Source organism: Flavobacterium pallidum, assembly GCF_003097535.1.
GTDB classification, from domain to species: Bacteria; Bacteroidota; Bacteroidia; order Flavobacteriales; family Flavobacteriaceae; genus Flavobacterium; species Flavobacterium pallidum.
In genome coordinates, this window is the sequence record NZ_CP029187.1 from 576,715 (window position 1) to 807,400 (window position 230,686).

The following is a 230,686-nucleotide window of genomic DNA, read 5'->3' on the forward strand; positions in this document are numbered from 1 at the left end:
CCTCCAATTTCAAGACTGACACCGGGACAGGCTGCTTACCACTTTATTTCTGGTTATACCGCGAAAGTAGCAGGAACTGAAGCCGGAGTGACAGAGCCTCAACCGAATTTCTCTGCTTGTTTCGGAGCGCCATTTATGCCATTGCACCCGACGCGTTATGCCGAAATGCTAAGCCAGAAAATGAAGGAAGCAGGCGTTACTGTTTGGCTGATCAATACCGGATGGACAGGCGGGCCTTATGGCATCGGCCACAGGATGAAACTGAAATACACGCGCTCCATGATCACTGCCGCAATAAATGGCGAACTGGACAATGTGGAATATAAAGACCATGTAGTTTTCGGATTGGCAAAACCGCAATCCTGCCCGAATGTACCCGACGAAATCCTGAATCCAAGGAATACGTGGGAAGACAAAGATCTTTATGATGTGAAAGCCAAAGAACTCGCACAGAAATTCAAGGAGAATTTTGCGAAGTTTGAAGAATTTGCCAATGCTGAGATTTTAGCGGGAGGTCCTTTAGCATAAATAAAAAATAATTTGAGTTTCAAAAACCGGTTCTGATGAGCCGGTTTTTTTATACAGTTACTTCAATCAAATTCTTTTTTATCCGGATGAATTAAAATTTAACAAATGGTGTGGCATTTCCACAGTAACAAATCAGATTATTTCATTAGGGAACATTCTCCCCTTCCCCTGAAGGCAAAATACCATTTTCCCAAAACATGACGTTACGTTAAATCCACACCATTTGTTAAATTTTGAATTGGAAAATCATCTTAAAAAAAGGGCATAAAAAAAGCCACACAAAGTGCAGCTCTCTTATAAAGTATTTTTCTCTTCCTATTTTTCTTTGTTTGCTTTAGCGATATATTTTTCAAGGGCCATGGTCATTGACGGGGCTTCAGGCGAAGGTGCCATGATATCCACGCGGAGTCCGTGCTCCAATGCTTCTTTTTGTGTAGTGCTCCCGAAGACAGCGATCCGGGTATTGTTCTGCTCGAAATCCGGAAAATTCATAAACAACGATTTGATTCCCGTCGGGCTGAAAAACGCAAGAACGTCATAATAAACGTCTGCGAGGTCTGACAAATCACTCATTACGGTTTTGTAGAAAGTAGCCTGTGTCCAATCCACTTTCAGGTTATTGAGGACCTGCGGCGCATCTGCGTTAAGCTGGTCTGATGCCGGCAACAGGAATTTTTCGTCTTTGTATTTCTTAATCAACGGCGACATATCGACAAAATCTTTTTGCCCGACATAAATCTTCCTTTTCCTATAAACCACATATTTTTGAAGGTAGAAAGCAATGGCTTCCGACTGGCAGAAATACTTAAGCCCTTCCGGAATTTTATAACGCATTTCTTCCGCCACACGGAAAAAGTGGTCAATTGAATTCTTACTTGTCAGAATGATGGCTGTGTAGTTGTTAAGATCGATTTTCTGTAGCCTGACGTCCTTCGCACTAACGCCTTCAACATGGATAAAAGGTCTGAAATCAATTTTTACTTTATGCTTTTGTTGTAGCTCAAAGTATGGTGAATTTTCTACTTTAGGCTCTGGCTGGGACACCAAAATTGTTTTCACTTTCATATTATAAACTTTCTTAAGGCTAACTTTTTGTAAACCAGTAATACATAAAATAGTAGGGCGCTATTTCAAGTGCGCAAAGATACAAAATAAAATAAAACAACTTACTCATTATCAAATTTTGGTAAATTCTCAAAGAATTAAGGTAAGTCAATACATTTATTATCAAAATAATAGCAATAACGCTAAATATTACTGTTTTTGAAACAGAATTGTTATAGAACAGAAAAATATTTACAGGCAGCAACAAAATTCCAAGATAGGTCCTGTAACTGACTTTCTGCAAATTGAACTGCTCTGTAAACTCTTCAATATTAAACGATACCGAAATTATTTTCTCAATAAGAAATTTTGAAAGGATAAAAACCCCCGTAAATGTAAAGATCTGTACATATACTGCCCAATCGGTCTTTGAAACATACCCGAAATAACTCAGCACGAATTGTATAAAAAACGCAATCGACAACACCTGCACCATAAAAAGGGTGATGGTAAACCAACTCATCAGATTAGAACTATCCTTATAAATCTTAATGTATTTATCAGAAATAATGAGCTTGGAGAAATCAGTGAAACGGCCTTCAAAAACCGACTTTGCCACAGCAATCAACACAAAACATACCACGAATAAAATCGTAGCCCAGTCCTTATTTTCAATGATCCGTTCGTGAAATGAAATCGCCGCTGTCATGCGGCAAAATTAATCATTTTTTGTTTGGATATATTATGGATTAATTAAGAATCAGCATTGATAAAAAGATTATTTTTGCCGTGAAATCCTACTACAGCATGACCGACAGCATTGTAATTATTCCTACCTACAATGAGATTGAAAACATCGAAAGCATCATCAGGGCCGTACTCTCGCAGCACAAGCCTTTCGATTTGCTGATCATCGATGACAATTCTCCGGACAATACTGCAGGCAGGGTTATCGAATTGCAGCAGGAGTTTCCGGGCAGGATTTTTCTGGAGCAAAGAGAGAAGAAATCGGGCCTCGGGACGGCCTATGTACACGGATTCAAATGGGCGCTGGAAAAAGGTTACGGATATGTTTTTGAAATGGATGCCGATTTTTCGCACAACCCAAAAGACCTTGAAAAACTATACCATTGCTGCCATTTTGAAAGTGCAGACGTTGCCATAGGATCGCGATACGTTACCGGCGTGAACGTGGTAAACTGGCCTTTAAGCCGTGTACTGTTGTCTTATTTCGCTTCCGTTTATGTGCGTGCCATTACCGGCATGAAGATTCACGATGCCACTGCAGGATTCATGTGTTACCGCAGTGAAGTGCTGAAAAGCATTAACCTTGACAAGATTAAATTTATCGGCTATGCGTTCCAGATTGAAATGAAATACAGGGCTTACGCCAAAAAATTCGTCATTTCTGAGGTACCGATTATCTTTACAGACCGCACCAAAGGCCAATCAAAAATGAGTAATTCCATCATTAAGGAAGCCGTTTTCGGGGTAATCTCATTGCGGATCAGGAAATTTTTCAACCGGCTTTAAGCCAAAAGCCAACCAGCGTAAGATTATGAAAAGGACATTAATAAGGAATGCAAAAATCGTCAACGAAGGTACCATCTTTGAAGGTGATTTGCTGATAGAGGATCAATATATCGTTGAAATTGCGGAAAGCATCAGCTCTAAATCATCTGCCACAAAAATCATCGATGCCCAGGGCAATTACCTCATTCCAGGCGCTATTGATGACCAGGTCCATTTCCGGGAACCGGGATTGACACACAAAGGCGATATCGCATCGGAGTCGAGAGCTGCCATTGCGGGCGGGATTACATCGTTTATTGAACAGCCGAATACCATTCCGAATGCGGTCACGCAGGAATTGCTCGAGCAGAAATACCAATTGGCTGAAGGACGTTCTTATGCCAATTATTCCTTTATGCTCGGCGGTACCAATGACAATATTTCTGAAATCCTGAAGACCAATCCACGGAATGTGGCCGGAATAAAATTATTCTTAGGGTCATCAACCGGGAACATGCTTGTAGACAATGAAGAAGCTTTGGAAAAAATCTTCTCCAGCACGCCTATGCTGATTGCCGCACATTGCGAGGATGAAACGACCATCAAAAACAATCTTGAAAAATTCAAGGCAGAATATGGCGATGACGTTCCCGTTACGGCCCATCATTTGATCCGGAGCGAGGAAGCCTGTTACATTTCTTCTTCAAGAACAATTGAGCTGGCTAAAAAAACCGGCGCACGATTGCATATCTTCCATATCTCGACCGGAAAAGAAACGGCGCTTTTTACGAATAAGATCCCGTTGGAAGACAAGAAAATCACCGCTGAAGTCTGTATACATCATCTTTGGTTTACCAATGAGGATTATGCCACCAAAGGCAACCTTATCAAATGGAACCCGGCTGTAAAAACGGCAGCAGACCGCGACGCGCTTTGGGAAGCCCTGCTCGACGACCGCATCGATGTGATTGCGACAGACCATGCACCGCACGCACTCGACGAGAAAAAACTGCCTTATCTCCAGGCACCATCAGGAGGGCCATTGGTGCAGCATGCCGTGGTGGCGATGTTCGAAGCGCACCATCAGGGAAAGATATCGATTGAAAAGATCGTAGAGAAAATGGCACACAATCCAGCGAAATTATTTGCGATTGAAAAACGCGGATTTATCCGTGAGGGCTATCATGCAGACCTCGTGATTGTAGATGCCGGCATGCCATGGAGCGTTAAAAAAGAAAATATCCTTTATAAATGCGGGTGGTCGCCTTTTGAAAATTACACCTTTAAATCCAGGATTACGCATACTTTTGTAAATGGCGAACTGGTCTACAACAATTTTAAGGTAAAAGATGTCCAGTGCGGGCAAAGGCTTTTGTTTAACCGTTAGTCAAGAGTTATGAAGAATATCGTTATATTGTTATCTGCCCTTTTACTGGCAGGCTGCAGTGACAAATCAGCCGAGAAACCAGACAACCTCATTCCAAAAGACAAGATGGTCGATATCATATATGACCTGTCGCTGCTGGAGGCAATAAGATTGTCTGAACCCACATCTATTGCAAAGCGGAAAATCAATCCGTCGACATACATTTATAAGAAATATAAAGTGGACAGCCTGCAATTTGCAAAAAGCGACCGTTATTATGCCAATGACATTGACGGTTATGCCAAAATGTATGAAAAAGTGGAAAAACGCCTGGACCAGGATAAGAAAATAGCTGATTCACTTTGGAAAATAAAGAGCAAAATACCGCAGACCGATTTAAAGCTCTCTGATCAGGATGTGCCATTGAAAAGTCCCCCGAAAAGGACCAAAGCCGGATTCAAACGTTAGGTTTTCCTGAAAAACACAGCTGTTTTATTAATTACCGCCGGGATCGATTCAAAATCAAAATGCAGTGCCTGCCTGACCTTGCTGTTGTCGTATTGCTCCAATGCATGAAGGGATTTCGCAGCAGCTTTAGAGAGTTTCCTATTCTTAAAAAACAAAAAAGACAATACGCCGTCAATACGCCATGCCCATTCCGTCATCCATTTTTTGGCATAAACTGTGGGCGCTTTGACACCGATTTCATGGGCAATCATTTTTGACAAAACTTCAAAAGACATGATTTCGGATACGAGTGCAAATCTTTGCGATTGTATCGGGCTTTCCATCAACTGATGCATGATTGCGGCCACATCCCAGACACCGACAAAACCTGTGGCGCCTTTCGTGTAATACTTCATGCCTTTGCTGATTTCCCAAAAAATCCTGCCGCTGCCGTTTTGCCAATCGGCTTTGGAGGCAAAAGGCCCGATGATTACGCCGGGATTTACAATCACCGTTTCGAGTCCTTCCTGCTGGCCGCGCCACACTTCCATTTCGGCACCATATTTTGAAATGGCATAATCACTGTGGTATTTTTCAGGATTCCATTCGGTTTCTTCCGAAATGACGGTTTCGTTGACCGCTACATCTCCCAAAGCCGCGATGGAACTCACGAAACACAGTTTCTGCACCTCTTTCGCAAGGCAAAAGTTGACGATATTCGCCGTGCCTTCAATATTGACTTTCCGCAAGATGCCTTCATCAGACTGGTCAAACGAAATCATCGCGGCACAGTGGTACACCTTACTGATTCCGGAAAACACATTTTCAAGTGACGGGATATCCGTGATATCAGCCTGCTGCCATTCGATTTTATGAAACGAATCCGCCTTATGCTGCATTTCAAAAAGCCTTTTCACTTTTTCGATGCCTTCCGTATTACGGTAAATGGCAAGGACCGCTTCCTCTTTTTCCGCCAAGAGCATTAAAAGATGCATACCCACCAAACCGGTACCGCCAGTTACTAAAATCATGCGGTAAAGGTAATGATTATGGCAAATGAAAATGCGCGCGCCGGTTTTCAAATTATTTAATTACGTTATATTTGCCGAAATTTTTAATAGCAGATGAACAATTTAGTCGAAGAATTACGCTGGAGGGGATTGTACCATGACAGCATGCCGGGAACCGAAGAACAACTTTTAAAGGAGCCGGTGACGGCCTATATCGGGTTTGATCCCACGGCAGATTCTTTGCACATTGGGAGTATGGTACAGATTATTTTACTCACGCACCTGAAGCGTTTCGGGCACAAGCCGATTGCTTTGGTAGGCGGCGCTACGGGCATGATTGGCGATCCGTCGGGGAAATCCGATGAACGTAACCTGCTCAATGAGGAGCAATTGAATAAAAATGTACAAGGCATCAAGAATGTACTTTCACGCTTTCTTGATTTTGATTCCAAAGAGGCGAATGCACCGATTATGGTCAACAATTACGACTGGATGAAAGACTTTTCGTTTATTGATTTCGCGCGGGAAGTCGGGAAAAGGATTACCGTCAATTATATGATGGCAAAGGATTCAGTCAAGAAAAGGCTTTCCGGCGAAGGCGAAGGGATGTCGTTTACAGAATTCACTTATCAATTGATCCAGGGTTACGATTTTTACCATTTGCACAAGCATTACAATTGCATCCTGCAGATGGGCGGCTCCGACCAATGGGGAAATATTACCACAGGAACCGAGCTGGTACGCAGGATGAACCCGAATGCGGAAGCAAAAGCATTTGCGTTGACGACCCCTTTGATCACAAAATCAGACGGTTCGAAATTCGGAAAGTCGGAAGGCGGAAACATCTGGCTGGACGCGGATAAGACTTCAGTGTATAAATTTTACCAGTTTTGGGTGAATGTGACTGACGAGGATGCCGAAAAATACATTAAGATTTTTACCTTTCTGGATAAAGAAATCATCGATGCGCTGGTTGAAGAGCATAAAACCGCGCCCCATTTGCGTGTTTTACAGAAGCGCCTTGCGGATGAGATTACGGTTTTTGTGCATTCTGAAGCAGATTTGGACAAAGCGAAACAGGCCTCGAACATCCTTTTCGGGAATTCGAATGCCGAAGACCTGAAGCGATTGGACGCAGCTACTTTCCTGGAAGTTTTTGACGGCGTACCACAGGCGGAAATTTCAAAATCTGACATTGAGAATGGTATCGATATCGTCCTGCTGCTGAATGAGAAATCAGGCTTTATGAAATCGAATGGCGAAGCGAGGCGTGCGTTGGCGGAAAATTCCATCTCCGTAAACCGGGAAAAGGTAGCCGAAAATTTCCTGCTCACGCCCAAAGATCTGATCAACAATACGTTTGTGTTGTTACAAAAAGGCAAGAAGAATTATTTTGTTTTGCGCGTGGCTGAGTAACTGAGCTACGAAGCGCAAATAAATCCTGACAATATAGACCAGCTTTCGGGCTGGTTTTTTTTTGTTATTTCTTACGTATTACAGCATTTATATCCTTTTAAAAAGACATTTTCTGTAGACATCCGTCCACAAAACTTAATATGCTCTTTACCTGTGTTTTAATATATTTGATGCTTAAAATCATCCTTATGAAAAAACACTACTTCGTTACCTTATCGGTTATTTTATTTACAGGCCTTTCTGCGACAGCTGCGGTTTTTCCAGCAGTAAATATTGTAAATCCGCCTGCAGTCCTTGCAAATGATGACAATGTTTCTACAAGCCAGGATACCGGAATAGACATTTATGTGCTTTTCAATGATGACACCAGCAGTGGATTGGCCTTGGAAACCCTGCTTGTCGCAACGCAACCGGCGCATGGAACAGTTGTCGTGCACGATGGTGGCACGCCTAATGACATGACGGATGATTATCTGACTTATACGCCAAATCCGGATTATAACGGGACCGATTCCTTTGTTTACCAGATCAGTGATACGAATATGGAGACTTCGCTGGCAACGGTACACATTACCATTACAGCCAACGGTATTGAGAACAACCCTGTGGCTGTAAACGACATGGCTACTACTCTTGAGGACAATAGCATTACAATTCCTGTTTTGGCAAATGATACTTTCGGTAATGCCGGGCCTGGAAGCCTGATTATTGCCGGACAACCGCTTAACGGAATTGCTGTAATCAACCAAAACGGCACGCCGGACGACCCAGCGGATGATACGGTAACCTACACGCCGAATGCCAGTTATTATGGCACAGATGCTTTCCAGTATACCATTACAGATTTCAACGGCACGGAAGCCACAGGCACTGTAATGATTACCATTACGGAAGATGGCGTGCCTTATGACCCGCCATTGGCTTCAGATGATACCGTAACTACATCGAACGATACTGCTGTGGTGATTGATGTATTGATCAATGACACATTTGGTACTGCCGGTCCTGCAAGCTTTAGCATTACGACGCTACCTGCAAACGGAAATGCCATTATCAATACCAATGCCACACCGAATGACCCAACCGACGATACTGTGACGTATACGCCAAACCCTTCGTTTTTCGGGGCTGATACATTTGTGTATACGATTACTGATGCCGAAGGGCACTCGGCATCCGGCACTGTGACCATCGTCATTGTAACTGATGGTTCGGACGAGCCGCCATTCGCTTCAAATGACAATGCAACCTTATCAGAAGATACTACGGTTACCGTTAATGTATTGGCGAATGACTGGTTTGGTGCTGCCGGGCCTTCATCTTCTGCCATATCAATATCTTCTTACCCTCAGAACGGCATCGCATTTGTGAATGAAAACGGTACCCCGGATGATCCTACAGATGACCTTGTGGATTACATCCCAAATGCAGATTTTAATGGCATTGATAGTTTCACCTATACCATTTCCGATAGCATCGGAAATACTTCCACTACGACTGTAACCCTTGTCATCAGTCCGGATGATGTTAATAACGACATGCCGCTGGCTATGGATGACACTGCAAGCACCAGCATGAATACCGCTGTAATTTTAGCCATATTGGCTAATGACACTTTCGGAGGTGACGGGGCTTCCACAACTGCGATTGTTATAGGTTCACAACCTTCGAATGGGATTGCTGTTGTTAATGATAATGGCACGCCTCAGAACCCTGCCGATGACACGATTACTTATACTCCGAATGAGGCCTTTACTGGTACTGATTCTTTTACTTATACAATATCTGATGCTGACGGACAATCAAGTACTGCAACTACAACTTTACAGGTGATCCCAACGGCTGATATTATTACTGCTGTAAATGATGCTGCTACTACAACGGAAGATTCTGAAGTGACCATCCCAGTCTTGGCAAACGATTCGTTCGGGCCGTTCGGTTTTGGGGATTTCCCTATCGTTACAAATCCCGCCTTCCCTGATACGACTGCTCAGGGTGGTACGGTATCGGTACAGGACAATGGCACGCCGGGTGATTCATCGGACGATTTTATAACCTATTCCCCAGCGCCAAATTATAATGGCGTTGATATTTTTACCTATACTATTACTTCTTCAAACGGTGATTCTTCTACTGCAACTGTAACGTTACTGATCGTTCCCGACACTACTGGAGAGCCAGGTCCTATCCCCGCTAATGACCAGGTAACCACACCGGTGAATACGCTTGTCACAATTGATGTCCTGGCGAATGACCAGTACAATGTGTTTGCTGAATTAACAGGAATGAGCGTCGGAATGGGACAACACGGGACAACCGCCATTAACAACAACAATACGCCTGAGGTCTCGGACGATACGATTACCTACACTCCAGAAAACGGTTTTGCAGGAACAGACAGCTTTATCTATACGCTTAACGACCCAAACGGATTCGGTACTGCGATTGTCACGGTACTGGTCGTGCCTGAAAACGGCATATTGATGTCGGCATTTATTGATAACAACGGCAATGGCGTTCAGGACGGTGCCGAAACCACATTCAAATCAGGTGTGTTCCATTATGAAATCAACAACGACGGCATGGTACACGATATCGTATCATCGGTGGGGCAATATGTAATATATGAAGCCAATCCATCGAATACGTATGACCTCAGCTACACCGTAAATGATGGGTTTACAGCATATTATACGGTTACCACACCTGCTTACGAAAATGTCACGATAAGCGAAACGGGCGTATCCGAATTCAAATTTGCCATCAATGCATCTGTTTTTACTGATGTGAGCGTGCAGCTTATCCCGACTTCATTGCCGCGTCCGGGATTCATTTATCATAATATGATTTCATACCGCAACAATTCGGCACAAACCGTTTCCGGAACAGTGCTTTTTGTCCGTGACAATAATTTGAGCATCACTTCAGTGTCACAACCGGGAATTGTTATGGCTACAAATGGATTTACGTATAATTTTACGGATCTTGCGCCTTTTGAAACACGTTACATCTATGATATCAGCATGCAGGTTCCTGTAATCCCGAATGTTGCTTTAGGTGATTTGCTTACGAATGGAGGAAGTATTTTTGTCAGCAATGATGCTTTATCCAATAATAATGATGCCCTGCTTACCCAGCCTGTAGTAGGTTCTTATGACCCGAATGACATTACGGAATCTCATGGTGAAAAGGTCGTCCATGCTGATTTTACAGCCGATGATTACCTGACTTACACCATCCGTTTTGAAAACACCGGGACCGCCAATGCAGAAAACATCCGTGTGGAAAATGAGCTTGATGAGCAATTGGATGAAACAACAATTGAAATGATTGATGCCAGCGATGATTACACGCTGGAGCGCACAGGAAAGAACCTGGTTTGGAATTTTACGGATGTACAGTTGCCGCCTTCTGAAGAAGATACGCAAATCGGGCATGGGTATATCGTATACAAAATCAAGCCAAAGCCGGGTTATGCCATCGGTGATATAATTCCTAATGGCGCAAATATTTATTTCGACTTTAATCCTGCTGTTGTGACGAATGTATTTATGACTGAATTCGTTTCCACGCTGCATGTAGGCGATATCGATACCAATGCATTATCGTTTTACCCGAATCCGGTAAAAGACAGCCTCAATGTAATTGCTGTGGAAAATATCAGCGAGATCAATATCATCAACATTACCGGACAAAAGGTACTGACTGTAAAACCAAATGCTGTAAACAGCAAAATGGATCTTTCGGGATTGGAAAGCGGTATGTACATCGTCAGCGTAAAATCTGCGGAAGCGGTAAAGACAATAAAAATCATCAAGGAATAATCCTGGAAATAATTTCAATTCCTCGACCGAAGGCTTCAATTGATCATTGAATGCCGGCATTTTCTCATTGTGTTGGTTTTTATTTACGGGAAATGGATTATTTTACGATGGGCAATACTGCCGTGTTACAGTGAAATGAACCTAACCTTACCCATTATGAAAAAAAATTACGCCTTTTTGATTTCCTTTTTTGTGCTGCTTTGGAGCTTTTCGGTTTCAGCACAGATTGTTGCGAATGATGATGTGGTTGATAACTTAAACAGTTATTATCCGGGAGGTTCCCATTTTTATGTTCATACTAATGATACCTTCAATGGGAGCGAAGCGAGTCTGAGCAACGTAGCCATCACCCAGCTTTCATCTACAAGCAGTGCGGTATACATTATGCCGGGCACCGGGCGTGTGAATGTGTACAATGCACCCGTCGGGACCTATACATTAACCTATAGGATTTGTGAAATCGGGAATCCAAATAATTGTGATAGCGCAACAGTCACGATAAGTGTCTGCAATCAGCCAACGCCCAGCCTTACGGTAAATCCGATAAACAATTGTTCCGATACAGTTGGTGTTACACTGGGCAATTTACCCGCGGGTCCCTGGAGTATTAAACAAAGACGCAACGGAACACCGGACGTTGTCTATACCGGCTCCGGAAGTTCTACTGTGATAAGCAACTTATCAGGAGGCCTTTATTATTTTTCAGTTACGAATGCCTCAGGATGTACTTCTGCTGAAAAAAGTAGTGATTATATAGGGTCCTATAACGGGACTATTTTTACTTATAACTACACTGGGACATACCAAGACACTAATAATGATGGCATAATCAATATCGGGGATGCTGTATTTTACCAACTTTCCATAACCAATGTTACTGCTTGTGATATGACAGCGAGTGTTTATGATGAAGATCAGGACACTATATTTACAGGTCCTACATTTGTTACTATTCCGGCCGGAGTTACAAATAATGAAATTACAGGATATTTACTCCTTACACAGGCAGATATAAACTCAGGACACACATTCAATTGGTGGGCATTATCAGGCTGGACGCAAGGCGGTGCATCGGATTATTCAAAGGCTTTTACAAATACGGCATTGAACATAGGGGATGGTTTCAGATTAAATGCATTCCTGGACGATAACAATAATGGCATTCAGGATAGTGGGGAGTTAAATTATGATTACGGCATTTTCAATGTTGAGATGAATAATAATGGCGTAGTCCATCATTTATATCCCGATTTTGGCTTTCATACCGTTTATGAATCCAATCCTTCGAACGTTTACAGTGCTTCTTTTACAGCAAACCCTTCGAATAATTGCGAATATGTCTCTGCCAATTCTTACCCAAATATTAATGTAGCCACAGGATCCGGGATCATAACTTATAATTTTCCTGTTACCTACGCTCCCTGCACGGATGTAAGCATCCATGTGTCACCTTCAATACCAAGACCCGGCCTCGTATACCATAACGGAATTTATTATCACAACCGAGGAACTATGCCCGTGGCCTCTGGAACGATAAATTTCTATGCAGATCCTGTTTTAACGGTTTCTTCGGTAAGTACTCCGGGGGCAGTCATCACACCGACAGGGTTTACGTATGATTTTATCAACCTCATGCCCGGTGAAACGAGGTTTATGGCCGTATATATGCTGGTACCACCAATCCCGACTGTAAGCCTGGGCGACCAGCTTACCTCTACAGCCAATATCGCAATCCCGGAAACGGAAATTACAATGGCAAACAATACACACTCCGCTGTTCGTACCATCGTGGGTTCCTATGACCCGAACGATAAATCGGAAAGCCATGGCGGGAAGATTGTCCATGCCGGTTTTACTGCAGACGACTATCTTACATATACCATCCGGTTTGAAAATACCGGAACGGCAAATGCATTTAAAATCCGTGTGGCCGATATGCTGGATGAAAAACTGGACGAAACTTCTGTCAGCATGATTGCTTCGAGCCATCATTATATCCTGGACAGGGTCGATAATAATCTGGAATGGCGTTTTGACGGAATCAATCTTCCGCCGTCGGTTGAAAATACAGATACAGGCAAAGGCTATATTATATTCCAGGTCAAGCCGAAACCGGGTTACGCAATAGGCGATATTATTCCAAACGCCGCTGAAATCTATTTTGATTTCAATCCGGCAATCGTAACCAATACTTTTGAGACGGAATTTACTGCGCCGCTTTCAGTGGATGATATTGAAGGAAATATGTTGTCTTTATATCCAAATCCGGTGAAAGACGAACTGACTATTAATGGAACGAAAACAATCCAGGAAGTAGGCATTTATAACCTTTTGGGACAGAAAGTTCTCGGGCAAAAAATCGATGCCGTTTCGGGAAGCATGGATGTTTCCGGTTTGGAAACCGGCGTTTACCTGGTCAGGGTCATTTCTGCGGAAGCGGAAAAAACCATACGGATCATAAAACAGTAAAATAGCAAGCCAAAACAACAATGCCCGCCTTAAGACGGGCATTTTTTGTAGGCATCAAAGCCACACAACTTGACACGCTCATACAGGCATTTTAATATACATTTCAGCTTGGCACAGCTTACGATAGATGAAGTTTCTGTTGGTTCCGGATACAACAAAAACGCTGACTATTGTAAAAGAATAGACCAAGGCGTAATGCCACTTTCTAAGTGGATGCCATCGATTGCTAACTGAACATCCGTAATTACTCATTTAAGGGGTTTCCTGATTTAGGAAACCCTTTTCTTTACATCAGATTTACTGCAGTACGGGATTTTACCGGCTGCGGCGGATTGTAAACCAATTAAATATAATGTCCAATTAAAAGAACACTTATTATGAAAAAAATTCTGATTTCCCTGATCACAATCTGTGCCCTGTTCGTTTCATCATGTGATGGCGATGACGGCAAAAATTCATCAACCAACGGGATAGTGCAACTCACTATCAACGGGCAGAAAAAATCATTCAGCATTCAATCCCACAGTATTGATAACGGGAATGGAGAAAAATGGATCACTTTCGGCGGCATATCCGGCATTGAAAATATTGTGCTGAATATCAATGAAGGTGATTCGACACTGGAATCGATTTCCTACACTTTCGGAGGGCTTACCTATACTGAACTTGCCGGTGCATTCCAAAGCAACGCGACCGTAAGTACGCACGGCCACGTAACGGGAACTTTTTCGGGGAAGCTTACGACAAACGCGGAAAATCAGGTAAATCTCAATGTTACCGAAGGCATGTTCGAAGTCACATATCAATAGCCTGGAAGTTGCAAAAAAAATCCCGCCTTTTGAGCGGGATTTTTTTTTATCTAAACCGGTTTTAAAGTTCCAAAGCCTTTTTCGGGTTGTTGTCCATCAGCAATTCAGCAGGATTTTCCAAACCTTCTTTTACTGCTACAAGGAAACCAACAGATTCGCGGCCGTCGATAATCCTGTGGTCATAAGAAAGCGCCACGTACATCATCGGGTGGATTTCCACTTTTCCGTCAACCGCAATCGGGCGCTCGATAATGTTATGCATTCCAAGGATCCCTGATTGTGGCGGGTTGATGATCGGCGTGGAAAGCATACTTCCGAAAACACCGCCGTTAGAAATGGTGAATGTTCCGCCGGTCATATCGTCTACAGTGATTTGCCCGTCACGTGCTTTGATGGCAAGCCTTTTGATTTCCGCTTCAACGCCGCGGAAAGTCAGGTTTTCGGCATTCCTTACTACAGGAACCATCAAGCCTTTCGGACCGGAAACTGCTACGGAAATATCGCAGAAATTATAGGAGATTTTCTGATCGCCGTCAATCATCGAGTTCACATCGGGATACAGTTGCAATGCCCTTGTGACCGCTTTGGTAAAGAAAGACATAAATCCAAGGCTTAATCCACCATGTTTGGCCTTAAATGAATCTTTATATTCATTACGGATCTTGTTGATTGGCGTCATGTTGACTTCGTTGAACGTCGTTAACATCGCGGTTTCATTTTTAGCCGAAACCAGTCTTTCCGCTACTTTACGACGTAACATAGACAGTTTTGTACGCTCTGAACCTCGGTTTCCACCTGTTGGCGTTCCCATTGAAGGTGTAGCATTTACCGCATCGTCTTTGGTAATCCTGCCGCCTTTTCCTGTTCCGGAAAGAGATGAAGGATCAATATTTTTCTCGTCTAATATTTTTTTCGCAGCCGGTGAAGGCGTTCCTGTAGCATATGTTGCAGCGGGAGCAGGAGCTGCCTTTGGAGCCTCTTCATTTTTCGGTTCCGCTTTAGGTGTCTCTGCTTTCACTTCCGCTTTTGGTGCTTCTGCCCCACCTGCTGGCTTTGCTGCATCAGTATCAATCAGGCAGACTACCTGACCTACTTTTACGGCGTCGCCTTCTTCGGCTTTTAAAGTGATGATTCCGGCGGCTTCAGCAGGAAGTTCCAGCGTTGCTTTGTCTGAATCTACTTCGGCGATGGCCTGGTCTTTTTCAACATAATCGCCGTCTTTTACAAGCCAGGTTGCGATTTCAACTTCGGTGATCGATTCTCCCGGAGACGGGACTTTCATTTCTAAAATCATGGTCTATAATTTTATTTGGTGTTGTAATATTGTATTTTGTACATGCCCTAGCCCCGATTGAAGTGGAAATCCTTTTTAAACGGCGCGAAGCAAAGTTAAAAAGATTAGCTCACTTAACTCTTATTTTCAGTAAGAGTTCGCTGAATGCTGAAGCATTTGCAACGGAAAGCGGGAAAAAGCTCCTAATTAAATAAATTTTTATCAAAAACCATCGCGATCGCTGCGGCATGTCGTTTTTTAGAACGGGCATAACTACCGGCAGCCGGCGCGCTGTAGGCTTTCAGTGAAGCAACACGCAGTTTCACTTCATTGAAATTCATCAGCATATAACTGTAAGCGCCCATATTCCGCGGCTCTTCCTGTGCCCAGACATAATCATCGGCATTCGGATAAGACGCGATAATTTCCTTCAACTGATCCACCGGTAACGGGAAAAGCTGCTCGATACGCACCAAAGCGACATCTTTGCGGCCATTGGCTTCCCTTTCCGCCAGTAAATCATAATAGAATTTACCGGTACAGAACACGAGTGTTTTCACGTCATTCTTATTTACGCTCGTATCATCAAGCGTTTCGCGGAACGTTCCGTTTGCGAATTCATCGGCGGTAGATACTACCAGCGGATGGCGCAATAAACTTTTCGGGGTGAATACGATTAATGGTTTACGGTAGGTCGTTTTCATCTGCCTTCTCAACAAATGGTAGAAATTGGCCGGAGTCGTACAATCGGCAACGAACATATTTTCGTTCGCGCACATCTGTAAATAACGTTCCATCCTTGCTGACGAGTGTTCCGCACCCTGCCCTTCATAGCCGTGTGGCAATAGCATCACCAAACCATTCTGGTTGTTCCATTTGTCTTCTGCTGCGGAAATATACTGGTCGAGCATAATCTGTGCCCCATTCGAGAAATCACCGAACTGTGCTTCCCAGATGGTCAGTGTTTTCGGGCTTGCGAGAGCGTATCCATAATCAAATCCGACCACGCCATATTCTGAAAGCAATGAGTTATAGATATGGAATTTCCCTTTTGCGTTCGGAAGGTTTTGCAATAAAATCACTTCTTCTTCAGAATCTTCAACCTTTACCACAGCATGACGGTGTGAGAAAGTTCCTCTTTCCACATCCTGTCCTGAGATACGCACATCGTAACCTTCGGTCAGTAAACTTCCGTAAGCCAGCAATTCCGCCATCGCCCAGTCGAGCTTGTCGGTTTCGAAATACATGGTCTTGCGGTCATTGATCAGCTTTTGGATCTTGCTGATGAATTTCTTATCCGATGGCAATTCGGTGATCACTTTTGCGATTCCGGTCAACGTTTCTTTTGAAAAAGTCGTATCGGTATTCTGAAGCATTTCTGCCTGGTCTGCCTGTTTGAAACCCTGCCATTCATTTTGCATGAACGGCGTAATGATCGTGAGGTCTTTTTTACGTGACGCTTCAAGGTTTTCCTCGAGTTTCGCTTTATAAGCATCTTCAAGGCCTTTTACAAAATTGCTGTCAATCACGCCTTCCGCCAATAATCTTTCGGCATAAATGTCGCGCGGATTCTTATGTTTGGCGATGATTTTGTATAATTTCGGCTGTGTAAAACGTGGTTCGTCACCTTCGTTGTGGCCGTATTTCCTGTAGCCTAATAAATCAATGAACACGTCGCTTCCGAATTGCATACGGTATTCCAAAGCGAATAACATCGCATGTACCACCGCTTCAGTATCATCTGCATTGACGTGCAATACCGGCGACAAAGTGACTTTGGCAATATCGGTACAGTATGTTGATGAACGGGCATCAAGATAGTTTGTCGTGAATCCAACCTGGTTGTTGATTACGATATGGATTGTACCCCCAGTCTTATAACCGTCAAGCTGTGCCATCTGTACAATTTCGTAAACGATTCCCTGTCCGGCAACGGCGGCATCACCATGAAGCGCAATCGGGAGGACTTTGGAGAAATCATCCGGGAAATAACGGTCCTGTTTGGCACGGGTAATTCCTTCGATTACGGCACCCACCGTTTCCAGGTGCGATGGATTCGGCGCGAGGTTGATGTTGATGCTTTTTCCAGATTTGGTTTTCCTGTCGGAAGTCAGCCCAAGGTGGTATTTTACGTCACCATCGAAAAGCGCATCATCATCATAATCTTTTCCGTCGAATTCAGAGAAAATATCCTGTGTTGATTTTCCGAAGATATTGGCCAACACGTTCAAACGCCCACGGTGCGCCATTCCCATGACGAATTGCTCTACGCCTTTTTCGGCAGCGGCTTCAATCAGTGCATCAAGCCCGGGAATGATGGATTCGCCACCTTCAAGCGAGAAACGTTTTTGCCCGACGTATTTTGTATGCAGGAAGTTTTCAAAAGAAACTGCCTCATTTAATTTTTCAAGGATGTGTTGTTTTTGTTCCGTATTGAATTTCGGAATGTTGTCATTGTATCCGATTTTATCCTGAATCCACTGGATCACTTCAGGCTTACGGATGTACATGTATTCCACTCCGATCGATTCACAATAAATTTTCTTAAGATGGCTAAGGATTTCATTCAGCGTACAGGGCTCCAGCTTCATTGCTTTAGCCGCGTCGAAAACCGTATTGAGGTCGGCATCTGTCAATCCGAAATTAGTAATATCAAGCGTTGGCGCCCAAACCCTTCTTTCCCGCACCGGATTGGTTTTGGTGAATAAATGGCCGCGCGTGCGATAAGCATCAATTAATTTTAATACGTTAAATTCTTTCTGGAGTTTTTCAGAAACCTGGCTGAAATCCTGCTCAGCAGCTGCGGCCGCCATTTGCTGGGGAGCAGCTGAAGGATAATCATCATTGTATGTGGTAATCCCGAAATCAAAGCCTTGTAAAAAGCTCCTCCAGCTTGGCTCGACGCTGTCAGGATTTTCTAAATATTGTTCGTATAAATCGGCAAAAAATTCAGTATGGGCTGCATTTAAAAAGGAAAACCTATCCATGATTTGATGTAGAATGTGCGGGTTGTTAAAAATGTTTTGCAAAAGTACAATAATTAAGACAAACTAATAATTATTTTCTACATTTATACCTTAAACTTATCATAAAAAAGGCTATGAAAACTGCTTGTTTTGAGAATATTCCAAAGTATATCCTTATCATGCTTTTTGCATCTTCAACATTCGGAATTTACGCTCAGGATAATGCCTCAAAAGAGGGTGATTTCTGGAGCCATATCCGTTTTGGCGGAGGCTTCGGGGCGAGTTTCGGAAGTGATTATACTGATGTGTCTGTGGCTCCCGGCGCGCTTTATGAGTTTAACGATTATTTCGGGCTTGGTGTAGGTGTGCAGGGCAGCTTCGTAAAAGTGAAAGGCAACTATGCAGACAGCGACCTGAATAATTACAAATCGTGGATTTATGGCGGAAGCCTTATTGGTTTATTCAACCCGTTTGAAGCGGTACAGCTTTCTGCAGAACTCGAGGAAGTGCGCGTCAATTCAACCTTTACATTTCCAAGTGCTCCGGATATTACCCGTAATTTCTGGAATTCGGCACTTTATTTAGGCGCGGGTTACAATACCGGCGATGTTACCATTGGCGTACGGTACAATGTGCTTTTCGAGCGTGATAAGAGTGTGTATTCTGATCCATTTATGCCGTTTGTGAGGGTGTATTTTTAAGAAACGCTGTGACTTTAGACAAAATCAAAACCTGTTCCTGAACCAAACTTTTTGCCATTCCCTTTTCAATACCAGAAAGGAAACCTGCCCGGCGAGTTCGGAAATGTCGGAACCATCGAGCTTTTTGATCTCGCTTTCATTGACATCGATGATGTATAGTAGGTTTAGGTATTCTGCAAATTTGTATTGGATCAGCCGGTAAATTTTTTCGTGCAACTGGATTTTCAGTTCTTCAGGAGGGGTACTCATCGGGAAATCGACCGCTTCATTGGCGAGGTTGAAATCCTTATTGAGCTGCTCGATAAGCTTCAGGTACAGATTCTCGTTTTGTGCTTCAGTAAGCAGGGCTTCGGGGTTGATCGGTGCTACGTACATGCTTTCCATTTAAACATTACGCTGCATCAGCTTTTTTCCGAAAGCCTCAAGCATCACTTTTTTATCAGCTTCGATTTCCATTTTTGACAAAGTATCGAAGGCTTTTAAAGTATACGTTTCAATAGCGTCACGTGTCGCTGCGGAAGCGCCGGATTGCTCGAAAATCCTTTTCACGGAATCAATCTTGTCCGAATTGTCGGCAGGATGAATCGAATACAAATGCAGCAGTTGCTGTGTTTCGGTTTCATTAGAAAACGCCATCGCCTTGAGGTAAAGGTAGGTTTTCTTGTTTTCGATGATATCGCCTCCCACCTGCTTCCCGAAGGTTTCCGGATCGCCGAAAGCATCCAGATAATCATCCTGCAATTGGAACGCAAGGCCCAAATTCAGTCCGAAATCGTAAATCAAATCACAATTCTCTTTTGACGTTTCGGCAATAATAGCACCCATTTTCATTGCCGCACCGACTAAAACGGCGGTCTTGTATTCTATCATCCTCAGGTATTCCGGAATCGTAACATCTTCGCGGGTTTCGAAATCAACATCCAGCTGCTGCCCTTCACAGACTTCAATGGCGGTTTTACTGAACAATTTCGCCAGATCCCGAAATACTGCCGGTTCGTATTGCTCAAAATATTGATAAGCCAAAATCAGCATCGCATCACCGGAGAGGATTGCGGCATTCGTATTCCACTTTTCATGCACTGTTTCATGGCCGCGACGCAGCGGCGCATCATCCATAATGTCATCATGCACCAAAGAGAAATTGTGGAACATTTCGACCGCCAGTGCCGCAGGAAGTGCTTTCTTATAATCTGCATTAAAGACCTCAGCCGACATCAGCGTGAGCAATGGACGCATCCTCTTACCTCCTAAATTTATAATGTAATGCACCGGTTCATAAAGGTTTCGTGGCGCTTTCAGGATATGCTGGTTTTCGATATAGGATTCTATAAATTCCTGATACTGTGGAATGGAGTGCATGAAAAATAAAATTTCCGCTAAAGTACTGCATTCACACGGGATATCAAATTACACGGGATTATCAAATGTTAAAAAAATGTAAATACTTTGGAAACTATTTTTGTTTTCAAAGTTTCCGTGTTAATTTTGCCAAAAATTTTAACAGTGGAAAATCCGAAAATTAAAATCATAGAGCGTGCCGCCGATTTGTTCCTCAAGCTTGGCTTTAAGAGCATTACGATGGATGATATCGCCACTGACATGGGGATTTCGAAAAAAACCATCTACAAATATTTTGAAAATAAGGAACTCCTGATCGAGGCAACCACGCAAATGGTACAGGAACAGATCAAGTTGGCCATGGAAGCAATTTTTTCACAAAACCACAACCCGGTTTGTGAAAATTTCGAAATCAGGGAGATGTTTAAGGGATTGTTCCAATCTGCACATACATCGCCGCTTTATCAATTGCGCAAGCATTATCCTGAAATTTATCACAAAGTAATGGCTTTCCAATTAGAGGAATGCAGCGGTTTTATCAGGCATAATATCGTAAAAGGGATTGAACAGGGCTATTATCGGGAAGATATTCCGGTAGAGCATATTGTGAAATTTTATTACGCGCTGATCTTCAGCATTAATGAAAATACCATTCTGGAAAAAGATGCTCTGGTCCTGGAATTATCTGCTTTGGAATACCATACCCGTGCCATCGCTACAGATAAAGGCATCGCCGAATTAGAAAAACACTTACACCTAAATAATTAACCATCAATGAGAAAAATCACTTTAATCACTTTCCTGTTACTGGCCATTGGGATGACGGCGCAGGAAAAACAGCCGGAAAAATTTTCCTTCAGCCTTGAACAGGCGGTCAGCCACGCTTTGGAACACAATTACACTGTAATCAATTCGGGACGCGATATCGACATCGCCAAAAAGAAAAAATGGGAAACTACCGCAGCAGGTTTGCCACAAATCAATGCGGGCGTCGATTACCAGTACAATTTTGAATTGCAGAAATCCATTGTTCCTGCAGAATTCTTCGGAGGGAATCCGGGCGAATTCATCGAAGTGGCTTTCGGGACGAAGCACACCATGACGGGACGTGCGACATTAAGCCAGTTGATCTTCGACGGCTCTTATATCGTGGCATTGCAGGCGTCAAAAACGTATCTTCAGTATTACCAGAATGCCAAAGTGAAAACCGACAATGAAGTGCGCGAAATGGTAATTAATGCTTACGGCAACGTGCTTTTGGCAGAAGAAAGCATTGCCATCCTTGAGAAAAACAAAAGCATTCTTCAGAAAATCCTTGGCGATACACAGGAAACTTTTAAGAACGGGCTGATTGAGGAAGAAAATGTGGAGCAATTGCAGATTACGCTCACCACCGTGAACAGCAGCCTGAACAATGCGGTAAGGCTTCGTGATATCGCTTATAAAATGCTCAAAATAAACCTCGGTTTGGACATCAATGATGAATTGACGCTGACTGATAAACTCGACAGCCTGACGTTGCAGAATCTTGATTTTGCACTTACGCAAACCGGATTCAATGTCAATGAAAATATCGATTACAAGATTGCGCAGAATTTCACCGAACAGCGTAAACTCGAATACAAACTTGAGCGCAGCAAGGCGTTGCCGACATTATCAGCAAACCTGAATTTCGGCTACAATGCTTTCAACGACCAGTTTGAATTTTTCCAGAAGGACCAGAAATGGCTGAACTATTCCAATCTCGGCGTAAGCCTGAATGTACCAATCTTCAGTAGCGGCGCAAGAAGTGCACGTACGGCGCAGGCAAAAATCAGGCTTGAACAGGCCAACACCCAATTGACCGAAACGGAACAAAAGCTGAAGCTGGCCTATGAAAGCGCGAAAAGCGAATATGACTTTGCCGTAGAGGAATTCAACACTTCAAAATCCAACCTGAAACTTGCCGAACGGATTGAAAACAAGCAGCAGATCAAATTTACGGAAGGTTTGTCGACCAGTTTTGATTTCAGCGACGCACAACGCCAGCTGTACACTGCACAGCAAAGTTATTTGCAATCGATGATCGATGTCATCAACAAAAGGGCCGCTTTGGAAAAAATCATCAACAACAAAAAATAAACCACTAACATGAATCACATGAGAAAAATAATTTTAATATCCGCAGCATCATTGGCAATATTTGCCTGTGGCAAAAAGGAAGACCCGAAAACGGCACCTAAACCGGAAGCAAAACCAGAAGAAGTACTTGTTTCGGTAACAACCGTAAAAGACACCACGTTCACGCATTACCTTGAAATACAGGGAAATGTAGACACCCAGCAAAACGTGACCATTCAGCCTGAAATGTCAGGGACTTTGGTGACGCTCAACGCCAAAGCAGGCCAGCATGTTTCCAAAGGGCAGGTACTTGGAAGGGTTGACGATGCCGGAATCGGACAACAGGTCGCGCAATTGCAAACACAATATGAACTGGCAAAAACGACATTCGAAAGGCAAAAACGCCTTTGGGACCAGAAAATCGGTTCTGAAATCCAGTACCTCCAAGCGCAGACGCAAATGATCAGCGCCGAGAAAATGGTCAACCAGGTTAAAGCGCAATTGTCAAAAACACTAATTAAAGCGCCATTTTCAGGAACCATCGACGAGGTTTTTGTAGAAAGAGGCGAAGTGGTCGCTCCGAGCCAGAAAGGCCTGATGCGTATTGTAAACCTGGGCAACCTGTACGTTTCCACTATGGTGCCGGAAAGTTATGTAGGCAAAGTGAAAGTGGGCACGACGGTAGATGTGGAAATCAATTCGATTGGAAAAACCTACGCAGGTAAAGTACGCCAGGTAGCAAGCAGCATCAATCCTGAAAACAGGAGTTTTGGCATCGAGGTAAATATCCCGAATCCGGAAAACTTACTGCGCCCGAACCAGGTGGCCAAACTTAAGATCATCGATTATACAAATAAAAAAGCGATGGTCGTGCCTACCAATGTGATCCAGGAAGACGGCCAGAAAAACCAGTTCGTTTTCGTGGTTACAAACAGTAACGGAAAAACAGGCACTGCAAAGAAAACCATTGTTAAAACCGGCCAGTCTGCAGGAAATGTAACAGAAATCTTAAGTGGACTCAATGCCGAGGACATCATCGTGACGGAAGGCGCGAATACCATTTCTGAGGGAATGAAACTCAATTTCTAAAACACGCAGCTGTTTACAGTGAACATGCTACGCACAGTAAACTGTAAATAAGCCTCAACTAATAACTAAAATCATGAGTCATAAAAAACACGAATTCAGCATTTCCAGCTGGGCAGTAGACAATCGCGTGACGGTATATATTTTCACGATACTGATCACCATTACCGGTATTATTGCCTACATCACGATGCCACGTGAGGATTTCCCTGAAGTCATCGAAAACAAGATTTACATTTCTTCGGTATTCCCAGGCAACTCGGCAGAGGATGTAGAGAAACTGGTGGTGAAGCCATTGGAAAAAGAAATCAAGAACATCAGCGGCGTAAACAAGATTACGTCATCGTCTTTACAGGATTACGGAATGATCATCGTCGAATTTGACGACAACATTACAACCGAGCAGGCGAAGGAAAAAACCAAGGACAAAGTAGACCTTGTCAAATCTGACACCGACTGGCCGAATCTGGACAACGGCAGTAAAGTCGAACCCAGCGTTTTCGACCTCAATATTTCTGAAGAAGTGCCGATCCTGAACATCAACCTCAAAGGAAATTACACGACGCAACAACTGAACGATTACGGGAAACTCATCGAAGACGATTTAGAAGAAATCTCGGAAGTGAAGGACGTGGTGATCCTGGGCGTGGACGAAAAGGAAGTCGAGATTGCCGTAGACATCTTCAAGATGACCGCTGCGCAGGTGACTTTCGACGACATACAGAATGCCGTAAGGAGCGAGAATACCACACTTTCCGCCGGAAACCTCGTTTCTCAGGGCTCGCGCAACAACATCCGTATCGTAGGGGAAATCAAGGATCCGATGGAGTTGGAGAATGTCATCGTAAAATCGAATGGCGGTACAGTATACCTTAAGGATATCGCTAAAGTGAGTTTCAAGGAAGAGGAAAAAACGACCTATGCCCGTGAAAGCGGGAACGAAGTAGTCATGCTCAATGTGAAGAAACGTTCGAATACCAATATGATTTCGGCTATTGACCAGGTGAAAGAACGTCTGGAAAAAGCCAAGAAAACGTACCTACCGGCAGATTTACAGATTACCCTTACTAATGACCAGTCGTCACGCGTGGAACACCAGGTAGACGAATTGTCGAACCACATCATTTTCGGGATCATCCTGGTAATGATCGTACTGATGTTTACGATGGGACTGCGCAACTCGTTGTTTGTGGGCGCTGCCATCCCGCTGTCAATGATGATTGCCTTTACAATCCTGTCGGCTTCCGGCCTGACGCTCAATACGATGGTATTGTTCGGGTTGGTTATGGGACTTGGAATGCTCGTCGATGATGGTATTGTGGTTGTGGACAACGTTTTTGCCAACATGAAAAAAGGCATGAACCGTTACGAGGCATCAAAAATCGGTATCGGTGAGATCGCATGGCCTGTGATTTCATCCACCGCAACAACCCTTATGGCCTTCCTGCCTTTCCTTTTATGGCCGGGTACTATGGGTAAATTCATGAGGTATTTCCCGATAACGCTGACGGTAACACTTACCGGATCGCTGTTCGTCGCGATGATCATCAACGCTGCAATGACCGGCGGTTCGATGGATATTGAAGATAAGAATGTGACCAAAAAATCGGCCAAAAGATATTCGATCATCTTTACGATCATAGCCATAATATTTGTCGTATTAGGTAACCTGAATGATTCTAAGCTGATGCGCGGTATCGGGCACCTTTCCATCATCGCGTTTGTGTTCATGTGGCTGTACCGACTGCGCATTTACAAGTGGACGCAGGATTTCCAGCACAGTTTCTTCCCAAGGATGGAAGAGCGCTACAAACGATTCCTGGCCCGCATCTTACACGGCAGGACAGCATGGCTGGCATTGCTGGGCATTATCGGTATGCTGATATTCTCGTTCATGCTTTTGGGTATTTTTCCGAGAAAGGTATTGTTCTTCCCCGATAATATTCCCAACCAGGTAATTGCGTATATCGAATATCCGCAGGGAACCGACATCAGCAAGACCAACAAGGCTACGGAATTCGTAGAAAAACAGGTCATCAACATCATGAAAAAGTATGTCGACCCGAAAACCAAAGAGAATTTCCTTGCCGAATCCGTAGTATCCCAGGTAGGCGTTGGTGCCGGAAATGCGAACGTCGATGCCGGTTCACAGGCTGAGACACCGCATAAGGGGAAAGTCACGGTAAACTTCCGCGAGTTCAAATTCAGGCGTGGCATCAATACGGCTGACATCCTTGAGGAAATCCGCTCGAAAGTCAAAGGGATTCCCGGTGCCACGGTAACTGTAGAAAAAGATGCTGCCGGACCGCCGTCCGGTTATCCGATCAGTGTGCAGCTGACAGGCCTTGATTACGAGCAAATGCTCAAGGAAGCCGACAGGATGATCGCTTTTATCAACTCGAAAAATATTCCGGGTATTGAGCGCCTGCAGGTCGATGTCAATAAGGAAAGTCCTGAGCTTGAAGTAAAAGTGGATCGTGTCAATGCGGGAAGCCTTGGTGTTTCAACTGGGCAGCTGGGGTACAACTTACGCCGCTCTGTATACGGGCAGGAAATTTCAACGTACAAGGAAGGTGACGACGATTATAACATCGTGATGCGCATGCAGGAAGACCAGCGTAAGAATGAAAGCATATTGTTCAACCAATCGCTAACCTTCCGCAACCAGACCGGGCAAATGCAACAGGTACCGATCTCCGGAGTGTCGTCTACAAAGAAAACCGAAACGTATAACATGATCAAGCGCAAAAACCAAAAGCGCATCATGACGATTTATTCAAACGTACTGACCGGTTACAACGCCGATGAGATTTCGAAACAGATCGCAACCAACTTAGAAACGTACCAACTCCCTAAAAACGTCACGTATTCGTTTTCCGGAGAACAGGAAGAACAAGGCAAAAACCAGAGTTTCCTGCTGTATGCATTATTCCTGGCCTTATCCGGAATTATGATCATTATCGTATTGCAGTTTAATTCAGTATCGAAAACTGTGGTGATCCTCTTTACGGTATTGCTGAGTTTCAGCGGGGTTTTCTACGGATATGTCATTGCCAACATGGATTTCGTCATCCTGATGACGATGATGGGAATCATATCGCTGGCGGGAATCGTAGTCAAGAACGGTATCGTATTGATGGATTTCTTCGTATTGCTGCTGGACGAGAAAGTTGCTGTGAAAGGCCTGAAGGAACACGACGACCTTTCGATGGAAGACATTAAAGAAGTGATCATCGAATCCGGAAAATCAAGGCTCCGTCCGGTGTTGCTGACGGCTTTGACTGCGGTTTTGGGATTGATTCCATTGGCCATCGGATTGAACTTTGACTTCTTCTCGTTGATTACAGATTTGAATCCGCACGTGTTTATCGGCGGTGACAACGTGATTTTCTGGGGTCCATTGGCATGGACGATTATCTTCGGATTGACCTATGCCACGGTTTTGACACTGGTCATGGTTCCGGTCATGTTCTATCTCGTGAAAAACACGAAACACTGGCTGCGTGACCGTAAGAAGAAAAGACTCGCTGCCGAGTAAATGATTTTAAGATTATAACACCGGCTGCGCTTTAAGATTTGAAACCTTAGTCCAGCAGTTTTACAAAAGAAACCGTTCCGATTTTATTGGGACGGTTTTTTTAATCCTGTAAAATCAAAGTCTTTTGTTAAAATTTTGTAATATCCAGCTGCTGATGACGAAGTACTTTTACAAAAACTTACATTATGAAAAAAATACTTCTCTTCAGTTTAATACTATTATCGTACTATTCAAAAGCGCAACAAGAACCTGCAGATGATGCTCCCATATTCATCATCCAAATGGCAAATGCCAGGCTCATGGATAAGGAAGAAGGAAGGTTAGCCGCCGGATACGGAACCACGCAGGAAATTCGGGATTACGGAAACCGTATGGTAAAAGAACAGGAAATGTTGTATGCTGAACTGCAAAAACTGGCCGCATCAAAAAACATCACGCTTCCCGGCGTTATCAGCGAGAAAAAAAGTAAAGCACTGCAAAAATTAGGGGAACTGCGCGGAAATAAATTTGACAAAAAATTCCTGCGCATGATTAAGATTGACCATAAACGCGATGTAAAACGTTTTAAAAAGGCAACCGAATTTGACGACAAGGCTACCAAAACCTTTGCAGAAAAATACCTCCCTATGATCCAAAACCATTTGGATGACGTTAAAAAAATTATAGGCTAACTATATAGTTAACTACGAAAAAAATCCCGTCTCGTTTGATCGAGACGGGATTTTTTATTTGTAAAAACTTTAAAATTCCTTAATTCCTGTTTACAATAGCTTCCTGTTTCCAGTTCTTTACCGAAGCTACCCTGCTGTCAGAATAATCGACTTCGCTTAAGGCACCGTCGTTCCAGAAAAACCATTTGCCGGTTTTTACACCGTCTGTATATTCACCAATTGCGGTTTTATTGCCGTTTTCGTCATACGAAATCCATTTTCCATGGACTTTTCCATCCTTGTAAAAACCTTCCTGGCTTACTTTTCCGTTTTCATAGTAATAGGTCGATTTCACCATCTGCCCTACAATTTCATTTTTCGGTTCATTATGTTGTGCGAAGATCATTCCTGAAATCAGTAGCGCTCCTGTCAATATCAATTTTTTCATAGCTTCGGGGTTAAATGATTAATAATTCCATAACAAATATAGAAATTACTTTACACTAAAAAAACTTTCGCTTAACAATTTGATAACATTGCATGAAAACTTAACATTGGAGCATAAAAAAGCCTGCATTTTCATACAGGCTCATTTTCAATTATGTAGCTTGGAATTATTTCAGCAATCCATCCAATTGTGCCTGAAGCGCAGGATCTGAAGGCCTTGCGGCATCAGCATCTATCACTTTTCCCTGTGGATCGAGTAAAATGAACCTCGGAATAGAATTGATGTTGTAAGCCCTTACGAAATCTGAATTCCAGTTGTTGTCCGCAATCAATTGGATACCGCCCAAAGTCTTATCAGTAATCATTTTTTTCCATTTCTCGTAATCCTTTTTCTCGTCAACCGACAAACTTACGAATGCAATATTTTTACCATGGTACTTTTCTTCAACCTTCTGCAAATGCGGGATTTCCTGGCGGCAAGGGCCACACCATGTTGCCCAAACATCAATATAAACATACTTTCCCCTTAAATCCTCCAGCTTCGTCTTCCCGCCTTTAAAGTTTTCAAAATCAAACGACGGCGAAACATTCCCCGTTAGTTTTTGCTTTATTTTTTCCTGCTCCGCAGCTTCCGCGGCCTGTGCAGCAATGGCATCCGTCTCTTCTTTCATGGCTTTTTCCATCGCCGCCTTAAATTCAGGATCGAGGCCTTTGGCTTTCAGATTCTCAGCTACTTTAGCATGGTGTCCCGCCACAAGCTTATTGAATTCTTCCTGGCTTTTTACCGATTGCATGGTGTTTTGCATCTCCTCTTCCATCAGGGTTTTCTTCGCAAGGAAATTGTTTTCCATTTCCCCTTTACCTTTATATACGATCGACTCATCGAATTGCTTCGCATCCATTGTCAGGGTCAGGTCATAACCCGGCTTGAGGTAAAGTGAGGTAAACTCTGTCCCGTCCGTCATTTCATATAAGCCGGCCGGAGCCGTAAACGTGGCACTGAAAACCCCGTCCTTGTCGACAGTGATTTCTTTCCTGAACTTCTTTTCTCCTGATATCGTAAGCTTATCAGAATTGCGGTTGGCGATTTTGGCCGTAAACTTTACATCCTGGGCATATACACCGCAAACAAACAGGAATAAAAGCAAGCTGATTTTTTTCATAAGGTTAACATTTATATTTTGTCTCCCAAATATAGTTTTTTAATTGAAACTCAATACCGTTTTAACATTTTGTGCGTGCCCCTGCGGGTCGGGCTGTCCGCTCTATCTTTTATGGCTTTTTGAACTTTCCATTTCTAAATCAAAGATCCCGAAGCCATAAAAGGATGCCGCTTCCATCCCTCACGCTAAAGAAGTTCACAAGATGGATTTCCCGAAACCTTCGAATCTTTCTGACTTTCCGACTTTCTGACTTTCCGACTTTTCATTACTTTTGCAATCTAAATTTTCAAACATGTACAGAAGCCACAATTGCGGTGAACTCAACGCCTCGCACATCAATACCGAAGTTACCCTCGCCGGATGGGTCCAGAAATCCCGCGACAAAGGATTCATGAACTGGGTCGATTTGCGCGATCGTTATGGCATCACGCAATTGGTATTTGATGAAAGCCGTACCGACAAGGCCGTTTTTGAATTGGCCAAAACCCTCGGGCGCGAATTCGTCATCCAGGCCAAAGGCACCGTGATTGAGCGTGAAGCCAAAAACAAAAACATCGCCACCGGCGATATCGAAATTTTAGTTTCAGAACTGACCATATTAAACGCTGCATTATTGCCCCCGTTCACCATTGAAGACGAAACCGATGGCGGTGAGGAACTCCGCATGAAATACCGTTACCTCGACATCCGTCGTAATCCGGTGAAAAATGCGCTTTTGTTCCGTCATAAAGTGGCAATGGAAGTACGCAAGTTCCTTTCAGACCAGGATTTCTGCGAAGTGGAAACACCTTACCTTATCAAGTCCACTCCGGAAGGCGCGCGCGATTTCGTCGTGCCGAGCCGCATGAATGCGGGACAGTTTTACGCCTTGCCACAATCGCCCCAAACTTTCAAGCAATTGCTCATGGTAGGCGGCATGGACAAATATTTCCAGATCGTAAAATGCTTCCGTGACGAGGATCTGCGTGCAGACCGCCAGCCGGAATTCACCCAAATCGACTGCGAAATGGCATTCGTCGAACAGGAAGATATTTTAAATGTTTTCGAAGGATTGACACGTCATTTATTAAAGGAACTCAAAGGCATCGAAGTCGAAAAATTCCCGCGCATGACCTACGACCACGCGATGAAAACCTACGGCAACGACAAACCGGACATCCGTTTCGGGATGGAATTCGGGGAACTCAACGCCGTGACACAACACAAGGATTTCGGCGTGTTCAATTCCGCTGAATTGGTGCTCGCCATCGCAGCGCCAAAATGCGGTGAATACACCCGAAAAGAAATCGACGCATTGATCGAATGGGTGAAGCGCCCGCAAATCGGAGCCAGTGGCATGGTATATGTAAAATGCAACGAAGACGGCACTTATAAATCATCCGTAGACAAATTCTACGACCAGGAAGATTTAAAAAAATGGGCGGAAGCCACCGGTGCCAAACCCGGCGACATGATTTTCGTACTTTCCGGCCCGACTGATAAGACCAGGACACAAATGAGCGCTTTGCGTATGGAGTTGGCCACAAGATTAGGCCTTAGAAATCCTGAAGTTTTCGCACCTCTTTGGGTTGTAGATTTCCCATTATTGGAAAAAGATGAAGAGAGCAACCGCTGGCACGCAATGCACCATCCGTTCACGTCGCCAAAACCCGAAGACATGGCATTGCTTGAAACCGATCCTGGTAAAGTACGCGCCAATGCTTACGATATGGTATTGAACGGAAATGAAATCGGTGGTGGTTCGATCAGGATCCACGACAAGGCAACACAGCAACTGATGTTTAAATATTTAGGCTTTACAGAAGAAGAAGCGAAAAATCAATTCGGGTTCCTGATGGATGCCTTCCAGTTTGGCGCACCGCCACACGGTGGACTGGCTTTTGGACTGGACCGTTTGGTGGCCATCCTTGGTGGGCAGGAAACCATCCGCGACTTCATCGCTTTCCCGAAAAACAATTCCGGGCGTGACGTGATGATCGATGCACCGTCGGCGATTGACAGCAAGCAGCTGGACGAACTCAGCATCGCTTTAAAATAACAAATCAAGCCCCGTGAAATCGGGGCTTTTTTTAAGGCCGAATTGTAAAGCTTTCCGAATTTTAACTTTTTTTTAATTTTTTTAACATTCGCTGATTATCATATCATTATAAATAGTACATTTGTTCCTTATTAATTATTTTTTATTACACAATGCGTACAGGTACAGTAAAATTTTTCAATGAATCTAAAGGTTACGGATTCATTACAGATGATGAAACAGGAAAAGACATTTTCGTTCATGCTTCAGGACTCAAAGCGGAAGAGCTTCGCGAAGGAGACAAAGTATCTTACGAAGAGGAAGAAGGAAGAAAAGGTAAAGTGGCAGCTCAGGTAGTTGTAAACGGATAACCTTAACTGAATATATAAGATTATTTTAGTTCTTCAGACAGTTTCAAGGCGTCCTTCGGGGCGCTTTTTTTATTTTGTTTTCAGGAGCTAATCCCGCTGTCCGCTATATCTTTTGCTTTTTAAAGAAAAAAGCAAAAGGATGCCGCTTCCATCAGGGCTAAAAATCCGGACCAAAACGACGAATTATTTCCAAAATCGGTATTTTTGCCAACATGAAATTCCCTGAAAAGCTTGCCCAGAAACTCGAAATCCGCCGCCAGCAAAACGCGTTCCGGCAATTGCCGCAGCCAAACGGCCTTATTGATCTTGCCTCAAACGATTATCTCGGTTTTTCAAAATCCGAAGCCATTTTTTCGGAAACGCATGAGTATTTGGTAAGCAATCATTTTACGCAAAATGGGGCAACCGGTTCCCGATTGATTTCAGGAAACCATCCACTTTACGAGATCACTGAAGAGTACATTGCCGACTTCCATGAGTCCGAAACCGCACTCATTTTCAATTCCGGTTATGATGCCAATGTAGGTTTTTTCAGTTCGCTGCCGCAAAAAGACGATGTCATCCTATATGATGAGTTGTGCCATGCTTCGATTCGCGACGGCATCCGGCTGTCCAATGCAAAGTCTTATAAATTCGCACACAATGATCCGGAAAATCTCGAGGAATTAATAGTACGCCATCAATCTGAAAATACGAAAGTGTATGTTGCCACCGAAAGCGTTTTCTCGATGGATGGCGACACGCCGCCACTGGAACGATTCGTTTGCATTTGCGAAAAACATCAAGCTTTTCTGGTCATAGATGAAGCGCATGCACTGGGTGTTTTTGGTAATACTGAAGGCTCCGGAATGATCCAGGAACTCCAATTGCAGCACAAAGTTTTCGCACGCATTATGACTTTCGGCAAAGGATTGGGCTGCCACGGTGCAGCCATCATCGGTTCGGAGGAACTTAAAGATTATTTAGTCAATTTTGCCCGCAGTTTTATTTACACTACCGGGCTTTCACCGCATGCCTTGGCTACAATTCTCATCTCGTACCAGCATCTGCAGCAGCGGAAAGATGCTTTGGAGCAGCTCAAAAAAAACATTATCCATTTCAATCAAACCAAAAATCTGCTGGGATTAAAACCGTTGTTCGTATACAGCAAATCGACGATACAATGCGCTGTAGTTCCTGGAAATGAAAAGGTAAAAAGCATCGCCATACAATTGCAGCAAAACGGATTTGATGTAAAAGCCATCCTATCGCCTACCGTTCCAACCGGTCAGGAACGCCTGCGGATTTGCCTGCACAGCTACAATTCTGAGGCGGAAATTTCGCAATTGCTTCAAAGTATTGCTCAATTTACGTTGGCATAAATGCTTTGCTAGTCTGCAACTTTGTAACTTTACCACTTTGTAACTTTTATGAAATTATTCATCACAGGCATTTCCACCGACGTGGGCAAAACCATTGCTTCGGCCATTATCACCGAAGCGCTCGAAGCCGATTACTGGAAACCGATACAGGCCGGCGATCTGGAACATTCCGACAGCCATAAAGTAAAATCACTGGTTTCAAATTCGAAATCCGTTTTTTTCGACAACAGTTATGCCTTGAAAACACCTGCGAGCCCACATCTGGCTGCTGAAATTGACAATATCAGCATTGATTTAAAGAATATCAATGAACCAAAAACCAACAATCATTTAATCATTGAAGGTGCGGGTGGGATTTTTGTGCCATTGAATGAAAAAGATACCGTGGCTGATTTAATCAGACCCGATTATAAAGTGATTGTGGTTTCAAGGCATTATCTGGGCAGCATCAATCATACATTACTGACAATTGAAGCATTGCAGCACCGAAAAATCAATATCGCCGGGATTATTTTCAATGGTGATGAGAATCCGTCTACGGAAAGCATCATTCTCAGTAAAACCAGGGTGCAAATAATCGGCCGGATTGAAAACGAGCCGTATTTTGACAAAAATGTGATTTTGGATTATGCGGACAGGTTCCGTGAAAAAATATTATCGTTATGAGCCTGACGGAAAAAGACCAGCAATACCTATGGCATCCATACACACAGCACAAAACCGCCGCCACGCCCATAGCCATTTCCAAAGGCGAAGCTGCGTTGCTTTGGGATGAAAACGGCAAAGAATTCATTGATGCGATTGCTTCGTGGTGGGTCAATCCTTTTGGGCATTCGAACAGATTTATTGCCGATGCAATCTACAAACAATTGACCACGCTCGAGCATGTGCTTTTTGGGGGATTTACCCACGAACCGGCAGTGTTGCTGGCAGAAAAACTGATGGAAATCCTTCCGTCAAACCAGCAAAAAATATTCTTTTCTGACAACGGTTCCACCGCAGTGGAAGTGGCGATTAAAGTCGCTTTGCAATATTTTTACAATAAAGGGGAAAAGCGCACGACCATCATTGCATTTGAAAATGCATTCCACGGCGACACGTTTGCGGCGATGGCCGCGAGCGGCATTTCGTTTTACACACAGGCATTTGAGGGCATGTTTATTGATGTGGTGCGGATTCCGCTGCCGACGGAAGGCAATGAGGAAGCCAGTTTCAGCGCTTTACGCAGACACATCAAAAATCACAATGTAGCCGGATTTATATTCGAACCATTGGTGCAGGGTGCTGCCGGAATGGTGATGTATGCGCCGGAAGCGTTGGATGAATTATTGAAAATATGCCGTGAAAATAAAATTATCACAATTGCCGACGAAGTGATGACGGGCTTTGGAAAGACCGGTAAGAATTTTGCCTGTGATTATTTAAAACAGCAACCCGATGCGGTCTGCCTTTCGAAAGCGTTGACCGGCGGCACCATCCCGATGGCCATCACGACTTTCACGCAGGAATTGTTTGATGGATTTTACAGCGAGGACATCAACAAAGCGTTGTTTCACGGACATACCTTTACCGCAAACCCGACGGGCTGTGCGGCAGCGTTGGCGAGTTTGGAATTGCTGCAAACTGAGGCGATGCAGGAAAATATCATCCGCGTGAATAAAAGGCATCTTGAATTCCGGCAACGGATCCAGGATCATCCCAGAGTGGCCGTAACAAGGGTTTTAGGAGTGATTTTTGCCTTGGAAATCAAGATTGAAAACCAGGAAAGTTATTATGGCACGATGCGCAATACATTGTACGATTTCTTTATTGAAAATGGTGTAATCCTGCGCCCTGTGGGCAATATCGTGTACATCCTTCCGCCGTACATCATCAGCGATGCGCAGTTGGAAAAAGTGTACCAAATCGTTGAACAGGCTTTGGAAATAGTGTAATTTTGCGGCAACAGTCAACAAACCATACTTTGCCGAAAACCATTTCCATTACTTCCATCGCTTCCTTATCCCCATTGGGTTTTGAGCCGCAAACCATCCGTCAGCATTATGGGAACGGAAAGTATTTCTTTTCCGTAAAAGACATCGGTGCGCAAATGGTTCCCGTAGGAGCGTTATCTGCGGAAGCGGCAGCAAAAATAAACCAGTTAAGGCAGTCGGACCAAAAGTATAAATCGCTGGACGACTCGGTTTTATACGCGATTGCCGTGTCACGCGAGGCCGTTAAAAAGGCAGGTTGGACTTCAGATGATATCTTTGGGATCAATATCGGGTCGTCCCGCGGCGCTACGGCCTTATTTGAAAAACATTTCCAGGAATATTTAGAAAACGGCAAAGCGAACGTACTGACTTCGCCAGTGACGACTTTGGGAAACATTTCGTCGTGGGTAGCGCATGATTTGCAGAGTGATGGCCCGGAAGTCTCCCATTCGATTACATGTTCAACGGCGTTGCATGCCTTATTGAACGGCTATGCATGGCTGCAATCGGGTTTGGCAGATAAATTTTTAGTGGGTGGCAGTGAGGCGCCCTTGACCCCCTTTACGATTGCGCAGATGCAGGCGATGAAGATTTATTCGAAAGGCACTGGTGATTTTCCGTGCCTGGCATTGGATCTTGAAAAAAAACAGAACACGCTGATTTTAGGCGAAGGTGCGGCGGTTTGCTGCCTCGAAACCGGAACGCCTGACAATGCTTTGGCGACAATTGCAGGAATCGGGTATGCGACGGAATTGCTGGAGCATAATGTATCCATTACAGCGGAAGCGGAATGTTTCCAGAAGTCGATGAGAATGGCCTTAGGTGAAAACAGCCCTGACAGTATTGATGCGATTGTGATGCATGCGCCCGGAACGATTAAAGGGGACATCACCGAATATAAGGCGATACAGAAGGTTTTTGGGGAAAATCTTCCGCTGTTAACGACAACAAAGTGGAAAACCGGCCATACTTTCGGGGCATCGGGAATGCTAAGTGTAGAACTGGCGTTGCTGATGATGGAACTCGATACTTTCATCGGGGTACCTTTTGCGAAAGCGCAGGAACAAAGCAGGCCCATCAGGAAAGTATTGGTAAATGCTGTAGGATTTGGCGGAAATGCAGTGAGTGTGGTTTTGGAGAAAGTAGCAAAGTAGCAAAGTAGCAAAGTTAAAAAAGCGCCCTTTGATGGAGCGCCTTTTTTATTTTATGGTAAAAACCTTGTACTGAGGAATTACTTCATCATTACCTTTTTCGTGATTTCGGCAGTGGCGGTTTTTACTTTTACTATTAAAGCCTGATTTCTTGCTGTAATACCGGTTGCGGTAAAATCAAGATTGTTTACCTTATTATTTTGATAAATGATTTTCCCAAGCAGGTCATAAACGGTTACAGCCATGATTTCATCTGTTGCAGACAATAATTGCAATTGTGCCTGATTTGTTATGACCTGAATGCTGTTCTTATCGGTTACAGGATGCTCAACTCCGAGTGGCGCGCTGGTGAAGTGAAGCTCAAAACGATCTTCAAATGTGCCGGTTTCAGTTGGCGTAAAGGTATACCCGCCTTCTTTCAGGTTGGTGAGCGTATCGTTTGACTTGTCCAGAAGATATACATCCTGCCCGTCAAAAAGCCCGTCAAACCTGGAAAGGTCGATCGTTAAGGGATCTGTAAGGGAGGTCTTGAATCCCAGCGGGATAATATCATGCTGATCGAAATTCACGTCGCGGCCCTGGATGCATAATTTTTCGCCATCCAGTATGGAATAAATCATAACATAATTTCCGGCATCAAATGTCCTGCCATCGTATCCGTAATCCATGTCGTTCGTAGCGCCTGTAACATACCCAAGCAAGGTCTCATCATAAGCACCTCCGGCATTGCTGATACTGATCCATATGCGGTGCTTTTCAACCTCATCTCCGGTTACTCCCTGTGTGGCTGTTCGGAAGAAGTTGCCATTAGCATTATCTGTTTTTACACGCATGCTATTGTTAAATACGATATTCGAAGTAGCATTGGACCCTGTCAATTCGACGAAGAAGCCTTGCCCTGCTGCTATTTTACCGGTAGGGGTCACGCCTCCGGAAAGTGCTGCATTTCCTACAGATCCCGTCTTATTGTACTTTGCATAATCGTTCTGCAGGTAATTATAGGTTTCACTGCCAGGATTATTGGCGCTGATGGCAGTATTATGTGTCCACAGGTAAATTATTCCGGTAGTTTTCGAAGCGTTCGTGGCATTATTCAGGAATAAGTCGGCATCAATAGCGGACGGATAAGGATTTCCAACAAGGTTGTAAGGACAGGCTGCCGTTTTTGTTACCGATGCATTGACAACCCCATTATTGGGAACCCCTGCAAATACGGCATTGAAGGTTGCCGTAGGGTTAAATACAAGTGTTTCAGGCGCCCTTACAATATAGCCTTTTCCTGGGGTTAGCGTTGTGTCCGTACCCTGGGCTGACCAATTGTAAATATTCGGATTGAAATAAAAATTATAGTCTATCGCGGCAGGAATTGCAGCAGCCAGCGTAGTCGAGGTTACAGGCGAGCTGAAATACGTATAATCATACGGCTTCACTGAGGTTGTCGTGCGCGTCATGGAGATATTCCCGCTTACTGCAGCAGTATCACTATTTTGCACCAATGCGCCTTTGTCCTGAATGACAATACTTCCGTTGATGGTAAGGTCATTTTGGATTTCAACTACTTTTCCGGCAGTGATTGTCAGCGTATTGTTATTGTTGACCTTGAGCTCGCAGGCTACAATACCGCCATTGGTTGCTGTGTTGTAATTTCCGCTGATGTTGACTTTCGTAGTAATGGTAGGCGCACCATTGCTCCAGGAATTTCCGTTCCAGGTGGTAGTTCCGCCCGAGCATGAAGTATACTCATCGGCTCCGATTGTGGGGGTGGTGTTCCTGGTGTCGCCGTCAATATCTGTGGTAATTCCGGTGATAGCTGTCCCTACATTTAATAAAGCCTGCACACTACTCAGGTGAAGGTCTGTCGCTGATGTAAAAGCAGGTGAAACATTAATGGACTGAGCATCTTTCGTAGTCACGGCTTTCCATTGGGCAAGCGTACTTTTTAGGTTCCCGCTGGTGTAGAATGAACCAAAAGTACCGATGTATTGTGTGGAAAAATAATCATTGTAATTGATATTTGTAAAATTAGAAGTGCTTGCCGCTGCATCAGCCACATACACACAAAATCTTGAAGAACCGGAAGCCTGTGCATTCACAAAAATATTGTCACGGATGTCCAATGCCGAGCCTGCAGCGATGAAAAGACAGGCCGAAGCACCCGTCGACTGTGTTGTTTCGAGCCTCACGGTATTGAAATACAAGCTTACTGAAGCACCACCGGCAATATAAATGCCATAGCCACTTTGTGAATCAGGACTACCGCCACCGGCAGATGAAATATTCCCAATCATATTGTTATAAATCAGGGCGCTGTCGCCATTGATATAAATCCCGTTGACCAGTTTTGCCTGTGCCGTCGTAAGGCTGTAAATTTTATTGCCGCTGATGGTAATGTTTTTACCCACTGCATGAATTCCGCCAAATGAAGTGTCGCTGGTTGAAGTGGAATTCATCGTACTGATCGTATTCCCGCTGATGGAGGTACTCACGGATGTATTTGCAGAGGAGCCCACAATGTTGATACCGAAGCAGATTCCGCTCCCACTGGTGTTTTCGATATTCTTGATCGTATTTCCTGAAATTGTACCGCCCGATGAACCCGAACCTTCAACATAAATGGCTGCGCCGGAGTAGGTGTGTGTACCATTGGTTCCTGGCTTTTTCAAACCGTCGATACTGTTATTTGAAATCGTATAAGTAGCCACGTTATTGAGGTAAAAACCTACGAGCGGCTTCGATGCATCCGAAGCAGATCCCAATGTATTGTTGCTGATAATCCAGTTTGTATTGGAAGAATTGCTTCCGTTTACATAGACACCTTGCTTGACGTTGGTAAAGGTGACATTGGTTACTTCGTTTGTGGAGTTATTTGCGGCACTTCCGATACTGCCGGAACCTGCATAAACCCCAGCAGAAAATGTGCCGATGCTTGTGTTGAGCATGTTGAGCTGGATATTCAGGTTCCTGAACTTGTTACTGTTTGCCGTATTGTACAGCCAGATACCCAGCCTGTTTGTATAGGAATCAGCGGTATTGAATGTATTATAAATAGTGAGTTGCTTGTCGCTTGTGCCATTATTTCCATCGATGATGATGTTGTCGGCGCCATTCAACTGGAATACGGCACCGTCCGATACCGAGCCGGAAATCGTAATGTTTTTGCCGGTATTAGGCTTAATGGTCAGTGTGTTTGCAGCACTTCCGGCATATTGGTTGATGATTAATGCGGATGCTACGGATTGATTCTCATCAATCAGGAACGTGGTGGCACCGTTGATCCCGACGGTATTAACGTACGCAATCGCTGTTGCAAGCGTTAAGTATTGTGCACCATCTGTGGTGGTGCTTCCGATTTTTTTGCTACCGTTGATTTGGGAAAAACCAACAATGGGGATAAGTAAGAACAGTAAGTATTTTTTCATTGGGACATTTCTGCTTTGTAGGTAAGCTTTTTTAATTACGCAAAAATATCCGCTGAAGATGTTAATTGTTTTAAATAAAGTGTGAAAATTTCAATATATTCGACCAATAGACTGATAAATCCGTTGTAATACATTGTTTACGAAATCGATTTCGCTGAATTTGAGGTTTTTTACTGTAAAATATTGAAATTTAAGGGATTGCTTGTTAAAAGGAATTTTGCTCCAATTCCTTCGCTCTGGCATAAATCAGGTCGCTTTCAAACCCTTTCCTGAGTAAAAAGTCACAGAACTTTTTCCGCTTCTTTAACTGGTTTTTTTCAGAAATAAGCTGCCATTGTTTCTCGGAAAGTCTTTCAAATGTTTCATGGTATTCTGCTTCGGTTATTTCGCTTAATGCGGTATCAATATTGAATTTCGTAATGCCGCGCAATTTGAGCTCCATGACAATGCGGTTTGTTCCCCAACCCTTAATCCTGTGCTTGCCCCGCGCAAAACTCCTTGCGAAACGCTCTTCATTGAGAAAATCATGCTCCAGAAGATGCACGACAACATGGTCTTTTTCTTCCTCAGTAAACCGAAAGGAGTACAATTTTTCCAGCACCTCCTGATGGCAACGCTCCTGGTAGGCGCAAAAGCGTTCGAGTTTCTTAATGGCTTCGGTTAAAATCGGATTGGTGTACATGCAAACAAAAATAATAAAGAATACCTATAACCACACATTAACGATAGGCACCATCGGAAATAACAAATGCCAATACCATACGGTACAGCTAAAAGCAATCATCGGTTCGTTATAAAAGATGACAATTGTATTTACAATAATTTAAAGTTCTTCGAACAATGCGGTAATAATGATCAGCGTAATTGTCGGTACGTTTTAGTTTAAGTGTTTAATTCACAATGAATTTCTACCCGTTTTCGTGCACTTAAGCGACAAAAAAAGCAGTTCAACGAGAAGTTAAAAATTAGTTAAAAACCAATGCTGATTAATGAAATGTTTGTCTCTAAATTTACTCCCCCCAAATTGACTCAACCGATACATTATCAGATGATCATGCCGGGTTAACATTGCTCCCCAAATGATTATTTTATGAGAATGAAGGTTTTTTATTTTTTACTTCTAAGCATTGTATGCTTAACAAAACTATCTGCGCAAAGTGTTGTCGTTAATAAATATTTTAACTCGGGAGGTACCACCGATATAATCGAACTCCTTATAGTTGCTGATAATACGGATATGCGTGGATTGTGGCTCAAAGATTTTTCCGGAAGTAATGCCAACGATAGCGGAGGAGGTTTTCAATTCACCACCAACGCATTGTGGAGCAGTATGAGAGCAGGAACTCTTATAATTTTGCGCCAAGGTTCCAGTGCCGCAACTGATGTAACTGTAAGCTGCAGTGATTTCAATCTGGATATCGGACTTTCTAATACTACTTATTTTACAACTGGGTCAGGTTCATTTGACATTAGCACTAATGATATGGTAATGATTAAAAGCGGAACCCAAAGCGGTACTGCCAATAACATTCATACATTAAGAGCTGGTACAGCAGGTACACAATGGACAAATATTTCAACTGGAACTAAAATCGGAACGACATCAACCGCTAGCAATTATGCAGTAGTTGACAATGCTTCAAGCGTTATTGGAGATTTCAATCTTGGAACTTCTGGCGTAACCGTAGGAACCACTTATACGTTAGGAAGTGGAAACAATACTAATAACACCAATTTCATTAATTTCCTCAGAGGCCCTGTTTCTTCAGCCGCCACAAGTATATCCGGCAGTGGATTTATTGCTAACTGGAGCGCTGTCACAGGAGCTAGTTCTTACAGGCTGGATGTGTCCACTGCTTCAGACTTCTCTGCATTAGTTTCAGGATACTCCGATCTCAATGTTGGAAATGTTGTTACCTATGGCGTTAGCGGGCTTTCTGCATCGACTACTTATTATTATAGGATCAGAGTGTTAAACGCAACCCCTACAACAAGCGGCAATTCCTGTACAATAACTGCCGTCACAGGCACAGGAGCCTTTACCACAAATCAGGATGGCCCATGGACCACAGGTGCTACGTGGGTGGGTGGCATCGCACCAACAGCAGGTGACAATGTAGTTATTGCGCACAATGTTACTGCAGGTGCTTTAACGCGTAATTCAGGCACAACAACAACCATTAATACCAGTGGAAAGCTTTCTGTTTCAGGTACATTTACCTGCACCGGCTCCAGTACAACCGTAAATGGAACGTTTCAGTTTGATACAGGTGGATGGGCAACGGGTGCCAATTTTACCTACGGCAGTTCGGCAACCCTGAACTTTAACAGTACTTCATCCTATAGTGTCAATAATAGTGATGTTTTTTGGTCAACAGGAAGCAATCCTTTTAACGTAAACGTATTACAGGGCGGTCTTACGATGAATTCGGCAAACCGTACCGTTACAGGAACTTTTGCCACCGCGGCGGGTGTCACACTAACCAGCAGCACCCTGACCTTAAGCGGCACAACGCAGCTTAACGCTGGCGGTTATTTCAACCAATCGCCTACATACAGTGGCGCATCATCAACTTTGATTTACAACAATGTCGGCAATTACGGAAATGGCAACGAATGGACAGGCGGCGCTTCTACCACACCCACAGTAGGCTCCGGAATTCCCGGCAATGTGACCATACAGCAAACTTCAAATGTGACGCTTGCGGGCGGACGCGGGGTTCCCGGGAATATTACGATTTCAACATCAGGTTCATCTGTGCTTACGCTGAACAGCACTTCCGGCGATCTTTACCTTGGTGGGAACCTAACGCAAAATGGCGGCTCAGGCGGTTTGATCAACAACAACCGCGCCGTGTTTTTCGTATTGTCGAACAGCCAGGTGATTTCGGCATCAAGCAGCCCCGTATATTTCGATTATTTCATTATCAACAAACCATCGGGCAGTGTTCAATTGAGCGGCACCGATATGACTATAAATACCACTTCGGGCAGCGGGGTACAAATCATCAACGCCGGGACGCTGGACCTCAACGGCCGTTCCCTGACGTTAAACAATTCCGGAGGAGGATTTTATGTGTCGGGCGGTGCACGCAGCATCACTTCATCTGCAACAGCGCAGGTCAACATTAACGGCAATAAAACCGTCAGCTACAACAATACCGGTACCGACAGCCTGACATTCGGAAATCCCATAACGGTACATGTTACAAATGCCGCAATGGATTTCGGTAGCGGAAATACTTATATCAACGGCACGCTGCAGCTTAATGCCAATGGCGGAATCAGTAACGCACCAATTTACGGAAGCAGTTCCACACTGAAATATTGGTACAATGGTTCGAACAGCGTATATGGCCGTTACAACGAATGGAATGCGAACGGCGTTGGTACCATTGGCAGTACCAAAGGGTTTCCTAACAATGTACAGATCAGCAACACCACCATCCTTGATCTGGGTGCAAACAGCGGCTCAGGCATAGCAAGGGCATTGGCCGGAACCCTGACAATTGATGACGGTGCGGAACTGCGTATGAGCGGCAGCAGCGCGATGACCCAACCTTTAACCATTGGTGGCGACCTGATCCTCGGGCAGGGTGGTGCGGCGACGTTGAACCTTTCGGGTAGCAGTGGCGGCGATCTTAAAGTGGGTGGAAACATCAGTTTTACAGGGACCTATAATTTCAATGCCAATAACCGCGCGGTTTACTTCATAAAAAATGGTACGCAGACTGTTACAGCACCCGTCGGAAGGCCATCTACTTTCAATTACATCTTTTTCCAGCCTGCTACGGGCAGCACCACAATACAGCTTGCAGGAGCTGATATGACGATTGCGCCGACATCAACCGGAAGTTTGCTGAACTTCAATAGTGCTTCAGATGTATTCGACCTGAATGGCAGGACGCTTACTTTAGGAAATGCTTCAATAAACAACGGTATCAGCGGATCGGGGACGTTCAAGGGAAGTACGGCTTCTAACATGACATTATTGGGATTGGGCAGTATCGGGACTTTAAGGTTTACTTCCGGTTCGCAAACGCTGGGCACTTTGACCATGACACGTCAAAACGGTACTTTGGGTGCTGTATTGGGAACTGACCTTGCCGTCAATACGTCTTTGGTACTGACCAATGGATTGCTTGACCTGGCGTCATTCAATATGACACTGGCTTCAGGGGCTGGGGTAAGCGGCGGATCTTCAAACAGTTTCGTCATTGCCGACGGAAGCGGCGAATTCAGGAAAACCTTCACGACAACAGGCTCTTTTACCTTCCCTATCGGCGACAATACCGTGATTGCAGAATATGCTCCGGCTGCATTGAATTTCACTGCCGGAAGCTTCAGCAGTGCCTATGCCGGAATCAGGCTTGTTGACGCAAAGCATCCTAACAACACGGCATCCACAAATTACATCACACGTTATTGGGCTGTCAGTTCCTCCGGGATTTCGTCTCCTACTTATAATTTTACGGGCACATATATTGGTTCTTCGTCCGATATTAACGGTACCGAGACTTTGTGCGATTCAGGAAGATGGGACGGCACAAGCTGGACCCTGGGAAGCACTTTGGCATCGAATACCGTTGCTGTCACAGGCCTGACGACATTGCCGTCCACAAACCATTTTACAGGGGGAAACCCTTTATCGCCGCCTGAAATCGATTTGCTGGGCAACAGCATTTCGATTACCAATGGCGACAGTACGCCATCGGCGGCAGACCATACTGATTTTGGCAGCGTGGCTTTTGCGGGGACAGTCGTGCGTACTTTTACAATTAAAAATACTGGCGCATCGGCATTAAACTTATCCGGCACGCCGCGGGTACAACTGAGCGGTTCTTCGTCTTTTTCCGTTACCACGCAACCTTCCGCAGCAAGCGTGCCGGCCAATGGTTCGCTGACATTCCAGATCACCTATACTTCAGGTGCTTTCACAGCCGAAAATGCTACGGTCAGCATTTCCAATAACGATTCAGATGAAGGTACTTATACATTTGCCATCACTGGCATCGGTACGCCGAGTGTTGCGAGTGATGTGGTCGCTAATGCAGGCTATACTTACAATTCAAATATTGCTTATAAAGACTACCAGGCTTCTGCCATTACGAACACCTCAAACTCCATCGATTTACTCAAGTTCGACGTACGTGATGGCGGCGCTTCCGCAGATGCGGACAACCTGCCTACAATCCTGAGCGGCATCACCTTTAACGTAACGAACACTTCTATGATTCGATCTGCAGCGCTTTTCAGCGGAAATTCCCTGATAAATGCTTCGCCTACAATAAATACCGGCTCAGGAACGATCACCTTCAGCGGATTATCAGGAGCCAATGTAACGGCAGCCGACGGCAGTTCCGCGGGATTGACCTTAAGGGTAACTTTCCTTTCAACGGTGACGGATAATACGCAATTCCAGGTAACGATTTCGAATGCGAACGTGAGTGTAGCGGGCAGCAGCACATCCTCATTTTTTAGTTCATTTACGAGTGTCGTGTCCAGCACCACTTCGAACAGGAACAGGATTGCCGTAACAGCGGACAGGCTCGTTTTTGTACAGCAGCCATCGGCCACAACAGTGAATTCAGCGATGTCTCCTTCAGTAACTGTAGCCGGAGTTGATGTAAATGGCAATCGCGACCTGGATTATGTGGGTACCATCAATATTACTTCAACAGGAACTTTGAGTGGAACGCCTGTAAGCGCTTCCGCCGTTTCGGGTTTGGCTGCATTTGCTTCGCTTACCCATACCGCTGCAGGGACAGGATTAATCCTTACCGCTGCCACGACAGGTCTGGCTTCAGGCAATACTGTGGATTCATCGACATTTACAATTAGTGCGATTGTAGGCGCTACAGGGGATTACAGGACAAACCCTGCTTTCACGGGTAATGTTTACTTTAATTCGACCTCGGCTTCAGGCGGCGTACGCCCCTGGCAAAAATATAATGGCTCCGCCTGGGTTGATGTGACCGGAAGCAGTGCTACGGAAGGACCTGAAGCGCTTGTTACAAAACCTGGCACCATCTACATCACCAGTGGTTCCAGTATCAGTTTTGCCGGAGGAGGCACTTACAACAATATTTATATTGACATGCCGACATCCACAAGCGTGGTCACAGCCGCCAGCAATTCTCCCGGGCTTACCATTGCCTCTGGAAAAACACTTGAAGTAAAAAAAGGCATTTTTGACTGCAGTGGCGCGTTTGAAATGCTGGGCAGTTCGAGTCTTATAGTAAGGGCCAATGCTGAAATGTGGATTTCCGGCTCCTCATTCTTAAGGAGTCCGACGTCAACTTTTGAAGTGGAAAACAATGCTTATGTTGAAGTTTACGGCACCTGGACAAACCACTCCACTGCTGGAATCTGGAACGGTACGGAAATTTTCCATGAGGATTCATGGTTCAATATTACGAAATGGGTGAACAGCGAAAAACTTTTTGATGCCAATACGAGTATTTCGACCACATCCTATGCCGGAAACGCGGCAATGTTCGGGTACCTTACCATCGATATCGCATCAGGAGACCTTGCAGGGAACTGGACGGTGTTTCCGGCGAATGCAAACATCTATCTTACGCACAAGGATTTTGAAGTATATAATGAAGAAACCGACAACATCAACTTTTATTCCGGAAACACTTCCACCCTCACCGTAGGAGGAAACTTGTATACTGCCGGGAGTGGGAACATCCAGGGACAGACAGGGAACGGATCGTTGACCTTTAACGTAAAAGGCAATTATACTAAAGACGGCACCGGGGATTTCAGGTTTCATGTTTCCAATAATGCGGGCAATGTGATGAACCTCAATGTTGATGGAAATTTTAGTGTGAATAATGGGTTCTTCGTAATTGATGCGGGGACTACTTCGGGAGCCACCACAAAAGTGAACCTGAAAGGAAATCTCAAAAAATTACTGGCGGGTAAAATGACCAATTCAAACGTTAACAGTGCCAATATTTCGTTTAACTTTTTGGGTACCGCTGCACAAACTTCGGATCTTGTTGTAAACACGAGCAATGATATGCTACGGTACAAATTCTTTATAAAAAGCGGTGCCAATGTACAAACAATCAACCAGGACTGGAAACTGGCCGATGCTTCGTCAATTACGGTAGAATCCGGTGCTACAATGGATTTCGGGTTTACGGGAACAACGGCTTTAAATGTTATTGAAACCACATCAAGTGCCGTAACCTCATTTATACTGAATTCAGGCGGGACCTTGAAAATATCTTCCCCGTCAGGGATAACAGCGTCAGGCAGTGGAAATGTGCAGACCGACACGCGAAGCTATACGGCACCTTCCTCTACATTCCACTATATCGGAAAAGCAAATCAGGCTACCGGTGATGGTATTACCACAGCTTCAAACAGTAAAACAATCATTTGTGAACTTAATGCCGATAGCCTGCAATTGTCGCTTACAAATTCCACTGCGATTACCACGCCAGGACTTTTAAACATCAAAAAAGGGCAGGTGATCGAAACGAGTTCTTCTTATATTACAGGAAGCACGGGCGGGTTGACTATGGAATCCAATACCTACTACCAGGTCGCTGCACTTTCAGCATCTGGCAGCGATGTCATTCCGCGTCTGGATGGCATCTCGAATGCTTACACGCTTAACGGTGGAACTATTGAGCTTAACGGTGCGGGTGCGCAAACGCTCCGGGGTTCGAGAAGCTACAGGAACCTGATTTTTTCCAATACGGGAACGAAAACTGTTTCCTCATCAATCAGCACAATTAGCGGAACCGTCACAGTCGCAAATGATGTTGTATTGGATGTCGCCAGCCACAACATGGGCGGCAGCGGAACAAACCTTACGATGGCCAACACATCACAGTACAAAAACAGTGGTAGTGGTAGCAAGCCGGATGCCACTGGAACCTATACGTTAAGCTCCGGCTCAACAATTGAATTTTACGGAACGTCGGCTACGGTGATCCGTCTGGGGTCGCCGATTAACTATGCCAATGTGATTGTTAACGGCACAAATGTATCGACTTCATCGACGATAACGGGCCTCAGGCTGCAGTCAGGAACTACCTTTACGGTGAAAAACGGTGCCACCTTTGGTATGATTAACAGCGCTGGTTTCAGTGGCGCTGCCGCTACCGCAATCGACAGTGCAAATTCGCCAACAATTACGCTGGAAACCGGATCAACTATAGATTATGCAGGCGCTAACCAAAGCCTCACGGCATTTTCACCTTCCTATTATAATTTAAAAGTTTCAGGAACAGGCACGAAGACCATTCCGGGTTCTTCGGAGATACTCATCGGAAATAACCTATCGGTTACAGCCAGTACATTGCAAATCGATGCCAATAAATTACTCACTGTCACCAATGCTATAAACAGTATTGATGATGCGATTGAAGTAAAGAATAACGGCAATCTCGTGCAAATCAATAACGGCATCGCCGATACCGGTAAAATCAAAGCGACCAGGATCAGCAGGGCCATGGTAGAAAACGATTATGTGTATTGGGGATCTCCTGTACAGGAGAACGTGATTTCTCAACTGCCTTCCGGTTTTGATACTTCATACGAATGGACTCTGGACGGCAACTATGACGGACATTGGGATGGCCTCTCGGCAACCACTGCAGGACGTGGATTTATCACCAGGATAAGTGCTGCGGGGCAAGGGGCAACCCAAAGTTTTGTATTCAACGGCACTCCTAATAACGGTGTAGTGACTGTTGCAGGCGACAGCTATGACAACGGTGTCACGCAATCTTCAGGAAACTCCATATTGCTTGGAAATCCATATCCTTCGGCGATTTATGCTTCCTCTTTCATTACTGATGCCGCCAATCTGGGAAAAATCGGAGGGACGCTCTATTTCTGGACTTCGTCAACAACATACGCTGGCGGGGAATACAACACCAACGATTATGCAACATGGAATCTTTCAGGCGCGACAGGCGTAAAAGCCTCGACGGATGTCTCAGGTACTGACGATCTGAAACCCACCGGAAAGATCGCTTCAGGTCAGGGATTTTTTGCCGTATTGCTGACCGATTACAACGTTACTTTCAACAATAATATGCGTGTACGTACCACTGCAGATAATACGCAGTTTTTCAGAAATAACAATGAAGTACAAACCGTTTCCGATGAAGGCAAGTTGTGGTTAAACCTCAGCAATGACAATCATGCTTTCAGGCAAATGCTCGTAGCCTATGTTGATGGTGCCACAAATGGTTATGATAATCTTTTTGATGGAAACAGCATTACCGCCAATGAAATCAATTTCTATTCTTTGATCGATCAGAAAAACCTTGTGATACAGGGCAGGGCATTGCCTTTTGCGGATACCGACTTGGTCCCCTTGGGGATGCGTGTCACCAATGCCGGCAACTATACTGTAACATTGGACAGCACTGAAGGGTTTTTCGCTGAAAATCAGGACATCTATCTCGAAGATTTGCAGTTGGGTGTCATCCATGACCTCAAAACCGGGCCTTATCAATTCAATACGGATGCGGGTACATTTGACAGCCGCTTTGTCTTAAGATACACCAATGGAATTTTGGGGATGGATATCATGGAGTCAGATAATATCAAAATGGCTGTGAATAAAAACCTACTTTCCATAAAATCAGACAAAGAAAGCATGTCGGCAATTACCATATTCGACATTGCGGGGAGAAAGGTTTTTGAGGCCAGCCAGCTCAACTCCAACGAATTCTCTGCGCGTGACATTGTACTCAACCACCAGACGCTGGTTGTAAAAATCACATTGGCCAACGGCAATATCGCCACGAAAAAAATAGTGTACTAAAATAAAATCTGAAACTGAAAAAGCCCGTCATATCAAGCGGGCTTTTTTAATGGGATTATTTCGCCAGTTTATTGTTGGTCCTGATAACCGCCTGCTCATTCTTATAATCAATCCATTCCTGACCTTTCCATTTGCGCATAAAAACATCGTAATGGCGCATAATCAGGATATTGTAAACTGCTTTGGATAAATTCATCGCATTGCGCGGAAACGCACGAAGGCTCATCGAAAATCCCGGAGTCAAGTATTTCATATAATGCCAATACCCTTCCGGCATGTAGAGCATTTCTCCATGGTTCAGGTCGCACACAAAGCCTTTCGCATTCTTAAGTGCGGGCCATTTTTCGTAATCGGGATTGTCAAAGTCGATGTCTTCCCTTGCAATCAGTGCATGAGGCACTTTATACATGAACCTGGTTTCGCTTTGCGGAAAAATCACGCAGCGCTTTTTTCCATGGAAATGAAAATGAAGGATGTTCGAATAATCAATGTCATAATGCATGAACACTTTAGAATTTTCCCCGCCAAAAAAAAGCATCGGCAATTGCCTGATCAGCCTGAGCCCGATATCTGGCCATTTAAAATCGAATTTCAGCAACGGCACTTCTTTCATCAGATTGTAAAGGAAGATACGGTAATTCGTGGGTCCGGACTGAAGCATGTCAACATACTCAGACATCTTCATCTTCTTGTGGGCCTCGTTGAAACCTTCAGTATGTGACACCGGGCGGTCATCATACAACGGCACGATCTTGTCTCCGGCGACTGCCTTGATATAGTTCAAATCCCATTTAGCGAAAGCGGGCCAGTCATTAACGAGCTGCTCTACCACAACGGGTTTCTGTTTCTTTACATAATTATTGTAAAAATCTACTTTGGTGATAGTCTTTACGCGTTCAATTTGGGTTAAGTTCAGACTCATAAACGGAGTTGCAAACGAAATAAATTAAAAAAATGCCTTTGATGGTGTCAAAGGCAAAGTTAAAAAACCAAAATTTTTAATAATATATATTTAACAAAACCGAAACATATCAGACTTTCGATTTTTGTGATGCCTCAAGATTTCTTTCGATCGTATGGCCTGGCCGCGACCATTTTGGCTTTTCGCCTAAAGCACTGAATTTTGACTGATCTGCCTCTACAGTTTCAGGCTGTGCGGCTTTTACGAAAGGTTTCTGCGGAATCAATCCCAGCATTTCAAACATCTTCATGTCTTCATTGACATCCGGATTTGGCGTGGTCAGTAATTTGTCTCCGGCAAAAATGGAGTTTGCTCCGGCAAAAAAGCACATCGCCTGCCCTTCACGGCTCATATTCATCCGCCCAGCGGAAAGCCTTACCTGTGTTTGCGGCATGACAATCCTTGTAGTGGCTACCATACGGATCATTTCCCAGATTTCGACAGGCTTCTCTTCTTCCATTGGCGTGCCTTCCACAGCAACAAGGGCATTGATCGGCACGGATTCCGGTTGCGGGCTTAATGTTGCCAAAGCGACGAGCATTCCTGCACGGTCTTCAATGCTTTCACCCATCCCGATGATTCCGCCGCTGCAGACAGTGACGTTGGTCTTACGCACATTCTCGATGGTTTGCAGACGGTCTTCAAACCCACGCGTTGAAATGACTTCCTTATAATATTCTTCGGACGTATCAAGGTTGTGGTTGTATGCATAAAGTCCGGCTTCAGCAAGCCTGTGCGCCTGGTTCTCCGTAAGCATGCCTAGAGTGCAGCATACCTCCATATCGAGCTTGTTGATCGTACGCACCATCTCGAGTACCTGGTCAAACTCAGGGCCGTCTTTTACATTTCGCCACGCTGCGCCCATGCACACACGCGATGACCCGCTTGCCTTGGCACGCAAAGCCTGTGCTTTGACATGGCTGACGGTCATCAGGTCATTGCCCTCAATTTCAGTATGGTAACGTGCCGCTTGCGGGCAGTATCCACAATCTTCTGGGCAGCCGCCGGTCTTGATAGACAATAACGTGGATACCTGTACTACATTCGGGTCGTGGAATTGGCGATGAACGGTTGCCGCTTCAAAGAGCAGGTCCATCATCGGTTTATTATAGATTGCGATAATTTCGTCTTTAGTCCAGTCGTTTCTTGAAACACTCATAAACTTGTTTTAATGTTGGTTCAAAAATAACGAATTCACCCGGAACGGAAAAACATCCTGCGGCAAAGTTTGAATGAGAGGATTTCACATAAAAAAAGACCATATAATGACGGCCTTCTTTAAATTTTATATGTGATATGATTAGTCGACACGATTTATTTTCTCGACTTTGTTTTTCCAGAACTGCATCAGGCAGAAGGAAACAATCATCGAAGCGGCTACGGATTCAAACAGCAACCCTATACAATACGTATAAATGGAAATGCCGCCTCCGGCAAAAAGAAATTCATCCGACAGGTTTTGCAGATATGTCTCTCCTCCCTTGTAATAGATTAAAGACAATAATCCTGCCACACTTAATATCGCGCCAATCATGGAAGTAATGATTGCCGAAATCAGGTTGGTATTGTATCCCCTTATGCCATCATTATAATTTTGGCTCAGCGTCCGGTTGACCCCGTAAATCACAATAAAGACGTTGAGCACCCGCAGGTAAAAATGGCTGGAAAGGCCCAGCGCATCCATAATTAAAAAGTAAATTCCTATTCCTAAGAAAATGATAAATCCGTTGATGAATTCTCTAGATAGTTTCATGATAATCCGGTTTTTGGTTAATGTAAAAAGATGTTTTATCTTATACAACCTAAAATTACGAATTAATCTTTGCAAAGCTTTTCAAATGGCCTTACAAAATTCCCATTTTAATAAACTTTTAATAATCATTTAAGCAGAAAATGACTTGGGAGTTAAGATTCTGATTTTCTGTTTCCTATATATGAAAGCGAGAATTCTTTGTCTTCACGGAGTTTGTGCTGAAGCATTTCAATCGTACCGAACTTCTCCTCATCCCTGATTTTGCAAAGTACAGAAACCGTAATCTCACGATCATACAGGTCTTTTTCAAAATCAAAATAATTCACTTCTATGGTTTGTGAAGTCCCACCCACGGTAGGATTTGTCCCGATACTCATCATACCGTACACCTTTTGCCCGTCAATGAAACTGCTGACGACATAAATCCCGATGGCCGGAATCAGTTTATAATCGTCGCTGATATAGAGGTTTGCCGTAGGGTAACCGAGCTGACGGCCCAACTGGCGGCCCTTAACAACGGTACCGCTGAAAAAATAATCATAGCCAAGATATTGGTTTGCCAGCGCTATTTCGCCGGAAATCAATGCATTCCTGATTTTGGTAGAACTGATGGAGATGTCATTGATTTCGAGTGAGGAAATTTGTTCCACCTCAAAATCATAAGTTTCACCAAAACCGATCAGGTCGTTGATATCGGCGGTGCGGTTCCTTCCGAAGCGGTGGTCATGGCCTATGATGATTTTCCGGATATTGAATTTTGCAACGAGGATGTCCCTTACGAATTCTTCCGCGGTAAGCCTTGAGAAATTTTTATCGAACGGATGGATCACAAGATTATCCAAACCCGTCTGTTGAAGCAATTCACATTTTTCTGCCATGGTATTCAGAAGCCTGATATCGCTTCCTTCCTGCAGCACCACGCGGGGGTGTGGAAAAAAAGTCAACAACAGTGTTTCCAGTCCGGCACCCGCGCTTTGCATGAGCCGCTCTATGATTTTCCGGTGTCCGGTATGCACGCCGTCAAAAGTCCCGAGGGTCACTACGGTGCCGTTACCTGGCGTGAAATCATCAATGGAATTAAAAACTTTCAAGCTTGTGCATTTATACTGCAAATTTATACCATCTGCCCAAATTACAGGCATTTATCAAACTTAAATTTATATTGAGAAAGAAATATCTTATTTCTTAAAAAGCAGGTTATTTTGAGCTATAGTTCTACGGAATTTACTAAATTTGACTGAAAATTAAACCTTTATGCAATGAAAAGAATTCTACTTCTCACTCTTTTTTTCAATTTATTTTTCGGCGCTTATGCCCAACAGGGTAATTTGTGGACAAAAATCACAGCAGACAAGACCCCTGTTTCCGAAAAGTTGGCAAAAAGATCGATCCCAAGCGAGTTCCAGGCTTTTTCCCTTGACCTGAACCAGCTAAAATCAAGGCTGGCCGGCGCTCCTGACCGCAAAGACAACAAAACCAAAGCCGGCGTATTGCTTCCATTCCCAAATGAAACCGGTGAATTGGAAAACTACAGGGTTTTCGAATCCTCAGTAATGGATCCTGCACTGGCTGCAAAATATCCGGACATTAAATCATATGTGGGTGTCGGAGTGGATGATGCCACCGCCACAATTTGTTTTACGACTACCATTTTCGGGCTACACACAATGACCTTGTCAGGAAACCATAACAACGTTTTCATTGAGCCTTACACTAAAGACCTGAGCAAATACATGGTCTACAACAGGAATAAGGTACAGTCACCACCGTCATTTGAATGTTTTATGGCAGAAAAATCAAATGAGCAGAACCGCAACCCGAATACTACACAATCCAGCACACAGATTTACCGCACTTACAGGCTTGCCCTTGCCTGTACGATAGAGTATGCCACTTTTCATGTGAATGCAGCAGGGGTGTCGTCAGGTACGCTGGCTCAGAAAAAAGCCGCTGTACTTGCAGCAATGGTAGTTACAATGGCCCGTGTAAATGGTGTTTATGAACGGGACCTGGCGATCCATATGAACTTGATTTCTAATAATGATGTGCTGATTAACATTACATCAGACACTTTTACAAATACCAGTGGTGGTGCGATGTTGAACCAGAATCAGAGTTTTGTAGATTCAAATATTGGCAGTTCAAATTATGATATCGGGCATGTCTTTTCAACCGGAGGCGGCGGAGTAGCATTTCGTGGAGGTGTATGCAATAGCTCCAGTAAAGCCAAGGGTGTCACAGGCTCCGGAGGTCCGGTAGGCGATGCTTTTGATATTGATTACGTCGCGCATGAAATGGGGCATCAATTTGGCGGCAATCACACTTTTAACAGTGACTTTACCGGAAGCGGGTCTTGTGAAACAAATAAAAACCTTGAAACCGCTATTGAGCCAGGAAGTGGCACCACGATTATGGCATATGCCGGAATTTGTAATGCCGGTAATAATGTGCAAAACAACTCTGATGCGCATTTCAGCTTCATGAGTTTGCAGGAAATCGATGCTTATGTCGCGTCGGGAGGGAATTGCGCTGCAAATATGGCTATGGTCAACACCCCGCCTGTTATTGCCCCAATTCCTAATTATACGATTCCGAAAAGCACTCCTTTTATATTGAAAGGTGATGCTACGGACGCGCAGGGCAATTCGCTGACTTATTGCTGGGAAGAGAATGACCATTGGGATACGAACACGGTAGCAAAATCCGCCCCGCCAATAGCCACAAATACGGGAGGTCCAAACTTCAGGTCGAGGACCCCTTCCGCGTCACCTGAAAGATACATGCCTGTACTTTCAAGCGTACTTGCCAATAATATTACACCGAACTTTGAAGTGGTCCCTTCTGTAGCAAGGACAATGAATTTTGCACTTACTGTGCGCGATAATAACATAGATGGCGGGCAGACCGCACGAAAAAACATGACTGTCACCACTGCTAATGTAGGGCCATTCGTGGTGACTTCGCCAAACAGCGTCGTGTCATATGCTTCAGGTTCGAACCAAACCGTTACCTGGGATGTGGCAGGAACGACAGCCAATGGGATCAACTGTAATTTTGTTGACATCTATGCTTCAAGCAATTCAGGTTCCACATTCCCTACCCTGCTGGCGAGCGGCGTACCAAATGATGGTTCAGAAGTCATCACTATCCCGAATACTGTTGGTACGAGTAACCGTATTATGGTAAGGGCGAATGACAATATTTTTTATGATGTGTCAAATACAAACTTCGCTATTACGAGTGCTCCGTCAACATTTTCAATTGCTTTTGCAGGTGTTGCCGGTAAACAATACCAGACCGCTTGTGCAGGAAGCACTATTGTTTATCCTTTGACATATGCCGCATTATCAGGCTTTAGCGGAAGCACTACCTTAAGCGTTACAGGAAATCCTCCCGGATCAACAGTAACTTTTTCACCCAACCCTATAAGTGCTGGTGGTAGTGTGAACATGACTATTTCTGACACTTCAGGAATGGTGAACGGCATTTACCAAATGGTAGTCACCGCTACATCAGGTGCTACAACAAAAACGGTGAACCTGTATCTGGTAGCGACAAGTATATCTTTTGCTACTATTGACCTGAACACGCCTGCCAATTTCTCTACAAACCAGGCTACAAATGTAGTTTTGGATTGGACTGAAGACATGTTTGATGCCAACGGTTATGATGTCCAGGTGGCAACAGATGTCAATTTCGTAAATCTTGTACACAGCCAGACGGTACCATCAAGCGGATTTACCACCTCACTGGGTTCAAACACCACATATTACTGGCATGTAAGGCCACGTTTCAGCGCCTGTACAGGAGCCTATTCGGCAACTTCACAATTTACGACTGGCAATCTCGGAATTGAGGACAATGCCAGTTTCAATTTCAGCGTATATCCGAATCCGAATGATGGGGCTTTCAATATCCATTCTGACCGATTCTCTTCTGATAAAATCCAGGTTATGGTTTATGACATGCGTGGAAGGGTGATTTTCAATCAACATTACGCTGGAAACAGCAGTTTTGATGAAAGCATAGCGTTGCCTAATGCCCAGGCAGGAGTGTATTTACTTTCCGTAACAGACGGTGAGCACAAAGGCATTAAGAGGATTGTCGTAAAATAATTATTAAATTCATAGCAAAGCGCTTTCATTCATTTGAAGGCGCTTTTTTATTACCATCAAATATGCCCGAAAAAATACGTTGCGGCTGGTGTGCCGGAGATGCGCTTTATGAAAAATACCATGATGAAGAATGGGGCGTTCCTGTTTATGACGACCGGAAAATTTTCGAATTCCTCATTCTGGAAACCTTTCAGGCCGGATTGAGCTGGATTACGATCCTTCGAAAAAGAGAAAATTTCAGGAAGGCTTTCGACAATTTCGATTATCAGAAAATTGCAAAATACGATGAAGCAAAAATCCAGGATTTAATGCTTGACGCAGGAATTATCCGCAACCTGTTGAAAATTCGTGCTGCCGTTTCGAACGCCATGGCATTTATGGCGATCCAAAAGGAATACGGGAGTTTTAGTAAGTACATCTGGGGTTTTGTCGATGGGAAGCCTATTGTAAACACCTTGCGTGGATTATCACAGGTGCAGGCTACGACACCAATTTCAGATGCTTTGAGCAAAGACCTGAAGAAACGCGGATTCAAATTTGTAGGCTCCACTGTGGTGTATGCGCATATGCAGGCAACAGGAATGGTCGACGATCATATCGACAGCTGCTGGAAAAAATCAAATTAGCTTTTCAAAAGAATGTCCATAAATTCCTTTCTTGGGATTTCACGGCAGCCCAAACTTTCAAGATGGTCATTATGTACCTGGCAATCGACGAGTTCATATTTTTTTGCCAAAGCGATGAATGCCACTTTTGAAGCGTTCGGGAAAATGGAAAACATGCTTTCGCCAGAAAATACATGGCCAAGATCAATACCATACAATCCGCCCGCAAGTTTGCCTTCATGCCATACCTCAATCGATTTTGCCAGACCTGCTTCGTGAAGCCGGCAATAAGCTTCCATCATCGCGTTTGTGATCCACGAACCGTTTTGATCATGACGGTATATTTTGCTGCAGTTTGAAATGACCGCTTCAAAATCCTGGTTGTGTGTTACTTCAAAAACATTCCGGTTCAGGAGATTTCGCATACTTTTCGAAATCTTAATTTCATCCGGAAAAAGCACCATCCGTTGTGGCGGCGCCCACCAGATAATGGGTTCGTCTTCATTAAACCAGGGAAAAATACCGCGTTTATAAGCCAGCGTCAACCTTTCGGCAGAAAGATCGCCGCCAATGGCCAGGACGCCAAATTTGTCAGCCTTTTCAATGGGCGGAAAAAATAAATCTTCATTCAATATATACATCCCAAAAAAAAATCCTGGCGGTCAGGCCAGGATAATTAAATTATATCATTGTTTAGAACGGCAGATCATCGTGATCTTCTTCTTTGAAATCAGGTGCAGGTTCAAAAGCAGGTGCCGCAGCTACAGGCGCTGCATGTATTGGTGCCTCAGCAGCCATCCTTTCGATCCTCCAGCCCTGGATGCTGTTGAAATATTTGGTTTCGCCCTGGGGACTAACCCATTCGCGGCCTCTTAAATTGATGGAGACCTTAACCGGTTCCCCCACCCTGTAATTGTTCAGCAGGTCACATTTGTCCTGACCGAATTCGATCATGATGTGCTGTGGGTACTGCTCTTCGGTTGTAACAACCAGTTCTCTTTTTCGGAATGTGGCGCTTACCTGTTGTTCGGCGTTGATCACTTTGATTTTTCCTGTAATTTCCATCGTCTTGTAATTTATTGTTGTTTAAATCCGTTCTGCCAAAAGCACTTTCCAGGCGGAGAGCACGTCATCATGGTCAAGGTATTCCTTCGCTTTAAGATGGATTTTCTCCTCATCATCAGCACTCAGCACACCCTTGACGGCAATGTTAGCTTTTACAAATATATTAATTTCTTCGGTAGTTGGCAACGATTCCGTGTTTCCTAATTTCCCTAAATCGTTCCCTGTAAAAACGCCGCTTTCCTTAACAAAATCAGGAATCTGATCTACACCAATGCCCAAGGTCGTCAGCGGTTTAGGCACTTCAAACAGCCCCGCATTCGAACGGGAATACCAATTGCCTCCAAGCCTGGAAACGAGGTCAATCTTGTGCTGGTCAATGGCACCGTTTTCATTGAGGATGGATTCGTGCAGATGGATTTTGAGCACTTCGCAAACCACCAGGTTCCCGGCACCACCCCCATCGCCCAAAGCGATGACATCATTGACCTTACATTCAAACTGTACCGGACTTTCTGCCACCCGATACGGTTTTACAATATCCGACGGGACCTGCGTAAGACCGGATTTGAGGAATTCATTCACGCCATCCGGATATTCGGTGCTGGACAGCGAGGCCTGCTGGACAATATCATAATTCACGACATTGATGACAACTTCTTTTGTCGCCTGTACATTCAGCAACGTGTGTTTTACGGTATTGTCGCGTACGCGCCTTGCGGGTGAAAAAATCAGTATCGGCGGGTTCGAGCTGAATACATTAAAGAAACTGAAAGGCGACAGGTTCGGGATGCCGTTTTTGTTGATGGTACTGGCAAAAGCGATGGGGCGCGGGCCGACAGCGCTTTGCAGGTAGCCCTGCAATTGCAGCGGCGAAAGTTCTTTGGTTTCGAAACTTGGCATGGAAATTCGTTTTTGCAAAAGTACGTAAATGTTGCGACGATTCCCTAGCCCGGATGGAAGCGGCATCCTTTTCATGCCTTCTTTAGGCAGGAAAAGATATAGCGGACAGCCGGATCAGCTCCTGAAAAAAATAAAAATCCCTATATTTAACGCACAAATTAAACTCATGGAATTTTCGGAAAGAAGGAATGCTACACGTTGGGGGATTATCGCCGCTTCTTTTGTGATTGTGTTGTTTATCCTGTGGAATACGTATGCGCTGTTCCAGATTTTCAAGAATGAGGAACGGATCAAGCTGGAAAACTGGGCTTTGGCGCAGCAGAAAATCAATTCCATTGATGTCAATGATGTGAATGCGGATCTTGAACTGCCGTTTGCCTTGGCGCAACATCCGCCCAGCATCCCGATCATCCTCGCGCTGAACAATACGATAGTCAACACCAATGGCATCGACGAATCGATTTTGAAGAACCAGAAAAAACTGGACGATTATATCCGCACGCTGAAATCGCTGAATGATCCGATTGTTACCAGATTATCCAAAGATAAAACGCAATATTTGTATTACGGTGATTCGTCTTTGCTGAATAAGCTGAAGTATTATCCGGTGGCGCTTTTGCTGATTATTTTCCTTTTTGCGACGGTCGTTTATAACTTCTACCGAAGCACGAAAATGGCGACGCAGAACAAGCTTTGGGCGGGAATGGCGAAGGAAACCGCGCACCAGATCGGGACACCTTTATCTTCCTTATTGGGCTGGCTCGAAATCATGAAAGCCGATAATGTGGATGAAACCACGGTCACTGAAATAGAGAAAGATGTCGTAAGGCTGCAATCCATCGCGGACCGTTTTTCAAAAATTGGCTCCGAACCGATCCTTGAAGAAAAAGACATCATTTTTGAAACGGAAACTTCCGTGGAATACCTTAAAGCCAGGTTTTCAAACCAGGTTGCGTTTACTTTTACGGCACCCCATTATCCGGTGATGGTGATGATCAATCCGGCGTTGCACAGCTGGACGGTGGAAAACCTCGTTAAAAATGCGATTGATGCGATGCGTGGTAAAGGCAATCTTGATATCGCCATTATCGATGGTGACCGTTTCCTTCGGATTTACATTTCAGATACTGGGAAAGGCATCCCGAAAAAGCAATTCCGGCGTGTATTTGAGCCAGGGTTTACAACCAAGAAACGCGGCTGGGGACTGGGGCTTTCACTTACAAAAAGGATTGTGGAAGAATACCACGACGGCAAAATCAGGGTATTGCATTCAGAACTTGGGAAAGGAACCACCATTATGGTGAGTTTCCGGAAGCCGGGAAAATAAAAGATGCAGGGCTCAAGGTGCAAGGCACAGAGAAACCTTGACTGTTACATTTTACAGGTTTTGCCTGATGGCCGATGCCAAAGCTTCAAACGTTTCCTTTTCCAACTTTACCTTATTCTGGAAACGCATGTCGCCCATGTCGTTCAAAGGGATCAGGTGTACGTGTACATGCGGGACTTCAAGCCCAATGACTGCCATACCTACCCGGTCACAGGGAACGGTTTTGGCTATGGCAATCGCTACTTTTCTTGAAAACTGCATCAATCCCGCGTACAAATCCTCTTCGAGGTCGAAAAGCTTATCGACCTCCTTTTTCGGGATGCACAGCGTATGGCCTTCCGTATTCGGGTTGACATCAAGTATGGCAATATAATTGTCGTCTTCGGCGATTTTATACGAAGGCAGTTCGCCGTTGATGATCCTGGTAAAAATGCTTGGCATGTGGACTATTTTTTAAAATTAATCCCTTGACACTTCCAGCACCTCGAATTTCAGGATGCCGTTCGGCACAGTGATTTCAGCTACTTCACCAACCGATTTGCCCAGCAATCCCTTCCCGATGGGGGATGTGACGGAAATTTTACCGGCTTTAAGGTCGGCTTCGCTCTCGGCTACCAGCGTATATTTCAACTCCATGCCATTGGCCTGGTTCTTGATTTTCACATTTGAAAGCACGAGCACTTTGGACGTATCGAGTTGCGACTCGTCAATCAGCCTGGCGTTGGCATATAAATCTTCCATTTTGGAAATACGCATTTCCAATAATCCCTGCGCCTCTTTTGCAGCGTCATATTCCGCGTTTTCAGAAAGGTCTCCTTTATCACGTGCTTCCGCAATAGCCTGCGAAGCTTTCGGGCGTTCTATGCTTTTCAACTGCTCGAGTTCATCCTTCAGTTTCTTCAATCCTTCGGCAGTGTAGTATGATACGTTATTCATAATTTCATCGTTTATATAAAATAGAAAAAATCCCATCTGCAACGGGATTTCTTTTGACAAAGATAGTATTTTTCAGTTCGCCCCATAATTATATGTTAATCATGGAGAACCCAAAGTTAATTAATTTAAATTTGTCCGTACAACTATCCACTGATTTTTTTAGCATGAAACGCATATTACCTCTTTTTACTGTGATGATATTGCTGGCCGCCTGTTCCGGAGGCAGTTCACGATACCGCAATCCTTTCCTTCCCGATTACTCTTTTTCGATGAACATCAATACGAATTTACCTACGCTGAGCGGACTGAATTCTCCTATAAACCCCATCATTATCCCTGATAACGGCAGCGGAATCACAATCATCGCCATGAAAATTTCCGATAACGATTACCGCGCCTGGGATGCACATTGCCCTAACCAGGTGCCTTCAGCCTGTTCGCTGATGGATATCGATGGTGTAAATGCTGTTTGTTCCTGCGAAAATTATGAATACAGTATTTTTTCAGGTGATGGATCACAGGTTGAATATACGATGAAGCCTTATAAGGTTTCCGTGATTGGGAACAACCTGCTCCGCATATCCAATTAATAAAAAAACCGGTTTTTAGGCCGGTTTTTATTGCTTAGAATTTTAATGTCAGTCCGACAAGGAAATTGGTTCTCGCCTGCGGATAATAATATGGATAGACATCATACATATAACCGTTTGACACATACTTTCTATCGAAAATATTATTGACCAATCCATTTATGGCGATGCTTTTGAAAATGGTTTTTGGTTTAAATTCATAAGACACATTGAAGTCATTTACACAATAATCTAAAATTCTGGCTTCCGGCGATTCGATGTTGTTCATGAATTGTTCCCCTACAAATTTAGAAAGCAGTGACGCCTGGAGGTTAGCAATTGGTTTGAAAACCAGAATATTTCCGGCAATTACCGATGGTGAATAAGCGATATCACGGGTTCCGTAATTTTCTCCGGCAACAGCCAAATCGACATTTTTGTTCATGCTTATTGTAAAGTTTGGACGGATAATAAGTTGTTTAAAAATAGCATAAGTCACATCGGCTTCAAACCCCAGACGGTAGCTTTTCTCACTGTTAGAACGGATTGGGTTACCGACATCGTCAAGGTTTCCGGTAAGAATAAGCTGATCTTTATACGCCATATAATATACGTTGGCGTTGATTTTCAGTTTGTCTGAAGTATTTCTCCATCCTAATTCAAAATCATTGAGTTTCTCCGGGCGCGCATTGCCGCTTTCATAATCGGTGCGGTTAGGTTCGCGCTGCGCCTTGGCATAAGAAAAATAAAAGGCATTGGATTTATTCAAATCGTAGGTGATTCCCGCTTTTGGGTTTATGAAATCAAAAGTATCGTCTACAAAATCTGCCTGTACGCCATTCGCTTGGTAATTCACGTTGCGGTATTGGAGGTCTCCAAACAGGCTCCATGTCGTCGATAATTTATAATTCGCTTTCGCAAAAATATTGGCATCGGTTTTTACTGCGTAATCGTCATAATAATGATCCCCGAGTTCACTTTGAGAAGCAAAACGCGCCCAGATGACTTTTCCGAAGTGGTCGCCTTCATAACGATTCCAGCCACCGCCAATAATCACTTCGAGTTTTTCCGAAGTATAATTTCCGGAAAATGTCATGCCGTAAAAATCATTGTCGAGCCATTTTTGGCGTACCAGATCTGTTGAAACTGCTGTGCCGACAGGAATTAATCCATAATCCCCGAAATCGGCATCTTCTTTATAATTTTCGTAATAACCTTTCCCTTTTGTATAATGCAAAGCCGTGTTCAATTTCCAATGGTCAGACAGCCTTTCGTTCCAATGCAATTGGTAATGGTTCTGGAAATAATTGTCGGTTTCATTATCGTAGAAACGCGTTTGTCCGAATTCGTCTGTGTAAATTCCCGCCGAATTGAATGTCGGACTGATGAAAATCGTTGCTGCATCAATACCGTTCCAGGACTGATATGTTTTTTCGCTGCCGCCAAAGACGAGCGCCTTGATCAAGGTTGTTTTACCCACATAAGTCCCCTGAAGGAAATACGATTTTAAATCGGCCGCAGCACGATCGACAAAACCGTCGGAATGGATTACAGAAAGCCTTCCTGCCAATTCAAAACCTTTGTTTAAAAGACCGGAACTAAATTTCACGGTATGTTTCCTTGTATTGAAACTTCCGAACGAATTCGAGATTTCGCCATTGGCTTCCTTAGCGAAGCTGTCCGTTAAAAGATTCAGGCTGGCTCCGAAAGCACCCGCGCCGTTCGTTGATGTTCCTACGCCACGCTGCAATTGCAGGCTTTCTACGGAAGAAGCAAAATCGGGCATGTTGACCCAGAAAGTGCCGTGGCTTTCGGAATCGTTGTACGGGATTCCGTTGATGGTGACATTTACGCGGGTGGCATCACTACCGCGAACACGGATTCCGGTATAACCCACGCCATTTCCGGCATCAGAAGTGGTAACGACCGACGGCAGGAAATTCATCAGGATGGGAATATCCTGGCCCAGGTTCCGGGATTTGATTTCTTCTTTACCGAGATTGCTGAAGGTGACCGGCGTTTTGGATGTAGCACGGACGGCAGACACGAGGACTTCATCGAGTTGGTTTGTTTTGGTCGAGTCCTGGGATGTTTCCTGCGCGAGCAGCGTTCCTGAAAAAAGCAGCAACGCGATGGAACACGGGACCGCGTGAGGGATTGAAGCAAGGTGCCGCGCACCGCGTAAAGCCCGACGGCGTAGTGCAGCGGAGCCGGCACGCCCAAGAAAATAAAATAAAGTTTTCATTCGTAAAATGTTACGAATAAAAGGGGCAATTATTCTTCGTTAATAATAAATTGAATCCTGTGACGACAGCGTGCACTCTGTGTCACTTTTCCCTTAGCGGCATTACCCGCCCAGGTTCATTGGGTATAATCTCAGCCCTTGGTAGAGCACCCCTTTGAGACGCGCAAATATAGTTTTTAATTACGAATTACGAATGTTTTTTTTATGTCGCAATTCATAATTATTCAAAGTTTCGGTTTCTGCCTTGATTGCTTAATCTCCGACTGGTTTCGTTTTTCCTTAATGCGTTTTTCAATCACCGAACGAGGGACTTTGGTTGGTTTGCGTTTTTTAAGGACAACAAGTGCTTTGGTAATGATGTCAAGGAATCTTTTGGTGACGATGTCCTTGTTCTTGAGCTGGCTGCGGTCTTCGTCACAATTCAGTATCAGGATGTTTTCAGTGGTAAGTCTTGCTGCCAGATTTTGTACAGCAAGGGCTTTCTCCTCTTCAGAAAGTGCTTCGGAAGCGGGAAGGTCAAATGTCAGCACCACTTTTGACGATACTTTATTGACATTTTGCCCGCCTGCACCACTGCTTCGGACGGCTTTGTAATGCAGTTCCGTTATGATTTTTTCAGCATCCATTATTGTGGCTGGTGCAATGGTTTGAGCAAATCATTGACGGTTTTCACGGGATTGAAGGTCACCAACGGCACTTGTACGAAAACCGTAATCCACCTTGCCATCGCGCCGTTCCAGAGTCCGGGCAGTTCATACGCTTTTAATGGGCGGCCATTTTTATTTTTCTCCACGATGAAACCGCTGTTCTGATCAATAAATTGCAGCAGGTCGAATTTCTTTCCTTTATGATCCTTCAATCCGCAGACCAGGTCCACCGGATTGAAATGTGTGGCGCTTTTAAGGATTTCAAGTTGTGCAGGATTTTGCAGGTCAACTTGTGATGATTCCACAATTTGCAATGAAATAGTCCCTTTTTTATCCAACACCCAGAATGGGCCGCCTCCGGGTTCGCCTTCGTTTTTTACCATGCCACAGATGCGGATCGGGCGATTCAGGATTTCCTTTAGGTATTCCTGTTTGTTGTTTAATGTATATTTTTCGAAATCCTCTATAATATTAATGTTGAGTTTTTCTTTGGCGAAAGCAATGATTTCAGGAATGTCCTTTTCTCCCATATTTCCGGATTCCATCCTGTCAAGATACCCGTATATTTTTTGCTGGAGTTCAATCATCACGCCTGCCAGGGCTTTTTTATACAAGGCAATTTCCTCAATATGGTTTTGTATGACATTGTCGATATTCTTGATAAAGACAATATCGGCATCGAGAGAATTCAGGTTTTGGATCAAGGCTCCGTGTCCGCCCGGACGGAAAACCAACTGCCCATTGTCATCGCGGAAAGGGTTATTTTCAGGATCAACAGCCAATGTATCCGTTGCTTTATCCTGATACGAGAAATTGACATTGATCCGATTTCCATGCTGCGCCTCGATTTTATCTTTCATGTCAGCAATAATTTCCTCAAACGCAGACTGATGCTCGGGAGAAACAGTGAAATGAAGGTTTGAAACGTTACCGTCACACGCATAAAGGCAGCTTTCATACAAATGTTCCTGTACCGGCGTGGCAATATGCGTGGAGTATTTGTGGAACGGTAAAATCCCCTTTGGTTTTGAGGCAAAATCAAAATGCTTCGACGACAGCAACGCCTTAATGAAATAATAATCACGAAGGTCTTTGCTCAATGACTTGAAATTGGAGTAGTTTTTCTGTAGTGAAAGGCTGATTTCCTCATAAAAAGGAAATTTCTCCATTCCGACGAGGAATACGGACAACGCAGTGGCATTTTTCCGGTTGATATAAGCATTGATGGTTTCTTCCTCGATATGGAATTCATTCAGGAATTCGTTCAGGAATTTGAACATCCGGCTTGCAGCCCCTGATGCGGGAACGAACTTTTTCAGTTTATATCTGGAACGCATTTTCCCGAAGTAATCGGCATATCTGCTGTATTCTTCATCGGTAAGGCGCAATATTCCGTCTTCTTTGGTTGCCGGCCTGTCGAGAATGGTCTTGGAGATTCCTTTTGTAAAAACTCCGATATGGTTTTCTATCGTAAAAGGAGAAATGCCCTGCTTGTATATTTTGATGAAATCTTGGGATGAAAACCCCATTTCGCGGGCTTTTTCGAAATCCTTAAGGATGGCAACAGCGGTTTCTAATCTTTGTTTTTTATTTCCTGATAATATGATATACGGCTTTTCATTTTCAACCAGGGCCTTATGGAAAATGTCGAAAGTGCCTTTCCTGTCCAGCGGGCGGTCGCGCAAATCATCTTTTTCCCACGCAATATCAACATCAGTCAGGAAAAATAGATCGTATTTGTGCTTGCGTGCCGCTTTGTCCAGCATCGGATCGCAGAAATTATAATACATTTCTGAAAAGACTTTGGTGACCATTAAATTGGTATCGCAAAACAAATACTTATTGGCGGTAAGTAAGGCATCGTTTTCGGCTTTTACCTGACCGATGGCAATGGGTAACAGGTCTTCAGGTTCACATATTTTTTGTTCGGAATCCCATTTCTGCTGCAGGTAATCGCGGGCGAATTCAGGTGCCCAAACGGTTTCGAAATGCGTCGCTAATTGTTTGGCAAGCGTAGTTTTCCCGGTAGATTCAGGTCCGAAAAGTGCAATTTTTATAGTTGTTGTAGCTTGTTGCTTAAGATTCTCTTCCATTCTAAATAAGCCGAAATGGCCAGCAGTGTAAAAATTAAATATTGTAAGGACAGCATGCCCAATCCCCTGTAGGCATACAATGGCGTGACGATGATGTCACCGATAATCCACAGTGTCCAGTTCTCTATTTTCTTTTTGGCCATGTACCACATGCCGGTGAAGAACAGCCCGGAGGCAAAAATATCGACGTAATTGTCAGTATTGATTTGCTGGTCGAAAATTTTATAGAGGGCGTAAACTACAAAAATTGTGATAAAAAACAGCAGGATGCCTGTTAATTTTTCTTTACGATTGGTTCTGGTGATGGGGAGGTTTTGCTTATTATCACCGCTTTTTGCCCAATTGTACCAGCCGTAAAAACTCATGACGGTAAAATAAATATTGACCGACATGTCGCCGATGTAACCCGCAACATAAAGCAGGTAAGAGGTGATGATCGTGGCAATAAGACCGGTTGGATAGACCCAGATGTTTTCCTTTTTGGCAAACCAAACACTTAAAATTCCGAATACAAAAACAACAAATTCCAAAGCAGTTTGCCAGGCAGGGATGGTTTTATAATAATCAAGGAAGAAATCGGTCATGGTTCAATTTTCAAAAAAGTGGATGTCGTTTTCAAATGCGGTTCCGATGACGACCAGATCTGCGCCATTTTCGAAGGCTGTTTCAATACCCTGTTTGGTACGTATGCCACCGCCAACGATTAATGGGATTTTGATGCTTTCTGAAACCGTTTTAATGATTTCGAAAGGCACGGCGTTTTTGGCTCCGCTTCCGGCTTCGAGGTAAATGAGTTTGTTGCCGAGCATTTGTCCTGCTACAGCGGTGTGGACGATTTTGTCAATATCCGATATTGACAATGGCTCAGTTTTGCTGACTCTTGCCACTGCAGTTTCACTACCGCTTTCAATCAGAATGTAGCCGGTCGGGATGATTTCCAGGTTTGTCTGTGTCAATATCGGTGCGGCATCTACATGGTGACCAATCAGGAAATCGGGGTTGCGGCCTGATAATAATGAAAGAAAAAGTATCGCGTCCGCTTTATCGGAAATTTGCGATGGATTTCCGGGGAAAAGGATGACGGGCAGATGGCTCTCTTTTTTGAAATGCAAAACCAGTTCGCAGATGCGGTTCGTGGAAACATGGCTTCCGCCGATGAAAATATGGGTTGCCGGGGATATATTTATCTTTTGGGCCAAAAGTTCCAGTGCGTCCCAGTCGATTTTGTCTGGATCGAGTAAAATGGCGAGTAGCTTGCCGCTTTCTTTTTTAGCCGATAGGATGGCATTGTAAATGTTTCCCATGTTAATGGCGCTCGAAAAGGTAAACGATGGTGTATTCCGCGATTTCCTCAAAATAGACATCGAACTGTCTTTGAAGATTATTGAAATGCAATGTGGCTGTGGTTTTCTTATCAGACATTTCGAATAATTTTACATCGATATGGTCTTTGAAACTGATGCCTTTTTCATTCCGGATTTTAAAAACGGCTTCTTTTACGCCCCAATTCACGGTGAGTTTACTGATGTAATCGGGATCGTTTTTATCAAGAATAAAAGAGGGCTCAATGAATTTATCGGCGATGATGGCAATCTTGTCGCGCCGAAGTTCCAGGTCGACTCCGGTGATGCGGTCACTGATGATGATGGCGGAATATTCATATGAATGCGAAATGGAAATGTGCTTTCCATCGGTTAAATGTGGCTTACCGAATTCATCGTAATACAAATCTGAATCCTGGTAGCCCAAAGAAAGCAAGAGCTGGCGAACGCTCAGGAAACCACAACGGTGCGCATCGGATTTCATGTTGCGCAGACGATCGAGGCTTCTTTGTGTCAGGTGCAATCCTTCGGACAGCATTTCGGCGGTCTCGGTGATGTTCCAGAGCAGGATTTGCGTGTCGGGGAAGCAATTTATGGTTTTGTGGAGCGGCACTGTATGAATTACAAATTAGGAATTAGGAATTACGAACGAAATCGTTAATTTATCGTGGAAGCCCTAGCCCCGATGGAGGCGGCATCCTTTTTCCTGCTCCTTTAGCAGGGAAAAGATATAGCGGACAGCGGGATTGGCTCCTGAAAAATATTATCCGATTAATACTCAAAAACTTACAGCGAAAGTGAATTTATAATTCTGATGGAAATCCTTTTAAATAAAAAGTAATTCCGTAATTTTGCGCCTGAAATTTTTACACTTACAAATATAATATAAATGAGTACGACAACGATGCCTTTTGTGGCTTACAAAGTAAAAGACATTTCCCTGGCTGCGTGGGGAAGAAAAGAGATTGAACTGGCTGAGGCCGAAATGCCGGGATTGATGGCACTTCGCGCGGAATACAAGGATGAACAGCCGTTGAAAGGCGCGCGTATTGCTGGTTGCTTACACATGACAATCCAGACTGCGGTTTTGATTGAAACATTAATCGCTTTGGGCGCTGAAGTGACCTGGTCATCATGTAACATTTTCTCTACCCAGGATCAGGCTGCTGCTGCGATTGCTGCTGCGGGAATCCAGGTGTATGCATGGAAAGGTCTTGATGAGGAATCGTTTGACTGGTGTATCGAGCAGACATTATTCTTTGGAGAAGACCGTCAGCCGTTGAACATGATCCTTGATGATGGTGGCGATTTGACGAACATGGTTTTTGACCGTTACCCGGAATTGGTTGATGGAATCAGAGGTTTGTCTGAAGAGACCACGACTGGTGTTCACAGACTTTATGAAAGAATGAAAAACGGGACTTTGGTGATGCCGGCAATCAATGTGAATGATTCGGTGACCAAGTCTAAATTTGATAACAAATACGGTTGCAAGGAATCTGCTGTTGATGCGATCCGTCGTGCAACTGACTTGATGCTTGCCGGAAAACGCGTTGTCGTTTGTGGTTATGGCGATGTTGGTAAAGGTACTGCGGCTTCTTTCCGTGGTGCGGGTTCTATCGTAACAGTTACTGAAATCGACCCAATCTGTGCTTTACAGGCTGCAATGGATGGTTTTGAAGTGAAAAAACTGAATACTGTTATTGCCAATGCTGATATCATCATCACGACTACAGGAAACAAGGATATCGTTTTGGGTAGCCATTTCGAGCAGATGAAAGACAAAGCTATCGTTTGTAACATCGGTCACTTTGACAATGAGATCGACATGGCATGGTTAAACAAAAACCATGGCGCATCTAAAGTGGAAATCAAGCCACAGGTTGATAAATATACGATTACAGGAAAAGACATTATCATTCTGGCGGAAGGTCGTTTGGTAAATCTTGGTTGTGCTACAGGTCACCCGAGTTTTGTAATGAGTAATTCATTTACAAACCAGACTCTGGCGCAAATTGAATTGTGGAAAAACAGTGCGAACTACAACAATGAGGTTTATATGCTTCCTAAGCATTTAGATGAAAAAGTAGCGGCGCTGCACCTTGCCAAATTAGGCGTTGAGCTGGAAACTTTGAGAGAAGACCAGGCTGCTTATATTGGTGTTGGTGTGGAAGGGCCGTTTAAGCCGGAGTATTACAGATACTAGTCTTTGGATTTTAAGACTGTAAGGTTATAGGAAAACCCTCGCTGCAAAGTGGGGGTTTTTTAATTAGGTAATTTGGCAATTAGAAAATGAGATAATTAACGAATGATATTTATGATGTAGTGAGGGGTTGTTCATTTAAAATTACACAACGTATTTCTTTGCATGTCGCTCCGCCCTCCGCTTCGCAGGCGGGCACCTGCATTTCGAAGATTCCGACACGAGCGCAGCGAACTGGCGAAGCAAAAAATTAAACATTGTTTGAGCGCAGCGAGTTTGTTTAATTTAGGAATCGAGGAATAGCAGGTCGCCGACCCTAGGCCAACGGCCGAACTGGGCGAAGCCAGAAGAGGTCGGCTTGACATCGAAGATTCATGAATACCTATGAAAATATTAACGCATGAATAATTATTGCTTCTTTTGTTTAGCTACGCTCAGTCGGCTACGCCTCTGGTCAAGACAAAAGAAGAAGACGTTACAGCTAAAAACAAAAAACCCACTTCTCTCGAAATGGGTTTTCCTATGCTTGTTTTGTAATTCTTAAGCTTCAACTTCGAATGGAAGGATAGAAACATATGATTTATTGTCTCCTTTTTTCTGGAATTTTACAATCCCGTCCACCCTAGCGTGCAATGTGTGATCTTTGCTGATGTACACATTAGCGCCCGGATTGTGCTTAGAACCTCTTTGTCTTACGATGATGTTCCCTGCGATCGCAGCCTGGCCACCATAAATCTTCACGCCTAGACGTTTCGATTCTGATTCCCTACCGTTCTTGGAACTACCGACACCTTTTTTGTGAGCCATGACGTTATACTTTTAAAAATTAATTATTTTCTTCAGTTGTGGTCTCCTCGGTTGCAGTTTCTTTCTTCGCAGCAGCTTTCTTCTTAGGAGCACCAAAAGTGATTCCCGAGATCTGGATCTGCGTCAATGACTGACGGTGACCGTTTTTCTTCTTGTAACCTTTTCTTCTTTTCTTCTTGAAAACGATTACTTTTTCTCCTTTTAAGTGTGATAACACTTTGGCTTCTACTGAAGCACCTTCTATAGCCGGGGCGCCCAAGGTGATTGTTCCGTTGTCATCCAACAAAAGTACTTTCCCGAATGATACGGAAGCACCTTCATCATCAGACAGCCTGTGAACATAAACCTTAAGGTCTTTGCTTACTTTAAACTGTTGCCCTGCTATCTCTACGATTGCATACATAACAAATTGGTTTATTAATTTTAAGGTTGCAAATATACGACTAATATTCACTCATGCAACACCATGCGAAAAAAATTTCAAATTATGAATTATGAATTACGGAGTCCTATCATAATTTGAAATTCATAATCAAAATTTATTCGGGAGCTTAATCCCGCTTTCCGCTATATCTTTTTGCTATCACGCACTGACTTTGAATCACAATCTGTCCAGGTAAAAAAGGATATCGCTGCAATCGGGGCTAGGCGTTGAGAGCGCAATTCATGAATCTCCACTTAAGTTTACAAATCATCAACATTGTAAATCCGTAAAAAAAAGTAAATTTGGCGTAACAAATAATTCGGTAATAATACCAATAGCGAAAATCAAACAAAATATTAACTTATGAAAAACTCATTGATGGCTCTAAGTGGTGCACTTATGCTTGGAGGTATTGCTTCAGCCCAGAACGTGGCTTTCGAAGAATACAATTTGGACAACGGCATGCACGTCATCCTGCACAACGACCCGTCGGCTCCGGTAATCATCACTTCGGTAATGTACCACGTAGGCGCAAAAGACGAAAATCCGGAAAGAACCGGTTTTGCCCACTTCTTCGAACACCTTTTATTCGAAGGCACTGAAAACATCAAACGCGGCGAATGGTTCAAGATCGTCACCTCAAATGGCGGGACCAACAATGCCAACACCACTGAAGACAGGACGTATTACTTCGAAGTTTTCCCTTCAAACAATACCGAATTAGGGCTTTGGATGGAATCTGAAAGATTGCTTCACCCGGTGATCAACCAAATCGGTGTGGATACGCAGAATGAAGTTGTAAAAGAAGAAAAAAGGCTTCGTTATGATAACAGCCCATACGGACAATTGATTCCTGTGGTAAAGAAGAACATGTTCAAGAACCACCCTTACCGTTGGACCACCATCGGCTCAATGGACCACCTTGATGCTGCAAAACTGGAGGAGTTCCAGGCTTTCAACAAGAAATTCTACATCCCGAACAATGCCGTTTTGGTCGTTGCGGGAGACATCAGCAATAAAGAGCAGACTAAAAAATGGATCCAGCAATATTTCGGAAGGATTCCTAAGGGACCTGCTATCACAAGACAAACATTTACGGAAGCTCCGATTACAAAAACCATCACCGATACTTTCGAGGACCCAAACATCCAGATCCCGATGATTGTTACGGCTTACAGAACCCCTTCAATGAAAACCCGTGATGCACGCGTTTTGGATTTCATCTCAGGAATTCTGAGCGATGGAAAAAGCTCAAGATTGTACAAAAAAATCGTCGACGATAATAAAACCGCACTTCAGGTAGGCGCTTTCAGCTACAGCCAGGAAGATTACGGCACTTACATCCTTTACGGATTGCCACAGGCACCACACACCACTGAAGACATTCTGAAAGAAATGGATGAAGAGATTATAAAACTACAGACAGAACTGATTTCTGAAAAAGATCTTACGAAACTGAAGAACAAATACGAAAACCAATACGTTAACGGCAATTCAAGCGTTGAAGGCATCGCCGACAACCTGGCAACGTATTACCTGTTATATGGTGACGTGAACCTCATCAATACTGAAAAGGATATTTACAACTCCATTACCCGTGAGGAAATCAGGGATGTTGCCAAAAAATACCTGAATCCTAACCAAAGGCTGGTTTTGAATTATGTTCCATCTAAAGACAAAGCGCAAAATTAAGACGATTATGAAAAAAGTATTTATATTATCAAGCTTGCTCTTAACTTTTATTATGCAAGGACAAATCATACCACAGCCAAAACCGGGACCATCGCCGTCAATCAAGATCAACAAGCCTGAAACTTTTGAGTTGAAAAACGGACTGAAGGTAATGGTCGTGGAAAACCACAAACTGCCACGCGTTTCTTTCAGCTTAAGCATCGATAATGCACCATACGCAGAAGGAAATAAAAAAGGTGTTGCCGATATGGCCAGCGCTTTGATCGGTGAAGGAACTACAAAAATTTCAAAAGACGCATTCAACGAGGAAATCGATTTTCTTGGTGCTAACGTAAGTTTTGGTGCCAGCGGTGCTTTCGCAAGCTCATTGTCCAAGTACGCCGGAAGGGTTTTGGAACTGATGGCTGACGGTGCTTTGAACCCAAATTTCACACAAGAGGAATTCGACAAGCAAAAAGCTAAAATCATCGAAGGACTGAAGTCTGACGAGAAAAGCGTACCTGCTGTCGCTGAGCGCGTAAAAGGCGTTTTGACTTATGGTAAAAGCCACCCGTCCGGGGAATACCTGAGCGAGGAAACCTTAAACAATGTAACCCTTGCCGATGTAAAGCAGAATTACAACACGTATTTCGTGCCGGGCAATGCTTATCTTGTGATCGTTGGCGATGTAAAACTGAAAGACGTAAAGAAAACCGTGGAGAAACTTTTCGGATCATGGAAAGCGGCTACTGCACCTTCTATCAGCTATACAGACCCTAAAGATGTACAATATTCACAAATCAACTTCGTGGATATGCCAAATGCAGTACAATCAGAAGTGGCTGCCATCAACATCTCAAACCTTAAAATGACTGATCCTGATTACTTCGCGGTAATCGTAGCGAACCAAATCCTTGGCGGTGACTTCAACAGCTACATCAACATGAACCTTCGTGAGGCGCATGGCTGGACTTACGGCGCAAGATCTGCTATCGGCGGAGATAAATATGTAAGCAATTTCGAAGCTTCTACACAAGTAAGAAATGCGGTTACCGACAGTACTGTGGTTGAAATGTTCAAGGAAATCAAGAGAATCCGTACAGAGAAAGTTTCTGACGAAATGCTTTCTAACGTTAAAGCAGGATACGTAGGCCGTTTCGTAATGCAGGTTGAAAAGCCGCAAACCATCGCAACTTATGCTCTGAGGACGCGTACACAAGGACTTCCTGATGATTTCTACGAAAACTACATCAAGAACATCAACGCAGTTACTGCTGATGATGTGATGCGTGTAGCCAATAAATATTTCCTTGCCGATAACATGCGTGTCATCATTGTAGGTAAAGGCTCCGATGTACTTCCGGGATTGGAAAAATTGAAGATGCCGATCCTTTATTTCGACAAATACGGAAACAAGACCGACAAGCCGGCTTCTAAAAAAGAAGTCCCTGCAGGCGTGACTACAAAAACAGTTTTGGACAATTATATCAAAGCTATTGGTGGCGAAAAAGCGGCTAAAGCAGTAAAAACCGTTTTAATGACCGGTACTACCGAGCTTCCTGGAGCACCATCACCATTGGCTTTCACCCTGAAAGTGGACGTAAAAGGAAAATCGAGTGTGGAATTGGCCATGGGCCCTATGAGCATCATGAAACAGGTTGTTGGCGACAAAGAAGGATACCAGGTACAGCAAGGCCAGAAAATGGCTATGGAAGCTGATGAATTCAAGGATGCAAAAGCAAGTGCTGTTCCATTTGAGGAGTTGACATTGCTTACAAGCGCTGAGCCAAAACTTACCGGAATTGAGCCAATCAACGGCAATGATGCTTATGCGCTACAAGCCAATGCTGATACCGTTTACTATTATGACCTAAAATCAGGATTGAAAGTTGCCGAAGCTAAAACGCAGGAAAATGAAGGCCAGAAAATGACGCTTATGACCTATTTCAATGACTATAAGGATGTGAAAGGTTTGAAATTCCCATTCAATATCGTTAAAAATGTAGGTATCGAACTGGACATCAAATTCACCGATATTAAAATCAACGAAGGGGTAACCGACGCTGATTTCCAATAATCCCGAATATCCAAATGAAAAAGGCTGCCTGAAAAGGTGGCCTTTTTTATTTTATAGCAATAGCAACACGAAAATATTAATCCTTATAATGCTAAAAAAATTTAACAAATGCTATGGCTTTTCCGTACCGGAAAAATTCTGAAATCGATTAGGGATGGTATCGCCCCTTCCCCGAAGGTAAAATACAAATTTCCTAAAACATGATGTTGCGCAAAAAGCATACCATCTGTTAAATTTATATCAACATAAATTTCACTTGATTAACGCAATCCTCTATTTTTTAGAAGACAAATAAACCCCAGCCAAAATGACCAAACCACCTAAAATCTGAACCATCGTCAACCGCTCGTCATTCAAAAAGCCCCAGAAGAACGCCACAATCGGAATAAGATAAGTCACTGAAGTAGCAAAAACTGGCGACGAAATCTGTATCAGCCTGTAAAACAAAATGTTCGACACACCAGTTCCCATCACGCCTAATATCATCACATATACCGCCGCTTTACTGACTTCCGCCTGATGTATAATATCAAAGAAACCCGTAAAGCCCAAAATCAAAAATGCCGGTACAATCATCACGGCAAAATTTCCGGCAGCAATCGTCAACGGATTCAGGTTCGACAGATATTTCTTCACCAAATTTACATTCGTCCCATAACACATCGTCGCAACGACCAGAAGTATCGCATAGGAATAATTGCTTTCCCCATGTTCCGCATTGCCGCAAAAAACCAACAGGCAGCTTCCCAAAAAACCCACAAACACGCCTAATATCTGTCTCTTATGATAATGAAACCCGAAAACGAGCAGGCCCAGCATCAGTGTATTCAACGGTGTCAGCGAATTCAGTACTGCACTCACCGAGCTGTTGATTTTTGTTTCGCCCATCGCAAAAAGGAATGCCGGAAAAAAATTCCCCAATAAACCTGTCAACGCAATGATTTTCCATTGGTTCCTCGGAATCTGCGACAATTTCCTGAACCCGATCAGCAAAGTAAAAACGCCTGCAAACGCAATCCGCAACGCGCCTAGCTGTATGGGTGTCAATCCATCAAGTCCTTTCAGTATCAGTATGAAGGAACTGCCCCAGATCAGGGCTAAAATGAACAGGAAAATCCATTTCGTATTGGTTGGTTTCATGGCGTTTGTTTTGAAGTCCTAAAATTCTGATATTTAAATGGATTCAGGAACTTTTTTATTAGTTTTGTAAACCAATTTTTAATTATCAATCTTTAATTTTAAAATATGAAAATCACGAAATCAATCCTTTCCCTGGCTTTAGCCGCCATGCTTTTCACGGCTTGCAAACAAAATGCTTCAGAAGCCGCAACACCCGCAAAAGACGCTACTGCAACAATTGAAAAAACCGAAGCAGCCGTTACCGGGAAAATGGAAACCGCCAGTTTCAAGATCGAAGGCATGAGTTGTGCCGTGATGTGTGCTTCAAAAATCGAAAAGGAGCTTTCTGCGATGGAAGGCGTGAAAACCGCCAAAGTGGATTTTGAAAAGAAAACTGCCACCGTAGAATATGACAATGCCTTGCAAACGCCACAAAAACTGGCTGACAAAGTGGAATCTGTTGCGGACGGTAAAACTTATAAGGTCTCAGATATAAAATCAACCGCAGACCACGCGATGCTTTTCAAAGGCGACCAGGAAAAACCTAAAAAAACAAAAGCTTCCAAAAAAGCTAAAAAGGCAGAAACCACAGAAAAAGAAGCAAAAGCCTGCGACAAAGACAAAGCAGGTGCTAAGCCAGGCTGCTGCGCTGCTAAGAAACATTGCTCCGAAGGCGGAAAAATGTAATCAAAATACAAACAAAAAAGGAACCAAATTGGTTCCTTTTTTTATTTCTTCCACCGGATCGTTTCCATAATCCGCCGCATGTCGTTCTTGATATAACTCGCCGCCGGCATCACCGAATCAAAATTTGGTTTTGCATAAAAATACACCGAGCAATCGATAAAATGCTTCGTGCTGTCCGTGACATAAAATTGCCCGTTCGTCGCAGCGTTCCCGTTTACATTATAAAACATTCCGTAAACGCGACTGTCTTTATTCAGGAAAGGCTGTTCGGTAATATCGTCCGCTTTCACGACGTGCTTGTAAGTCAGCTCCTGCGCATCCTTCAGCAACGCATTCACATTGCCCTGCACTGGTTTATAACTGATGTAAATCGTCGCTTTCATCTTCGGGTACGTAATCTCAAAATTACAGCCCGGCTTGCCTTTGATAATGGCCTCCGAATTCATGTCAAACGTAAACGGGCACTCATTTTCAAAATGCGCGTATTCCGCAACAGGATAATCCAGCCGCAATTGCGCCGCCGGTTTCGGCAACACATCTTCCTTACAGCCCACAATCAGCACCAACAGCGGTGCGACAAACAAAAAAGGTATATATTTTCTCAAAATCATAATTTGCATTTTCAGGAGCTGATCCGGCTGTCCGCTGCACCCGAGCGTAGCGAACTGACTGAAGGTAATCTTTTTATTTTTAAAGAAAAAATAAAAAGGATTTTCGCTTCCATCCGGGCTAGTGCTCCTCCTCCAATCTTATTCCAGCGTCACTTTCACCTGCCGTATCCGTTTCTTGTCCACCGATTCGATCGTAAACAAATAACTTCCGCAATGGATTTTCTGTCCTTTCTTCGGGAAATTCCCTAAAATTTCCAATATCAATCCCGCCAAAGTCTCCGCTTCGCCTTTTCGCTCTTCAAAAATTTCCTCATCAACGTCCACGATGCGGTAAAAATCCTTCAGGTAGATCTTGCCCTCAAAAAGGAAATTCTTTTCGTCGATCTGCGAATAGTTGATATTCTCATCATCAAATTCATCGCTGATATCGCCCACGATTTCCTCAATAATATCTTCTAAAGACACCAGTCCTGAAGTGCCGCCATATTCATCCACCACAATGGCCAAATGGCTTTTCATGCTTTGAAAATCCTTCAGCAGGTTGTCGAGCTTCTTATTTTCGGGCACGAAAAAAGGTTTTCTCAGCAACGCCGTCCAGTCAAAATCCTTCGCGTCAATATGCGGAATGATGTCTTTCACGAACAAAACGCCTTCTATCTGGTCAATATTGTCGCGATACACCGGAATCCGCGAAAAGCCTTTTTCTGTAATCTTCGAAAGCACTTCTGAAAATGACGCTTCAATTTCCAAAGCAAAAATATCAATTCTCGGGCTCATTACCTGCTTTGTGTCCGTATTTCCGAAAGAAACGATGCCTTCAAGGATTTTCTGCTCTTCTGTTGAAGTTTCTTCAGATGAAGTCAATTCCAGGGCCTGTGACAATTGGTCTACCGAAAAATTAGATTTCTGCTTGCCTAATTTTTCCTGCAAATATATGGTCACCGAACGCATCGGCAAACTGATCGGCGACAGCAATTTATCCAAAACAAATACCGGGCGCGCAATCCACAACGCAAATTTCACATTGTTACGGTTCGCATACACTTTAGGCAACACTTCACCGAAAAGCAAAATCAGGAACGTCACGAAAACCACATCCACGACAAATTTCAGCGCTTTCGACGCAATGGCATCAAACAAACTGTGTCCGATATATGAAAACAAAATGACTACCCCGATATTGATGAAATTATTCGCGACAACCAATGTCGCAAGCAATTTCTTCGGTTTTTCCAGAAGCTTTGCAATCAGCCGTGCCCTGTCGGGATTTTTGGCTGACGCATCATCAAGATCATTTTGTGACAGTGAGAAAAAAGCGACTTCAGCGCCGGAAACTATTGCCGTGCAGAATAGCAGGACGAAAATTCCTGCGAAACCCAATAAAAGATTGGTGTCAAAATGTGCTAAACCGGGGGGTTCGGGGTCCAAATTCAGGTCAGTTGGTTAAACAATCAAAACGGCAGATCATTCTCGGGTGCCGCCTGCTGCTCATAACCTGAACTGCGGGATTCTCCCGGATGGTTGCGGTTTACTTCAGATTCTTTTTTGGTGCTCAGGAACGTAAAATCGACGGCCTGGATTTCGGTGGTGTATTTTGTCGAACCGTCTTCGGCCTGCCACTGGCGTGATTTGATCCTGCCTTCAATATATATCTTATCGCCTTTTGAAAGGTATTTTTCGCATAATTCGGCGGCCTTGTTGCGCACCACGATATTGTGCCACTCGGTCGAGGTTACTTTCTCGCCGGTCTCCTTATTGATATAGGTTTCGTTGGTCGCAAGCGGAAACCTGCCGATGCAGGAATCTGCCTTGAAGTAATGCATTTTCACTTCGTCACCAAGATGGCCGATCAGCATTACTTTATTTAAGGTCGAGTTCATCTGGTTGGTATTTAAATCAAATATAACATTTTTAACTTACTCCGAAAAATCATTATCTATAAAGTTGTAAATGACGATTGGAAACGGGAAGGTTTTCAAAGTGTCATAATCGATGCCGTTTTGCAGTAAGTCGTTTACTTTAACTTTCCAGAATTTAATGTGAAGGTGCTGGTGCGTGAGTTTATGGATGATGGTTTTCGAATTCATTTCGGAAATAGAAACAACATTATTCCCGAATGGATTTTCAGAAAGTACTTTCGCAGCAATGAATTCCATATTTTCTTCCGTTTCCGTTTCAATGACCGGAAATTCATACAAGCCGTGCCAGATTCCTTTTCCGGACCTTCTTATAACGACGGTATTCCTGAGATCATCTTCTGCTACAAGATAATGGAAGAAGCGGTTTTTGGCTTTTGCTTTTTTAGATTTTACCGGAAGCAGGTTCACTTTCCCTTTTTGCAAAGCGGCGCAGCTTTGGTTCATCACACAAACGGAGCAATCCGGATTTTTCGGGACACATTGCAGGGCACCGAATTCCATGATGGCCTGGTTGAACATCGCCGGGCTTTCTTTCGGCATGAGTTCCGATGCCAGTTTTTGGAACGACTTTTTAGCATCTGCGGAAGCGATATCGGTATCAATATCGAAATAACGCGCCAAAACCCGGAACACATTCCCGTCGACAACCGGAACCGCCTCATTATAGGAAAACGAGGCGATGGCGGCGGCGGTGTACTCCCCGACCCCTTTGAGTTGGAGCAAATCGATGTAATTTTCCGGAAACCTGCCGTTCATTTCAAAAGCGACAATTTGTGCCGTTTTGTGCAGGTTTCGGGCGCGGGAATAATATCCGAGGCCTTGCCAGAGCTTCAAAACCTGTTCCTCGGAGGCGTTAGCAAGGTCAAAAACCGTCGGAAAAGCTTCGGTAAATGCATAAAAATACGGCATTCCCTGTGCGACGCGCGTTTGCTGCAGCATGATTTCAGACAGCCAGATGTGGTAGGGATTTTGCGTATTTCTCCACGGCAAATCACGTTTATGCTGTAAATACCATTGGATTAATAACTTAGAAAAAACCATAATTAAAATTTCGTGAGCAAAAATAAAGTTTATGTAATTAAATTTTAATCTTTTATCGTTGATTAATTGTTTTTTAAATTCGTATATTTGCAACCTCAAAAAATATTACACATTCTAAATAAGAAAGAAAATGACGAAAGCAGATATCGTAGCGAAGATTTCAGAAAAATTGGGCCTTGAAAAAGGAGACGTTCAGGCCACTGTTGAAACATTCATGGAAGAGGTAAAGAATTCACTTGAAACTGGAGACAACGTTTACCTTAGAGGTTTCGGAAGTTTTATCATCAAGACAAGAGCTGAGAAAACAGGAAGAAACATTTCCAAAAACACTACAATTAAAATCCCTGCACACAATATTCCTGCTTTCAAACCTGCAAAAGTGTTTGTAGAAGGAGTAAAAACCAACAACGAAGCAAAATAATTTTATTAATCACCAAAACGTCACATTATGCCAAGTGGTAAAAAGAGAAAAAGACATAAGGTAGCTACGCACAAAAGAAAGAAAAGAGCGAGAGCTAACCGCCACAAAAAGAAAAAGTAGTTTTAAACTACTTTTTTCTTTTTAAACGTTCATTGAAATCGGGGAATTTAGAAAATCGGCCAAAGAGGAAAGTCAAAAGACTATCCGGATTGCGCCATAAAGACCTCATCGAAAACATTTGTTCAATCATTTGGGCTCAAGGCTCAAGGTTCAAGGCACAGGTTTTTCCTGCACCCTGCACCCTGTGCCCTGCAACTCAAAACAAAAATTTACAAGGTGAATAAAGAACTCATCATAAGATCCAGTTCTGACGCCGTGGATTTTGCCTTATTGAAAGATGGAAAACTGATTGAATTGCATAAAGAGGAAGAGAAGAGCGACTTCCAGGTGGGCGATATTTTCTTAGCGAAGATACGCAAGCCTGTCGCGGGACTGAATGCTGCTTTTGTAAACGTAGGCTTTGAAAAAGACGCGTTTTTACATTATCACGATTTAGGCCCCAATTTAACTTCCCAATTGAAATTCATCAAATTAATCACAACAGGTAAACTGAAGGATTTCACATTAAAGGGCTTCCAGTTCGAAAAAGAAATCAACAAGGATGGTGTCATCACGGAAGTGCTCACCGCCAATCAGTCCATCCTGGTACAGGTCGTCAAAGAACCTATATCTACCAAAGGGCCAAGGATCAGCTCAGAGCTGTCCCTTGCAGGCAGGTTTATTGTTCTCGTTCCTTTTTCTGACAGAGTTTCGATATCACAGAAGATCGAATCCAAAGAAGAGAAAGATCGTCTTAAACGACTCGTACAATCCATCAGACCAAAAGGTTTCGGTATCATTGTGAGAACCGTAGCCGAAGGCCAGAAAGTCGCGGAGCTGGAAAAAGACTTAGAAACATTGCTCGGCAGATGGTCGGGAATGTGTAAAAAATTACCAACTGCTCATCATCCGTCGAAAGTCTTGGGAGAACTCAACAGGGCTTCCTCAATACTCAGGGACGTTTTCAATGATTCCTTCAGCGGAATCCATATCGATGACGAAGAGTTGTTTTATCAAACGAAGGATTATGTGCAGGAAATTGCCCCTTCAAAACAAGCAATTGTAAAGCATTATCAGTCTCGTGACACGCCTATTTTTGAAAAATACAATATAGAGCGGCAGATCAAGACCTCATTCGGCAAGACGGTATCGATGGCCAAAGGGGCTTACCTCATCATCGAGCATACGGAAGCGCTGCACGTGATCGACGTCAACAGCGGAAACCGTTCGAACAAAGCCTCCAATCAGGAAGACACAGCCATGGAGGTGAACATGATCGCTGCCGCAGAAATCGCAAGGCAATTGCGCCTGCGCGATATGGGCGGCATTATCGTCATCGATTTTATCGACATGTCGAATCCCGAAAACCGCAAAATCCTTTTCGATACGCTTCGGGATGAGATGAGCGATGATAAAGCCAAACACAAAATTTTACCGCCAAGCAAATTTGGCCTGGTACAGATTACAAGACAACGGGTAAGGCCGGAAGTCAATATCAAGACAAGGGAAGAAGACCCGAATAACGAATCCGGTGAAATCGAAGCCCCAATCCTGATTATCGACAAGATAGCCTCAGATCTCGACAGAATATTAAAAAGCCATAAGAAAGTGGTATTGAATACTCATCCGTTTGTGGCTGCGTATTTGTCTAAAGGATTCCCATCAATGCGTTCAAGATGGTTTTTTGAGCACAAGAAATGGGTGAAAATTATCCCGCGCGACGCTTATACGTATTTGGAATACCATTTCTTTGACCATTCCGGAAAAGAAATACGCGAATAAAAAAGAAACCGCCCTCATTTTGAGTGGCGGTTTTTTTATGATTTATATTTTCAGGAGCTGGTCCGGCTGTCCGCTATATCTTTTGTTTTTTAAAGAAAAAAACAAAAGGATGCCGCTCCCATCCGGGCTATGCGTACCGTATTTATTTCACGATCAGCTTCCTTACGGCGGTTTTATCACCTGAAACGACTTTCACGATATATACCCCGGGCTGTACTTTGGAAATGTCCAGTCGGCCTTCATTTCCGCTAAATCCTGATTCCATGATTTTCTTGCCCTGCATATCAATAAGGCTGGCAACAGTTTCGCCGCTTTGAGTATTTTCCAGATACAGTTTTACTGCCCCTGATGCCGGATTCGGGTGTACTGTAAATCCGGTTTCGAATGAGGTCACACCCAAAGGCTCCACCAATTCGGTCATGGCGGTATTCGTCGTAATCGGCGCATTAAAATCGAAGAAAATATCCGCAGTTGCAGCAATCACATCACCCACCTGCAGGGTCGCTTTTGGTTTCACACGGTACATGATGAAACCGTTGCTTTCCGGTTCATTCACCGAGCTTGGCGGCAGGTTTATGCCTTTAAATCGGAAAACCACTTCATTGCCAATACGATCTGTTGTAAAATCATCGCTCGCAGTAATCGGGCGGAAAGTATTCCAGTCAAGTTTCTCATCAAGTGTGGTAGCAATCCTGATGTTCACGGCATTTCCGGTACCGGTATTCTGGCAGCGTATGGTGTAAATCAAATCATCATCAACCTGGTCCTGAACAATTTCAGGGCCCTGCTGCACGGCAATGTCATTCGGATCGAAAGAATTTACTACAACCTGATTCAATGCCACTGAATTATCCGATGGGTTTACATCCGTATTCACGGTGGTTATGGTCGCTGTAAAATGCAATAAATCGCCTGAGTTCACAGTAGGAGGTGTTTTTACTGTAAAATACAGGTAAACCTGCTTTGCCTGCAGGGGTTGTAAACCTGCGACATTGTAATGGATTGTATTGCCCGCTATGCTCGCACCGGCAGGAAACGCCGCAACGAAATCAAGTTTGGTATCATCAAAAGTGAACACCGCTTCGCCACTCACCGGCAGCGTCCCGGGATTGTAAATATTCACGCCATAGTTTGCCGCAAAGCCGGGCACGGCATTATTGTATGCGAAGAAATAAATCTGCGCATCGGTGACCGGAGCAGGTACTGCAAGGCAAAAATCTGCTGAAAGCGTGTTGTTGTCTTCTTCAAAATTAAATATATACCCGCCGTTATCCTGTGTCGGCGATGTCACATAACCTGATTGCGGGAGGCTAGGCCCATAAAGTGACACATAACCTGATCCTTCTTCTACATTGTTAAACGTATATTGCCCCTGCGCATTGGTGTAAGTATAATAAATGGTATTGCCAAAAGTGCGTTGCACCGCTATTCCTGCTGCAGGTTCATCGTCAGCGGTACAGCCATTGTTGTCCGCATCGATCCGGATGGTCCCCGAAATCGAGTTATTGTTTACCGGGCATTCTTCCGGAATAAGCTGTACGGGAAAAGTCACCTGGCAGTCTTGCGGATTATTAAAATCCGGAATATTGACTCTTGTGTAAACCGTTACCTGTTGGGTCAGCGTGTAGAGCAGGTTTCCATTTTGTGACATAAAATCATTGGTATCCGCGATGGCATCATCCTCTGTAGCATAAAACTTAACGATGGACTGGGTTTGGCCTGCAATCTGTGTGGCAAGCCCTGTCAGGTCGATGACGGTAGTGCCGGTAGGATTGACACAAACTGTCATTTGCGGAACAGGATTAATCAGCGACTCAGCATCGATGATTTCCCGTACATGTTCTATAAATATACCGCAGCCATTGCTTACCTTACAGGTGTAAACACCAGGCATCGTAGCAGTAAATGTATTTTGGTTGGCTCCTTCAATAGCTACACCGTCCTTACTCCATTCGAAGGTAAGTGTGCCCGACGAAGTAGTTTCCATAAACAATTCTATCGGATTAGACGGGCAGGTTACAATCGTAGTTTCTTCCGGATACATCTGGGTCGTGAAAGCATCAGTGATATAAATTACAAAATTCTCCTCGTTGTCACAGCTTCCGGCATTGGGAAGGTAAACATATACCTGCTGGGTAGATGTGATGGCGGTTCCCGCAGGCAATATTGTGCCGCTCCCCTGAGGTCCGGTCCAGTATTGGGCGCCCGGTGTCATTAGAGCCGGCAAGGTATACGAACCACACTGTGTAATGTCCGAAAATTCACCCAGCGAAGGCGTTACCGCCATCATCGTGCTGCCCGAAATTACTGAAAAACAATTCCCGCTGCTGACCTCGCAATGATATTCCCCTGCGTCATTCAACGTGACCGGGAACACATTCAATCCGTTAGTAGTTGCACCGCTAATCGCGACATTATCATGAAACCATTGATAGGTCAGGTTATTCCCTTCGGCATAGATGAATGGCTGGAAAAAAGACCCTTCACAGGCCTGCGCTGCCTGCACGGGTTGTGTCGTAATTACAGGAACGCTATTCACTGTAACCTGTGCCGATGTGGTGAACACATTATCCGAACCACTGCTGATCTTGCAGTAATAAAAACCGTTGTCTGTGGATGATGCACCGGAAACCGAAAAAACTGGTGCATTGGCATTCGGAATTTCGACAAAATTGTGGAACCAGGCGTACATCAGGTCAGTGCCATCCGCACTTACGGAGAGGGTGAGTTCGTCATTGGCGCAAATAGTCGTGCTTTGTGGCCCAACCACGTTGTAAATTTGTGCCTTTGCTGAAAATGCAAATGCCAGGCACACGATGAAGAGTACTGTTTTTTTCATATGCAGTTGATTTAGATTTACTTCCAAAACTACTAAATTTATAAGCACTCAGGAAGTTATGGCGAAATTTTCCGGATGTTGCAGATGCTTTTTTATTACTTTTATAATGAAAAAAACCGCACTGAGTCATCAGGACGGTTCTTTGCTTAAAAAAATCTAAAATCTAAAATTTAAAATGGGCATCAGGATGACAGGCTAAATTACGGAGGTCCAGTCCTGTCATTCCCTTTGCCTAAGTTTGCCCTTATTTCACAACAAGTTTCCTTACTGCAGTTTTATTTCCTGAAATAATTTTTACAAAATAAATTCCCGTCTGCAGTTTTGAAACAGTAAGGCTTGCTTCATTCCCGGTAATTTTACCAGAATGACTTAAAACCGTTTTACCCTGCATATCAAAAACATTGATTGTGGTTTCGTCGTTTACATTTTCATTAAAACGGATATTGACTTTTCCGCGCGCCGGATTAGGATACAGTTCCAGGTTCGAAAAATCATTGTGATTTGTATTTAATATGGTCACCAATTCAGTCATTACTGTATTGGTCGCGATTGGCAGGTTGAAATCAAAATAAATATCCGCGTCAGCTTCAATAATGTCACCAAGTGCCAAAGTTGCTTTTGGCTTTACCTTGTACGTGATATATCCGTTGCTTCCAGGCTCATCAACAAGGCTTCCAGGAAGGTTTATATTATCGAATTTAAAGACGATATGGTTTCCGACACGCTCCGAAGTATAATTGTGAGTTGATGCTACAGGCCTGAAAGTTGTCCAGTCCAGTTTGTCATCTAGGTCGGCTTCCAGCCTTACGTTGATCGCATCAGCATTGCCTGTATTTTGAAAATGGATGGTATAGTTAAGATCTTCTGTTACCTGTGTTTCCAGGATTTGAGGTCCCTGCTGTACGACAATTTCATTGGGATCATAAGAATTAACCGCAACCTGGCTCAATTCCAGCGTGTTATCATATGGGTGCGCATCGGTGTTGACAGTATCCATATTGGCATGGAAAGAGATGATGTCGCCCAAATTTACGATTGGCGGTACCTTAACGGTAAAGGAAATATAATAGGCCTGGTATTGTGAAGGTGCCAGATCATTAAAATAGAAATTCAGGGTGTTGCTGATTTGGCTTGTCTGTACGGGGCTGGCAGCATTGAAATCAAGTTTTGAAACATCATAAGTCAATGAAGCGTTTCCACTCAGGTTTAGCGTACCCGCATTGAATACATACATCATATAGGACACGGAAAAGCCCGGCCTTGCATTACTCATTGGGTAGAAATAAATTACCGCATCAGTGACAGGCTGCGCAGCGCTTAAGCAGAAGTTTTTAGTAACCACGGTATTGCCTTCCATTACATAGTTGCTACCTGTAGGTACAGGAGCGGTATACTGTAGCGGAATAGTGCTCAGGGCAACAAAATTATTACCATTGGCAACATTGGTAAATGTATACTCTCCATTGGCATTGGTATAAGCATAACTAATATCATTGTTATGTATGTTGACAACCTCAATGCCCGAAACCGGACCGTCATTGTCTGTGCAACCATTGTTGTCGCCATCAAAACGGATGACACCTGAAATGGTATTCCCGGTACATTCCTGCGCAATAAGCTCGATGATAGAAATACTTACCGGGCATATTCCCTGAATGTTATCCACCCTGGCCCAAACATAACTATATTCCTGCGTTACTGTATAAGCACTAAGGGTGCCGGTATTGATGGGATTGGCTTGAACCATAGCGTCGAATTCACTCGTGTAAAAAGCGAAGGTAGCTGGCACATTTTCTCCTAAATTTACCGTAGTAAGGTCGAACGTCGCCACGCCGTTTTCAAAACAGGAAGTCATCGGCTCCAAAAAAACCGCCGGAGTTCCCGGGGTTACCGTGATTGTTGCTGACTCCGGAACACCACAACTTGTTCCAGTCACTATACACTCATAAGTATGCGGAACATTTGATCCTTCAGCAGCAAAATCGGGACCGGTAACGCTTGGAACCAGCACACCGTCTACATACCAGACGAAGGACTCCTCAAGCCCAGTTTGCCCAATGCTTACTACATAAGGTGTCCCTGGACAAATCTGCCCTAACGAGGGATTGACATCTATCTGTGGCGTTTCATATGATACATTGATGAAATTGCCATCAGTAAGGCACATGCCGTTGCTTACTGTAAAGTAGTAAGTGCCCGGCTCTATTATATTTATAGAATTTGTCGTAGCTCCTGGTATTGCCTGGGCATTATAGTACCACTGGTAAATAAGGTTCGCCCCTTCGGCATCTGCTGTAAGCATCAGTGAACTGTCAGGGCAAATGATGATATTTGATTCCGGCTGATTTACAATTACCGGTGGCTGCAGGACTGTAATTGTAAAACCCTGGTCTGATGTGCAGTTCCCGTTTCCGGCATACACGTACAATGTTGTGGTGCTTGTAATGGCTACGCCAGGCGGAATTGTTGTGCCTGTTCCGAATGGACCTGTATAATATTGCCCGAATTGAAGCGGTGGCAGGATATATTCCCCACAAACCGTTACGTTCACCGGTGTCACTGCTGGCGCTGAAAGTATATTCACGTTAAAACTTTCCTGGCTCGAACAGAAACCATTTTCTACATATATATAGACAACAGTGCTTTGTGTAATGTTTGCCTGCACAATAGGAACAGTATGGCTTGCATCCCAATAATAATTAGCGCCCGGCACCTGTAACGGAGGTAAAGTATAAACATCACAGGCGGTAACGTCGGGAAAAGGAGTTAACACCGGTGTCATGTCCCAATGCACAGCAAACTGCGTGATGCCGTACAAGCTGGTTAAAGCATTATTAGTGACCCTTGCAAAAACCATCTGGGTATTGCCCTGCGGCACAAACTGCCACGGATTGGCAATAGGATTGACATTATTCTCGGCATCTGATCCGGTTATAAAATAACTGACCTGATATTCATTGGGATTCAGGTTGCCCAGGATTACCGGGGTTTGTACGGTGAGGTCAAAAACTTCATAGTTGCATTGGTTGATATCATTGGGCTGATGCGCTTCAACCTGTCCGAGGCTCCGGATACAGCAAAGCAAAATAAATACTGAGAAAAGTAATTTCTTTTTCATGCAATAAGGTATTGAGGTTAGTAAAATTGCCCCGGGTATGGGTAGTAACAGCCTTAAAGCAAAATACCCTACCGGGGTTTATTAAAATTTTTTATTTTTTTTAAGAAAAATATTATCGTATGATGTCAATTTTTCTTCGGATTTCATTCCCTTTTTTATCAACGACAGTAATTTCATGTGTTCCGGATGAAGGCGTGACCGGCATCTCATGAAAAGTTTTCGTAGTCCCGATAAAATTCCTGTCAAGGTACCAATAAATCTCAGATTCGCGCTCTGAATGCGCTACTTTGAGAATAACCGGCTGCACGACACTGTTAAAGTCTTTCGTCAGGTAAATCTTTGCAGTGCTTTTCGGATAAATAAAATCCATGGTAACGGTCTGCGCATTAGCACAACCTTCCTTAAAAGGCGGCAAAGGACGATAATCGATATGCTGGCTTTTATAATACCATTCCATTACCGGCGGCAACACAAACCAGCTTTCCGTAACGATATTTTCAAGGCTTTCACAACTCGTGTTCACCCGAAACTGCTTCGTACGGTCAAGATGGATTAATTTGTGGTAAGGACAAACCGAAGTGATTTTTCCCTTCAGCGGGATCCACTGCTTTATCTTCGGACAATCCGGTTGCGCCAAATGCCCGCTGAGCGCACAAACCTCCGCTTCTTCGAGGTCATTCAGCGGCGGCGAAAACCATTTCTGCCTCGGCAACAGGTTAAACACATCGAACAACACCGGCGCTGCGCTTGAAACACCTGTCAGCGTCGGCCTTCCTTCACCCGAAGCATTTCCAATCCACACCCCGACGACATACCGCGAATTCGTGCCAATCGCCCACGCATCACGATTCCCGAAACTGGTCCCTGTTTTCCAGGCGATTTTCTGGGAGCTGTCATAAAACTTCCAGGCTTCATCGGCTTCAGGGCGGTTCACTTCTTCCATGGCATTATAGGTAAGCCAGATAGCACCTGCACCCAATATGGTTTTCTGGTAACTTTCCTTCCCAAAGTCCTGATCAAAACAGAACTTGTAATTGAGTTCGGCAAACTCCTTCGTGCGGTACTTCCCCTGATTGGCATTGAAATAATTTACGGTGGATGTCATTGCGGCGTAAGTCCTGCATAAATCCCACAAATTGCTTTCGGCACCGCCCAAAATCAGCGACAAGCCATAATGATCCGGTTTTTTAGAAATATCACGAAGCCGGAAATGCTGCAATTCCTCATAAAATTTATTGACCCCGAAATCCTTCAGCATCAATACCGCCGGAATATTCAGCGAACGTGACAACGCGCGGTGTGCAGGCACGGCACCATCGAAAGTCAGGTTGAAATTTTCAGGTTTGTAACCGGAAATCTGCGTTGGGACATCGGCGACAAGTGTGTTCGGGAGCAGTTTTCCTTCGTCGAGCATTCCTGCATACAGCAATGGCTTAAGGATGCTCCCCGTGCTTCGCGGCGCTCCTATGATATCCACATCTTTTTGGTGCGCGGCATCAGTCGGGGCATTTCCGACATAGCTGATGACGTTCCTGGTTTTGGTATCAATGACCAAAATAGCGAGATTATTCACGTCATTCTGCCGGTACTGATTGTAATAATATTTAGCGATTTGGTTGACACGCTGCTGCAGATGGACATCGATAGTGGTTTTGACGCGTTCCCCGCGCTGACTTTTAGCCACACGCTGCAACAAATGCGGGGCGGTTTGCGGAAGTGCGAATGGTTTCTGCGGAAGCGGCTCAGAAATGGCCAATTCATAAGTCTGCCCGTCGATGATTTTTTCATTTTTGAGCTTGAGCAGCAACCGGTCTCTTTTGCCTTTCAATTTCAATTGGTTTTTTCCCGGGTAAATGAGGCTGGGCGCGTTAGGCAAAACGGCCAGGGTGGCACTTTCAGCCCATGAAAGCTGGTGTGACTGCACGCCGAAATACCGCCTCGAAGCCATTTCCAAACCGACGACATTGCCGCCAAATGGTGCGTGTGCCGCATACATATCGAGGATTTCGTCTTTGGAAGCACGGAATTCAAGCCGGGTAGACAAAATCAATTCTACCGCTTTTTCAAAATATGTCCGCTTTTTATTTTTCCGCGACAGCCTGATGACCTGCTGCGTCAGCGTACTTCCGCCACGGACGACTTTTCCGGCTTTACGGTTCTGCACAAATGCCTTGTACATCGAAACAGGATTGAAACCCGGATGGTGGTAGAAATTCTCGTCTTCGAAATAAACCACACATTCCCGAAACTTGTCCGGTACGCTGTCCTGTGCGGGAAAACGCCATTGGCCGTCCGTCGCTATTTTCGCGCCAAGGAGTTCGCCTTGGTTGCTTTCAATGACCGTTGCGTAAGGTTCGCTGAACAGTATCTGCGGAAGCGAAAAATAATACCAGGCCAGTAAGATAAATCCGGCAGCCGACTTGATGCGGTTGCGTTTCACCCAATTGATGCGGCGATGGAAGAAAGATTTTATCCTGGCCTTCAAAATTTCGATGCTTTCTTAGGATGCTTTAAATTCACTGTCATTGAATCGATTTCCGCTTCATCAGTACGGTAGGTAATCTGGATTTTGTTCGGCTTTATTTTCTTGACGAAACCTTTCCATTGCAGTAAATCACGTTCCAGTTTTTGGTTTAAAGTATCGTTTACAGCTACTTTCCCCTCAGTCCCGAAAAGTCCGTACTGATTAGTTGCTTCGGGCAAATCAGGCAATTGCCAATCCCATATGCCGAAGCTGTAAAGTTCCTGCCATGAATTGTTTTTGTAAGTCATGATGTGCCATGAATTGAGGCTGGAATAATCAGCCCAATCGCCAACGTAGGACACCTCATCGGTCCCGTCTCCGTTCAGGTCACCTTCATTCCTGAGAAGTGACACGCCATAAACCTGGCCTTCACGGCCGACGCGGAGCGTATCTATTTTGAGGTTGTCAGAAATCAAAAATGAATAATTGCGATTGGCGATCACGGAATCAATGGCTTCCCAGGGTTCCTCCGTGATAAAGTATTTATCGGTTTCCTTATTGTCTTTGAGGCTGATGAGGCGTTCGGCTAGTTTTTCCTTCTTCCCATCACCGTCAAAATCGCCTTCAATGACAAATCGATATCCGAAGATGCGATGGCTTAACGAATCGTGTTGCTTCATTGATAGCAGCCTGAATTCATTTTGAATCTTACAGGTCTTTTGGCTGTGGCAAATTACTGCCACAGCACAAATGATTAAAATTACTGTTTTCATGATTATTTCACCACTTCAACCCAAAATCCTTTCGTCCTTGCCATAAAAGTATTGTCATACATCGCTTCGCATTGCAGGCCAGGCAAATAATAAGTTCCCAGATAGGATGCATTGAGCAGTATCTTGAATGTCCTGGTTTCATTGGCTTTCAGTCCGAAATAGAAATTGGTCCTGTCGTCGCGGATGTCGATATAATCTGCGGTGTTTGCCGTGGCGTCGCCGAAATCAGTGAAACGGGTGTTGACGATTTCGAAGCCGGATGGTAAGATCTGCGACAAGGCGATATTGGACACATATTCATTGCGCCTGTTGGTTACGGTAACTTCGGCGATGAACTCGGTTCCCTGGGCAATTTTCGCCACATTCACCGGAGCGCCTTTACGGTTCTTAAACACCATCGACGCCGAAACATCATGCTGTTCTGCAAGTTCTTTCCCAACAGGAAGTATGCCTGAATTGAGTATGCGCACAAACAACGTATTGTTTTTATTGTTCTTTATGGTCATGCTGTTGGTACCCATTTTTACCGAAAGCTTACGGTTTGCAATGGCTTTTGACGTTTTCACTGCTTCGGATTTTCCATCCTGCGTAATCACGATATCCATGCCGCTGCCACCGTTTGACGCGGCAAATTTCGACATGGCATACAGGCCATACGCAGTGGTTTGCGTACTCATCCATTGCGGTGCGGAAAGGTTCTTGGCCAGTTTGGTCGCCATGACGAACGCTTTTTCTTTCTGGCCTAACAGCACGAGTGTTTCTAATGCCATCGCGCGGTTCCTTTCTGCCGAACCATAATAGTAGTAACGGTATTCGCTGTTATCATCGTCGATTTTACTTTTTGCCAAAAGCGATTGCCCAGCCGACATTTGCCCTGCTAAGGCGTAAGCCGCCGCCAATCTGAGCTTACTTTCATTCGAAATGCCTTCTGTTTCACGCAGCCTGTTCATCGAAGCCAGATCAGCCGAACCTGCCAGGGCCAACGTATACAAACGATACGCCTGTGAGAAATCATTGCCCCACTGCACACTATATCGCCATGCTTTGGCCTCCTTTTTCTGGTAATCGATCCATTTGTTTCTGAAGCTGATCGGCAGCACGTACCCTTTTTTCTCGGCCTCAATCAGGAAATGCCCTGCGTAAGAACTTCCCCAATCATCAGCCGGGCCATTGCCGGGCCAATAAGAGAACCCTCCGCTGGCCTGCTGGAATCCGCTTAACCGGTTGATGCCGGCTTTTACATTGCGCTGTATGGATTGTAATTTTGAGGCATCGATATCAACGACATCGTTGAGGTACAATTGTGGGAATACGGCGGATGTCGTTTGTTCCACACAACCATGCGGATACTCAATAAGATACTGTAATCTTCGATTGAAATCTATTGTCGGTACCGATGAGATTTCAATCTGTGCGCGGTTACTGCCTGAAACCCCAAACGTCGTCCAGGAAATGGAGTTGGACTTGCCTGGTTTTAATATCACATCCTGAAAAGTATTTGTAAGCGGGTTCGGGTTCATCACATCAATCTCAACCTCATAAACCGATTTTTCTTTTCCTGATGTTGCAGTCACGGTCATCTTACCAATGCCTGTGGCGCTTCCCGCTTCAAGGCTGAAATAGGCCAGTTTTTCATCAGGCTGAGTGAAAGTAACCGTCTGGCTGTTGCTGCCGACAATCCGCAACGCATTATTTACGCTGATTTTCACCGAAACGTTCTTAACATGTTTTTCCATAGCAAAAACCGTCACAGGCACCGTCACTTTTTCCGATGGCGTGATTTTTCGCGGCATGGATGCCAAAACCATCAACGGACTGCGGACCGGCGTAGCTTTCTCTGCACTTCCATAAGCACTTGTGGCAACATCGCCTGCAACCACCATGGTACGGACTGACCCGATGTATTTTGGCAGCATGATCTTATGGTTTTTGGTTTCGCCTTTGCCTAATGTAAACGGCCCGTAGTACAATACAACCGGCTTGAAACGATTGGCTTTCTTGGCTTTGCCGCCACCCAGTTCCTGGTCGCCACCAATACTGAAAATCTGGTTGACTTTCCCGCCATAAGCACCAATCACATTATCATAAATATCCCAGGTTTTTACACCCAAAGCTTCCCTGGTGTAGAAATTATCCCAGGCGTTCGGGGTTTTGAAACGCGTCAGGTCGAGCAGTCCCTCATCAACTATGGCCACGGTGTAGGTCATCGCGCGTCCGGTTTTTTCACTGACTTTGAGGTCGAATACCTGCTGTGGTTTCAGTACATCAGGCATCGATATCTTCGGTTCGAGTATGGTTTTCTTATCAATGACTTCAATCGGGACAATGCCGTACATCCTTATTGGGGAGTCGTTTTTAGTGGAAGCATGGGGTTGCAGCAGTGTGATGTTCATGTAGACATTCGGTGCCATTGCAGAAGTGATTGGGACCTCCACGATGGTTTCGCCTTTTTTGGTCTGCGCCCAATACGTTTGTACTACTTTAGAACCGTTCTCTATGGAAATCAGCGCGCGTCCACCGGCACTCGAAGGGAACGAAACTTTTGCGGTTTCACCGACAGCATACTTTTTCTTATCGGTAGAAAACACGAGCATGTTTGCGGTCGTGGCATCGGTGTTGCGTGTTTTTCCGGACCACATCGGGTAATCGACCAGGACCGTTTCTGCGGAAGCGTGGCCATCGGCAGGATCAACAGCGCGGATTAAGTAACGTCCCCAATCCTCATCCGGAATGGCGAATTGCACAAATCCTTTTCCGCTGGCATCAGTACTGATGGTAAAATTTTTATACGAAGTGGTCGCATTCGAGGAATTGAAATTCGAATAATTATCCTCTGAGGCATCCCACCACCAACGCCATTCAGTACGCATCACGCTGATTTGAAGGTTCTTTACGGATTTGGGCCTGCCTTTTTCATCAACGGTGACAATGTCAAAACGGTTCATCGCACGGGTTTCGAGCATGCCGTATTTCGTTAGCGTCGGTGATTTGATGCCTACATAAGTTTTGTATGGTGAATATGTCGTGCTCATCACATCAGTGCTCACATCACCGCCTTCTTCATAGACTTTTGTAATGAATGCTGCTTTCAACATCCCCGGTGCCTGTCCGGTCAACTGCGGATTAATGGTCGCTTTTGCATTTCCATAAGCATCCGTCCTGGCTGAAAGCACATTGATTTCCTCGGTTCCGAATTTACGCACCAAATCATCAAAAACATAATTGTCATACCCTTTGAAAGCCGTTCCCTGTTGTGTAAACTTCGCCTGCATTTCTACCTTCAGGTTTTTTGCCACAGCGCCATGAAGCCAGGTCACATCAAGATTCACGTTGTTGGGCGTTGCGGAAGTCAGCACAGGACTATTGAATGTCGCCTTAATCCGTAAGCGGTTTGGTTTAATGGTTTCAATCTTGATGTTCTTATAAAAACGCGCGCCGCCCACGCTGACCATCGCCTCCCAACTGCCGGTTGGTGCATCGGGATTCGTTGGTACTACGAAAACGTAGTGGTTTTTATCATTTGATTTCTGGACATCCTGGAACGTCACCTTTCCTCTTGGGTCAGTCAACCTGAACTTGATAGGGTGCGATTTCGGGAGTTTGTTTGCGGCATCATTCAGCATAAAGGACAGGTACAGGTTGTCACCGGGACGCCAGACACCACGTTCGCCGTAAATGTAACCTTTAAGCCCTTTCTGCAATTCTTCACCGGAGACATCGAAATTACTTACCGATAATGAATTTCCGTCGTCAAGCTTGATGTAAGTCGACTCATTCCCTTTGCTTACGATTGCGAAATAGGCAAACTTGTCTTTGATAAATCCTACCGTCCCATCGGCATCGGTTTTTGCTTCGCCGATCTTCTGTTGCTGGAAGTTGTAGATCTGCACAGTAGCGTCGCAGACAGGTTCTGTATTTACGATATTATTAACCGCGAAAAAGTATGATTTGTTGTTGCCTCTTTTCGCAATCACACCCAGATCGGTAGCCAGCACATTGGTTACAACCCTGGTATTGTAATAGTATGAACGCGAACACGGGTCCTGTTCCTCGCGCCATTCGTAATCATCATAATAATAATCGTCGTAGTAATTATCGCTGTAGTTTACATCGTTTTCATTGATTTCCTCTTCCTCCTCGTCACTATTATCATTAGTGCCTTCTTCCTCCGAACCTTCACAGTCATACAAGACATATTTTTTACGGAAGGAGAACTCAATATGGTAAATCGCACCTGGCTCCGGAGTAATGATCTTGGACAGATCCAGTGCATAAGTGTTCCATTTGGCAAGATTTGCAATGTTATTTTTCTTGAGGTCGAGAACCGTTTTGGCAACAGGCTGCGCCACGCGTTTCAGGTCCTGGCCACCGTTTAAATCGTTGTACTGGAGGAATTGCAGGATGTTGTTTTTGAAAATCTTGTAGACTTTTACATCGACGGCGCTGAGGTTTACGGCTTCGAAGTTCAGCTTCAGGTTGTTCGAACTTGGCATAATGGTCCCGTTCTTTGTAAAGCGTACGTTGGGCTTGATTTGCTCAAAAGAGACTTTTGTAGCGAAGTGTTCCTTTAATTTATAACCATCTTCACTTTGGATCCCCTGGAATACTTCGAGTAGTAAATTGCCTTTTAGCGGTTCGTCAAAAAACACTTTCAAGACATTGCCTTCGGTAGCGAAAGTCATCGTTTTTGCATTTTCGACAGCAATCAATCCATCAAAAACCTGCCCGCGCTGCAGCGCATCAGAGAAGTTGATCAGCAGCGTCTGGTTTTCACCTTCCGGAACTTCAACATTCATAATCTTAAAATGGTCACGGCCCGCAATCGGGTAATTGATGACCCCTTTTTGCCTGATATCAAAGTCATTCCCGTCATACTTGATCTGGATATCGGAATCCTGGTCAAAGCGCTGTATGCTGTCAATCATGAACTTGAACTCTGTTTTGGTGCTGAGTTCCTTATCGATCCTGACACTGAGTTTCCTACCTTTTTGTTCAGCGGAAAGGATTTTGGCGACGGTTGCAGGATCCATTTCGTCGGCGGCTTTGAACACGCCGTTCAGGTATTGGTATTGTTTGCTATATGATTGGATATCATTCGTAGTCACGATGAAATCCTGCTTTATCGCTTTTACCGTAAACTTAAAATCCTCAAGGTTTTTTGGGGTTTCGATGAGTTTCGAAAGGTGAAAAGTCACCTGGTATTCCGTGTCCTGCTCCAGTTTCTTATCCGGAACGAACGCAATCGTATTGGCGGAAAGGGCTACGACTTTACCATCAACACTGGGTGAAATATCAAAAAGGTCGTTGTCAAGCGGACCCAATTTAAGCTGTTTCTTTTCAAAAGCCAATACGACACGGATATCGCTTTTGGCAGGGATGATGCCCGATGTAAAATCGGTGAGGTACTCTTTAAACTGTGAAAAATCGGAATTGAAATCGGCCACTGATTTCTTTTTACAGGCCTGGAACAATACAAATGCAACAAAGACAAAAACCAAATTTTTCGGTTTCATTGTTATAAAGAGTTAATGGGTTACAAGGAACGTTTCGGAAAGGCAATTTAACATTTCTCCGATATTTGCGATAACTGTTAAATTATGGGATTATTGTAGTAAATGTAAATTATTTTTTTGAGGTTTGAAAGTGGGGATTATAAGATTTTAAGACCGCTTCGCTTTAGGATTTCATTAATCTTCAATTCAACTGGGACTGTCTTATAACCTTGCTGCGCAGCAATCTTACAATCCTTTAGTGTAATAATGTCTACTTTCTTCTTTCTGCAAAAAACCTTTTCATCAACGCTCCCGCTTCTTCCCCCATCACGCCGGAAACGATTTCCGTCTTCGGATGCAATTTTCCACCCATCACCCGGTAACCGCGATGGTCATCATCGGCACCATAAACGATTTTGGAAATCTGGCTCCAGTATAAAGCACCGGCACACATCTGGCAGGGCTCGAGCGTGACATACAGCGTACAGCCTTTAAGGTATTTGCCGCCTATGAAATGTGCGGCTGCGGTAATCGACTGCATTTCGGCGTGCGCGGTCACGTCATGCAGCATTTCGGTGAGGTTGTGGCTTCGCGCGATGACCTTATTGTCTACGACGATAACAGCGCCTACAGGAATTTCCCCTTCGGCATAGGCCGCCTCGGCTTCCTGCATCGCTTTCTTCATGAAGTATTCGTCAGTAAAGATGTTTTCCATGCGGTAAAAATACTATTTTGGATACAGATTCCGTTATCAAAACGAACCAACCAAAACCTTATGGCACGATTGCTGATTTCCGTACCTAAACCCTGCCAAGAAGACTGGGATAAAATGTCGCCTGAAGAAGCAGGACGGTCCTGCGGCAGCTGCGCCAAAACCGTAGTTGATTTTACTGAAATGCTCCCTGAGCAGGTCCGGGGTTATTTCTCAAACCATGAGCATGAAAAAATCTGCGGAAGGTTTAAAACATCCCAGCTTAATATCCTGAACATCAACATTCCGCAAAGCATATTGTTGCGCAGGCGATCTTTCCGTAAGGCCATGCTGCTTGCTGTTTTCGTGGTGATGGGCAATACCTTGTTCAGCTGTAAAAACAATGGCAATACCCTGGGCGAAGTAAGCGTTGTCAATGATACTGTTGCGAAACCTGTTGGAGACACTTTGAAAATAACCAAGGCCGACAGCACCAGTCAACCACAAATCAAAATCGGCGAAGTGTCCTATGGAGATTCACTTGTGCCGCCGCCACCGCCACCGCCGCCTGCTCCAACAATAGAAGAAATACGCTTTACAAAACCTGAAACTCCAAAAAAGCGCGGTCATTCGATTACTATGGGTATGACATTCAGGGATACTGTGGACACATTAGAAGACATCCCTGCCGCAGATACTATCTCAAAACAAAAATCCGCAAAGCGTAAAACAAAGTCGTAAATTTGCCATTATTACAATTATGGCAGACGGCTTACTTGCATACATAGATAATCCACATGACCTTCGCAAACTCAGCGAAAGCCAGTTGCCGCAACTCGCGCAGGAGCTCCGCAACTTTATCATTGATATCGTATCGAAAAACGAAGGGCATCTCGGTGCCAGCCTCGGTGTGGTGGAACTCACCATTGCGCTGCATTATGTATTCAATACGCCTGATGATTTACTCGTTTGGGATGTCGGGCACCAGGCTTATGGACATAAAATCCTTACTGGCCGGCTTCACGCATTTCAAACCAACCGCAAGCTCGGGGGTATTTCAGGTTTCCCTAAACGCAGTGAAAGCGAGTATGACACTTTCGGGACCGGGCATTCCTCCACGGCAATTTCTGCTGCACTGGGAATGGCCCTGGCTTCGAACCTGAAGGGTGATGCGGAAAAGCACCACATCGCTGTCGTGGGCGATGCTTCGATTGCGAGCGGCATGGCGTTTGAAGGCCTGAATCACGCAGGTGTCACCGATGCCAATCTACTGGTCATCCTCAACGATAATGCCATTGGTATCGATCCCAGCGTCGGGGCATTGAAAGACTATCTTACGTCAGTTAAAGAAGGCAAGAATCCGAAGGAAAACAACATGATCAAGTCGCTTAATTTTGATTATTCGGGACCTATAGACGGACATGATATTTTTGCCCTGATCGCAGAATTGGAAAGGCTTAAGAAAATAAAAGGCCCGAAATTCCTGCACATTATCACCACCAAAGGCAAAGGCATGCAGCTTGCCGAAGAGAACCAGGTAAAATACCATGCGCCTGGAAAATTCGACAAGGCTACCGGAGAAATCCTGCCCAAAGACGAATCACACCTGCCGCCAAAGTTCCAGGATGTGTTCGGGCTGACGATCCTTGACCTTGCCCGTAAAAATGAAAAAATCATCGGCATTACGCCGGCAATGCCATCAGGCAGTTCGCTTACCTATATGATGGATGTGTTTCCTGACCGCGCCTTCGATGTAGGTATTGCAGAGCAGCACGCCGTAACGCTTGCCGCAGGGATGGCGACACAGGGCATGGTCGTGTTCTGCAATATCTATTCCACTTTTATGCAACGCGCGTATGACCAGCTGATCCACGACGTCGCATTACAAAACCTGCCCGTCATTTTCTGCCTCGACCGTGCCGGACTCGTGGGCGAAGACGGCGCCACGCACCACGGCGTTTTTGATATCGCTTACCTGCGCTGCATCCCGAACATGATCATTTATGCACCACTGGACGAAGTGGCTTTGCAGAACATCCTATACACGGCCCAACTCGGCCTTGACCATCCCATCGCCATACGGTACCCACGCGGACGTGGCAGTATTGCCAATTGGCAGCAGCTACACGCGGGCCATTACGAAAATATTGAAATCGGGAAAGCACATTGCCTTAAATCCGGTTCCGACACGGCCCTATTATCTACGGGAAGTATCGGCACTAACGTGCGCAAAGCACTTTCCATTACGGAAAATCCGGAACGCTTTGCATGGTATGATTTCGGGTTTATCAAACCTTTGGATGAAACGCTGCTGCATGAGATTTTCAGTAAATACAACCGCATCATTACTGTTGAAGAAGGCGTCATTAAAGGCGGTTTTGGAAGCGCGGTAGCAGAGTTTGCCGCTGCAAACCAATACCATAATGCATTAGAAATCCTGGGCGTGCCCGATGCTTTTATTGAGCATGGCAGCATTGCGGAATTGCAGGGGATTTGCGGGATTGATGTGGAAGGTATTTTAACCGCCATGGAATCCTCTGCCGGAGCTTAGACTAAAAAACCTTTGAAGGAGCTATTAACTTAACTCGTGATCATTACGCTTCCGCAGATAAGTAATTCAAACGGAAGATATCGGTTAAATCAATCACTTCATCGGGTATATCCCGCAATAATTGTTGCCAAACAACCAAAGCCTTAAGTTTGCACGACCAAGCAAATCTTAACCCGAAACATGAATAAAACGGTACGCTATTTCGCAACCATTGCGGTGCTTTTATACGGCACTTTCACTTTTTCGCAATGCCCTTCCGGAAGCGTGGCGTTTTTTTCACAGGCCGAAGTGGACGATTTCGGGAGCACATACCCTTCTTGTACCACCATTAATGGTAATTTAGGAGTATATGGCACTGACATCACCAATCTTGACGGACTTTCGAATATTACCACCATTACAGGTTATGCAGATTTTGAGAGTGATTTATCCGCATTAACGGATTGGAGTGGCCTTGACAATCTTACTACACTTGATGGCTCGTTGTATCTTTATACCGTAAATTTTTCGGTATTGCCCGATTTTAATAACCTGACGAGCATAGGCGGTGATTTTGTATATCGGGAAAATACAGGGCTCAGCGATGTTTCTTTTCCTAATATTACAACCATCAATGGTTATTTTGATGTAGGCGGGAATCCAGATATGACTGGCTTTTCAATGCCTGCCTTAACCAGTGTAGGCAGCCTTTTTGCGTATTATTCCAACCCCCTGCTTGCCGATTCAGATTTCGCGCAGCTTGCTTCGACAGGGGGATATTTCTATATTTCAGAAAATGCCGCACTACCGGATTTTTCAGGGTTCTCAAGCCTGTCATCGATCGGCAGTTACCTGTTCATCGGAGACAATGCGATCCTGGAGGACATTTCAGGTTTAAATAATCTTGTCACCGTGAATGGCTACATACAACTGACGTATAACAATGCTTTGACATCACTTTCAGGCCTTGACAATGTGGATCCATCATTACTTACAGATTTGAGACTGGATTCCAATGCCGGTCTTGCTACATGCAATGTGCCGAGCCTATGCACTTATCTTTCCAATGGCGGAAACGCAACCATATCCGGAAATGCGATAGGATGCCTCAATGCCGCCCAGGTAAGCCAGGCCTGCACGCCCGGTTGTGCCTCAACGACGGCCTGGAATGGCACTTCTTGGGACAATGGCGCTCCAAATAGTACTATTGCGGCGGTATTTACCGGAGATTTTTCCTCTACCGGCGACCTGCACGCCTGTACACTTACAATCCAGCAAGCCAATGTAACGATTAATACCGGTGATGATTTTATTGTCGAAGGCGTGGTTTCGGTTGATTCGGGTGGATCTTTGGTTGTTGAAAACAATGCAAACCTGATCCAGGTAAACGACGCAAGCAATACCGGTGTAATTACCGTGAAAAAGAGGGCCATGATGAAAAGGCAGGATTATGTTTTCTGGGGTTCCCCCGTAACAGGCCAGGATTTGAAACGTTTTTCCCCATACACGCTGTCCCCGACGATGGCTCCGGGATATCCCGCCACTGTAGGCAGTTCCCGTTTTTATACGCTCAACGAAACCACGAATTCATTTGCGGTGATTCCCGAACCGCTGGGGATTTCATTTGCTGAAGCCAAAGGCTATATGGTGCGTGCTCCGAATAACTTCCCTTTGGATTTTTCGCAAACGACGTTTTACGGCGCGTTCACTGGCATACCGAATAACGGTGACGCTACAATCGCCATCACCAATACGCCGGGTACGGGCCAGGGCTATAATATGCTGGGCAATCCTTATCCGTCGGCTATTGATGCTGATCTATTCCTGATGCAAAACCCGGGCGCATTGTACTTTTGGACACATACCGATCAGGGCGCTGCTTCGGGAGCGAATTATGCCACCTATACCACATTCGGGACGGCTTCAGCCACCACACCAACCAGTGCAATACCTGACGGAACAATTGCTGTCGGGCAGGGCTTCCTGCTGAAAACCGCCACTTCCGGAACGGCCACATTTACCAACGCCATGCGTACCGGCAATAACAATGCTGTTTTTTTCAGGCATGCCAATATCGAAAAACACAGGATTTGGCTGAATCTTGCTAATGTTGAGGGAGTACAGAGCCAGATGTTAGTGGGTTACATGGATGGCGCTACGCAAGGTGTTGATATTTCCGTTGATGCACCGCAGATGGAGGACAGCGTCAACAATATTTCCTCCTTGATTGGTAATGAGAAGTTTGCCATACAGGCACTGTCATTGCCATTTGACGCTGCGGATGTCATACCGATAAGTTTCAACGCCGTCACGCCGGGAGCTTTTACAATGGCCATCGACCACCTGGACGGGTTGTTTGCCGGAAACCAAAATATTTACATTAAGGACAATATTCCGGGAATTATCCATAATGTGAAAGAAAGCCCGTATACTTTTACCGCCGATGCGGGAACCACCACAAATCGTTTCAGTATAGTATTCCAAAATATGCCCCTTGCTGTAGACACGCCCGTTTTTGATGCCGGAAGCATTGCCCTGTTTAAAGCCGATGGCGTGTTGGAAATCAATTCCGCGACTGAAGCCATTTCAGGTATTAAAGTATTCGACAGCCGCGGCAGATTGGTTTTAGAACAATCCCACCTCTTCGCCAATACCGTAAAATTACCACAATTAACTGTGTCCCGACAGGTATTATTTGTCCGCGTCACTTCAGGCGATGGCAATGTAGTTACTAAAAAAGTGGTTTATTAAACGGCTGGAACACTACTTTCGACTTTTGACTTTTGACTTTCTATCAGCGATAACGTTATCGCAAAAAATGCCATCAAAATATCCGGCTTTTATAGGAAATTCCGATTTTTGCAAACCAAAGAATCGTTTTCCTCATGAAACTTATCCGCATTTTCCTCATCGGCTGTATCGCATTCAAGGCAATCCAATCTGCCGCACAAACCAAAGACACCATCATTACTGTTGAAAAGAAAATCATTGTCAAAGTCCCCGATTCCGTTTCCCCATGGCAGCGCAAGAACACGATTGGGTTCGACCTTAGTGAAATCGCTTTTGTGAACTGGAGCGCGGGAGGGACGAGCTCGGTTTCAGGATTGCTGAAAGGGAATTTCACGCGGATTTACAACAAAGGCAATTTCAAATGGGGCAACGAAATGATTGTGCGTTATGGCGTCAACAAGCAGGATGGCATCGAATTGCGCAAGACCGACGATGCATTCCAGTTTACTTCGACGGCGGGTTATCGCAGGGATTCGGTGTCTAATTGGTACCATTCGGCGAAGTTCAGTTTCAATACGCAGTTTACGAACGGTTACAATTACCCGAATACCGAAATGCCGATTTCGAAACCTTTGGCACCGGCATATACCTTCCTCGGTGTCGGAGCAGAATATTCAAATAAGGAAAAGAAAATCAACCTGTACATCTCGCCATTAACCCTGAAGAACACGATGGTACTAGACCAAAGGCTTGCCGACCAGGGCGCTTTTGGGGTCACCAAGGCCATTTATGACGATGTCACCGGCGAACGTTTAAAAAAAGGCAGGCAGATGAAGACCGAATTGGGCTTCCTCTTCACAAGCCACTTTAAGAAGGAAATCTTTAAGAACATCACCTTCGAACACCGCCTGAATTTATACTCCGATTACCTCAACCATTTCGGGAATATCGATGTCGACTGGCAGGCGCAGCTCGATTTGGTCGTAAACCAATATGTAAAGGCCAATATCGGATTCAATTTAATCTACGATGATGACATCAAGGGCAAAGAGGAAAAGGAGGGCGAACAGATCACCGTTGGGCCGAAAGTACAGTTGAAGCAGGTTTTGGGGATTGGGCTGGTGTATAATTTTTAGTCAGGAAAGTTAGAAAAGTCTGAAAGCCGAAAGACACAAAAGCTTTCGGACTTTCCTGACTTTCGGACTATATTCTCTTCGTCCCATTAATCGTCTCAAACAATTCCAACGCATTGCCGTCCGTCAACAGCGACACGAAATGGCAGATGTGCAGCAATCGCGCATACAAATCGTCTTTCTCTTCCAGGAACTTGTCGGGGAGCATCTTCAGGATCAGCTTGTCGTAATTCGAGCAATTGTTGTTGGCTTTGTTGTTGAAAGCGGTGATGAACTTGTCCAATAAAGTTTGAATGATTTGGTAACCGACGAGTTCCTTTTCAATCACTTCCCTGCTCTGGTAAATGTTTTTGATGCTGAGCTTGATAATGTCATCCATCTGGGCTTTGTACTTACTTTTGTCAGTCAGTGCCTGGTGGAATGTACCTTTCAGTATGGCTTCTTCATTTTCGATAAAGACATTTACGGCATCATTGATCAGGCTGCCGATGGCGAGCGCACGCAGGTAGCTGATGCGGTCTTCTTTCGTCATAAGCGCATTGTATTTGACCGTATCGATGTTGTCTTTAACAAGTTTAATCAGGTATTCCAACGCATAATCTTCGGAAACCAGGCCTAAATTGATACCATCTTCAAAATCAATGATCGTATAACAGATATCGTCCGCCGCTTCAACCAAAAATGCCAACGGATGGCGTTGAAAACCGATGTCATCACCCGATCTGCTTGGAATCATGCCAAGTTCCTCCGCGACTTCCTTAAAAAAATCCTTATCCGATTGGAAGAATCCATATTTTTTATCCGAGATATTTGAGGTGGGTTTCTTCGGCAGGCTTTCTTTCGGGTATTTCATAAAGGCACCAAGCGTGGCATACGAAATCCTTAGTCCGCCCTCAATACCCGGACGACTTGCGGTCAGTACTGAAAAACCATTGGCATTGCCTTCAAAATCAATCAGGTCCTGCCATTGCTTTTCGCTCAGGCTTTCCTTAAACTGCTGCCCTTTCCCGATGGAAAAATATTCCCCGATCGCCTTCTCTCCCGAATGTCCGAAAGGCGGATTCCCAATGTCATGTGCCAGGGAAGCCGCAGCAACAATCGCCCCGAAATCATTCATATGAAAGCCATGCACTTCGCTCAGATACGGATATTTTTCGATGATTTTCTTGCCCACCAGCCTTCCTAATGAACGCCCTACTACGGAAACCTCAAGACTGTGGGTCAACCGTGTATGCACGAAATCGGTTTTGGAAAGTGGAATGACCTGTGTCTTGTCCTGCAGGCTGCGGAATGCGGATGAAAAGATGATACGGTCATAATCGACTTCAAAGCCAAGGCGCGTATCGAGTTCTTCTATACGGAGGCGCTTGCCTTTATCCCCGAGTTTTTTAAGTGAAAGGAGTTGTTCCCAATTCATTGGATTATTTCAGCATTAAGAGTGTAGGATTAAAAATAAATATGACATTATTCCTTCAGGTTTGAGAGGAAAAAGTCACGTGACTTCTGCGGATACCAACCCGCGCTTGCGTCGCTAGGATTTGCAATAACCGATTTGATGTTGACTTCGTCGCCAATTTTGAATTTACCGGCTTCTGTGTATTGATAATCGAGCAGGTACGGCCCGCAGAAATAATTCCCGAAATCATCTTTTTCTATCAGTCCGGTGTAGACTCCTTTTTGTTTTGCCATAATATATTAATATTTAATTCTTCGTAATGCCGGGCTTGCATATTATATTTCTTCCCTTTGCCCTATTTCGTCAAAAGAGTGGAACAGGTTGCGCGCTTCTTCAAAAGCAACTTTATCAACCACATATACATCTGGAATCGAGTCATGCCAGCCACGTTCCCCGAAAAAGGAAAACTGTTCGAATGGGATCAGCCGGCAAAACGTCCTCTTCATAATGGTTCCTTTATCCGGTTTTGAGCCATCTTCCATGACCACTAACGTTTGGGTGATGAACTTGCCGACGGTTCGTGAAAGGAACATTTCCATCGTTCCGTAATACAATACCACAAATATGGCGCCGATAAGGTATTCCTCAAACCTGTTAAGTGTTTGCATTTTGTACAAAATATCCTGTCTCCCAAGCAGCGCGACAATCAATCCGGCAATGACTGAAAATGCAAATACCAATGCATATTGTACAATAAGGTCAATAATGTAGTTTGCAAAACGTTGTCCCTTCGATGCGAGGAGGTCATCAGTAACAACAAAATTCCTGTTCTCCATGATGTTCATTGTTTTTGGATTAAAAAAAACAGCCGCCTTTACGACAGCTGTTTCAAATATACAATTAAAGTCTAAAATCCGGTTTAATTTCGAATTATGAAATATGAATTTCAACCTAATAACTCGTAATTCATAATTTTTAATTCCTAATTTATTCCGCTGCGCTCCATACAGTACGGCTGCGCCTCGGGTCTTAAGATCCGCACATTTCACAATCATCCGGTTCCGAAGATTTCGCCCTTTCGATCATCGCACGGAAATCATCCGCATTGATGGCTTCCACCTCAACGGCAGGCGCGGCAACTTCCTGTTTCATGGCAGGTGCTGCAGCGTGTATTTCGGCTGCAACAGGCTCGGCTTTCTTATCATTGTTCAGCGTAAACTTGATGGCATCCACGGCTGATTTTGTCCTTAAGTAATACATTCCCGTCTTCAATCCTGACTGCCAGGCGTAGAAGTGCATCGAGGTCAGTTTCGCGTAATTCGCATCCTGCATGAACAGATTCAGCGACTGGGACTGGTCAATGAAGTATCCTCTGTGGCGCGACATATCGATAATGTCCTTCATTGACATTTCCCAAACGGTTTTATATAAATCCTTCAGATCCTGTGGAATACGCTCAATATTTTGCACCGATCCGTTGTGGCGCATGATTTCCTGTTTCAAATCTTCGTTCCACAAACCACGGCTTACCAGGTCTTCCAAAAGGTGCTTGTTTACGACGATAAACTCGCCTGAAAGCACACGCCTTGTATAAATATTTGAAGTATATGGCTCAAAAGCTTCATTGTTTCCAAGGATTTGAGACGTCGAAGCGGTTGGCATTGGCGCTACCAAAAGGGAATTACGTACCCCATGTTCCATTACTTCTTTTCTCAATGCAGCCCAATCCCAGCGGCCGGAAAGTTCTTCGTCTTTCAGTCCCCAAAGGTTGTGCTGGAATTCTCCCTGCGACATCGGCGAGCCTTTGAACGTCGAGTATGGTCCGTCCTCTTTGGCGGCTTCCATCGATGCGGTTACGGCAGCGAAATAGAGCGTTTCGAAAATCTCCTGGTTCAACGTTTTCGCCTCATCAGAGGTAAATGGCATGCGCAGCATGATAAACGCATCAGCCAATCCCTGTACGCCCAATCCTACCGGACGGTGGCGCATGTTGGAATTCTCGGCTTCCGGCACCGGATAATAGTTGCGGTCGATTACCTTATTCAGGTTTTTCGTCACACGCTTGGTTACTGTGTATAATAAATCGTGGTTGAATTTTCCGTCTTCCACAAACATCGGCAATGACAGCGACGCCAGGTTACACACCGCGATCTCATCTTTCGAAGTGTACTCCATAATCTCGGTACACAGGTTCGATGAACGGATAGTTCCAAGATTCTTCTGGTTTGATTTGCGGTTCGCCGCATCTTTATAAAGCATGTACGGCGTTCCGGTCTCGATTTGTGATTCCAGGATTTTCTCCCAAAGCTCGCGGGCCTTGATAGTCTTACGCCCTTTATTCTGCTCTTCGTAACCAATGTACAGTTTCTCAAATTCCTCACCGTAAACGTCATACAATCCCGGACATTCGTTAGGGCACATCAAGGTCCAGTATGAATCTTCCTGTACGCGTTTCATAAATAAATCCGATGTCCACATCGCGAAGAACAAATCACGCGCACGCATTTCCTCTTTTCCGGTGTTCTTCTTCAAATCAAGGAAATCGAAGATATCCGCATGCCAGGTTTCGATGTAGATGGCGAAACTTCCTTTGCGCTTTCCACCACCCTGGTCTACGTAACGTGCCGTGTCGTTAAATACTTTGAGCATCGGTACAATTCCGTTTGATGTTCCGTTTGTCCCGCGGATGTAAGAACCCGTAGCACGTACATTGTGGATAGACAATCCGATACCTCCCGCAGATTGCGAAATCTTGGCCGTTTGTTTCAACGTATCATAAATCCCGTCGATACTGTCGTCCTGCATCGCCAGAAGGAAGCACGAAGACATTTGCGGTTTTGGCGTACCGGCGTTGAACAACGTTGGTGTCGCGTGGGTGAAGAACTTTTTCGACATCAGGTCGTAAGTCTCAATCACCGACTTCAGATCATCAAGGTGGATTCCTACAGAAACACGCATCAGCATGTGCTGCGGGCGCTCTACGATTTTGCCGTTTATTTTGAGCAGGTAAGAGCGCTCGAGCGTCTTGAACCCGAAATAGTCATAATTAAAATCGCGATTGTAAATCACGTGCGAATCCAGGAATTCGGCGTTCTTTTGGATCACTTCATGCACTTCTTCAGAAAGCAGCGGCGATGCCATTCCGGTTCTCGGGTTCACATAATGATACATTTCGTTCATCGTCTCCGAGAAGGATTTCTTCGTGTTCGAGTGTAAGTTTGAAATCGCAATACGCGCCGCCAACTGGGCATAATCCGGATGTGCAATCGTCATCGATGCCGCGGTTTCGGCTGCAAGGTTGTCAAGTTCTGAGGTGGAAACACCATCATACAGTCCTTCAATCACACGCATCGCTACTTTCACCGGATCAACGAGATAATTGAGTCCGTAACACAATTTCTTGATACGCTCGGTGATCTTGTCAAACATTACCGGCTCTTTCTTGCCGTCTCTTTTTACTACATACATACGCTTTCTGGTTTTGTGAATCAGGGAATCCCTTCGCTGAATTCGGGTTATTTGTAAATATTTGTTTTTTTATTGGGCAGACGGTTCCTGCTCTACGCTATTATCTTTTCCCTGCTAAAGGAGCAGGAAAAAGGATATGCTTTGCCGTTCGCCTTTCAGGCTCGTGTCCGCTGCGATCGAGGCTGCAAATCCTCGTCTCCGGACGTTATCCGGAAATAATGAACGTAATTTACGGGCGTGAAAATCTAAAAATCGGCGTCGAAACTAATCTTTTGTGCGTCTGTATCGTTCCCGCTGCCGCTGTTCAACACACCGGCTTTCTGGTATTCAGACACTTTCTTTTCAAAGAAATTCGTTTTCCCCTGCAGTGAAATCATGTCCATGAAATCAAAAGGGTTTGAGGTATTGTATTCCCGGTCGCAGCCCAATTCCACCAAAAGGCGGTCGGTCACGAACTCGAGGTATTGTGTCATTAGATTGGCATTCATCCCGATAAGGCTCACCGGCAGGGACTCGGTAATGAATTCGCGCTCAATGTTCAAAGCATCAACGATGATTTCGCGGATGCGTTTCTTCGGAACTTTATGGATCAGGTGATGGTTGTGCAAATGCACCGCGAAATCGCAATGCACGCCTTCATCACGGGAAATCAATTCGTTAGAAAATGTCAATCCCGGCATCAGGCCGCGCTTCTTCAGCCAGTAAATCGAGCAGAAAGCACCGGAGAAGAAAATCCCTTCAACGGCTGCAAACGCAATCAGCCTTTCCGCGAATGAATCAGATTCAATCCATTTTAGTGCCCATTCGGCTTTCTTCTTAATCGCAGGAAATACTTCAAGTGCATTGAACAATTCGTCTTTTTCAGCTTCGTCTTTTACATACGTATCGATCAAAAGCGAATAGGTTTCGCTATGGATGTTTTCCATCATGATCTGGAATCCGTAGAAGAATTTCGCTTCGGCATATTGCACTTCGTTGACGAAATTCTCGGCGAGGTTTTCGTTTACGATACCATCTGAAGCAGCAAAAAACGCAAGAATGTGTTTGATGAAATATTTTTCCTCCGCATTTAGTTTGTTGTTCCAGTCGTTCAAATCCTGCGATAAATCAATTTCTTCGGCGGTCCAGAAACTGGCCTCCATCTTTTTGTACCATTCCCAAATGTCATGGTGCTTGATCGGGAAGATTACAAAACGATTTTTATTTTCCTGTAAGATGGGTTCCTGAGTCGACATGCTTCGTTAAACTTTATGGTTTTAGGGGTATTATTTGGCTCTTTCAGAGTGATACAAAGATTGGCATTTCAGACGGTTTATAAAAGCCAAAAAAAGCAGACTTATCCACAATAAGAGGGAGTTTTTAACAAAGCGGAAATTTATGTGAAAGGTTTTTCTTGATTTACAAACGGCTGTTTTTCAACTTATTATGAAATTGATTTTCAGCTTAAGTACCGTCAAATATAGGAATTTCAGTTGCGGGAAATCTGCGGAAGCGGGGAATGAATTACCCTTGTTTTTTTAATTCCGCAGCCACTTTTTCAAGCTCGGCATACCAGTCTTCGCCAAACCTGCGGATGAGCGCTTCTTTGACGAATTTATACACCGGGACTTCCAGTTCGGCGCCCAAAGCACAGGCCGGATCACAGATGTCCCAGCGGTCATAATTTACTGCCGCGAACTCCGTAAAATCCTTCACCCGTATCGGATACAAATGACAGGAAACGGGTTTTTTCCATTCGACTACACCCTGGTTGTAGGCTTGCTCAATACCACAAAGTGCAGTTTTCCCGTCGAAAATCACATAGGCACAATCCTTGTTGTCTATCAGGGGCGTTTCAAGATCGCCGTCAGTACCCGTGACCCAAGTGCCCTGCGCTTCAATGGCAGCAATGCCTTCCTTGCGGAGGAATGGCTTGACTTTGGGATAAATTTCTTCGAGAATTTTAGTTTCTGCCTGGCTTAAAGGCGCACCGGCATCGCCATCGACGCAACAGCCGCCGTGGCAAGCGGAGAGGTTGCACACGAAGTCATTCTGCAGAATCTCTTCCGAAACGATGGTTTTTCCTAATTGAAACATGCAGCAAAGATACTCAGTTATTTGGATTTTCAGATTTTCGGATTTTCAGATTTCGATAATTCCTCACGAACGAATAATTAACGCAATTTTAGCGTCGTTCCGGTTTTAAAGCGATAATTTTGCGGCACAAATCCTAAGTATGAATTTCGATATCAGGCAAATCATTACGGTTACCATGGTGCTCTTTGCGGTGATCGACATTGTTGGGTCCATCCCAATTATTGTCGACCTGAGGAGGAAGCACGGCCATATCGAATCTGAAAAAGCGTCGCTGGTCGCTGCCATCATCATGGTCGTTTTCCTGTTTGCCGGAGAGGAATTGCTGAATCTGATCGGGATCGATGTCAATTCGTTTGCGGTAGCCGGTGCCTTCGTATTGTTTTTCCTGGCTTTGGAAATGATCCTCGGCATCCGTATCTACAGGGACGAGGAATCGAATTCGGCATCCATCGTACCGATTGCTTTCCCGCTGATCGCAGGTGCGGGGACAATGACAACACTGCTTTCGCTACGCGCGCAGTTTTATGCGATTAACATTATCGTTGCCATAGTACTGAACATTATCCTTGTCTATTTTGTGCTCCGGTCTTCAGGCAGGATTGAAAAATTACTGGGTAAAAACGGCTTGGGCGTCATACGCAAAGCATTCGGCGTGGTGCTGCTGGCCATCGCTGTTAAATTATTCGCTTCTAATGTTAAAGCATTATTCGTTTAATCCATTTTTTATTACTTTGGATAAAAATTTTTTAAAATAAAATGAAGATATTTACCACTATATTAATTTTTTTAGCATTAGCGCTTATTGTATTCAATATTACGCAATTGAATTTCAAGAACTTGCTCGCGGGCGACAGCCTTGTAGCGATGATTGGCATTGTCGCTTCATTTTGCGCCGTCTTCATATTGATTATTTTCAGGATGTCAAAAGCGATTGAGCACAAGACAAAAAACCAATAATCCATGTTTGATGTTTTGATTTTTGGCGGCGGCGTTTCAGGCATGTCGTGCGCTTTGGTCTTAGGCTCCGCTATTAATAAAGCGTATGCTGCCGATAAAAAAATAGGCATTTTCACACACCAGAAAACCTCTAACCTCCAGGAAGCGCTTTTCAATAATGCGTATGGTATCGAGCCTGGAACTACCGGTGCCGATTTGCTGATTCAAAGTACAACACAGCTTGCGCAAAAATACCCGCACGTCATACAGCTTCCCAATGAAAAAGTGATGAAGGTGGAAGGTTCTTACCCTGAGTTTACCGTTACGACGAACAAGGATATTTACAAAACAAGGTCTATTGTCATCGGCATCGGGTGGACAAACACTTTTGCGATTGAAGGTTTGACGCAATATGTTGAGCCACATAAAAAGGCCATTCCTGAGAAAAACCGCATCCAATTAAAAAACCAGGACCACAAAGTTGCCGAGGGTATTTATGTTACCGGAACCCTTGCCGGATGGAGAAGCCAATTGGCGATTGCGGCCGGAAGCGGCGCGGCTGTTGCAACCGATATCCTCACCGGATGGAATGGAGGCAATCAAAGCCAGTCCCACGACAGCATTAAGAAGTAGCCGGCTTATTCAGGATGGCATTGATCATCGCGTCACGGGACAGGATGATCTCAAAATATTTATTTTCTCCAAACAATTGCTGCGCAAATTCGGCCAGGATATACCTTTTCACAAGCTCTTTTTCCTGATCAAGGTTGATGCTCATGCCGTTTTCCGAAAGGTATTTTGAAAAGGCTCCAAAGTACGTGTCCTTTTTCTTCATGAAGGCTAAAAATGCCGCATAATCCATTCCTTTAAAAATTTTACGGTTATGCTCCAGCTGTTCAAAAACAAAATACCCCGTCACGCCCGATTGCAGCATATATCCTAATCTTTCGTCCCCATGGACTGTTTCAAGCGGTACGAAAACATCTGGAACGATGCCGCCACCGCCATAAACGATTTTCCCCTTTGGGGTGCGGAATTTCAGCGTGTCGGCAATTTTGATACTGTCTTTCTTATACAATTCCCCGCTTTCAAAACGGTGCCCGAAATCCTTATAATATGCTTCTTTTCCGTGTTCGTATGATTTTTGGATGGAACGCCCCGTTGGCGTGTAATATCTCGCCACGGTGAGCCTCACCGCCGACCCGTCGTCAAAGCTCATTTCCCGCTGCACCAGGCCTTTCCCGAACGAACGCCTTCCTACAATCGTACCACGGTCATTATCCTGTATTGCCCCTGCAAAGATTTCACTGGCAGAGGCCGCATTTTCATTGATCAAAACATATAAATTCCCGTTTTCAAAATCACCCCGTGTAGAAGCGTATGTCTTTTCAATCTTGCCTTTCTTGCTTTTGGTAAAGACGATCATACGTCCTTTCGGGAGAAATTCATCTGCGATTTCAACAGCCTTTTCCAGATAGCCCCCGCCGTTGTCGCGTACATCGACGATGAGGGTTTTGGCACCCAGCTTTTTCAGTTCCAGAAGCCCTTTATGGAATTCGTCATAAGTGGTTTCAGCAAAGCGGTTGATCTTGATATATCCGTCGGTTTTATTGATCATCAACGCGACATCCACGCTTTTAATCGGCACGACATCACGCTTTACGATTACATCGAAACGCTTGTTTTCGCTTTTGCGTAAAATGGTCAGCCTTACTTCAGAATCCACTTCGCCCTTCAGCCTTGCATATAAATCTTCAGTAGAAAATTTCCTTCCGAAAAGCCTTTCCTTATTAGCATATAAAATACGGTCCCCGGCGATAATCCCGGCCTTATCACAGGGGCCGCCGGGCATTGGCCTGATGACGGAAACCGTGTCGTTATACATGTAAAAATTGACGCCGATGCCCACGAAATCGCCTTTCATACTTTGGGAAACATCTTCCATCTCATTCTTTGCGATGTATACGGAATGCGGATCGAGCTTGTCGAGGATGTTGTTTACGGTCAGATCCACGATGGAGTCCGTATTGACATCGTCAACATATTCATTGTCAATGAAGTCGATGAGTTTGTTGAGCTTACTCTTATGTGTATTTGAGGAAAGAATTTCGCGGTCCACCGGAATGTTGAGTATTGTTCCAAGCACAATTCCCAGCGCCAGCGTGGTAAAAATCAAGATCGGTAAATAAAGCCTGTCCTTTTTCATGATTCCGATTCAATATGCACCACCTCAACACCGGCCTTTATTAAAAAATCAATCCCGGATTCATCACGGTAGCCATTGCTGTACACCACGCGTTTAATTCCGGATTGATGGATGAGCTTGCTGCATTCCCTGCATGGCGAAAGTGTGATATATAAAGTAGCACCTTCGCAGGATTGTGTGGAACGCGCCACTTTAGAGATGGCATTGGCTTCCGCGTGGAGCACATACCATTGCGTTAGCCCGGTTTCATCTTCGCAGCAATTGTCGAAACCGCTTGGCGTGCCGTTGTATCCGTCAGAGATAATCATCCTGTCTTTTACGATAATAGCGCCTACCTGCTTGCGTTTGCAATAGGACAAAAGCCCCCATTCCTTTGCGATGCGCAGGTATGCTTTGTCGTATTTGTTGCGTTTTTCGATGCTCATAATGTAAAAGTAGGGATTATTTTTTGGCGAAAGTAAACGAATTTATCTGATGTAAAAGCTTTGCATTGTTAATGTTTATTCCAAAGCCAATGGTCGACAATCATCGGAAGTACCACACCGGTAACAAATGATGCCATGACAAGTGTCCAGTCGCGTTTTGAAAAACGGAAAAATGTCTGGACGACATACGACAAGATCAAAACAATCAATACGACAATGATCTGCGCTGCTTCGATTCCGAGCGCAAATTCGAGCAATGGCAATAATTTATCCGAAGCCGTTCCCGGCAGCAATTGCTTAAAATAACCCGAAAACCCAAGTCCATGGATGATCCCGAAAAACAGCGTGACGAATCCGATAATGCTGATGCTTTCGGTTTTAGAGGATTTCCCTGCGGTAAAAAGATGGAACAGCGCCGTAATTAAAATCGTAATCGGGATCATAAATTCTACCAAACCGGGATTTACGGAAACCATTCCGTACACTGAAAGTATCAATGAAAGTGTATGCCCTAGCGTAAAGAAACTTACCAGGATTAACACCCGTTTCCAATCCTTAAAAGCATATGGGACGGTGAGCGCGATCAGGAACAACACATGGTCGTAGGCATTGATGTCGAGCACATGCCGCAATCCGATTTGAAAGTAACTCCAAAATTCAGACATCATAGGGTAACAATTTAGGGTCCCCAAACATACAATTATTTTTCAAAAGAAGCGATTCTGGTTGAAATCCGTAGTAAAAACCGCTGAAAATCTTTGCAATTAACTTCCATTAAAATTGAAATACTTTTATATTTGCAGGACAATTTAAACCAAAGATAATTATGTCATTTTCAGATTTATTTGATAGCGAATTCAAGACCAGGAATAAGGGACACTTTTCAGCAATCGTGCGCGTGGCATTGGCTGATGGGATTATGGTTCCGGAAGAAAAATCATTTTTGGACAAGCTTGCCGGAAAACTGGATATCACCTCGGACGAGTATGAGGAAATCCTTGAAAATCCTATGAAATACCCGATCAATCCACCCTATTTATACACGCAAAGGCTGGAACGCCTTTATGACCTGTCACGTATGGTACACGTCGATCACCATCTGGGTGACAAGCAGGATGTATTGCTTAAGAAATTCGCATTGGCGCTGGGCTTCACGCCTGGCAATGTAAACCATATTGTAAATAAGGCGATGTCATTGGTCGATAAAAAAGTCGATAGCGATACTTTTATTTATGAGATGCAGCACATGAATAAATAGTTGCTGAGTAAAATTACAGAATAAAGAAAAAGCTTCCCGTATTGGGAAGCTTTTTCTTTAACTTTTTTTGAAAACTCCGGAAACTCAGCAACTCAGCTGCTTTTCCTCATAAACTCCTCTGCCTTTTCCACCATATTATAGCTTCCGCAGAAGAATGGTACGCGCTGGTGCAGTTCTGTAGGCTGGATTTCCATGATGCGCCCGAAACCGTCTGAAGCTTTCCCTCCTGCCTGTTCAGCTATAAATGCCATCGGGTTGCATTCGTATAAAAGGCGTAATTTCCCTTTCGGGGCTTTGGAGCTGGTGGGATAAATATAGATCCCGCCTTTGATCATATTCCTGTGAATGTCTGAAACCAGGCTTCCGATGTAACGCGAAGTATACGGGCGGTCGCCTTCTTCAAGCTGGCAATATTTAATGTAATCCTTTACGCCTTGCGGGAAATGCACATAATTCCCTTCGTTGATGGAGTAGATTTTCCCATCTTTACTGAACTGCATATTCGGGTGCGAGAGATAAAAAGTCCCGATTGCCGGATTCAGCGTAAAACCATTCACACCATGTCCCGTCGTATAAACCAGCATTGTAGATGTGCCGTAAATCACATAACCCGCAGCCACCTGTGCCGTTCCCGGTTGCAGGAAATCTTCAAGCGTTACCGGAGTACCCACTTCGGTAATCCTGCGAAAAACTGAAAATATGGTCCCCACGGGAACGTTCACATCAATGTTTGAAGAGCCGTCCAAAGGATCCATCAGCACAACATATTTGTTATTGTGCCCTTCGTCCAGTCCCTGGACCGTGATGAAATCGTCATTTTCCTCTGAAGCGATGCCGCACACGATTTCACGGTTGATGAGCGTTTGTATGAACACCTCGTTGGCATATACGTCCAGTTTCTGCTGGTCTTCACCCTGCACGTTCTGTTCGCCAGCCGCACCGATGATGTCCACCAATCCTGCCTTGTTTACTTTATAGTTCACGACTTTCGCCGCAAGCCTGATCGAATTGATGATCTTGGACAATTCCCCGGTCGAGTAATTATGGTCTTTCTGCTTCTCAATGATGAATTCCCCTAAGGTCCTGTTGCGTTCTTCCATTACGAAATCGTTGTAGTTAGTTAGGCACAAAAATATCGGTTTTTTTGTGAAATTACCGCCGATTTCGAAAGATAGTTTTCGGGATTTGTATATTTGTCATTGAACACGAATCCCATAGCCCGGATGGCAGCGAAAATCCTTTTGTTTTTTTCTTTAAAAAACAAAAGATTGCAGCGAACAGCCGGATAAGCTCCTGAAAAAAATGATCATAAGAAAAGGCGAAAAAAAAGACATGCCCGCCGTATTGGCGCTTGTAAAGGAACTTGCGGTTTTTGAAAAAGAACCCGAAGCAGTCGTCGTGACTGTGGAAGACCTGGAACGCGACGGTTTTGGCGAAAACCCGTTATTCCATACATTCGTAGCGGAGAAAAATGACGGCCATATCGTAGGGATGGCGCTGTACTATTACCGTTATTCAACCTGGAAAGGCCGCACGATACACCTCGAGGATTTGATTGTCACCGAGGCCATGCGCGGCACCGGCCTGGGCCTGATGCTGTACAGCGAGATCATCGCGCAGGGCAAACGCGACAACGTGCGCCGCATCGAGTGGAATGTATTGGACTGGAACACACCCGCCATTGATTTTTATGAAAAGTCCGGCGCAAGGATTTTAACCGACTGGCGCGTGGTGAATATGGATGAGAACGGGATTGAAACTTTTTTAAATTCCAAAAAATAAATACCAAATTCCAGAATTCCGGTCAAAATTGGAATTTGGGATTTTTCAAATTGAAATTTTTATTATGCGAATATTCAAATTTGGCGGGGCGTCGGTAAAAGACGCGGCAGGAATCCGGAACGTGCATGACGTATTGCAGAAAGTGGGCTATGAGGACGTACTGCTTGTGGTTTCCGCAATGGGAAAAACGACCAATGCATTGGAAGTCGTGATTAAGAATTACTTCGAAAAATCAAAGGAACTGCAGGCCTCAGTACAGGAAGTACGCAAGTATCACAACCAAATCCTGCTCGATTTGTTCGATGATGAAAAGCATGCGGCGTTTACGGATGTGAATCGGTTGTTTGCCGATCTGGACGCGTTCCTTTCACAAAATAAATCCCCGAATTACAATTTCGTTTACGACCAGGTCGTGAGTATGGGCGAATTGATTTCGACGACCATCCTGGCGAATTTCATGAATCATATGGGCATCAAAACCAATTGGATTGACGTGCGCCATTTCATCAAGACGGACAATACGTACCGCGATGCGAATGTGGACTGGGAACAGACGCAAAAGAACATTTCCAAAAATGTGAAACGCAAAGTCCTGAATATCACCCAGGGTTTTTTAGGCTCCGATGACAACAATTTTACGACAACGCTGGGTCGTGAAGGTTCTGATTATACCGCAGCGATTTTTGCGTATTGCCTCAATGCGGAAAGCGTCACGATCTGGAAGGACGTACCGGGCGTAATGAATGCCGATCCGCGTTATTTTGAAAATGCTACGTTGCTGAACCAGATTTCGTATCGCGAAGCCATCGAGCTCGCGTTTTATGGCGCGACGGTCATCCATCCGAAAACGTTGCAGCCGTTGCAGCGCAAGGAAATCCCATTATTTGTAAAATCGTTCCTGAAACCGGAATTGCCGGGAACCAGCGTATCGAAAGGAAAAGACCTCGAACCGCATTTGCCTTGCTTCATCGTAAAAAAAGAACAGCTTTTGATTTCCCTTTCATCAATAGATTTTTCTTTTATCATGGAAGAAAACATCAGCGAGATTTTCAGCCTGTTGCATCAATATAAGATGAAAGTAAGCCTGATCCAGAATTCGGCAATCAGTTTTTCAGTGTGTATTGAGGATAAATTCGGAAATTTCAATGAATTGAAAACGATACTTTCGAAGAAATTCAAAGTCGCTTACAACGAAAATGTCTCTCTGTATACCATCCGCCATTTTGATGAAAAAGCCGCCAGAATCGTCGAGAAAAACAAACAGGTTTTGCTGAAGCAGATGAGCCGGGAAACGATGCAGGTCGTGACGAAGGAAGTGAATTAGGTGATGCGGTAATTGGAAAATGAGATAATTTAGCAATATATCCGGTAACGCCCACATTTTCTAATTTTCTAATTATCAAATTTTCTAATCAAATCTACGTTGTAACGGATGTTTAAAAAGTGGCTTGCGATATGTTCGGTATTGTTTTTTTCGGGGATGTATGCCCAGGAAATCCAGTCGCCATACCGAAATCAAAAAATCGTAGCCACGCGCGACACGATCCGTTTGGACAGTGTGAGCATTAATCCTTCCTTTTTTAAACTTTCCGACAGGAACGGAAACCCGGTTGATTCGCTTTCGTATCAAATCAATTTTGCAAAAGGCACTTTGGTATTTCATGAAAATGCCGCCGTTTTAAACGATTCGGTTTCTATCCGGTTTTTAAAACTTCCGGAATTTCTTACCAAAGAATACAGCATTTATGACCGTTCACAAATAGTAGAAAACGGATTGTATACAATTTCCCGTGATCCCATAAAACAATTTGTCCCTTTCGAAGGATTGAATACATCCGGAAGCATTACCCGGGGGATTACCGTTGGGAACAACCAGAATGCCACGGTAAATTCTTCGCTGGACTTACAGATTACGGGGAAAATTTCGGATAAGGTAAGCCTACGTGCCTCCATACAAGACACCAATATTCCGCTTCAGGAAGGCGGTTACTCTCAAAAACTGGATGAATTCGACCAAATTTTCATCGAGCTTTTCAGTGACAAATGGAACATCCGCGCCGGGGATCTTTTCCTTGAAAACCGAAAATCGAAATTTCTCAATTTCAGCAAAAAAGTGCAGGGGCTCGCCGCATCTTTCGATTTCGGCACGCCTGAAAACAAGACATCGGTTTTCGCATCGGCGGCATTGGTCCGTGGGCAATATGCCAAAAGTACGTTTACGGGCCAGGAAGGGAACCAGGGCCCATACAAACTCAAAGGCCCTAACGGCGAGCTTTTTATCCTTGTGATTTCAGGCTCGGAAAGGGTTTATGTCAATGGTATTTTGCTGAAACGCGGCGGAAGCAATGATTATGTCATTGATTACAATGCGGGCGAAATTACTTTTACGTCGCTTTTCCCGATCACTTCTGAAATGCGCATCAACATTGAATACCAATATTCAGACAAGAATTATACCCGGTTCGTAACTTATGCAGGCGCTTCACACGAACAGGAAAAGTGGAGCCTGAGTGGTTATCTGTATTCTGAAAATGATGTGAAAAACCAGCCGGTGCAACAGAATCTTTCTCCGGAGCAAGTACAGGCCTTGTCCGCGGCAGGCGACAATCCCACTGAAATGATTGTGCCTTCAGCTTATGAAGATACTTTTTCTGAAAATAAGATTTTGTATAAGAAGGTATTGTCCGATGGTGTCGAAATATTTGTACATTCTACCAATCCCGATGACACTTTATACAATGTCCGGTTTTCCTCAGTGGGCAGTAACCAGGGGCATTATGCTTTGAAAACCGTTACGGGAACCGGAAAGATCTACGAATACAAACCTCCCGTGGATGGTGAATTGCGCGGAAGTTATGAACCGGTTACGCGTTTGGTACCTCCCGTAAAACTGCAGGTTGCGACAGTTGGTGGTGCCTATCATCCGGGGGAAAAGACGAATATTGATTTTGAGGTCGGCCTCAGCAATAATGACAAAAACCTGTATTCTCATCTCGATGACGGCGACAACCAGGGTGTGGCAGCAAAAATGAATGCGAAGCAACGGCTGTATTCGGGGAAATGGACTTTGGATGCGTTTGCAAATTATCAATTCATCCAAAAGAAATTCCAGCCTATTGAGCGCCTGTTCACGATTGAATTTGACCGCGACTGGAATCTTGTAAATCCTGTCGGCGACCAAAGCCTGATAGTTACTGGTTTGAATTTCCAGCTTCCGCAGCAAGGACAATTCACGTACCAATTCGAGAAACTTGATTTTACCGAAAGTTTTTCCGGTTCACGCCACGTCGTCAACGGTGTGTTCAATCTTAAAAAACTGACGATACAGGAAAACGCCAGCTTGCTCAAAAGCGACAGCGATTATGCTTCTTCGAAATTCGTGCGCAATCAAACCCAGGCGCGTTATCATTTCGGCAAAAACTGGATCGGCGGGTCGCTGCATCTTGAGGACAATGAGGAAAAATTGAAAGCAACAAACCAATTCTCAGCTTTAAGTCAGCGTTTTACCGAATACGGCACATTTATCGGGCGTGGCGATTCGACCAAGGTTTTTGTGGAATTGGGTTACCTGCACCGTATCAATGACAGTTTGCAGAATGGTTTGCTTCAGAAAGTCAACACTTCCCATTCCTATTACATCAAATCGCGTTTGATTAAGACAGACAAAAGTGACCTGACGCTTTTCGCCAATTACCGTACCCTGAAATTTGAAGACCCGGCGAGGGAAAGCGAACCTTCGCTGAATTCAAGATTGTTGTACAACGACCGTTATTTCAACCAATTGGTGCAGGTTACGGCGGCGTATGAAAACTTCTCTGGAACGATAGCGCAGCAGGAATTCTCTTATGTCGAAGTGGATGCCGGGCAGGGCGTTTATACCTGGAACGATTACAATAACAATGGGTTGCAGGAATTGGAGGAATTTGAAATCGCACAGTTTATCGACCAGGCAAAATATGTAAAAGTATTCCTGCCGAACCAGGTATTTTTGAAGACGCACCAGAATAAATTCTCTTCGTCGGTGACACTGAATCCTTTGCAATGGCAGAATGAAAAAGGCTTCAGGAAACTGCTTTCGTATTTCTACAACCAGACTTCATTCCTTACGGAGCGGAAAATCGAAAACCACCATGGCAATTTTGATTTCAATCCGTTCGCTTCCGCAGATGATGACGAGCTGCTTGGGCTGAACTTTAACTTCCGCAACAGCCTTTTTTACAACCGCGGGAAACAGAAACATTCCGTGACCTATACCTTTCTGGAAGCGGAATCCAAAAGCCTGTTATCCGTCGGGGCGCAGCAGGCTTTCATAGGCTCGCACCAGTTACAGTATACCCACCTGCTGCAGAAAAGCTGGCTTATCAATATGGGCGGCGCTACGGGGATTTCGACTTCGCATTCGGAAAATTACAGTGCCCGCGATTATGATGTTAAAAATTATAAACTTTCTCCAAAGATATCCTACCTGTTTTCAAAAAGTGCCAGTTGGGATTTGTTCTATGAATTCCAGCAAAAGGACAACAGGATAGCGGCTATGGAAACGCTTTCGCAGCAGCGGTTTGGGACATCATTTACGTTTGCCGGAGAAAAACAATTTACAGTAAACGGGGAATTTTCATTATATCAGAACAAATTTAATGGAGATGCATTGGCACCGGTAGCTTACCAAATGCTTGAAGGACTACAGCCGGGACAAAACATGACCTGGCGTTTATTGATACAAAAGAACCTGACCCAATTTCTTGACATCAATTTAAATTATCAGGGACGTAAAAGTGAAACAAGTAAAACCATACATACGGGAAGCATACAATTGCGTGCTTATTTTTAAACCTCAATTGCCTAATTATAAGGAAAGTTCATAAATAATCACTATATTTCAATCCGGTATCGGTGAAATGCCGTAATTAATTGAATATTAATAATACATCAGGCAAAATTTTGTTTCAACGATTAATTTTATATTTTTGTGGCGTATGAAAATTGTCCCCAACAAATTATTCATTATCTGCATTATAATTGCTGTTCTCTCTTGTGGGTTTTGCCTTGCGGGACCACCTGCGGAAGGGCCACCGCCCCCTATTCCTCCAGGGCCACCGGGAAATCCGATTGACAGTGGCATCTTATATTTGCTGGTTGCGGGACTCGGATACGGAGTGTTTATGATAAACCGATATAAAACAAAAAAGGTTGCCTGATGGCAACCTTTTTTAATTTCTGGCGGGCTAAATTTCCTTACAAATCAAACTTGATTCCCTGTGCCAGTGGCAAGTTTGTCGTATAATTGATGGTGTTGGTTTGTCTTCTCATATAGATTTTCCAGGCATCAGAACCCGATTCGCGGCCACCGCCGGTTTCTTTCTCGCCACCAAAAGCCCCACCAATCTCAGCACCTGAGGTACCGATGTTTACATTTGCAATACCACAGTCTGAACCTGCAACGGAAAGGAAACGCTCGGCTTCGCGAAGGTTGTTGGTCATGATTGCTGAAGATAATCCCTGTGCCACGCCATTCTGAAGTGCGATCGCATTTTCTACATCACCTGAATATTTCAACAGGTATAATACCGGAGCGAAAGTCTCGTGCTGTACGATTTCAAAACTGTTATCCGCTTCAGCGATAGCAGGTTTCACGTAGCAGCCGCTTTCGTAACCTTCACCTGAAAGTACGCCGCCTTCTACAAGTATTTTCCCCCCTTCGGCAACCACTTTTTCAAGTGCTTTGTTGTATGATTCCACAGCATGTGTATCGATCAGTGGGCCTACGTGGTTGTTTTGGTCTAATGGATTTCCGATCCTTAATTGCTTGTATGCTGAAACGATAGCGTCTTTTACTTTATCGTACATGCTTTCATGGATAATAAGCCTGCGCGTTGAAGTACAACGCTGTCCGGCAGTTCCTACAGCTCCGAATACGGCACCGATAACAGTCATTTTTACATCGGCGTCAGGAGTGACGATGATGGCGTTGTTTCCGCCTAATTCCAGAAGTGATTTTCCAAGACGGCCTGCAACTGCCTGTGCGACGATTTTACCCATCCTTGTAGATCCTGTTGCAGAAACCAAAGGGATTCTCGTGTCGGCAGTCATTAATTCTCCGATTTTGTAATCTCCGTTGATTAAACATGAAATACCTTCCGGTAAATTATTTTCCCTGATAACTTCAGCAATGATATTCTGGCAGGCGATACCGCACAAAGGTGTTTTTTCAGATGGTTTCCAGATGCACACATCACCGGCAATCCATGCCAGCGCGGTATTCCATGACCAAACCGCCACAGGGAAGTTGAATGCCGAGATGATCCCGACAACCCCAAGCGGATGGTATTGCTCATACATCCTGTGACCCGGACGCTCTGAATGCATAGTCAATCCGTGCAACTGTCTTGAAAGCCCAACTGCAAAGTCACAGATGTCAATCATTTCCTGTACTTCTCCGTAGCCTTCCTGCAGGGATTTTCCCATTTCATAGGAAACGAGCTTTCCAAGTGCTTCTTTGTTTTTGCGTAATTTTTCTCCGAACTGACGCACGATTTCACCACGTTGTGGTGCCGGCATCAAACGGAAAGTTTTGAAAGCTTCCGTAGCAGCTGCCATTGCTGTTTCATAATCTGCTGCAGTGGACATTCTCACTTTTCCGATGAGTTGTCCGTCTACAGGAGAATAAGATTCGAGGATATCTCCGTTTGAAAAGTGGTTAACTCCTGTTGAAGTTCCTTCGTTAATATCTTTAATGCCGAGTTGGGCCAGTGCTTCGGTCATGCCGAATTGTTCTGCTATTGTTGTTGTCATAATTTAATATATCGATTGCGAGTGCAAATGTAATTAATAATTTTTCTTTTGTCTTGATACAAAAGAAACAAAAAATCAAGCCACGAACCCACTTGGCGACCTGCTACTGCTTAATGCCGAAATTAAACAAACTCGCTGCGCTCAGACAGTGTTTAATTTTTGCGGCATTTTCACAGTGCAGGTGCCCGCCTCGCGACTTATGGCAGCGCAACGGGACGTTATTTTTCCAAGTTGGAAGAAACTTTGTGCTATACAGGAACGTTTAGCCCCGATGGAAGCGGCATCCTTTTTCCTGCTTCTTTAGCGGGGAAAAGATACAGCGGACAGCGGGATTAGCTCCTGACCCGAGCGCAGCGAACTGACGCAGTAAATTAATTATCATCAGTATACTTCGGATCTGCTTCCATTATTGTACCGCATTTATCACACGTCCGCAATTCCACTGAATTATAGAAATGCTTATAATGCGGCAAAAAATCCTTCTCGATGTCGTGGAGTTCGAAGTAGATTTCGTGGAGTTTGTGGTTGCAGTTTTCGCAGAACCAGAGCAGGCCATCTGTAAATCCGAGGCCGGCACGTTTGCGTTCGATGACCAGTCCGATGGAATTTTCTGAACGGACAGGCGAATGCGGAATCCGTGCACCGTGCAGGTACATGTCGCCGGCATGGAGTTCCATTTCCTTTCGCTCACCGTCTTCCTGGATAATCACCTTTATACTGCCTTCGAGCTGGTAGAATAACTCTTCGGTTTCATTGTAATGGAAATCCTTGCGGGCGTTTGGGCCGGCAACAATCATGACGATATAATCCTGTGAATGGACGTACACGTTTTTATTTCCCACCGGCGGTTTGAGCAGGTGGCGGTTGTCGTTGATCCACTGATTGAGGTTGAAAGGTTTTGTGGAGGCCATAGCGTAAATTTAGTTGGTAAAGCCAGAAAGAAAGTCGGTATGATCTCAATGAAGTGACAACAATAACTTCCGGGCTTCCGGACTTTACTGACTTCCTAACTTAATATAAAATTAAGCTATTTTATTTGAATCTGTGTCGGATTGAAAATCTGTGGCACGGGCCCGCCATTTTTATCGATGATGATGGTGCCTTTTACAAGGATTTTTTTGCCTTTGGCAGTGGCCAGGTCTACCTTCATACGCTGTGCATACTTGACATTCAGGACGACCGTGAAGACATTATCGGGAAATGCCTTGTCGACATTAATATAGACCACACGGTTTTCCGGAGTGGCGTCCTTTACGGCAGCCACTTTTCCTTTTACCCATACTTCCTTACCGACAAAATCCTTCACACGCGTGGTAGGAATGGTATCCTGGGAAAAACCTTTTATTGCTGCAAAAAGTAATAACAGGGCGAACATTTGTTTCATAAAGTGTTGATTTTGGGAAATCTGCGGCGCAAATGTACTATTTAAAATTAAAAAAGCCGGAAATATCCGGCTTTTCTTATAACATCAGGTATACTATTTCATTTCCTTAATCAGGTAAATGTATACGGGAAAGTGATCGCTGAAACCGACTTCATTGGCCGAATGTCGCAGCGGGTATCCTTTATACTGCCCATCGGTCTGGATCATAAACGGCTTATTATAAATTCCGGCTTTCCAGTAGCGAAGGGATTCATAGCCTTCCTTGATCAATGTTTCGGAGACCATGATCTGGTCAAAAATATCTCCGGCATCGCGGTAGAAAAGTGAGGCGTTGCCTTCCTTGGCCATTTGCTCAAAAGGATTATAAACACCATATTGCTTGACTTCGGTTTTCTTAAGCTTTGCCCCTACGCCTTCCTTGACGCTTTTATTATACGTACCGTCATTGAGGTCGCCCATGCAGATAATCTTCGCATTCGGATTTACCTTGTATACAGAATCCATGATCTTTCTGGCAAGCCTACCGGCCTCTTCACGAAAAGGGCTGCTTTTCTTTTCACCTCCGGAGCGCGATGGCCAGTGATTGACCATGATATTGACTTCTTCACCATCCAGGAGCCCGGTTACCAAAAGGATGTCACGGGTATAAACACGGTTGTCCTTACTGATTTCAATCTTATCGTCCGTAGCTTCCTCTTTTTCCTTTTTGGCATCTTCCGCTTTTTGATCCCTATATATAAGGAGTGGAATATTGATGTAACTCGTTGGCTTGAAATGTTTCTTTTGGTAAAGCATCGCGACGTCGATACCACGTTTATCAGGGGAATCAAAATGTACGATACCATAATCCCATGGCTTCATTTTTGGCTGCTTGACAAGGTCTTCGAGGACACCGCGGTTTTCGATTTCGGCACCGCCTATGATCACGGGTGCATCTTTCTGTTGGTCATTGGTTCCGATTTGTGTAATGACACGGGCCAGATTTTCAAGTTTCTGATGGTATTTAGCTGATGTCCAATGCTGTGCGCCGGTTGGAAGCCACTCTTCATCATTGTTTGGATTGTTGATTGTATCAAATAAATTTTCGAAATTGTAGAATGCCACTGTCTTCACAGCGAACTTTTTTGCTTGGGAAAAGCCTGCCAATGTTGAGGATAAAACAAAAAACAGGGCTAAAAATTTTCTAATTCGCATAAATCCTATATTAATTTAAGGTCAAGTTTAACATAAACTTGGGAGCAAAAGTAGATAATATTAATTAAACATGTACATTTGCAGCCGTTAAGAAATTCTTATTCTTTCCGAATTAAATTAATTTAAACTTTTTTATGAAAAAACTTGTATTTAGTATGCTGTTTGTGATGCAGGTACTTTTTGCCTGGGCGCAACAAAACGGTACGGTTACCGGTAAAGTTGTAGACTCCAAAACACAAAAGCCTTTACAAAGCGTTGTGGCGTCGATCCAGAACACCAACTTAACGGCGCTGACTGCCGCAGATGGTACTTTTGTGATTAAGGACATCCCTGCCGGAAATGCTTTGCTGAAGATCACCAGCACGGGATATTCCCAACAGATGTTGCCTTTGGACTTAAAAGCGGGGCAAAATCTTGATTTAGGCGTAGTGGTGCTGGAGGAAGATCAAACCGAAGAGCAGCAATTGAGCCTGATTACGATTACAGAAAACGACCTTGGCGATGACAACAGCGGATCAGAAAGCACTGCGGGATTATTGCAGGCGAGCCGTGATGCTTTCCAGCAGGCAGCAGCCTTTAACTGGGGACAGGCGCGTTTCAGGGTAAGAGGCCTTGACAATGAGTATGGCGTGACGATGATCAATGGTGTTACGATGAATAAGATCTATGATGGAAGGCCGCAATGGGGCAACTGGGGTGGATTGAATGATGCTACCCGTAATCAGGAATTTACCACAGGGTCTACTCCTTCTGATTATACTTTCGGAGGCATACTTGGTACTCAGGAAATCAATACAAGGGCATCAATATACAGGCCTGGAACAAGGATATCTTTTTCCGGAACAAACACAAACTACAGCTGGAGGGCCATGGCCACCACAGCTTCAGGGATGAATAAGGACGGATGGGCTTATGTGATTTCAGCAGGCAGAAGATGGGCTAAAGAAGGTTATTTTGAAGGAACCGATTATAGCGCAAATTCAATTTTTGCCAGTGTTGAAAAGAAATTCAACGAGCACCACAGCCTGAACTTTACCTCAATTTATGCTCAGAACAGCCGCGGGAAAAATTCTCCAAACACACAGGAAATTACGAATATCGCGGGTTGGAAATACAATTCTTACTGGGGTTGGCAGGATGGAAAAAAGAGGAATTCAAGGGACAAGGACATCGAGGAGCCAATCCTTATGTTAGGACACTATTGGAAAATCAATGAGAAAAATAAACTGACTACCAATGTCTCTTTCCAACAGGGGACAATTGGCAACAGCAGGATTGATTTTTCAGGAGTGAATAACCCTGATCCGACTTACTACAGGAATTTGCCGAGTTATTTCACATCTTTGTATGAGAATGACGCGACTACAGGCCTGGTGCCGGCTTCAGCTTATGCTCCGGGAGGACTTGGAGGATTGTTTACACCAAACTACGCAGCAGCAACCAACCCATTGGACGCTAAATTTTTGGCACAAAGACAATTGGACTGGAACGCGATGTACACGGCCAACTCTACGCCAATCACATCGAACGGCATGGTGATCGGAAGGGCACCTGCGGAAAGCAAGTATATTTTATATTCAGACAGGACAGATGACACACAGTTTGTTGGAAATTCTGTTTTTAACTCGCAATTGGCAGACAATATCGTTTTGAATGCAGGCGTAACTTACCGCCACCTGAAATCACACAATTACCAGAAAGTGGAAGATCTATTGGGTGGATTGTATTTTCTGGATGTGGACACGTTCGGTGTAGGAGACCAGAAACAGTCAGATTTGAACCATCCTGACAGGCAGGTAACCGAAGGCGACGAATATGGTTATAATTACAACCTTTTGGCCAATACAATTGATGCCTTTACGCAATTCAAATTCAGCTACAAAAAAGTAGATTTTTACCTTGCACAGACATTTGCACGTTCTGAATACCAAAGGGAAGGGCTTTACAAAAACGGATACTACCCAACCAACTCTTTTGGAAAAGGCCATAAAGTGGAATTTGACAACTTCGGTTTCAAAGGTGGTGTTACTTATAAGATTTCCGGAAGAAATTATTTGGATTTCAACGGTCTTTACATGTCAAAAGCCCCGACTATGAGAAATGTTTTCCCGAATTCGCGTTTGAACAACAACATGGTGGATGGCATTGACAGCGAAACCATCAGCAGCCTTAACGGTAGTTATATCATCAGGGCACCAAAATTCAAAGCCAGGATTACAGGATACTTTTCTGAAATCAAAAATGCAACAGAAACAGCATTCTTCTTCGGTGAAGGTTTGTTCGAAGATGATGGTGGAGACGGTGGTGATGCTTTCGTAGCGGAAACACTTACACACGTAAACAAGAAAAATATTGGTGGTGAACTTGGCCTGGAATACCAGATTACTTCAACCATTAAAGCTATTGGTGCCGCAGCATATGGGCAATTTACCTATTCAAACGACCCGACGGTCAGCATCAACCAGGATGCTTTGGCAACACCGGACAACACCAACCCAATCGTAAATTTCGGCACTTCAAAATTAAAGGATTATAAAATCCCTGGCACGCCACAACAAGCGTATTCGATTGGTTTGGAATACCGCGACCCTAAATTCTGGTGGGTAGGCGCTAACGTAAACTACCTTGCTGATAATTACATCGATGTGGCTCCTGTATTAAGGACAAGCAACTTCTTTGAAAACCCATTGGGAAGCGCCGGAAACTACTTCCCGGAAGCGACAGAACAAAGGGGAAGAGAATTATTGAAACAGGAAAAATTTGACGAATTTACTTTAGTAAATTTGACAGGAGGAAAATCATGGAGGATTGGCAGCAAGACCCTTGGCTTCTTTGCAAGTGTGAATAACGTTTTTGACATCATTTACAAAACAGGTGGTTTTGAACAGGCACGTAATTCTAATTACAGGGAACTGAACCAGGATGTTTCCAGTGGAACACCATCTTTTGGCCCTAAATATTTTTATGGATACGGAAGAACATATTTCGTAAACCTTTACTTAAACTTCTAATATTTTTAAAGAAAATAATAATAATTATGAAAACAACAATTTTAAAATCAGTGCTTTTTGTGACGCTTGCTGCCGGATTCAACAGCTGCGTCAATGACGATGACTATGCTATTCCAACAATGGAGTGTACTGAAACGAACCTTGTAAAGACCATCGAAGTATCTGCCGTGCCTTTTGGAACATTGGCGCAGTATACCGCTGACGATGTGATTGAAGCATACGTAACTTCAAGTGATGAAGGTGGAAATTTCTTTAAATCCATCTCAATGCAAACTTTGGACGGGTCAAAAGCTTTCAGCGTGCCTGTTGATGCTTCTTCGACTTTCGTGAACCTTGAGCCGGGAAGAAAAGTATTTATCAAATTGAAAAACCTTTATACTGATTCTCCTCAGACTTCAGGCCCTATCGGACCAAGGATTGGTGGTATATATGTGACCAGTTCAGGTGCCGCTTCAGTAGGAAGGCTTCCTGAGTCACAGTTCAAGGAAGCGGTTGTTCGCTCATGTACGGTAATTGATGAAGAAACTTTAGTAAAGCCTGTAACCATCCCGCAACTTTTGGCTAATAACGATTACCTTAATAAATTAGTGGAACTTGACAATGTACAGTTTTCAGACGCTGCTGTTGGAAAAACTTACTATGTTGAGGGAGCAAGCAATACAATCGGTGGTGCAACAAACCATTCTTTGACAGATTTTTCAGGAAACTCTATTGATTTCAGGACAAGCAGCTTTGCTAATTTTGCAGGAAAAATTGTTCCATCAGCAAGCGGGAAAGTAAGAGGCGTTCTGACCAAATACGGTTCTGGATACCAATTCATGGCAAGGACAGAAAGGGATATTAAATTGACCGGGCAAAGAGTGGTGGCTTTTTATTACGAAGATTTCCAGGAGTCTGTTGACAATACAAACTTCAACTACGAAGGCTGGACAAATGTGGCTACTTCAGGAACAAAACTTTGGAGAGAAGAAGCATTTTCAGGAAATGGCTATGCTGAATTCAGTTCATTTGGCTCAGGAAATGCTTTAAATGTAGCATGGTTGGTCACGCCTGGAATTGATATGGATGCCCACACAGGAGAAACCATGTTGTTCAGGACTGCACAACACCATTTGGATGTCAATTCAGACGCGAATTCATTAAAAGTATATGTATCCAGCGATTTTACAGGAAATCCTGCTACTGCAACATGGATTGAAGTTCCGGTAACTCTGCCAACTATGGATACTGCATGGTATGCTTTCGTCGGATCAGGAGGCGTTGACTTGTCTGGCTACACAGGAACAATCCACATCGGATTTAAATTTACAGGTTCAGGAACTGACACTACATTGGATGGCGCTTTCCAGATTGATGACCTGAAAATCCTGGGTAACTAAAATATTTATTAAATAAAGGCTGTTCTAACAGGCAGCCTTTTACAAAAACAATAAAGATGAATAAAAAAATCATATCCCTTACAGCCATTTTACTTTGCTTCTTAAGCGTAAGTTTAGTTTCGTGTGAAAGCGATGATGAAGGTGGGAACTATGTTTCGCCTAATTATGTTGCCGCGACCTGGAATCTTACGGCTATCGGGGCACTAAATGCGAACAGTACATTAATTTATGAGCCTGTAACAGAAGGGTCTTGTGACAGGCAAACGCTTATCGCTAACGAAGATTTGACATTCACCAGAAACTTTTTCGTAACAACTGATGGTGTATGTGCGCCAAAAACAGTTACCGGAACCTACCTGCTGGATCAGGGCAATATCGTAGCTACTTATGTTCCTGAAGGAATGACAGAAAGTACGGCAATCACTTATGATATCATCACGCTTTCAGATGTAACGCTCGAAGTCGCTTATACGGATGCCGTTTCTCACGAATTGGTGTTTTTGAAATACGCGAAATCGGTTCCGTCGGTGAACTAACGGTATACAGAATTTATTAAAAAGGCTCCTTAACCGGGAGCCTTTTTTATTTCCATGCAGATTGCCTCAGGATATCATCCCAGCTGTTCTCCATTACAAAATGAATTAGACGGATAAAATGATACACCGCCAATGTAATCCCAAGTCCATAAGCCAGTTTGCGGTTGTAAAGCCATTTGCCGAAATATTCCTTCCCCGTTGCCAGTTCCGTCGACAAAACCAAAAGCGTCACGATACTGGCCAAAATCACAAACGGCCCGAAAATATGGTAGTGCATGCTTTTCCCGAAATCGCCCGCGTACAGATACACCAGCGATTTGGTGATGCCGCAGCCGGGACACGGGAAACCCGTCAGCAATTTAAACGGGCACAGCGACTGCGCCGACTCCAAATGGTTGTCGGCATTGTCAAGCATAAAAAAAAACGGAACTGCCAACGTTAATAACGCTCCGGCAATTCCGTAAATTTTTCGCTTTATGCGGATATTATTTGTATAATTTGTTGATGTCACCCTGTACAATCATTGCAGCGACCATAGGAACAAGAAGCCCTAAAATCAGTAATAGCGTTGCATCATCTTTTTGCGGAACCCCGGCACGACGGTATACATGCGGCAAACCATCTTTTCCAGCGAGGTAATAAAAATACATGTTCACAGGCGAGCAGCATCCGGCAAAAATAGCGACCGGCTGCGAAATCACTTCCCTTTCAGCAACCGCATTCAATACGTCGGCCACTTTAATGTTCCAATAAATCAGGTAAAGCCCGCAGGTTACGATTCCCAACAGCAAAACCGCTACGGGATCAACTTTAAAATAAGGGATGTTTGGTGGCTGTGGTGTATTCCAGCTTTCAGTAGTATTCACTTCCATAAATGTTTGGTTTTGGTTATTGAGTCTATAAAAATAAATAATTTATTGAAACGCGCTGTCTTTTGGTTCCCAAAGTTCGATTTTATTTCCTTCAGGGTCCAGGATCCATCCAAAGTCCCCATAGTCAAAACGTTGTACTTCGCCAACAACAGTCACGCCTGATGCCTTTAATGCTTCCAACAGCAAATCCAGATGATCCACCCTGAAGTTCTGCATAAATGATTGCTCGGATGGTTCAAAATACGTCGTATCATCCTTAAACGGCGACCATTGCGTCATACAATCATTGCCCTGCGCATCTTTCCACCAGAAAGAACTTCCGTAGGCATCGGTTTTCAGTCCGAGGTGCTTGCCATACCATGCCACAAGCGCTTTCGGGTCTTTTGATTTGAAAAAAATCCCGCCAATTCCTGTAACGCGTCCGATGTCATTTTCAATTTGGCTTTCGCCGAAATACAAAGCTTTGATTTTATCGGCAATCACCTTTGCCAATTCCTGATGGCTTTCAAATGTCCAGCCCGCGATGTGCGGTGACAACAATACGTTCTCCGCGTCAAGCAGATACTGGAACGCTTCAGGAACATTATGATCCTCAAAAAGATGTTCAAACGAACTTTTCTCATATTCCAGGACGTCGAGTCCGGCACCCAGGATTTTTCCTGATCTTAATGCCGAAACCAAATCGGCCGTTACGGCATTCTTGCCCCGGGAAGTATTCAGCAGCCAAAATGGTTTTGTAAATGTGTTGATGAAATCGGTATCGACCATCTTGTCCGTCTGCGGCGTCCACGGGATGTGCAGGCTCAGCACATCGGCATTTTGCTGCAATGCTTCCAATGAAACCTGCTTCGCATTGGCATCGCCTACGCCTTCGAGAATATCATAACACAAAACCTTTACATCAAAACCGCGTAATTTTTTCGCAAATGACTTTCCCATATTGCCATAACCAATGACCCCGACCGTTTTACCATCCAATTCGTGGCCACGGTTCGCTTCGCGGTTCCAGTGTCCGGAACGGATTTCGCGGTCGGCTTTATTGAGCTTATTGAAAAGCGACAACAGCATCGCCAAAGTATGTTCGCCCACGGCATTGCGGTTGCCTTCCGGCGCGGCAATCAGAGCAATCCCTTTTCGGGAAGCATAATCGGTATCGATACTTTCCAGGCCGGCCCCTACCCGCGCGATGAATTTCAAATTGACCGCCTTATCCAGGAAATCTTTGTCAATCTTAAACCGGCTGCGAATGACAATGCCCTGATAATCGTGGATTTTCGTTTCGATGTCTTTTTTTGCAGATGTAAAATCTTCGTGGTTGGTAAAACCCGTATCCTGCAGCTGCTGCATTAAAATGGGGTGGTTGCTGTCGAGGTGGAGGATTTTGATTGATGATTGGTGCATCACAATGATTTTGTTTTTCAAATTTAATATTTTCAGAAGCTATTCCCGCTCTCCGCTGTATCTTTTCTTTTTTAAAGAAAAAAAAGAAAAGGATGCCGCTGCGATCGGGGCTAGGGTTTAGCCCACAAATCACTTCCTGCCCAGCCATTCAAACAACCGCCGCGCATCGTCCGCTTTGAACAACTGCGTCCCTTCATTCATCGTCGCAGCCGAGCCGCAGGCCACGCCCCAGCGGATGACCTCCTGCAACGGTTTCCCCTCCGACAATGCCCATACCATACCACCTACCATGCTGTCACCCGCACCGACAGTACTTTTCTTGGGTACATTTGGCGCGGGTACGAATTCGGTAATGTCTTTCGTGACGAGTACCGCGCCCTGCGGCCCCAAAGAAACGACTACAATTTCAGCCTGGCCTTTATCGATGAGCGTCCTTGCGGCATCATCGGCTTCGTCGGCATGGATTTTTTCCACACCCACAAGTTTTGCGAGCTCGCCGACATTCGGTTTGAGGAGGTAAACTCCGGTTTCCAAAGTCTTTTGCAAGGCTTCCCCTGACGTATCGGCGATAAACTTTATTCCCGATGCTTTGGCGATGGCCGCAATTCTCTGGTAGAATTCCGGTGGCATGCCTTGTGTTAAGCTGCCGCTTGCAACAAGATATTTTGTCTTTAGCCCTGAAACCGCTTCTAAAATCTGTTGCTGCTCCGGCTCGGAAAGTGTTTCGCCCGAAAACCCAAAACGGTATTGAGAATTGGTGTTTAAGTCGAGTGCAATCAGGTTTTCGCGCGTGGCATTTTTTACCGCAATGGCATGCGTTTCAATTCCTTCCTTTTGTACTAAAGCTTCCAGTTGTTTTCCCGTATCGCCTCCGGAAGTGAACACGCACAAGGATTCCCCACCGAGCCTGGCAATAGCTTTAGACACATTGATACCGCCGCCGCCGGCATCAAAACGCGGGTTTTTGCATTGGATTTTCTGTTCGGGCACAAGCCCCCTGAATGAAGTACTCTTATCAAGCGACGGATTCACGGTCAGGGTGACTATATCAAAATTTTTCATAGCGGTTTATTTCTACTAAAGTTCGGATAAATTCTCTCGAAATCAAAGCGGGTTTTAAAAAACGAGGAAGAGCAACCGTCAGAAAACTTTGCTACCTTGCATCCTGAATTTTGCACCCAGCACCAAAAATGTACGACGAATCACCCAAACGCTTCGACCGCATCATCGCCATCCTGATCCAGCTGCAATCCAGGAAGATTGTACGCGCACAGGACCTGGCGGATCGTTTTGAAGTCAGCCTCCGCACCATTTATCGTGACATACGAACACTCGAAGTTTCGGGAGTACCGATTTACAGCGAAGCCGGGATCGGGTATTCGCTGATGGACGGGTACCGCCTGCCACCCGTAATGTTTACACGCGAGGAGGCGCGAAGCTTTATTGCTGCCGAAAAACTGATGCAGCAATTTACCGATAAGGAACTCGGTGACCATTACGCTGCAGCGATGTACAAACTTAAGGCGGTGCTGAAAAGCGCAGATAAAGACCTCGTCACCGACATGGAGTCAAAAGTACTGATCCGCAACAGCAGCCCGGCTTTCAACCAAAAAGCGCCAAACGCGCTGGCATCCGTCTTCCGGAGCATTGGCGAGAAAATGCAGGTGGTTTTATTGTATGAAGGCATTGAATCCAATGGGCCGTTGGAACGCGTCGTTGAACCCGTGGGCGTATTCCATGAGAACAACAATTGGTATATTTTCGGGTATTGCCACCTGAGGAAGGACTACCGGCAGTTCAGGACGGACAGGATCCATGACATCAGGATAACGGATGACGCGTTTATGTTGTCGCATAATGCGTTGGAAACCTACCTGAAGCATAATAAGGAGGAAAACCTCACCAAAGTCGTTATCCTCGTCGATAAAAGTATCGCACGATATATCAAAGGCGACCGCCGTGGTTATGGCTTTGTTTCTGAAATTGAAAAAGAAAATGAAGTTGAAATGACTTTTAAAAGCCGTGACCCACAGCATGGCTTTGCCCGTTGGTTTATGATGTTCGGGGATTATGCGACGATTGTGGAACCGGAAAGCCTGAAGGTTCGCATTGTGGAACTGCTGACACTAAGCCTTTCGAAACTGGAAAATAATTAACCCGTCCTTTTCAAACCGCAAGGCACGCTAAGGTTTCGCGTGGCAAAAACATGGCTGTCATTGCGTTCCCATTGTGTCCGTTGCGGTAAAATATATGATGCTCGTTAGCTGTAAATAAAAAATCCCGGAAGCGAACTCCCGGGATCTGCAATTTATCTTTCCCAAAAAAACGGTGGTTCAATGCCAAGGCCTCGCAAATACACATACATCTGTCCGCGGTGGTGGATTTCATTGTCCACGAAATACAAAACACTGTGGATGATTGGCGAATTGTACTGCCCGAAAAGGTTGAATGTTTTACTGAAATCTTCAGACGGAATCTGCGGGAAATAATCGTTGATGATGGCCGTCGATTTGTCCCATTGCTCAAGGAACTGTGCTTTGGTCGTTAGTGCATTCCCTGCTTCCTCATAAGGTTTTTCGTCGCGCTCCACGATCGCTTTGAGTGCGGGTGCTCCGATGGCAAGCAATTCCAATGTCAGTTGTGACGCAGTGCGCATCCCTCCTATCGAATAGTCAAAAAAGTCTTTCTCCGGAAATGCGTCTATCACGCGGCGTGTCAGTTTGCGGTGGCCCTGCCAGTGGGTCAGCAATTGTGACGGAGTGATAATTTGTACGGTTTCTGCTGCTGTTGCATTCATAATATGAAGTTTTTAATGATTTATAGTTCAAAGGTAAAAGGGGGAAATGACAACAGTATGTCAGCAGGAATTGACAATGTAAAATAAATTCAGGTTTCTGAATAAAAACCAAAAAATCCCGACATCACTGCCGGGATTTCCTTCAACTGTAAACTAAATCTATTTCCAACCCCCACCCAAATCCCTGTAAATATGGACCACAGCATTCAACTGCTCCTTTTTGGTTTCAATCAATTCGAGTTTGGATTCCAGGGCATCGCGCTGCGTCATCAGCACCTCGAAATAATCGGCGCGCGCTGATTTGAACAGGTCGTTAGCAATGTCAATCGATGAATCCAATGCGGCAACCTGCTCTGACCGCAACGCATAGCTTTTGCTGAGATTATCTATTTTTGAAAGTTGGTTCGATACTTCAAGGTAAGCATTCAATACGGTACGCTGGTAATTGTAAAGGGCCTGCAACTGCCTGGCATTGGCACTGTTGAATTCGGCTTTGATGGCGTTGCGGTTGATCAACGGTGCAGCGATATCACCGGCAAGCGAATACAAGACAGATTCCGGGAACTTCAGGAAATACGAAGGCCTGAACGCCTGTAATCCCACCGCGGCAGAAATGTCGAGTGATGGGTAGAATTCGGCACGCGCAACCTTCACATCCAGTTTTGCTGCCGCGAGTTCGAGTTCGGCTTGCTTGATGTCCGGACGGTTTTCCAGCAATTGTGCCGGAATCCCGGAACTGACTGCTGACAGCGATAGTGACGTAAAATCGGGCTTGTCCCTTTTTATGTCCTGTGGATAGCGGCCCAACAGGAAGTTGATCCTGTTCTCGGTTTCCTTAATTTGCTGCAGGATTTCGTATTCCATGCTTTTGGAAGCGGCTACTTCGGCACGGAATTTCTGTACAGCCAATTCCGTAGCACGCGCGGCTTCTTTCTGGACTTTTACGATATCCAGGGCATTGTTCTGCAACCCGATGTTCTGGCGTACGATATCAAGCTGGCTGTCAAGTGAAAGCAACTCATAATACGAATCGGCTACTTCGGCAATCAGGTTTGTCGTAGCAAAATTCTTTCCTTCCACGGTAGCCAGGTACCTGCTGACAGCCGCTTTTTTGGAATTCCGTAATTTTTTCCACACATCGACTTCCCAATTCGCATAAGCGGCCAACGTCAGATCGGTCAAGGGATCGGGCATTTCCATACCCGGAGTAATCTCTGTAGAAGCGTCACCGGCACCCTGGCTGGTGTAACGCCCTACTTTTTCCATACCCGCACCAGCCTTTACGCCGACGGTCGGCAACAAAGCGCCTTTTCTTATGCGGATGTCATTCTTTGCAATCTCGATCTCCTGTTGCGTGATGTTGAGTTCCTGGTTGTTCTTCAGCGCAACGTCAATCAAATCCACGAGGTTTTGGTCGGTGAAGAATTGCTTCCATGGCTGTGCCGCGATATTCAGCGTGTCTGTATTCGTATTGTAGGACAGTGGCACCAAGGCTTTGGTGTCTTCCGTAGCAACCGCCGGTGCCTTGCAGCCGATTACGGCCAGGCAAATGGACAGCGGGATGAAGTAATATAATCTGGATTTATACATTGTTGTCGATTTCTTCAGTTAATGGATTTTCTTCTTCATTTTTGACGAATTTGGTCTTTTCGGAAATGGTGGCAAAAATATAATACAAGCCCGGAATGATGATGACCCCGAAAATCGTACCCATCAGCATGCCGCCGAGTGCCGCCGAACCGATGGTACGGTTCCCGACCCTTCCCGGACCAGTGGCAAATACTAAAGGAATCAATCCCGCAACGAATGCGAACGACGTCATCAGGATCGGGCGGAAACGCGCCACGGACCCTTCAATCGCAGCCCTGAATACGGAATCTCCGGCACGGTGCCGCTGTACTGCAAACTCCACAATCAGCACGGCGTTCTTTCCAAGCAAACCGATCAGCATGACCATGGCGACCTGGGCGTAAATGTTATTTTCCAGTCCGCAGATCATTAGCAGCAAATAAGCTCCGAAAATACCCGCGACAAGTGATAATATCACCGTCAGTGGCAAAATGAAACTTTCATATTGTGCTGCGAGGATCAGGTAGACGAAGGCGAGGCAGATCAGGAAGATGTATATGGCTTCATTGCCACGCCCGACTTCATCCTTCGAAATCCCGGCCCAATCGATCCCAAAACCCCGCGGGAGTTTTTTCGCAGCGACCTCATTGATCGCGTTGATGGCCTGGCTGCTGCTGTAACCCGGCGCCGCCTGTCCGCTGATTTCAGAGGCATTGTACATATTGTGCCTTGTGATTTCAGACAATCCGTAAACTTTATCCATTTTCATAAAGGCCGAAAATGGCACCATTTCATCGCGGTCGTTCTTCACATACAACTTCAGGATATCCTCTGGCAGCGCACGGTATTCCGGCGAAGCCTGCACCATCACCTTGTATTGGCGGTCATATTTGATAAAGCTGATTTCGTAATTACTTCCGACCAATGTTGCCAAGGTATTTGTCGCGTTTTCTATCGTAACGCCTTTCTGCTGCGCGATGTCATTATCGATATGAAGCATGTATTGCGGGAAACTTGCGCTGTAAAATGTAAACACCGATGACAGTTCCGGGCGCTTGTTCAGTTCCTTTACGAAATCATTGCCGACGGTTTCCATTTTCTTATAATCACCAGAACCGGCCTTGTCGAGCAAACGCAATTCGAATCCGCCTGCCGCACCATAGCCAGGGACAGCAGGAGGCTGGAAGAATTCAATTGTCGCTCCTGCAATGTCCTTTGATTTTTTCTCCAGTTCTTCGATGACTTCCTGTGCCGAATGGCTGCGTTCGTCCCAGCTTTTCAGGTTGATGAGGCAGGTCCCGGAATTGGCGCCCGTACCTTCCGTTAAGATTTCATAGCCTGCAAGGGAGGAAACTGATTTTACATCAGGCATTTTCTGGGCGATCCTTTGCAGTTTTTCTGCGATTTCATTGGTCCGTTCCAGAGTGGCTCCGGGCGGGGTCTGGATTACCGCATAAAACATGCCCTGGTCTTCATTCGGGATAAAGCCTGTAGGGAGTGAATTGTTCAGGAAATAAATGCCTGCGCAGAAAGCCATCAGCATTCCGAAAGTGATGGCGCGGCGGTTAACGATTTTGCTCAAAAGCGACGTATACCTTCCAGTAAGCCCGTTAAACCAGTTGTTGAAACCGTCGAGCAGCCTGTTTAAAGGTGTTTTTTTGCGTGGCTTTCCGTGTGTGCTTTTGAGCATCATCGCACACAAGGCTGGTGTCAGCGTCAAGGCTACCACACCCGAAAGGATGATCGAGGTAGCCATCGTAATCGAAAATTGCCTGTAAAAAATCCCAACCGGGCCCGACATGAACGCTACCGGAATGAATACCGCCGCCATGACGAACGTGATCGCGATAATCGCACCGCTCACTTCATGCATTGCCGCTTTTGTCGCCTTCAGCGGTTTGAGGTGCTTGGTCTCCATATTGGCGTGGACGGCTTCAATCACTACTATCGCGTTGTCCACCACAATTCCGATGGCAAGTACCAATGCAAATAAGGTAATCAGGTTTAGTGTAATCCCAAAATAGGACATAAAGATGAACGTCCCCACGAGCGATACCGGTACAGCTATGGCCGGAATCAGCGTTGAGCGCCAGTCGCCGAGGAACAGGAATACGACCAGCCCTACCAGCAGGAAAGCTTCGACCAAAGTGTGCAGCACCTTTTCGATCGATGCATCGAGGAATTTTGACACATCATAACTGATCTCGTAATCCATGCCTTTCGGGAACGAGCTCGCCTTGATTTCGGCCAGTTTTGCTTTTACATCTTTAATAACCTGGCTGGCGTTGCTGCCGTAAGACTGTTTTAGCACGATGGCTGCTGATGGACGTCCGTTCAGGTTTGAGTAGATATCATACATCGAGCTTCCGAATTCGACATTCGCCACATCCTTCAGGCGCAGGATCTCGCCGTTCGGGCTGGCCTTGATGACGATATTATCGTACTGTTCTTTTGTCGTAAACCTGCCCGGGTATTTAAGCACGTATTCAAAAGTTTCCGATCTCTTACCCGAACTCTCCCCGGTTTTTCCGGGTGAAGCTTCGAGGCTTTGCTGGCTCAATGCTTCCATGACCTCATCGGCTGAAATCTTGTAGGCGAGCATGCGGTCCGGCTTGAGCCAGATGCGCATGGCATATTCCCGGTTCCCGAGAATGTCCGCATCGCCTACGCCATCGACCCTTTTCAATTCGGAAAGTACATTGATATCGGCAAAATTGTATAAGAATTTCTGGTCGGCACCCGGGTCTTTGCTATATAAGTTGACATATAACAGCATGTTCGATTCCTCGCGCGTGATTTTTACACCTTCACGCACCACAAGCGGCGGGAGCTTGTTCACTACCGACGCGACGCGGTTCTGGACGTTCAGCGATGCCTGGTTCGGGTCTGTGCCCAGGTTGAAAATGACCTGTATCGAAGCCTCGCCATCATTACCGGCATCGGAGGCGATGTATTTCATGCCGGGCACGCCGTTGAGCGCCCGCTCGAGCGGAATCAATACCGATTTGGTCATCAGTTCGTTGTTCGCGCCGGGATATTCTGCGGTCACATTCACTTTTGGCGGTGAAATGGAAGGAAACTGGGTTACGGGCAGCTGTATCAGGGCAATCGCTCCCAAAAACAATATCATCAGCGATATCACGATAGACAGTACCGGCCGCTGTATAAATTTATTAAACATGGCTTAATTTTTTAGGGGATTAATGCTACTCTGCTTTAAGTCTCAAATGGGAAATGACTTCCTTGGGCTGCACATACGTAAACTGGATCTTGTCGTCATCCTTTACCGTTTGTACGCCATCAAGCAGTATGCGGTCGGTTGCGGAAATGCCGCTTTGCACTACGTATAAATCGGGGAGCTCCCCCTTGATGGTGATTTCGCGTGACCTTACCGTATTGTTCTTATCCACAACAAAGACATACATCTTGTCCTGGATCTCATAAGTCGTTTTCTGTGGGATGATCAGTGCGTTTTTAACGGGAACAGTCATCATCACTTTGCCGGTCTCGCCGTTGCGCAGCAATTTGTCAGGATTTGGAAACCCGGCGCGGAATGCGATGTTTCCGGTTTCGTTGTCGAATTCCCCTTCAATGACTTCCACTTTTCCTTTGTATTTTAAAGGTTCGTTGTTGGCCAAAAGCAATCCGACTTCGTTATTGCCGCGGTCTTTTATATTGGTCTGGTAGCTGATATATTCCGGTTCCGACACGTTGAAGTAGGCGAACATGCGGCTGTTGTCTGAAAGGCTAGTGAGCAGTTCGCCCTCATCGATGAGGCTGCCGAGCTTCAGTGGAATGCGGTCGATGGTTCCGGCAAAAGGCGCGCGGATTTCGGTAAAGCCCAAATGCAGTTTGGCAAGTGATACTTCGGCTTTCGCCTGGTCCAGTTTGGCCTGCGCCATCGCCTGTTCGTTTTTAGAAACGACATTTTTATCGGCCAGGGTTTTGGCGTTCTGGAGTTCGATGGTGGCGGCTTTCGCTTCGGATTCTGCCTTCAGCAATTCAGCCTGGTACAGTTGCGGCATGATCCGGAACAGCAGTTGCCCGGCCTGTACCGACTGGCCTTCATCCACATAAATATCCTGCAGGTATCCTTTTTCCTGCGCGCGGATTTCGATATTGCGCACCGATTTGATCTGGGACACATAGTCTTTGGTAAACGACGTGTCTATCACTACCGGGCTTGTTACGGTAAACTTGCCGGTTTCTTCTTTTTCTTCTTTTTTAGTGGTACATGAAATCGTACACAACAGGGCTATAACGCCCGAAAACATTACATTTCTGGTCATAGTATTAATAAAATACGGGGAATTAATGATTTGGATTTTTGAGATAAATCAGGACATGCGGGTATCAACCTTCCGAAAACGAAATGTCAATCACCGAAAAGCTGTTCTCAAATCCTTAAGACCCTGAGCGTAATGTAAATGGGGGAAGTATGGCCGATGATGGCCGGGGAAATATATAACGGCGTGTGACCGGATGCTTTTTGCGCGATGAATTGAGCAGGCCGCGGATGGCATACTGCGTAGTGGTTTGTAAAGGATTTGCCTGTATGGTCGTCTTTCGCGTTGCCGGTACCGGAAAAATCTTCATCGGTGTCTGAATCGGTATCTTCGAAGAGGTTTTTGTCCAGGTCGGCTGCCGTGAATTGCTGTAGTGTATGGATGGTTTTTGCAGACTCCGTATGGATTTTCACTGCACCATGGGTATGGGCATGCGCGGCATTCCCTCCGAAGGACAGGAAGGCAACAACAGACAATATGAAATACAGCGCTCTCATTCGGGCGGTAAAATAACGGAATATTGAAAAAAGATGTAAGGACGATAACGAAAAATTAACAGAAAACGGTTTCGCTCGCCGTCTATTCTCATGTTCCAGCTATTCTTTTCGGGTTTTCGTGGTTGCGGAAACAGTGGTAAATAAAATAATGAATAACCAAATGAGGTAGTTTGAAACATCCCTTAATTCCGGTATTTTGTGGCCTGCACCCAACGAAAGGGAATAATACACAATCCTCAGGATGATTGCGATAAGGAACAGGATTCCTAGACCAATGTACTTTTTTCGGTTGTTTTGCATGGTGTTTTGGTTACGTGCTGCAATTTGCTGATTTTTACCACCTGATGTTTGACCCTTCTCGTACGCGTTCCCAATTAGGATTATATTTTTGAAGGTACTCCTCGAAGTTTTTCTCGTGCATTGCGCCATAAAGGATGACAATTTTTTTTTCCGGAGCGATTGCGACTAATCGACTTAAATGCTCATTCCGGTAATGCAAAACGAGGCCGTCCATTTTTTTGCGGTCAATCTTCCGGCAGCGGTATTTATCATTCAATTTGGTTTGCCAGTCACATTCACTAAGCTTTATATTGCCGTTTTTCTTTTCAAAGATACTGACCAATTCATCAATGTGAAGGTCTGCATTTATATCCGTGACTTTATCGACGCCGGTATTCTGGGCAGTCTGTCCTATAAAACCTTTTACAGCAAACTGTTTCGTGCTTTTATTGTTTTTGTCGGCGTAGTTATTTGGAACCATGCCGATAATTGTCCGAAACTTACGTAGTATCGAATCCCTACGCGTGCTGTCAATTGATTTTGACATTTCGACACCTTCATAATAAATTGCATACCCCTTCATCCTGAATGAATCTACAAGAGTCTTTATCCTTGCAAATTTTTCCGGTTTGTTGACGTGTGCCATAGGAATAAAGCGCACATCTTTCTCGCCATCCCTGAAATGCCATACCATAAATGTGGCATTGTAATTATTGATCACCACTTTGGTCATCATTCGTCCGCAAGCGAAGACCGTAAAAGCTATAAAAGAAATAAGTAACCATTTTTTCATATTACAAAGATTAATAAAAGCCGGGATCCCTAAATTCCCGGCTTTCGTGATTGTATAAAAATAACGGAAAGATTTTACTCTTTCTTTATCGTAATGATGACATCGTCATCAAATTTGTACTCGCCTTTTTTGTAAGTTTCCTTGTTGGCGAGTATGACCTCATAAGTATAGATGCCTTTGGGCAGGTTGAAAACACACTCCTTACCATCGTTTTGGACGACCATTTCTTTTTTGATGTCATTGTCTGCGCTGTCTTTACCGTCGAGTTTAAAGGTGATCTTCTCCGTGAGTTTGTTCTTTACGCATACGCTTTCGATGGTTTTACTGTCCTTCTTCGGATCGGACTTTGCTACTTTGAGGATGCTGAGGCCGCCTAACAAAAGTTCTCCGGCTTTGAGGGTTTTGTCAAGGTCGGATTGGGGGAAGCAGATTGTGGGGAAGATAAATAGGAGTGTATAAAGAAAAGTTTTCATGGCGTGGAAGTTTTGATGTTGTTGTGGCGTGGTGATTATTTATTTAGAGGGTTTTCGGTCAGACGTATATACATACTTCCATGTTGAATCTTGTTCCTTTAAAAGTTTTTCAACACCATATTGGTGACCCGCCCCATAAATCAATAGTGTTTTTTTAGAATTTGCTTCATTTATCTTTTGAAGAATTAGACGATTTCTTAATACCACCATTAAATAATTGTTTTTCGCTTGATCGATTCTAGAACATTTATATTTGCTGTTAAGATCCGCTTTTAAGTCGCAATCATTTAAGGTAATTTCGCCTTTTTCTTTTTCGAATAGGTCAATCAAATTTATCAAGTCGAAATCGGCTCTGATATCCTTATCTGTATCAATCCCAGTATTTTCATTAGTTTGGGTCACTATGCCTTTAATTTTAGGAACGCCGGTTGTCTTATTTTTTTTATTGGTATAAGGGGAAACATAGACACCAGTAATTTTCTTGAACTTCCGTAAATATTTATCAATTTTTAAGCTGTCATTGTTTATGTAATCCAGCGCCAGACCTTCATATAAAATTATATATCCATCCTGTCTGAGACTATCAACTTTTTTCTTAACATCGGCATAGAAAGTAGGTTTGCCAATATGAATCATTGGCATGAAAATCAAATTTGATTTTCCATTTGAATATTGATGCATATATGCATTCTTATGTATAGAAAGATAAACTCTTGTCATAATAGGACGACATGATAATGCCATCCAGGTAAGGGAAATCAAAATGATAATTTTCTTCATATAGTTCTCAATTTAGTTTCTATAGAATGATTTTAAGCGCATTAGTATGATTGACTAATGCGCTTTATTTCTTACTTGGCGGCGGCCACTAAAGACAGTACCATCGGTAATACTTTTACTGCGGCATCCCACCAGCATCCAGCCTTACACTCTCCACGGCCTTTAATTTTTGTTCCGTCAGGATTGGTGAAGTTTTTTTTGCAATCGGTTAAGCAATCCGAAAGACTTTTCCCTTCAGCGCTCTCTTCACTCAGCTTATTTGCATTAACAACAAAATAATTTGTGGTAACCGAAGTGTTCTTAATCATATTGTCTGAAAACTCCAGACTGATCAATCCGTTGCCTTCGTCAGGTACTACAAACTTCATCTGGCCCTTCTCGGTTTTGCCATCTTTGTTTTTAAACGAAACATCATAAATGATGGTCTCTGATGGCCCTGCGGGGCTTTGCCTGAACGATGGCAACTCCATTTTTACGAATCTGGTTTGAGCATTGGCGGTTAGTGTAAGCAGGCATGTGGCAAGTAGACTTAAAAATAATTTTTTCATGGTAATAATTAATTAAAGATTGATAAAAATTTACATTTCAAATGTGCTGCAGTAATTTGATATTGTAAAAGTATGGGGGTGTATTCTTAAATAGTTACGACTTTCACACCCCAAATGTTAAATTATATCAATCCTAATTTTTTAGCTTCTGTCAAAATATCGTCATCGGTACCATTATTGATACACAGATAGTCCTTAATAGTCACTTTTCTTTTTTCGATGGCGCTTTTCGATATTCCAAGGATGTCCGGCATTTGTTTAAGTTTTATGCCTTTAGCGAGCAGCATAATGATTTCCCGATTCATTTTGTCCAGGTATCTTTCGCGTGACAACAATTCCCTCACACCAGTATTAACGGTATCGCTGTAATAGCTTTTCCCCGAAACAATAATCCCAAATGCCTTAAGAAGGCCGTCACCATTGAAATCGCTTTTCACCATCAATCCTTCCGGGGCGATTTTCCTGACAAGGTTGTATAGGATGATCGCTTCAGAATGCGAAGTGATCATAATAATCTTAGTCCCAGGCCAGTGTTGACGAACCAGGACGGCAAGGTCTTCACCGGATTGGATATTTTTTTCCAGGAATGGCGGCAGGCTCAAATCAATAAAAACAAGGTCAAATTTTCCTGAATAGGCCGGATTTGTGATGATGGAAAAGGCCCTTTCGCAGTTGTAGGCGGCTGTGGTTTCAATCTCATACCCGAAATCGTTCAGGCCCAGGATTACCTTATAGCCTTCAATCTGTGAAGGATGGTCGTCAATCATTAGAATACGTATGGTCATAAGCGGCTATTTAATCGTTAGCGGAAATGTCAGTGTAAGGGTTGTACCGGCGTTTGGTTTGGATTCGATCTTCAATTTGCCCTGAAGTTCCCTTGCACGTTCCTTCATGTTGCGTAAACCCAATCCTTTGCCGGTATTTTTTTTGTCAAAACCTTTGCCATTGTCATTTATTTCAATGCTCAGGATGTTGTTCGCCTGACTGATTGTTACAGACAGCGATGAAGCACCTGCATATTTTACCGTATTTTGCAATGCTTCCTGCAGGATGCGGTACAGTTGCATTTTGCTATTGTTGTCCAGGTCCTGCCAGGCGATTGACTCCTCTGTAATAAGCGTGGTTTGCATCCCGGTGGCGGTTTCTGCAGATTGCAGCATGTTGCGTAACACCGGGATGAAATCGTTACTGTCTGCAAAAGCGGTCTGTCCTAAATCATAAGCGATATTGCGGATCTCCTGCTCGACCTCGCGTAAGGTGTCAATATGTGCCAACGACTTTTGGATGGTTTCCGGATCGGTGCGTTTGGTCAGTACGAACAGGTTCATCCTGATCGCCGACAGCTTGCCCATGATGCCGTCGTGCAACTCGCGTGCAATGCGTTTCTTTTCCTGCTGGCGCCCCTGGTCGTGCTGTTGCTGGTGGGCAAGGCGCAACTCATACAACTCGCTTTCGGATTGCTGCTGGCGGCGGAGTATGGCAAGTTCGCGGTTCTTGAGCCGCTGGCGGTTTAGTAAATAAGTAATGATCATGAGCAGTAAGGCCAATCCAAATAGGGAAGCTACGGTGATGAGCTTGCGGTCCTTTTTGGCGTTTTCGGCTTTTAGTTGTTTTTGTTGTTGGATAAGATTGTCGGTTTCGAATTCGATGCGGGCGAATTTGTTTTTGATGCGGCGGTCGGCAATTTCGATACTATCAAATAATCTATAATACTCTTGTAAATACTCAAAAGCTTTAGATGGATCTGCTTTTGTAAGGATTCTGACAGCATACATTTGATCACGTGGAAAATTATTTTCCTTCGTTAGTTTGTAAGTTTTTTTTGCAAAATCTAAAGCTTTAATATTATCATTTTTCAACAAATAAAATTCCGCGAGGTGAGCATAACAATTATAGACTCCAACAGCATCGTTTAATGAATCCCTTATTTTCAAGGATTGATAAAATAAATCTGGTAAATCATCTAATTCATTTAATCTAAATTTTGCATGTCCTAGGTTGCTAAGTAACATAGCATAAGTTGATGGGTTGTCTTTTCTGAGGTTAGCTTCTTTAAGTCCAATTTCACAATATATCTTTGAAATTTTATATTTTTTTTGGCATGTACACATGCGTCCAAGATTGTTTAACGTAGCTGCTTTAAAGTGATTTTTTAAAGGAATAGATTTGTCAGCGCAAAGCGATAATGCTATGTTATAATATTTCCTCGATAATTCGAATTCACTTAATTCACCATAAGCAATTCCAAGTAAATTGTTAGCTTCATAACGAAGCTCAATCTTATTGGGCCGACCTTTTATGATTCTTAAAATATCAAAAGCACTTTTTTCATAACCTAAATAATCCGTGTATTTATGTTGAATTTGCGCCTTGCTAAATAAGGGTTCTAGAATTTCTTCGCTATTTTTTATTTTGTTGTAGAATTTTATTGATTTATCAAAGTAGTAATAACTACTATCAGGTTTATTCATAAGAACGAAATAATCTCCCATGTAACTACACGCTTTAGCCATACTGAAAGTATCAAGAGCGCTTTCAGATTGTTTTATTAAAAATGAAGTTATCTTTTTATAATCAATTGTATCTTTCATATTCCAAAAACGTCCTGCTACTTTAAAAAAATAATACCTGTTTATGGAGTCATTATTTTGTTTTTCTATAATTCTCAGCGCCTTAAAATTATTTTCATAACGAATCTTATAAGGCAAACTCTCATCAAATGCAATACTCAGGTATTTTAAAATACTGTCGTTTTTAGGAGGTAGTTTGACGGATTCGACTTTTTTATTATCACAATACGATAACAAAAAACTTATTAAGATGACGGCAGCAATCTTTTTAAACATCATATCGTTTTTCCAAAAATAATTAATCCCGCACAACTTAACCAAAAACCAAACTGCCCCATTACGCTTTTTCCACAACAAATGTTAAATTTTTCCAACCGCAAATCACTTTCCGTATTTTTAAAAAATGAGAACATTAGTCATAGGCGATATACACGGCGGGCTGCGCGCGATAAAACAGGCTTTTGAACGCGCGGGCGTTACAAGCGAAGATAAGCTAATTTTCCTTGGGGATTATGTAGATGGCTGGAGTGAATCGCCGCAGGTGATTGATTTCCTGATGGCGTTGCAACAGACGAATCCCTGTAAATTCATCCGCGGAAACCACGATGCGCTGCTGTATGAATGGCTGGGCGGGCATGACGACAACCTGCTTTGGTACAAGCATGGTGGCGAGGCCACCGTCAAGGCCTACGCGAACGTGCCGGAGGAAAAAAAACACGCCCATTTGCTGTTTCTGGAAAAACTCGAAAATTATTACCTCGACGAGGACAACCGGCTGTTCGTACATGCCGGGTTTACGAACCTGAACGGCGTGGCCTACGAATATTTCCCGAAGATGTTCTTCTGGGAGCGTACATTGTGGGAAACCGCGCTGGCACTCGACCCAAGCATGGAGCACAACGACCCGCTGTTCCCGAAGCGGTTTACGCTGTATAAGGAAATCTTTATCGGGCATACGCCCGTGACACGCATCGGGATGACCGTGCCGGTGAATAAGGCGTGCGTGTGGAACGTCGATACCGGTGCGGCGTTCAAAGGGCCGTTGACCGTGATGGATGTGGATACTAAGGCATTTTGGCAAAGCGATCCGCTGCCGGAGTTGTATCCGGGGGAGAAGGGACGAAATAATTAGTGGCAGTCGCAGTAGCAGCAGGCAGTATTAGAATGCCCTTTGAAAGTATTGTCTTTCCGGACACATTGGATGCCCTAGCCCGGATGGAAGCGGCATCCTTTTCCTGCTTTCTTTAAGCAGGAAAAGATATAGTGGACAGCCGGATCAGCTCCTGAAAAAAAAACCTGAACCCTGTATGCTGTACCTTTTTTACCCTGCGCCCCGTTTATAACTTATTAATAACTACCCTCTAAAACCATTGTATCCCACTGCGGCACAGCGTATTTTAGTCGGTCATGAAGTATCCTTACATCATTATCGACGACGATCCCGAAAGCGCGGCCAGGACCCAGTCCCTGTTCGACGAGTTCGCGAATTATTTCCTGCTCGGGACGGCGGCAACGTATGAAGATGGGGTAAACCTGATCCTGGAGCACAAGCCGAAGCTCGTCGTGATGGAAATCAAGCCGAAGTACAAGAAGAGCGGCCTGTCGCTGGGGCTGATCAATGAGCTGTTCCGGTTTGTAAAGGTAATGCCGAAGATCGTCGTACTCACCAAAGGGAAGGACATGGCCTATGAAGCCATCAAGCATGAGGCGTTCGATTACCTTGTAAAGCCGCTGGGCATCCATGAGCTGCGCAAGACACTGATTAAGTTCGAACGCGGCACCGAAGCGCTGCCCACGACACTGTGTATCAAGTCGTACGGCGACTACCGCTTTATCGATATGGAGGACATCGTGTATGCGAAGGCCGACAACAATTCGACCGACATCTATATGGCCAACGGCGACATGGTGACGGCGTTTAAGACGATGAAGCATTTCGAGACGACGCTGCCTTCGGAATTCATCAGGATACACAATTCATACATGATCAACATCAACCATGTGTCGAGGATCCACCTGGGCAACAATGTGTGCTACCTGAAGAACAGCAAGGTACAGATCCCGTTCTCGAAATCGTATAAGAAGAATGTCGACATGCTGATCCACCTGATCACGACCAATGAAAACAAGGAATTGAGCAAGATTTACCTGAATCTCGATAACATGAATTAAGCTGTTGCCTTTTTTTGGCAAATGGCTGACAGTCAAATCCTCTCAAAATCCATACATCCACACCTGTAGGGCATCCAGTTACTATTTCAGGTATTTCTACGCAAGCCTTTTTGTGCGAATCCCCGTAGTTTTACGCCATCGATTTGAACAAACAAGAAAAAAATAATAACAATATCCCCTAAATTGAACATCATGAAAAAAATTATCTTAATCGTAGCAATTGTTTTGGTAGCTGTAGTTGGTTTGACTTCTTTTAATGGGAAGGAAGTGAAGAAGGAAAACGGAGATAGACTAATAGCGCAGGTCAAAACAGAATCTCCAGGAGAACCAATAATTAAAGGTGGTACAAAAAAAGACAATTAGTCTTTTTACAAAAAAATATAACACAAGGGCTATCTGAATGATAGCCCTTTTTTCTTGCGTTAGTTTTTTATTACTTTTGGGTTTCAAGTTTGTTTATTTTGAAGCAATTATTTCTATTTTTTTTATTCCTATTAATGGTTTGCTGTGATAGTAAGCCTGGCTTGATACTGCGTGATTTACAGAAGGACAGCCTCAATTATTTTTTTGAGGCAGCAAATAATGATTCTCTCACGCCAAGTGTCAGGAAATTATACACCAAGAAGGCTTTAGACATTATTTCACAAGGAAGTAATGACTCAATGCGCAGAGTCAATTATTTTAAAGTAGCGAACCGTTATTTTAACATCAATGATCTCGAAAATTATAAGAAAATATGTGAAAAAGTAAAAATAGCTTCAGAAAAAGCAAAAGACAGCAACAGCATAGCAAAAGCTTACAGCTATTTAGCGGATTATTATGCTGCAAAATTTAACTCAGAAAAAGCATACCGCTATTATTTTAATGCACAAAAAATTTATATAAATCTAGGAAAAACAACTAAAGCGGCTAAATGTCTGCTAAATAAATCCGTATTGCAATTCAACGAGAAAGATTATGTTGGAAGCGAAAAATCGGCTTTTGAAGCATTAAAGTATATTAAAACCACCAATGAGACAGACTTGCTATATGATAGTTATAACCTATTAGGAATTCTAGCGAATGAATTAAATGAATTTTCTAAAGCGTTAGAATATCATAACAAAGCTCTTGCGGTAATTGAAACTGATAACCCGCTTTCCAATGAATTAAGATTTGCTTCATTGCACAACATTGGGCTTACTTATCAAAATGGTAAAGATGATGAAAAAGCTATTGAATTTTTTTATAAAGCTATAAAAAGCGACCCAAATTTGCATTCGAAATCGAAGGACTATGCAACCTTGATTGATAATTTGGGATATTCGAAATTGAGATTGAAAGCTTTTAACGACTTACCAATATTATTTTATAAATCCCTTCACATCGCCGACAGTCTTAATTCTTTACCAAATAAACTTTCTAGTGAATTACATTTAGCTGAATATTATCTAAGTAAAAGCGACACCGTGAAAGCAACCGAATTTGGAAAAAATGTTTATCAAGAAGCAAAATCGAACAACTTGGATAAATATATGTTGCTTTCCCTAAAGCGCTTAACGGAGAGTGATCCAAAAAACGCAGGGAATTATTCCAAAAAGTACATTAAAATTAATGATAGCTTACAACTCGCTGAACGCCAAACCCGCAACAAACTCGGCCGTATCGAATACGAAACAGACCAACTCGCCACCGAAAAAAATCAACTCGTCGAACAGCGCAAAACCCTCATCTACATCGTCCTCGGCATCATCTTAATTGCTGGCTTTATTTTTATTATCCGTTTCCAGGCCGAGAAAAACCGCGAGCTGCGTGCCATGCAGGAACAGCAAGCCGCAAACGAGGAGATTTACCAACTGATGATCACACAGCAGGACAAGCAGGAAGAAACGCGGCAGGCTGAGAAGAAGCGTATTGCCCAGGAAATACATGATGGGGTGTTGGGCAAGCTGTTCGGGACACGAATGCACTTAGGGCTGCTCAACGACAGGGACGGTAAAGAAGCACATACCGAACGTGTTACCTATATTGATGAGTTAAAAACGCTGGAACAGGAACTTCGCGAAATATCCCATGACCTGAATTCAGAGAAGCAGGCCGTCGCCAACAACTTCGTGCAGATGGTGATGAACTTCATCGAAACGCAGCGTACGGTTTGCAAAGCTGCCATCACTATCAATATGGAAAATAAGATCGACTGGGCGGCTGTGGACAGTGTGGCAAAAATCAACCTGTACCGCATCCTGCAGGAGGCATTCCAGAATATAAACAAACATGCGCAGGCATCGGATGTGTCCGTAGATTTCACACAGCAGGACGGCAACATTCTACTTACGGTTTATGACGATGGCGTGGGCTTCAACTACTTTAAAAAGAAAAAGGGAATTGGAATGCTGAACATGCATTCGCGTATTACGGGATCAGGCGGTACGATGGCGGTTGTTACTGCGCCGGGTGTAGGGACAAAGCTCGAATTTGCACTACCTGTGACTATTTCAAAAAAACTTCTTAAAGTTCTGTAGCGTTACTTTATTTTGTATTGGTAGTTTTACTATTTTTGGGTAAACGCCATACAGATGTCTTACTTTCGCTACCTGTTAATCGTATTATTATTATTGCTGGCTTGCAGTTGTCAACAGAAAAAACTTCCCAAGCAAACCGCGCTTGCCGACTCCCTTGACCGGTGGTTTAAAATTGCTAATAATGACTCTGTCGCTGTGGCGACGCGGAAGTTTTATACTGATAAGGCATTTGCGGTGGTTTCGAAATACCCTAACAATCTGGAGAGTAGAACATATTATTTCAAAATTGCTGCACGATATTATAATATAAATGCTTTAGAAAATTATAAAATTGTAACAAAACGAATAATCTACAACTCCAAAATAAAAAATGACACTACTAATATTGCTGAGGGATATAGTTTTTTAGGAGACTATTTTAACCGAAAACTTGCTTTTGACTCTGCATATATAAATTATGATAAATCGGAAAGCTTTTATATTATGTCACAAGATTATTCAAATGCAGCTAAAAATATAATATATCAGGCCAGAGTTCAATTTATTGAAAAAGATTATGTAGGGAGTGAGAAATCTCTGTTTGGGGCGTTGAAATTTTTAAAGAAAACCCATCATAAAGAACTAACATACGACGCGTTCAATATGTTGGGAGTAATTTATGCAGAATTAAATGAATATCATAAATCTTTGGAATATCATAATAGAGCTCTTAAATTGTTAGAAGATAGAATTGCCTTCCCAAAAAAAGAAATTTATATTTCATCTTCATTGAATAATATTGGGTTGGTTTACCAAAATAAAGGCGACCACAAAACAGCGATTTCATATTTTAAAAAAGCATTGGCGTATAAGGACTTATTTAAAGTAGATTGTTGGACATATGCACTCTTAATTAATAATTTAGGATACTCTGAATTAAAGATGGGTAAGTTTAATCAATTACCGAAATTATTTTACATGTCTTTGCAGATTTCGGACAGCTTGGGGTTAGTAACGAGCAAAATATCCAGTAAATTACATTTATCAGAATATTATGCGTTAATGAACGACTCTTTAAAAGCATATGAGTTTGGTTTTGAAGCGTTAACTGACTCTAAACAAAATAAGCTATCCAAGCAAATTTTACTTTCACTAAAACAAATGAGTATTATTGATTATAAAAATAAGGTTTCTTACTTTGAAGACTATATTCAAATCAGTGACTCTCTTCAACTCGCAGAACGCCAAATCCGTAACAACTTGGGACGTGTCGAATACGAAACCGATGAACTGGCGACTGAAAAAGCCACACTTCTAAACCAAAGAAAAACAATAATCTACATCGCCCTCACCATCATCCTAATCGCCATCCTCATTTCCATTATCCGCATCCAATCCTCCAAAAACCGTGAACTTCGCCTCGTGCAGCAAAAGCAACATGCCAATGAAGAAATATACCGCCTGATGCTTGACCAACAGCAGCAACGCGACGAAGGAAGGCGGCAGGAGAAGAAACGCATTGCGCGCGAACTGCATGACGGTGTGATGGGACAACTCACAGCGATCAGACTAAACCTGTTTGCGTTGAGCCGCAAACACGATCCCGAAACCATCCAAAATGCGTTAGGCCATATCGACAAAATACAGGATGTCGAAAAAGAAATCCGTGGCATAGCCTATGACCTTACTGCTACTATTGACGAAGGGACCGATTATATGGAGGTCATTACCAACATCTTCAGCGGGCTCGAACAACATTCAAGCATACGATTTTCAATGCAGGTCAAAGGTGAGACCGATTGGAACAAGGTATCGGTTGAAGTCAAAATAGCACTATGCCGTATGTTGCAGGAAGCGCTGCAGAACATCATTAAATATGCGCAGGCCGAAAATGTGTCTTTGACTACTCGCGGTGAACAACACAGGCTTTTTATAACCGTACAGGACGATGGTGTTGGATTTGATTTAAAAAAGGTGCGAAAAGGTTTAGGTCTTCGTAATATGCAGGAACGGGCACGGGAAATTGGTGGTTCTATTACGATTACAACAGCGCCGGGCAATGGTACTTCCCTCGAATTCACATTACCACTTCAAGGCAATTTGTAGAACAAATTCTACATTACCCTAATTCCGTTTACTCGCAGGAACGGGCCATTTACCATTGAACGATAGCCAGTTACTATATCAGGGGTTTTTACGTAGGCGCTTTGCCGCAAGCATTGTAGTTTTACCGCATCGAAATGATAAAACAAACAAAAAATAACAATATCCCCTAAAATTGAAAAGTACCATGAAAAAAATTATCTTAATCGCAGCAGTAGTTCTAGTAGCAGTAATTGGCTTAACTTCTTTTAACGGTAAAGAGCAACATAAAGAAAAAGGAAACGGCGCATTAATTGCTTCATTGGAAGGAGGTCCTGTAACTGGGGGCTCAGGAAGTACTGGAATCCCTCCTGGAGGAACAGGAGGTACAGGAAAGAAAACAGAATAAATTGTAATTGAAAATATGAAAGGCTATCCTTCGGATAGCCTTTTTTTTATGCAAATAGTTTTCCTATTTTTGGCAAAACGATCAACATTAAGTGAAAGTAAAGGCTACATTCATCCTTTTTTTTATTTTGACTCTAAGTTGCAATAAAAAAAATAAGGATTTTAAACTAAGCTCTGAGTTATCAGACAGCTTATCATATTATTTTAATGTTGCAAATAATGATTCCACGCCTTTGAATATTAGGTCTTTTTTTAATAAAAAAGCCTTGAGAATTGTGTCACAACAATCGAATGACTCTTTAAACAGAGCAAATTATTTTAAAATAGCGAACAGGTATTATAACGTAAACCAATTGCCCCAGTACCTTAATATTACAAAATTAATTATTAAGAATTCTATTTTAGCAAATGATTCACTTAGTTTGGCAAAGGCATATACTTATATGTGTGATTTTTATTTGAAAGTGGGAAAAGCAGACAGCGTTTATCATTATAATTATGAAGCTGAAAAAATATATGCAAAAAGGAATGATAAAGTAAATCTAACACAAACCCTATTTAACAAAGCAATCCTGCAACATAATCATAGTGATTTTTTAGGGTGTGAAAGGACAGCTTTTGATATGTTGAGAGTTCTTAAAAATTATGAGAACTTAGAAATGTCTTATCAGGCCAATAACTTATTAGGTATAGTGTATGGAGAACTCCAGGAATTTGATTTATCAAAAAAGTACTACCAAATAGCTATATCTATAGCGGAAAATAAGAGCATTCCTTCTAATTATCAATATAAAGCAACTACAATAAACAATTTAGGCTTCATGTATTCTAATCAAAAAAAATATAAGGAAGCCAAAAAAGAATATTTAGAAGGGCTTCGAGAAAAAAATCTTTTAACTGATAACCCCGTCACTTTTGCTATGCTAAGGGATAATCTTGCATATGCTAATTTTAAATTGCAGGACCTAAGCCAACTACCTGCAATGTTTTACGAAGCATTGAAAATAAGAGATAGTCTTAAAGTTGTGCCAGGGATTATTGTGAGTAACATTCATTTGTCCGAATTTTTTGCGTCACAAAAAGATACCGTCAAAGCAATTAAGTATGCTAAAAAAGCTTATGATGTGGCACATATTCATAAACAAAAAAGAGAGACACTGTTAGGGTTGAGGCAGTTATCTAATATAGACAACACAAAAGAGAGAAACTATTCAGTTGAATATTATAATATAAGTGATAGCCTAGATGTTAACGAACGCAAAGCTCGCAACAAATTCGCCCGCATCGAATTCGAAACCGACGAACTCGCCCAAGACAAAGTAAAGCTCGTCGAACAAAAGAAGACCTTAATCTATACCGTACTGGGAATTATCTTAATAGGGGTGTTTGTGTTTGTGATCCGCGTACAAATATCCAAAAACCGCGAGCTGCGTTTCATCCAGGAGCAGCAAAAAGCCAATGAGGAAATCTATTCGCTCATGATTACTCAACAGGACAAAGTTGAAGAGTCAAGGCAGGCAGAAAAGAAACGTATTGCACAGGAATTACACGACGGTGTACTAGGGAAATTGTTCGGGACCAGAATGAATTTAGGAGTGCTGAACACCAGGAAAGACGAGGACGGAATCGTGCAGCGGGTGGGTTATATCGACGAGCTCAAGAACCTCGAACAGGAAATCAGGGAAATCTCGCACGATTTAAATTCGGAAAAGACGGCGGTTTTTAATAACTTTGTGTTGATGGTCAGCAATTTCATAGAATCGCAACGCACTGTATGCCAGGCTGATATTTCGATAAAAATGGACGATACCATCGAATGGAATGCCATAGCGAACACTGCCAAAATCAACCTTTACCGCATCCTGCAGGAAGCATTCCAGAACATCAACAAGCACGCCAAAGCCCAACACGTGCATGTAACATTTGAGAAAAAAAACAGTCTTATGCAGCTGGAAGTGGCCGACGATGGCATAGGGTTCATTTACAGCAAAAAACGCAACGGGATCGGCCTGCAGAACATGCGCTCCCGCATCACCACCTCCGGAGGGACGATGGACATCATCACCAAACCCGGCGACGGTACGACATTACATTTTGAATTGCCCCTTACCTAAAATAAACTTAACCTAACAAGCAAACTCATGAAGAAAACAGTACAAGTGTTAATGGTGGACGACCACCCTTTTATCCTGCAGGCGTACAAGAATACACTGGACCGCTTCAAGCCGGACGACTATCACATTGTAGAAACCACGGCCGACTCGGGGAAAACCGGATATGAGGTGATCGCAAACAGCACCGTTACTTACGATGTGGCTTTCCTGGACATCAGCATCCCTACCTATCCCGAACAAAACATCGAGTCGGGGATCGACCTTGCCAAACTGCTCCGCCAGCAAATGCCGGACTGCAAGATCGTATTGCTCACGATGCATACTGAAAAACTCAAATTCCGGTATTTTTCTGAAACCATACAACCTGAAGGGCTTGTGGTGAAGAACGACCTCACTTTCGAGGAGCTCCTGATTGCCTTCGAGGACATCCTTGACGGGAAATTATATTACAGTGAAACGGTACAGAAAATGATGCAGGAGGAGGAAAGTTAGTATGCAGTCACAGTCACGGTAGGCAGTTACTGCAAACTTAAAAAAGGTTATAGCCGCTTTCTCAGTAAACAGTCGTCAACAGTTTGTACTGTAAACCGAGACTGCGACTGAAAATTACTCCTCCAAAGCATCCCATCCCCTTGCGCGCAGGGGGATTTTTGTATCGGCACGCGTGATCAGGTGGATGCCTTCGGTTTCTTTGACCATATGGCCGATAATCGAGAAGTTCGGGTTGCCCTTGATCTTGTCAAAATCGTCCATCCTGATCGTAAACAACAATTCATAATCTTCTCCGCCATTGATGGCCACCGTAGTGGAATCGATATTGAATTCCTCGCAGGTGGCAATCAGTTGCGGGTCCAGCGGGAGTTTGTCTTCGTATAAATTACAACCTACGTTGGACTGCTTACAGATGTGGATGATTTCTGAGGAAAGTCCATCAGAAATATCAATCATCGCCGTCGGTTTTATTTCCAAAGCATGCAACAAAGTAAGCACATCCTTACGCGCTTCGGGCTTCAGTTGGCGCTCAATCAAATAAGCATAGGCATCGAGATCCGGCTGCGAATTCGGGTTCACCTGGAACACCTGCTTTTCGCGTTCCAAAACCTGCAGCCCCATATAGGCCGCGCCGATATCGCCGGTCACCACCAGTAAATCCATTTCTTTTGCTCCATTGCGGTACACAATCTCATTTTCATCGGCTTCCCCTATCGCGGTAATGCTGATGATCAGCCCTTTTTGTGACGAGGTGGTATCGCCGCCGATCACATCTACCTTATATTCATTCGCGGCCAGTGTAATCCCGGCAAACAATTCCTCCAAAGCCTCTAGCGGAAAACGGTTCGACACGGCAACAGAAACGGTAATCTGCGTTGCCAAAGCGTTCATTGCGCAAATATCGGATACATTGGCCACCACAGCCTTATACCCCAAATGTTTCAGCGGCATATAGGCCAGGTCAAAATGCACGCCCTCAACCAGCAAATCGGTCGAAACGACGGCCTTCTTATCCTTAAAATCCAAAACCGCAGCATCATCACCAATGCCCTTAAGCGTCGATGGACGGCTGATATTAAAATTTTTCGTCAGGTGTGCTACGAGGCCAAACTCGCCCAATTGTGATAGCGGTGTACGTTGCGGGTTTTTATCTTCAATCATGGTACAGGGTACAGGGTTCAGGGCGCAAAGGTACGAAGTAGCAAAGGTTCAAAGTCATAAACCGGCAAAGTTTTTAAAGGCCGTACAATGCTTGTTATGAAGCCGCGCTTGCTTTATTCAATCACTCAACCCTTTATCATACTTCATCTTCCGCAAAATCCGTAACGCTTCCTTAAACGACAGATACACTTTAGGGAAAGGTTTCAGCACCATTTTCGCATCAATCAATTTCTGTTTTGCGTCCTCGAAACCATTCAGGTAGCAGATCATAAACGTCGACGGCAGGTTTTCAAGATCCCGCCGGTCACGCGCCGTTAGCGGAAATCCTTTTTCCAGTTGCTGTATCAGGGACAGGTTTGCATTGTAGATATGGTACAGCATTTTGCGGTTGAATTCCGGCGGCTGGAACAGCATTTCCCTGTCAATCCGGTAATAGCCGTTGTCGTAAAAATGGATGGTGAGTTTCTCAAGTGGGTAATAACTCGTCTTGTCATTCAGGCCTAACGGGACGAATTCGGTAATCGTAAAAGTATTGTCATCAAAGGTAATATCGACCTCATCCTGAGCCGAATAAAATAGTTTTACCTGCTCATTGATCAATTCAATATCGACACGGGAAAGATACGTTTTATCGCGCACGCGTTTCGGGATACCTGCCCAGCAAATGACGAAAAGCTCCTTAAACACCTTGTATTTCGGCGCCATATCCGGATGCCGGAAATTCATGAAGTCAATTACGCCATCCAACGTATATCCAATACTGTTGCGCGAATTGTTCTCGATCCCAATCACGGTTTCCGCATTCTGGTAGCTTTTTTCCGCAATACCATCCACCGGCACCGAGTTGCTGCCGCGGCGTATAAAAATACTGTTAGCCGGAATCGTGTGGATGCCTTTTTTAAAATAAGATGTCTTATTGTTCGGGCGGATCGTTACCAAACCCACCACGCGGTCCTTTGGCAGATTCGGAAACGGTACGTTTTCATACTGGATCTTCGGCGGATGCTCGAGAAAGGCATTTACTAAGTTCTGGATGCGGCTGTCATCAAAGAAATCATCACCCACAATGTCATTGTCATGATCCTCTACCCCAACAACGATATAGGAATTGTTCGTCGGGTTCGAGTTGGACAGCGCACAGATGTGCTTCAGGAATTTCGCCTTGCCTTCCCGCGAATGCAGGTTCAACTGCCTTTTTTTATCATAAAAACTGCTCTCGTCGTTATGTGCGAGCAGGTTTTTGATTAAAAGGCGCTTGTTTATCATTTATTTGGAATTGTCAACTTATATGCTTCGGGTAAGATACACGTTCCCCTGCAAACTGTAACTGCAAACTGATTACTTTTTCAGGGCGTTGCCTGCGGCCGGGCTATCCGCTGCACCCGAGGCATAGCCGAACTGACCGGAGGTAATCTTCATGTCTTTGCCTTCCGCAGGCTTCAGGCGAATCCATAAAGGATTTCCGCTACTATCCCTAACGCGGATTCGACGAAACTGAATCTGATTCCATATTATTCAACCACGATTTTGTCGATCGTGTCACTCCGGCCTCCGCTTCGTAGGCGGGCACCTGCATTCCGAAGATTCCGTAAAAATCAAAACTGTCTGAGCGCAGCGAGTTTTTTGATTTTAGGAATTGAGGAATAGCAGGTCGCCGAGAAGAGGCAAGCCTTGAATTTTTGCTTCTTTTGTTTCAAGACAAAAGAAGATAAATATCAAATCTCTAACTCACTTTTTGTGGCTGATTGTCGCCGTCGCCTGTGCCGTAGGTGTCACCACTACCTCACCAATGTTCACATAGTACGGCCGCGTCACGACAAACAAAATAATATCCGCTATATCTTCCGGCCTTAATGGCGTAAAAGCCTGGTACACCTGCGCCGCCCTTTCTGTATCGCCTTTAAAGCGCACTTCGCTGAATTCCGTCTCGACCATTCCCGGATGGATGGCACCCACCCGGATGCCGTGCTGCACAAGATCAATCCGCATGGCTTTGTTCAAAGCATCCACTGCATATTTCGTAGCGCAATACACATTCCCGTTCGGGTACACTTCCTTACCGGCAATCGATCCGATATTGATGATGTGCCCGCTGTTCCTTTCAGTCATGCCGGGAATCACGGCTTTGGAAACATACAGCAATCCTTTTACGTTACTGTCGATCATCGCATCCCAGTCGTCGAGGCTGCCGGTTTGTATCGGCCCAAGGCCATGGGCATTTCCGGCGTTATTGATAAGGATGTCGATTTTGGAAAAATCTTCAGGCAATGTCCCGATCTGTTGCAACACTGCTTCTCTGTCGCTGACATCAAAATTTAAAATATGCAGGTCCGTTTTACCTGAAAGTTCCGCCTGCAGTTGTGCAAGCCTTTCCTCCCTGCGGCCACAAAGTACCAACCTGATGCCGTTTTCTGCAAATATCCTGGCGGTAGCCCTTCCTATCCCGCTTGTCGCCCCTGTTATCAATGCTGTTTTCATATTGTCATTTTTTTTACCTGTACCATGTGCCCTGCACCCTGAACCCATTTACGGTACGTCCGTACCCATGCTTTCCGCCCAAATAGCAAACCAGTCCTCGCGGTCAAGCTTCAGCTCCACTGCCTTCATCAGCGCCTGGATACGCGCCACATTCACGGTTCCGGCAACCGGGACTACCCCGGCCGGATGTTGCATGATCCAGGCCAAAAGCAGCGTATCAGCACCATAATGGTACTTGTCGACTAATTTGGCAAGCAGTTTTTTCAGTCGGCGTGTCTGCTCGTTGTCCTCCCTGAAAACATTTCCCAACGGGTTCCATGACATCGGCTTAATGTGGTGCAGCTGCATGTAATCAAGGCTGCCGTCGAGCATAGGCTCGAAATGTGTCGCCGAGAATTGTATCTGGTTGTAATTCACTTCCGTTTTCTGCCGGATCAGTTCGGTTTGTGAAGCCGTAAAATTTGACAGCCCAAAATCGATAATCTTCCCGTCCGATTTTAGTTTTTCAACCGCTTCTGCAATTTCATCAGGCTGCATCAACGGGCTTGGACGGTGCAGCAGCAATACGTCGAGATAATCCGTTTTGAGATTTCTCAGGGAATTCTCCGCAGACCATATAATGTAATCCTTGTCGTAATTGTAATGCTTGATTTTATTGTCGCGGTTTGGGGAGATGTGCTGGATTCCACATTTTGAAATCAGCTGGATTTTTTCCCTTGCGATTTTTGACTGCAAAAATCCATCTCCAAACGTGGCTTCGGTGGTATAGGAACCGTATATATCGGCATGGTCAAAAGTGCTGATGCCGTTCTCAAGGCATAAAAGAATGATATGCGCCATCTCAGGCGCAGTAAGGTTTTTGTCCCAGATTCCCCAATTCATGGTTCCTGCGACAATGGGCGATAAAGTGGTCTTGCTCAAGGTATAATTTTTAATATAATTGCTGCCTGAATTCCCATCTGGAAACCAAACCGGGATAAAGTTCTTAAAAATATAAAAACAAAATCACAAATCATCCTTAAAGGCAGGGGTTTGAAAGAATTTTTAACCATTTTTTAACATCCTTAAAGTGAAAAAAAATTCAATTTGCACCGTCAAAAATATCCGACCAATCCAAAAGCAATAAATATCAAATTATGGAAGAAAATACTGCCGCTTTAGACATCAGGGCAATCAATGAAAAAATTGAAAGGGAGAGTGCTTTTATTGAGCTTTTGAACCTTGAAATGAATAAGGTCATCGTTGGCCAGAAACATATGATCGAAAGGTTGCTCATCGGGCTTCTGGGCCAGGGTCATATTCTTTTGGAAGGCGTTCCCGGACTTGCAAAAACTTTAGCCATAAACACCTTATCGCAAGCAGTACACGGTTCATTCAGCAGGATCCAGTTTACTCCGGACCTTTTGCCTGCGGATGTTGTCGGAACCATGATTTACAACATCAAATCGAACGAATTCTCCATTAAGAAAGGCCCGATTTTCGCCAATTTCGTCCTTGCCGACGAGATCAACCGCGCGCCTGCAAAGGTACAATCCGCTTTGCTTGAAGCGATGCAGGAAAAGCAGGTAACTATCGGCGATACTACTTTTAAACTTGACAAACCGTTTTTGGTATTGGCCACACAAAACCCAATCGAGCAGGAAGGCACCTACCCACTCCCGGAAGCACAGGTCGATCGTTTTATGCTCAAGACCGTCATCGATTATCCTAAAATGGATGAGGAGCGCATGGTCATCCGCCAAAACCTGCAGGGAGGATATCAGCAAATTAATCCAGTCGTATCGGTAGAGCAAATCCTGCGTGCGCAACAAGCTGTCCGCGAGGTATACATGGACGAGAAAATAGAGAAATACATCCTGGATATTGTTTTCGCGACAAGATATCCTGAAAAATATAAGCTGGAAAACCTGAAGCCGCTGATCGGTTTCGGAGCGTCACCACGTGGCAGCATCAACCTCGCCAATGCGGCGAAATGTTACGCCTTCATCAAGCGCAGGGGCTATGTAATCCCTGAAGACGTGCGTGCCGTAGTGCATGACGTTTTACGCCACAGGATTGGGGTGACTTATGAAGCGGAAGCAGAAAACATTACTTCTGTAGATATCATCAACAAGATTGTAAACGAGGTCGAAGTACCTTAAGAAGTTTACAGTTGCAGTCGCTGTATACAGTTTCCGATCGACACTGCCCACTGCGACTGCGACTGAATACTAAAGCAAATGGATACAAAAGAGCTTTTAAAAAAGGTCCGCAAGATTGAAATCAAGACCCGCAGGCTGAGCGACCACATTTTTTCGGGTGAATATCACACGTCGTTTAAAGGGCGCGGTATGACATTTTCTGAAGTGCGCCAGTACCAGTACGGTGACGATATACGTGCGATCGACTGGAATGTGACGGCACGCTACAATGAGCCATACGTGAAGATTTTCGAGGAAGAACGCGAACTTACGATGATGCTGATGGTGGACATTTCAGGTTCTGAAAGTTTCGGTACCAGAAGCCAGTTCAAAAATGAGATCGTGACTGAAATTGCGGCGACTTTGGCATTTTCCGCAACGCAAAACAACGATAAGATCGGATTGATCCTTTTTTCAGACCAGATCGAATTGTACATCCCGCCGAAAAAGGGAAAATCACACGTGCTGCGCATCATCCGCGAACTTATCGAATTTCAGCCAAAAAGCCGTAAAACCGACATCGCACAGGCATTGCGGTTCCTTTCCGGCACACAAAAAAAGAAGGCCATCGTATTTTTGATCTCGGATTTTATGTCGGATGATTTTGAGCAGCCGTTGAAAATCGCTTCAAAAAAACACGACCTTACAGGGGTCAGGGTGTATGATCCGCGTGAGGAAAAAATGCCGAATATCGGAATGGTTCCTATGACGGATGCCGAAACAGGCAAACTCCAACTGGTGAACACCGGCGCGAAATCTGTCCGGATGGCTTATGAAAAATATTATCACGACAAAGTAAAATACTTTAAGGAGACCTTCAGCAAATGCGGCTCAGGTGTTGTAAACACCAGGGTTGATGAAAGCTATGTGACCCGCCTGCTTGGATATTTTAAATCCAGGAGCTAATTTCCCGATCCCAAAAATGAAAAAATATTTTCTTTCCCTGATCCTTTCTTTCGCTGCAATGGCCGCCTTTCCGCAGCAGGGCAAAATCACCACGGGCATTGACAAAAAGAAGCAAAAAATCGGAGCGCAATTCAACCTCACATTAAAAACTACTGTCGATACCACTGCAAAAGTCGTGTTTCCTAAAGGTGACAGTTTTGGCCCAATGATGGTAATCCGGGATGAAAAACCCGATACCGTAAGAAAAGGCGCGCGCTACGAACTGGTCAAGAAGTATGGGCTTACACAATTTGACAGCGGCAGTTACCTGATCCCGAAGCTCAAAGTCCTGATCAACAAAAAACCTTTCTTTTCTGACAGTTTACGCGTGGAAGTCGCAAACGTCAAAGTGGATACGCTAAAGCAGGGTTTGTATGACATCAAGCCGGTCATCCAGATGGAAAAGCCATCAAAAAGCTGGTGGTGGTGGTGCCTGTTGATTTCTACACTGATTGTGGGTGCGTGTGCTTTGGGATATTATTTCTTCACGCTGTTTAAAAATAGGAAAACAACCGAAGAAATTTATAAAACGCCTATAGAAAAAGCCACTTCATTGCTTAAAAACCTTGAAAACAAACAACTTTGGCAAAAAGGAGAAGTGAAGTCTTATTATTCAGAACTGACCGATATTGCGCGGAACTACATAGAAGAGGAAATCCACATCCCGGCGATGGAAAGCACCACGACTGAACTTATCGAAGCGCTTCGCAAAGTGGCGAATCAAAAGAAAATGACGCTTTCACAAGATACTTTCATCAACCTTGAAAAAGTACTGAAACAGGCGGATCTGGTAAAATTTGCAAAATCCAAACCGCTGGATTTCGAAATACTGGAAGATAAGAAACGTGTCGAAAGTTCAATCGTTTTAATCCACAAAGCAGTTCCCGAAGAAATCATCGAAGAAGATACCAGCGAACTCGACGAATTGATGAAGGAGAAATTCCTCAAAAAGAAAAAACGCAAAACGACCCTTATTGCCGTGGCATCGGTTTTTGGTGCGCTACTCCTTACACTGGGGATATTGATTGCGGTGAAAGGCCTCGATTATGTCATCGACAATACTTTGGGCCATCCGACAAAAACATTGCTCGAAGGTGAATGGATCACCAGCGAATATGGCAATCCGGCCATAGAACTGCAAACGCCGGAGGTCTTGAAAAGGATCAACGCCAAAGATTTCCTTCCAAAAGATGCCATGCAATTGATCAAGGACATGCAGACGTTCCAATACGGCAACATTTTCGGGGATTTCGGGATTATGGTGGCTACAAATACCTACAAGGAAAATCCCGACGGGAAACAGGCCGACATCAATCTCGATGACGCCATTGAGGGCGAAATCAAGTTGTTTGAAAAGAAAGGTGCGCAACGCATTACGGTTTTCAAGGAAGACTATACCGATAAGGACGGCTCGGTTGGAATGAAGGCATACGGCACTTACATCAGGGTAAATCCCGAAGACCGTACCAGCATCAAAATGGCTTATGAAATGATTTACTTCCACCAGGGCAATGGATTGCAGAAAGTGATCGTCGTGCATCAGGAAGATGATAAATATGCCAAACCGCTTACGGATAAACTTATGAAATCGGTCGAACTTATATCCCAAACGCCATGATGAAGGACATTTCTTTTCTAAATCCTGAATTTTTGTGGCTGTTGGCGGTCATCCCGGCGCTGATTGCATGGCAGATCTGGCAGCGGCAGCAGTTACAAGCCCCATTGAAGATCAGTTCGTTAAAAGGCTTTGCAGGCACAAGTTCATTTCTTCCAAAGCTGAAACCGGTACTTTTTGTCTTCCGTTTATTAGCGATAGCACTCATTATTGTTGGGATGGCACGCCCACGTAAAGTCGATATCAGCAGCAAGACCAAGACCACTAAAGGCGTCGATATCGTGCTTGCTATTGACGTTTCAGGCAGTATGCTTGCACGCGATTTGAAACCAAACCGATTGGACGCGCTGAAAAAAGTAGCTTCCGAGTTCGTAAAAGAACGACCAAACGACCGCATAGGCCTTGTATTATATGCGTCTGAAGCTTATACCAAAATGCCGGTAACGAGCGACAAGGAAGCCGTGGAAAAAGCGTTAAGTGAAGTCAAATTTGACCGGCAGCTGCAGGATGGAACCGGCATCGGGATGGGATTGAGCACCGCTGTGAACCGTTTAAAGGATAGCAAGGCAAAAAGCAAAATCGTGATCCTGCTTACCGACGGGGTGAACAACGCTGGTTTTATTGAGCCGGAAACCGCTTCAGATATTGCGAAGGAATTCGGGATTAAGGTATACACCATCGGACTCGGGACAAACGGCATGGCCGAATCGCCTTACGCGTATGCCCCGAACGGATTGTTGCTTTACAAAATGGCCCAGGTCGAAATCGATGAAAAGCTGATGAAGAGCATCGCGAGAAAAACCGGCGGAAAATATTTCCGTGCCACGAGCAACAGCAAGTTGAAAAGCATTTACGATGCGATCAATAAATTAGAAACCACAGAAATCCAGGAATTGAAATTTTACGATTATGACGAACAATTCAGGCCATTGATTTTAATCGCTTTCGGATTGCTGGTCGCCGAAATTTTGCTCAGGAAAACCGTTTTCAGGAGTTTTATATAATAAGTTATGTGGGAATTAGACGAACAGAAATACTTTTACCTGCTTTTTGCCATCCCGGCATTGGCACTGATCTTCCTTTATAATTTATATTGGAAAAGAAAAAAACAACACCAGTTTGGCGACCGTGAACTGGTACGCAAACTGACACCTGAAAAGTCACTTTTCAAGCACATCCTGAAACTCGTCGTGGTTTTACTCGCGCTTTCGTGCCTGGTCGTCGCTTTGGTAAACCCAAAGATCGGGACCAAAACCGAAACCGTAAAACGCGAAGGCATCGACATCGTTTTTGCCATCGACGTTTCAAAAAGTATGCTTTGTGAGGATATTGCGCCAAGCCGGCTTGAAAAAAGCAGGCAGCTTGTGTCGCAGTTGATCAACCAGTTTACCAATGACCGCATCGGCATTGTGGCCTATGCAGGCAGCGCATTTCCGGTTTTGCCGATGACATCCGATTACAGTGTGGCCAAAATGTTCCTGGAAAGTATGAACACCGATATGGTTTCCTCACAAGGAACTTCGCTTGATGATGCCATCCGGATGTCGGCGAGTTATTTTAAGGATGAAGACAAGAAAACCAGCAAATTGCTGATACTGATTTCAGACGGGGAAGATCACGGCGAAGGCGCAGGGGAAGCGGTCGAAGAAGCCAAAAAGGCAGGCATGAAAATCATCACCATCGGCGTGGGCACTGAAAAAGGCGGACCGATTCCAATAAAGAAAAACGGCATCGTCGAAAGCTACAAGCGCGACAGCCATGATGAAATGGTGCGTACCAAACTAAATGCCGCGGCTTTACAAGCCATATCAAAAAACAGCAAGGGTTATGTAAGCGGGAACAATACGAAGGAAGTGCTGAATTATGTAAAAAAAGCGCTGGACAATATCGACAAGACACAATTCAAGTCGGTACAGTTCACCGATTTCAATTCACAATTCCAGTGGTTTTTAGGAATCGCTTTCGTATTATTGTCGCTCGATGTATTCCTTTTGGACAAAAAAACGAAATGGGTAAGAAAACTGAATCTGTTTAATGAAAAGGGATAAGATGAAAAAAATACTGACATATGCCTTGATTCTGATCGGTTTTGCCGTACAAGCGCAGCAAAAGGAAAAAGATTTTTCACTGCCTTCCGGAAACGAGCAACTGAAGAAGAAAAAATATGCCGAAGCGGAAGCGGATTACAGGATTTCAAAGTCCCGATACACAAAAAACAAGACTGCTGCCACGTACAACCTCGGGAATTCGATTTACCTGCAGGACCAGCCTGAGGAAGCCGCTTTGGCCTATCAGAAAGTGATTAAGGAATCGAAAAGCCGTGAAGAAAAGCATAAGGCTTACCACAATCTGGGCAACATCCATATGAAGCAGAAGAATTATGAAGCCGCCGTAGACGATTACAAAAATGCGCTGATCAATGACCCGGCAGATGAATACTCCCGTTACAATTATGCTTTGGCAAAAAGCCTGCTGAAAAAAAATCCGCCTAAAAAAGACGGTAAGGATAAAAAGAAAGACGAGAACAAAAAAGACCAGCAAAAAAAACAGGACCAGCAAAAGAAAGACCAGGATAAAGGCGAGGATAAAAAAGATCCAAACAAAGAAGGCCAGGACAAACCGCAACCGAAAGAAGGGGAAAACGACCCCAAAGGACAACCGAAACCAAAAGAAGGCGGCATTTCAAAGCAGCGGCTGCAAAATCTCCTGGAAGCGGTAAATAATGAAGAGAAAAAAGTACAGCAGAAAGTAAATACCAAAAAGCTTAAAGGAAAACCGGTACAAACCGAAAAAGACTGGTAATCCTGCCACAATACAAAAACATGAAGATGAAAAAGTTGATTTTTCTTTTATTGATAGCGTTCCAGGGGCTCAGTGCCCAGGTGCAGTTTGAGGCCAAAGCCAGTAAAACCACATTGGGCCTCAACGAAAGGCTGCGTGTCGACTTTTCGATGAACGACGATGGCGACAATTTCGTGCCTCCGGCTTTCGAAGGCTTTAAGGTCATCGCAGGACCGAGCCAGCAGGTAAGCCAATCGTGGATCAATGGAAAAATGTCATTTAACAAAACCTATTCTTATTTTCTTTTGCCTACGCAGAAAGGGACGCTCACCATCAAACAGGCATCCATCGAAATCCGCAGGCAGGTATATAAAACCACACCGATAAAAATCAATGTGACCAATGCGGTCGAAATGCCCAAAGACCCCAATGATACTTCGATATCGGCAGACGATGCCATCCATCTTGTGGCCGATGTTTCAAAAGGGAATCCATACATCAACGAACCGATTACGGTCGTGTATAAATTGTACATCAGCTACAATATCGGACTGAGTAACTTCAAGGAACTCGACAAACCGAAATACAACGATTTCTGGAGCCAGAATATCGAAATAAAAGAACTTAAAGCCGAAGATGCTACTTATAATGGCGAGCGCGTGCGCTGTGTCGTCCTTAAAAAAGTCGTGCTTTATCCGCAAAAATCGGGCAAACTGACCATCGAGCCGTTGTCACTGGATCTCGACGTACAAGTCCCGACGAACAGGCGGAATTTCTGGGGCCAGGCTTTAATAAAAGAAGACAACAAACGCGTATCGGCGGGAGCGCGCACGATTAATGTAAAACCGTTGCCAGATGCCGGAAAACCTGAAGATTTTACCGGTGCCGTCGGTCGTTTTGACTTTAAGGTAGTACCTTCAAAAACCGAACTCAAAAACGGGGAAAGCCTTGAACTCAACGTCAGCGTGAGCGGCAACGGAAACCTCAAATTATTTAACCTTCCGAAACCGGTGGTCCCGACCGCTTTGGAAATGTATGACCCCGTTCACAAAGAACAGGTGAGCACGCCGCTTTCGGGAATGGCCGGGAAAATTTCCGATAATTACACCATCATCCCTCAATATAAAGGCGATTACCTGATCAAGCCGATGACATTCTCATATTATGACTTAAGCAGTGGAAAATACAGAACCATCGTTTCCAAAGAGATAAAAATCAAGGTGCTTGACGGCCCCTCCCCTTCCGAAGGCAGCACTGCTTCTAACGACGGACCAGGCAAACAGGAGATCTCAAAAACGGACCATTTTGAATTTATCAAGTTGAAAACGAATCTGGAGCCCATACACAAAAAGGATTTCCTGGGCTCAAATCTTTTCTATGGGTTGTTGATGGCACCGTTCCTTTGCATCCCGCTTTTGATTGGCATCCGCAGGAAAAAGCATGCAATTGATGCTGATGTTGTCGGAAATAAAACAAAAATGTCTAACAAATTGGCCAAAAAATTCCTGTCGGAGGCTAAGAAGCATTTAGACCACAAGGAACCGTTTTACATCGCCCTTGAAAAAGCACTGCACAATTTCATGAAAGCCAAAACGCAAATTGAAACTTCGGAAATGAGCAAGGACAAAATCCGTGAAATCCTTCTGGCGCGCAACGCCAGTCCTGAAACCGTAACCGATTTCATCACACTGACGGAAAACTGCGAATTTGCACGATATGCACCGGCTTCAAGCGTGACCATACACAATGATTATGACAAGGCCGTTGCGATTATTTCGGCATTGGAAAAACAGATTTAATCTTTTCAAATCACGAGAAAATGAAAAACATATTTTATATATTATTGCTTTGCGTTTCTTTTTCTTTCGCGCAAAGCGGATTTGAAAAAGGCAATGCGCTGTACCGCAAAGGCAATTATGCTGAGGCTGCGGAATCTTATGAAAGCGTGCTGCAAGCGAAAAAACATTCGGCTGAGCTGTATTTCAATCTTGGCAATTGCTATTATAAATTACACAAAATTGCACCGGCAATCTACAATTATGAAAAAGCGCTTTTATTGAGCCCAAATGATTCTGAAATCAAAAACAACCTCAAATTTGCCCAAAAAGCCGCAATCGATGATGTGAAGGAAGTACCGCACGTGGGCTTCCTGAAAATGATTGAAAATGTGGCGGGGATTTTTACATATGAAACCTGGGCCTGGATGGCAGTGATTTTCGCGTTCGGCTGTTTTTTATTATTCGTCGGATATTATTTTTCGCCAACGGCCCTGACTAAAAGGCTTTATTTCATGGGAATGTTTGCCTCGTTGTTTGTTATCGGATTGAGTATCGGCGCCGCCTATATTGGCAGAAATGCAAATGCCGATAATCGTTCCGCGATTGTTTTTGAAGATGTGCTTCCGGTAAAAAGCGAACCAAAATCCGATGCTCAGGACGCTTTCGTTTTACATGAAGGTACAAAAGTTTCGATTACCGATACTTTGGATGTATGGCGGAAAGTCAGGATTTCAGACCAGGCGGAAGGTTGGGTACCGGCACAATCGATCAAAGAAATACGGTAATTCAGACTGCTTCGACCACTTCGGAAACCCATGATTCCAGTGAAGGGTAAATCCATGTGGCGGTCTTTAGGATTTTCGGATATAAAACCGCTTTTTCGAGTGTTGCTTTTTCGACAAACCTTTCACCGGTGTTGAATTTTTCAAAAATAACCAATACTACCCCGAGGATCAGCAATGTTTTTACAAACCCGAGTACACCACCCCCGATTTTATTAAACAATCCTAACGCGGTGAAATTCGCAAAAGCTGTCAGCACTTTGCCTAATACTGCAATCCCCACCACTACGATAGTGAATGTCAGCAGGAATGCTACGGCCTGAACAGTTTGCGGATCCCATGAGACATGGCCTAAAAGCGCATCCTTCAATATAAAGGAGCATTTAAATGCCAGGAAAATCCCGGCGAATAAGGAAATAAGCGACGCCAGTTCCACAAAGAAACCATCCCAAAGCCCGCTAAGGATCCCAAAAATCAATATTCCGGCAAACACCAAATCCAATAAAACCATATCACCGATTAAGGCAGCAAGATAAGTAGTTTTGTGCAATTTTGACAGGAACTCGCTATCTTTGCAATCTGCTTTTCCGGCAACCTGAAAATCTTATAATCTTTAAATCCTACAATCCTCAAATGTCAAGAGATATACAATTAAAAGAGCGCTGGGAGCAGCTCGTACAAATACTTTCAGATCAGTTTTCACAAGGCGAAGACCTTGACCTCGATGCCATCATTTACCTGATTGGTGTACAGGAATATGGGAAATTCGGCCAAAAATTCAAAAAAGACGAAAAACTCAACCTGATGCACATCGCAATCTGCCGCGTGCTCGAACCTTATGGCTATTACGAATTCGATTACGTAGACCATGACGGCTGGCCACATTATCATGTAAAGGAAATGCTTCCGCCGTTGAAAGCCGGCGAACAATCCGTACTGATGAAGGAAGCAATCGTGAATTATTTCCTGGAGAAGGAAGTAATCAGTTGATTTTGTTTCCTCCGTAAACCGATTTGTTTTCTTAAATTTGCAGCCTTACGAAAAGCACGATGATAGACAAGATTAAAGAATATATTGGGGAAGCGCAGGCTTTTTCGACACAAAAAAAAGAGGAGCTTGAAGCATTCCGCATCAAATTCCTTGGAAGCAAAGGCCTGATTAAAGAGATTTTTTCCGAATTCAAAAATGTCCCGAACGACCAGAAAAAGGAATTCGGGCAGGTGATCAATACGCTGAAGAATATCGCCGAGGAAAAGCTGAAAACCATCCAGGAACAGCTTGAAAACAGCCAGGAAACCAAGCGCCTTTATGGCGATTTGTCACGTCCCGGCGAGCCTGTGAATATCGGTTCGCGCCACCCTATATCTTTGGTCAAAAATCAAATCACGGATGTGTTTTCAAACATCGGTTTCAACGTTTCTGAAGGACCTGAGATTGAAGACGACTGGCATAATTTCACCGCATTGAACCTTCCGGAATACCATCCGGCGCGCGACATGCAGGACACTTTCTTCATCCAGACCAATCCAGATATTTTACTGCGTACGCACACTTCCTCTGTACAGGTGCGTTATATGGAAAATAACAAGCCGCCGATCAGGACGATTTCTCCGGGGCGTGTGTTCCGTAATGAAGCCGTTTCTTCGCGTTCCCACTGTATTTTCCATCAGGTCGAAGGGCTTTATATTGACAAAGATGTTTCTTTCGCAGATTTGAAGCAGACGATTTTGTATTTCACCAAAGAAATGTTCGGCAAGTCCAAAATCAGATTGCGCCCGTCATATTTCCCATTTACCGAACCCAGCGCCGAAGTCGATATTTACTGGGGCCTCAAAACCGAAACCGACTACCGCATCACCAAAGGTACCGGCTGGCTTGAAATCATGGGCTGCGGCATGGTCGACCCGAATGTGTTGCGCAATTGCGGCATCAACCCGGACGAATTCAACGGGTTCGCCTTCGGGATGGGCATCGAGCGCATCGCGATGCTGCTGTATCAGGTAGATGATATCCGTATGTTTTTTGAGAATGACGTGCGTTTCCTGGAGCAGTTTAAAACGAGCATTTAAGAAGTCACAGTAGGCAGTCGCAGTTTTCAGTACTGCGGGCTGGGACTGAGACTGAGACTGAAAACTAAAAAATGAGAGAACACATCACCATCCCAGAAGTAGAAAACGTATTCATGGCCGCCGTGCAGGAATGGAGCGACGATTTCATGAGCAATGTCTGGAACGTATATCTGGTAAACGACAGCGACAACGACCTGCATGACATCATGGTGGTTTCAAAAGCATTTGGAACCATTGATGGCGAAATGCGCAAGACTTCGCTGCTGCGCCATGCGTTGGTAGAAATGCCGGCAGTTTCAGCAGTAAAGATTGAAATGATTGAAGATAGCGTACTTGTTTTGAACAATGAGTTTACAATCACGTTTTTTATTGGAAAAACACTTTACGACCGTAAATACATTTTCAGGTCAAATTCCATAAACGAAGACAATATTGAAGAAGTGCCGCATTTATGGAAACCCGGCGTAATCGTGAGGTAGTTATTGCTTTTTAATTTTTTCAGACCAGCTGAAATAACCAATTACAAAAGTTCCAACCAGAATTTGTGCCAGCATTGCTAAATAAAACCATCCGTCGCTGAGTTGCTCCCCAATGGGAGTTTTGTTCATTTCAAAAATCAATTGGAATACAGACATGGACATTCCCCAAAAAAATCCCATTTTAAGTTGGAATTTCCATCTCTCACTCATATTAATCCAGCTTATCCGTTAGTTTCTTGAAAACCTTACGCGCTTCTTTCCCTTCATAAAGAATATTGTATACTGCATCAATAATGGGTGTTTTTGCACCATATTCCTCGTTGAGTTTGTATGCGCTTTTTACGGCATAATACCCTTCAGCGACCATACTCATTTCCATCATCGCGCTTTTTACGGTATAGCCTTTCCCTATCATATTCCCGAACATGCGGTTTCTTGAAAACACGGAATATCCTGTTACCAATAAATCCCCTAAATAGGCGGAATCGTTGATATTTCGCTTCATCTTATGCACTTTCCTGATAAATTTCTTCATTTCACGGATGCCGTTACTCATCAACACTGACTGGAAGTTGTCGCCATAACCCAGACCATGCGCAATCCCGGCGGCAATGGCATAAATATTTTTCAGCATTGCGGCATATTCCGTCCCGATAATATCGTCGGAAATCTTAACCTTAATATAATTGCCGGCGAGGTGATCCCCCATGATTTCGGCCTTCTTTTCATCACCGCAGGCAATCGTAAGGTAGGAAAGCCTTTCGAGCGCGACTTCTTCCGCATGGCAGGGACCGGTGATGACACCGATATTTTCATATGGAATATCAAATTCATTATGGAAATGTTCGCCCACGATCAGGAAAGTTTCAGGCACGATACCTTTGATGGCTGAGAAAATTACTTTTGACTTGAGGCTTTCGGTAAGTTTTGACAATTCGCCGCTTAAAAACGCTGACGGGATGGCAAAAATGATATAATCTGCGTAAGCGACCGCTTCATTAATATCTGACGTAAGTCGGAGTTTTTTGATATCAAACTCCACAGAACTCAGGTAATTCGGATTGTGTTTATGGGCTTTAATATGTTCAATCGCTTCGGTATTACGCATATACCAGGCTATTTCCGGCAGGTTTACACACAACATTTTAGCAATGGCCGTAGCCCAGCTTCCGCCACCGATTACCGCAAATTTTGGCTGTTCACTCATCTTAGTCAAATTAGTTCCCAAAAATACTCAAATTTGAAGGAAACTGCAGCGCTTCTTCCCATTGAAACAGGAAATCTTTAACGCTTTTTTATGATTGTGCCATACAATCTCCCGAAAAGTGTGCCGTTATTATACCGTATGATTTTTGGTTGGTTAATCTCATACGCCATAATTATTGAAGTTAATAAATTTTGTTTTTGGTGTTAGAAGGCGTTCCTGTTCCAGGGCGCCTTCTATTTTTTGTAGAAGTTGTTGTGGTCGATGTATTCCCAGACTTTATGCGGCAGCATCGGCGCGGGATTCTTTTTGTTTCTGACGCTTTCCCGGATGAATGTCGACGAGATTTCGACTATGGGCGCTGCAATCAGGTGCACTTTCGGATGATTTTTCAACGCTGATGACGTTTCTGAAATCCGTGGATACACATATATATCGTGGTGTTCGAGCAGGTATTCGTGGTTTTTCCATTTTGGCAATGAATTCAGGTTGTCTTCTCCCATAATCAGGGCAAACTCATGCTGCGGGAACTTTTCAAGCAAATGATTCAGGGTATTGACCGTATAATTCGGTTGCGGCAATTTGAATTCGATGTCCGAAGGCCTGATTTTCGGATATCCATCAGTAGCAAGATGCACCATATGAAGCCTTTGGTAATCATCAAGCAGGGTGCTTTTCTGCTTGTGCGGATTGTGCGGCGTTACGACCATCCATACCTGGTCCAATCCCGAAAACTCTGCCATATGATTGGCAATAATCATATGCCCGATGTGGATGGGGTTGAAAGTTCCGAAATAGAGGCCGATTTTCATTGTGGACTGTAAGATTTTAGGACTGTAAGATTCATCATCCAGAGATTAAATTTGCAGTAAATATTGATTAGGTTGTGTCTTATAATCTTAAAGCGCACGGTCTTAAAATCCAAAAAATCAACTAATCGTTAAATATTCATGCACGAGTCGATACGCATCATTCTTAGCGTTCTCCAGATCGTAGTTTTTCAAAATCACATCAAAACTGCCCGAGACTGAGATCTCTCGTTCGGCTTTGGCAATGCGCATCTGGATTTTTTCTTCAGTTTCTGTCTGCCGGAAGCGCAGCCGTCTTTCGAGTTCTTCAACTGAAGGCGGACTTACGAAAACCGCAAGGGTCTGCTCGGGGTATTTCTTTTTTATATTCAATCCCCCAATGACATCGATGTCAAAAATGACGTGCTTTCCGCTTGCCCAGATCCGTTCCACTTCACTTTGCAAGGTGCCGTAGAAATTGTCTTTATACACTTCCTCATATTCAACAAAAGCATTTTCATCAATCTTCTTTTGGAATTCTTCTGCCGAAAGGAAATAATAATCCTTGCCATCGACTTCCTCTCCGCGCATTTGGCGTGACGTAGCTGAAATCGAAAAATCGAGATGCAACTCCTTCTGTTCCAGAAGATAGCGTACAATTGTCGTTTTACCAGACCCCGAAGGCGCTGAAAAAACGAGAAGTTTGCCTTTTTTGGTATTCGTGTTTTCCATCATTACAATACGTTCAGGACCTGTTCCTTGATTTTTTCGAGTTCGTCCTTCATCTGTACTACCAGTTTCTGCATCTGCGCATGGTTTGATTTGGATCCCATCGTATTGATTTCACGGCCCATTTCCTGAGTGATAAAACCCAGTTTGCGTCCATTCGCTTCATTGCCTGCAATGGTTTCTATAAAATAATTCAGGTGGTTCTCAAGGCGTACCTTTTCTTCAGTGATGTCGTATTTTTCGAGGTAGAAAATCAATTCCTGCTCAAATCGGTTGTCGTCGATATTGACTTTGAGTTCGTCAATCGCCGTGCGCAACCTTGTTTTTACGGTATCGATCCGTTCACCGTCCAGTGCTACCGTTTCGTTCATTAACGTCATGATGTTGGCAATGCGGTGCAGGAATTCCTTTTCCAGCGCGACGCCTTCTGAAGTGCGGAATGACTTCAGGTTTTTCAATCCTTCATCAACCACAACCTGAACGAGTTTCCAGTCGTCTTCATCGATTTCCTCCCGTTCGGTTTTTAAGGCATCCGGCATCCTTACGGCCATTTTCATGAGCTCAGTCTCGTCGGCGTTTTCATAAACTTCGCGCATCTGGCGGATGTATTCTTTTATAATGGGTACGTTGATCTTGGTGGAAGTCTGCTCCGAAGTATTTTCAATAAAAATGCAGAAATCGATTTTTCCCCTTTCCAATACGTTGGCAATCTGGTTGCGTACACCAAGCTCCATTTCGCGATACATCGATGGCATCCTTACATTGAGGTCGAAGCCTTTGCTGTTGAGCGACTTCACTTCAACGGTTATTTTTTTGGTCGGAAGCTGCATGGTCGCTTTCCCGAATCCGGTCATGGATTGTATCATAAAAAATTGTAATAGGCACAAATGTAGTAATTTTTAGTCGCAGTTGGCAGTAGCAGCCGGCAGTTAATGCATTAAAATATTACTCCCATACCGAAAAATCGAATGAGCTACTGTCCACTGCGACTGCCTACTTCGACTGCTTCATTGTGACAAGGTAGACCCCCGAAAAAATCAGTGCCGCTGAAACGATTTTCACCAGTGACAGCGTGTCTTTCCCCAATCCGATGGCGATGATGCTGGCGAATAACGGTTGCAGGTAAATGAAAACGGCAACGGTGACCGGTTTTAGCGTTTTCATCGAAAGCAGGTTCAGCAGATAGGTCAGGAAAGTAGAAAACACAAGGACGAATCCCACTTTCCAGTAAATATCGACCGGCATCTGAGACCATTCGACGGCATTGAATTCGCTCCATCCGAAAGGCAGAACCATCAGGAACCCGAAAAGGTAAATCCATTTTACGAAAGTGAATGCATTGTATTTTTCCATTAATTTTTTGACGACAATCAGGTAAAAGGCATACGAAACCGCATTTACAAAAACCAGTAAGTTCCCTAAAGTGCCATTGGTTGCAGCGTGTGCGGGATTGTGGTTGCCAAAATAAATCAATGATGCCGTGCCGCCAAGCCCAAGAAGAATCCCGAAAACCTTGCGTTTGCGCATGCGCTCTTTCATAATGATCGCCGACAAGACCAGTACGATAATCGGTGTCGTGACCATAATCACTGCCGCGCTGATGGGCGAGGTATAACTGAGCCCCTTGAAAAACGTCAGCATATTTAAAGCCACCCCGAAAAAAGCGGCTGCGATAATCCTCGGGAAATCATGGCGTGCGATTTTCTCCTTTGGCATAAAAAGCCAGACCATCCAGAAAAGCAGTACGGAACCGCCGACACGGAGCGTAATGAATCCAAAAGCGTCAATATACATGGGCATCACGTCTTTGGCAATGGTAAAAGTCACACCATAGATTATGGATACGAGCGTAGCGGCAATGAGCGCGGCATTCCTTTTTGACATTAGCTTAAAGCTTTGATTACTTCCGCGATATTTTTCTGGCTGTTGCCGATATAGATTTTGTTGCCGATGATGAAAACGGGCCGGCTCAGAAACGTATAATGCTCTAAGATATACCTCTTATAATCAGCTTCGGTGAGGTTTTTGTCCTTGAGTCCCATCGATTTGTAAAGCTGTGCCTTTCTGCTGAAAAGCGCCTCGTAACTTCCGGAAAGCGAATACATTTCCTCGAGCTGCCTTTCTGAAACCGGGTCCTGCCGGATGTCCTGATACACCAGATCATTTTCCGGAAGCATTTTGATGATTTTACGGCAGGTGTCACACGAAGCGAGGTAAAATATATGGTCCATAACATTTTATTTTGGGCAAAGAAAAATCATTTTGTACGGATTTCAGTACTTTTAGCAAAAAATAAAAACATGCAGCGCACCTTCGATGTTACCCGCACCAGCAGGAAAGTTTTGGAACAATACCTTGACAATTATTCTTTGGAACAGCTCAACAAAGTGCCGCCGGGCTTTAACAACAACCTCATCTGGAACATCGGGCATATTGTCGTGGTGCAGCAAATGCTGGTGTATAACCTGTCGGATCTGCCGATGATGGTTTCTGCTGAAATGGTCGAAAAATATAAAAAGGGCACGCGCCCTGAAAGCGATGCAACACAGGCAGAAGTTGACGAGATACGCGCGCTTTTACATGCCCCGATTGATACAACGGAAGAAGACCAGAAAAAGGGGATTTTCAAAACCTATCGGGATTTTACTTCAATGTCGGGATTTTCAATGACTTCCGCAGAAGACGCGATGGAATTCAACAATTACCATGAAGCGATGCACACCGGCATCATGATGGGCATCCGTAAATTTATTTAACGGCGAGATACGGATTGGCTTCTTTATATGGGATCAGTAATTCTTTCGGGCCATCGGCATAGGATGCGATTTCATACACATTGTAGAATAAAAGCAGCCCTTTTTCGGTAAAGAAATACGTTTGCGGCAACTGGAATTCCTCGTCTTCAAACATCAGGTTTGTCGAATTGATCGGGCCATCCGGGATTTTATAGGCTGCACGGAATTTCTTTTCAGCAAAATCCTTAAAACCATTCCGGTCTTTAAACAGGTATTCATTCGGGATGGACTTTCCGGTTTCCGGATCAAAAATCAGCGAAGTCCTGCCGCTGTAGCCGTGTGCGCCGCCGGTAAATTTATAATGCTTCAGTTCGATATTGATGATGCTGTCGGATTGGTATAGGACTTTCCCTGTGATTTTGGCCTCCCAGTTGAACTCGTCCGTCGGGTTTTCAGTTTGCATTTTGTCATACGCCTTAATGAACGAATTCAGCAACCCTTTGTATTCCGTGTCCGTAAATTGGTTTTCGCCCACCATTAAGATTTCCTTCATCGTTGAAAACACCTTTTTATTGATGCTGTCGGCCACGATCGGCTTGTCTTTTGCCAAAGGAATGTTCACGGAAACCTGTGTACATTCAGATTTGCAGGGCAGTGAAGATTTTTGCGCGAATGATTTTTGCTCAAAAGACAATTCATTATTGCAACTGGCCAGGAGCAGCAGCATCAGCAGGAAACCCATTTTTTTCATAGCAGAAATGTTAATTTCCACAAAGGTATTAAGTTGACATTGGGTTAAGAAAAATTAAACGATAAATTTGTCCAAAATTTTAACGATAATCAAAGATGAAATTCGATACCAAAGTTATACACGGCGGACAACACCACGATGCCGAAACCGGGGCAGTGATGCCGGCAGTGTTCCAAACTTCCACTTATGCGCAGACCACTCCGGGGAAACCGGTGGGTGATTATGAATACAGCCGCGCATCGAATCCTACCCGAACAGCACTGGAAAACGCTTTGGCAAGCATTGAAAACGGCAGCCGGGGATTGGCGTTCTCCTCGGGATTGGCGGCAACAGATTGTTTGCTGCGCTCCTTTAAAGCCGGCGACGAAATCATTGCGATGGACGATTTATACGGCGGGACTTATCGTATGTTTACGAGGATTTACAAAGATTCTGGCATCAAATTCCATTTCATCGACATGAACGACCTTGACGGTTTCAGGGCGCTGATTAATGAAAATACGAAAATGGTCTGGGTGGAAACCCCTACGAACCCATTGATGAAGCTGGCCGATATCAAAGCCATTTCGGAAATCACAAAGGCGCACAACATCCTGTTCGCAGTTGACAATACTTTTGCGACACCCTATTTGCAGAAACCTCTGGACCTTGGCGCAGATGTTGTGATGCATTCAGCAACGAAGTATTTGGGCGGACATTCTGATGTCATTGCGGGTGCTTTGGTCATAAAAGACGAGAAGCTCGGCGAACAATTGCATTTCCAGCAGTTTGCCACCGGAGCCACACTTGGCCCGATGGATAGTTTTTTGGTTTTAAGGGGTATTAAAACCTTGAGCCTGCGTGTGCAAAGGCATTGCGAAAACGGAAAAAAAGTGGTGGAATTCCTTTCAAACCATCCCAAAATAAAGACAGTTTATTATCCAGGGCTCGAAAGCCATCCGTATCATGAGGTAGCTAAAAAGCAGATGAAGGATTTCGGAGGCATGGTCACTTTTACTTTTGCATCAGGTAAAAAAGAAGACGCCATTTCTTTCCTTGAAAAGCTGAAAGTTTTCACGTTGGCGGAATCTTTAGGCGGCGTAGAATCACTGGCAAACCATCCGGCTTTGATGACACATGCTTCAATTCCTGAAGACAAACGTAAAGAAATCGGGATTACCGATGACTTGGTCAGATTGAGCGTAGGAATTGAGGATGCTGAAGATTTGATTGAGGATATCAGGCAGGCGCTTGGTTAGTTTGCCGTCGCAGTCACAGTTGGCAGTTGGCTGGCTATATAAATAAAAAATCCGCTTCTGCGGATTTTTTTATGTTTAAAATGCTAAGAAACTTTGTTACTCTGCAACTTTGCAACTTCCTAATCCAGATAATAAATATACCCCACATTAAACCAAACCAGCCAGTCATTGGCGCGGTTTTCAGTGTATTTTTCAGGGTTTGGATTGAGTCCGTCTACCCAGTTTGAAAAGTAATATTGCCACCTTAAATCGACCATCAAATCTGATAAAGGGGATAATTTATAACGTGTTCCTATACTGCCTACTACAGACCATACATTGCCATCTTCGCCGGAATAACCGTGCTCGCGGCCATCGGATGGCTCGAGGTATTTAGGGAATGTCGTTTGTGGGATCCCTAAAGGGCCAAGCAAAGAATAAGCATCGGGATTGTAATAGGAATAGTGTCCGCCAAGGCTTAAAAAAGGGCCGAAACTCCCAATGGTCGCCGTAAAATCACGGACACTCAATGGGTACCATTCCAATTGCATACCAATATCAGTCACTTCGGTAGAGCCACGCATGGCTTTCAGCTGCTGTACCCCTAATGAATTGCTGTTTTTATTGACCCAACGCCCGAAATGCTGCAGTTCCGTTTTGTTATACGAAAGCTCAGAACGCAATTTAAAATGGTCGTTGAAATACGTATCTGCCGTATAACAGTTACAGGTCGCCTGATACGAAAAATTCAGGTAATGGATGATCCCGATTCCATAACCGGTATTTCCCGCATTGGTTTCAAGATCGTGGCGTTCACCATAATCCGACTGGAATGCCACAGGTCCTGAAATAATCCCAACTTCATGGGAAAATCCAAATTGTGCCTGCGCAGGATTGTATAAACCGAACAAAACAAGAATGGCGATGAGGGGCTTTTGGAACATTTTTGTTTGGGATTCAAATTATCACAAAGATATAAAAACAAGGTTCACTTGAGAAAATAAAATAATAATTACTTATTTCTGTACGAAAACAGCAACAGATTAGTTTAAAATCGTGTGCTTTATGCACATAAACTAAACATTATTTAAAAAAATAATAATTCTCCTGAGGATATATAAAAATCAATAATGATATTTTCGGAGATACTGTATATTTGTGCCTGCAAACGAAAACGTTTTCTTAAAACGTTAATAATCTAATAATCATGTCACAAAGTATTCAAGCATTTGTAGATGCAGTAGCAAAAAACAACCCGAACGAGCCGGAATTCATGCAGGCAGTACACGAAGTTGCTGAAACCGTAATCCCATTTATCGAAGAAAATAAAAAATACCAGGGCAAAATGCTCCTGGAAAGAATGGTGGAAGCCGAGCGCATCATCACCTTCCGTGTAGTATGGACAGACGACGCCGGAAACACACAGGTAAACCGTGGTTACAGGATCCAGATGAACTCTGCCATCGGGCCATACAAAGGAGGAATCCGTTTCCACCCTTCCGTAAACCTTTCCATTTTGAAATTCCTTGCTTTTGAGCAGACTTTCAAGAACAGCCTTACGACATTGCCTATGGGTGGTGGAAAAGGTGGTGCAAATTTCGACCCTAAAGGAAAATCTGATAACGAAATCATGCGTTTCTGCCAGGCTTTCATGACCGAATTGTCTAAGCATATCGGCGCTGATACCGATGTACCTGCCGGAGATATCGGTGTTGGTGGACGCGAGGTTGGTTATATGTTCGGCCAATACAAAAGATTAAGAAATGAGTTTACAGGCGTTTTGACCGGAAAAGGAATCACTTTCGGCGGTTCATTGATCCGTCCTGAAGCCACAGGTTACGGCGATGTGTATTTTGCACAGGCGATGCTTGAAACCAAAGGCGACAGCTTCAAAGGAAAAATCGTAGTCGTTTCAGGCTCTGGAAACGTAGCACAATACGCTGCTGAAAAAGCAACGGAATTAGGTGGAAAAGTAGTAACGCTTTCTGATTCTGCAGGATACATTTATGATGCTGACGGAATTGATGCTGAGAAACTGGCCCACGTTATGCAGATCAAAAACGTAGATTACGCCCGTATTTCAGAATACGTGAAAAAATATCCGAATGCAAAATATGTAGCCGGAAAACGCCCTTGGGAAGTAAAATGTGATGTGGCCCTGCCTTGTGCAACACAAAACGAACTGAATGAGGAAGAAGCAAACCTGCTTGTTTCAAACGGTTGTATTTGTGTGGCTGAAGGAGCAAACATGCCTTCAACACCGGAAGCTGTAGCTGTATTCCAAAAAGCAAAAATCCTTTTCGCCCCAGGGAAAGCTTCCAATGCAGGTGGAGTAGCGACTTCAGGTCTTGAAATGTCACAAAACTCTTTGCGTTTGAGCTGGACTTCCCAGGAAGTGGACGAGAGATTGCACAACATTATGCTGAACATCCATTCTGCCTGTGTAAAGTATGGTGCTGATGGAAACGGTTATGTTGATTACGTAAAAGGCGCTAACATTGCCGGTTTCGTAAAAGTTGCCGATGCCATGCTGGCTCAGGGTGTGGTATAATCCAAATCCGTATAAATAAATCAAGCCTTCCGGTTTCGGGAGGCTTTTTTATTTCCGCCGATATGAAAACCCGCATAATTGCGTTTTGTATATTTGCGTCACTTAAAAGCCTGAAATGAAATATTTTTTCATACTTACCTTTTCCGTTTTTTTTACCACTTTTGGTTTTGCTCAAAACGACCAGCTTTGGAAAGGGTATTTTTCATATACTTCCATTAAGGACCTTGCTTCTTCACCAAACCGGATTTATGCGGCTTCTGAAAACAGCATCTTCTCAAAAAATATAGCGACGAATGAACTGAAGACCGTTAATACCATCGACGGTCTTCCCAGTGAAAACATTTCCGGAATTTACCACACCAATACGTTTAACAAAACGCTGATCGGGTATGAAAGCGGGTTGATGGTTGTCATCAATGATGCTGATGGAAGCATTCTTAAAGTGGTCGACATATTAAATAAGCAATTGCCCCCAAACATCAAGAAGATCAACCATTTTATGGAGTTTGAAAGCATCGTGTATATTTCCTGTGATTTTGGGATCGTGCAATATAACCTGAGTACGCTTCAATTTGGTGACACGTATTTCATCGGTGATAACGGGACCGAAATCATCATCAGCCAAACCGCTGTATTTGATGGTAAAATCTATGCCGCCACAAGGGATTACGGCATCCGCAGGGCCGACATCAACAATCCGAACCTGAACGACTTCAGCCAATGGACCACCATCACCGGAAATGGCTGGGCAGGAATCGAGGCTTTTGGCGACGACCTTTTTATGGTGACCAATACAGGAGAATTGAAACGCTACCAGAACGGCGCGTTTTCAAATATTGCCATTTTACCTGAACCGCCGAAAGACATGCGCAGTGAAGGCAGCAGGCTGCTCGTTACGACGGCCACCCATGTTTTTATATATAATGAAAATTATGCGCTTGAGCGCAACCTGCAGGCAGTTGAAATAGACGTTGTCAACTTGAGATTTACCTGTGCAGCCATAGTTGGAAATGGTTTATATCTCGGAACCGAGTCCAACGGTGTGTATGCTACAGGGTTTACCGCAGGCGGCGCATTCCAGAATGTAACCCCTAACGGTCCTGTCCGGAATAATATCTTCGCCATTACTGCCACGACTGAAAACCTTTGGGCCGCTTATGGCGATTATACTGCCGATTACAACCCATACCCGCTGGATTATTATGGCGTGAGTAAATTTTCCCCGAACGGCTGGCTCAACATTCCTTATGAAACCATTCACGACGCTATCGGCCGGGATGTCGTTTCGATGGTCCGTGTTACAGCCAATCCCGCAGATGAAAATCAGGTATTTTTCAGCTCATTCCACTCGGGCCTGCTGAAATTCCAGAACGATGAACCCGTCGCACTATACAATCAAACCAATACCACGAATGGCCCGGAAGGTCCTCCAGGTGATGCCACTTACCGCGTTGATGGAGCCGCTTTTGACCAATCCGGCAACTTATGGGTAACCAATAGCATTGTCCGAAACGGACTCAAGGTATTGCGCGCCGGTGGTGGCTGGCAGTCTTTTGACCTTCAGGGACTTTATGACAATGTCTTAAAACTCAACATAGGCAGGCTTGTCATCGATAAAAACGGCACGAAATGGATGCCTACCCGCGACGATGGGCTGATTGCGTTTAACGAGAACGGTAACATCGGCAAATCAATCAAATCAGGTCCAGATACCGGAAACCTTCCCATCGACAACGTGCGTGTAGCTACGATTGATAATCGCAACCAGCTCTGGATCGGGACGACGACGGGGCTTCGCGTATTATCAAGCGTGGACAGCTTTTCAGGAGACACACAAATGACCACGCGTCCTATCGTCATCCAGGAAATTATCGACGGACAGCCGGTCAATATCGAACTGATGTCCGGCCAGTTTATTACAGACATTGTAGTGGACGGAGGCAATAATAAATGGATCGGTACCGCAGATGCCGGCGTTTTTCATTTTTCCTCCAATGGCGAAGATGTGCTGCATATCTTCAACAGCAGCAATTCCCCGTTACCAAGTAATTCCATCAACGATATTGAAATCAATAAAACTACCGGCGAAGTGTTCTTTGCCACAAGTAAAGGTTTGGTTTCTTATAAAGGCACTGCCATTTCCGCGAGCGACGATCTGAAAAATGTATTGGTATACCCGAATCCGGTGCGCCCTGAATATACCGGTACCGTAAAAATCACGGGGCTCACGGACAAAGCCACCATCAAGATCACTGATATTGAAGGCAGCCTGGTTTATGAAGTCGTTTCAGAAGGCGGCTCGATAGAATGGGACACGCGCGCTTTTGGGAAATACAACGTCGCTTCCGGAGTGTATATGATTTTCATTTCGACCCAGGACGGGATGTTGACGACGGTGAAAAAAGTGATGATCGTGAGATAGGTGCAGGGTACAAGGTGCAGATAAATGCTGCCAAAAACCTGAACCCTGAACCCCAAACCTTGGACCCATGAATGTTAAGACCCGCGCCATCGTCATTTCCACCATCAAATACCAGGACAAAAACCTGATCGTGAAATGTTTTACGGAATCAGACGGGTTGAAATCTTATTTTGTGCGCTCGGCTTTTTCTGCGGCAAAAAACACCCAGAAGATTGCGTATTTCCAACCGATGACCATTTTGGAAATCGAAGCTTCCCATAAAAATAAAGGTACGCTGGAACACTTCCGGGAAGTCAGGCTGGCGTTGCATTATCATTCCATTCCGATGGATATTGCCAAAAGCACGATCACCCTGTTTATTGCCGAAATGCTGCACCATGCGATCCACGAAGAGGAAAAGAACGAAGCCTTCTTTAGTTTTTTACTCACGGCGATGGAATGGCTTGACAACCATAACGACACTGCAAATTTCCATTTAATCCTGCTCCTGGAAATCACCAAATTCCTCGGGTTTTATCCTGATATTTCCCAGATCAGCCTGCCTTTTTTTGATATTGCCGAAGGGAACTTTACCGGTTTTACGTCTGTAAATGCGCTTACAGAAAGTGAATCCGCTTCGTTAAAAAAACTCATCAGCCTGCGCTTCAGCGACAGCCAAAAGGCCTTCCATGTTTCCGAAAGGCAAACATTATTGCGCATTCTTGTCGACTATTACAGCCTGCATCTTGATGGGTTTAAGAAACCGAAGTCTTTGGAAGTTCTAAGGGCCGTTTTTTCCTGATTTCTATGGCGCGCCCTGCGGGCCGGGCTCTCCGCGGTGCACGGCACCTTGCTGCGATCCCTCGCGCGATGCCGCTTCCAATTTCCGTAAAACCTAAACCTGACGTAAATTCTCCGGACTTTCCAACTTTCTGACTTTCGACTTTCGACTATTCGCGGAAATCACTACTTTCGCAGATTGATTTTACAAAACGATTGAAAATGAGTACGAAATTTACGGAATACAAAGGACTGGACCTGCCCACAGTGGCCTCGGAAGTCCTTGATTTCTGGAAGAAAGAGAACATATTTGAAAAGAGCGTCACGACACGCGAGGGGAACGAACCGTTCGTGTTTTTTGAGGGCCCGCCGTCTGCAAACGGACTGCCGGGAATCCACCACGTGATGGCGCGTGCGATCAAGGACATCTTCTGCCGCTATAAAACACAGAAAGGATATCAGGTAAAACGCAAGGCGGGCTGGGATACGCACGGTTTGCCGGTAGAACTGGGCACCGAAAAAGAGCTTGGAATCACCAAAGAAGATATCGGGAAAAAGATCTCGATCGAAGAATATAACGAAGCCTGCAAACGCACGGTAATGCGTTACACCGACGTGTGGAACGACCTGACCGAAAAAATGGGCTACTGGGTCGATATGGAAGATCCATATGTCACCTACAAATCCAAATACATGGAGTCGGTTTGGTGGCTGTTGAAGCAGATCTACGACAAAGGATTGATGTATAAGGGTTACACGATCCAGCCGTATTCCCCTAAATCCGGAACGGGCTTGTCTTCACACGAGGTTAATCAGCCGGGCGCTTACCGCGATGTGACCGATACGACGATCGTGGCACAGTTTAAGACCAAACCGGAAACGCTGCCTGCCTTTTTACAGGGATTTGGCGATGTACACATTTTAGCCTGGACGACCACGCCATGGACTTTGCCTTCAAACACGGCCTTGACGGTGGGGCCGGAGATTGACTATGTGTTGGTAAAGACTTTCAACCAATATACTTTTGAGCCGGTAAATGATGTTCTGGCAAAGAATTTAGTCGGAAAACAATTCGGGAAAGGATTTTTCGAGACTATCGAAGCTGCTGATTTCGACAATTATAAAGCAGGAGACAAACAGATTCCGTATACAATCCTGGCCGAAGCCAAAGGAAAAGACCTTGTCGGCATCCGCTACGAGCAATTATTGCCATTTGTATTGCCATACCAAAATCCTGAAAACGCCTTCCGTGTAATTTCCGGAGATTTCGTAACCACAGAAGACGGAACCGGAATCGTACATACCGCGCCAACTTTTGGTGCCGATGATGCGAAAGTAGCCAAGGAAGCCACACCGGAAGTGCCGCCAATGCTCGTTTTGGACGAATACGGAACGCCGATCCCGTTAGTTGATTTACAGGGGAAATTCACTTCTCATGTTGGGCCCTACGCCGGAAAATATGTGAAGAACGAATATTACGAGGCCGGTACGGCACCTGAAAGATCCGTCGATGTTGAACTCGCAATCCAGTTAAAAGAAGAGAATAAAGCCTTTAAGGTTGAGAAATACGTACACAGTTATCCGCACTCGTGGAGAACCGATGAACCACTTTTGTATTATCCTTTGGATTCATGGTTCATCAAGATCACCGAAGTTCGCGACCGCATGTTCGACCTTAACGATACGATAAACTGGAAACCGAAAGCGACCGGTGAAGGCCGTTTCGGGAACTGGCTTAAAAATGCCAACGACTGGAACCTATCGCGCTCAAGATACTGGGGAATTCCTTTGCCGATTTGGCGTACGGAAGACAAACAGGAAGAAATCCTGATCGGTTCAGTCGAAGAATTGTACCACGAAATTGAAAAATCGATCGCTGCAGGCATCCAGAAGCAAAATCCATTCAAAGGTTTTGAAATCGGCAATATGTCTGAAGCCAATTATGACTTGGTTGACCTGCACAAAAATGTAGTTGACGCCATTACGCTTGTTTCGCCTTCAGGAAAACCGATGACGCGTGAAACGGATTTGATCGACGTTTGGTTCGATTCGGGTGCCATGCCTTATGCACAATGGCATTATCCATTTGAGAATAGTGATAAAATCGACCAAAATAAAGACTTTCCTGCTGATTTTATTGCGGAAGGCGTTGACCAGACACGTGGTTGGTTTTATACACTGCACGCTATCGGAACTTTGGTCTTTGACAAGGTCGCTTATAAAAATGTGGTTTCCAACGGACTGGTTTTGGACAAAAACGGCCAGAAAATGTCGAAACGCCTCGGCAATGCGACAGATCCTTTCGAAACCATCAAAGAATACGGCCCGGATGCCACGCGTTGGTACATGATCTCGAATGCGAATCCTTGGGACAATTTGAAATTTGACATTGAAGGCATTGCGGAAGTACGACGCAAATTCTTCGGTACCTTATACAATACGTATTCGTTCTTCTCCTTGTATGCGAACATCGACGGATTCACTTATGCGGAAGCGGAAATCCCGCTGCATGAAAGACCGGAAATCGACCAATGGATCATTTCGGAACTGAATACCTTAATAAAAGATGTTGATGGTTTTTATGCCGATTACGAACCGACGAAAGCCTCACGTGCAATTTCTGATTTCGTACAGGAAAACCTGAGCAACTGGTATGTGCGTTTGTGCCGCCGCAGGTTCTGGAAAGGCGAGTACGCGCAGGATAAGATTGCGGCATACCAAACGTTATTTACCTGTTTGATTTCGGTGGCAAAACTGGGCGCGCCCATCGCGCCGTTCTTCATGGACAAGCTTTACATCGATTTGACAAAAGCCACTGGAAACGAGAATTTTGAGTCCGTACACCTGGCTGAATTCCCGCAATTCGTTGAAAACTTTGTTAATAAAACGTTAGAGAGTAAAATGCAGAAGGCGCAAACCATCTCTTCCTTGGTTTTGTCACTGCGTAAGAAGGAAATGATCAAAGTGCGACAACCTTTAAAAAAGGTAATGATACCGGTACTTGACGCAAAACAAAAGGCGGAGATTGAGGCGATTTCAGACCTGATAAAAGCCGAGGTCAACGTTAAGGAAATCGAACTTCTCGATGATGCATCAGGTATTTTAGTGAAGCAGATCAAGCCAAATTTCAAGGCTTTAGGACCGCGCTTTGGAAAAGATATGGGATTGATTTCCAAAGAGATACAAGGATTTTCGCAGGAGCAGATTGCCCAATTGGATAAAGAAGGCAGCATCGCGCTTGTTATTTCGGGAAATAATATAACTTTAACCTTAGAAGACGTAGAGATTACGTCCCAGGATATTGAAGGCTGGCTGGTGGCCCATGCAAACGGAATAACCGTGGCGCTGGACATCACCATTACGCCGGAGCTGAAAAATGAAGGTATTGCAAGGGAGCTGGTAAACAGGATCCAGAACATCCGTAAAGATTCAGGTTTCGAGGTAACCGACAAGATCCAGGTGCAGATTGAGGCAGGAAACAGTATGTTGGAAGAAGCTGTTGAAGGAAATGTGGATTATATAAAATCTGAGACTTTAACCGAAACGATTGCCTTCATGGAAAGTGTACCTTCGGGCACCGAAATAGAATTTGACGACATCAAAACAAAAATATTAATTTCAAAATAGAACAAAAATGGTAGATGAAGTTGCACGATACTCTGACGCAGACCTGGCAGAGTTCAAAGAAATTATCCTAGGAAAGATACAAAAAGCACAATCAGACCTTGACCTGATCAAAAGTGCCTACATGAATGACCTTAATAATGGTACAGACGATACTTCCCCAACATTCAAGGCATTTGAAGAAGGCAGCGAAACCATGTCGAAAGAAGCGAATTCACAGTTGGCCATCCGTCAGGAGAAGTTTATCCGTGATCTGAAAAACGCGCTTTTCCGTGTGGAAAACAAGACTTACGGGGTTTGTAAAGTGACCGGAAAACTCATTGGAAAGGAACGCCTGAAAATCGTTCCGCATGCGACCATGAGTATCGAAGCCAAAAATTTACAGCGATAATCGAAAAAAATTCCCAAAGTTTAGGGACAAAATTCCAAATTCCAAATTAAACCCTGGGATTTGGAATTTCTTTTTTGGAATTTCCCTATTTTTGCCCACTAAAATTTGCACAATGTCCTTAAAAAGAGCCTATCTCATTATTTTCCTGATACTTTTGGTAGATCAGATTTCAAAAATCTACATCAAGACGCATTTCCGCTTACAGGAAGAAGTCGAAGTTTTCAGTTGGTTCAAGATTTATTTTATTGAGAATGAGGGCATGGCCTGGGGCACCAAGATTCCGGGCAATTACGGCAAACTGATCCTGACCCTGTTCCGTATTGCAGCCATAGGCGGTATCGGCTGGTGGCTGTGGAGCGCTGTGCAGAAACGCAGTTCCATTTACCTGGTGGTAGCCATCGCACTAATCTTTGCAGGTGCCACCGGAAACATCATTGATTCGATATTTTACGGCGTTATTTTCGACAGCAGTCATGGCAATGTAGCGACACTTTTCTCGCCACAGCCTTACGGCACTTTATTCCACGGAGATGTCGTCGACATGCTGTATTTCCCCTTCTTCACCGCAAGATGGCCTGAATGGGTCCCGGCAATTGGCGGACAGGAATTTAAATTCTTCAATGCCATCTTCAACATTGCCGATATGGCGATTTCAACCGGGGTGGGGATTTTGATTGTGTTTAATAAGAAGGCTTTTCATAAACACTAATTAGAAAATGGGTTAATTAGAAAATGTGATAATGTGCGGACGTTCGCAGGCATTATCTCATTCTCTAATTAAAATCATAAATTCTCAAAGGTGTCACGCAGTAATCAAGCTTTACATCGCCATCAAAAACGTCTTCCCACGTTTCTGCCGCTTCGAAAAAGGACAATCCTACCTTAATGGCATCCGGGCGGCATCCGGAGAGGAATTTGTCATAAAAGCCTTTACCGTAACCCACGCGGTTTCCTGATGTATCAAAGGCCAGCAATGGTACGAATACCACATCGATCTTTTCCGACGGAACCGTGATTCCGTCCACAGGCTCTGGGATATGATAGTCATTCTTTTTGAATTTCGTATTGTCCGTCAAAAGGAAATGCGTCATGTCGCGGGTTTCGAAATCGCTTTTGGAAACGAGGATTTCCTTGTCTTTTCCGGATAACATATGTAGGATGGGTTCAGTATCGACTTCGTTATGTTCTGCAATCGAAAGGAAGATATGATAATAAATCTTATCCCAAACCGGCAGCTGCAGCAATCTATTGGCAATATCGATGCTTTTATCTTCAATTTCATCTGCGGAAAGCGAATTCCGCAGTGCTTTATATTTAACACGGAGTTCTTTTTTATTCATACGATAAAAATAAACATTATCAACTTCATTCGCTAATTCGCTACGCTGCTCATTATCTCATTGCCAAATTATCGAATTATCTATTTAACTTTGTAACATGACTCCTGAACTCAGCCTGCAAATACAAACCCTCCCCGACGGCCCCGGTGTATACCAGTATTATGACAGGGAAGGGAAGCTGCTCTATGTAGGCAAGGCCAAAAACCTGAAGAAAAGGGTGTCTTCCTATTTCAATAAAGTACACGACACGGCCAAGACGAACGTCATGGTGCGCAAGATTGTCACCATCCGGCATATCGTCGTGGCATCCGAAAGTGATGCATTGCTTCTGGAGAACAACCTCATCAAGAAACACCAGCCACGCTTTAATGTATTGATGCGTGATGACAAGACCTATCCCTGGATTTGCATTAAAAAAGAACCTTTCTCCAGGATCTTCCCTACCCGGAGGATGATTAAGGACGGGTCGGAATATTTCGGGCCCTATACCAGTTTTAAAACCGTACATACCATCCTGGACCTGGTCAAGGAATTGTATCCGTTGCGGACCTGCAATTACGATTTAAGGGAGGAAAATGTCGAGAAAGGGAAATTCAAGGTCTGCCTCGAATACCATATCGGGAACTGCAAAGGACCCTGTGAAGGCCATGAATCTTTAGAAAACTATCAAAGACATGTAGAGGCCATCCGGCAGATACTAAAAGGGAATTTTAAGGAAAGCCTGCGCGATTTCCGCAAATCCATGACGCAGTGCGCCGCCGAAATGCGTTTCGAGGAAGCGCAGAAAATCAAGGAAAAAATCGACGTCCTTGAAAATTACCAGTCGCGCTCGATGGTAGCCAATGTTAAAGTCACGAATGTTGATGTATTCTCGATCATTTCTGACGAAGCGGTGGCGTATGTGAATTTCCTCCAGATTTCACATGGTTCTGTCATCCGGTCGCATACTTTGGAAATCCGGAAAAAACTCGAAGAACCTGACGAAGAGCTTTTGGCTTTGGCCGTAATTGAATTGCGTGAACGCTTCAACCTGCTTACCAAAGAGATCATCCTGCCGTTTGATATCGATCTGGGCGAAAGCATCAAAGTTACCGTACCGCAACTGGGTGACAAGAAACAACTGCTTGAACTTTCCCAGCGCAACGCACGGTATTACCGCCTCGACCAATTGAAGCAATTGCAGATTGTCGATCCGGACCGCCATACCACGCGCATCATGGCACAGATGAAAAAGGATTTACGCCTGAACGAAGAACCACGCCACATCGAATGTTTCGACAACTCGAACATACAGGGAAGCAATCCCGTGGCGGCCTGCGTCGTGTTTAAGGACGGGAAGCCAAGCAAAAAAGATTACCGCCATTTCAACATCAAGACCGTCGAGGGGCCGAACGATTTTGCGTCTATGGAAGAAGTGGTGTACCGCCGTTATAAAAGGCTGCTGGACGAAAACGAGCCGTTGCCGCAGCTGATCATCATTGATGGTGGCAAAGGGCAGCTTTCGTCCGCATTGAAAAGCATCGATGCATTGGAACTGCGCGGAAAGATTGCGATTATCGGGATTGCGAAAAGGCTGGAGGAACTGTTCTATCCCGGCGATAATGTGCCGTTGTATCTGGACAAGAAATCGGAAACATTAAAAGTCATCCAACAGCTGCGTAACGAAGCGCACCGTTTCGGGATTACGTTCCATAGGGACAAGCGCAGCAAATCGGCACTGAATTCATCTGTCGAATCGATTCCCGGCATCGGTGAAAAAACGATGATTACGTTAATGAAGCATTTCAAATCTGTTAAAAGACTCAAACTGGCGACGGAAAAAGAGATTTCAGACGTGGTCGGTGTATCGAAAGCAAAAAAAATTACCGACTTTTACAACACGAAAATAAATTGAACATGAAAAATATTGCTCTGTTGGTCATGGTGTTATGCGCATCGCTGACTTCTTTTTCACAGGAGCAACAACAAAACCACAAGCCTAAAGTGGGCCTTGTCCTTACTGGCGGCGGCGCTAAAGGCTTTGCGCATATCGGCGTACTCAAAGTCCTCGAAGCGGCAGGCATCGAGGTAAGTTACATCGGCGGGACGAGTATGGGCGCAGTAGTTGGCGGCTTATATGCTGCAGGCTACAACGCAAAGCAAATCGACTCGATATTTACCACGACTGATTTCGACGAACTCCTGAAAGACTACATCCCGCGCAGTTCAAAGAATTTTTTCGGGAAGCGCAATGACGAGCTGTATGCCATTCAGCTTCCGTTCAATAAATTCCGTATCGGCATCCCGACCGCTTTATCGAAAGGGATGTATAATTTTAACCTGCTCGCCAAATTGACCGACAATGTAAAGCATGTGCGCGATTTCAGGAAATTGCCGATACCCTTCCTATGCGTGGCTACAGACATTGAAACGGGCGAAGAAGTGGTTTTGGACAAAGGGTATTTACCACAGGCCATGCTGGCAAGTTCCGCATTCCCGAGCCTTTTTTCTCCTATTGAACTCGATGGGAGATTGCTGATCGATGGCGGCGTAACGAACAATTACCCGGTGGAGGAAGTCCGGAAAATGGGCGCCGATATCATCATCGGGGTCGATGTCCAGGATGATCTTAAGACGCGGCGCTCCCTAAAAGATGCCACGCGCATCCTGGTGCAGATCTCGAACCTGCAAATGATTGAGAAGATGAAACAGAAGATAAAACTGACCGATATTTACATTAAGCCCGACATCAGTGACTTTTCAGTAATCTCTTTTGATGAAGGTGCCGATATCATCAAACGTGGCGAGGAGGCCGCATTTTCTGTTTATGAGAAATTAAAGTCTTTGGCAGACGAAGAGCATCCGTATGTAAAGCCGGGAATGGCAAAAGTGAATGACAGTCTGTCAATCTTTAAAATCAACACCAATAAACTTGACGATTATACGAGGGCGTACGTTATCGGGAAACTGAAATTTAAGCCTGATACTAAAATTTCATATACTAATCTTAAAGACGGCATCAATGCACTGAGCGCCACTGAAAACTTCAGCGCCATTGGGTATTCCCTTGAAAAAAACGGCGATAAGGATGACCTTAACCTGCAGCTGACGGAAAATAATACGCGTACTTTCCTGAAGTTCGGGCTGCATTATGATGGCCTTTTCAAGAGCGGCATCCTGATCAATTTCACCAATAAAAAGACATTCCTGAAGAATGACGTGCTTTCGGGCGACCTGATCCTGGGCGATAACCTGCGGTATAATTTTGATTATTACATTGACAACGGCTTTTACTGGAGCTTCGGGTTCAAGTCCAAATACAACCATTTCAACAGGAATATCCTGATTGATTTCCATGACGGGCAGTTGCTCGATTTGCTGCACATCAACTCGCTGAACGTGAGTTTTTCAGACTTTACGAACCAGGCTTACCTGCAGACAATTTTCGCACAGAAATTCCTGATTGGTGCGGGGATAGAATACAAAACGCTTAAGATCCGTTCGGAAACCTTAGGCAATACTGCGCCAACATTTGAAAAGAGTGATTATACGAGTGCTTTTGGTTACCTCAAATATGATTCCTACGACAATAAATATTTCCCGAGCCGTGGCTGGTATTTCTGCGGGGATTTCCAGTCCTACCTGTACTCCACCGATTATACCGAAAAATTCGAGCCGTTTTCAATCGCGAAGGGGAACTTTGGCGTGGCACAGACTTTATTCCCAAAAACCACCATCCGCATGGAAACCGAAGGCGGTTTTGCCATTGGCGAAAGGACCATTGATTTTTTCAATTTTATCCTCGGAGGATACGGTTTTAATGAGCTCGATAACATCAGGCCTTTTTACGGCTATGATTTTTTAAGCCTTACGGCAGACAGTTACATCAAGACCGCGTTTACAGTTGATTATGAATTCTTCAAGAAGCACCATTTCAATATGACTGCCAATTATGCGAATATGGGCGACAAATTATTCCAGGACACCGATTGGATCACCAAGCCGCGTTATACAGGTTATGCTGTGGGATACGGACTGGAAACGATCATTGGCCCGATTGAGGTGAAATACAGCTGGTCACCGGAGCTTACCAAAGGCTTTACGTGGTTCAGCGTTGGGTTTTGGTTTTAAGCCATGAAAAATAATCGTTTGCGTTTGGAAAAAAACGATATATTTGGATTTCATTAACAACCATAACACTGATATATGTCAATCTGGAGAAGAAAACCATTGAATCAATTGCTTGAAGAAGCTTCAGAATCTGAGAAAGGATTAAAGAAAACCCTGTCAGCCTCAGGGCTCGTGGCCCTTGGGGTTGGAGCAATCATCGGTGCCGGATTATTTTCGATAACCGGGCTTGCAGCCGCTACCAATGCGGGACCTGCCATTACAATTTCATTCCTTGTGGCTGCTTTCGGCTGTATTTTTGCAGGTTTATGTTATGCTGAATTCTCCTCTATGATTCCGGTTGCGGGTAGTGCTTACACCTATTCATTTGCCACAATGGGTGAATTCATTGCCTGGGTCATCGGCTGGGATCTTGTGCTGGAATATGCCGTTGGAGCTGCCACGGTATCGATAAGCTGGTCGCGGTATTTAGGCAAATTCCTGCATGGTTATGGGATCGATCTGCCCGATAATTTCATGCTTTCCCCTTTTGAAGGCGGGATCATTAACGTTCCTGCGGTGCTTATCGTAATGGTAATGTCGCTTATTTTAATGCGGGGCACGAAAGAATCCGCATTCGTAAACGGGATCATCGTGTTGCTCAAGGTAAGTGTCGTACTGACCTTTATTGCTGTGGGATGGCAATATATAAGACCTGAGAATTATCACCCATATATTCCTGAAAACACAGGAGACTTTGGGGCGTTTGGCTTTTCAGGCATTATCCGCGCAGCAGCAATCGTGTTCTTTGCTTACATCGGTTTTGATGCCGTTTCTACTGCTGCACAGGAAGCTAAGAATCCAAAACGCGATATGCCGATTGGAATCTTATTGTCGCTGGCCATTTGTACGGTATTGTATATCTTATTTGCGCACGTCATGACGGGTGTGGTAAACTATCAGGCATTCGCCGGAAAAGACGGTATCGCTCCCGTTGCAGTTGCGGTAGAGGCTATGGGCCATGCTGATGCGAGCGGTATGATTACGCCTGCTTACCCGTGGCTGAACAATGCCATCCTTTTAGCGATTTTAGGCGGATATGCGTCGGTTATATTGGTAATGCTGATGGGGCAAAGCCGTGTATTCTTCTCTATGAGTAAGGACGGGCTAATGCCTAAAGTCTTTTCAGAAGTACATTCAAAGTTCAGGACCCCTGCCAAAAACAATATGTTGTTCATGGTATTGGTAAGCTTGTTTGCGGCTTTCGTTCCTGCGCGTGTTGTGGGCGAGATGACCAGTATCGGTACCTTGTTTGCGTTCATATTGGTTTGTATAGGCGTATTGATCATGCGTAAGAAAATGCCGGAAGCCCCGAGGGCATTCAGGACGCCGCTGGTGCCGTTGGTGCCGATACTCGGAATTTTTGTATGCCTCTTTATGATGGTATTCCTTCCATTGGATACCTGGATCAGGCTAATCGTATGGATGATGATCGGATTTGACCTGTACCTGTTCTATGGTATGAAAAACAGTATACTCAACCAGGGAAGCTTTAGCCTTCAGAATTACAAAACGGTAGCAGGATCAGGATTCGGGATGGTATTGGCACTTATAGTAGTTGCTTTTGTACACCATTCTATTGCTACTGAGGACGATTCGTCGCTATTTTATTTCTCTTTGATTTTCGCGGCATTGCATGCGATGATATATGCGTACAGCTTTAAAAAAGTAAGATAATTTTCTTTGTTAAAAATATTTCAAGGCAGTAAAATACGTTTTTACTGCCTTTTTGCTTTTTAAATATTTCCCAATAAAGCCTGCCCAAATTTAAATTTTTCCGATATTTGTTACTATGAAAACGAGTTGGAACGGCTTATTATCACATTTGAAATTCCTCATCAAGAGAAATCCGGAGTGAAGGGAATTAGAAAACTGGGGAATCAGATAATTAGATAATGCTCATCAAAGTCTACACTATCTGAAGTCTTCCAAGCAAATTAGCTCATTTTCTAATTATTTCATTTTCTAATTTCAACATCATGCCAATCTACCACAAACTCGGGGATTTCCCTCAAAAGCGGCATACCCAGTTCGAAAAACCAAATGGTGGTTTGTACTATGAACAACTCTTCGGCACAGAAGGTTTCCACGGGCATTCTTCGCTTTTGTACCATGTACACCGCCCAACCCAGGTAAAGGAAATCAACAAATCCTATTCTGTTGAACCAAAAATCGCTATTGGAAAAAACATCAAATCATTGCTTTTTAAAGGATTTGAACTCAAACCTGAAGCCGATTTCCTCGACAGCCGTAAAGCCATGCTCGTGAACCGGGACTGTATCATCGGGCTTGCAGCGCCGCAGCAATCACTCACAGAATATTTCTATAAAAATGCCGATGCCGATGAAATGATTTTCATCCATAAAGGAAAAGGGAAATTGCGCACGATGATGGGCAATATCCCATTTGAATATGGCGATTACTTAATCATCCCGCGTGGTATGATCTACCAAATTCAATTTGAAACTTCAGAAAACAGATTGTTTTATGTAGAATCTTATACGCCATTTTATACGCCGAAGCGATACAAAAATGCCTCAGGCCAGCATCTTGAACATTCCCCATTTTGCGAACGCGATTTTATCCTGCCAAACGAACTCGAAACCCATGATGAAAAAGGCAATTTCCTGATCAAGATCAAGAAAGAAGGCATGATGCACGAAGTGGTATATGCGACGCATCCGTTTGATGTGATCGGTTGGGATGGCTACAATTTCCCTTACGGATTCAGCATCCATAATTTCGAACCGATTACGGGCCGGGTACACCAACCGCCTCCGGTACACCAGACTTTTGAAACCGCTGCATTTGTCGTTTGTTCATTTTGCCCGAGGCTCTACGATTATCATCCGAAATCCATTCCAGCGCCATACAATCACAGCAACATCGACAGCGATGAAGTACTTTATTATGTAGACGGGGATTTTATGAGCCGCAATAATATCGAGCAGGGGCACATTACTTTGCATCCGAAAGGCATTCCCCACGGACCAGCGCCGGGCGCCATGGAGCGCAGTATCGGAAAAACGGTTACTGAAGAATTAGCGGTAATGGTGGATACGTTCCGTCCATTGATGGTTACTGAGGAAGCGATGAGACTCGATGATGGGCAATATTATAAATCCTGGGTGGAATAATTCAGGAGCTATTTACCGCTGTCCGCTGTATCTTTTTTATTTTTAAAGAAAAAATAAAAAAGGATGCCGCTGCCATCGGGGCTAAAACAAATTTCAAACTTTGGCGCAAGCCTTAATAACAATATTATGAAAGAAGTAAAATCCGTAGAATACGGACTCGAAAAAATATTTGAAGGCGCACAGGATTTCCTGCCGCTATTAGGAACCGATTATGTGGAGTTATATGTCGGCAATGCCAAACAGGCTGCACATTTTTATAAAACCGCTTTCGGCTATCAATCATTGGCTTATGCCGGATTGGAAACCGGCGTGCGCGACCGTGCATCTTATGTACTAAAGCAGGACAAAATCCGTTTGGTTTTGACGACTCCTTTAAATTCGGATTCTCCAATAAACGAACATCTTAAGAAACATGGTGACGGTGTCAAAGTGGCAGCGCTTTGGGTAGAAGATGCTACGAGCGCTTTTATAGAAACCACAAAACGCGGCGCAAAACCATTTATGGAACCTACCGTTGAGGAGGATGAATTCGGGACTGTCGTGCGTTCGGGAATTTATACTTATGGAGAAACGGTGCACATTTTCGTTGAGCGTAAAAACTACAAAGGCATTTTCCTTCCTGGTTATAAGGTTTGGGAATCTGATTACAACCCAACACCGACAGGCCTCAAGTACATCGATCATATGGTTGGGAATGTAGGTTGGGGCGAAATGAATACCTGGGTAAAATGGTATGAGGAAGTCATGGGATTCGTGAACTTCCTTTCATTTGATGACAAGCAAATCAACACGGAGTATTCTGCATTGATGAGCAAGGTCATGTCAAACGGCAACGGGCGCATCAAGTTCCCGATCAATGAACCCGCAGAAGGAAAGAAGAAATCCCAGATTGAGGAATATCTTGATTTTTATGGCGGACCCGGGATACAGCACATCGCCATTGCCACCGATGATATTATAAAAACTGTTACTGAATTGCGTGCCCGTGGCGTGGAATTCCTTTCCGCACCACCGCATGCTTATTATGAAGCCGTTCCGGAAAGATTGGGCGAACACATGAACATGATGAAGGAAGACCTCAGCATCATTGAAAAACTGGCCATCATGGTCGATGCTGATGAAGAAGGTTACCTGTTGCAGATTTTCACCAAACCCGTACAGGACCGTCCGACGCTGTTTTTTGAAATCATACAAAGAATGGGGGCAAAAGGCTTCGGGGCAGGGAATTTCAAAGCCCTTTTTGAATCTATCGAACGGGAACAGGCAAAACGAGGAACACTATAAAACTGTAAATTATCTGAGGAATCTGCAAACGAAAACGTTCTTGCAAATTGTTTTTTACGAATAATGTGTTAAAGTAAACTTTTTGATTGGAATAATTGAAATGTTGCGTATCTTTGCACTCGCAAAAACAAAGGGGTGGTTCCCGGAGTTTTTATGTAAATTTTTCATAATTTATAGTTTTGGTTGGTTAATAGCATAAAAACTCAGTCATTAATTTGACTGGGTTTTTTTGTTTTGGTATTTTTGGTATAGTTTTTGCTTCTCGATTAAGCAAAAAATTTAAAACGCTATGAAAAAATTAATGACTGTATTTTTGTTTGTAATCCTTACGAGTTTTACGACACAAAAAGAGAGGGCTTATGATGTCGGGGAATATTTTAAGCTGCGGATACATTATGGCTTTGTCACGGCTGGATACGCCACCCTTGAAGTGAAGGAAGCAGTGCGCAACAACAAAAAGATTTTCCATGCTGTCGGGAGAGGATACACTACCGGTATGTCAAAACTTTTTTTCAAGGTAGATGACAACTATGAAAGTTATTTCGACAGGGAAACCGGAAAGCCTTACCAGTTTGTCCGAAAAATTGACGAAGGCGGATATACCAAAAATCAGGAAGGTTTCTTCAGCCAGTCTGAAGACGAGGTAACAGTCAAGGATTATAAGAACAAAACCGAGAAAACCTTCAAGGTTCCAGATGGTGTTCAGGATATTATGTCGACATTTTATTGTTTGCGGAACCATCCGAATGTTGACAAGCTGAAAATAGGAGAATCCATTTCAATCGACATGTTTTTTGACGACGAAACCACAAAGTTTAAGTTAAAATTCATGGGTAAAGAAGATATAAAAACTAAATTTGGAACGATTCCCACCATGATTTTTCGCCCTTATGTGCAAGCAGGGCGCGTATTCAAGGAACAGGAAAGTTTAACCATCTGGATTTCAGATGACGATAATAAAATGCCGATCCGGATCAAAGCATCGCTTGCAGTGGGTTCCATAAAAGCCGATCTGGAAGCATTTAAAGGGCTGAAATATCCTTTTACAGTAAAAGTAAAACCATAAATGAACACGACACAAACCGACGAACTTTTAAATAAAATTGACGCAAAGTTTCAGGCTTTAAACCAAAAAACCGACACCCATCTGGAAGGTTTACTTTGGTCTAAGCCGATTACATATTGGGATTATATCCAAACCGATGCCCTATTGAATCTGCAGACACAACGCACCACGCTACCTGATGAGATGGTATTTATCATGTACCATCAGGTGAATGAATTGTTGTTTAAGATGATCCTTTGGGAAATTGACCAGATTTCTGAAAGTGAAAAACCCCAAACGGATTTCTTTACAGAAAGACTCATGCGAATCAGCCGTTATTTCAATATGCTGACAACGTCATTTGATATCATGGGAGATGGCATGGAAGTGGAACAATACATGAAATTCCGCAATACGCTTACCCCTGCCAGCGGATTTCAAAGTGCGCAATATCGCGTCATCGAGTTCGCCTCGACCGATCTGATCAACTTGATCGACTACCGTTTCCGTGCTACCATTGACCGCAATACACCATTCGACCATGCTTTCGAGCACCTGTATTGGCAGGCTGCGGGAAAAGACTACCACACCGGCAAAAAATCGTTCCTGATCGAGGAATTCGAAAGGAAATACAAAGCCGATTTTCTGCGTAAGATGGAACATTACAATAAAACCAATATCTGGCAGAAATTCAGGCAACTTCCCGCCGAAGACCAAAACAATCCGGAACTGATTGCTGCGATGAGGCATTATGATCATACCGTGAACATTACCTGGGTGATGGGCCATCTGAATGCCGCTAAAAAATACATTGACAGCGGACGCGGAAATGGCGAAGCCACCGGAGGCAGCGACTGGAAAAAATATATGCATCCAAAATACCAGCGCAGGATTTTCTTCCCTGAACTGTGGTCGGCCGAAGAACTTGCCTCATGGGGTGAAGAAAAATAGTTAACCCCTGAACCGACCCGATTTTGAAAAACATCCCCTTAATTATAATCGCGTTCCTTTTACTCATTTCCTGTGGGAAAGAGGCAAAACAAAAACCTCCTGCAACAGCAAAAAAACCGGAACCGGTCATTGTTGAATTCGGGTTTAAATTCAATGACTTTAATGTGGTGCAGGATACCGTTGTAAGCGGTGATACTTTTGGAAGCCTGTTGGAAAAAGAGAATCTCGGCAGCCTGAAAGTCCATGAAATCGTCGAAAAAGTAAAAGATTCTTTTGATGTCAGGAAAATGCGTGCCGGCAAGCCCTATACCCTGCTTCGCTCGAAAGACCCCTCCAAAAAGCTGCAGGTCTTTGTGTACCAGCCTGACCGGACCTCATACTATGTCGTCGACCTCCGCGATTCGGTCATTACTTATAAGAAGACAAAACCAGTTTCGCTTAAAAGACGTACGATAGCCTGTGCGCTGGACGGTTCCCTATCTGAAACGCTGGAGCGGCAAAAAGTACATGCTTCACTCGCAACGGATATTTCGAAAATCTATGCCTGGTCTATCGACTTCTTTAAATTACAGAAAGGCGATCGCTTTGCCATTACTTTCACCGAAAGGTATATCAACGACACGATTTACGACGGTGTTGAAAACCTTGAAGCTTCTTTCTTTGAATACAAGGGAAAAATCATTTATGCCTTCCCTTTCAAACAGGACACTACGTCTTTAAAGGTAGATTATTATGACGAAGACGGAAAAGTGCTCAAAAATATGTTCCTAAAAGCCCCGCTGAAATTCGTAAACATTACTTCGCGCTATGCCAAAAACCGCTTTCATCCGGTGCAGCATGTCTGGAAAGCGCATAAGGGAACAGATTATGCCGCCCCAACGGGAACGCCCATTATGACCACCGCTTCAGGTGTTGTGGAAAACACGGGTTATACCGCCGGAAATGGAAACTTTGTCAAAGTACGCCACAACCGCACCTACGAAACGCAATACCTCCATATGTCAAAAATCCTCGTAAGGCGCGGACAGCGCGTAAGCCAGGGCGATGTCATCGGCAGGGTTGGAAGCACCGGACTGGCAACGGGTCCACACGTATGTTACCGATTTTGGGTAAATGGTGCGCAGGTTGATGCACTCAGGCTTAAATTACCAAACTCAGAACCGATGGCTGTAAAATACAAACCTCGTTTTATGAAAGAAATGGCACCGCTTAAGAGGGAACTCGACAGTGTGGCGAAGCTGAAACTGAATATGTAGTAATCAGTTCTTGATTTCAGCAGTAACCGATTTGGTGCAAGGCTTATCCGCAGAAGGACATTCTCCGTCACACACCCATTTCCCCTGAAAAACTATCGGGCTACAGGCATTTGCACAGCCAGAACAAGTCACTACGCCTAAAGGTTCTTCCTGTCCTTTGAAGAAAGAAAGATAACCGTTTTTGAGCTCTAATGCACGTGCTACTTTTACGCTGTGGTCGCGGTTCGTCGCCAAAAGCATGTAATATGTTTTTCCGGTACCGTTGTCCATTCCGGAGCGGATTTCAAAATTTACAAGAATAGCCGGAATTTTATCTTCCAAAAGCATCTGCTCCCAGTTTTTCTTTATGGGATCCAGGTTTGCGGTAATCCTGTGCTGCGCATTCCTAACAATACCGATTTGCTGTGCATTGGCGAAATTCATCAGGCCGCATAGCATGACGGCGAAAAGTACTTTTTTCATTTTCAGTTTTAATATAAAGGTAAAACCCAATTGTTTTAAAAAAATGTTAAGCGCAAAATAATCGCTTTAATGCGGCACTACAAGGCTTTCGTTTTATAACTTATTCATAAACTTATGAACTAAAATTGTAGATTTGCAGCTGTTAAAATTGCACCTCATGCCACTACCTAATACCAATCCCGAAATTACTTCATCCTGGAAAAAACTCAGTGCCCACTTTGCCGAAATGCAGGGCGCCTCGATGAAGAAAATGTTTGCCGAAGATATTTCAAGGCCGGAAAAACTGAGCCTGGAATGGAACGATTTCCTTGTGGATTATTCTAAAAACATCATTTCAGAAGAAACCATGCATTTGCTTCGGCAATTGGCTGAAGAAGTTAAGCTTAGAGATGCCATCGCGCAGTATTTTTCCGGCGACGCTATCAACCAGACTGAAAACAGGGCAGTTTTGCATACGGCATTACGGGCACCTGAATCAGCAAATATTATGGTTGACGGCGAAAATGTCATGCCTGAAATTTATGCCGTGAAAAACAAAATCAAAACCTTCACCGAGGAAGTCATCCACGGAAAAAGGAAAGGATTCACAGGTAAAACCTTCACTGACATCGTCAATATCGGCATCGGCGGTTCAGATTTAGGCCCGGCTATGGCTGTTGAAGCTTTGAAATTTTACGCAAATCATTTAGCCGTGCACTTCGTTTCAAACATTGACGGTGACCACGTCCAGGAAATTTTGAAAAAAATCAATCCGGAAACCACCCTGTTTGTTGTGGCTTCAAAAACTTTTACGACCCAGGAAACACTTACGAATGCTGAAACCATCAGGGAATGGTTTTTAAAATCGGCAACACAGCAGGATGTCGCTAAACATTTTGTCGCCGTGTCGACCAACATTCAAAAAGTGACCGATTTCGGTATCGACCCGCATAACATTTTCCCAATGTGGGATTGGGTTGGCGGCCGGTTTTCATTGTGGAGTGCCGTGGGATTGTCCGTGGCGCTGGCGGTTGGTTTTGAGAATTTTGACAAATTACTCAAAGGGGCCCAGGCCATGGACGACCATTTTAAGAATACGGATTTCGAAAAAAACATCCCTGTAACCCTGGCATTGCTCAGCATTTGGTATAATAATTTCTTTGGTGCTGAAAGCGAAGCGTTGATCCCTTACACACAATACCTGCAAAAACTTGCCCCGTACCTGCAGCAGGGTATCATGGAAAGCAACGGAAAAAGCATCGATCGTGCCGGAAATCCTGTCAGTTATCAAACGGGTACAATCATTTGGGGCGAACCGGGAACGAATTCACAGCATGCTTTTTTCCAGTTGATCCATCAGGGAACCAAATTGATTCCTACGGATTTTATCGGTTTCGTAAAACCATTATACGGTAATGAAGACCACCATAACAAATTGATGTCGAACTTTTTTGCACAGACAGAAGCTTTATTGAACGGAAAAAATGAATCCCAGGTCCAGGCCGAATTTGCAAAACAAAACCTTTCCGCCGAACAAGCCGGTTTCCTGCTTCCGTTTAAGGTTTTCAATGGCAATAAGCCGACAAATACACTGTTGATACAATCGCTTACCCCAGAGAACCTCGGTGCTTTGGTATCACTTTACGAGCATAAGATTTTTGTACAGGGTGTTATCTGGAATATTTTCAGTTATGACCAATGGGGTGTTGAACTTGGTAAACAGCTTGCAAATTCAATCCTTGACGAAATCAATTCCGGCGAAATAAAACCGCATGACGCTTCCACTGAAATGCTGCTGAAGCATTTTCTTACGCAGAAATAAAATACAATTCATCAAAGCCTTACAAAATTAGTGAGGCTTTTTTTATGCTTTTTTTCTTATATTTGATTCCCTTAAAAAAATAAGTCATGAACGACACTTACGTTTATATCCAAAAATTCCATGCCTGGTGGGCTTACGCAGCGATCACATTACTCTTGATTGCAATTATCTCGTCCGTCATCGGGCTTACCTCTAAAAAGGATTTCACGCCCGCGAGTCGTAAGGTTGCATTATTCGGCCTCATCGGCTTACACATACAATTTTTGATCGGGATCATCCTGTATTTTGTGTCTCCGCTTGGAAAAGAAGCACTGTCCCAAATCAAGAATGCAGAGCTCCGCCTCACGGCTTTAGAACATCCGCTGATTAACCTCATTGCGATCGTACTGATTACCGTAGGCTGGTCCATGCATAAAAAGAAGGCAACGAGCCATGAAAAATTCAAAGTCATTTCCATATTCTATGCCATCGGTGCAGTGCTGATCCTCTCGCGTATACCTTGGAATTTATGGTTTAAATAATCAAGGCTCCGGAAAAGGAGCTTTTTCATTTTAACAGGGCATGAAATCCAAATCCATTAAAGCACTGCTCATGAAATACAAAACCACGATAGGGTTGCTGGCGTTATTTGCAACGATTTTCGGGTTCGGGTTTTCCGGACATGAAAAATCGACGGCTAAATTCAGGCAGGACCGCAAGATCCAAACCCAAAAGCAACAGGACTCGGTAAAAAAAGCAGCCCTGAGCGACAGCATCAAAGGAATTCCAAAATACAAACTGGTCAGGAAAAACGGGCATGCATCGTATTATGCAGACAAGCTTAACGGCCGCCGCACTGCCAGCGGAAAGCGCTTCGACAACAACAAATATACGGCAGCACACCGCAAATTCCCTTTCGGGACAAAGCTTCGCATTACCAATGAGGCCAATGGCAAATCTGTCATTGTGGAAGTCAACGACCGCGGGCCATTTACAAAAGGCCGCGACATCGACCTCACAAAAAAAGCTTTTATGGAAATCGCCTCTTCAAAATATGGCGGCTCCCTTGTAGTAACCATCGAAGAAGTCCAATAATCCAGATATGAAATCCATCCGTATCTTCGCCGTCTTATTTTTCCTAACGCTACTTTCCGGTTGCGGTTCGGGTAAAAATGCTTCAGGAAGTTTCTATAAACGCAATGTTGAAGTATCGTACTATGCCGATAAATTCAACGGAAATAAAACCGCCAGCGGCGAGAAATTCAGCAATTCCAAAAAAACCGCTGCGCATCGTACGCTTTCCTTTGGCACCAAAATAAAAGTCACGAATGTTGCCAATGGCAAGTCGGTGATTGTCACCATCAATGACCGCGGGCCACAAAAGCAAAGCCGGGAACTCGACCTGTCCAAAAGTGCGTTTATGGAAATCACAGACAATAAAAACCACGGAACGCTAAAGGTAAATATGCAAATCGTGAAATAACCTGTTTTCACGCAATAAAGTTCGGCACCTTACGTTTTGTTAAGATTAAGGCAAAACTTTTGTCTTGCAACAAATATAGATTTAGATTTTAGATTTTTTTTGGAAAAGCCACTGATTGTATCAGTGGCTTTTTTATTTATATTTTATCCTTGATGGTCCGTTTTTGGGGTTTCCAAAAAAAAACCGCAAAGCCGGGTAACTTTGCGGAGCTGGGTAGCACAAGCCCTGATGCTTGTTGCAATGCGATCTGTTGTGTTTACATTGTTAAGAGCCGGCAGCTTGCCAAAGGTTGCGTAACACAAAACAAATTTTATTCGGGCACCCCCTGCGGGCCGGGCTGTCCGCTATATCTTTCATAACCTTTCAGGTTATAAAAGGATGCCGCTTACATCCCTGGCGCAATCACCCATCCATTTTATGCCTTCCCAAAATCGACGGAGAATGGATCGCGAAGTTCATTTGGATTAAGATCGGATCCCGCCAGCATTTTTAGATTTGGTTTAGTTTACCTTCCTTCTTTGAAGAACAGCAGTAAATAGTTTTCGCAAAACATTATTATCTGCCGCTGAATTTTATTTTTGTATAAAAAATCACTATTTTCGCGCCTGTAAAATAATGGCCTCGTAGTTCAACGGATAGAATAGAAGTTTCCTAAACTTTAGATCCAAGTTCGATTCTTGGCGAGGCTACTGAAAAACCATCTTCTCAAAGGTGGTTTTTTTATTTCATATCCGTAAGTGCCTGCAGAAAACACCATTTGCGGCTTGCCGAAAAAAACGCTAATTTTGCGCCAAATTATCTTATGGTCAAAATCGGCAACATAGAATTACCTGATTTCCCGCTGCTGCTTGCCCCAATGGAAGACGTGAGCGATCCGCCTTTCCGCAGGCTGTGCAAGATGCATGGTGCCGATTTGATGTATTCGGAATTTATTTCATCTGAAGGACTGATCCGTGACGCGATTAAAAGTCGGATGAAGCTCGACATTTTTGATTATGAAAGGCCTGTAGGCATACAGATTTTCGGTGGTGATGAGGAAGCGATGGCTTTGTCGGCTAAAATAGTCGAGGCTGTAAATCCTGATCTTATAGACATCAATTTCGGTTGCCCGGTCAAGAAAGTCGTGTGCAAAGGTGCCGGTGCCGGAGTCTTAAAAGATGTGGATTTGATGATCCGCCTGACAAAAGCCGTCATCAGCAGTACCAGTTTACCAGTCACTGTAAAAACACGATTGGGCTGGGATGAGGATTCCATCAACATCGACGAAGTAGCAGAAAGGCTGCAGGATGTTGGTGTACAGGCACTCACAGTTCATGCGCGTACGCGTGCCCAGATGTACAAAGGCCATTCCGATTGGACGCACATACAGCGCATCAAAAACAATCCAAGGATTACGATGCCGATTTTCGGCAATGGCGATATTGACTCCCCGGAAAAAGCATTGGAATACAAAAACCGTTTCGGACTTGACGGCATGATGATCGGGCGCGCCGCTATTGGTTATCCGTGGATTTTTGACGAAATCAAACATTACTTCAAAACCGGCGAGCATTTGCCAAAACCAGGCATGCCTGAAAGAATTGAAGCCGCTTCAAACCACCTTAAATGGGCGATGGAATGGAAAGGCGAACGGCTTGGTATTGTAGAAACCCGCCGACACTACACAAATTACTTCAAGAATATACACGGATTCAAGGAATACCGCCAAAAACTGGTCACTACTGACGGCGCGGATGATTTGATGAAAGTGTTCGACGAGATTCGCGATGCCTTCGCAGATTACCAACTTTCTTAGTCGAAAGTCAAAAGACATGAGGCATTTTTAAAATTACCGAAACTGATGAAAATAAAATACCGCCTAATAAGGCGGTATTTTTTTTATACCCAGATAATCCTTCTTCTTTTGACTTTATGAAAATAAAAAAGGTGAAATTACTTTCACCCTTTTTGCCCCAAATCTACCATAAACTTAACCTACTAATTCCATGGTCCACCAAAAGTATATTGGTTATCTCCGGCAGACAAATATTTTAGACGAAACGCTTAAAAAAACGTTGTAATGCCTTTTTTACTGATTAATAAGCCCTTGCATCCTTGCCTTCATAGAAATTCATAAACGCCTTGCTGACGACACGATTCCCTCCGGGCGTGGGATAATCGCCTGTAAAATACCAGTCTCCCAGGTTTTTCGGGCAGGCCTTGTGAAGATTTTCTACGGTCTGGAAAATGATTTTTACTTCGGCTTTAATCGTTTCCGAACTCAGCATCTCCGCAATTTTATCCGACACTTCCTGTGGGTGGAATGGCGCATAAATCTCATTGACGTAATTTACAATTTCAGCATCCGGCTTGTGTTCCTGTGCTTTGCATTTGACATAGACTTCATCCACGATATGATACAGATTCCTTTCTTTTAAAAGCTCCAGCGTAGCGCGGAAAGCAACCAGGCCTTCCAGTTTCGCCATATCGATCCCGTAACAATCCGGGTAGCGGATTTGCGGCGCGGACGACACAATTACGATGCGTTTGGGTTTTAAACGGTCCAGCATTTTGATGATGCTCATTTTCAAAGTAGTTCCGCGAACGATACTGTCATCGATGATCACGAGATTATCGGTCTGTTTGATGACGCCGTAAGTGATGTCGTAAACATGGGCCACCAAATCATCACGGCTGCTGTCTTCAGTAATAAAAGTGCGGAGTTTGGCATCCTTGATCGCAATCTTTTCAGTACGTATCTTAACCGAAAGGATTTCTTCGAGCTTTTCCTTGGTCAAGGTTTTGCGGTTGTCGAGGATGTATTTATTCTTGCGTTGGTTCAGGAAATCCTGCGCCGCTTCGACCATGCCGTAGAACGATGTTTCTGCCGTATTTGGGATATAGGAAAAAACAGTATTGTCGGTATCTTCATCAATGGCTTTGAGGACCGCGGGCAAGATCAGCTTTCCTAAATCTTTGCGCTCCTGGTAAATCTCTGCATCGCTGCCACGGGAGAAATAAATGCGCTCGAACGAACAGGCTTTTTTGGTGACCGGCTCAATGATTTCCTCTTCTGTAACTTTGCCGTTTTTCTTGATGATCAGGGCTTTCCCGGGTTGCAGTTCCTGGACTTTATCAAAATCCACGTTGAAAACCGTCTGGATTACAGGCCTTTCGGAAGCTACCACGACAATTTCATCATCTTCATAAAAATAAGCAGGACGGATTCCAGCCGGATCACGGAACACGAACGCATCGCCATGCCCGAAAAGACCCGCCATTGCGTAACCGCCATCCCAGCCTTTGGAAGCGCGCTTCAGAATTTTTCGGATGTCGAGTTTTTCTGCGATGATTGGTGACGCTTCTCTTTTTGAAAGCCCGTCATTCCTGCATTCCAGATATAAATCGGTCACCTCATCATCAAGGAAATGCCCGATTTTTTCCATCACCGTTACAGTATCGGCCATTTCCTTCGGGTGCTGCCCCAATTCTACAAGGCTATTGAAAAGCTGCGTGACATTGGTCATATTGAAATTCCCGGCAACGATCAGGTTACGGTGCATCCAGTTGTTTTGACGCAGGAACGGATGCACACTTTCAATACTGTTCTTGCCGAAAGTCCCGTAACGCACGTGTCCCAGGAAAACTTCGCCTATATAAGGAATATGCTTTTTCTGCAAATCGACATCTTCGGCGTATTCGGGATGTGCAGTCATTTCGTCGTTGATCCGTCCGTTGATCTGGGCGAAAATATCCTGGATCGGCTGCGCGTCATTGGAACGTACCCGGCTGATGTATCGTTCACCAGGCTCCATATCGAATTTTATCGAGGCGAATCCGGCACCATCCTGCCCACGGTTGTGCTGCTTTTCCATGAGCAGGTACATTTTTTGTATGCCGTAAAAAGCCGTCCCATACTTTTCCTTATAAAAGGCGAGTGGTTTTTTTAATCTTAAGAATGCAATGCCGCATTCGTGGTTGAGTTTGTCGCTCATTGTTTTTTTAGTTGAAAGTCGAAAGTCGAAAGTCGAAAGCCCTTGGGCATTTGAATTTCAACCTGCAACTTAGTAGTTAGTTTTGTTTATTTTATTCTTTTTTACATCCTGTCTTTCGACTTTGGATAAAACAAAAATGCCCCGGAATTTCGAGGCATATCTTATCTATTCTATTTCTATTTCGAACTGTGTCAGCGCTTTAAACTGTTGCAGCCTTTGGAGCACTTCTCCTTTTTGAAGCTGCTGCATCCTTTCGGTCCCGAATTTCTCTACGCAGAAAGAGGCGAGGTTAGAGCCGTGGATGATGGCCTTTTTCATATTCTCGAAAGACACGTTTTCACTTTGCGTAATAAATCCTGCGAAACCACCTGCGAAAGTATCCCCGGCGCCCGTGGGGTCGAAAACTTCTTCGAGTGGCAATGCCGGTGCGAAGAATACGTCTTTATTATGGAATAAAAGTGCGCCGTGTTCGCCTTTTTTGATGACGACATATTTCGGGCCCATGGTATGGATTTTGGCAGCCGCCTTTACCAGTGAATATTCTCCTGAAAGTTGTCTTGCCTCTTCATCATTGATCGTGATGACATCGATGCGTTTCATCACGTCGAGCAATTCAGGCAATGCGCAGTCCATCCAGAAATTCATGGTGTCGAGTACAACCAATTTCGGCTTTTGCTCCATCTGGTCCAAAACACTGCTTTGTACCAATGGGTGCAGGTTGCCGAGCATGACGACATCGGCATTTTTGAAATTTTGTGGTACTACAGGATTGAAATCGGCCAGTGTATTCAATTCTGTAGCCAAAGTGTCGCGCGAATTCAAATCGTTATGGTAACGCCCGCTCCAGAAAAATGTTTTGCCGCCTTTAACGATTTCAAGCCCGGAAATATCGATGTTCCTTGCCGTCAGCAAATCAAGGTATTCCTGTGGAAAATCATCGCCTACCACCGAAACGATAGCAGATTGCAGGTTAAAATAAGATGCGGAAAGTCCGATGAAAGTTCCGGCGCCGCCCAGGATTTTATCTGTTTTCCCGAATGGGGTTTCAATGGCATCAAAAGCTACTGTTCCTACGATGAGCAGTTTATTCATTTTATATGATTTGAAAATAAGGCGCAAAGATACATTTTTAGTTTCAGGTTTAAAATGGTTTAAGGAATCAAAACCAAATTTAGCGATACTGAAAAAATATTGCCTTCAGATATTTAACGCCGAATAACGGTTGATATGGGAATTTTTATACATTTGGCCCAGTAATTCCCAAAAAAACAATCCCTTATGAAAACAAGATTACTTCTTATTTTTTTATTTGCTGGCTACGCGTTGTCTGCACAGACAGGATTTCAGGAAAATATTGTGACCGGTGAGGCTTACACTACACCAAGCCCTTATTTGGCGAAAGCCGGAGACGTTGACGGCGACAATGACCTGGATATCGTTGTGTACGGACGCGGATTAACCTGGTATGAAAATGTTGACGGATTTGGGAATTTCGGTCAAAAAAACACTGTTGCAGGAACTACCACAGGACCGGTTGGAACGGAATTGCACCTTATAGATTTTGATAGTGACGGCGACCTTGACATACTAGGTGCCATGGGCAACAAGTTTACCATATATAAAAATACTGACGGTTCAGGTCATTTTGAAGTGTCGCAGGTCTTTACATTAGGAACTTCGTATTACGAATTGAATGCGATTCCGGTTGATATTGATGGTGATGGTGATATGGACATTTTAGGACTGCATTCTACCAATAGTTCCGGCCCGACTGTGTATACGCTGGCCTGGTTTGAAAATAACGGCCTGGGGAATTTTGCAAATCAGCAGGTTATCAGCAATAATAATGCGCTGGGCTCAGGCTCAATTCTTCACACTGACGATCTTGACGGGGATAATGACCAGGATATTATCATCGGGCATAAAAACGCCAATAAAATTTCATGGATTAAAAACAATGGCAATGCCGGTTTTAGTGCTCTTGTAACCATTACGACAACGGCCGGCGGAGTAACCTCAATTGTCACTTCGGATATCGATAACGATGGCGACATGGATATCCTATCGGCTTCTGAAAACGACAATCAGGTCGCATGGTACGAAAATACGGATGGCTTGGGTGCATTCAGCGACGAAATTATCATCACTTCCGATGCTGTCGGCAGCAATGCGCTTTTGGTAACCGATATCGATAATGACAGCAACGCCGATATTGTATACACCGGCACGAATGAAATAGGATGGATTGCTGCCACAAACAATGCCACCACTTTCGGCACACCGCAAATGATCACGAACAAAGTGTTCGGCGTTAAAGATGTCATTTATGCCGATTTGGATGGCGATGGGAAAAAAGATATCATTTCCGCTTCGACAGAAGATGATAAGGTGGCCTGGTACAAAAATCTTGACGGAACTGGAAATTTTGGCCCACAGATTGTCATTGCCCGCAGGATTGATTCTCCGGACAATGTTTACACAGCCGATTTTGACGGGGATGACGACATTGATGTTTTAGTCACCTCACAGGATGATGCTAAAGTAACCTGGCTCGAAAATGTGAACGGCATCGGGTTTTACGGCAGGGAACACATCATTACCGAAAGTGTCGATGTAGGCAATGTCCCGCCGACTTCCTATCCCGCAGATGTTGACGGCGATGGCGATCTTGATGTCGTGATTTTCAAACAACCGTTACTTGTCTGGTATGAAAATATCGACGGGCATGGCAATTTCGCTGCAGAGCACACCATTGATAACCTTCCTGCATACGTGAATCTGATTCGCGCCGGCGATCTTGACGGAGATGGCAAGATCGATATAATATGCGGGGTTTACAATGCAAATAAGATTTCATGGTATAAAAACTCCGGCTCCGGAAATTTCGGGTCTGAAATCATCGTGATGGATACCAATGGCAACAACGGTTCATTGACGTCGATTGAAATAGCGGACATGGATGGTGACAATGACATGGATATGATTGCGTCGTCTTACAATACCGACACCTGGTATTTCAAAAACACCAATGGATCAGGAAATTTTACGTCACAGTATTCGTCTGTTTTCAGTCGTCTGTGGGCCGTTTATCCGGCCGATATGGATGGCGATGGAGACAAGGATATCGTTGGCGTAAGTGCCATGGGGGGCGGGTCTTTCGATGCTGTTATTTGGTATGAAAACGGCAACGGGCTGGGGAATTTTACCGCCGAGCACAATGTTTCAACACTGGACATCCATGGCCATGCCATATTTGCCGCTGATATCGACAATGACGGAGACATGGACGTATTGACGGCTGCAGGGCATCAACAAACCTCCGGGCAGCTTGCCTTGTATAAAAACAATGGGAACGGTACGTTCGCAGCGAGACAGATGATTCATGAACTTGTTAATTATACCATATGCAATGACGTGAAGGCGGCGGACATCGACAACGATGGCGATATGGATGTTTTGGCCATATTCGACAACGGAAGTACGAACATTAAAGCTTCGGTTTTCGAGAATTTAGGAGACAGTTCCAACACCATTCAGGGAAAGGTTCTCATCGATGCCGATGCCAATGGTTGTTCGACAGCCGATCCAAAAGGCAGCAACATGATGGTCATTTCCCAAAACGCGACGCACACTTTTGCCACTTTTACTGATCACGACGGCTCGTATCAAATGGCAACGCCGGTCGGAAACTTCACGACGAAAATGACATCCATGCTTCCGGGGTATTTCAATACAACTCCGGCTGTACATACGTTCAGTTTTACAGGAGTCAACAATAATTATACTGCCGATTTCTGCGTAGCCCCGACGAGCACTGTAACAGATTTAAATGTTGCCGTGTATCCGCGTAATGACTTAAGGGCCGGATTTTACACTTACTACCGCATCGTTTACAGGAATATGGGTACGGCGATTGCAAGCGGCAGCATCAATTTCGAATTTGACGGTACCAAACTCGGTTTTAACTATGCCAGCGAAACACTTTCTGCACAGACGGCAAATACGCTGACTTTTGACTTTACTGGTTTAAATCCGTTTGAAACAAGGACCATCGATGTCGCATTCAGTGCTTTCGCGCCGCCTGTAACCAATCTCGGCGATGATATTGCCTTTATCGCAACCATAAATCCGCTTACGGGAGATCAGACTGAAGCCGACAACCATTTCACTTTAAACCAGACCGTCATCGGTTCTTATGATCCCAACGACATGACCTGCCTTGAAGGAAACCAGGTACTTATGGAAGATGCCGGTAAATACCTCCATTATATCATCCGTTTCCAGAATACGGGCACTGCAAGCGCCATAAACGTAAAGGTGGAAAATACGCTGGACAGCAAACTGGACTGGAAGACCATGCAGCTTGAAAGCTTAAGCCATAACGGCAGGGTGGAGATCAAAGATGGCAATGAGGTGGCGTTTATTTTCGATAACATCCACCTTCCGGACAGCACGGCAAACGAACCCGGATCACATGGTTTCATCGCCTATAAGATCAAGCCATTGAATAACGTGAATGTGGGAGATGTGGTAAATAATGCAGCCGATATTTATTTTGATTTTAATCCTCCAATTACAACAAATACCGCTGCCACGCAATTTGTATCGCAACTGTCGGTAGCGGAAACCGACGCTGCGCAATTTAATGTATACCCAAATCCGGCAAGCAGCCTGCTGAACATCAACGCAAACACGGCGATTGAGAGCATTTCTTTAATCGACATTAATGGAAGAATGCTTCAGGATTTGCGTTTCAGCACGCCGACGCTATTGGCACAAATCGATTTGACAGCCGTGACAAGCGGGATTTATTTCCTGAAAATTAAATCTGAAAAAGGTATAGTTACAAGGAAGATCGTTAGGAAATAGGACTTCCCGGACTTCTTAGACAAGATTATAAAAATACATTCAGTCTAAGAAGTCTGGGAATCTAAAAGCGCAGCATGCCTAAATCCGCAGGCATGTCTAAAAATCAATCTTCCCTCCTTCATTTTCATAAAACGTATCCACTGACAGCTTGGGCTGCATCGATGCCATGACGGCCAGTGCATCACAGCGCTCATTCTGCGGATGGTTATTATGGCCTTTAATCCATTTGAAATCGACTTTGTGCTGGCGGTAAATTTTAAGGAAGCGTTGCCACAGATCCGGGTTTTTCTTTCCGGCAAAACCTTTTTTTTCCCAACCGAAAACCCATTTTTTTACCACGGAATCAATCACATATTTGGAATCTGAAACCACAAGCACGGTCATACCAGGATTTTTAAGTTTTTCCAATCCCACAATCACCGCCAAAAGCTCCATGCGGTTGTTGGTTGTCAGGCGGAAACCTTCATAAAATTCTTTGCGGTAGCCTGTCCCGACGAGTTCCATGACGACACCATAGCCGCCATTTCCGGGATTTCCTTTGGCAGCGCCGTCGGTGTAGATGTGTACTTGGTGGGACAATTGGAATTTAAGATTTAAGATTTAAGACTTGTTCAATAACCTTTGGGAAGTATTCCTGTTCGAGTTCGTGGATTCTTGCGGCAATCTCATCTGCGGAAGCGCAATCGCCAACAATTACTTTTTGCTGGAAAATCAGGCCGCCTTCATCATAATGTTCGTTGACATAATGTACGGAAATGCCCGTTTCGGTTTCCTTATTATCATATACTGCGCGGTGTACATGCATGCCGTACATGCCTTTTCCTCCATATTTCGGGAGCAATGCCGGATGGATGTTGATGATTTTATCAGGATAATTCCTGATGATCTCGTCTGGAAATTTGAGTAAAAAACCGGCCAGTACGATCAAATCCGGATGGTACTTTTTGACTTCGTCGAAAACAGTTCCGTCTTGCAGCATTGCTTTTGAAAACACAAAAACCGGAACCTCCAGAGCTTCGGCTTTCGGAATGACACCCGCATCTGGTCTATTGCAAAATACCGCCGCTACTTTAGCTAAGGGATTGCTGCTGAAATGCTTAATCAGGTTTTCAGCATTGGTTCCGGAACCCGAGGCAAAGACAATGATTTGGTGCATTTGGATGAAAAAAAAATGGTTATGCAAAAAAAAGAATAATAAATGGTTTTAAAGAGGACTTGTTGCTGATTGTTAAATTTTTTTTCTACCTTAGTATTCATATTTATTAACTAAAATGCGGTTTTAAAATAAAGTTTTTTATTTTTGCCAACAATTTAAAAATTAAAATTTAAGATTATGTCAGACATTGCATCAAGAGTTAAAGCGATTATCGTAGATAAATTAGGCGTTGACGAAAACGAAGTTGTAACAGAAGCAAGCTTCACCAACGATTTAGGAGCTGATTCATTAGACACTGTTGAGCTTATCATGGAGTTTGAAAAAGAATTCGACATCCAGATCCCGGACGATCAGGCTGAAAACATTGCTACTGTAGGACAGGCAATCTCTTACATCGAGGAAGCAAAGAAATAATACACATTACACCCGATTTTTAAAAGCAACAGTAGTTAAATGCCATAAAATTGGGATTTGATTATTAGAATTTTAAACTTCGGGTGTTATTATTTTAAAGTCATTTTGATTGATTTCAATCATTCATCATATATAATACCTATGTCATTTTATGTTCCCATAGATCTACATAGGTATTTTTAGTTTAAAGCAAACTGTAAACGAATCAGGTTATGGAATTAAAACGGGTTGTAGTAACAGGTTTGGGCGCGCTCACACCAATTGGTAATTCGATTGAGGAATATTGGAATTCCCTGATCAATGGCGTCAGCGGTGCCGCTCCTATCACTTATTATGATACGGAAAAACACAAAACGAAATTCGCCTGTGAAGTAAAGAATTTCAATATTGAAGATTATATGGACCGCAAGGAATCGCGCCGTCTGGACAAATTTGCCCAGTATGCGATTGCGGCCAGCGATGAAGCCATAAAAGATGCCGGGCTTTCCGCAGACAACGTCGACAAATACCGTGTTGGCGTGATCTGGGGTGCCGGAATCGGTGGGCTGGAAACTTTTCAGGAAGAAGTGATGTATTATGCCAAAGGCGATGGTACACCAAAATTCAACCCTTTCTTCATTCCGAAAATGATTGCCGATATTGCGCCTGCACACATTTCGATGCGCAATGGTTATATGGGCCCGAATTACACGACGGTTTCTGCCTGTGCCTCTTCTGCAAATGCCCTGATCGACGCGTTCAATTACATCCGTTTGGGTATGTGTGATGTCATCATTTCCGGCGGATCTGAAGCTGCTGTTACCATTGCAGGTATGGGTGGATTCAACTCGATGCATGCGCTTTCCACAAGAAATGAATCTCCTGAAACCGCCTCCAGGCCTTTCGATGCGACACGCGACGGATTCGTTTTAGGCGAAGGTGCCGGAGCCTTGGTCCTGGAAGAATATGAGCATGCCAAAGCCCGTGGTGCAAAAATCTATTGTGAAGTGGGCGGTGGCGGGATGTCCTCTGATGCATACCATTTGACCGCGCCGCATCCGGATGGCATCGGGGTGATTGCAGTAATGAAAAACACCTTGAGGGATGCCGGAATGACTCCTGAGCAGGTAGACCATATCAACACCCATGGTACTTCAACTCCTTTGGGCGATGTGGCTGAACTGAAAGCTATCAGTGCCGTATTTGGTGACCATGCCAAAACACTGAATATCAATTCGACCAAATCGATGACGGGTCACCTTTTAGGTGCAGCCGGGGCGATTGAAGCTATTGCTTCTATCCTTGCCATGGAGCATGGTATTGTTCCTCCTACCATCAATCATACCGTTGTTGATGAAAGTATCGATCCTTCGCTGAACCTGACCCTGAACAAAGCGCAGAAAAGGGAAATCAAAGTGGCCATGAGCAACACTTTCGGCTTTGGCGGACACAACGCCTGCGTACTTTTCAAAAAATTAGAATCATAATTTTGAATGCGAATTCTTAAAAAAATATTTTCCAGATCCCGTCCTGTAGAAGGCGGGATTTTTTTTGGTGAAATTGAAAAAATCATTGGTTTCAAACCGTTAAATATTGATAGTTATATTATGGCCTTTACACATCGCTCGTCAAATAAAACCGATGCGAAAGGGAATCCGATAAGCTATGAGAGGCTGGAATTTTTAGGTGATGCCATGCTGAGTTCAGTCATTGCTGCCCATCTTTTTAATCAGGTTCCATCCGGAGATGAAGGTTACCTGACCAAAATGCGTTCTAAAATCGTCAGCCGTGAACACCTCAATGAACTGGGACGCGACCTGAATTTAATCAGTTTTGTTGAAAGTAAAGTCCCTGCCCAGCATTTTGGGGATAACATCCATGGCAACATATTTGAGGCACTGATTGGCGCCATCTATCTTGATGCCGGGTATGCCGCCTGTGAAAAATTCATCAATACCCGCGTGATTATGCCTTACGTAGACATCCCAAAACTGGAAGGCAAAGTCATCAGTTATAAAAGCCTGTTGATTGAATGGTGCCAGAAGGAAAAGAAAACGTTCCACTATGATGTCTATGAAGATAACGGCATTGGCGGAGAACGGCTTTTTGGCGTAAAACTCAGCATTGACGGGAAAGTAGTGGCAAAAGCGCGTGCCGTATCCAAGAAAAAAGCGGAAGAAAAAGCGTCACAGAGGGCCTATTTTGCATTTCAGGAAAAAATTAACACAAAATAAAAACAATCCCTTAAAACTATATCGTTTTCGTTGATAAATAAACGTTAACTGGTTGGTTTACTGTTTTTTTGTGTCCTATATGTACTATCTTTACGGCTAATTTCTGAATTAAAAAATGGCTATTCATAAATTGCATATTGATGAATTCGACGAAAACGACTACACCCTCGTTGCAATTCACACTTCACTTGAAGATTACAGGCTGGCTTATTTTATCAATCAGAAATTGCCCGTACGCTTAAGCAAAAACAAAGATGAAATCCAAATCCAGGTAAAACAGGGCGAAACCAGTTTTTCCAGATATACTTTTGAAAACAACGATGCGGAAATATCATGGAACCTGATCCAAAATAAAAACGAGATTGATGTTTCCAGGGCCACAACAACCGATTTGTTTTCAAATCAGACTGTCGCCACCAAAGTATATCTTTTGCCCGAATTCAAGAAAGTCGATTACTTCCTTAAGATTGAAAATGTTGCTGAAAACATCGAGAGCATTACTTCAAAAATCAATACGATATCACAGATATCGGCTGTTTATGCCATTGGCGCAAACACCATAAAATCTAAAAATAATTTAATTTTCTGACAAAAATGCCAACCAACAAAAAGACAAAAATTGTGGCCACACTGGGTCCTGCCTGCAGCACAAAAGAAGTGCTCAAGAATATGATTGATGCAGGAGTGAATGTATTCAGGGTGAATTTTTCACATGCCGACTACAGTGATGTTAAAGAAAAAATTGACACCATCCGCGAACTTAATGAAGAATATGGATACACCACCGCTATTCTTGGCGACCTTCAGGGTCCCAAACTGCGTGTTGGGGTGATGACCGAAGATGTTGTCGTAAAGAACGGTGATCTGATCACTTTCCAAACTGCAGAAGATGTTCCCGGAACAGCACAGCGCGTGTATATGAACTATAAGGAATTCCCGCGCGATGTCAATCCCGGAGAACGCATCCTGCTTGATGACGGAAAATTGATATTTGAAGCGGTAGAAACCAATGGCTCAACCGAAGTCATCTGTAAAGTAGTACAAGGCGGTCCTTTGAAGTCCAAAAAAGGGGTTAACCTGCCAAATACTAAAGTTTCCCTTCCTGCTTTAACCAAAAAAGATATAAAGGATGCCATTTTCGCCATTGAGCAAAAAGTGGACTGGATTGCACTTTCGTTTGTAAGGACACCTAAAGACCTTGAGGAATTACAAGATCTGATTGCAAAACATTCCGAGCATAAAATCCCGATTATTGCCAAAATCGAGAAACCGGAAGCCGTCGAAAACATTGATAAAATAGTTGCTTTTTGTGACGGACTGATGGTAGCACGCGGTGATTTGGGCGTTGAAGTTCCGGCACATGAAGTGCCTTTAATCCAGAAAAAACTTGTCAATCGGGCCAAAACGGCAAGGATTCCCGTCATCATCGCCACGCAGATGATGGAAACGATGATCACGAGCCTTACGCCTACCCGCGCCGAAGTGAATGATGTAGCCAATTCGGTTATGGATGGTGCTGATGCCGTGATGCTTTCCGGCGAGACATCCGTAGGGAATTATCCGGTACAGGTTATTGAAAAAATGACGCAGATTATCGAGGCAGTGGAAGATTCACCATTGATCCAGGTGCCGCAAAATACGCCGCAAATCAGGACCAAGCGTTTCATTACAAAATCCATCTGCCACCACGCCGCGATGATGGCCAACGTGATTCGCGCCAAGGCCATCTGTACATTGACCAATAGTGGATACACTGCTTTCCAGATTTCAGCATGGAGGCCGCAGGCACATATTCTGGTTTTTACCTCAAACAAAAGAATCCTTACGCAACTGAATTTGCTTTGGGGTGTAAAATCTTTTTATTATGATAAATTCGTCAGCACAGACGACACCGTAACCGACATCAACGCGATGGTCCGCGAAAGCGGTTTTGTGGACAAAGGGGATTTCCTGATCAACCTGGCCGCCATGCCGGTTACCGATAAGGGCATGGTAAATACGCTCCGTGTTTCGGAAATAGAATAGTTTATAATGATGTTGATGAAACCGCCCTGTGCAAATAGGGCGGTTTTTTTATTTGATGTATTCCGTATGACTGTGAAAGATCTGGCAAATGACACAGCCAGAAAACTTTAACAAATGATGTGGATTTTACGTAATGAAGAAATCTAATGATTCGTTAGGGATGCATTAGCCCCTACCCTGAAGGTAAAATACAATTTTTCAGCGACATGGTATTACGGAAAAAGTGTACCATTTGTTAAATTTGACCATAATTATTTTTAACCAATCATTTATTTTTCCCCGTTACATTCCGCGTAGAATTGCGAAAGGAAATCCTCCATAAATTCGTGTCGTTGTGCGGCAATGCGCTTTCCGGTTTCAGTATTCATCCTGTCTTTCAACAACAGTAATTTTTCGTAGAAATGGTTCAGCGTAGGCGAAACCGAATTCTTGTATTCCTCTTTTGACATGGTCAGATTCGGTAAAATTTCCGGATCATACAGCGGCCTTTTTTTAAACCCTCCGTAATTGAAAGTCCGCGCAATGCCGATAGCTCCCAACGCATCCAGACGATCTGCATCCTGCACAATCTGTAATTCAATGGAATCGAACTTCTTTTCAAAATTACCGCCTTTAAACGAAATATTTTCAATGATTTTGATGACGTGGCTAATAATCCCTCCCTCAACATGGTGTGATAAAAGAAATTTTCGCGCGGTTTCAGGACCAATATTTTCGTCTCCGCCGTGGAACTTGCTGTCCGCAATGTCGTGCAGCAAAGCGCCCAATTCCACAACAAGCAAATCGCAGTTTTCATCTTTCGCAATCAACAGGCTGTTTTTGTAAACACGCTCGATATGAAACCAGTCGTGGCCGCCTTCAGCATCTTTGAGCTTGTCTTTTACAAAAGCAATCGTAGTATCAATCAGTGTTTGTTTTTCCATCTTATGTAATAAAAAAATGCTGAACCGGAGGTGACTCCTAATCCAACATTTAATTCCTAATCTTATTCTTAATTAAATTCTCGCTGGTTCAACCCATTTAAAAATATGCGACTCTGCGGGAATAACCAGCCTTTCCGAAATTTTCATCATCCTTGACGGAAGTTTCATCAGGTAGTCACGGGCTTTTTCAGCTTCATCTGTAAGTCCGTTCATGTTTTCGATTTCCCAACGGTTGATAAGCTTTTGCAGGATGTCAATATAATCTGCAGAAGTGTAAACGCCAATCCGTTGTGCTGAATCTGAAAAATGATCAAATGCGGAAGCGATCTTCTGTCCCGATTCCCTTAAAAACCCGGCAGGCATGATAATTTTGTATTTCATCATATCGTGGAATGCAATCATCATCTGACTCGGGTCTACCTTAAAAATCTGGTGCACGAATTCACTGTAAGCATTGTGGTGGCGCATTTCATCGCCGGCAATCATCTTGCACATTTTTGAAAGCCGTTTCTCGCCATATTTCTTAGCCAATTGTGAGACGCGGTTGTGCGAAATATAAGTGGCCAACTCCTGGAAACTGGTATACACGAAATTTTTATACGGATCACGCGCCGTCCCGATATCAAAACCATCGTTGATAAGGTGCTGCGTAGTCATTTCAACCTCACGCATATTGACGCGCCCTGAAAGATAAAGGTATTTGTTGAGCAAATCGCCATGGCGGTTTTCTTCGCCGGTCCAGTGGCGTGTCCAGGCAGCCCAGCCGTTGCGCTCTACGTTGTCTATGCCTTCCACACTCATGAGCCAGGATTCATATGTAGGCAGCGCTTCTTCAGTAATGGTATCCCCGATGAGGACGATCCAGAAATCATATGGCAGGTCTTTTGCGAGTTCCTGCAACTCTTTGGCCTGCTCGAAAAAATTCTCGTTTGACGGATCAGGTAAAAAATCGGTCGGTTGCCAGATGGTTTCCACCGGAATAAGGTATTCCTTCACGTAATCGTCAACTTTCTTTTCGAGAAGCTGCATTACTTCCAGCCTGATATTGTGTAAAGACATAACTGATTTAGTTTTTAATTCCCTGAACAATGGATTGTTCTGTTCGTTGCATAATCTCTTCGAACGGCAGATCCTTAACCGGCAATGCCTCGTGAACGGTAAAGGTAAGGCGATTTCCCAAACCTAATGGAAAAAATCCGTATTTAACAATTTTCCATGAATTGTTTATGGTGATGGGTACGACGTAAGCCGATGGCGAATATTTGCATAAAATCTTAAGCCCGCTTTGCGCAAATTCCTTCGGTTTTCCATCTTTACTGCGCGTACCTTCAGGGAAAATAACGGCAGAGCGTCGGAACCTTTCAATGTATTCAGACAATCCTTTAATCACCGGAATGGCCTGTTTCGGGTCTTTCCTGTCGATTAAAACGGAACCGCCGTGGCGCAAATTATAGGATACGCTTGGGATGCCTTTTCCGAGTTCGGCCTTGCTGACGAACTTTGGGTGGAATTTCCTCAAATACCATATAATGCAAATGATGTCATACAGGCTTTGGTGGTTGGCAACGAAAATAACCGGGACGTTTTTCGGAATGGAATCCACATTGCGGAAAGTTACCCGTGTCCCTAAAAGTATGGTGCTTTTAAGCAAAAAGAAATTGAGGTAATCGACACTTTTCTTATGCGCCTGATAGCCAAAAACATTAAAGCAAATCCACTGTATCGGATGGAAAATGACCAGGATCAGGCCAAAACATAAATAATATAAAACCGATATCGGATAGGATATAATTTTCTCCATTTGTTAAAATTCTATTACAAAAGTAAGGAATATATATTGGTTAAGAAAAACGTCCCTTCATTATAATTATCATTGAAAAAAAGCCTTATTTTTACGAAAAATAAACGCCAATTTAAATGAAAGAAAAGATGAGTTCAGAGAAAGAATCAAAATTAAAAGCCTTACAACTTACATTAGACAAACTTGACAAAACCTACGGAAAAGGCACCGTAATGAAGATGGGAGACAAAGCAGTTGAAGAAGTCGAAACGATTTCTTCCGGGTCTTTGGGACTGGATCTTGCCTTAGGGGTCAATGGATATCCAAAAGGAAGGATTATTGAAATATACGGCCCGGAATCTTCGGGAAAAACCACTTTAACGCTGCACGCCATCGCTGAGGCACAAAAAGCTGGCGGGATTGCAGCATTCATTGATGCGGAACATGCTTTCGACAGGAGTTATGCTGAAAAACTCGGGGTTGAAATTGAAAACCTGATCATTTCCCAGCCTGATAACGGTGAGCAGGCACTGGAAATCGCCGAAAACCTGATCCGTTCCGGAGCGATTGATATTGTCGTAATCGACTCGGTGGCCGCATTAACGCCAAAAAGCGAAATCGAGGGCGAAATGGGCGACTCTAAAATGGGCCTCCATGCAAGGTTAATGTCGCAGGCGCTTCGAAAATTAACGGGGACGATCAGCAAGACCAATTGCACCGTGTTCTTTATCAACCAGCTTCGCGAGAAAATCGGGGTAATGTTCGGGAATCCTGAAACGACCACCGGTGGTAACGCGTTGAAATTTTATGCCTCGGTAAGGCTCGACATCCGCCGTTCCTCACAAATCAAGGATGGAGAAAATGTAATCGGGAACCGCACTAAGGTGAAAGTGGTAAAAAACAAAGTGGCACCACCTTTCAGGACAGCCGAATTCGACATCATGTATGGTGAAGGCGTTTCAAAAACAGGGGAGATCCTGGATTTGGCCGTAGAATTTGAAATCGTTAAGAAATCCGGATCTTGGTTCAGTTATGGTGAAACCCGTTTAGGGCAAGGCCGCGATGCAGTCAAAACGATGATTAAGGACAATCCCGAACTGGCTGATGAACTTGAAGAAAAAATCAAGGCCCACATCAAGGAAACCGCATAATTTTTAAAAGACCCGAATTTTTTCGGGTTTTTTTATACACAAACGCAACCTATCTGCATAAAAAACATCTTGAAAATGAGAATGAAATAATTTATATTGTTAATAAATTGAAAATGAAAAGATTAGCCTTAATTTTATTGGCGATTTTTGTTTTAAATTCCTGCAGCCCGAATGATGATATGCCGTCCTATCACCTTGAAGTGCTTCCTGTAGAAAGTTTTACAGTTCCTGCGAGTTTCGACATGAACCAGAATTATCAGATCAAAGTGAAGTATAAAAGGCCATCCGATTGCCATTTCTATCAGGGAATTTATTACGAGAAAAGCGGCCAGACGCGTACCTTCGGGGTGCAGACAACCGTTTTGGAAGCGGATTACTGCAAGGCGCTTGAGGAAGACCCGATTGAAGTCACATTCGATTTCCTTTGTACTCCCGGGAATCAGTATTATACATTCAGGTTCTATAAAGGGGAAGACGAGAACGGGAACGACTTATTTGAAGAAGTAACGATACCTGTAACCTATTAATTAATTTTTTAAGATTGGGAAGCCTGTGGGGTTAGAACAACTCATTGCCGATTGCAAAAAGAACGATGCCAGAGCCCAGGCGGAAATATATAAATTATTTTCGGCGAAGTTTTTTGGAGTCTGCCTGAAGTATTCTGCCAATTACGCAGAAGCTGAGGACAATCTGCAGGATGGTTTCCTGATTATTTTCAACAAAATTGAGCAATTCAATTTCAAAGGTTCTTTCGAAGGCTGGGCAAAGCGCATTATGATCAATAATGCCTTGCAGAAATTCCGCGGCGTGCGTTTTCTTGAAATCGTCAATGAAAACATCGCTGAAGAGGAAACCGTGGAAATTGACGACGACAATGTTTCACTGGATTACCTCATCGGGATCATCCAGGAACTTCCCGAACGGTACCGGCTGGTTTTCAACCTGTATGTACTCGACGGATATTCACACAAGGAAATAGCAGAAATGCTTGACATTACAACAGGAACGACAAAATCTAACCTGGCACGTGCCCGGATGATTCTGAAGGAAAAAATAGACATTCATAACGGTAAGAAAATGCCCACTGCAAAATGAGTGAAAGAAAAAACATAGACAGGCTGTTTCAGGAGAAATTCAAGGATTTCGAAGCGGCGCCGGGTGAACACGTCTGGAAAAATATTGAGGCGGCACTACAGCAAAAGAAAAAAGAACGAAAAGTGATTCCTTTTTGGTGGCGCCTTTCAGGAGTTGCTGCAGCATTGGTAATCGGGTTGTTAATTACCAATGCCCTCTTTTTTACAGACAATCCCAATGCTGAAAACCAGGTGGTAACCAATGCTGAAAATCAGCAAAAAGCAAATACACCTTCTTCATCCCAGGGCGTGGCGGGACAGGAAAAAAATAGTATCGTCAAGCCTGCCCATCTTACGGATTCGCCTGATAATGCCGTTGCTAATGGGGACAATTCCCTGAAGTCAAATTCTGCAGCCGCGAATAAGGGGCAAGCCGTGGCCCACAGCGCATCATCATCTGCGGAAGCGGAAGGAAAAACAAAGAAACCGTCGCCCAAAACAATGATCAGTACAAAAACGGAAACCGGTCTGGCATCAGCTGCTTCTTCGACTGCAAAGCCAAAAACGAAAAAAGCCCTGCGGAAAACAGCCGTCAATCCAAAAACTGACACTGGTGTAGCATCAACTGTATCTCCATCTGCGCAGCAAAAAACAGTTCAAAAAACAGAAACTGCTGTGGCAATGAAAACAAAATCACCGGGACGTAAAAAAACAAGCCCTTTAAAGACGGATAATGCAACGCGCTCACAACAGGACATCGCTTCCACAAATGGGCGCCTGCGCAGCAATAAAAATCAGGCTGATGATGCGCTTAAAAACAATTCAGGAAGCGATAAGCTTGAGGACAAAAAGGGCATTGCCGACAATAAAGCCATGCGAAAACCTGCCGTAAACACGGTACAGGAAAAATCTCCTGAAGGTAATAACACAATTCAAAATACATTAAACAATACTTCCGGAAATGCCGTTGCGGACAATAAATCCAAAACCGATGCGCTTCCTGAAGCAGATAAAAAATTAGACCCTGCGAATGCTAACGCCGAGCCTAATGAGCTGGAGAAATTGCTGGCACAACAAAATGAAAAAGAAGTTAAGGTTACTGAAACTAAATTAAATAGGTGGCAGGTCAGCTCAAGCGTTGCCCCTATTTATTTTAGTTCATCCGGCGGTTCGCCGCTTGATGAAGAATTTTCAGGAAATGACAAAAGCTACGAAAACAACATGAGTTTCGGTGTGGGCATCAACTATGCCGTCAATGACAAATTAAGCCTGCGCACCGGCGTAAACAAACTGACCCTGGGTTATGATACCAATGGCGTTATTTTCTATGCGGGGCTCGACGGGCAAAGCATCAGCAATGTTTCGCAACAAGGCGATGC

General features: G+C 44.1%; 188 protein-coding genes, 1 tRNA gene and 1 pseudogene (2 of these 190 running past the window's edge). 97 read left to right on the top strand and 93 right to left on the bottom strand.

Going from position 1 to position 230,686, the window contains the following annotated elements:
• Positions 1–528 carry the 3' portion of a phosphoenolpyruvate carboxykinase (ATP) gene (gene pckA / locus HYN49_RS02305; protein WP_108902613.1) on the top strand. 1,074 nt of this gene lie to the left of the window's left edge, so 528 of the gene's 1,602 nt are visible here — the last part of the coding sequence; the start codon falls outside the window, past its left edge; it ends in the stop codon at positions 526–528.
• 315 nt (positions 529–843) lie between these two features.
• Here pckA and HYN49_RS02310 read toward each other — a convergent pair whose 3' ends face one another.
• Together HYN49_RS02310 and HYN49_RS02315 are read right to left on the bottom strand one after the other, a co-directional pair.
• Positions 844–1,593, bottom strand: a complete 750-nt coding sequence (locus HYN49_RS02310; RefSeq protein ID WP_108369593.1) for a uroporphyrinogen-III synthase — start codon at positions 1,591–1,593, stop codon at positions 844–846.
• 19 nt (positions 1,594–1,612) lie between these two features.
• Positions 1,613–2,281 (bottom strand): DUF4271 domain-containing protein, encoded by a 669-nt coding sequence (locus HYN49_RS02315; RefSeq protein WP_108902614.1) that lies wholly within the window; start codon positions 2,279–2,281, stop codon positions 1,613–1,615.
• A 98-nt stretch (positions 2,282–2,379) separates the two neighbouring features.
• Between HYN49_RS02315 and HYN49_RS02320 the strand changes: the two genes are divergently transcribed.
• Genes HYN49_RS02320 through HYN49_RS02330 form a run of 3 tightly spaced genes read left to right on the top strand, consistent with a single transcriptional unit; the run spans position 2,380 to position 4,918 of the window.
• Positions 2,380–3,105 carry a polyprenol monophosphomannose synthase gene (locus tag HYN49_RS02320; RefSeq protein ID WP_108902615.1) on the top strand — a complete coding sequence of 242 codons (726 nt, stop codon included), beginning with the start codon at positions 2,380–2,382 and terminating at the stop codon, positions 3,103–3,105.
• A 25-nt stretch (positions 3,106–3,130) separates the two neighbouring features.
• Entirely contained in the window at positions 3,131–4,471 is a 1,341-nt protein-coding gene (locus tag HYN49_RS02325) for a dihydroorotase (protein ID WP_108902616.1), read from the top strand.
• Between the two features lie 9 nt (positions 4,472–4,480).
• The gene (locus tag HYN49_RS02330; RefSeq protein WP_108902617.1) at positions 4,481–4,918 is read left to right on the top strand and encodes a DUF4296 domain-containing protein; all 438 of its coding nucleotides are present in this window, start codon (positions 4,481–4,483) and stop codon (positions 4,916–4,918) included.
• On the opposite strand, the gene HYN49_RS02335 is transcribed toward HYN49_RS02330, so the two are convergent.
• Entirely contained in the window at positions 4,915–5,928 is a 1,014-nt protein-coding gene (locus HYN49_RS02335; protein WP_108902618.1) for an NAD-dependent epimerase/dehydratase family protein, read from the bottom strand. The two genes, HYN49_RS02330 and HYN49_RS02335, sit on opposite strands and share 4 nt — an antisense overlap.
• Positions 5,929–6,021: 93 nt before the next feature.
• Here HYN49_RS02335 and tyrS point away from each other — a divergent pair, with 93 nt between their 5' ends.
• From tyrS to HYN49_RS02355, 4 genes are all read left to right on the top strand, one after another.
• Positions 6,022–7,323, top strand: a complete 1,302-nt coding sequence (tyrS, locus tag HYN49_RS02340) for a tyrosine--tRNA ligase (protein WP_108902619.1) — start codon at positions 6,022–6,024, stop codon at positions 7,321–7,323.
• 188 nt (positions 7,324–7,511) lie between these two features.
• Positions 7,512–11,147, top strand: a complete 3,636-nt coding sequence (locus tag HYN49_RS02345) for an Ig-like domain-containing protein (RefSeq protein ID WP_181368993.1) — start codon at positions 7,512–7,514, stop codon at positions 11,145–11,147.
• A gap of 156 nt (positions 11,148–11,303) precedes the next feature.
• On the top strand, positions 11,304–13,616 hold the full coding sequence (locus HYN49_RS02350; protein ID WP_181368994.1) for a T9SS type A sorting domain-containing protein: 2,313 nt from the start codon (positions 11,304–11,306) through the stop codon (positions 13,614–13,616).
• A gap of 377 nt (positions 13,617–13,993) precedes the next feature.
• Positions 13,994–14,425 carry a hypothetical protein gene (locus HYN49_RS02355; protein ID WP_108902622.1) on the top strand — a complete coding sequence of 144 codons (432 nt, stop codon included), beginning with the start codon at positions 13,994–13,996 and terminating at the stop codon, positions 14,423–14,425.
• A gap of 61 nt (positions 14,426–14,486) precedes the next feature.
• On the opposite strand, the gene odhB is transcribed toward HYN49_RS02355, so the two are convergent.
• Positions 14,487–15,719, bottom strand: coding sequence for a 2-oxoglutarate dehydrogenase complex dihydrolipoyllysine-residue succinyltransferase (odhB, locus tag HYN49_RS02360; RefSeq protein WP_108902623.1), 1,233 nt, complete (start codon positions 15,717–15,719; stop codon positions 14,487–14,489).
• A 182-nt stretch (positions 15,720–15,901) separates the two neighbouring features.
• On the bottom strand, positions 15,902–18,685 hold the full coding sequence (locus HYN49_RS02365) for a 2-oxoglutarate dehydrogenase E1 component (protein ID WP_108902624.1): 2,784 nt from the start codon (positions 18,683–18,685) through the stop codon (positions 15,902–15,904).
• A gap of 113 nt (positions 18,686–18,798) precedes the next feature.
• On the opposite strand from HYN49_RS02365, the gene HYN49_RS02370 reads away from it, so the two are divergent.
• A complete protein-coding gene (locus HYN49_RS02370) occupies positions 18,799–19,365 on the top strand; it encodes a hypothetical protein (RefSeq protein WP_108902625.1) in 567 nt (188 codons plus the stop codon).
• 24 nt (positions 19,366–19,389) lie between these two features.
• On the opposite strand, the gene HYN49_RS02375 is transcribed toward HYN49_RS02370, so the two are convergent.
• Positions 19,390–19,740 carry a hypothetical protein gene (locus HYN49_RS02375; protein WP_108904918.1) on the bottom strand — a complete coding sequence of 117 codons (351 nt, stop codon included), beginning with the start codon at positions 19,738–19,740 and terminating at the stop codon, positions 19,390–19,392.
• Positions 19,741–19,749: 9 nt separating this feature from the next.
• A complete protein-coding gene (locus HYN49_RS02380) occupies positions 19,750–20,724 on the bottom strand; it encodes a polyprenyl synthetase family protein (RefSeq protein ID WP_108902626.1) in 975 nt (324 codons plus the stop codon).
• Between the two features lie 144 nt (positions 20,725–20,868).
• Between HYN49_RS02380 and HYN49_RS02385 the strand changes: the two genes are divergently transcribed.
• The 5 genes from HYN49_RS02385 to HYN49_RS02405 all read left to right on the top strand — a co-directional run bounded on the left by HYN49_RS02385 (position 20,869) and on the right by HYN49_RS02405 (position 28,098).
• On the top strand, positions 20,869–21,471 hold the full coding sequence (locus HYN49_RS02385; RefSeq protein WP_108904919.1) for a TetR/AcrR family transcriptional regulator: 603 nt from the start codon (positions 20,869–20,871) through the stop codon (positions 21,469–21,471).
• Positions 21,472–21,477: 6 nt separating this feature from the next.
• Positions 21,478–22,824, top strand: coding sequence for a TolC family protein (locus tag HYN49_RS02390; RefSeq protein WP_108902627.1), 1,347 nt, complete (start codon positions 21,478–21,480; stop codon positions 22,822–22,824).
• 18 nt (positions 22,825–22,842) lie between these two features.
• Positions 22,843–23,892, top strand: coding sequence for an efflux RND transporter periplasmic adaptor subunit (locus HYN49_RS02395; RefSeq protein ID WP_108904920.1), 1,050 nt, complete (start codon positions 22,843–22,845; stop codon positions 23,890–23,892).
• Positions 23,893–23,965: 73 nt separating this feature from the next.
• Positions 23,966–27,427, top strand: coding sequence for an efflux RND transporter permease subunit (locus tag HYN49_RS02400; protein WP_108902628.1), 3,462 nt, complete (start codon positions 23,966–23,968; stop codon positions 27,425–27,427).
• A 185-nt stretch (positions 27,428–27,612) separates the two neighbouring features.
• The gene (locus HYN49_RS02405; protein WP_108902629.1) at positions 27,613–28,098 is read left to right on the top strand and encodes a DUF4142 domain-containing protein; all 486 of its coding nucleotides are present in this window, start codon (positions 27,613–27,615) and stop codon (positions 28,096–28,098) included.
• A gap of 79 nt (positions 28,099–28,177) precedes the next feature.
• On the opposite strand, the gene HYN49_RS02410 is transcribed toward HYN49_RS02405, so the two are convergent.
• Together HYN49_RS02410 and HYN49_RS02415 are read right to left on the bottom strand one after the other, a co-directional pair.
• The gene (locus tag HYN49_RS02410; protein WP_108902630.1) at positions 28,178–28,525 is read right to left on the bottom strand and encodes a toxin-antitoxin system YwqK family antitoxin; all 348 of its coding nucleotides are present in this window, start codon (positions 28,523–28,525) and stop codon (positions 28,178–28,180) included.
• A gap of 166 nt (positions 28,526–28,691) precedes the next feature.
• Complete coding sequence (locus HYN49_RS02415; RefSeq protein ID WP_108902631.1) at positions 28,692–29,687, bottom strand: TlpA family protein disulfide reductase; 996 nt, start codon at positions 29,685–29,687, stop codon at positions 28,692–28,694.
• A gap of 292 nt (positions 29,688–29,979) precedes the next feature.
• On the opposite strand from HYN49_RS02415, the gene aspS reads away from it, so the two are divergent.
• From aspS to HYN49_RS02445, 6 genes are all read left to right on the top strand, one after another.
• Positions 29,980–31,725, top strand: coding sequence for an aspartate--tRNA ligase (gene aspS, locus HYN49_RS02420; protein WP_108902632.1), 1,746 nt, complete (start codon positions 29,980–29,982; stop codon positions 31,723–31,725).
• Between the two features lie 152 nt (positions 31,726–31,877).
• The gene (locus tag HYN49_RS02425; RefSeq protein WP_108902633.1) at positions 31,878–32,075 is read left to right on the top strand and encodes a cold-shock protein; all 198 of its coding nucleotides are present in this window, start codon (positions 31,878–31,880) and stop codon (positions 32,073–32,075) included.
• Between the two features lie 212 nt (positions 32,076–32,287).
• Positions 32,288–33,436: an aminotransferase class I/II-fold pyridoxal phosphate-dependent enzyme gene (locus HYN49_RS02430; protein ID WP_108902634.1), complete on the top strand. Its 1,149-nt coding sequence runs from the start codon at positions 32,288–32,290 to the stop codon at positions 33,434–33,436.
• 48 nt (positions 33,437–33,484) lie between these two features.
• Positions 33,485–34,102 (top strand): dethiobiotin synthase, encoded by a 618-nt coding sequence (bioD, locus tag HYN49_RS02435; protein WP_108902635.1) that lies wholly within the window; start codon positions 33,485–33,487, stop codon positions 34,100–34,102.
• Complete coding sequence (gene bioA, locus HYN49_RS02440) at positions 34,099–35,370, top strand: adenosylmethionine--8-amino-7-oxononanoate transaminase (RefSeq protein ID WP_108902636.1); 1,272 nt, start codon at positions 34,099–34,101, stop codon at positions 35,368–35,370. Before bioD ends, bioA begins: the two co-directional genes overlap by 4 nt.
• Positions 35,371–35,399: 29 nt before the next feature.
• The gene (locus tag HYN49_RS02445; protein WP_108902637.1) at positions 35,400–36,563 is read left to right on the top strand and encodes a beta-ketoacyl synthase N-terminal-like domain-containing protein; all 1,164 of its coding nucleotides are present in this window, start codon (positions 35,400–35,402) and stop codon (positions 36,561–36,563) included.
• A 77-nt stretch (positions 36,564–36,640) separates the two neighbouring features.
• Here HYN49_RS02445 and HYN49_RS02450 read toward each other — a convergent pair whose 3' ends face one another.
• Both HYN49_RS02450 and HYN49_RS02455 read right to left on the bottom strand, forming a co-directional pair.
• Positions 36,641–39,979 (bottom strand): hypothetical protein, encoded by a 3,339-nt coding sequence (locus HYN49_RS02450; RefSeq protein ID WP_108902638.1) that lies wholly within the window; start codon positions 39,977–39,979, stop codon positions 36,641–36,643.
• A gap of 205 nt (positions 39,980–40,184) precedes the next feature.
• Entirely contained in the window at positions 40,185–40,661 is a 477-nt protein-coding gene (locus HYN49_RS02455) for a regulatory protein RecX (protein ID WP_108902639.1), read from the bottom strand.
• Positions 40,662–41,069: 408 nt separating this feature from the next.
• Here HYN49_RS02455 and HYN49_RS02460 point away from each other — a divergent pair, with 408 nt between their 5' ends.
• Positions 41,070–49,781, top strand: a complete 8,712-nt coding sequence (locus HYN49_RS02460; RefSeq protein WP_146185035.1) for a T9SS sorting signal type C domain-containing protein — start codon at positions 41,070–41,072, stop codon at positions 49,779–49,781.
• Between the two features lie 55 nt (positions 49,782–49,836).
• Here the strand turns inward: HYN49_RS02460 and HYN49_RS02465 are convergent, their stop codons facing one another.
• The 4 genes from HYN49_RS02465 to HYN49_RS02480 all read right to left on the bottom strand — a co-directional run bounded on the left by HYN49_RS02465 (position 49,837) and on the right by HYN49_RS02480 (position 53,586).
• On the bottom strand, positions 49,837–50,703 hold the full coding sequence (locus HYN49_RS02465; RefSeq protein WP_108902641.1) for a cupin-like domain-containing protein: 867 nt from the start codon (positions 50,701–50,703) through the stop codon (positions 49,837–49,839).
• Between the two features lie 109 nt (positions 50,704–50,812).
• The gene (gene bioB, locus HYN49_RS02470) at positions 50,813–51,901 is read right to left on the bottom strand and encodes a biotin synthase BioB (protein WP_108902642.1); all 1,089 of its coding nucleotides are present in this window, start codon (positions 51,899–51,901) and stop codon (positions 50,813–50,815) included.
• Between the two features lie 141 nt (positions 51,902–52,042).
• Positions 52,043–52,495: a hypothetical protein gene (locus tag HYN49_RS02475; RefSeq protein ID WP_108904921.1), complete on the bottom strand. Its 453-nt coding sequence runs from the start codon at positions 52,493–52,495 to the stop codon at positions 52,043–52,045.
• A 152-nt stretch (positions 52,496–52,647) separates the two neighbouring features.
• On the bottom strand, positions 52,648–53,586 hold the full coding sequence (locus tag HYN49_RS02480) for a bifunctional riboflavin kinase/FAD synthetase (RefSeq protein WP_108902643.1): 939 nt from the start codon (positions 53,584–53,586) through the stop codon (positions 52,648–52,650).
• A 168-nt stretch (positions 53,587–53,754) separates the two neighbouring features.
• Here HYN49_RS02480 and HYN49_RS02485 point away from each other — a divergent pair, with 168 nt between their 5' ends.
• Complete coding sequence (locus tag HYN49_RS02485; RefSeq protein ID WP_108902644.1) at positions 53,755–56,610, top strand: reprolysin-like metallopeptidase; 2,856 nt, start codon at positions 53,755–53,757, stop codon at positions 56,608–56,610.
• Between the two features lie 62 nt (positions 56,611–56,672).
• Positions 56,673–57,236 carry a DNA-3-methyladenine glycosylase I gene (locus HYN49_RS02490; protein WP_108902645.1) on the top strand — a complete coding sequence of 188 codons (564 nt, stop codon included), beginning with the start codon at positions 56,673–56,675 and terminating at the stop codon, positions 57,234–57,236.
• On the opposite strand, the gene aat is transcribed toward HYN49_RS02490, so the two are convergent.
• Genes aat through HYN49_RS02505 form a run of 3 tightly spaced genes read right to left on the bottom strand, consistent with a single transcriptional unit; the run spans position 57,233 to position 59,180 of the window.
• Positions 57,233–57,856 carry a leucyl/phenylalanyl-tRNA--protein transferase gene (gene aat / locus HYN49_RS02495; RefSeq protein WP_108902646.1) on the bottom strand — a complete coding sequence of 208 codons (624 nt, stop codon included), beginning with the start codon at positions 57,854–57,856 and terminating at the stop codon, positions 57,233–57,235. The two genes, HYN49_RS02490 and aat, sit on opposite strands and share 4 nt — an antisense overlap.
• 52 nt (positions 57,857–57,908) lie before the next feature.
• Positions 57,909–58,280 (bottom strand): DUF3127 domain-containing protein, encoded by a 372-nt coding sequence (locus tag HYN49_RS02500; RefSeq protein ID WP_108902647.1) that lies wholly within the window; start codon positions 58,278–58,280, stop codon positions 57,909–57,911.
• A gap of 21 nt (positions 58,281–58,301) precedes the next feature.
• Positions 58,302–59,180 carry a flavin reductase family protein gene (locus HYN49_RS02505; RefSeq protein WP_108902648.1) on the bottom strand — a complete coding sequence of 293 codons (879 nt, stop codon included), beginning with the start codon at positions 59,178–59,180 and terminating at the stop codon, positions 58,302–58,304.
• Positions 59,181–59,346: 166 nt separating this feature from the next.
• On the opposite strand from HYN49_RS02505, the gene HYN49_RS02510 reads away from it, so the two are divergent.
• Positions 59,347–60,507 carry a sensor histidine kinase gene (locus HYN49_RS02510; protein WP_108904922.1) on the top strand — a complete coding sequence of 387 codons (1,161 nt, stop codon included), beginning with the start codon at positions 59,347–59,349 and terminating at the stop codon, positions 60,505–60,507.
• A 51-nt stretch (positions 60,508–60,558) separates the two neighbouring features.
• Here the strand turns inward: HYN49_RS02510 and HYN49_RS02515 are convergent, their stop codons facing one another.
• Positions 60,559–60,948, bottom strand: coding sequence for an HIT family protein (locus HYN49_RS02515; RefSeq protein ID WP_108902649.1), 390 nt, complete (start codon positions 60,946–60,948; stop codon positions 60,559–60,561).
• Positions 60,949–60,966: 18 nt separating this feature from the next.
• A complete protein-coding gene (gene greA / locus HYN49_RS02520) occupies positions 60,967–61,443 on the bottom strand; it encodes a transcription elongation factor GreA (protein ID WP_108904923.1) in 477 nt (158 codons plus the stop codon).
• A gap of 164 nt (positions 61,444–61,607) precedes the next feature.
• Here greA and HYN49_RS02525 point away from each other — a divergent pair, with 164 nt between their 5' ends.
• Positions 61,608–62,033 (top strand): Rieske (2Fe-2S) protein, encoded by a 426-nt coding sequence (locus HYN49_RS02525; protein WP_108902650.1) that lies wholly within the window; start codon positions 61,608–61,610, stop codon positions 62,031–62,033.
• A gap of 34 nt (positions 62,034–62,067) precedes the next feature.
• Here the strand turns inward: HYN49_RS02525 and HYN49_RS02530 are convergent, their stop codons facing one another.
• The 6 genes from HYN49_RS02530 to HYN49_RS02555 all read right to left on the bottom strand — a co-directional run bounded on the left by HYN49_RS02530 (position 62,068) and on the right by HYN49_RS02555 (position 68,932).
• Positions 62,068–64,257 carry a TonB-dependent receptor gene (locus HYN49_RS02530; protein WP_108902651.1) on the bottom strand — a complete coding sequence of 730 codons (2,190 nt, stop codon included), beginning with the start codon at positions 64,255–64,257 and terminating at the stop codon, positions 62,068–62,070.
• Positions 64,258–64,481: 224 nt separating this feature from the next.
• The gene (gene arfB, locus HYN49_RS02535) at positions 64,482–64,883 is read right to left on the bottom strand and encodes an alternative ribosome rescue aminoacyl-tRNA hydrolase ArfB (RefSeq protein ID WP_108902652.1); all 402 of its coding nucleotides are present in this window, start codon (positions 64,881–64,883) and stop codon (positions 64,482–64,484) included.
• On the bottom strand, positions 64,883–66,997 hold the full coding sequence (locus tag HYN49_RS02540) for a DUF4301 family protein (protein ID WP_108902653.1): 2,115 nt from the start codon (positions 66,995–66,997) through the stop codon (positions 64,883–64,885). The genes arfB and HYN49_RS02540 overlap by 1 nt, the downstream gene beginning before the upstream one ends.
• Entirely contained in the window at positions 66,958–67,581 is a 624-nt protein-coding gene (gene pnuC, locus HYN49_RS02545; protein ID WP_108902654.1) for a nicotinamide riboside transporter PnuC, read from the bottom strand. Before pnuC ends, HYN49_RS02540 begins: the two co-directional genes overlap by 40 nt.
• A 3-nt stretch (positions 67,582–67,584) precedes the next feature.
• Positions 67,585–68,301 (bottom strand): geranylgeranylglyceryl/heptaprenylglyceryl phosphate synthase, encoded by a 717-nt coding sequence (locus HYN49_RS02550; protein WP_108902655.1) that lies wholly within the window; start codon positions 68,299–68,301, stop codon positions 67,585–67,587.
• Position 68,302: 1 nt separating this feature from the next.
• Entirely contained in the window at positions 68,303–68,932 is a 630-nt protein-coding gene (locus tag HYN49_RS02555; protein ID WP_108902656.1) for a 4'-phosphopantetheinyl transferase family protein, read from the bottom strand.
• Between the two features lie 276 nt (positions 68,933–69,208).
• On the opposite strand from HYN49_RS02555, the gene ahcY reads away from it, so the two are divergent.
• A complete protein-coding gene (gene ahcY / locus HYN49_RS02560) occupies positions 69,209–70,525 on the top strand; it encodes an adenosylhomocysteinase (RefSeq protein WP_108902657.1) in 1,317 nt (438 codons plus the stop codon).
• A 537-nt stretch (positions 70,526–71,062) separates the two neighbouring features.
• On the opposite strand, the gene rpmA is transcribed toward ahcY, so the two are convergent.
• Positions 71,063–71,329, bottom strand: a complete 267-nt coding sequence (gene rpmA / locus HYN49_RS02565) for a 50S ribosomal protein L27 (protein WP_108902658.1) — start codon at positions 71,327–71,329, stop codon at positions 71,063–71,065.
• A gap of 19 nt (positions 71,330–71,348) precedes the next feature.
• Positions 71,349–71,732, bottom strand: a complete 384-nt coding sequence (rplU, locus tag HYN49_RS02570) for a 50S ribosomal protein L21 (RefSeq protein WP_108902659.1) — start codon at positions 71,730–71,732, stop codon at positions 71,349–71,351.
• A gap of 384 nt (positions 71,733–72,116) precedes the next feature.
• Between rplU and HYN49_RS02575 the strand changes: the two genes are divergently transcribed.
• Together HYN49_RS02575 and HYN49_RS02580 are read left to right on the top strand one after the other, a co-directional pair.
• Positions 72,117–73,445: a M16 family metallopeptidase gene (locus tag HYN49_RS02575; RefSeq protein WP_108902660.1), complete on the top strand. Its 1,329-nt coding sequence runs from the start codon at positions 72,117–72,119 to the stop codon at positions 73,443–73,445.
• A gap of 52 nt (positions 73,446–73,497) precedes the next feature.
• A complete protein-coding gene (locus tag HYN49_RS02580; RefSeq protein ID WP_108902661.1) occupies positions 73,498–75,501 on the top strand; it encodes a M16 family metallopeptidase in 2,004 nt (667 codons plus the stop codon).
• 273 nt (positions 75,502–75,774) lie between these two features.
• Here the strand turns inward: HYN49_RS02580 and HYN49_RS02585 are convergent, their stop codons facing one another.
• Positions 75,775–76,641 (bottom strand): DMT family transporter, encoded by an 867-nt coding sequence (locus HYN49_RS02585; protein WP_108902662.1) that lies wholly within the window; start codon positions 76,639–76,641, stop codon positions 75,775–75,777.
• A 105-nt stretch (positions 76,642–76,746) separates the two neighbouring features.
• Here HYN49_RS02585 and HYN49_RS02590 point away from each other — a divergent pair, with 105 nt between their 5' ends.
• Positions 76,747–77,307: a heavy-metal-associated domain-containing protein gene (locus HYN49_RS02590; RefSeq protein ID WP_108902663.1), complete on the top strand. Its 561-nt coding sequence runs from the start codon at positions 76,747–76,749 to the stop codon at positions 77,305–77,307.
• A gap of 41 nt (positions 77,308–77,348) precedes the next feature.
• Here the strand turns inward: HYN49_RS02590 and gldD are convergent, their stop codons facing one another.
• The 4 genes from gldD to mutY all read right to left on the bottom strand — a co-directional run bounded on the left by gldD (position 77,349) and on the right by mutY (position 80,878).
• Entirely contained in the window at positions 77,349–77,918 is a 570-nt protein-coding gene (gldD, locus tag HYN49_RS02595) for a gliding motility lipoprotein GldD (protein WP_108902664.1), read from the bottom strand.
• A gap of 138 nt (positions 77,919–78,056) precedes the next feature.
• Positions 78,057–79,346 carry a gliding motility-associated protein GldE gene (gene gldE / locus HYN49_RS02600; protein WP_108902665.1) on the bottom strand — a complete coding sequence of 430 codons (1,290 nt, stop codon included), beginning with the start codon at positions 79,344–79,346 and terminating at the stop codon, positions 78,057–78,059.
• 23 nt (positions 79,347–79,369) lie between these two features.
• Positions 79,370–79,798 (bottom strand): single-stranded DNA-binding protein, encoded by a 429-nt coding sequence (locus HYN49_RS02605; protein WP_108902666.1) that lies wholly within the window; start codon positions 79,796–79,798, stop codon positions 79,370–79,372.
• Between the two features lie 36 nt (positions 79,799–79,834).
• Positions 79,835–80,878: an A/G-specific adenine glycosylase gene (gene mutY / locus HYN49_RS02610; protein WP_108902667.1), complete on the bottom strand. Its 1,044-nt coding sequence runs from the start codon at positions 80,876–80,878 to the stop codon at positions 79,835–79,837.
• A 130-nt stretch (positions 80,879–81,008) separates the two neighbouring features.
• Between mutY and HYN49_RS02615 the strand changes: the two genes are divergently transcribed.
• Both HYN49_RS02615 and HYN49_RS02620 read left to right on the top strand, forming a co-directional pair.
• Entirely contained in the window at positions 81,009–81,299 is a 291-nt protein-coding gene (locus HYN49_RS02615) for an HU family DNA-binding protein (RefSeq protein WP_108369649.1), read from the top strand.
• 336 nt (positions 81,300–81,635) lie between these two features.
• Positions 81,636–83,180: an Rne/Rng family ribonuclease gene (locus tag HYN49_RS02620; protein WP_108902668.1), complete on the top strand. Its 1,545-nt coding sequence runs from the start codon at positions 81,636–81,638 to the stop codon at positions 83,178–83,180.
• Positions 83,181–83,322: 142 nt separating this feature from the next.
• On the opposite strand, the gene HYN49_RS02630 is transcribed toward HYN49_RS02620, so the two are convergent.
• The 6 genes from HYN49_RS02630 to HYN49_RS02655 all read right to left on the bottom strand — a co-directional run bounded on the left by HYN49_RS02630 (position 83,323) and on the right by HYN49_RS02655 (position 98,581).
• Positions 83,323–86,019, bottom strand: a complete 2,697-nt coding sequence (locus HYN49_RS02630; protein ID WP_108902670.1) for a DUF7619 domain-containing protein — start codon at positions 86,017–86,019, stop codon at positions 83,323–83,325.
• A 244-nt stretch (positions 86,020–86,263) separates the two neighbouring features.
• Positions 86,264–89,137 carry a DUF7619 domain-containing protein gene (locus tag HYN49_RS02635; protein WP_108902671.1) on the bottom strand — a complete coding sequence of 958 codons (2,874 nt, stop codon included), beginning with the start codon at positions 89,135–89,137 and terminating at the stop codon, positions 86,264–86,266.
• A 112-nt stretch (positions 89,138–89,249) separates the two neighbouring features.
• Entirely contained in the window at positions 89,250–91,622 is a 2,373-nt protein-coding gene (gene pbpC / locus HYN49_RS02640; protein WP_108902672.1) for a penicillin-binding protein 1C, read from the bottom strand.
• A complete protein-coding gene (locus HYN49_RS02645; RefSeq protein WP_108902673.1) occupies positions 91,619–92,374 on the bottom strand; it encodes a hypothetical protein in 756 nt (251 codons plus the stop codon). The genes pbpC and HYN49_RS02645 overlap by 4 nt, the downstream gene beginning before the upstream one ends.
• Before the next feature lie 2 nt (positions 92,375–92,376).
• Positions 92,377–97,887, bottom strand: coding sequence for an alpha-2-macroglobulin family protein (locus HYN49_RS02650; RefSeq protein WP_108902674.1), 5,511 nt, complete (start codon positions 97,885–97,887; stop codon positions 92,377–92,379).
• Between the two features lie 250 nt (positions 97,888–98,137).
• Positions 98,138–98,581, bottom strand: a complete 444-nt coding sequence (locus HYN49_RS02655; RefSeq protein WP_108902675.1) for a nucleoside deaminase — start codon at positions 98,579–98,581, stop codon at positions 98,138–98,140.
• Positions 98,582–98,641: 60 nt separating this feature from the next.
• On the opposite strand from HYN49_RS02655, the gene HYN49_RS02660 reads away from it, so the two are divergent.
• The 4 genes from HYN49_RS02660 to HYN49_RS02675 all read left to right on the top strand — a co-directional run bounded on the left by HYN49_RS02660 (position 98,642) and on the right by HYN49_RS02675 (position 104,953).
• Complete coding sequence (locus tag HYN49_RS02660) at positions 98,642–99,298, top strand: hypothetical protein (protein WP_146185036.1); 657 nt, start codon at positions 98,642–98,644, stop codon at positions 99,296–99,298.
• A gap of 19 nt (positions 99,299–99,317) precedes the next feature.
• Positions 99,318–101,108, top strand: coding sequence for a 1-deoxy-D-xylulose-5-phosphate synthase (locus HYN49_RS02665; protein WP_108902677.1), 1,791 nt, complete (start codon positions 99,318–99,320; stop codon positions 101,106–101,108).
• 2,466 nt (positions 101,109–103,574) lie between these two features.
• The gene (locus tag HYN49_RS15280) at positions 103,575–103,838 is read left to right on the top strand and encodes a T9SS sorting signal type C domain-containing protein (RefSeq protein ID WP_394336404.1); all 264 of its coding nucleotides are present in this window, start codon (positions 103,575–103,577) and stop codon (positions 103,836–103,838) included.
• A gap of 134 nt (positions 103,839–103,972) precedes the next feature.
• Positions 103,973–104,953, top strand: a complete 981-nt coding sequence (locus HYN49_RS02675) for a DUF3078 domain-containing protein (RefSeq protein ID WP_108902679.1) — start codon at positions 103,973–103,975, stop codon at positions 104,951–104,953.
• 67 nt (positions 104,954–105,020) lie between these two features.
• Here HYN49_RS02675 and HYN49_RS02680 read toward each other — a convergent pair whose 3' ends face one another.
• The 6 genes from HYN49_RS02680 to HYN49_RS02705 all read right to left on the bottom strand — a co-directional run bounded on the left by HYN49_RS02680 (position 105,021) and on the right by HYN49_RS02705 (position 111,890).
• On the bottom strand, positions 105,021–106,367 hold the full coding sequence (locus tag HYN49_RS02680; RefSeq protein ID WP_108902680.1) for a deoxyguanosinetriphosphate triphosphohydrolase: 1,347 nt from the start codon (positions 106,365–106,367) through the stop codon (positions 105,021–105,023).
• A gap of 47 nt (positions 106,368–106,414) precedes the next feature.
• Complete coding sequence (locus HYN49_RS02685; RefSeq protein ID WP_108902681.1) at positions 106,415–106,639, bottom strand: hypothetical protein; 225 nt, start codon at positions 106,637–106,639, stop codon at positions 106,415–106,417.
• A gap of 42 nt (positions 106,640–106,681) precedes the next feature.
• Positions 106,682–107,182 (bottom strand): RDD family protein, encoded by a 501-nt coding sequence (locus tag HYN49_RS02690; protein WP_181368996.1) that lies wholly within the window; start codon positions 107,180–107,182, stop codon positions 106,682–106,684.
• A gap of 193 nt (positions 107,183–107,375) precedes the next feature.
• Positions 107,376–109,814 carry a ribonucleoside-diphosphate reductase subunit alpha gene (locus HYN49_RS02695; protein ID WP_108902683.1) on the bottom strand — a complete coding sequence of 813 codons (2,439 nt, stop codon included), beginning with the start codon at positions 109,812–109,814 and terminating at the stop codon, positions 107,376–107,378.
• A 245-nt stretch (positions 109,815–110,059) separates the two neighbouring features.
• The gene (locus HYN49_RS02700; RefSeq protein ID WP_108902684.1) at positions 110,060–111,049 is read right to left on the bottom strand and encodes a ribonucleotide-diphosphate reductase subunit beta; all 990 of its coding nucleotides are present in this window, start codon (positions 111,047–111,049) and stop codon (positions 110,060–110,062) included.
• Positions 111,050–111,317: 268 nt separating this feature from the next.
• Positions 111,318–111,890, bottom strand: coding sequence for a DUF3109 family protein (locus tag HYN49_RS02705; protein WP_108902685.1), 573 nt, complete (start codon positions 111,888–111,890; stop codon positions 111,318–111,320).
• 139 nt (positions 111,891–112,029) lie between these two features.
• On the opposite strand from HYN49_RS02705, the gene HYN49_RS02710 reads away from it, so the two are divergent.
• Genes HYN49_RS02710 through HYN49_RS02720 form a run of 3 tightly spaced genes read left to right on the top strand, consistent with a single transcriptional unit; the run spans position 112,030 to position 113,459 of the window.
• The gene (locus HYN49_RS02710) at positions 112,030–112,605 is read left to right on the top strand and encodes a MarC family protein (protein ID WP_108902686.1); all 576 of its coding nucleotides are present in this window, start codon (positions 112,030–112,032) and stop codon (positions 112,603–112,605) included.
• A gap of 41 nt (positions 112,606–112,646) precedes the next feature.
• Positions 112,647–112,847: a hypothetical protein gene (locus tag HYN49_RS02715; RefSeq protein ID WP_108902687.1), complete on the top strand. Its 201-nt coding sequence runs from the start codon at positions 112,647–112,649 to the stop codon at positions 112,845–112,847.
• A gap of 3 nt (positions 112,848–112,850) precedes the next feature.
• Positions 112,851–113,459, top strand: a complete 609-nt coding sequence (locus HYN49_RS02720) for an FAD-dependent oxidoreductase (RefSeq protein ID WP_108902688.1) — start codon at positions 112,851–112,853, stop codon at positions 113,457–113,459.
• Here HYN49_RS02720 and HYN49_RS02725 read toward each other — a convergent pair.
• From HYN49_RS02725 to HYN49_RS02735, 3 genes are all read right to left on the bottom strand, one after another.
• A complete protein-coding gene (locus HYN49_RS02725; RefSeq protein WP_108902689.1) occupies positions 113,449–115,032 on the bottom strand; it encodes a S41 family peptidase in 1,584 nt (527 codons plus the stop codon). The two genes, HYN49_RS02720 and HYN49_RS02725, sit on opposite strands and share 11 nt — an antisense overlap.
• Entirely contained in the window at positions 115,029–115,457 is a 429-nt protein-coding gene (locus HYN49_RS02730) for a deoxycytidylate deaminase (protein ID WP_108902690.1), read from the bottom strand. Before HYN49_RS02730 ends, HYN49_RS02725 begins: the two co-directional genes overlap by 4 nt.
• Before the next feature lie 68 nt (positions 115,458–115,525).
• A complete protein-coding gene (locus HYN49_RS02735) occupies positions 115,526–116,122 on the bottom strand; it encodes a HupE/UreJ family protein (RefSeq protein ID WP_108902691.1) in 597 nt (198 codons plus the stop codon).
• A 161-nt stretch (positions 116,123–116,283) separates the two neighbouring features.
• On the opposite strand from HYN49_RS02735, the gene HYN49_RS02740 reads away from it, so the two are divergent.
• Positions 116,284–116,715, top strand: coding sequence for a tellurite resistance TerB family protein (locus tag HYN49_RS02740; RefSeq protein ID WP_108902692.1), 432 nt, complete (start codon positions 116,284–116,286; stop codon positions 116,713–116,715).
• A gap of 92 nt (positions 116,716–116,807) precedes the next feature.
• On the opposite strand, the gene fbp is transcribed toward HYN49_RS02740, so the two are convergent.
• Positions 116,808–117,815 carry a class 1 fructose-bisphosphatase gene (gene fbp, locus HYN49_RS02745; protein ID WP_108902693.1) on the bottom strand — a complete coding sequence of 336 codons (1,008 nt, stop codon included), beginning with the start codon at positions 117,813–117,815 and terminating at the stop codon, positions 116,808–116,810.
• A 202-nt stretch (positions 117,816–118,017) separates the two neighbouring features.
• Here fbp and HYN49_RS02750 point away from each other — a divergent pair, with 202 nt between their 5' ends.
• The 3 genes from HYN49_RS02750 (at position 118,018) to HYN49_RS02760 (ending at position 123,328) form a co-directional block, all read left to right on the top strand.
• The gene (locus tag HYN49_RS02750) at positions 118,018–118,497 is read left to right on the top strand and encodes a GNAT family N-acetyltransferase (protein ID WP_108902694.1); all 480 of its coding nucleotides are present in this window, start codon (positions 118,018–118,020) and stop codon (positions 118,495–118,497) included.
• Positions 118,498–118,561: 64 nt separating this feature from the next.
• On the top strand, positions 118,562–119,821 hold the full coding sequence (locus HYN49_RS02755) for an aspartate kinase (protein ID WP_108902695.1): 1,260 nt from the start codon (positions 118,562–118,564) through the stop codon (positions 119,819–119,821).
• Between the two features lie 108 nt (positions 119,822–119,929).
• The gene (locus HYN49_RS02760; RefSeq protein WP_108902696.1) at positions 119,930–123,328 is read left to right on the top strand and encodes a hypothetical protein; all 3,399 of its coding nucleotides are present in this window, start codon (positions 119,930–119,932) and stop codon (positions 123,326–123,328) included.
• 404 nt (positions 123,329–123,732) lie between these two features.
• On the opposite strand, the gene amaB is transcribed toward HYN49_RS02760, so the two are convergent.
• From amaB to HYN49_RS02785, 4 genes are all read right to left on the bottom strand, one after another.
• Entirely contained in the window at positions 123,733–125,289 is a 1,557-nt protein-coding gene (gene amaB, locus HYN49_RS02770) for an L-piperidine-6-carboxylate dehydrogenase (RefSeq protein WP_108902697.1), read from the bottom strand.
• A 371-nt stretch (positions 125,290–125,660) separates the two neighbouring features.
• The gene (locus HYN49_RS02775) at positions 125,661–126,200 is read right to left on the bottom strand and encodes a 3-hydroxyanthranilate 3,4-dioxygenase (RefSeq protein WP_108902698.1); all 540 of its coding nucleotides are present in this window, start codon (positions 126,198–126,200) and stop codon (positions 125,661–125,663) included.
• 116 nt (positions 126,201–126,316) lie between these two features.
• A complete protein-coding gene (locus tag HYN49_RS02780; protein WP_108902699.1) occupies positions 126,317–126,673 on the bottom strand; it encodes a hypothetical protein in 357 nt (118 codons plus the stop codon).
• 93 nt (positions 126,674–126,766) lie between these two features.
• The gene (locus tag HYN49_RS02785) at positions 126,767–127,867 is read right to left on the bottom strand and encodes an endonuclease/exonuclease/phosphatase family protein (RefSeq protein WP_108902700.1); all 1,101 of its coding nucleotides are present in this window, start codon (positions 127,865–127,867) and stop codon (positions 126,767–126,769) included.
• 134 nt (positions 127,868–128,001) lie between these two features.
• Here HYN49_RS02785 and HYN49_RS02790 point away from each other — a divergent pair, with 134 nt between their 5' ends.
• The 3 genes from HYN49_RS02790 to HYN49_RS02800 are packed head-to-tail and all read left to right on the top strand — an operon-like array spanning position 128,002 to position 132,793.
• Positions 128,002–130,878, top strand: a complete 2,877-nt coding sequence (locus HYN49_RS02790) for a carboxypeptidase-like regulatory domain-containing protein (RefSeq protein WP_108902701.1) — start codon at positions 128,002–128,004, stop codon at positions 130,876–130,878.
• A 26-nt stretch (positions 130,879–130,904) separates the two neighbouring features.
• The gene (locus tag HYN49_RS02795; protein WP_108902702.1) at positions 130,905–132,257 is read left to right on the top strand and encodes a DUF5689 domain-containing protein; all 1,353 of its coding nucleotides are present in this window, start codon (positions 130,905–130,907) and stop codon (positions 132,255–132,257) included.
• A gap of 56 nt (positions 132,258–132,313) precedes the next feature.
• Positions 132,314–132,793, top strand: a complete 480-nt coding sequence (locus HYN49_RS02800; RefSeq protein ID WP_108902703.1) for a lipocalin family protein — start codon at positions 132,314–132,316, stop codon at positions 132,791–132,793.
• Positions 132,794–132,839: 46 nt separating this feature from the next.
• Here HYN49_RS02800 and HYN49_RS02805 read toward each other — a convergent pair whose 3' ends face one another.
• The 5 genes and pseudogenes from HYN49_RS02805 to HYN49_RS02820 all read right to left on the bottom strand — a co-directional run bounded on the left by HYN49_RS02805 (position 132,840) and on the right by HYN49_RS02820 (position 136,128).
• Positions 132,840–133,208, bottom strand: coding sequence for a DUF2752 domain-containing protein (locus HYN49_RS02805; protein WP_245892240.1), 369 nt, complete (start codon positions 133,206–133,208; stop codon positions 132,840–132,842).
• Between the two features lie 70 nt (positions 133,209–133,278).
• On the bottom strand, positions 133,279–133,665 hold the full coding sequence (locus HYN49_RS02810) for a DUF4234 domain-containing protein (RefSeq protein WP_108902705.1): 387 nt from the start codon (positions 133,663–133,665) through the stop codon (positions 133,279–133,281).
• Between the two features lie 42 nt (positions 133,666–133,707).
• On the bottom strand, positions 133,708–134,124 hold the full coding sequence (locus HYN49_RS15285) for a VOC family protein (protein ID WP_394336405.1): 417 nt from the start codon (positions 134,122–134,124) through the stop codon (positions 133,708–133,710).
• Positions 134,119–135,066, bottom strand: a pseudogene (locus HYN49_RS02815) (2-hydroxyacid dehydrogenase); the annotation flags it as partial. The pseudogene HYN49_RS02815 and the gene HYN49_RS15285, both read right to left, overlap by 6 nt.
• A 129-nt stretch (positions 135,067–135,195) precedes the next feature.
• Positions 135,196–136,128 carry a 1-phosphofructokinase family hexose kinase gene (locus tag HYN49_RS02820; protein ID WP_108902707.1) on the bottom strand — a complete coding sequence of 311 codons (933 nt, stop codon included), beginning with the start codon at positions 136,126–136,128 and terminating at the stop codon, positions 135,196–135,198.
• A 128-nt stretch (positions 136,129–136,256) separates the two neighbouring features.
• On the opposite strand from HYN49_RS02820, the gene HYN49_RS02825 reads away from it, so the two are divergent.
• The gene (locus HYN49_RS02825) at positions 136,257–137,222 is read left to right on the top strand and encodes a helix-turn-helix transcriptional regulator (protein ID WP_108902708.1); all 966 of its coding nucleotides are present in this window, start codon (positions 136,257–136,259) and stop codon (positions 137,220–137,222) included.
• A gap of 152 nt (positions 137,223–137,374) precedes the next feature.
• Here the strand turns inward: HYN49_RS02825 and HYN49_RS02830 are convergent, their stop codons facing one another.
• The 12 genes from HYN49_RS02830 to HYN49_RS02885 all read right to left on the bottom strand — a co-directional run bounded on the left by HYN49_RS02830 (position 137,375) and on the right by HYN49_RS02885 (position 150,012).
• Positions 137,375–137,863: a DinB family protein gene (locus HYN49_RS02830; RefSeq protein WP_108902709.1), complete on the bottom strand. Its 489-nt coding sequence runs from the start codon at positions 137,861–137,863 to the stop codon at positions 137,375–137,377.
• A gap of 159 nt (positions 137,864–138,022) precedes the next feature.
• A complete protein-coding gene (locus HYN49_RS02835) occupies positions 138,023–139,453 on the bottom strand; it encodes a TolC family protein (RefSeq protein WP_108902710.1) in 1,431 nt (476 codons plus the stop codon).
• Complete coding sequence (locus tag HYN49_RS02840; RefSeq protein ID WP_108902711.1) at positions 139,446–142,613, bottom strand: efflux RND transporter permease subunit; 3,168 nt, start codon at positions 142,611–142,613, stop codon at positions 139,446–139,448. Before HYN49_RS02840 ends, HYN49_RS02835 begins: the two co-directional genes overlap by 8 nt.
• 25 nt (positions 142,614–142,638) lie before the next feature.
• On the bottom strand, positions 142,639–143,721 hold the full coding sequence (locus HYN49_RS02845; RefSeq protein ID WP_108902712.1) for an efflux RND transporter periplasmic adaptor subunit: 1,083 nt from the start codon (positions 143,719–143,721) through the stop codon (positions 142,639–142,641).
• Positions 143,722–143,828: 107 nt separating this feature from the next.
• A complete protein-coding gene (locus tag HYN49_RS02850; protein WP_108902713.1) occupies positions 143,829–144,215 on the bottom strand; it encodes a hypothetical protein in 387 nt (128 codons plus the stop codon).
• 99 nt (positions 144,216–144,314) lie between these two features.
• Positions 144,315–144,515: a hypothetical protein gene (locus tag HYN49_RS02855; protein WP_108902714.1), complete on the bottom strand. Its 201-nt coding sequence runs from the start codon at positions 144,513–144,515 to the stop codon at positions 144,315–144,317.
• A gap of 34 nt (positions 144,516–144,549) precedes the next feature.
• Entirely contained in the window at positions 144,550–145,287 is a 738-nt protein-coding gene (locus tag HYN49_RS02860) for a hypothetical protein (RefSeq protein WP_146185037.1), read from the bottom strand.
• A 74-nt stretch (positions 145,288–145,361) separates the two neighbouring features.
• Positions 145,362–145,760, bottom strand: coding sequence for a hypothetical protein (locus tag HYN49_RS02865; protein ID WP_108902716.1), 399 nt, complete (start codon positions 145,758–145,760; stop codon positions 145,362–145,364).
• A 39-nt stretch (positions 145,761–145,799) separates the two neighbouring features.
• Positions 145,800–146,540 (bottom strand): hypothetical protein, encoded by a 741-nt coding sequence (locus tag HYN49_RS02870; protein ID WP_146185038.1) that lies wholly within the window; start codon positions 146,538–146,540, stop codon positions 145,800–145,802.
• Between the two features lie 71 nt (positions 146,541–146,611).
• Positions 146,612–147,088, bottom strand: a complete 477-nt coding sequence (locus HYN49_RS02875; protein WP_108902718.1) for a hypothetical protein — start codon at positions 147,086–147,088, stop codon at positions 146,612–146,614.
• Between the two features lie 122 nt (positions 147,089–147,210).
• Positions 147,211–147,873, bottom strand: a complete 663-nt coding sequence (locus HYN49_RS02880) for a response regulator (protein WP_108902719.1) — start codon at positions 147,871–147,873, stop codon at positions 147,211–147,213.
• Positions 147,874–147,879: 6 nt separating this feature from the next.
• Positions 147,880–150,012, bottom strand: coding sequence for a tetratricopeptide repeat-containing sensor histidine kinase (locus HYN49_RS02885; RefSeq protein WP_108902720.1), 2,133 nt, complete (start codon positions 150,010–150,012; stop codon positions 147,880–147,882).
• A 49-nt stretch (positions 150,013–150,061) separates the two neighbouring features.
• Here HYN49_RS02885 and HYN49_RS02890 point away from each other — a divergent pair, with 49 nt between their 5' ends.
• The 8 genes from HYN49_RS02890 to HYN49_RS02920 all read left to right on the top strand — a co-directional run bounded on the left by HYN49_RS02890 (position 150,062) and on the right by HYN49_RS02920 (position 159,406).
• Positions 150,062–150,790: a metallophosphoesterase family protein gene (locus HYN49_RS02890; protein ID WP_108902721.1), complete on the top strand. Its 729-nt coding sequence runs from the start codon at positions 150,062–150,064 to the stop codon at positions 150,788–150,790.
• A gap of 275 nt (positions 150,791–151,065) precedes the next feature.
• The gene (locus HYN49_RS02895) at positions 151,066–151,830 is read left to right on the top strand and encodes a LytR/AlgR family response regulator transcription factor (RefSeq protein WP_108902722.1); all 765 of its coding nucleotides are present in this window, start codon (positions 151,066–151,068) and stop codon (positions 151,828–151,830) included.
• Positions 151,831–152,022: 192 nt separating this feature from the next.
• Entirely contained in the window at positions 152,023–152,193 is a 171-nt protein-coding gene (locus HYN49_RS15140; RefSeq protein WP_181368997.1) for a hypothetical protein, read from the top strand.
• A gap of 98 nt (positions 152,194–152,291) precedes the next feature.
• Entirely contained in the window at positions 152,292–154,331 is a 2,040-nt protein-coding gene (locus HYN49_RS02900) for a tetratricopeptide repeat-containing sensor histidine kinase (RefSeq protein WP_146185039.1), read from the top strand.
• A gap of 54 nt (positions 154,332–154,385) precedes the next feature.
• On the top strand, positions 154,386–156,416 hold the full coding sequence (locus tag HYN49_RS02905) for a tetratricopeptide repeat-containing sensor histidine kinase (RefSeq protein ID WP_108902724.1): 2,031 nt from the start codon (positions 154,386–154,388) through the stop codon (positions 156,414–156,416).
• Positions 156,417–156,600: 184 nt separating this feature from the next.
• Entirely contained in the window at positions 156,601–156,801 is a 201-nt protein-coding gene (locus tag HYN49_RS02910) for a hypothetical protein (protein WP_108902725.1), read from the top strand.
• 1,123 nt (positions 156,802–157,924) lie between these two features.
• On the top strand, positions 157,925–158,914 hold the full coding sequence (locus HYN49_RS15145) for a sensor histidine kinase (protein ID WP_181368998.1): 990 nt from the start codon (positions 157,925–157,927) through the stop codon (positions 158,912–158,914).
• Positions 158,915–158,941: 27 nt separating this feature from the next.
• Entirely contained in the window at positions 158,942–159,406 is a 465-nt protein-coding gene (locus HYN49_RS02920; protein ID WP_108902727.1) for a response regulator, read from the top strand.
• 114 nt (positions 159,407–159,520) lie between these two features.
• Here HYN49_RS02920 and thiL read toward each other — a convergent pair whose 3' ends face one another.
• The 4 genes from thiL to HYN49_RS02940 form a co-directional block, all read right to left on the bottom strand.
• Positions 159,521–160,567, bottom strand: a complete 1,047-nt coding sequence (gene thiL / locus HYN49_RS02925; RefSeq protein WP_108902728.1) for a thiamine-phosphate kinase — start codon at positions 160,565–160,567, stop codon at positions 159,521–159,523.
• A gap of 117 nt (positions 160,568–160,684) precedes the next feature.
• Positions 160,685–161,833, bottom strand: coding sequence for an ATP-binding protein (locus HYN49_RS02930; RefSeq protein ID WP_108902729.1), 1,149 nt, complete (start codon positions 161,831–161,833; stop codon positions 160,685–160,687).
• A gap of 462 nt (positions 161,834–162,295) precedes the next feature.
• Positions 162,296–163,045 carry an SDR family NAD(P)-dependent oxidoreductase gene (locus HYN49_RS02935; RefSeq protein WP_108904925.1) on the bottom strand — a complete coding sequence of 250 codons (750 nt, stop codon included), beginning with the start codon at positions 163,043–163,045 and terminating at the stop codon, positions 162,296–162,298.
• 48 nt (positions 163,046–163,093) lie between these two features.
• Positions 163,094–163,966, bottom strand: coding sequence for an aldo/keto reductase (locus HYN49_RS02940; RefSeq protein WP_108902730.1), 873 nt, complete (start codon positions 163,964–163,966; stop codon positions 163,094–163,096).
• A 215-nt stretch (positions 163,967–164,181) separates the two neighbouring features.
• Between HYN49_RS02940 and HYN49_RS02945 the strand changes: the two genes are divergently transcribed.
• The 8 genes from HYN49_RS02945 (at position 164,182) to HYN49_RS02980 (ending at position 173,129) form a co-directional block, all read left to right on the top strand.
• A complete protein-coding gene (locus HYN49_RS02945) occupies positions 164,182–165,186 on the top strand; it encodes an AAA family ATPase (protein ID WP_108902731.1) in 1,005 nt (334 codons plus the stop codon).
• A gap of 78 nt (positions 165,187–165,264) precedes the next feature.
• Complete coding sequence (locus HYN49_RS02950) at positions 165,265–166,131, top strand: DUF58 domain-containing protein (protein WP_108902732.1); 867 nt, start codon at positions 165,265–165,267, stop codon at positions 166,129–166,131.
• 16 nt (positions 166,132–166,147) lie between these two features.
• Positions 166,148–167,788: a hypothetical protein gene (locus tag HYN49_RS02955; protein ID WP_245892241.1), complete on the top strand. Its 1,641-nt coding sequence runs from the start codon at positions 166,148–166,150 to the stop codon at positions 167,786–167,788.
• Complete coding sequence (locus HYN49_RS02960; RefSeq protein ID WP_108902733.1) at positions 167,788–168,789, top strand: vWA domain-containing protein; 1,002 nt, start codon at positions 167,788–167,790, stop codon at positions 168,787–168,789. Before HYN49_RS02955 ends, HYN49_RS02960 begins: the two co-directional genes overlap by 1 nt.
• A 6-nt stretch (positions 168,790–168,795) precedes the next feature.
• A complete protein-coding gene (locus HYN49_RS02965) occupies positions 168,796–169,833 on the top strand; it encodes a VWA domain-containing protein (protein WP_108902734.1) in 1,038 nt (345 codons plus the stop codon).
• 1 nt (position 169,834) lies between these two features.
• Positions 169,835–170,587, top strand: a complete 753-nt coding sequence (locus HYN49_RS02970) for a tetratricopeptide repeat protein (protein ID WP_108904927.1) — start codon at positions 169,835–169,837, stop codon at positions 170,585–170,587.
• 26 nt (positions 170,588–170,613) lie between these two features.
• A complete protein-coding gene (locus tag HYN49_RS02975) occupies positions 170,614–172,365 on the top strand; it encodes a BatD family protein (protein WP_108904928.1) in 1,752 nt (583 codons plus the stop codon).
• A gap of 20 nt (positions 172,366–172,385) precedes the next feature.
• Complete coding sequence (locus HYN49_RS02980) at positions 172,386–173,129, top strand: tetratricopeptide repeat protein (RefSeq protein ID WP_108902735.1); 744 nt, start codon at positions 172,386–172,388, stop codon at positions 173,127–173,129.
• A 1-nt stretch (position 173,130) separates the two neighbouring features.
• Here the strand turns inward: HYN49_RS02980 and HYN49_RS02985 are convergent, their stop codons facing one another.
• Positions 173,131–173,676, bottom strand: a complete 546-nt coding sequence (locus HYN49_RS02985; RefSeq protein WP_108902736.1) for a CvpA family protein — start codon at positions 173,674–173,676, stop codon at positions 173,131–173,133.
• Between the two features lie 83 nt (positions 173,677–173,759).
• Here HYN49_RS02985 and HYN49_RS02990 point away from each other — a divergent pair, with 83 nt between their 5' ends.
• From HYN49_RS02990 to HYN49_RS03000, 3 genes are all read left to right on the top strand, one after another.
• Complete coding sequence (locus HYN49_RS02990; protein ID WP_108902737.1) at positions 173,760–174,116, top strand: hypothetical protein; 357 nt, start codon at positions 173,760–173,762, stop codon at positions 174,114–174,116.
• A 59-nt stretch (positions 174,117–174,175) separates the two neighbouring features.
• Complete coding sequence (locus tag HYN49_RS02995) at positions 174,176–175,195, top strand: phenylalanine--tRNA ligase subunit alpha (RefSeq protein WP_108902738.1); 1,020 nt, start codon at positions 174,176–174,178, stop codon at positions 175,193–175,195.
• A 71-nt stretch (positions 175,196–175,266) separates the two neighbouring features.
• Complete coding sequence (locus tag HYN49_RS03000) at positions 175,267–175,674, top strand: hypothetical protein (RefSeq protein WP_108902739.1); 408 nt, start codon at positions 175,267–175,269, stop codon at positions 175,672–175,674.
• Here the strand turns inward: HYN49_RS03000 and HYN49_RS03005 are convergent, their stop codons facing one another.
• The 7 genes from HYN49_RS03005 to HYN49_RS03035 form a co-directional block, all read right to left on the bottom strand.
• Entirely contained in the window at positions 175,675–175,854 is a 180-nt protein-coding gene (locus HYN49_RS03005) for a hypothetical protein (RefSeq protein ID WP_146185041.1), read from the bottom strand.
• A 31-nt stretch (positions 175,855–175,885) separates the two neighbouring features.
• Complete coding sequence (locus HYN49_RS03010) at positions 175,886–176,881, bottom strand: NAD(P)H-dependent glycerol-3-phosphate dehydrogenase (protein WP_108902741.1); 996 nt, start codon at positions 176,879–176,881, stop codon at positions 175,886–175,888.
• A gap of 233 nt (positions 176,882–177,114) precedes the next feature.
• Positions 177,115–177,690 (bottom strand): nicotinate (nicotinamide) nucleotide adenylyltransferase, encoded by a 576-nt coding sequence (gene nadD / locus HYN49_RS03015; protein ID WP_108902742.1) that lies wholly within the window; start codon positions 177,688–177,690, stop codon positions 177,115–177,117.
• Positions 177,691–177,807: 117 nt separating this feature from the next.
• Positions 177,808–178,401, bottom strand: a complete 594-nt coding sequence (gene gmk / locus HYN49_RS03020) for a guanylate kinase (RefSeq protein WP_245892242.1) — start codon at positions 178,399–178,401, stop codon at positions 177,808–177,810.
• Entirely contained in the window at positions 178,401–179,261 is an 861-nt protein-coding gene (locus HYN49_RS03025; RefSeq protein ID WP_108902744.1) for a YicC/YloC family endoribonuclease, read from the bottom strand. The genes gmk and HYN49_RS03025 overlap by 1 nt, the downstream gene beginning before the upstream one ends.
• Positions 179,262–179,388: 127 nt before the next feature.
• Positions 179,389–180,279 carry a DMT family transporter gene (locus HYN49_RS03030; RefSeq protein ID WP_108902745.1) on the bottom strand — a complete coding sequence of 297 codons (891 nt, stop codon included), beginning with the start codon at positions 180,277–180,279 and terminating at the stop codon, positions 179,389–179,391.
• Positions 180,279–180,626: an arsenate reductase family protein gene (locus tag HYN49_RS03035; protein ID WP_108902746.1), complete on the bottom strand. Its 348-nt coding sequence runs from the start codon at positions 180,624–180,626 to the stop codon at positions 180,279–180,281. The genes HYN49_RS03030 and HYN49_RS03035 overlap by 1 nt, the downstream gene beginning before the upstream one ends.
• A gap of 69 nt (positions 180,627–180,695) precedes the next feature.
• On the opposite strand from HYN49_RS03035, the gene HYN49_RS03040 reads away from it, so the two are divergent.
• Positions 180,696–181,151 carry a DinB family protein gene (locus tag HYN49_RS03040; RefSeq protein ID WP_108904929.1) on the top strand — a complete coding sequence of 152 codons (456 nt, stop codon included), beginning with the start codon at positions 180,696–180,698 and terminating at the stop codon, positions 181,149–181,151.
• On the opposite strand, the gene HYN49_RS03045 is transcribed toward HYN49_RS03040, so the two are convergent.
• On the bottom strand, positions 181,144–181,881 hold the full coding sequence (locus HYN49_RS03045) for a DUF3298 and DUF4163 domain-containing protein (RefSeq protein WP_108902747.1): 738 nt from the start codon (positions 181,879–181,881) through the stop codon (positions 181,144–181,146). The two genes, HYN49_RS03040 and HYN49_RS03045, sit on opposite strands and share 8 nt — an antisense overlap.
• 95 nt (positions 181,882–181,976) lie before the next feature.
• On the opposite strand from HYN49_RS03045, the gene HYN49_RS03050 reads away from it, so the two are divergent.
• Positions 181,977–183,119 carry a cystathionine gamma-synthase gene (locus HYN49_RS03050; RefSeq protein WP_108902748.1) on the top strand — a complete coding sequence of 381 codons (1,143 nt, stop codon included), beginning with the start codon at positions 181,977–181,979 and terminating at the stop codon, positions 183,117–183,119.
• A 119-nt stretch (positions 183,120–183,238) separates the two neighbouring features.
• Here the strand turns inward: HYN49_RS03050 and HYN49_RS03055 are convergent, their stop codons facing one another.
• The gene (locus HYN49_RS03055) at positions 183,239–184,042 is read right to left on the bottom strand and encodes a THC0290_0291 family protein (protein ID WP_108902749.1); all 804 of its coding nucleotides are present in this window, start codon (positions 184,040–184,042) and stop codon (positions 183,239–183,241) included.
• A 263-nt stretch (positions 184,043–184,305) separates the two neighbouring features.
• Between HYN49_RS03055 and gdhA the strand changes: the two genes are divergently transcribed.
• The 6 genes from gdhA to HYN49_RS03085 all read left to right on the top strand — a co-directional run bounded on the left by gdhA (position 184,306) and on the right by HYN49_RS03085 (position 193,554).
• Positions 184,306–185,649: an NADP-specific glutamate dehydrogenase gene (gdhA, locus tag HYN49_RS03060; protein WP_108902750.1), complete on the top strand. Its 1,344-nt coding sequence runs from the start codon at positions 184,306–184,308 to the stop codon at positions 185,647–185,649.
• Positions 185,650–185,764: 115 nt separating this feature from the next.
• Entirely contained in the window at positions 185,765–188,071 is a 2,307-nt protein-coding gene (porZ, locus tag HYN49_RS03065) for a type IX secretion system anionic LPS delivery protein PorZ (protein ID WP_108902751.1), read from the top strand.
• Between the two features lie 67 nt (positions 188,072–188,138).
• On the top strand, positions 188,139–188,852 hold the full coding sequence (gene recO, locus HYN49_RS03070; protein ID WP_108902752.1) for a DNA repair protein RecO: 714 nt from the start codon (positions 188,139–188,141) through the stop codon (positions 188,850–188,852).
• A 200-nt stretch (positions 188,853–189,052) separates the two neighbouring features.
• The gene (ileS, locus tag HYN49_RS03075) at positions 189,053–192,457 is read left to right on the top strand and encodes an isoleucine--tRNA ligase (protein ID WP_108902753.1); all 3,405 of its coding nucleotides are present in this window, start codon (positions 189,053–189,055) and stop codon (positions 192,455–192,457) included.
• Positions 192,458–192,464: 7 nt separating this feature from the next.
• Positions 192,465–192,845 (top strand): TraR/DksA family transcriptional regulator, encoded by a 381-nt coding sequence (locus HYN49_RS03080; protein WP_108902754.1) that lies wholly within the window; start codon positions 192,465–192,467, stop codon positions 192,843–192,845.
• Between the two features lie 112 nt (positions 192,846–192,957).
• Positions 192,958–193,554 (top strand): lipoprotein signal peptidase, encoded by a 597-nt coding sequence (locus HYN49_RS03085; RefSeq protein WP_108902755.1) that lies wholly within the window; start codon positions 192,958–192,960, stop codon positions 193,552–193,554.
• Between the two features lie 64 nt (positions 193,555–193,618).
• Here the strand turns inward: HYN49_RS03085 and HYN49_RS03090 are convergent, their stop codons facing one another.
• Positions 193,619–194,185, bottom strand: coding sequence for a 5-formyltetrahydrofolate cyclo-ligase (locus tag HYN49_RS03090; protein WP_108902756.1), 567 nt, complete (start codon positions 194,183–194,185; stop codon positions 193,619–193,621).
• 97 nt (positions 194,186–194,282) lie between these two features.
• Between HYN49_RS03090 and uvrC the strand changes: the two genes are divergently transcribed.
• From uvrC to HYN49_RS03130, 8 genes are all read left to right on the top strand, one after another.
• Positions 194,283–196,079 (top strand): excinuclease ABC subunit UvrC, encoded by a 1,797-nt coding sequence (gene uvrC / locus HYN49_RS03095; RefSeq protein WP_108902757.1) that lies wholly within the window; start codon positions 194,283–194,285, stop codon positions 196,077–196,079.
• A gap of 2 nt (positions 196,080–196,081) precedes the next feature.
• A complete protein-coding gene (locus tag HYN49_RS03100; protein WP_108902758.1) occupies positions 196,082–198,295 on the top strand; it encodes a patatin-like phospholipase family protein in 2,214 nt (737 codons plus the stop codon).
• Between the two features lie 75 nt (positions 198,296–198,370).
• Positions 198,371–200,008, top strand: a complete 1,638-nt coding sequence (locus HYN49_RS03105; protein WP_108902759.1) for an amino acid permease — start codon at positions 198,371–198,373, stop codon at positions 200,006–200,008.
• A 302-nt stretch (positions 200,009–200,310) separates the two neighbouring features.
• Positions 200,311–201,468 carry a homogentisate 1,2-dioxygenase gene (locus tag HYN49_RS03110; protein ID WP_108902760.1) on the top strand — a complete coding sequence of 386 codons (1,158 nt, stop codon included), beginning with the start codon at positions 200,311–200,313 and terminating at the stop codon, positions 201,466–201,468.
• A gap of 123 nt (positions 201,469–201,591) precedes the next feature.
• On the top strand, positions 201,592–202,752 hold the full coding sequence (hppD, locus tag HYN49_RS03115; protein WP_108904930.1) for a 4-hydroxyphenylpyruvate dioxygenase: 1,161 nt from the start codon (positions 201,592–201,594) through the stop codon (positions 202,750–202,752).
• A gap of 289 nt (positions 202,753–203,041) precedes the next feature.
• Positions 203,042–203,818, top strand: coding sequence for a DUF3108 domain-containing protein (locus HYN49_RS03120; RefSeq protein ID WP_108902761.1), 777 nt, complete (start codon positions 203,042–203,044; stop codon positions 203,816–203,818).
• Positions 203,819–204,748, top strand: a complete 930-nt coding sequence (locus HYN49_RS03125; RefSeq protein WP_108902762.1) for a tryptophan 2,3-dioxygenase family protein — start codon at positions 203,819–203,821, stop codon at positions 204,746–204,748.
• A gap of 23 nt (positions 204,749–204,771) precedes the next feature.
• Positions 204,772–206,004 carry a M23 family metallopeptidase gene (locus HYN49_RS03130; protein WP_108902763.1) on the top strand — a complete coding sequence of 411 codons (1,233 nt, stop codon included), beginning with the start codon at positions 204,772–204,774 and terminating at the stop codon, positions 206,002–206,004.
• A 3-nt stretch (positions 206,005–206,007) separates the two neighbouring features.
• Here the strand turns inward: HYN49_RS03130 and HYN49_RS03135 are convergent, their stop codons facing one another.
• Positions 206,008–206,466 (bottom strand): hypothetical protein, encoded by a 459-nt coding sequence (locus HYN49_RS03135; protein ID WP_146185042.1) that lies wholly within the window; start codon positions 206,464–206,466, stop codon positions 206,008–206,010.
• A gap of 157 nt (positions 206,467–206,623) precedes the next feature.
• On the opposite strand from HYN49_RS03135, the gene pgi reads away from it, so the two are divergent.
• The 6 genes from pgi to dusB all read left to right on the top strand — a co-directional run bounded on the left by pgi (position 206,624) and on the right by dusB (position 211,524).
• Positions 206,624–208,267 carry a glucose-6-phosphate isomerase gene (pgi, locus tag HYN49_RS03140; RefSeq protein WP_108902765.1) on the top strand — a complete coding sequence of 548 codons (1,644 nt, stop codon included), beginning with the start codon at positions 206,624–206,626 and terminating at the stop codon, positions 208,265–208,267.
• A gap of 86 nt (positions 208,268–208,353) precedes the next feature.
• Positions 208,354–208,788: a hypothetical protein gene (locus HYN49_RS03145; protein ID WP_108902766.1), complete on the top strand. Its 435-nt coding sequence runs from the start codon at positions 208,354–208,356 to the stop codon at positions 208,786–208,788.
• A 40-nt stretch (positions 208,789–208,828) separates the two neighbouring features.
• A complete protein-coding gene (locus HYN49_RS03150) occupies positions 208,829–209,341 on the top strand; it encodes a septal ring lytic transglycosylase RlpA family protein (protein WP_245892243.1) in 513 nt (170 codons plus the stop codon).
• A 7-nt stretch (positions 209,342–209,348) separates the two neighbouring features.
• On the top strand, positions 209,349–209,729 hold the full coding sequence (locus HYN49_RS03155) for a septal ring lytic transglycosylase RlpA family protein (protein ID WP_108902767.1): 381 nt from the start codon (positions 209,349–209,351) through the stop codon (positions 209,727–209,729).
• A gap of 617 nt (positions 209,730–210,346) precedes the next feature.
• Positions 210,347–210,418: transfer RNA gene (locus HYN49_RS03160), tRNA-Arg, on the top strand.
• Positions 210,419–210,531: 113 nt separating this feature from the next.
• Positions 210,532–211,524 carry a tRNA dihydrouridine synthase DusB gene (gene dusB, locus HYN49_RS03165; RefSeq protein WP_108904932.1) on the top strand — a complete coding sequence of 331 codons (993 nt, stop codon included), beginning with the start codon at positions 210,532–210,534 and terminating at the stop codon, positions 211,522–211,524.
• A gap of 280 nt (positions 211,525–211,804) precedes the next feature.
• On the opposite strand, the gene HYN49_RS03170 is transcribed toward dusB, so the two are convergent.
• Both HYN49_RS03170 and HYN49_RS03175 read right to left on the bottom strand, forming a co-directional pair.
• Positions 211,805–213,703 (bottom strand): amidophosphoribosyltransferase, encoded by a 1,899-nt coding sequence (locus tag HYN49_RS03170; RefSeq protein ID WP_108902768.1) that lies wholly within the window; start codon positions 213,701–213,703, stop codon positions 211,805–211,807.
• 165 nt (positions 213,704–213,868) lie between these two features.
• A complete protein-coding gene (locus HYN49_RS03175) occupies positions 213,869–214,795 on the bottom strand; it encodes a PfkB family carbohydrate kinase (RefSeq protein ID WP_108902769.1) in 927 nt (308 codons plus the stop codon).
• Positions 214,796–214,981: 186 nt separating this feature from the next.
• Here HYN49_RS03175 and HYN49_RS03180 point away from each other — a divergent pair, with 186 nt between their 5' ends.
• On the top strand, positions 214,982–218,572 hold the full coding sequence (locus HYN49_RS03180) for a T9SS type A sorting domain-containing protein (protein ID WP_108902770.1): 3,591 nt from the start codon (positions 214,982–214,984) through the stop codon (positions 218,570–218,572).
• Positions 218,573–218,668: 96 nt separating this feature from the next.
• Here HYN49_RS03180 and rnhA read toward each other — a convergent pair whose 3' ends face one another.
• Complete coding sequence (rnhA, locus tag HYN49_RS03185; RefSeq protein WP_108902771.1) at positions 218,669–219,151, bottom strand: ribonuclease HI; 483 nt, start codon at positions 219,149–219,151, stop codon at positions 218,669–218,671.
• A gap of 7 nt (positions 219,152–219,158) precedes the next feature.
• On the bottom strand, positions 219,159–219,728 hold the full coding sequence (gene purN / locus HYN49_RS03190) for a phosphoribosylglycinamide formyltransferase (protein WP_108902772.1): 570 nt from the start codon (positions 219,726–219,728) through the stop codon (positions 219,159–219,161).
• Positions 219,729–219,905: 177 nt separating this feature from the next.
• On the opposite strand from purN, the gene HYN49_RS03195 reads away from it, so the two are divergent.
• The 5 genes from HYN49_RS03195 (at position 219,906) to pyk (ending at position 224,380) form a co-directional block, all read left to right on the top strand.
• Positions 219,906–220,142: an acyl carrier protein gene (locus HYN49_RS03195; protein WP_007137004.1), complete on the top strand. Its 237-nt coding sequence runs from the start codon at positions 219,906–219,908 to the stop codon at positions 220,140–220,142.
• A 212-nt stretch (positions 220,143–220,354) separates the two neighbouring features.
• Positions 220,355–221,608: a beta-ketoacyl-ACP synthase II gene (gene fabF, locus HYN49_RS03200; RefSeq protein ID WP_108902773.1), complete on the top strand. Its 1,254-nt coding sequence runs from the start codon at positions 220,355–220,357 to the stop codon at positions 221,606–221,608.
• Between the two features lie 6 nt (positions 221,609–221,614).
• Complete coding sequence (gene rnc, locus HYN49_RS03205; RefSeq protein WP_108902774.1) at positions 221,615–222,355, top strand: ribonuclease III; 741 nt, start codon at positions 221,615–221,617, stop codon at positions 222,353–222,355.
• Positions 222,356–222,470: 115 nt separating this feature from the next.
• Positions 222,471–222,944, top strand: a complete 474-nt coding sequence (locus HYN49_RS03210) for an IPExxxVDY family protein (RefSeq protein WP_108902775.1) — start codon at positions 222,471–222,473, stop codon at positions 222,942–222,944.
• A 5-nt stretch (positions 222,945–222,949) separates the two neighbouring features.
• The gene (gene pyk, locus HYN49_RS03215; RefSeq protein ID WP_108902776.1) at positions 222,950–224,380 is read left to right on the top strand and encodes a pyruvate kinase; all 1,431 of its coding nucleotides are present in this window, start codon (positions 222,950–222,952) and stop codon (positions 224,378–224,380) included.
• A 269-nt stretch (positions 224,381–224,649) separates the two neighbouring features.
• On the opposite strand, the gene HYN49_RS03220 is transcribed toward pyk, so the two are convergent.
• The 3 genes from HYN49_RS03220 to HYN49_RS03230 all read right to left on the bottom strand — a co-directional run bounded on the left by HYN49_RS03220 (position 224,650) and on the right by HYN49_RS03230 (position 227,104).
• Positions 224,650–225,303 carry an HD domain-containing protein gene (locus tag HYN49_RS03220; protein WP_108902777.1) on the bottom strand — a complete coding sequence of 218 codons (654 nt, stop codon included), beginning with the start codon at positions 225,301–225,303 and terminating at the stop codon, positions 224,650–224,652.
• 72 nt (positions 225,304–225,375) lie between these two features.
• Positions 225,376–226,362: an acyl-ACP desaturase gene (locus HYN49_RS03225; RefSeq protein WP_108902778.1), complete on the bottom strand. Its 987-nt coding sequence runs from the start codon at positions 226,360–226,362 to the stop codon at positions 225,376–225,378.
• Between the two features lie 7 nt (positions 226,363–226,369).
• Positions 226,370–227,104, bottom strand: a complete 735-nt coding sequence (locus HYN49_RS03230; RefSeq protein ID WP_108902779.1) for a lysophospholipid acyltransferase family protein — start codon at positions 227,102–227,104, stop codon at positions 226,370–226,372.
• Between the two features lie 128 nt (positions 227,105–227,232).
• On the opposite strand from HYN49_RS03230, the gene recA reads away from it, so the two are divergent.
• The 4 genes from recA to HYN49_RS03250 all read left to right on the top strand — a co-directional run.
• Entirely contained in the window at positions 227,233–228,234 is a 1,002-nt protein-coding gene (gene recA / locus HYN49_RS03235; protein WP_108904933.1) for a recombinase RecA, read from the top strand.
• Positions 228,235–228,347: 113 nt separating this feature from the next.
• Complete coding sequence (locus HYN49_RS03240; RefSeq protein ID WP_108902780.1) at positions 228,348–228,761, top strand: hypothetical protein; 414 nt, start codon at positions 228,348–228,350, stop codon at positions 228,759–228,761.
• 25 nt (positions 228,762–228,786) lie between these two features.
• Positions 228,787–229,329 (top strand): RNA polymerase sigma factor, encoded by a 543-nt coding sequence (locus HYN49_RS03245; protein ID WP_108902781.1) that lies wholly within the window; start codon positions 228,787–228,789, stop codon positions 229,327–229,329.
• Positions 229,326–230,686, top strand: the 5' portion of a protein-coding gene (locus HYN49_RS03250; RefSeq protein WP_108902782.1) for an outer membrane beta-barrel protein. The gene runs 436 nt beyond the window's last position; only the first 1,361 of its 1,797 coding nucleotides appear in the window; it begins with the start codon at positions 229,326–229,328; its stop codon lies beyond the right edge, outside the window. Before HYN49_RS03245 ends, HYN49_RS03250 begins: the two co-directional genes overlap by 4 nt.

Bases quoted from the DNA above. Each gene is read 5' to 3' on its own strand.
- HYN49_RS02405 (WP_108902629.1), top strand. From the start codon at position 27,613: ATGAAAAAAATACTTCTCTTCAGTTTAATACTATTATCGTACTATTCA.
- HYN49_RS02320 (WP_108902615.1), top strand. From the start codon at position 2,380: ATGACCGACAGCATTGTAATTATTCCTACCTACAATGAGATTGAAAAC.
- HYN49_RS03180 (WP_108902770.1), top strand. From the start codon at position 214,982: ATGAAAACAAGATTACTTCTTATTTTTTTATTTGCTGGCTACGCGTTG.
- HYN49_RS02460 (WP_146185035.1), top strand. From the start codon at position 41,070: ATGAGAATGAAGGTTTTTTATTTTTTACTTCTAAGCATTGTATGCTTA.
- HYN49_RS02695 (WP_108902683.1), bottom strand. From the start codon at position 109,814: ATGTATGTAGTAAAAAGAGACGGCAAGAAAGAGCCGGTAATGTTTGAC.
- amaB (WP_108902697.1), bottom strand. From the start codon at position 125,289: ATGACAACAACAATAGCAGAACAATTCGGCATGACCGAAGCACTGGCC.
- HYN49_RS02580 (WP_108902661.1), top strand. From the start codon at position 73,498: ATGCAAGGACAAATCATACCACAGCCAAAACCGGGACCATCGCCGTCA.
- uvrC (WP_108902757.1), top strand. From the start codon at position 194,283: ATGACTCCTGAACTCAGCCTGCAAATACAAACCCTCCCCGACGGCCCC.
- aspS (WP_108902632.1), top strand. From the start codon at position 29,980: ATGTACAGAAGCCACAATTGCGGTGAACTCAACGCCTCGCACATCAAT.
- HYN49_RS03010 (WP_108902741.1), bottom strand. From the start codon at position 176,881: ATGAGTGAACAGCCAAAATTTGCGGTAATCGGTGGCGGAAGCTGGGCT.
- HYN49_RS02955 (WP_245892241.1), top strand. From the start codon at position 166,148: ATGAAAAAATATTTTCTTTCCCTGATCCTTTCTTTCGCTGCAATGGCC.
- HYN49_RS02485 (WP_108902644.1), top strand. From the start codon at position 53,755: ATGAAAAGAATTCTACTTCTCACTCTTTTTTTCAATTTATTTTTCGGC.
- HYN49_RS02715 (WP_108902687.1), top strand. From the start codon at position 112,647: ATGAAGATATTTACCACTATATTAATTTTTTTAGCATTAGCGCTTATT.
- HYN49_RS02490 (WP_108902645.1), top strand. From the start codon at position 56,673: ATGCCCGAAAAAATACGTTGCGGCTGGTGTGCCGGAGATGCGCTTTAT.
- HYN49_RS03090 (WP_108902756.1), bottom strand. From the start codon at position 194,185: ATGAATAAAAAAGAACTCCGTGTTAAATATAAAGCACTGCGGAATTCG.
- HYN49_RS02960 (WP_108902733.1), top strand. From the start codon at position 167,788: ATGAAGGACATTTCTTTTCTAAATCCTGAATTTTTGTGGCTGTTGGCG.
- HYN49_RS02920 (WP_108902727.1), top strand. From the start codon at position 158,942: ATGAAGAAAACAGTACAAGTGTTAATGGTGGACGACCACCCTTTTATC.
- HYN49_RS02945 (WP_108902731.1), top strand. From the start codon at position 164,182: ATGGAAGAAAATACTGCCGCTTTAGACATCAGGGCAATCAATGAAAAA.
- arfB (WP_108902652.1), bottom strand. From the start codon at position 64,883: ATGGATGCTGAAAAAATCATAACGGAACTGCATTACAAAGCCGTCCGA.
- dusB (WP_108904932.1), top strand. From the start codon at position 210,532: ATGGTCAAAATCGGCAACATAGAATTACCTGATTTCCCGCTGCTGCTT.
- HYN49_RS02720 (WP_108902688.1), top strand. From the start codon at position 112,851: ATGTTTGATGTTTTGATTTTTGGCGGCGGCGTTTCAGGCATGTCGTGC.
- HYN49_RS03025 (WP_108902744.1), bottom strand. From the start codon at position 179,261: ATGATACAATCCATGACCGGATTCGGGAAAGCGACCATGCAGCTTCCG.
- HYN49_RS02630 (WP_108902670.1), bottom strand. From the start codon at position 86,019: ATGAAAAAAACAGTACTCTTCATCGTGTGCCTGGCATTTGCATTTTCA.
- HYN49_RS02605 (WP_108902666.1), bottom strand. From the start codon at position 79,798: ATGAACTCGACCTTAAATAAAGTAATGCTGATCGGCCATCTTGGTGAC.
- HYN49_RS02375 (WP_108904918.1), bottom strand. From the start codon at position 19,740: ATGTACGTAGCACCGATCAACCCCGAAGCCCTGCTTACTGAAGCACAA.
- HYN49_RS02795 (WP_108902702.1), top strand. From the start codon at position 130,905: ATGAAAACAACAATTTTAAAATCAGTGCTTTTTGTGACGCTTGCTGCC.
- HYN49_RS02500 (WP_108902647.1), bottom strand. From the start codon at position 58,280: ATGGAAATTACAGGAAAAATCAAAGTGATCAACGCCGAACAACAGGTA.
- recO (WP_108902752.1), top strand. From the start codon at position 188,139: ATGAATGTTAAGACCCGCGCCATCGTCATTTCCACCATCAAATACCAG.
- HYN49_RS02310 (WP_108369593.1), bottom strand. From the start codon at position 1,593: ATGAAAGTGAAAACAATTTTGGTGTCCCAGCCAGAGCCTAAAGTAGAA.
- HYN49_RS02635 (WP_108902671.1), bottom strand. From the start codon at position 89,137: ATGAAAAAGAAATTACTTTTCTCAGTATTTATTTTGCTTTGCTGTATC.
- HYN49_RS02880 (WP_108902719.1), bottom strand. From the start codon at position 147,873: ATGACCATACGTATTCTAATGATTGACGACCATCCTTCACAGATTGAA.
- HYN49_RS03105 (WP_108902759.1), top strand. From the start codon at position 198,371: ATGTCAATCTGGAGAAGAAAACCATTGAATCAATTGCTTGAAGAAGCT.
- HYN49_RS02315 (WP_108902614.1), bottom strand. From the start codon at position 2,281: ATGACAGCGGCGATTTCATTTCACGAACGGATCATTGAAAATAAGGAC.
- HYN49_RS02430 (WP_108902634.1), top strand. From the start codon at position 32,288: ATGAAATTCCCTGAAAAGCTTGCCCAGAAACTCGAAATCCGCCGCCAG.
- HYN49_RS03170 (WP_108902768.1), bottom strand. From the start codon at position 213,703: ATGAGCGACAAACTCAACCACGAATGCGGCATTGCATTCTTAAGATTA.
- HYN49_RS02410 (WP_108902630.1), bottom strand. From the start codon at position 28,525: ATGAAAAAATTGATATTGACAGGAGCGCTACTGATTTCAGGAATGATC.
- HYN49_RS02875 (WP_108902718.1), bottom strand. From the start codon at position 147,088: ATGAAAAAATTATTTTTAAGTCTACTTGCCACATGCCTGCTTACACTA.
- HYN49_RS02910 (WP_108902725.1), top strand. From the start codon at position 156,601: ATGAAAAAAATTATCTTAATCGCAGCAGTAGTTCTAGTAGCAGTAATT.
- HYN49_RS02530 (WP_108902651.1), bottom strand. From the start codon at position 64,257: ATGAAAACTTTATTTTATTTTCTTGGGCGTGCCGGCTCCGCTGCACTA.
- pgi (WP_108902765.1), top strand. From the start codon at position 206,624: ATGCCACTACCTAATACCAATCCCGAAATTACTTCATCCTGGAAAAAA.
- HYN49_RS02990 (WP_108902737.1), top strand. From the start codon at position 173,760: ATGTCAAGAGATATACAATTAAAAGAGCGCTGGGAGCAGCTCGTACAA.
- HYN49_RS03150 (WP_245892243.1), top strand. From the start codon at position 208,829: ATGAAATCCAAATCCATTAAAGCACTGCTCATGAAATACAAAACCACG.
- HYN49_RS02455 (WP_108902639.1), bottom strand. From the start codon at position 40,661: ATGTACACCAATCCGATTTTAACCGAAGCCATTAAGAAACTCGAACGC.
- HYN49_RS02400 (WP_108902628.1), top strand. From the start codon at position 23,966: ATGAGTCATAAAAAACACGAATTCAGCATTTCCAGCTGGGCAGTAGAC.
- recA (WP_108904933.1), top strand. From the start codon at position 227,233: ATGAGTTCAGAGAAAGAATCAAAATTAAAAGCCTTACAACTTACATTA.
- HYN49_RS02800 (WP_108902703.1), top strand. From the start codon at position 132,314: ATGAATAAAAAAATCATATCCCTTACAGCCATTTTACTTTGCTTCTTA.
- HYN49_RS02740 (WP_108902692.1), top strand. From the start codon at position 116,284: ATGTCATTTTCAGATTTATTTGATAGCGAATTCAAGACCAGGAATAAG.
- bioB (WP_108902642.1), bottom strand. From the start codon at position 51,901: ATGAGTGTTTCAAGAAACGACTGGACTAAAGACGAAATTATCGCAATC.
- HYN49_RS03175 (WP_108902769.1), bottom strand. From the start codon at position 214,795: ATGAATAAACTGCTCATCGTAGGAACAGTAGCTTTTGATGCCATTGAA.
- HYN49_RS03000 (WP_108902739.1), top strand. From the start codon at position 175,267: ATGAGAGAACACATCACCATCCCAGAAGTAGAAAACGTATTCATGGCC.
- HYN49_RS02820 (WP_108902707.1), bottom strand. From the start codon at position 136,128: ATGAAAAATTTTGATATAGTCACCCTGACCGTGAATCCGTCGCTTGAT.
- pyk (WP_108902776.1), top strand. From the start codon at position 222,950: ATGCCAACCAACAAAAAGACAAAAATTGTGGCCACACTGGGTCCTGCC.
- HYN49_RS02790 (WP_108902701.1), top strand. From the start codon at position 128,002: ATGAAAAAACTTGTATTTAGTATGCTGTTTGTGATGCAGGTACTTTTT.
- HYN49_RS03085 (WP_108902755.1), top strand. From the start codon at position 192,958: ATGTCCTTAAAAAGAGCCTATCTCATTATTTTCCTGATACTTTTGGTA.
- HYN49_RS02905 (WP_108902724.1), top strand. From the start codon at position 154,386: ATGTCTTACTTTCGCTACCTGTTAATCGTATTATTATTATTGCTGGCT.
- HYN49_RS02805 (WP_245892240.1), bottom strand. From the start codon at position 133,208: ATGCTTGACAATGCCGACAACCATTTGGAGTCGGCGCAGTCGCTGTGC.
- HYN49_RS02655 (WP_108902675.1), bottom strand. From the start codon at position 98,581: ATGGAAAACATCTTTACTGACGAATACTTCATGAAGAAAGCGATGCAG.
- HYN49_RS02730 (WP_108902690.1), bottom strand. From the start codon at position 115,457: ATGAGCATCGAAAAACGCAACAAATACGACAAAGCATACCTGCGCATC.
- mutY (WP_108902667.1), bottom strand. From the start codon at position 80,878: ATGGTTTTTTCTAAGTTATTAATCCAATGGTATTTACAGCATAAACGT.
- thiL (WP_108902728.1), bottom strand. From the start codon at position 160,567: ATGATTGAAGATAAAAACCCGCAACGTACACCGCTATCACAATTGGGC.
- gmk (WP_245892242.1), bottom strand. From the start codon at position 178,401: ATGATGGAAAACACGAATACCAAAAAAGGCAAACTTCTCGTTTTTTCA.
- HYN49_RS02390 (WP_108902627.1), top strand. From the start codon at position 21,478: ATGAGAAAAATCACTTTAATCACTTTCCTGTTACTGGCCATTGGGATG.
- HYN49_RS03110 (WP_108902760.1), top strand. From the start codon at position 200,311: ATGCCAATCTACCACAAACTCGGGGATTTCCCTCAAAAGCGGCATACC.
- bioA (WP_108902636.1), top strand. From the start codon at position 34,099: ATGAGCCTGACGGAAAAAGACCAGCAATACCTATGGCATCCATACACA.
- HYN49_RS02330 (WP_108902617.1), top strand. From the start codon at position 4,481: ATGAAGAATATCGTTATATTGTTATCTGCCCTTTTACTGGCAGGCTGC.
- HYN49_RS02755 (WP_108902695.1), top strand. From the start codon at position 118,562: ATGCGAATATTCAAATTTGGCGGGGCGTCGGTAAAAGACGCGGCAGGA.
- HYN49_RS02895 (WP_108902722.1), top strand. From the start codon at position 151,066: ATGAAGTATCCTTACATCATTATCGACGACGATCCCGAAAGCGCGGCC.
- HYN49_RS02930 (WP_108902729.1), bottom strand. From the start codon at position 161,833: ATGATAAACAAGCGCCTTTTAATCAAAAACCTGCTCGCACATAACGAC.
- HYN49_RS02705 (WP_108902685.1), bottom strand. From the start codon at position 111,890: ATGTTTCAATTAGGAAAAACCATCGTTTCGGAAGAGATTCTGCAGAAT.
- HYN49_RS02365 (WP_108902624.1), bottom strand. From the start codon at position 18,685: ATGGATAGGTTTTCCTTTTTAAATGCAGCCCATACTGAATTTTTTGCC.
- HYN49_RS02380 (WP_108902626.1), bottom strand. From the start codon at position 20,724: ATGCACTCCATTCCACAGTATCAGGAATTTATAGAATCCTATATCGAA.
- HYN49_RS02995 (WP_108902738.1), top strand. From the start codon at position 174,176: ATGATAGACAAGATTAAAGAATATATTGGGGAAGCGCAGGCTTTTTCG.
- bioD (WP_108902635.1), top strand. From the start codon at position 33,485: ATGAAATTATTCATCACAGGCATTTCCACCGACGTGGGCAAAACCATT.
- HYN49_RS03030 (WP_108902745.1), bottom strand. From the start codon at position 180,279: ATGTCAAAAAGGAATGCCGCGCTCATTGCCGCTACGCTCGTATCCATA.
- HYN49_RS02685 (WP_108902681.1), bottom strand. From the start codon at position 106,639: ATGGCAAAACAAAAAGGAGTCTACACCGGACTGATAGAAAAAGATGAT.
- HYN49_RS02525 (WP_108902650.1), top strand. From the start codon at position 61,608: ATGAAACGCATATTACCTCTTTTTACTGTGATGATATTGCTGGCCGCC.
- porZ (WP_108902751.1), top strand. From the start codon at position 185,765: ATGAAATATTTTTTCATACTTACCTTTTCCGTTTTTTTTACCACTTTT.
- aat (WP_108902646.1), bottom strand. From the start codon at position 57,856: ATGTATATATTGAATGAAGATTTATTTTTTCCGCCCATTGAAAAGGCT.
- HYN49_RS02700 (WP_108902684.1), bottom strand. From the start codon at position 111,049: ATGTCGACTCAGGAACCCATCTTACAGGAAAATAAAAATCGTTTTGTA.
- gldD (WP_108902664.1), bottom strand. From the start codon at position 77,918: ATGATTTTGAGAAAATATATACCTTTTTTGTTTGTCGCACCGCTGTTG.
- HYN49_RS02325 (WP_108902616.1), top strand. From the start codon at position 3,131: ATGAAAAGGACATTAATAAGGAATGCAAAAATCGTCAACGAAGGTACC.
- HYN49_RS02970 (WP_108904927.1), top strand. From the start codon at position 169,835: ATGAAAAAAATACTGACATATGCCTTGATTCTGATCGGTTTTGCCGTA.
- ileS (WP_108902753.1), top strand. From the start codon at position 189,053: ATGAGTACGAAATTTACGGAATACAAAGGACTGGACCTGCCCACAGTG.
- HYN49_RS02355 (WP_108902622.1), top strand. From the start codon at position 13,994: ATGAAAAAAATTCTGATTTCCCTGATCACAATCTGTGCCCTGTTCGTT.
- HYN49_RS03080 (WP_108902754.1), top strand. From the start codon at position 192,465: ATGGTAGATGAAGTTGCACGATACTCTGACGCAGACCTGGCAGAGTTC.
- HYN49_RS02680 (WP_108902680.1), bottom strand. From the start codon at position 106,367: ATGAATTGGGAACAACTCCTTTCACTTAAAAAACTCGGGGATAAAGGC.
- HYN49_RS02975 (WP_108904928.1), top strand. From the start codon at position 170,614: ATGAAAAAGTTGATTTTTCTTTTATTGATAGCGTTCCAGGGGCTCAGT.
- HYN49_RS02710 (WP_108902686.1), top strand. From the start codon at position 112,030: ATGAATTTCGATATCAGGCAAATCATTACGGTTACCATGGTGCTCTTT.
- HYN49_RS02980 (WP_108902735.1), top strand. From the start codon at position 172,386: ATGAAAAACATATTTTATATATTATTGCTTTGCGTTTCTTTTTCTTTC.
- HYN49_RS02370 (WP_108902625.1), top strand. From the start codon at position 18,799: ATGAAAACTGCTTGTTTTGAGAATATTCCAAAGTATATCCTTATCATG.
- HYN49_RS02675 (WP_108902679.1), top strand. From the start codon at position 103,973: ATGAAACTTATCCGCATTTTCCTCATCGGCTGTATCGCATTCAAGGCA.
- HYN49_RS02505 (WP_108902648.1), bottom strand. From the start codon at position 59,180: ATGCCAAGTTTCGAAACCAAAGAACTTTCGCCGCTGCAATTGCAGGGC.
- HYN49_RS02550 (WP_108902655.1), bottom strand. From the start codon at position 68,301: ATGGGAAACATTTACAATGCCATCCTATCGGCTAAAAAAGAAAGCGGC.
- fbp (WP_108902693.1), bottom strand. From the start codon at position 117,815: ATGGAAGAACGCAACAGGACCTTAGGGGAATTCATCATTGAGAAGCAG.
- HYN49_RS02775 (WP_108902698.1), bottom strand. From the start codon at position 126,200: ATGGCCTCCACAAAACCTTTCAACCTCAATCAGTGGATCAACGACAAC.
- HYN49_RS03135 (WP_146185042.1), bottom strand. From the start codon at position 206,466: ATGAAAAAAGTACTTTTCGCCGTCATGCTATGCGGCCTGATGAATTTC.
- HYN49_RS02335 (WP_108902618.1), bottom strand. From the start codon at position 5,928: ATGATTTTAGTAACTGGCGGTACCGGTTTGGTGGGTATGCATCTTTTA.
- HYN49_RS02780 (WP_108902699.1), bottom strand. From the start codon at position 126,673: ATGAAACAAATGTTCGCCCTGTTATTACTTTTTGCAGCAATAAAAGGT.
- ahcY (WP_108902657.1), top strand. From the start codon at position 69,209: ATGAGTACGACAACGATGCCTTTTGTGGCTTACAAAGTAAAAGACATT.
- HYN49_RS02785 (WP_108902700.1), bottom strand. From the start codon at position 127,867: ATGCGAATTAGAAAATTTTTAGCCCTGTTTTTTGTTTTATCCTCAACA.
- HYN49_RS03220 (WP_108902777.1), bottom strand. From the start codon at position 225,303: ATGGAAAAACAAACACTGATTGATACTACGATTGCTTTTGTAAAAGAC.
- HYN49_RS02510 (WP_108904922.1), top strand. From the start codon at position 59,347: ATGGAATTTTCGGAAAGAAGGAATGCTACACGTTGGGGGATTATCGCC.
- HYN49_RS02750 (WP_108902694.1), top strand. From the start codon at position 118,018: ATGATCATAAGAAAAGGCGAAAAAAAAGACATGCCCGCCGTATTGGCG.
- HYN49_RS02645 (WP_108902673.1), bottom strand. From the start codon at position 92,374: ATGAAAACAGTAATTTTAATCATTTGTGCTGTGGCAGTAATTTGCCAC.
- HYN49_RS02840 (WP_108902711.1), bottom strand. From the start codon at position 142,613: ATGTTTAATAAATTTATACAGCGGCCGGTACTGTCTATCGTGATATCG.
- HYN49_RS03195 (WP_007137004.1), top strand. From the start codon at position 219,906: ATGTCAGACATTGCATCAAGAGTTAAAGCGATTATCGTAGATAAATTA.
- HYN49_RS02465 (WP_108902641.1), bottom strand. From the start codon at position 50,703: ATGAGTCTGAACTTAACCCAAATTGAACGCGTAAAGACTATCACCAAA.
- HYN49_RS03035 (WP_108902746.1), bottom strand. From the start codon at position 180,626: ATGGACCATATATTTTACCTCGCTTCGTGTGACACCTGCCGTAAAATC.
- HYN49_RS03055 (WP_108902749.1), bottom strand. From the start codon at position 184,042: ATGTTCCAAAAGCCCCTCATCGCCATTCTTGTTTTGTTCGGTTTATAC.
- HYN49_RS02515 (WP_108902649.1), bottom strand. From the start codon at position 60,948: ATGCCAAGCATTTTTACCAGGATCATCAACGGCGAACTGCCTTCGTAT.
- HYN49_RS02660 (WP_146185036.1), top strand. From the start codon at position 98,642: ATGGCACGATTGCTGATTTCCGTACCTAAACCCTGCCAAGAAGACTGG.
- HYN49_RS03005 (WP_146185041.1), bottom strand. From the start codon at position 175,854: ATGGGATTTTTTTGGGGAATGTCCATGTCTGTATTCCAATTGATTTTT.
- HYN49_RS03100 (WP_108902758.1), top strand. From the start codon at position 196,082: ATGAAAAATATTGCTCTGTTGGTCATGGTGTTATGCGCATCGCTGACT.
- HYN49_RS15280 (WP_394336404.1), top strand. From the start codon at position 103,575: ATGCCCCTTGCTGTAGACACGCCCGTTTTTGATGCCGGAAGCATTGCC.
- HYN49_RS02585 (WP_108902662.1), bottom strand. From the start codon at position 76,641: ATGAAACCAACCAATACGAAATGGATTTTCCTGTTCATTTTAGCCCTG.
- HYN49_RS02735 (WP_108902691.1), bottom strand. From the start codon at position 116,122: ATGTCTGAATTTTGGAGTTACTTTCAAATCGGATTGCGGCATGTGCTC.
- HYN49_RS02860 (WP_146185037.1), bottom strand. From the start codon at position 145,287: ATGAAAAAATGGTTACTTATTTCTTTTATAGCTTTTACGGTCTTCGCT.
- HYN49_RS03225 (WP_108902778.1), bottom strand. From the start codon at position 226,362: ATGTCTTTACACAATATCAGGCTGGAAGTAATGCAGCTTCTCGAAAAG.
- HYN49_RS02665 (WP_108902677.1), top strand. From the start codon at position 99,318: ATGGCAGACGGCTTACTTGCATACATAGATAATCCACATGACCTTCGC.
- HYN49_RS02845 (WP_108902712.1), bottom strand. From the start codon at position 143,721: ATGACCAGAAATGTAATGTTTTCGGGCGTTATAGCCCTGTTGTGTACG.
- HYN49_RS03040 (WP_108904929.1), top strand. From the start codon at position 180,696: ATGCAGCGCACCTTCGATGTTACCCGCACCAGCAGGAAAGTTTTGGAA.
- HYN49_RS02865 (WP_108902716.1), bottom strand. From the start codon at position 145,760: ATGAAAACTTTTCTTTATACACTCCTATTTATCTTCCCCACAATCTGC.
- HYN49_RS02540 (WP_108902653.1), bottom strand. From the start codon at position 66,997: ATGGAAGAGAATCTTAAGCAACAAGCTACAACAACTATAAAAATTGCA.
- HYN49_RS02575 (WP_108902660.1), top strand. From the start codon at position 72,117: ATGAAAAACTCATTGATGGCTCTAAGTGGTGCACTTATGCTTGGAGGT.
- HYN49_RS02615 (WP_108369649.1), top strand. From the start codon at position 81,009: ATGACGAAAGCAGATATCGTAGCGAAGATTTCAGAAAAATTGGGCCTT.
- HYN49_RS02650 (WP_108902674.1), bottom strand. From the start codon at position 97,887: ATGAAACCGAAAAATTTGGTTTTTGTCTTTGTTGCATTTGTATTGTTC.
- greA (WP_108904923.1), bottom strand. From the start codon at position 61,443: ATGAATAACGTATCATACTACACTGCCGAAGGATTGAAGAAACTGAAG.
- rplU (WP_108902659.1), bottom strand. From the start codon at position 71,732: ATGTATGCAATCGTAGAGATAGCAGGGCAACAGTTTAAAGTAAGCAAA.
- HYN49_RS02935 (WP_108904925.1), bottom strand. From the start codon at position 163,045: ATGAAAACAGCATTGATAACAGGGGCGACAAGCGGGATAGGAAGGGCT.
- HYN49_RS03145 (WP_108902766.1), top strand. From the start codon at position 208,354: ATGAACGACACTTACGTTTATATCCAAAAATTCCATGCCTGGTGGGCT.
- HYN49_RS02890 (WP_108902721.1), top strand. From the start codon at position 150,062: ATGAGAACATTAGTCATAGGCGATATACACGGCGGGCTGCGCGCGATA.
- pnuC (WP_108902654.1), bottom strand. From the start codon at position 67,581: ATGACCGATTTCTTCCTTGATTATTATAAAACCATCCCTGCCTGGCAA.
- HYN49_RS03155 (WP_108902767.1), top strand. From the start codon at position 209,349: ATGAAATCCATCCGTATCTTCGCCGTCTTATTTTTCCTAACGCTACTT.
- HYN49_RS02810 (WP_108902705.1), bottom strand. From the start codon at position 133,665: ATGGAAGTGAATACTACTGAAAGCTGGAATACACCACAGCCACCAAAC.
- HYN49_RS02475 (WP_108904921.1), bottom strand. From the start codon at position 52,495: ATGAAACTATCTAGAGAATTCATCAACGGATTTATCATTTTCTTAGGA.
- HYN49_RS02870 (WP_146185038.1), bottom strand. From the start codon at position 146,540: ATGAAGAAAATTATCATTTTGATTTCCCTTACCTGGATGGCATTATCA.
- HYN49_RS02760 (WP_108902696.1), top strand. From the start codon at position 119,930: ATGTTTAAAAAGTGGCTTGCGATATGTTCGGTATTGTTTTTTTCGGGG.
- rnc (WP_108902774.1), top strand. From the start codon at position 221,615: ATGCGAATTCTTAAAAAAATATTTTCCAGATCCCGTCCTGTAGAAGGC.
- HYN49_RS02425 (WP_108902633.1), top strand. From the start codon at position 31,878: ATGCGTACAGGTACAGTAAAATTTTTCAATGAATCTAAAGGTTACGGA.
- HYN49_RS02850 (WP_108902713.1), bottom strand. From the start codon at position 144,215: ATGAGAGCGCTGTATTTCATATTGTCTGTTGTTGCCTTCCTGTCCTTC.
- HYN49_RS02590 (WP_108902663.1), top strand. From the start codon at position 76,747: ATGAAAATCACGAAATCAATCCTTTCCCTGGCTTTAGCCGCCATGCTT.
- HYN49_RS03210 (WP_108902775.1), top strand. From the start codon at position 222,471: ATGGCTATTCATAAATTGCATATTGATGAATTCGACGAAAACGACTAC.
- HYN49_RS02350 (WP_181368994.1), top strand. From the start codon at position 11,304: ATGAAAAAAAATTACGCCTTTTTGATTTCCTTTTTTGTGCTGCTTTGG.
- tyrS (WP_108902619.1), top strand. From the start codon at position 6,022: ATGAACAATTTAGTCGAAGAATTACGCTGGAGGGGATTGTACCATGAC.
- HYN49_RS03045 (WP_108902747.1), bottom strand. From the start codon at position 181,881: ATGAAAAAAATGGGTTTCCTGCTGATGCTGCTGCTCCTGGCCAGTTGC.
- odhB (WP_108902623.1), bottom strand. From the start codon at position 15,719: ATGATTTTAGAAATGAAAGTCCCGTCTCCGGGAGAATCGATCACCGAA.
- HYN49_RS02415 (WP_108902631.1), bottom strand. From the start codon at position 29,687: ATGAAAAAAATCAGCTTGCTTTTATTCCTGTTTGTTTGCGGTGTATAT.
- purN (WP_108902772.1), bottom strand. From the start codon at position 219,728: ATGCACCAAATCATTGTCTTTGCCTCGGGTTCCGGAACCAATGCTGAA.
- HYN49_RS02835 (WP_108902710.1), bottom strand. From the start codon at position 139,453: ATGTATAAATCCAGATTATATTACTTCATCCCGCTGTCCATTTGCCTG.
- HYN49_RS02690 (WP_181368996.1), bottom strand. From the start codon at position 107,182: ATGGAGAACAGGAATTTTGTTGTTACTGATGACCTCCTCGCATCGAAG.
- HYN49_RS03120 (WP_108902761.1), top strand. From the start codon at position 203,042: ATGAAAAAATTAATGACTGTATTTTTGTTTGTAATCCTTACGAGTTTT.
- HYN49_RS02450 (WP_108902638.1), bottom strand. From the start codon at position 39,979: ATGAAAAAATACTTACTGTTCTTACTTATCCCCATTGTTGGTTTTTCC.
- HYN49_RS02345 (WP_181368993.1), top strand. From the start codon at position 7,512: ATGAAAAAACACTACTTCGTTACCTTATCGGTTATTTTATTTACAGGC.
- HYN49_RS03230 (WP_108902779.1), bottom strand. From the start codon at position 227,104: ATGGAGAAAATTATATCCTATCCGATATCGGTTTTATATTATTTATGT.
- fabF (WP_108902773.1), top strand. From the start codon at position 220,355: ATGGAATTAAAACGGGTTGTAGTAACAGGTTTGGGCGCGCTCACACCA.
- HYN49_RS02395 (WP_108904920.1), top strand. From the start codon at position 22,843: ATGAGAAAAATAATTTTAATATCCGCAGCATCATTGGCAATATTTGCC.
- HYN49_RS03125 (WP_108902762.1), top strand. From the start codon at position 203,819: ATGAACACGACACAAACCGACGAACTTTTAAATAAAATTGACGCAAAG.
- HYN49_RS03050 (WP_108902748.1), top strand. From the start codon at position 181,977: ATGAAATTCGATACCAAAGTTATACACGGCGGACAACACCACGATGCC.
- HYN49_RS03240 (WP_108902780.1), top strand. From the start codon at position 228,348: ATGAAAAGATTAGCCTTAATTTTATTGGCGATTTTTGTTTTAAATTCC.
- rpmA (WP_108902658.1), bottom strand. From the start codon at position 71,329: ATGGCTCACAAAAAAGGTGTCGGTAGTTCCAAGAACGGTAGGGAATCA.
- gdhA (WP_108902750.1), top strand. From the start codon at position 184,306: ATGTCACAAAGTATTCAAGCATTTGTAGATGCAGTAGCAAAAAACAAC.
- HYN49_RS02965 (WP_108902734.1), top strand. From the start codon at position 168,796: ATGTGGGAATTAGACGAACAGAAATACTTTTACCTGCTTTTTGCCATC.
- HYN49_RS02855 (WP_108902714.1), bottom strand. From the start codon at position 144,515: ATGCAAAACAACCGAAAAAAGTACATTGGTCTAGGAATCCTGTTCCTT.
- HYN49_RS02825 (WP_108902708.1), top strand. From the start codon at position 136,257: ATGTACGACGAATCACCCAAACGCTTCGACCGCATCATCGCCATCCTG.
- nadD (WP_108902742.1), bottom strand. From the start codon at position 177,690: ATGAAAATCGGCCTCTATTTCGGAACTTTCAACCCCATCCACATCGGG.
- HYN49_RS02950 (WP_108902732.1), top strand. From the start codon at position 165,265: ATGGATACAAAAGAGCTTTTAAAAAAGGTCCGCAAGATTGAAATCAAG.
- HYN49_RS02725 (WP_108902689.1), bottom strand. From the start codon at position 115,032: ATGAAAAAGGACAGGCTTTATTTACCGATCTTGATTTTTACCACGCTG.
- HYN49_RS15140 (WP_181368997.1), top strand. From the start codon at position 152,023: ATGAAAAAAATTATCTTAATCGTAGCAATTGTTTTGGTAGCTGTAGTT.
- HYN49_RS02830 (WP_108902709.1), bottom strand. From the start codon at position 137,863: ATGAATGCAACAGCAGCAGAAACCGTACAAATTATCACTCCGTCACAA.